Source organism: Flammeovirga pacifica (assembly GCF_000807855.2).
Classification (GTDB): Bacteria; Bacteroidota; Bacteroidia; order Cytophagales; family Flammeovirgaceae; genus Flammeovirga; species Flammeovirga pacifica.
Genome location: NZ_JRYR02000002.1, coordinates 1,429,458 through 1,641,844, shown reverse-complemented (window position 1 = coordinate 1,641,844; position 212,387 = coordinate 1,429,458). Strand labels below are relative to the sequence as shown.

The 212,387-nt window shown below is 34.1% G+C and carries 122 protein-coding genes (1 of these 122 only partly in view); 60 read left to right on the top strand and 62 right to left on the bottom strand.

The window, feature by feature from the left end; genetic code table 11:
• Positions 1-389: T9SS type A sorting domain-containing protein (locus tag NH26_RS24700; RefSeq protein WP_139263301.1), on the top strand; the 389-nt coding region annotated here is incomplete at its 5' end.
• Between the two features lie 89 nt (positions 390-478).
• On the opposite strand, the gene NH26_RS24695 is transcribed toward NH26_RS24700, so the two are convergent.
• The gene (locus tag NH26_RS24695) at positions 479-1,354 is read right to left on the bottom strand and encodes a phosphatase PAP2 family protein (RefSeq protein ID WP_044217425.1); all 876 of its coding nucleotides are present in this window, start codon (positions 1,352-1,354) and stop codon (positions 479-481) included.
• Between the two features lie 218 nt (positions 1,355-1,572).
• Between NH26_RS24695 and NH26_RS24690 the strand changes: the two genes are divergently transcribed.
• The 4 genes from NH26_RS24690 to NH26_RS24675 are packed head-to-tail and all read left to right on the top strand — an operon-like array spanning position 1,573 to position 8,264.
• The gene (locus NH26_RS24690; protein ID WP_044217423.1) at positions 1,573-2,358 is read left to right on the top strand and encodes an SdiA-regulated domain-containing protein; all 786 of its coding nucleotides are present in this window, start codon (positions 1,573-1,575) and stop codon (positions 2,356-2,358) included.
• 1 nt (position 2,359) lies between these two features.
• Positions 2,360-5,971: a BamA/TamA family outer membrane protein gene (locus tag NH26_RS24685; protein WP_158022037.1), complete on the top strand. Its 3,612-nt coding sequence runs from the start codon at positions 2,360-2,362 to the stop codon at positions 5,969-5,971.
• 4 nt (positions 5,972-5,975) lie between these two features.
• Positions 5,976-7,151 (top strand): Pycsar system effector family protein, encoded by a 1,176-nt coding sequence (locus NH26_RS24680; RefSeq protein WP_044217419.1) that lies wholly within the window; start codon positions 5,976-5,978, stop codon positions 7,149-7,151.
• Complete coding sequence (locus tag NH26_RS24675) at positions 7,152-8,264, top strand: adenylate/guanylate cyclase domain-containing protein (RefSeq protein ID WP_052431731.1); 1,113 nt, start codon at positions 7,152-7,154, stop codon at positions 8,262-8,264.
• Between the two features lie 655 nt (positions 8,265-8,919).
• Here the strand turns inward: NH26_RS24675 and NH26_RS24670 are convergent.
• The 11 genes from NH26_RS24670 to NH26_RS24620 all read right to left on the bottom strand — a co-directional run bounded on the left by NH26_RS24670 (position 8,920) and on the right by NH26_RS24620 (position 26,550).
• Positions 8,920-10,152, bottom strand: a complete 1,233-nt coding sequence (locus NH26_RS24670; protein WP_052431730.1) for a glycoside hydrolase family 117 protein — start codon at positions 10,150-10,152, stop codon at positions 8,920-8,922.
• 117 nt (positions 10,153-10,269) lie between these two features.
• A complete protein-coding gene (locus tag NH26_RS24665) occupies positions 10,270-11,280 on the bottom strand; it encodes an L-rhamnose/proton symporter RhaT (protein WP_044217418.1) in 1,011 nt (336 codons plus the stop codon).
• Positions 11,281-11,295: 15 nt separating this feature from the next.
• Positions 11,296-12,336 carry an aldose epimerase family protein gene (locus tag NH26_RS24660; protein ID WP_084812383.1) on the bottom strand — a complete coding sequence of 347 codons (1,041 nt, stop codon included), beginning with the start codon at positions 12,334-12,336 and terminating at the stop codon, positions 11,296-11,298.
• Between the two features lie 171 nt (positions 12,337-12,507).
• On the bottom strand, positions 12,508-13,617 hold the full coding sequence (locus NH26_RS24655) for a mandelate racemase/muconate lactonizing enzyme family protein (RefSeq protein WP_044217414.1): 1,110 nt from the start codon (positions 13,615-13,617) through the stop codon (positions 12,508-12,510).
• An 83-nt stretch (positions 13,618-13,700) separates the two neighbouring features.
• Complete coding sequence (gene aldA, locus NH26_RS24650) at positions 13,701-15,167, bottom strand: aldehyde dehydrogenase (protein WP_044217412.1); 1,467 nt, start codon at positions 15,165-15,167, stop codon at positions 13,701-13,703.
• 162 nt (positions 15,168-15,329) lie between these two features.
• Positions 15,330-16,094: an SDR family NAD(P)-dependent oxidoreductase gene (locus NH26_RS24645; RefSeq protein ID WP_174549724.1), complete on the bottom strand. Its 765-nt coding sequence runs from the start codon at positions 16,092-16,094 to the stop codon at positions 15,330-15,332.
• Positions 16,095-16,265: 171 nt separating this feature from the next.
• Positions 16,266-17,288, bottom strand: coding sequence for a (R,R)-butanediol dehydrogenase (locus NH26_RS24640; RefSeq protein WP_044217408.1), 1,023 nt, complete (start codon positions 17,286-17,288; stop codon positions 16,266-16,268).
• Positions 17,289-17,309: 21 nt separating this feature from the next.
• The gene (locus NH26_RS24635; RefSeq protein WP_044217406.1) at positions 17,310-19,898 is read right to left on the bottom strand and encodes a sugar-binding domain-containing protein; all 2,589 of its coding nucleotides are present in this window, start codon (positions 19,896-19,898) and stop codon (positions 17,310-17,312) included.
• Between the two features lie 172 nt (positions 19,899-20,070).
• Positions 20,071-21,648 (bottom strand): hypothetical protein, encoded by a 1,578-nt coding sequence (locus NH26_RS24630; protein WP_044217404.1) that lies wholly within the window; start codon positions 21,646-21,648, stop codon positions 20,071-20,073.
• A gap of 20 nt (positions 21,649-21,668) precedes the next feature.
• Positions 21,669-23,411 carry a RagB/SusD family nutrient uptake outer membrane protein gene (locus NH26_RS24625; RefSeq protein WP_044217401.1) on the bottom strand — a complete coding sequence of 581 codons (1,743 nt, stop codon included), beginning with the start codon at positions 23,409-23,411 and terminating at the stop codon, positions 21,669-21,671.
• A 25-nt stretch (positions 23,412-23,436) separates the two neighbouring features.
• A complete protein-coding gene (locus tag NH26_RS24620) occupies positions 23,437-26,550 on the bottom strand; it encodes a SusC/RagA family TonB-linked outer membrane protein (RefSeq protein WP_084812382.1) in 3,114 nt (1,037 codons plus the stop codon).
• A 293-nt stretch (positions 26,551-26,843) separates the two neighbouring features.
• On the opposite strand from NH26_RS24620, the gene NH26_RS24615 reads away from it, so the two are divergent.
• Entirely contained in the window at positions 26,844-28,526 is a 1,683-nt protein-coding gene (locus NH26_RS24615) for a tetratricopeptide repeat protein (RefSeq protein ID WP_052431728.1), read from the top strand.
• A gap of 237 nt (positions 28,527-28,763) precedes the next feature.
• Here NH26_RS24615 and NH26_RS24610 read toward each other — a convergent pair whose 3' ends face one another.
• Positions 28,764-30,158, bottom strand: a complete 1,395-nt coding sequence (locus NH26_RS24610) for a sulfatase-like hydrolase/transferase (protein WP_242427371.1) — start codon at positions 30,156-30,158, stop codon at positions 28,764-28,766.
• A gap of 526 nt (positions 30,159-30,684) precedes the next feature.
• On the opposite strand from NH26_RS24610, the gene NH26_RS24605 reads away from it, so the two are divergent.
• Complete coding sequence (locus tag NH26_RS24605; RefSeq protein WP_044217397.1) at positions 30,685-34,644, top strand: hybrid sensor histidine kinase/response regulator transcription factor; 3,960 nt, start codon at positions 30,685-30,687, stop codon at positions 34,642-34,644.
• Positions 34,645-35,069: 425 nt separating this feature from the next.
• Here the strand turns inward: NH26_RS24605 and NH26_RS24600 are convergent, their stop codons facing one another.
• The 6 genes from NH26_RS24600 to NH26_RS24575 all read right to left on the bottom strand — a co-directional run bounded on the left by NH26_RS24600 (position 35,070) and on the right by NH26_RS24575 (position 52,318).
• Positions 35,070-40,937 (bottom strand): Ig-like domain-containing protein, encoded by a 5,868-nt coding sequence (locus tag NH26_RS24600; protein ID WP_084812381.1) that lies wholly within the window; start codon positions 40,935-40,937, stop codon positions 35,070-35,072.
• 1,021 nt (positions 40,938-41,958) lie between these two features.
• On the bottom strand, positions 41,959-47,961 hold the full coding sequence (locus tag NH26_RS24595; RefSeq protein WP_158022036.1) for an Ig-like domain-containing protein: 6,003 nt from the start codon (positions 47,959-47,961) through the stop codon (positions 41,959-41,961).
• 748 nt (positions 47,962-48,709) lie between these two features.
• Positions 48,710-50,269 (bottom strand): tail fiber domain-containing protein, encoded by a 1,560-nt coding sequence (locus NH26_RS24590; RefSeq protein ID WP_084812379.1) that lies wholly within the window; start codon positions 50,267-50,269, stop codon positions 48,710-48,712.
• A gap of 95 nt (positions 50,270-50,364) precedes the next feature.
• Positions 50,365-50,862, bottom strand: a complete 498-nt coding sequence (locus NH26_RS24585; RefSeq protein WP_044217393.1) for a GNAT family N-acetyltransferase — start codon at positions 50,860-50,862, stop codon at positions 50,365-50,367.
• Positions 50,863-50,867: 5 nt separating this feature from the next.
• Positions 50,868-51,314 carry a hypothetical protein gene (locus NH26_RS24580; RefSeq protein ID WP_044217391.1) on the bottom strand — a complete coding sequence of 149 codons (447 nt, stop codon included), beginning with the start codon at positions 51,312-51,314 and terminating at the stop codon, positions 50,868-50,870.
• A gap of 458 nt (positions 51,315-51,772) precedes the next feature.
• On the bottom strand, positions 51,773-52,318 hold the full coding sequence (locus tag NH26_RS24575; protein ID WP_044217389.1) for a hypothetical protein: 546 nt from the start codon (positions 52,316-52,318) through the stop codon (positions 51,773-51,775).
• A gap of 456 nt (positions 52,319-52,774) precedes the next feature.
• Here NH26_RS24575 and NH26_RS24570 point away from each other — a divergent pair, with 456 nt between their 5' ends.
• Together NH26_RS24570 and NH26_RS24565 are read left to right on the top strand one after the other, a co-directional pair.
• Complete coding sequence (locus NH26_RS24570) at positions 52,775-53,377, top strand: hypothetical protein (protein WP_044217386.1); 603 nt, start codon at positions 52,775-52,777, stop codon at positions 53,375-53,377.
• Between the two features lie 142 nt (positions 53,378-53,519).
• On the top strand, positions 53,520-53,945 hold the full coding sequence (locus NH26_RS24565; RefSeq protein WP_044217385.1) for a LexA family protein: 426 nt from the start codon (positions 53,520-53,522) through the stop codon (positions 53,943-53,945).
• Between the two features lie 71 nt (positions 53,946-54,016).
• Here the strand turns inward: NH26_RS24565 and NH26_RS24560 are convergent, their stop codons facing one another.
• Positions 54,017-54,520: a DinB family protein gene (locus NH26_RS24560; protein ID WP_052431725.1), complete on the bottom strand. Its 504-nt coding sequence runs from the start codon at positions 54,518-54,520 to the stop codon at positions 54,017-54,019.
• Between the two features lie 247 nt (positions 54,521-54,767).
• Between NH26_RS24560 and NH26_RS24555 the strand changes: the two genes are divergently transcribed.
• Positions 54,768-55,025: a hypothetical protein gene (locus tag NH26_RS24555; RefSeq protein ID WP_044217380.1), complete on the top strand. Its 258-nt coding sequence runs from the start codon at positions 54,768-54,770 to the stop codon at positions 55,023-55,025.
• Positions 55,026-55,119: 94 nt separating this feature from the next.
• Positions 55,120-55,581 carry a hypothetical protein gene (locus NH26_RS24550; protein WP_044217379.1) on the top strand — a complete coding sequence of 154 codons (462 nt, stop codon included), beginning with the start codon at positions 55,120-55,122 and terminating at the stop codon, positions 55,579-55,581.
• Positions 55,582-55,668: 87 nt separating this feature from the next.
• Here the strand turns inward: NH26_RS24550 and NH26_RS24545 are convergent, their stop codons facing one another.
• The 6 genes from NH26_RS24545 to NH26_RS24520 form a co-directional block, all read right to left on the bottom strand.
• Entirely contained in the window at positions 55,669-57,909 is a 2,241-nt protein-coding gene (locus NH26_RS24545) for a glycoside hydrolase family 3 C-terminal domain-containing protein (RefSeq protein ID WP_084812378.1), read from the bottom strand.
• Between the two features lie 391 nt (positions 57,910-58,300).
• Positions 58,301-58,642, bottom strand: a complete 342-nt coding sequence (locus tag NH26_RS24540) for a hypothetical protein (RefSeq protein ID WP_044217378.1) — start codon at positions 58,640-58,642, stop codon at positions 58,301-58,303.
• Between the two features lie 213 nt (positions 58,643-58,855).
• Positions 58,856-60,532, bottom strand: coding sequence for a glycoside hydrolase family 3 protein (locus NH26_RS24535; protein ID WP_052431724.1), 1,677 nt, complete (start codon positions 60,530-60,532; stop codon positions 58,856-58,858).
• Positions 60,533-60,576: 44 nt separating this feature from the next.
• Positions 60,577-60,852 carry a hypothetical protein gene (locus tag NH26_RS24530; RefSeq protein WP_044217377.1) on the bottom strand — a complete coding sequence of 92 codons (276 nt, stop codon included), beginning with the start codon at positions 60,850-60,852 and terminating at the stop codon, positions 60,577-60,579.
• Positions 60,853-61,559: 707 nt separating this feature from the next.
• Complete coding sequence (locus tag NH26_RS24525; RefSeq protein ID WP_044217376.1) at positions 61,560-62,942, bottom strand: ParB N-terminal domain-containing protein; 1,383 nt, start codon at positions 62,940-62,942, stop codon at positions 61,560-61,562.
• A gap of 12 nt (positions 62,943-62,954) precedes the next feature.
• Positions 62,955-63,785, bottom strand: a complete 831-nt coding sequence (locus NH26_RS24520) for a helix-turn-helix domain-containing protein (protein ID WP_052431723.1) — start codon at positions 63,783-63,785, stop codon at positions 62,955-62,957.
• A gap of 1,397 nt (positions 63,786-65,182) precedes the next feature.
• Between NH26_RS24520 and NH26_RS24515 the strand changes: the two genes are divergently transcribed.
• Complete coding sequence (locus tag NH26_RS24515; protein ID WP_044217375.1) at positions 65,183-66,331, top strand: replication initiation protein; 1,149 nt, start codon at positions 65,183-65,185, stop codon at positions 66,329-66,331.
• Between the two features lie 565 nt (positions 66,332-66,896).
• Positions 66,897-67,892: a DNA-directed RNA polymerase subunit alpha gene (locus NH26_RS24510; RefSeq protein ID WP_044217374.1), complete on the top strand. Its 996-nt coding sequence runs from the start codon at positions 66,897-66,899 to the stop codon at positions 67,890-67,892.
• Positions 67,893-68,090: 198 nt separating this feature from the next.
• Here the strand turns inward: NH26_RS24510 and NH26_RS24505 are convergent, their stop codons facing one another.
• Positions 68,091-68,576 (bottom strand): DUF4493 domain-containing protein, encoded by a 486-nt coding sequence (locus NH26_RS24505; RefSeq protein ID WP_044217373.1) that lies wholly within the window; start codon positions 68,574-68,576, stop codon positions 68,091-68,093.
• 364 nt (positions 68,577-68,940) lie between these two features.
• Here NH26_RS24505 and NH26_RS24500 point away from each other — a divergent pair, with 364 nt between their 5' ends.
• Both NH26_RS24500 and NH26_RS24495 read left to right on the top strand, forming a co-directional pair.
• Positions 68,941-69,531: a YtfJ family protein gene (locus tag NH26_RS24500; RefSeq protein ID WP_084812377.1), complete on the top strand. Its 591-nt coding sequence runs from the start codon at positions 68,941-68,943 to the stop codon at positions 69,529-69,531.
• Between the two features lie 206 nt (positions 69,532-69,737).
• Positions 69,738-71,033 carry an L-cysteine desulfidase family protein gene (locus NH26_RS24495; RefSeq protein ID WP_044217371.1) on the top strand — a complete coding sequence of 432 codons (1,296 nt, stop codon included), beginning with the start codon at positions 69,738-69,740 and terminating at the stop codon, positions 71,031-71,033.
• Positions 71,034-71,538: 505 nt separating this feature from the next.
• On the opposite strand, the gene NH26_RS24490 is transcribed toward NH26_RS24495, so the two are convergent.
• Both NH26_RS24490 and NH26_RS24485 read right to left on the bottom strand, forming a co-directional pair.
• Complete coding sequence (locus NH26_RS24490) at positions 71,539-72,852, bottom strand: hypothetical protein (protein ID WP_044217370.1); 1,314 nt, start codon at positions 72,850-72,852, stop codon at positions 71,539-71,541.
• A 487-nt stretch (positions 72,853-73,339) separates the two neighbouring features.
• Positions 73,340-74,560 carry a pyridoxal phosphate-dependent decarboxylase family protein gene (locus NH26_RS24485; protein ID WP_044217369.1) on the bottom strand — a complete coding sequence of 407 codons (1,221 nt, stop codon included), beginning with the start codon at positions 74,558-74,560 and terminating at the stop codon, positions 73,340-73,342.
• Positions 74,561-74,919: 359 nt separating this feature from the next.
• Here NH26_RS24485 and NH26_RS24480 point away from each other — a divergent pair, with 359 nt between their 5' ends.
• From NH26_RS24480 to NH26_RS24465, 4 genes are all read left to right on the top strand, one after another.
• Positions 74,920-76,080, top strand: a complete 1,161-nt coding sequence (locus tag NH26_RS24480; protein WP_044217368.1) for a glycoside hydrolase family 53 protein — start codon at positions 74,920-74,922, stop codon at positions 76,078-76,080.
• A gap of 163 nt (positions 76,081-76,243) precedes the next feature.
• A complete protein-coding gene (locus NH26_RS24475) occupies positions 76,244-76,726 on the top strand; it encodes a GNAT family N-acetyltransferase (RefSeq protein ID WP_044217367.1) in 483 nt (160 codons plus the stop codon).
• A 419-nt stretch (positions 76,727-77,145) separates the two neighbouring features.
• Complete coding sequence (locus NH26_RS24470; RefSeq protein WP_084812376.1) at positions 77,146-78,342, top strand: multidrug effflux MFS transporter; 1,197 nt, start codon at positions 77,146-77,148, stop codon at positions 78,340-78,342.
• Position 78,343: 1 nt separating this feature from the next.
• A complete protein-coding gene (locus NH26_RS24465) occupies positions 78,344-78,742 on the top strand; it encodes a YchJ family protein (protein WP_044217365.1) in 399 nt (132 codons plus the stop codon).
• 123 nt (positions 78,743-78,865) lie between these two features.
• Here the strand turns inward: NH26_RS24465 and NH26_RS24460 are convergent, their stop codons facing one another.
• Together NH26_RS24460 and NH26_RS24455 are read right to left on the bottom strand one after the other, a co-directional pair.
• Complete coding sequence (locus tag NH26_RS24460) at positions 78,866-80,911, bottom strand: T9SS type A sorting domain-containing protein (protein WP_052431722.1); 2,046 nt, start codon at positions 80,909-80,911, stop codon at positions 78,866-78,868.
• Positions 80,912-81,265: 354 nt separating this feature from the next.
• Positions 81,266-81,712 carry a hypothetical protein gene (locus NH26_RS24455; protein ID WP_044217363.1) on the bottom strand — a complete coding sequence of 149 codons (447 nt, stop codon included), beginning with the start codon at positions 81,710-81,712 and terminating at the stop codon, positions 81,266-81,268.
• Positions 81,713-82,024: 312 nt separating this feature from the next.
• Here NH26_RS24455 and tdh point away from each other — a divergent pair, with 312 nt between their 5' ends.
• A complete protein-coding gene (gene tdh / locus NH26_RS24450) occupies positions 82,025-83,047 on the top strand; it encodes an L-threonine 3-dehydrogenase (RefSeq protein WP_044217361.1) in 1,023 nt (340 codons plus the stop codon).
• Between the two features lie 33 nt (positions 83,048-83,080).
• On the top strand, positions 83,081-84,268 hold the full coding sequence (gene kbl / locus NH26_RS24445) for a glycine C-acetyltransferase (RefSeq protein WP_044217358.1): 1,188 nt from the start codon (positions 83,081-83,083) through the stop codon (positions 84,266-84,268).
• A gap of 68 nt (positions 84,269-84,336) precedes the next feature.
• Here kbl and NH26_RS25825 read toward each other — a convergent pair whose 3' ends face one another.
• A complete protein-coding gene (locus NH26_RS25825; protein ID WP_262494317.1) occupies positions 84,337-84,471 on the bottom strand; it encodes a hypothetical protein in 135 nt (44 codons plus the stop codon).
• A 125-nt stretch (positions 84,472-84,596) separates the two neighbouring features.
• Positions 84,597-85,301, bottom strand: a complete 705-nt coding sequence (locus tag NH26_RS24440; RefSeq protein ID WP_044217356.1) for a CatA-like O-acetyltransferase — start codon at positions 85,299-85,301, stop codon at positions 84,597-84,599.
• A gap of 123 nt (positions 85,302-85,424) precedes the next feature.
• On the opposite strand from NH26_RS24440, the gene NH26_RS24435 reads away from it, so the two are divergent.
• Entirely contained in the window at positions 85,425-86,177 is a 753-nt protein-coding gene (locus NH26_RS24435) for a hypothetical protein (protein ID WP_158022034.1), read from the top strand.
• Positions 86,178-86,231: 54 nt separating this feature from the next.
• Here the strand turns inward: NH26_RS24435 and NH26_RS24430 are convergent, their stop codons facing one another.
• From NH26_RS24430 to NH26_RS24405, 6 genes are all read right to left on the bottom strand, one after another.
• The gene (locus NH26_RS24430; protein ID WP_044217353.1) at positions 86,232-87,566 is read right to left on the bottom strand and encodes a DUF58 domain-containing protein; all 1,335 of its coding nucleotides are present in this window, start codon (positions 87,564-87,566) and stop codon (positions 86,232-86,234) included.
• Between the two features lie 6 nt (positions 87,567-87,572).
• Entirely contained in the window at positions 87,573-88,559 is a 987-nt protein-coding gene (locus NH26_RS24425) for an AAA family ATPase (RefSeq protein ID WP_044217351.1), read from the bottom strand.
• A gap of 8 nt (positions 88,560-88,567) precedes the next feature.
• Positions 88,568-89,767, bottom strand: a complete 1,200-nt coding sequence (locus NH26_RS24420; RefSeq protein WP_044217349.1) for a DUF4350 domain-containing protein — start codon at positions 89,765-89,767, stop codon at positions 88,568-88,570.
• Complete coding sequence (locus NH26_RS24415) at positions 89,754-90,443, bottom strand: hypothetical protein (RefSeq protein WP_071397293.1); 690 nt, start codon at positions 90,441-90,443, stop codon at positions 89,754-89,756. Before NH26_RS24415 ends, NH26_RS24420 begins: the two co-directional genes overlap by 14 nt.
• 63 nt (positions 90,444-90,506) lie before the next feature.
• Positions 90,507-91,328 (bottom strand): hypothetical protein, encoded by an 822-nt coding sequence (locus tag NH26_RS24410; protein ID WP_044217345.1) that lies wholly within the window; start codon positions 91,326-91,328, stop codon positions 90,507-90,509.
• An 86-nt stretch (positions 91,329-91,414) separates the two neighbouring features.
• A complete protein-coding gene (locus tag NH26_RS24405; protein ID WP_044217343.1) occupies positions 91,415-92,377 on the bottom strand; it encodes a stage II sporulation protein M in 963 nt (320 codons plus the stop codon).
• Positions 92,378-92,428: 51 nt separating this feature from the next.
• On the opposite strand from NH26_RS24405, the gene NH26_RS24400 reads away from it, so the two are divergent.
• Both NH26_RS24400 and NH26_RS24395 read left to right on the top strand, forming a co-directional pair.
• Positions 92,429-93,193: an RDD family protein gene (locus NH26_RS24400; RefSeq protein WP_044217341.1), complete on the top strand. Its 765-nt coding sequence runs from the start codon at positions 92,429-92,431 to the stop codon at positions 93,191-93,193.
• A gap of 160 nt (positions 93,194-93,353) precedes the next feature.
• Positions 93,354-94,382 (top strand): UvrB/UvrC motif-containing protein, encoded by a 1,029-nt coding sequence (locus NH26_RS24395; RefSeq protein WP_044217339.1) that lies wholly within the window; start codon positions 93,354-93,356, stop codon positions 94,380-94,382.
• Positions 94,383-94,514: 132 nt separating this feature from the next.
• Here NH26_RS24395 and NH26_RS24390 read toward each other — a convergent pair whose 3' ends face one another.
• Positions 94,515-95,921, bottom strand: a complete 1,407-nt coding sequence (locus NH26_RS24390; protein ID WP_044217337.1) for a T9SS type A sorting domain-containing protein — start codon at positions 95,919-95,921, stop codon at positions 94,515-94,517.
• A gap of 137 nt (positions 95,922-96,058) precedes the next feature.
• Positions 96,059-96,991: a putative phage abortive infection protein gene (locus tag NH26_RS24385; RefSeq protein WP_044217335.1), complete on the bottom strand. Its 933-nt coding sequence runs from the start codon at positions 96,989-96,991 to the stop codon at positions 96,059-96,061.
• Positions 96,992-97,255: 264 nt separating this feature from the next.
• Between NH26_RS24385 and NH26_RS24380 the strand changes: the two genes are divergently transcribed.
• Together NH26_RS24380 and NH26_RS24375 are read left to right on the top strand one after the other, a co-directional pair.
• Complete coding sequence (locus tag NH26_RS24380) at positions 97,256-98,776, top strand: alpha-L-fucosidase (protein ID WP_071397291.1); 1,521 nt, start codon at positions 97,256-97,258, stop codon at positions 98,774-98,776.
• A gap of 247 nt (positions 98,777-99,023) precedes the next feature.
• On the top strand, positions 99,024-101,540 hold the full coding sequence (locus NH26_RS24375; protein ID WP_044217332.1) for a glycoside hydrolase family 2 TIM barrel-domain containing protein: 2,517 nt from the start codon (positions 99,024-99,026) through the stop codon (positions 101,538-101,540).
• 77 nt (positions 101,541-101,617) lie between these two features.
• Here the strand turns inward: NH26_RS24375 and NH26_RS24370 are convergent, their stop codons facing one another.
• Positions 101,618-103,537 (bottom strand): sulfatase family protein, encoded by a 1,920-nt coding sequence (locus NH26_RS24370; RefSeq protein ID WP_052431719.1) that lies wholly within the window; start codon positions 103,535-103,537, stop codon positions 101,618-101,620.
• A 288-nt stretch (positions 103,538-103,825) separates the two neighbouring features.
• Here NH26_RS24370 and NH26_RS24365 point away from each other — a divergent pair, with 288 nt between their 5' ends.
• The 17 genes from NH26_RS24365 to NH26_RS24285 all read left to right on the top strand — a co-directional run bounded on the left by NH26_RS24365 (position 103,826) and on the right by NH26_RS24285 (position 138,339).
• The gene (locus tag NH26_RS24365; RefSeq protein ID WP_044217330.1) at positions 103,826-107,899 is read left to right on the top strand and encodes a hybrid sensor histidine kinase/response regulator transcription factor; all 4,074 of its coding nucleotides are present in this window, start codon (positions 103,826-103,828) and stop codon (positions 107,897-107,899) included.
• A 113-nt stretch (positions 107,900-108,012) separates the two neighbouring features.
• The gene (locus NH26_RS24360) at positions 108,013-109,500 is read left to right on the top strand and encodes an arylsulfatase (protein WP_044217328.1); all 1,488 of its coding nucleotides are present in this window, start codon (positions 108,013-108,015) and stop codon (positions 109,498-109,500) included.
• A gap of 4 nt (positions 109,501-109,504) precedes the next feature.
• Positions 109,505-110,932, top strand: coding sequence for a sulfatase (locus tag NH26_RS24355; protein ID WP_044217326.1), 1,428 nt, complete (start codon positions 109,505-109,507; stop codon positions 110,930-110,932).
• A 289-nt stretch (positions 110,933-111,221) separates the two neighbouring features.
• Positions 111,222-114,326, top strand: a complete 3,105-nt coding sequence (locus NH26_RS24350) for a SusC/RagA family TonB-linked outer membrane protein (protein ID WP_084812375.1) — start codon at positions 111,222-111,224, stop codon at positions 114,324-114,326.
• A 9-nt stretch (positions 114,327-114,335) separates the two neighbouring features.
• On the top strand, positions 114,336-116,066 hold the full coding sequence (locus NH26_RS24345; RefSeq protein ID WP_158022033.1) for a RagB/SusD family nutrient uptake outer membrane protein: 1,731 nt from the start codon (positions 114,336-114,338) through the stop codon (positions 116,064-116,066).
• A 6-nt stretch (positions 116,067-116,072) separates the two neighbouring features.
• Positions 116,073-118,916 carry a SusC/RagA family TonB-linked outer membrane protein gene (locus tag NH26_RS24340; RefSeq protein WP_044217322.1) on the top strand — a complete coding sequence of 948 codons (2,844 nt, stop codon included), beginning with the start codon at positions 116,073-116,075 and terminating at the stop codon, positions 118,914-118,916.
• Positions 118,917-118,930: 14 nt separating this feature from the next.
• Positions 118,931-120,628 (top strand): RagB/SusD family nutrient uptake outer membrane protein, encoded by a 1,698-nt coding sequence (locus NH26_RS24335; RefSeq protein ID WP_044217321.1) that lies wholly within the window; start codon positions 118,931-118,933, stop codon positions 120,626-120,628.
• 11 nt (positions 120,629-120,639) lie between these two features.
• Entirely contained in the window at positions 120,640-121,542 is a 903-nt protein-coding gene (locus NH26_RS24330) for a DUF1735 domain-containing protein (RefSeq protein ID WP_158022032.1), read from the top strand.
• 294 nt (positions 121,543-121,836) lie between these two features.
• The gene (locus tag NH26_RS24325; protein WP_044217319.1) at positions 121,837-125,031 is read left to right on the top strand and encodes a glycoside hydrolase family 2 TIM barrel-domain containing protein; all 3,195 of its coding nucleotides are present in this window, start codon (positions 121,837-121,839) and stop codon (positions 125,029-125,031) included.
• Between the two features lie 79 nt (positions 125,032-125,110).
• Entirely contained in the window at positions 125,111-128,521 is a 3,411-nt protein-coding gene (locus NH26_RS24320) for an NPCBM/NEW2 domain-containing protein (RefSeq protein ID WP_084812374.1), read from the top strand.
• Between the two features lie 20 nt (positions 128,522-128,541).
• Entirely contained in the window at positions 128,542-131,652 is a 3,111-nt protein-coding gene (locus NH26_RS24315) for an Ig-like domain-containing protein (RefSeq protein WP_044217317.1), read from the top strand.
• A 95-nt stretch (positions 131,653-131,747) separates the two neighbouring features.
• The gene (locus NH26_RS24310) at positions 131,748-133,130 is read left to right on the top strand and encodes a sulfatase (protein ID WP_044217314.1); all 1,383 of its coding nucleotides are present in this window, start codon (positions 131,748-131,750) and stop codon (positions 133,128-133,130) included.
• Between the two features lie 4 nt (positions 133,131-133,134).
• On the top strand, positions 133,135-133,812 hold the full coding sequence (locus tag NH26_RS24305; RefSeq protein ID WP_044217312.1) for a hypothetical protein: 678 nt from the start codon (positions 133,135-133,137) through the stop codon (positions 133,810-133,812).
• Positions 133,813-133,840: 28 nt separating this feature from the next.
• Positions 133,841-134,764: a hypothetical protein gene (locus NH26_RS24300; RefSeq protein ID WP_139263295.1), complete on the top strand. Its 924-nt coding sequence runs from the start codon at positions 133,841-133,843 to the stop codon at positions 134,762-134,764.
• Positions 134,765-134,875: 111 nt separating this feature from the next.
• The gene (locus tag NH26_RS24295; protein ID WP_052431714.1) at positions 134,876-136,330 is read left to right on the top strand and encodes a sulfatase-like hydrolase/transferase; all 1,455 of its coding nucleotides are present in this window, start codon (positions 134,876-134,878) and stop codon (positions 136,328-136,330) included.
• A gap of 3 nt (positions 136,331-136,333) precedes the next feature.
• Positions 136,334-137,161 (top strand): alpha/beta hydrolase, encoded by an 828-nt coding sequence (locus NH26_RS24290; RefSeq protein WP_044217309.1) that lies wholly within the window; start codon positions 136,334-136,336, stop codon positions 137,159-137,161.
• A 35-nt stretch (positions 137,162-137,196) separates the two neighbouring features.
• Positions 137,197-138,339: an alpha-L-fucosidase gene (locus NH26_RS24285; RefSeq protein ID WP_044217307.1), complete on the top strand. Its 1,143-nt coding sequence runs from the start codon at positions 137,197-137,199 to the stop codon at positions 138,337-138,339.
• A gap of 215 nt (positions 138,340-138,554) precedes the next feature.
• Here the strand turns inward: NH26_RS24285 and NH26_RS24280 are convergent, their stop codons facing one another.
• Positions 138,555-141,797 (bottom strand): S41 family peptidase, encoded by a 3,243-nt coding sequence (locus NH26_RS24280; RefSeq protein ID WP_044217304.1) that lies wholly within the window; start codon positions 141,795-141,797, stop codon positions 138,555-138,557.
• 405 nt (positions 141,798-142,202) lie between these two features.
• On the opposite strand from NH26_RS24280, the gene NH26_RS24275 reads away from it, so the two are divergent.
• The 3 genes from NH26_RS24275 (at position 142,203) to NH26_RS24265 (ending at position 149,860) form a co-directional block, all read left to right on the top strand.
• Positions 142,203-143,129, top strand: coding sequence for a glutaminase (locus tag NH26_RS24275; RefSeq protein WP_044217302.1), 927 nt, complete (start codon positions 142,203-142,205; stop codon positions 143,127-143,129).
• A 179-nt stretch (positions 143,130-143,308) separates the two neighbouring features.
• On the top strand, positions 143,309-144,943 hold the full coding sequence (locus NH26_RS24270) for a right-handed parallel beta-helix repeat-containing protein (RefSeq protein WP_052431713.1): 1,635 nt from the start codon (positions 143,309-143,311) through the stop codon (positions 144,941-144,943).
• A gap of 759 nt (positions 144,944-145,702) precedes the next feature.
• Entirely contained in the window at positions 145,703-149,860 is a 4,158-nt protein-coding gene (locus NH26_RS24265; RefSeq protein WP_052431712.1) for a two-component regulator propeller domain-containing protein, read from the top strand.
• A 56-nt stretch (positions 149,861-149,916) separates the two neighbouring features.
• Here the strand turns inward: NH26_RS24265 and NH26_RS24260 are convergent, their stop codons facing one another.
• Complete coding sequence (locus NH26_RS24260; RefSeq protein ID WP_242427370.1) at positions 149,917-151,722, bottom strand: arylsulfatase; 1,806 nt, start codon at positions 151,720-151,722, stop codon at positions 149,917-149,919.
• A 219-nt stretch (positions 151,723-151,941) separates the two neighbouring features.
• On the opposite strand from NH26_RS24260, the gene NH26_RS24255 reads away from it, so the two are divergent.
• The 3 genes from NH26_RS24255 (at position 151,942) to NH26_RS24245 (ending at position 158,237) form a co-directional block, all read left to right on the top strand.
• Positions 151,942-154,443, top strand: a complete 2,502-nt coding sequence (locus NH26_RS24255) for a glycoside hydrolase family 2 TIM barrel-domain containing protein (protein WP_052431711.1) — start codon at positions 151,942-151,944, stop codon at positions 154,441-154,443.
• A gap of 70 nt (positions 154,444-154,513) precedes the next feature.
• Positions 154,514-156,373 (top strand): hypothetical protein, encoded by a 1,860-nt coding sequence (locus tag NH26_RS24250; RefSeq protein ID WP_139263293.1) that lies wholly within the window; start codon positions 154,514-154,516, stop codon positions 156,371-156,373.
• Between the two features lie 175 nt (positions 156,374-156,548).
• Positions 156,549-158,237, top strand: coding sequence for a DUF5060 domain-containing protein (locus tag NH26_RS24245; protein WP_084812373.1), 1,689 nt, complete (start codon positions 156,549-156,551; stop codon positions 158,235-158,237).
• A 58-nt stretch (positions 158,238-158,295) separates the two neighbouring features.
• Here the strand turns inward: NH26_RS24245 and NH26_RS24240 are convergent, their stop codons facing one another.
• Positions 158,296-159,576 carry a glycoside hydrolase family 117 protein gene (locus NH26_RS24240; protein ID WP_084812372.1) on the bottom strand — a complete coding sequence of 427 codons (1,281 nt, stop codon included), beginning with the start codon at positions 159,574-159,576 and terminating at the stop codon, positions 158,296-158,298.
• Positions 159,577-160,077: 501 nt separating this feature from the next.
• Between NH26_RS24240 and NH26_RS24235 the strand changes: the two genes are divergently transcribed.
• From NH26_RS24235 to NH26_RS24220, 4 genes are all read left to right on the top strand, one after another.
• Entirely contained in the window at positions 160,078-163,224 is a 3,147-nt protein-coding gene (locus tag NH26_RS24235) for a SusC/RagA family TonB-linked outer membrane protein (RefSeq protein ID WP_052431710.1), read from the top strand.
• Positions 163,225-163,235: 11 nt separating this feature from the next.
• The gene (locus NH26_RS24230) at positions 163,236-165,014 is read left to right on the top strand and encodes a RagB/SusD family nutrient uptake outer membrane protein (protein WP_044217527.1); all 1,779 of its coding nucleotides are present in this window, start codon (positions 163,236-163,238) and stop codon (positions 165,012-165,014) included.
• Positions 165,015-165,045: 31 nt separating this feature from the next.
• Positions 165,046-166,641: a hypothetical protein gene (locus NH26_RS24225; RefSeq protein ID WP_044217295.1), complete on the top strand. Its 1,596-nt coding sequence runs from the start codon at positions 165,046-165,048 to the stop codon at positions 166,639-166,641.
• A 323-nt stretch (positions 166,642-166,964) separates the two neighbouring features.
• Positions 166,965-168,785: an arylsulfatase gene (locus NH26_RS24220; protein WP_158022031.1), complete on the top strand. Its 1,821-nt coding sequence runs from the start codon at positions 166,965-166,967 to the stop codon at positions 168,783-168,785.
• Between the two features lie 214 nt (positions 168,786-168,999).
• On the opposite strand, the gene NH26_RS24215 is transcribed toward NH26_RS24220, so the two are convergent.
• The 4 genes from NH26_RS24215 to NH26_RS24200 form a co-directional block, all read right to left on the bottom strand.
• Positions 169,000-169,254, bottom strand: coding sequence for a DUF2492 family protein (locus NH26_RS24215; RefSeq protein WP_139263291.1), 255 nt, complete (start codon positions 169,252-169,254; stop codon positions 169,000-169,002).
• A gap of 145 nt (positions 169,255-169,399) precedes the next feature.
• Positions 169,400-170,575 carry an aldose epimerase family protein gene (locus NH26_RS24210; RefSeq protein ID WP_044217291.1) on the bottom strand — a complete coding sequence of 392 codons (1,176 nt, stop codon included), beginning with the start codon at positions 170,573-170,575 and terminating at the stop codon, positions 169,400-169,402.
• Positions 170,576-170,622: 47 nt separating this feature from the next.
• A complete protein-coding gene (locus NH26_RS24205) occupies positions 170,623-171,483 on the bottom strand; it encodes an alpha/beta hydrolase (RefSeq protein ID WP_044217289.1) in 861 nt (286 codons plus the stop codon).
• A 43-nt stretch (positions 171,484-171,526) separates the two neighbouring features.
• Positions 171,527-172,438, bottom strand: coding sequence for an alpha/beta hydrolase (locus NH26_RS24200; RefSeq protein WP_044217287.1), 912 nt, complete (start codon positions 172,436-172,438; stop codon positions 171,527-171,529).
• Positions 172,439-172,725: 287 nt separating this feature from the next.
• Between NH26_RS24200 and NH26_RS24195 the strand changes: the two genes are divergently transcribed.
• From NH26_RS24195 to NH26_RS24175, 5 genes are all read left to right on the top strand, one after another.
• Complete coding sequence (locus NH26_RS24195) at positions 172,726-173,931, top strand: lipase/acyltransferase domain-containing protein (RefSeq protein ID WP_044217285.1); 1,206 nt, start codon at positions 172,726-172,728, stop codon at positions 173,929-173,931.
• 366 nt (positions 173,932-174,297) lie between these two features.
• A complete protein-coding gene (locus NH26_RS24190) occupies positions 174,298-176,727 on the top strand; it encodes a sugar-binding domain-containing protein (RefSeq protein WP_044217283.1) in 2,430 nt (809 codons plus the stop codon).
• A 179-nt stretch (positions 176,728-176,906) separates the two neighbouring features.
• Positions 176,907-177,677: a hypothetical protein gene (locus NH26_RS24185; RefSeq protein WP_139263289.1), complete on the top strand. Its 771-nt coding sequence runs from the start codon at positions 176,907-176,909 to the stop codon at positions 177,675-177,677.
• A 200-nt stretch (positions 177,678-177,877) separates the two neighbouring features.
• Entirely contained in the window at positions 177,878-178,756 is an 879-nt protein-coding gene (locus NH26_RS24180; protein ID WP_044217279.1) for a hypothetical protein, read from the top strand.
• A gap of 31 nt (positions 178,757-178,787) precedes the next feature.
• Positions 178,788-179,990: a methyltransferase family protein gene (locus tag NH26_RS24175; protein ID WP_071397289.1), complete on the top strand. Its 1,203-nt coding sequence runs from the start codon at positions 178,788-178,790 to the stop codon at positions 179,988-179,990.
• A gap of 190 nt (positions 179,991-180,180) precedes the next feature.
• Here the strand turns inward: NH26_RS24175 and NH26_RS24170 are convergent, their stop codons facing one another.
• The 3 genes from NH26_RS24170 to NH26_RS24160 form a co-directional block, all read right to left on the bottom strand.
• Complete coding sequence (locus tag NH26_RS24170) at positions 180,181-181,596, bottom strand: sulfatase family protein (RefSeq protein WP_071397288.1); 1,416 nt, start codon at positions 181,594-181,596, stop codon at positions 180,181-180,183.
• 149 nt (positions 181,597-181,745) lie between these two features.
• Positions 181,746-184,319 (bottom strand): T9SS type A sorting domain-containing protein, encoded by a 2,574-nt coding sequence (locus NH26_RS24165; protein ID WP_044217275.1) that lies wholly within the window; start codon positions 184,317-184,319, stop codon positions 181,746-181,748.
• 379 nt (positions 184,320-184,698) lie between these two features.
• Positions 184,699-185,481: a methyltransferase domain-containing protein gene (locus NH26_RS24160; RefSeq protein ID WP_044217273.1), complete on the bottom strand. Its 783-nt coding sequence runs from the start codon at positions 185,479-185,481 to the stop codon at positions 184,699-184,701.
• A 605-nt stretch (positions 185,482-186,086) separates the two neighbouring features.
• Here NH26_RS24160 and NH26_RS24155 point away from each other — a divergent pair.
• Complete coding sequence (locus NH26_RS24155) at positions 186,087-187,154, top strand: methyltransferase (RefSeq protein ID WP_044217271.1); 1,068 nt, start codon at positions 186,087-186,089, stop codon at positions 187,152-187,154.
• 181 nt (positions 187,155-187,335) lie between these two features.
• Here NH26_RS24155 and NH26_RS24150 read toward each other — a convergent pair whose 3' ends face one another.
• From NH26_RS24150 to NH26_RS24125, 6 genes are all read right to left on the bottom strand, one after another.
• The gene (locus NH26_RS24150) at positions 187,336-188,835 is read right to left on the bottom strand and encodes an alpha-L-fucosidase (protein WP_044217269.1); all 1,500 of its coding nucleotides are present in this window, start codon (positions 188,833-188,835) and stop codon (positions 187,336-187,338) included.
• Position 188,836: 1 nt separating this feature from the next.
• Positions 188,837-191,995, bottom strand: a complete 3,159-nt coding sequence (locus tag NH26_RS24145; RefSeq protein WP_084812371.1) for a glycosyl hydrolase family 95 catalytic domain-containing protein — start codon at positions 191,993-191,995, stop codon at positions 188,837-188,839.
• 5 nt (positions 191,996-192,000) lie between these two features.
• On the bottom strand, positions 192,001-194,553 hold the full coding sequence (locus NH26_RS24140; protein WP_044217267.1) for a glycoside hydrolase family 2 protein: 2,553 nt from the start codon (positions 194,551-194,553) through the stop codon (positions 192,001-192,003).
• A gap of 10 nt (positions 194,554-194,563) precedes the next feature.
• On the bottom strand, positions 194,564-195,673 hold the full coding sequence (locus tag NH26_RS24135) for a glycoside hydrolase family 43 protein (RefSeq protein WP_044217265.1): 1,110 nt from the start codon (positions 195,671-195,673) through the stop codon (positions 194,564-194,566).
• 3 nt (positions 195,674-195,676) lie between these two features.
• Positions 195,677-197,086: a sulfatase-like hydrolase/transferase gene (locus NH26_RS24130; RefSeq protein WP_044217262.1), complete on the bottom strand. Its 1,410-nt coding sequence runs from the start codon at positions 197,084-197,086 to the stop codon at positions 195,677-195,679.
• Between the two features lie 225 nt (positions 197,087-197,311).
• Positions 197,312-198,718, bottom strand: coding sequence for a sulfatase-like hydrolase/transferase (locus NH26_RS24125; RefSeq protein ID WP_044217260.1), 1,407 nt, complete (start codon positions 198,716-198,718; stop codon positions 197,312-197,314).
• A gap of 379 nt (positions 198,719-199,097) precedes the next feature.
• On the opposite strand from NH26_RS24125, the gene NH26_RS24120 reads away from it, so the two are divergent.
• Positions 199,098-201,524: a glycoside hydrolase family 2 TIM barrel-domain containing protein gene (locus tag NH26_RS24120; protein ID WP_044217257.1), complete on the top strand. Its 2,427-nt coding sequence runs from the start codon at positions 199,098-199,100 to the stop codon at positions 201,522-201,524.
• A 140-nt stretch (positions 201,525-201,664) separates the two neighbouring features.
• Here the strand turns inward: NH26_RS24120 and NH26_RS24115 are convergent, their stop codons facing one another.
• The 4 genes from NH26_RS24115 to NH26_RS24100 form a co-directional block, all read right to left on the bottom strand.
• Positions 201,665-203,215 (bottom strand): sensor histidine kinase, encoded by a 1,551-nt coding sequence (locus NH26_RS24115; RefSeq protein WP_052431707.1) that lies wholly within the window; start codon positions 203,213-203,215, stop codon positions 201,665-201,667.
• A gap of 280 nt (positions 203,216-203,495) precedes the next feature.
• Positions 203,496-207,530 (bottom strand): T9SS type A sorting domain-containing protein, encoded by a 4,035-nt coding sequence (locus NH26_RS24110; RefSeq protein WP_044217255.1) that lies wholly within the window; start codon positions 207,528-207,530, stop codon positions 203,496-203,498.
• Between the two features lie 426 nt (positions 207,531-207,956).
• Positions 207,957-210,992 carry an Ig-like domain-containing protein gene (locus NH26_RS24105; RefSeq protein ID WP_044217253.1) on the bottom strand — a complete coding sequence of 1,012 codons (3,036 nt, stop codon included), beginning with the start codon at positions 210,990-210,992 and terminating at the stop codon, positions 207,957-207,959.
• 67 nt (positions 210,993-211,059) lie between these two features.
• Positions 211,060-212,387, bottom strand: partial view of an Ig-like domain-containing protein gene (locus tag NH26_RS24100; RefSeq protein WP_052431706.1) — the end only. 2,407 nt of this gene lie beyond the right edge of the window; the window shows 1,328 of its 3,735 coding nt (coding positions 2,408-3,735); its start codon lies off the right edge, out of view; its stop codon occupies positions 211,060-211,062.

The following is a 212,387-nucleotide window of genomic DNA, read 5'->3' as shown; positions in this document are numbered from 1 at the left end:
CTTTTGCTGCTGCTGTACAATTCGCCGGCGAGGATATTCTTGCTAGTGTGATGTATAATAATCAGTATCCTTTCTTCTCTTTCGATAGAACTGAAACTACTGCAATAGAAGATGAAAACCCTACAAATTTAGAGAATGAACTAATTGGTTTAAAACCAGTTTTATTAAAGTCTCACCCTAAATTTGGTCAAATAAAGGAAATTGCATTCAATAATCTGAATGCAGTAAAAACTTACTCTTACAGTTTAATAAATATCAATGGTAAAGTTATTAACTCTGGAACACTTCAAAAAGATGAAGTTATTCAACTTAATAATGTATTAAGTGGTATCCATATCATCAAATTAAATGATGGGGCAAATACATTTACTTATAAACTATTGAGATAATTTATATCTGACAAAAAATAAGGAGACTAAAAAAACGGCTTCCTCACTTTTATTAGTGAGGAAGCCGTTTTTTCATAAAAGATGTTTTTTTAAATAGAGGTCTTCACATACAAACCCAACATAGAAGGTTGCATGATGGGCATAAAGGAAGTACTTCCTCCATATTTATTTTTCTTCAAACGTAATTTCTTATGTATTTGAGGCACCATAATACCCGTTAATGCGCCAACAGTACAACCCATCATTACATCTGTATAAAAATGCTTATAGGCTCTTGTTCTATAATATCCAACTAACGCAGGTGGAATAAACGCAGCTGTATACACCCCTACTTTAGCTAAAGTAGACCATTCTGGGTGGTAATCTAATAATACTTTTGCTGTAAAAAATGTACCTACAGCAGTGTTAGAAGTGTGCCCACTAAAGAAAGATCTTTCGTTATTATTATCCGTCAATTCTCTCATTTCTACGGGAGGGTTCCCTTCACCGTACATGTAGGTAATTGGGCGGTATCTTGTAAACACACCTGGCCCAAGATAATTGTATAAATTAACAGCGATCATTTGTGTTTCTAGATACATTAAAGAAACTTCAAACCAATCTTTTCTTATATCCTTATCAATAAATAAGGCAAAAGGCATAACTGCCGAAATGTATAAACCCCAATCTGTAAAGTTGTGTGAATTTTCTCTATCGTTTACATCATGATCAAAAACATGTCGATCAAAAGCATTCACATTGTTTCTATCTAACCCTAAAACAGTACTTTCACTTATGGATGGTCTAGCATTTAACATCCTAATCCCTAACACATTGGCTACTAACCCTGCCGCTGCTATACTCCCTGTAGTCACAGGCGGAGCATAATAAATTTTTGATTTTGAATGATACCATTTTAAGCTATCCTGAGCAAATGAAAGTGTGGTAACAATAGTTAGTAATAGAAATAAAATTACTCTACGCATAGTTTATTTGATGAGATTTGAACAGATTAATCAATTATTACGAAAAGACTGAAATGGTTATGACACGGCATTTTTATCAGATCACAGATTAAAAATAGAATTATTTTTTTAATTTTATACTCACTCTTGACAGAATATCGTTATATCAAGCATTTTTTCAGATCTTTTTTTCTGAACTAATACTAGTTACTTATTGTTTTTTCAGATTAACTATTTATATGAAATTAACTTATCAATTTATATTTTTTATCCTGACTATCTGTTCCGGATTAATATCTTGTGCACAGAATCAGGATACTACATTTTTTAGCAAACCTAAACAAAAATGGGTGCTACCATCAAAATTAGATGAGATATCGGGATTAACTTGGTACGGAAAGAATACGGTGGCTTGTATTAATGACGAAAAAGGGAATATTTATTTATATGATTTAAATAAAAAAAGCGTCAGTAAAAAAATTGATTTTGGTAAGGATGGAGATTATGAAGGGATTGCCTATAATCGTCCTTATTTCTATGTCGTAAATAGTAAAGGAAAACTATTTATTATACACGAAGAAACCAATGAGGTCAAGAAAGAACAACTCCCTTTTACTGCTGATAATGATATCGAAGGTTTGTGTATGTTTGATGATCAACACCTACTTGTTGCTTTAAAAGGTAAAGGTGGCTTACATGGAAAAAAAGCAGATCATAAATCTATCTATAAAGTAAATATCCATAACACTGAAAAAGTATCCTTAGCTTACACCCTTAAAAAAGGGTTTAAAGTGAGTCCTTCAGGGGTTTATTACGATAAAAACAAAAATGAAGTATATGTTTTATCACACCGTTCTTCTCAATTGTTTGTGTTAGATGGCAGTTCCGGAGAACAAATCATGAGTTACTCCCTTCCTAAAAAAGTCCATGCACAACCGGAAGGTATTTGTATTTCGGATGATGGACGAATTTTTATTTCTAATGAAAGAGGTGGACAATACAATGCTAAAATTCTACAGTTCTAATATGAAGAAAATATTTACTGCATTACTATTTTCTCTTCTATCACTTAGTGTTTGGGGACAAAATCAAAAAATATATTTAATTGGAGATGCTGGAGCTACCTATACAGGTGCTCCTGTTTTTCAACATTTATTTCAACAAATTAATCTCGAAGACGAGAACAGTACGGTTATTTTTTTAGGGGACAACATCTATCCTCATGGATTAATGCCTCTTGGAGATAAGCATAGAAAAGAAGGTGAAGCTGTTATTGATGCTCAATTATCTCAATTAAAAGAGTTCAAAGGCAAAACTTTTATCATTCCCGGAAATCATGATTACAATAGAGGTCGCAAGAACGGTCTACAACGTTTAAAAAATCAAGAAAATTACGTCAATAATCTTCTAGGTGATTCCACTTTTGCACCGTATCATGGCTGCCCTGATCCTGTAGAAGTATCTTTAAATGATGAAATAACATTATTAATACTCGACACACAATGGCTACTATTCGAATATCAAGATAACAATGATGTTGTAGGTTGTGATTACAAAAATAATGATGAGTTTTTGATTGGATTGCAAGATATCGTCTCAAGAAATAAGCATAAAAAACTATTAGTTGTCGGGCATCACCCCCTTTACACCTATGGAGAACATGGCGGACATTTTACCGCAAAGGATCACCTTTTTCCATTGACATCTTTTTCTTCTTGGGCTTATCTTCCTCTACCAATTGTAGGTTCTATTTATCCTTTAGCGAGAAAAGCAGGGGTAAGTCGTCAGGATATACCTAATAAAAACTACAAGAAAATTAAGGAAAGTATGGAAAGCATTTTCAATACCCATCAAAATGTGATCTATGCAAGTGGTCATGAACATGCATTGGAAATGATCGAGAAAGATAATGTGAAGTATATTGTTTCTGGTTCAGGTTCTAAAACATCTTCTATTTACCAAGGGAAATATGCTAAATTTACTTCTGCTACAAAAGGATTTGCTACTGTAGAATTTATCAATGATTCTACTGCTGTTTCCTTTTATGATCATCAAAAAGAAATCTATCATTATAGCTTTAGACAGGACATAGAAAAGGAGGAAAAGGCCCTTTCTAATCATGCATTAGCAGATAGTGTTGAGGTTCCTGCCAGTGTTCGTTATAAAGCAAGTGCATCGTTAAAGAAATGGATGGGTGAAAACTATCGACAAGAATGGGAAACGCCTATCAAAATGCCTGTTTTCGATTTATCTAAAGTGAAAGGTGGGTTAAAAATAGTACAAAAAGGAGGCGGTATGGCTACGCTGTCTTTCCGTTTAGAAGACAAAAATGGTAACCAATTTACTTTAAGGTCCATTGATAAAAACCCTGAAAAAGCCATTCCAGAAGAATTAAAACAAACTGTCGCCAAATCGGTTGTACAAGATCAAATTTCGGCCGCACACCCTTACTCTCCTTTAACTGTTCCCACAATGGCTGATGCAATTGGTATTTACCACTGTAATCCTAAATTGTATTACGTTGAAGATGACCCCCAGTTTGGTATCTACCAAGAACTCGCGGCTAATAAAGTTTTTATGTTTGAAGAACGTCCCTCAAAAAACGAAGGACACATTAAAAGTTTTGGCAATTCAAAAAAGATATACAGTACGATTAAAACAGTTCAAAAGCTGAGAGAAGACAATGATAATTATGTTGATTATACTTTCACTTTAAGAAACCGCTTGTTCGATATGCTTATTGGTGATTGGGACAGGCATGATGATCAATGGAGATGGGCTTCTTTTAAAAATGAATATGGAGAGAAAATGTTCCGTCCTATCCCAAGAGATAGAGATCAGGTTTATTTTTTAAATGAAGGACGTATTCCTAATATCGCTTCTCACCGTTGGGTGCTACCTAAGTTTGAAGGTTTTGACGAAGAGATGAATTGGGCGCCAGGCTTTAATTTCAATGCAAGATATTTTGATCGATATTTCTTATCACAGGCAAATTGGAACGATTGGGAAAAGGAAGTAGCTTTTATTCAAGAGCACCTCACTGATGAAGTATTTGAAACTGCACTATCTCACATTCCACAAAAAGTAAGTGATAAAAACCCTGATATTTTACGTATTCTTAAAGCAAGGAGAGCACAGCTTCCTTCAATTGCAAAAGAATATTATGCTCACATATCAAAAAGAGTTTCGGTATTAGGATCTGATAAATCAGAACAATTTGAGGTAACTTATCTGGAGAATGGAAAAACGGAAGTGGTGGTCAAGAAAATCTCCAAAAAAGGAAATACCAAACAAACACTTTATCAAAGAGTTTTTGATGCAAAAATCACCAAAGAAATTAGATTATATGGTTTAAGTGGTAAAGATCAATTTATATTTAAAGGAGAAGATAAAGGAAAAATAAATATTAGAGTAATAGGTGGAGAAGGTAAAGATTCTTTCGAAGACCTTGCCCGAAGAGGAGGTTCAAAAAAAGTGATCATTTATGATACCAAAGACAGTACTACTGTTACCCAAAAGGGTAGTTTAAAGAAACGTTTATCTCATAAAAGCGACGTTAACGAGTACAATAGAGCAGATTTTAAATTCAATTCTCTACTACCTATTCTCTATGGTGGTTACATTCCTGATGATGGACTTCAAATAGGAGGTGGTTTTATTTTTACTAAATATGGGTTTAGAAAATCTCCTTTTTCGCAAAAACACACTTTGTATGGAGCAATTTCTACCAATGTGGCCGCATTTAAGTTAAAATATAAAGGTCAATTTGTGGATGTTGTTGGCAATCAGGATGTGGTGATTAAAGCCGAATTACGATCTCCAAGAAACTCTAATTATTTTGGTTTAGGTAATGAATCTGTTTACGATAAAAACTTAGGTCATAATTATTATAGATTCTTTTACACCAGACACATTGTAGAACCAGGCCTTTTGATTGATTTTTCTAAAGCAGTGAAGCTAAATTATGGTGCTTCATATCGTTATTATAGAACGAGTCGAACAGATTATTTAGATTCTAGAAATTTCTTACAATCAGGAGATGATCTCACTTTAAAAGACCCTTACGGTGATCAAAATTATGTCGGTGGTCAATTTAAGTTTTCGGTGGATAAAAGGAACAATGCTACCATACCCAAAAAAGGAATTTATGTTGAAGCTAATGGTAATGCTTCTAAAAATTTGAACAATGATGACCTCAATTATGTTAATTTGGGGGGGAAATTAGAGTTATACCAAACTTTTCGTTTACCAACAGACCTCACTTTGGCCTATAAGTTAACGGGAAGTCATAATTTTGGAGATTATCATTTTCTTACCTCAAATACCCTCGGAGGTAATAAAAGTTTAAGAGGATTTAGAAGGGATCGTTTTTACGGCAGAACCTCATTATTAAATAGTTTTGATGCTAGATTGGATATATTTCAGTTTAAAAATAGTATTTTACCAATGACTGTAGGCCTTTTAGGTTTTTATGATATTGGTAGAGTTTGGATAGATGGAGAAAACTCTAATAAATGGCACCAAGGTTATGGAGGTGGCGTTTATGTTGTACCAATTGATAAAGTAGCTTTAAGTGGTATTGCAGGAGGTTCTGAAGACGGGTTACAAATTTATTTAAACATAGGTTTTAGTTTTTAAGACTATGAATGATTTCAAAACACTACTCCAAGATGTAGAGGAGTATGCAAAAGAAAATATAAAAGACCTTCAATTTCATAATTTAGAACACACTAAAAATGTGGTCAATGCTGTTAGTGAAATTGGAGAAGCCGAAGGAATAAATGATCATGAAATTCAGCTTTTAACAATAGCTGCATGGTTTCATGATACTGGGTATACTTGTGGTGATTGTTCTAATCATGAAACAAAGGGTGTTTCTATTGCACAAGAATATTTGAAGGATAAAGTATCGGAAGAGGATTTAGAAATAATTTCTAATTGCATCATGGCTACACGTGTACCTCAAACTCCAAGAACAAAAATGGAGCAAATCATGTGTGATGCTGACTTGTCTCATTTGGGCACAAGTAATTTTGAGCAATATTCTGAAGCACTTCGAAAAGAACGCTCTGATATAGCTGAACAAGGACAAATCACAAAATCACAGTGGTTGGTAATGAACCTTCATTTCCTGGCAGAACATAGGTATTTCACGAATTATGCTCGCAATAACTTTCAACCTAAGAAGGCTGAAAACATGAATACTATTAAAGTCAATATGTCTTCATTAATGGAAGAAAATGAAGTGAAAGAAGTCAAAGAAAAGAAAAAGAAGAAAAAATCGGAAGGAAAAAAACCGGCAGAATTTAAACCTAGAAGAGATATTGAAACACTTCATAGAGTATTGGCTAGAAACCAATTAGGTTTAAGTTCTATTGCAGATAGAAAAGCTAGTATCTTACTTTCGATCAACTCAATTATCACTTCATTTACCATTGGTTATTTATTTAGAAAGATAGAAGAGTTACCTCAATTACTAATTCCTTCAACAATTTTAGCTATTACGGGTTTAGTCTCTGTAATATTGGCTGTTTTAGCAACAAGACCCAATGTTAGTAATAACACTAAAAAGAAAAGAGACTTGAACTTATTGTTTTTTGGCGATTTTGTAGATCTAAATCTCAACGATTATCAAAGTATGTTGAAAGATAAAACAAAAGATCCTCAACAGATATATGATTTAATGGCCAAGGATTCTTATTACCTCGGTAACGTCCTTGATAAAAAATATAGAAAAGTAAGACTCGCTTTTAATTTCTTTATGGTAGGGATCACAGTTTCTGTACTATCCTTTATCATCACTTTTGCGACACTATAAATGAAACTAATACGTAACCAGTATCTCTTAAATAAATATATCACCGGAGTAACTATTACTTACCTTGCTTGGTACTTACTGAATGCATTATACTTGTTTATTAGACATGATGCCTTGGAGCATTATGGTGATATAATTGGTATTGATGTCTATGATAATATTAGGTCTGAGTTAAATTTTGCTCTTTTTGCTAACGGATTTATCTCCATATTTTTGAGTATTTTTTCTTGGAACTTCTATTACTTCTTAGACAGAAGAGGTAGAATGGGAAGCACGAAGAGAATTTTGATTGCCCTTATGATGGTCATAATTGTCACCCCTACTTTTACTTTGCTGACAGGCTATGTTGGTAGGATTTTCTTTCCGGGTGGTATACCATATTTTAATAACCTTAATGAAGGGAGTTTCTTTATCTACATGTTTTATGTCTTTATCAGTACAGTAATGATCAATTCATTATTTCAGTTGAAAGATATATTAGGCCCGGAATTATTTAGTACAGTAATTCAAGGGAATTATTATGTTCCTAAAGAGGAAGAAAGAATCTTTATGTTTCTTGATTTAAACAACTCCACTACAATAGCGGAATGTTTGGGTCATTTAAAATACAGTCATTTTATTTCAGATTGTTATACTTTTATGACGGATGCCATTGATCAGAATAAAGCATCCGTTTACCAATATGTTGGTGATGAAATTGTATTGACGTGGCCCTTAAAAAAAGGACTTAAAAACAATAGATGCATTCAAATTCTATTTGATATTCAAAATGAACTAGAAAGTAAAAGAGACTATTTTATTAACAATTATGGCTCAGTGCCAGTCTTTAAAGCAGGGGTTCATGCAGGTAATGTAGCTGCTACACAAATTGGCGTTATCAAAAGAGAAATGGCCTATCATGGAGATGTGGTTAATTCTACTTCACGACTCCAAGAAATGTGTAAAGAGCTTAATGTAAATTATTTAATATCAGAATTCTTGGTTAAGAAACTCAACTACAACTTTGTTGAATTAGGTGTTGTTCAACCAAGAGGAAAGTACCAAAAAATTAAAGTATTTGGGCTAGAAAACCAAATCAGTTATCAGCCTATTTCGAGTCAATCAGTTGGTTAATTAAAAGTATAATAAGCTTTATCATTCTATTACTGCATCATTAGTCCACTACTAAAATAGTCGTTTAATTACAGGATTGACCAATAAGTTGAAAATACAAAATGTGATAAACTTAAATTTATTACTAGAAACCCCTTATAAAATACTCGTGATTTTATAAGGGGTTTATTTTTTTGATTATAAACGAATTACATTTTATTCATTTGTTAATCTTAAATAATAAGGTAGGGTAAACTAGCATTGAGATGTATAAGTATTATATGACAACTATAAGGTCATACATAATTGATCTTTAAAAATATTTTTTACACTCATTCGTTTAACCCTTTGACTCGCAATAAACCTAATTTTATTGCCTTAGATCAATAAGCCAGCATTATAATTATTAGCTTTATTTCAACTATCATCAGATTCTATATTTCAAGCCAACCTTTAAAGGTTGGCTTTTTTGTATTGGACTAATTAATGGTCTTTACATCCTCCAATGTATCATATAAAATAGAGTGGTATTGAATCTTTCTACATACTCTTTTGTAAAAGAAATGACACCGAGCGAAATTAAAAAGTGGATTGAAAAAGAATAGATCAGTTATAAAAAAATGCACAGCTCAAAATTTCAAGCTGTGCATCATATACATCAATTTAGAACAATTTTCTATCTTGTTGCTTTCGGCTGTTTAGCAGCTTGTTCATTTTTTGCTTGGTGGGAAGTTTTACGCTTTCCTGCAAAACGACGAATATACTGGTAGTCATAATTCATATATTTATGAGTTAGACCCCATCCAAATACTGCAAATCCTTTATTTGTATTTAATTCTCTGTTCAGACCCATTGCATGAGGTGCACCTGGGATAGAAGCCATGATATTAAAATTAATACCATCAGCAGCAAACTGAACAGTACCTTTTTCTGCTCCATCTGTTGTAATTAAAGACATGATACCGTCTTTATGTTTCCAAACACAAATTTCATGACCAGAGTTTGAAATTGGGTTGTATGGAGACTTCACATATGGTCCTAATGGATTGTCTGCAATAGCTACACCATGACGGATCTGACGACCACCAAATGTAATAGCTTCACCCATTTGTTCCCCTTTGTAGTATAAGTAGAATTTTCCTTTAAAAGGAATGATACACGGATCATGTACTTTATGAGAATCAAAATCTCCTTTCTTTTCTACTAAGAAACGGTTTTGCTCTGTACCTTTCCATACACCATTATTTGCAGGGCTTAAGATTGGCTCCTCTAATTTCTTAAATGGTCCATTTGGAGAATCTGACCATGCTATACCTACCTGATTTTTTGTTCTTACATCATAAGGAGATTTAATCGTTTGGTAGCATAAATAATACTTTCCATCGTTCTCCATAATTTCAGGAGTAAATACCGAACGGTCATCAAATGTACCTTTTTCTCCTCTTAGAACTGCTGGGCCTTCTTCTTTCCAAGTCCATCCGTCTTCAGAAGTAGCATACCAAATATCACAACGGTCCCAAGGGAAAACCTTGTCATTTTCGATATCTCCACCAAATCCATCAGTAGATCCAACAGATTTAGAATAGTATACATAGTACTTACCATCTTTATGTAATAAAGCAGAAGGGTCACGTCTTACAACACCTTCTTCGTAAGCTAAATCTCCTTTTAGATCTTGTACTGAAAATTCTCCAAACCAATCGTTATTTAAAGAATCAGGCCAATCTAAAGCTCTTTTAGATGCAGCACTTAAGTGGTTAATGTCTGTGATCCCTAAGAAATCTAATTTCTCTTGAGATACATGTGAATAATCATTTACCTCTGCTTGAGGCCCTGTCGGTTTTGTACAAGAAGAAAAAATAGTTGCACCGATAAGTACGGTTCCTGCTAATATTTTAATTGCTCTCATGATAAAAAAATGCGGTGAAGATCACCTGTTATTTGAATGATTGTTAGATGATGTATATTTTGTATTACACATCATCTAACTTAAAATGATTTATTATAATATCTATCGAGTTTTACATTATGCTGTTAGGCTATTCCCTAACGCAATTACTGTAATACCGATAATCATACATGCTAATCCTAAATACAATGATTTTTTTGCCTGTTTAGGGGCAGAAATCCATTCTTTGGTGATGATACCACCTACGATAGCTACACCAACAGATACGGTATTAAAAATAGCGTAACCTACTGTTCCTCCGGTAGACCCAAGAGTAAATGCTGCATAACCAAATAAAGCCGAAGCAGAGAAGTTAAAAACACCCATCAACGTAGCTAATACAGTGTTTCTTGGGAAACGTGGAGTGATAAAATTGCCCCATAACTTCTTTTTAGTTAATTGATAAGAGAAGTAAGAAGCGATAGAAATACCTCCAAAAACATAAATAATATACATGACAATAATAGCACTTACCCATTCTGGGTTACCAGCTGCTACACTTGCTTCATGAATTACTCCTGCACCTACTGAGTTAGCATAATTAAAACCAGTAGCTAAAAGACCACCTACCACTGCAATGGCAATACCTGTGATCATATTATCACTCTTTACCTCTTCGCCTTTATCATCTTCTTTTTGTTTTAGAAGACCTGCACGGCCATTACTCATTACTCCAAATAATACAATTAGAATACCTAAGATGATCGTAGCAAAAACTTGAAATTCAGGAATTCCATCAATCATAAATGGAATAAGTGAACCAATTAGAATAATTGTACCAATGAAAAGAGAGAATCCTAATGATAAACCAATATAGTTAATGGCTTTACCCCACATCATCACTCCTATACCCCAAAGGAAAGAAGCTATTGCCATACCTACCATAATTTTTGTAGGAATAGATGATATAATCTCACCGAAATTATCTACTAAGAAATAAACGGCAATGTTAGGTATGATAAATGTATTAATGGCGAAAAATAATCCCCATGTATTTTCGAATTCAAATTCTTTTGTAAACTTTTCTGGCAAAGCATAAAGACCTAGCATTAGCCCTGCAAAAATTGACCATAAAACTCCTTCAATCATGACTTTAATGTTTTGTTATTTAAATGAATAGACTGTAGTAGATGTGTATGGCTCCTGTGGTGTTGTCAATGATTTAGGAGCCCCTTCGATATTAGGACCATTTGGATATCTATGTGTCTCACAACAGAATGCCTTGTATCTTCCAAATTGGTCGCCATTTTCTCTTTTTAGTTCATCCGAAGTAAAATACCCTGTATAGAATAACATACCCGGTTCTGTAGTTGCAATCTCTAAAGAGATGCCTGTAGCTTCATTTGCAAAAGAAGCTACATTTCTTAATGTATCTTTTTCATCAAATAAAAAGTAGTGTTCACAGCCTGTTTCTAATACATCGAATACATCTGCTAACTTTTTCCCTCCTTTTAAATCTAATATTGTACCTCCCACTTCTTCAATTTCTCCTACCGGTACATTTGTTGGATCTGCTTTTAAAAACTTATCTGCTAGTATTTTAGCAGTATGTCCTCCTACTGTTTCTTTAAAACCTGATAAATTGAAATAGGTATGATTTGTTAAAGATATTGGTGTTGTCTTATCTGTTGTTGCATGATAAGAAATCTCTAAATTATTCTCTTGAGATAAAGTAAACGTTACTTCAATAGTTACATTTCCTGGAAACCCTTCTTCCATGTCAGCACTTTTTCTTTGGAAAGTAACACTATCTGCAACTTCACTACTTAACTCGTTAACACATGACCAAAGTTGCTTATCTAAACCCTTTATTCCTCCATGTAAATGATTAGAACCATCATTTGTAGCTAATGTATATTCTACTCCATCAACCGCAAATTTTCCATCTTTTATTCTTGAAGCAAATCGACCAACTGTACAACCAAAATAGGGTGCATTGGCTTTGTAAGCATCAGAAAAATACCCTTCTAATTGATCAAAACCACAAGCGACTTGCGTAAGCCCACCTTTATTATTTGGTACTTTTAAAGATGTAATAGTAGCACCTAATGTCATTATTTTGACATTCATGCCATTTTTGTTTTCTAATTGATACTGGTGTACTTCATTTCCTTCATGTACTCCAAATAATTGTTGTTTGATCATAATCTATGTATTGTTCTAGCCAGTAATAATTCATCTCAAAAAATATAAAGCTGAGTTTGATGAAAGAAAAACCCATCAAACTCAGAGGAAACATGTAAGTATTTTATTTTGAAATACATAAAATTATTAAAAAATAAAATATGTTTTCAACTATAAATAACTTCCCTACGCTTAAGCATACTCCTGAGGTTTTACCTCAAAAGGAGCTAATTTCTCCCAATCGAAAACAACTCCTGTACCCGGTTCATCAGAAGCAACTGCTCTATAGTTTTCTACAACTAGTGGACGAGTAGTATACTCATCAATAGGGAAACTATGTACTTCTAACCAACCTGCATTCTCTTGTGATGATACCAAGCTTACATGAAGTTCTTGCATACCATGAGAACATACTGGAATATTATTTTCTTTTGCTAATTTTGCAGCTCTTAACCACCCTGTCACACCCCCGCAATTTGATGCGTCTGGCTGAACAAAAGATAATTTTGATTGCTCCATAGCATATTCAAATTCATGAATTGTATGTAGGTTTTCACCCATTGCTAAAGGCACTCCTGTTTTTTCAGTGATTTCGGCATAACCTTTATAATTATCTGGAATAATAGGTTCTTCAAACCAAGTAATATTATAAGGTTTGAATCTTTCTGCACATTCAATCGCTTTCTCAATTGACATCGAATAATTAGCATCCACCATAAAAGTGACATCATCTCCGATATACTCTCTTACAGCTTTGATTCTTTCAATATCTTCATCAAGATTTTCTCTACCAATTTTGATTTTCACTGCATTAAAACCTTTATCCATATACGATTGCATATTGTTTAAAAGCTTCTCAATTGGGAACATCAAATCGATACCTCCACAATAGGCTTTACATGTTTTATCATGTCCGCCAGCCAACTTCCATAAAGGTTGCCCTGCCATTTTACATTTGATATCCCAAAGTGCAATATCAACTGCAGACATAGCAAAAGATGATATACCACCACGACCTACGTAGTGAATATGCCATTCCATAAAATCATAAATGCTATCGATATCTGCTCCATCCTTTCCTAAGATTGCAGGAGCCATATCGTAATCTAACATTGCTTTGATAGATTTACCACCTTTACCACCTGTGTAAGTATAGCCAGTACCTTCAAAACCATTTTCCAAAGTTATGGTCGTTGTCACTAGTTCAAAGTGGTAATGATCTCCATGCTTTGCATCAGACAATACCTCTGGTAGAGGTACTTCGAATAACTTTGTTTTTATATCTTTAATTGCTGTACTCATCCTTTTTTAAGTAATAAGTAATAGGTAATAGATAATAAGTAATACGCTATTATATTCCTTATTATCTATTACTTATTATTTGATTAGTATTTCACGTAGAATGTCTTCTTATCCATGTATTGTTCGAAGCCGTATTTACCGTCTTCTCCACCAGTACCACTTAGTTTATAACCGTTGTGGAAACCTTGGTGTTGCTCACCATGACCTCTGTTTACGTAGATCTCTCCAAATTCAAGATCATCGTTTAAGCTCATAATAGTATTGATGTCTCTTGTAAATACCATAGCTGCAAGGCCAAACTCACAGTCATTCGCATTTTCAACTACTTCATCATACTCTTTAAACTTCAATACAGGAAGGATTGGACCAAACGACTCTTCATGAACAATTGTCATATCTTGAGTAACATCAGTAATTACTGTTGGCTCAAACCAGAAACCTTTTTGGAACTCAGCTCCAGCAGGCTTTTTACCACCTGTAGCAATTGTAGCACCTTCTTCAATAGATTTAGCTACTAAATGCTCCATGTTTTTGATTTCAGAAGCATTTACTTTAGGTCCCATTGTTACAGAAGTATCTAATGGATTACCTACTTTAATTGCTTTTACTTTTTCCATGAAACGCTCCATGAATACATCATAGATAGCTTCGTGAACATACATTCTTTCGTTACAAGTACAAACTTGACCACAATTGTCGAAACGAGAGTGGAAACAAGCTTCTACTGCTAGATCTATATCTGCATCTGGGAACACGATAGAAGGTGCTTTACCACCTAATTCTAATTGTACGTGAGCCAAATGTTCTGAGGCTGTTTTAAAAATTTGTTGGCCTGCAGGAGTTGATCCCGTCATTGTTACCATTTTAGTGATAGGGTTAGCCACTAAAGCGTTACCTAAAACTCTACCTTTACCAGTAACAATGTTGATAAGACCTGCTGGAATACCTACTTTTTCTGCAATAAAACCTAGCTCTAATGTAGCTAAAGGTGTTTCTTGAGTTGGTTTTACAACAATTGCGTTTCCGGCTACTAATGCTGGACCAATTTTCCTACCAGCTAATGCCAATGGGAAGTTCCATGCTGTAATAGCTACGATTACTCCTCTTGGTATTTTTTGAATCCAAATTTGCTCTTTAGGATTGCTTGAAGGCATAATATCACCTTCAATGCTTCTAGCACCATCACAAGCATATTCGATAAATGTAGCTGTTACCTCCACTTCCATTTCAGCAACAGAGATTAATTTACCTTGCTCACGAGATAATAAATTAGATAAATATGGTTTGTTAGCTCTTATTTCTGCTGCAAATTTACGCATTAAGTTAGCACGTTCTATAGAAGGCAATTTCTTCCATTCTTTTTGTGCTTTTTCTGCTGCTTGTAATGCTAATTCTGCTTCGTGTTCAGTACCCATTTGTACCACACCTACAACGTCCTCATTAATTGGACTAATTACATTTTCTGTTTCACCTGATGTTGCTTTTACCCATTGACCACCGATAAACAGATCATAATTTTTAACTTCTGCTGCTGCTAATGTTTCTGACATAGTTATTTTCGTTTTTAAGGTTAGAGAATACTCGAAATACATCTACTATTCTCTGAGATATTATCTTTTAAAAATTTAATTAAAAAAAGGAGGACTGTAATTGATGAAATTGATATCGGACAGCCCCCTTTTCCATCATTCAAATTATATATATTCAGATTTTTATCTACCCATCCATCCGCCGTCTACAAGCATGATACTACCATGCATATAAGCAGCTGCAGGAGATGCTAAGAACACAACCGGTCCGGCAAAGTCTTCTGGGTTACCCCATCTACCAGCAGGAATTCTTGATAAGATTGATTGTGATCTTTCAGGGTCATTTCTTAATGCCTCTGTATTATCTGTTGAAATATAACCTGGTGCAATAGCGTTAACGTTCACTCCTTTCGAAGCCCACTCGTTAGCAAATGCCATTGTTAACTGACCAACTGCTCCTTTTGAAGCTGCATAACCTGGTACAGTAATACCGCCTTGGAATGTCAATAATGAAGCTGTAAAGATAACTTTACCGTATCCTCTAGCTACCATTTCTTTACCAATTTCACGCGTTAAAATAAATTGAGCATTTTGGTTTACTTCCACCACTTTGTCCCACATTTCGTCTGGGTGTTCCGCTGCTGGGCTACGTAAAATAGTACCTGCATTGTTTACCAAGATATCAATTTGAGGGTGATTTGCTTTTACAGTCATGATGAAGTCATATAAAGACTTACGATCAGAAAAGTCACATTGGTAAGCAGAGAAGTTTTTTCCTCTAGCTTTTACTTCTTTTTCTACCTCACTTCCTTCTAATTCTAGAGAAGCAGAAACACCAATAACATCAGCTCCAGCTTCTGCTAGACCAATTGCCATTGCTTTACCAATACCTCTTTTACATCCTGTAACTAAAGCTACTTTACCTTCTAATTGGAAATTGTTTAGGATACTCATATCGTTTGTTGTTTGTTGGACTGAAAAGGATTGATGATTTAGGAAGGTTTCGCGATTTCTATATCCCTTACCATCAACCCTATCAATCAATTATCTTTAATGTTTATATTACTTATTTGATAGTCTATTTTTGATTATCGCTTATCAAACTATCAAATGTTATTTCTAGTTGTCGTTACATTTGATCAAATACTTCATCCCTTCAGGATTCTTATCGATTTCATCAAATACGTTTTGGATGTTATCTAAATCATCCACTTTAGTGATTAATTGTTCAAAAGGAATGAAACCAGAATCTGCAATTCTAATGGCCTCATCGTAATCACCTTCTTCATACAATCTTGCACCTAATAATTCGATTTCTGACCAGAAGAATTTGAATAAATCCACTTTCTTTTGCTCTCCACCGTGGATAGCTACCATTACAATTCTACCTCTTACATTCACTACCTCAGTCATTGTTTGTACACCTGGAGCCGAACCTGACACCTCAAAAGCACAATCAATCATTTTTTCGTTAGTCAACTCAGAAATACGATCGTTCAATTTTTCTTTTGCTGGGTTAATTGTAGTGAAACCCAACTCGTTTAACATCTTAAGACGTGTTTCATTTACTTCAGAAATAAATACATTTGCGCCTTTCTCTTTTAAAACATAACCGATAAGCGTTCCGATTGGACCACCACCGATAACTAAACAATTTTCACCTTTTTGTACACGACCGATTTTAACATCATGACAAGCAACCGCTAGAGGCTCAATAAAAGCACCGTGCATTAAGCTTAATTGCTCAGGTAATTTATGAAGAGTGTATGAAGGTACAGTCCAAGAATTTTGGAATGCTCCACTTGAATCAATGCCAATAAACTTTAAGTTTTTACCAACATGCTTAAATCCTTTATCAAATGGGTGTTCGTCACCGAAATGTAATGGTCTAACGGCTACTTTGTCTCCAACTTTTACATTAGTAACACCTTCGCCAACTTCGGCAACAACAGCAGAAGCCTCATGTCCAACCGTTTGTGGAGGACTTACTCTTTGATCCATTACACCATGGAAAATATGTACATCTGTACCACATACTCCACAATAAGCTACATCTAAACGTACTTCACCTTTACCGGGAGCGATAGATTTACCTTCACCTACACTAATTTTCCCTTTTGATTCATAAAATGCTGCTTTCATCTCTTTATGTATTTATATTGTTTAGTTCAATTCTGCTACTATGTCGTCCTTCTTGTCATTATCTTCTCCGATAGAAAGTAAAATTCTATCAGAAGATAATCCATCAACGGTTGCTTTTACTTCTACCTCTCCAGCTTGTTGAGTTGATTGCAAGACCAATAATGCTCTACCATTATCCGTTTCTATCTTACGTAAAGTATGATTTTGAATATTAGTATTAGCCCCATTATCCACTCCTAAGTCTCTTAAATATTCAGGAATTTCAAAATTGATCACTCTTTCAACATTTGTTACTGGATTGCCTTGAGCGTCTACAAGTTGAGCAACAACATGAGCAACGTCGTATTGATTGTTTGAAAGTACTTTTCTATCTATTTCTAATTTTACTGCTACGGGCTTACCTGCAGTAATTAATTTAGTCTCAGTAGTCTTCCCATCTTTTTTACCAATGGCAGATAAAACACCTTTTTCAAAAGGTACTGCCCACTTGTAAATGTGATCATCAAATTCTGCTAAAGTTCTTTTTCCTAAGCTTTTTTCGTTAAGGAAAAGTTCGATTTCGTCACAGTTAGAGTATAATTCAACACTAACTACTTCACCTTCATTGTAGTTCCAGTGATTATTTACATCGTGCCATTCCCAAAGTGCTGTTTCCCACGCTTTAGGATTTTTAGCTACCATTTTACCCGACTTCTTATCAATTTTATTAATCGATTTTGAAAGTGTCTGAGTGGCGATGAAAGTGTGAGGTTTATCTGTCCACAACGTTTTCATCATTTGATAAGATGGTTTAGGGAAACCTGCAAAATCTATCATACCAGCGTCATTACCTTTGTTAGGCCATGGTGCTCTAATTTCTCCTAAATAGTTAATACCTGTCCAGAAGAAAGTACCTGCGATAAAAGGTCTGTCCATGATAGCCTTCCACTCATGGTATTGAGCAAGGTTTTCTGTTCCCATAATTACCTTATCAGGATAATTTTTATGACCATAATCGTAGAGCACTCTTCTGTAACTGTAGCCCACAATATCAAGAGACTTACCATAGTCTGTTTCATGTGAAGCAGAGGGTAAAATACAGTTTGCAGTAACAGGGCGGGTAGTATCTAGTTCTTTAGTCCATTTCGCCAATTTAGATGCAGTCGATCCAATATCATTCTTTCTCTTTGGTAATCTTTTTAATTCTGATCTAATTTTTTCTATTGAATAAGGAGATTTTGACCAGAAGTAATTACCATTCCAATTCATATTATTGAAAAAGCCTGTTGCTTGAGAAATTCTAGGGTACGTCCACTCAATCTCATTACCAATACTCCATTGGAAGATTGATGGGTGATTTCTGTGTGCAAGCATTACTGCTTTCAAATCACTTTCAGCATAATCCAAAAAGTACTTTGAAGCGTATCCTTCTGTTTCTACATTTTTTGATTGTTCATTTTGATTCCATCTTTTGTCTTTTGGATTATCCCACTCATCAAAGAATTCATCTTGAACCAAGAATCCCATTTCATCACATAAATCCAAAAATTCATCAGAACCTGGGTTGTGTGCAATTCTTATTGCATTACAACCACCATCTTTTAGTACTTGTAGTCTTCTTCTCCAAACGTCTTTAGGAACAGCCGTACCTACTAAACCACCGTCATGGTGCAAGCAGACTCCTTTAATTTTCATGTTTTGTCCATTCAAGAAAAATCCGGAGTCTGCATCAAATTTAATGCTTCTTACACCAAAGTTGTTTGTTAGTTCATCGATCTGTCCATTATCAACTAGAATCTTAGTCTTTGCTAAGTAGAGATTGGGGTTGTCCACTCCCCATAACTCAGGTTTTTCGATTGTTGCCTCTTGAGCTACCGTAATAGACTCACCAGCTTTAATCAATTTCTCTTCTGAAACTTCAGCCACTAATTTTCCTGATTGTGTATAAAGTTCAGTTTTTATAATTGCTTTTTTATTTATCGTATAACTATTATTAATATCCGTAATTATACTTACAACAGCTTTTTCTTCAGAAACTTCTGGAGTTGTAATAAAAGATCCCCAAACAGGAATATGTAATTTATCTGTTACAACTAATTCTACATTTCTGTAAATACCTGCACCTGTATACCATCTACTATCTGCAAAGTTAGAATGGTCTACTTTTACTGCTAGTGTATTTTCTTTTCCGTTTTTTAAATAGGGAGTTAAGTCGTAATAAAATGGCGAATAGCCATAAGGGTGAAACCCTAATTCTTGTCCGTTAAGATATACTGTAGATTGATTGTATACCCCATCAAACAAAATAAATGCTTTTTGATTTTTGGTAATATCTAGGTTAAATGTCTTTTTGTACCAGCCTATTCCTCCACCATAAATATATCCGGTTGCAGGAGCAAACTCAGCATTTGCAGAATCATAATCATTTCCGATTACCCAATCGTGAGGTAATCTTACATTTTTCCACTCGTCTTTAGTCACATCATCTAGAGATGATTCTTTTTGATTGATATCCAAAAGAGCGAACTGCCAATCAAAATTGAAGTCAGACGTACGTTCTACTTTAGAAGAAGTCGATTGACATCCCCAAAAGAGTATTACTGACAATAATATTATATAAGTATTTTTCATCGCTTGTCTCGATTCTCTATTTCTTGATTTTAAAAAAGCTCTCCTTTATTTAAAGGTTTAGTATGTAGTGGTGATATTAAAGTTTGTACCGATTAGTTTTAAATCAGAGAGTTATTGTTTAATGACTACCGTAACCCCTAAGGATTACGATAGTCTATTATATAGATTTAGCTTATGGTCTAAAGTTTACTTCTCTTGCAATTAGATTATCCATATATAAAACTAAATCAGCTGAATTATTTTTATTAAATGGTCTAAATACAAATGTATAATCAATAGATTTTGGAGCAGTGTAATAATCCATTTTTGCATAGATCCACTCACCTTCTGGAGTTTGAGTATTAATATCAAATCTTCCTGCACCCCAATCTATTTCAGGAGCTGCAAAAACCATCATTGATGGAATCTCTGCAGCACTATCATCAATAGTAGATACACCACTTTCAATTTTGATCCAAACACCAAATTCATAGGTTTTTCCTGCTTCAAGAGGGAATGATTTACTATGAGTGAAAGCAGAACCTTTTTCTGAAGGTAGTACTAGTTTACCCGATTTGTTTCCATGATAAGACTCAGCGTTTGTAACAGTAAAATCATAGTGATCAAAAGGTGCTCCCCAACCGCCAGTGTTCCAATCACCATCAGTAGATTCTTCTAAGCTATAATGATAATCGCTATCCTCAATGACATTTCTGTTAGGTCTATGTACTAATAATTCATCTGTGAATTCATCAGCGTCAACAAAGTCCGTTGATTTTAAATTACCTCCTTGGTAAGTTACTTTTATAATATCATCATCATACATAGTTTCATCTCTCAATGCAATTAATACTATATTACCTGCTGTAGGATCTACAGTTGCAGTTAATACTTCAGGATTAATATCTAATCCTTTGTTTACATTAGTCAAATTCACAGAGAAAGTTGACGGATCTACTGAATTTGGATCAATTTCTCTAGAATAATCAAGAGCGATAAAACCTTCTTTTACATAAATTTCTGTTAAGATTAGCGGATCAGTCGATGGAATAACATTAATAGCATTCTCAAACTCTAAAAGATCTGAACCCGATGGTCTAGGTCTATCTCCTAAAACAGTAGTAGAAAATGTACCTAATTTTTTGTATTGCACTATAGTTTCCATAGCAGTGCCATCTAAAATTTCAGACTCAATATACGTTACTTGTTCGGGGTCTCCACCTTCAAAATTATAAACGATTCTTGCTGGGTCTCCTATCGTTGTTAAAGTATATTTCACCATTCTACCTGCCTGAATATCAGAAGTTTTAGACAAGTCTATTTCATCACCGGTACTACCATCAGGGAAATAATAATTTGCTTTTACAGATAATGATAGAGAGTCTAACACTGTAACTACAATTGTAGTATCCAAAGATGATTCTCTTTTCTCACTTCCTACATAAGCTGCTCCAGCAAATTGTTGAGATAAATTTACTTCTTTAATCCCTGCCTCAGTAAATTGGATATGAACCAAATCATCAGATGATGACGTTGAAGTAGTTCCTTCTACAACTGCACCTTCAGGTAAGGTCCAAGTTCTACTTTGAATACCTTTAGAAGCATCTGTTACAGTCATAGAACCTCCTACTTGCACTCTGTTACCAAATTGATATTCAGAAGTGTAAATTACTTGATGGTTTGGCTCCACACCTGGGGCTTCCCACTCTTTCTTACATCCGTAGATAGCAAGAAGAGTCAATAAACCAATTATATAATTAAATCTTTTCATTTCTTGTATTTTAGGATAGATTATAATAAATCAGGATTAGTTTGTACCTCATTTGCAGGTAGAGGATAATATTTATGAACATTCTCATTATATTTTCCTGCTTGCTCAACAAAGTTTTGGATGATGTAAGAAGAAATATATAATGGAGGCTGACCTAAAATAGTTGAAGCATTATCCAATCTCCACTGCTCATCAACAGCTCTTCTATCTAAAGCTTCTTTAATGATACCCCATCTTCTCAAGTCTTTCCATCTGTGACCTTCAAAAGAAAGTTCTATTGGTCTTTCAACATATCTAATATGCTCTCTTACAGACTCTACAGAAGGAGTAACTAATGGGTAAGTTGCTCCTGTTACCTCTTGACTGATATTTAATTTTGGAAACTGTCCGCCATTAGTATTGATATAATATGATAATGGATAAACACCTGCTCTATCACGTACCATGTCGATGTAAGTAATAGCATCAGAGAAGTTACCTTGCTCATTAAGTGCTTCTGCATACATTAATAAAACATCTGAATATCTAATTAACCTAAAGTTAATTGGAGACGTTTGACCATTATTTTCAATATTACTAATTCCAGTATTCCAACGTGTATATTTCTTTACGTAACCTGAATGACCACCACCCATTGGGTAAGTCTCTCCACTATCATCCGTCCATGGTCTTGTAAAATAAGTACCATAGAAATTTGGAACTAAGATAGAACTTGAAAGTCTTTGTGAATGTGTTTCTCCCAGTGCGTTGATAGGATGAGTAGGATCAACCTCATCACCTAATAACATTTCGTGTAAATACTGTGAAGGAGTCACTACATTGAAACCACCTGCAGTTAAGATATGCGTAAGTACATGTTCAATACTTGATGCTTCTGAAGGAGTTACATTTCCACCTGCGATATTATCTACCCAATCTCTGTTATTTGATGGAGGCAATACAGAAGTTGAATAATTTACTTCAAAAATTGATTCAAGATTATGTTCTCCTTCCTCATTAAAGTTATTACCATAAACCGGAGACAAAGAGTAGTTATTACTATCAATTACTTTTTTGAACTCAGCAGCAGCTTCCGCCCATTTACCATCGTATAAGTAAGCCTTACCTAATAGAGAAACGGCAGTACCCCACGTTACACGACCAGCATCAGTAGCATCCCAAGATGTTGGTAAATTTTCGGCTGCAAATTGTAAATCTGGAACAACTACCTGCGAAATCACTTCTTCTCTTGTGTTTAATTTTTTATTTAAACTATCAGAATTTGAGTAGTATGCAGTATTAATAACAGCTCCATTATAATTGTTCACCAATTCAAAATAATAAAAGGCTCTCAATGTTCTAGCTTGAGCTACTACTTCTAACTTTTCTTCAGGAGACATTTCAACATCTTCTCCTTCAATAAATGTTACGATTTGATTTGCTCTGTTAATACCAATGTATAGTTCCGCCCATCTGTTTTGTACTAGAGGATCACTGTTGGTATAGTTAAATAGTTTATATGTACTATATGTTCCGTACCAAGTGTCACTTTTAGAAAGGTCAGATAATGCCATTTCACTTGTGGTTCTAAAACCTGAAATAGAATTAAACTGCAATGCTGCGTATACTGTATTCAAAGCATAATCAAAATGGTCTGAGTTCTTCCAGAAAGTTTCTGGAGTAAGAGCATTTGGATTTGACTGCGATAAGAACTTATCCTCATTACACCCTAGTAGGAAGAGGGAAGTCAATAACGTAATCAGACTATATTTTACTAATTTCATTTTTGATCTAAATTTAATTTTCTAACTAAAAGTTAAACTTCACACCACCCAAGAATCTTCTTGTAATTGGGTAACTACCTTGATCTACACCTCTCATGTATAAACCATCACCACCAACTTCAGGATCATATCCTTTATAACCAGTGATTGTAAATGGATTCTGAGCAGTTACATAGAATCTTAATTGATTAACTTTATTGTTAAATAATCTTTTCGGTAATGTGTATCCTAAAGTGATGTTTCTGATACGTAAGTAAGAACCATCTTCTAGGAAGAAATCAGAACTTGATCTTGTATTTGGATGTTCAGAGTTAGAACGAACCGCAGCAATATTAGAATCTGGATTGGCTGGAGACCACGCATATTGCATATCTTTATGTCTACCCATTCCATAAGAATAAAGGTTAGCTCCATTATAAATCATTGCTCCATGTGAGTAATACATTTGAACGAATAAATCAAATCCTTTGTAACTTGCGTTTAAGCCCATACCCATATTGAATTTAGCTTGACCTGAACCAGCATATACTCTATCGTTATCATCAATTACACCATCACCATTTACGTCACGGTACATCATGTCACCCATCTCTGCTTGAACACCAGGTAAACTTTCATTATAAGCTTTTAATTGCTCCTCTGTTTTGATGACTCCTTGATTCTCTAACAAGAAGAAAGCTCCTGCTGGATAACCTTTTTTCAAGAAAGTAGTATGATCTTGGAAACCTGCTCTTGTTTGAACTGGAATACCACCTCTAAAAGCAAAACCTTCAACACCATTTAAATCTGTTACTTCGTTCACGTTACTTGAGAAAGTATAATTTACACCCCATTGGAAGCCATTTTCGTGTATATGCTTGTATCCTATTGCAATCTCATGACCTTTATTTACCATGTTACCTGCATTTACAAGAATAGAGGTATAAGGAGTTGCGTTACCACCTGCAGGTTCTGTAACAGAAGTACCGAATGATGGTGGAATTGTTTGATCCAATAACATATCTTCTTTATTATTATTATAATAATCATAAGATACCGTTAAGCGATCATTGAAAAACGCTAAATCAACACCAATGTTTCTTGAAATTGTAGTTTCCCATTTCAAATCTGGGTTTACATATCTTCTAAATACTGCACCTGTAGCTAATCTCTCATTTTGTCCCACACCAAATGTGTAATCTACACCACTTTCAATTCTAGGCATGAATGAATATGGAGAAATATTTTGATTACCTACTTCACCAAAACTAGCACGAACTTTTAATCCAGTCATGAAGCTGTTTAAAACTGAGTTCTGGAAGAAAGATTCTTCGCTTACATTCCATCCAGCTGAAGCTCCGTAGAAAGTACCATATCTATTTTCTTTTGAGAAATTAGAAGATCCATCGTTTCTTACAGATAACGATACTAAATATCTATTATCGTAATTATATTGAGCTCTAAACATCTTACCTACAAGTGTATTAGTTGAAATGTATTGTTGAGGTAAAAATGCCACAGAACCAGCACTTAGTACTTTGGTTTGATTATCTAGTAAACCTTCGGTCATAACAGTTCTAGTTTCATTATTATACTCTTCAAAAGAATATACTGCAGTAAGACCTAAACTATGTTTACCAAATTTCTTGTTATAAGATAAGATATTTTCAAAAGTGGTCGAATTAGAAAGAAAATTATTAATTGTCATTCTAGATTCCATCTGAGATGCACCTGCTGCTAATGAACCGTCTTCTCTATAGATTAATAACTGTGGTTGGAAAAATACATTTTCAGAAGAATAAGTATTTCTACCAAAACTAGCTTTGTATTTTAAACCTTTTACAATTTCATATTCTAAAGATAAAGCTAGGTTAGTTGCCATTACATCCGTATTGTTTTCATTAGATAACTGAGTAGCTAAATAACCAAAGTTTTCTACTTGTTCTGTTTCAACAACAAGACCATTACCTCCAACAGGTGTATTTTGATCTAATGCTGGAACCCATGGCTTCTGTGCAATGGCTAATTCATAAAGTCCCCAAGGTTCTCTTTCTCTTTTCTCATCTGTAATACCAACAGAAGCAAAAGCTTTAAATTTACCTTGTGTATATTCACCATTCATACGAGTAGTGAAACGTTCGAAACCAGAGTTAATTAAAACACCATCTTGATTAAAGTAGTTGGTAGAAACATTGAATTTCAAGTTTTTAGAACCACCAGAAACACCCAAATTGTAAGACTGCATTACTGCATTATTATTTTGTACATCACCCACATAATCCGAGTTATTATAACCGGCTTTTGGATTAAATAAGTACAAGTTCTGCATACCTCCTTCAGATTCAATTCTGTTATGATCTACATACAACTGCTCTTGGTGGTTATTTAATGGTGTATTCGAAGTGATGTTTTGAACACCTGCATAAGCTGAGAAATCAACAGATAACTTACCTTCTTCACCTCTTTTTGTTGTAATCAAAATTACACCACCTGCAGCTCTTGTACCGTAAACTGATGCTGCTGCACCATCTTTCAATACGTCAATACTTTTAATTTGCTCTGGAGCGATATTTGGATTTCCTTGGAAAGGAATTCCATCTACAATGTATAATGGACCACCTGCAGACTTTGCAGAAACAACACCACGAATTTGGATGTTTGCTTCAGCACCAGGACGACCAGAAGACGCTTGTACGTCTACACCTGCAATTTGACCTTGTAATGATTCTCCTAGATCAGAAGTTGGCACTTTCAAAATGTCTTCAGATTTTACAGATCCTACAGCACCTGTAATTTCTTTCTTCTTTTGTGTACCGTAACCAATAACAACCACTTCATCTAACGCCTCAACATCAACGCTTAATTTGATATCCAGCTTTGTTTGTGTAGTAATTGCAACAACTTGGTCTTGGTAGCCAATGTATGAAATCACTAATGATTCTCCACTTGCTACAGCTAATGTAAATTCTCCTTCAAAGTTAGTTGTTGTACCTTGAGATGTATTTTGTATAATCACATTTACACCTGGTAATGGCTCATCCGAGTCGGCGTCTGTTACACGCCCTTTTAATAAAACATCCTGTGCATATGAATCAATCGGGATGATTGAGAGCATTGCAAGAGTCAGAATAATTTTAAAAAAATCATAAGCTTTACTCATACTCATAATAAGTTTAGATTAAAAAAAGAGCAGCCTGCTAGTCATTTCATTTCAAAATATTCATTTCAAATTTAAATATTTATTCAGCAGACAACTTTACTTGAACAATAAGTGTTCGCGAAACCCTTAACAAATGTGAGAAAATTAAATTTAAATCACATATATTTGACTAGATTATATCTGAACAGACCGATCAAGTGTAAAAAACACAACTATAAAACACTGTACAGTAAAAATATAAGTTACTCTTTTTCAATTACTTAATATTTACAATTATTGAATTTCACTAAATTATGACTAGACAAATATTAATACTCAGTTTAGGATTTTTCTTCACTTTAAATTTTGTTTTTTCTGCAAACACACCTCAGATTAACAAAAATTTATCTGAAAAAAGTGAAAAAACGAAAAAAATAAAGGATAAAAAAACTACAATTAGCACTCAAGATCTTTATAAAGATGCTGAAGCATTGAAATTTATTTTTCCTGATAGTGCTATCTCCTTGTATCAGTATTCTATTTCAGAGTCTATAAAAAGTAAAGACAGTTTACAATGGATTACTTCTCTTACTGGCTTGTCTTATTTATATGCACATAATGGAGAGTTTGGTAATGCTTATGATGGATATTGGGATGCACTCGGTATAGCAGAAGAATTCAACGATGACTTATCAAGAGTACATATTTATAATGGATTAGGTTGGCTTTATAGTTTTTATGAGCGTACCGAACTTTCTTATGATTACTTTAATAAAGCCATCAATATATTAGATATCAATAAAGAATTACCAAGATACATTTTGATAGATAATTATTTTGCCATTGCTACAACTGCTCGAAAAGAGGGTGAATATGATATGGCAAGAACTTATTTGGATAGTTGCAGGCTCTTAAAAAAACAAATACCTGAGCTTCGTGACGATGACAATCATGCTTTTATTAATGCTGAATACGGATACATTCTCTATGAAGAAGAAGAATATGATGAGGCCTTAAAAGCATTGCTCCCTTTAAACGATTTTTTTATAAATAAGCAACATAGTTATTTAGTGATTTATCATTATTTCTTGGGGAACATCTACAAAAAGCTTAATAATTATAAGAAAAGTGAGAAGTATTACGAAAGTGCCATTTTTGCGGGTGTCAAACATAAATCTCATTCTGATAGACTCCCCAACATATATGAGGCATATGCATTTGTACTTAAGAAAAATAATAAACTAAATGAAGCTTACCGTAATTTGAAAATTTCTAAAGATTTAAATGAAAAACAGTACGGTAGTCGACAAATAAGTAATAAAAAGTTTCTTGAAATTAAGGATCAGTTCAGAAAAAAGCAGCAACAACAAAAGGAGCAGCTTCAGAGACAAGAATTAGAAAGACTTAAACAAGAAAGTAAAATCAACTACTTAAGAAATATCATTTTCTATGTCACTATAGGAGGTTTAGTACTAGTTGTTTTCTTTGTCTATAGAAACTTAAGAAATAAATTTAAGGCGAAACAAATGATATTTTTAGAAACTCAACGCCTTGAAGAAGAAAAAATTCAGGAAGTATTAGAGATTAAGAATAAAGAACTTACTTCATCGGTACTTCAAATTATTCAACACGAAGAGACTTTAGCTGAAATCAAAAAAGAGTTGATGGAACAGAAGAAAAAACCTGATGCAAATCAATTGGGTAAATTGGCAAAGAAAATCAACTTAAATACAAATAATAACTGGAAAGAATTTGAAGCACGCTTTGTAGAAGTGAATAAAAACTTCTATCAAGAATTAAATGAAAGATTCCCTAATCTAACACAAGGTGATCAAAAGATTTGTGCACTGATCAAATTAAACTTTGATAGTAAAGGAATGTCCAAATTATTAGGTATTTCGACCGAGTCTGTCCATACAACAAGATACAGGTTAAGAAAAAAGTTAGGACTTTCAAGACAAGACAACTTAGAAGAGTTTATCTGTTTAATTGGTTAAGCTGTAGCATTCAATAATTGTAAAATAAGGCTATTTCAACTTAAATTGAGATAGCCTTATTTTTGATATTGTTTAATCACAGTTCCATTTTATAAGTAAAGATATGTTTACCTATTTTTTATAAATTGTTTTATAAATTAAATACATAAATATTTAAATAACAGTTAATTAGAATTGTTTTATCAATATATTATTTACAATTGTTTACCTCGTTGTTTACCTTGTTAGCTTAATTTATTAATGAATTTCTGTCTTTTTATAGGTATCTATTCTTTCCATTGCTGCACCTTCATATTTTCTCTGTAATTGCCATCTTGGTCTAGACAACGTTAACTCCCAATCAAATAGCATTTTATAAAATTCTTTTATTTTTTCAGGATATTGATAAGCTAAGTTATGTACTTCAGAAATATCTTCAGATAAATCATACAGTTCTGCTGGACGGTTTGGGAACCGTAAAAATTTCCATTGACCGTGTCGAATTGCACCTCTATTTTCTTTTTTCCAATAAAGTGTTTGGTGAGGATTACCATTTTGACTTGCTGAAAAATATGGCAATAGATTAACGCCATCAGTATCAAGTAATTTATTAATATCACCCCCTCCAATTGCATAACACGTAGGTAAAATATCTAAAGTACTTATAACGTGATGATAATTTGATATTTCAATTTGCTTGATTTGGTCAGGTATACTAAAAATAAACGGTACTCGAATTCCACCTTCATAATGATTGGCTTTTGTCCCACTTAAAGGAGAATTATCAGAAGCATTTGCATCCGTTGGTCCTCCGTTGTCATTTGTATATATGATTATAGTATTCTTATCCAGACCTTTTTCTTTCAGAGATTGAATGATTTTATCACAAGCTTTATCCATAGTTAAAGTCATTGCTGCAAGTTGTTGACGCTTTCCAGATAAATGTGGAAATTCTTTCAAATCTTCCTCTTTTGCATGCATTGGTGTATGCACAGCATTGAATGATAAAAATAAAAAGAAAGGTGATGTTTTATTATCTTCTAAAAATTGGATTGTTTCCTCTGCAAATACATCCGTTAGATAGCCTTCTGGCTCCTCAAAATTTTTATAACCTCTTTCCATAAAATCTTCTTGACGATGATTCAGAGTATCCTCTGAAAAAGGCCAATAACTTCTAGCCCCTCCCCTAAAACCATAAAAGAAATCAAAACCTCTTTTTGTTGGATGAAACTTATCATTATTTCCCATGTGCCATTTACCAATAAGACCTGTTGAGTAACCTAACTCCTTCATATAATCTCCTATAGTTTTTTGATCTAATGGCAACCCCATATCATCATCTTTCAATTCATAATTTTGCATATATCCAGGTACATTATTTTCCTCAAAACCAAATCGTTGCTGATATTTACCTGTCAATAATGCAGCTCGGGATGGACCACATACCGCACCTGCCACATAAGCTTGAGTACATTGAATACTTTCCTTAGCTAATCGATCTAAAGCTGGAGTTTTCATTTCTTTTGAACCCTGAAATCCAAAATCCGCATAACCCGCATCATCTGATAAAATAACAATAATGTTAGGTTGGTTTTGTGCGAAAACACACGGATAATTAATAACTAAGAGTGAAACAAGTAATAAATATCTCATTTTATACATTTTAAATTAAAGTATCTATTTATACATCTATCTTTTAGATCTATTGAAAAGAAAAAGGAAGTTCACATGATAAACTTCCTTTCTATGAATTTTACTTAAAAATTATTTATTATAACCTTGTGAAAAAGAAGGGCAGTTATCTATTGCCCTACGTGGAATTATAATTTTTTTCAAAAAGTGAAATGTAAATGTTATAACATCTCTTTTTGTATTTATCCAATTCAACAGAATGAAAGGAAATCCATTGTAGTCAGTCCACTTATTCCTATTTCAATATTCTGTATTTCAAAAAGACAAAAATGATTATTGATACCATAAAAATTTTGTCTTTAAATAGTGAAAATCTATCTATTTCGTACAATGCACAATGTTAGAAAGTCTTTTTTTTACTTTTCAATGTTTTATAAGTTAAATTGGTAACAACAATTATTTTTTTTCTTCTATTATTTTTTTCTACTTATTTATTTTGATTAACAACAACTTACTCCAGTATTTAAAATCAGCATTATTATTAGTCATGTGTTTTTTTGTACCTCAGTTATCTTGGGCACAAACTGCTATTTTTGATAATATCAATATTGCTGATGGGTTATCCGACAATTTTGTGATTAGTATGGATATCGACTCTACCGGAAATATTTGGCTAGGTACTAGAAACGGTGTCAATAAATTTGATGGGTATCAGTTCGAACATTTCAAACCTCACTTGAACAAGGAAAATACACTTTTAGGTAATACGGTTACTGCCATTAATACCGATCAAAAGGGTGATGTCTGGTTATTAACTAATAATGGAGGAATCAATCATTACAGCCCTAAAGAAAATAAGTTCAATATCCATACTACTCCAGAGTTAATTCAAAACCTAGACATTCGTTCCGGAGAAATTTTCACTACAAGTGACAGTATTGTATGGATTAGAAATACTTGGTCTGTTCGTACTTTTGACCTTAAAACAAATAAAGTCTGCATATTTCCTATCAAAGAAAACTACAAACTACTTCAAACACAAAAAAATAAAATAATCCTTTGTGGTGCTTTTGGTATCATGGAATTAAAGTATTCCAACGATCAAATTGAAAGTAAATCTCTTTATTCTAAAAAAAGCATCTACAGTATTGTCGAATTTGATGATCATTTTATTGGACTAGACGAAACAAATATTCTTGAATTTGACCATCATTTTAAACGTATTAAAACTTTAGGTGCAATAAATAAATATGTTATAGAACCCGTTGAAATTACAGCTTTTGTAATAAGTGATACTGATGCTTGGATTGGTACATTATACAACCTTAATCATTATAAAAAAGAAAACGGTAAATATGTATATAAAGGGAGTTATTTAGATAAAAATTCTATTTCAAAAGTACAGTTTGATAAAGAAGGTAACCTATGGGCATCTACTGTACAAAGCGGGTTATTCCTCTACAATAAAAATAAAAATAATTTTAAGCATCACCTATTAGGCCACCCCTCTTTTGGTAAGAGTAATATACTTCAAGCCAATAATGTAAGTGCTATTTGTAAAACAAAAGATCAGCTTTGGATTGGTACTTTTGGCAATGGTATCTTTATAAAAGATAAAAATAATAAGTACCAACAAATCCGTCACTACGTTGATAAATGGGGTCTTCAGCAAGACTTAATGGAGGTCAGAGATATTTACCAAGATTCTAAAAATAATATATGGGTAGGTACAGCTAACTTTTTGGCTAAATTCGATCCTAAAACTAAGAAGGTAAAAACCTTACAACATTTTTATGAATGGGATTGGCCTTATGCTACCTATACAATTAAAGAAGTAAATCAAGGAACTCTAATTCTTACAGGATCTGATAAAATTGCTCTTTTAGACTTAGAGAGTTATCGTTTAAAATTTCTTCCTCAACATATTAATGGTATCTACCTATGGAGTGTATTTAGGGACATTTCTATAGATGATGAAGGCAATTTATGGTTCATACAAAACAACAGAGGATTATTAAAAGTAGATAAAAACCTAAATAAATATTCATTATTTGATCGGGAAAATTCTGGGTTTTCTGATGATAGAATTGCTTCTTTTTTCATCGATGGAGATTCTATCTTTTTAGCTACAAATAGCGGTTTAGATATCTTTAGTATCAAAAAAAGTAAAATAGTGGGTCATTTTGATGAAGAAGATGGCTTATCCAATAATGTAGTTAACGCTATACAGAAAGATAAAGATAACAACCTTTGGTTATGCACAGGAAAGGGTATCAATTGTTTGTCTTTAGCTACCGGAAAAATAACAAAACATCTTACCAACACTTTATTTCTCACCGATGCTTACCACTTTGATGATGATGGGAGCATGTACTTTGGTAGTTATGATAAGGTAATTGAATTTAATCCTGATCAGATTCAAATAGAAGAAAATATTGCTCAGCCAACCATTGCTTCTTTGTACTTATTTAACGAGCAAATCTTTGCCAATAAACTAGTACATGATCGTATATTATTGGATAGTAATTACCTGAATCAGGAAGAGATAAAGTTTAATTATGATGAGAACTCATTATCATTTAGTTTTAATGCCTATCCTTTCAATTATCCGAGAAATGATATCTATCGATATAAACTCGAAGGATTGCATGATGATTGGTTTTATACAGACGTAAATCACCCAATTGCTCATTATGCGTCAATTCTACCTGGTGAATATACCTTCTTAGTTCAAATTCAATATCAAGATGGAAATTGGAGTCCATCTGCAGAATTGCCCATTACTATTGCTCCTCCTTATTGGCAAACCACTTGGTTTACTTTATTAATTATTTGTGGTATCGTTATCATTAGTGCATTTATTGTACAATTAAGATTGGCCTCTCTTAGGGAACAAAAAGCAAAATTGAGTGCACTTGTAGATGAACAAACCAAAGAATTACTTCAACAAAACCAACAAATAAAAGATATTTCAGAAAAATTACATCAATCTGACCAAGCTAAATTACAGTTCTTTACCAATATATCGCATGAGTTTAGAACTCCTTTAACTCTTATACAAGGGTATTTAGATACTATCAATAAAAGAGGGCTTGAAGAATCAAAAGCGGTAATACAACGAAATGTTCACCGGTTATTAGATATGGTCGATCAACTTATTAATATAAGAAAACTAGACAACGGACAGATGAAATTACATGTGAAGAGTGTCAGTTTAAATAGTTTTATTGAACAAAGTATTTTACCATTTCAAGTACTAGCCAAACAAAAAAATATCAATATTAATTTTCAGGCGGCAAAAGAGGTCCAATATGTTTGGATTGATAAAGATAAGCTGGAAAAAATACTTTTCAACCTTATTTCTAACGCAATAAAATACACGCCAAAAGATGGAAGTATTTATATCAGAACCAAAACCTCCTCAGAACGAGTATACATCGCTATTGAAGATAATGGCATTGGTATGACGGAAGAAGATAAAAAATTGATTTTTGACCGTTTCTACAGAAATAATGTCAATACCGCTGAAGGTCATGGCATTGGTTTATCTTTTGTAAAAGGTTTAGTCAATTTACTTAAAGGTGAAATTGATGTTCAAAGTGATGAAGGACAAGGGAGCACATTTACCGTCTCTTTCTTATTAGGTAAAGAACACTTTAATGTAGATGATTTTTCTGATACTACACATTCCTCAAATTTACAACCTCTTATTGCTGATAAAGTGATCAAAAAGGTGGATAAAAACTTTGGCTACAAAATTCTATTAGTAGAAGATAATATAGAATTAATGAATTACTTGATCGATCTTCTACAATCAAATTATGAATTAAAAACAGCTACCAATGGTAGGGAAGCTTTAGATATTTTAGAAGATGATTTTACGCCTGATGTCATCATTTCTGATATCATGATGCCGATTATGGATGGAGTTACTTTTACTACAACTATTAAAGATAATATCAAAACTTCTCATATTCCTGTCATTTTATTATCTGCAAAAAATGACATTGAAACAAAGATCAAAGGTTTTGAATTAGGGATTGACGACTACATTGTCAAGCCTTTTGATAGTACTTTATTCCTTTCTCGAGTAATTGCTTTAATACAAAATAGAGAACGTTTTAAAGAAGCTATTTTATCCTTTAATCCTCAAGAAGAAATTGTTCAGCAAAGTTTGAATAAAAAGGATAAAGAATTCTGGGATCAGATCAACAATGTTATCGAAGAACACTACTCTGAATACGAATTTAATGCTGAGAAATTAGCTAATTATATGTTGATGAGTCGCTCTGCTTTTTATAAAAAGTTTAAGGAACTAACTGGACTGAATGCTGCAGAACATATTAAAAAAGTTCGTTTACATAAGGCTGAAGAAATGGTACGTGCAGGTGAAACAAATCTTGAAAAATTAAGTATGAGTGTGGGATATAAAAGTCCATCGAGACTGAAGACCAATTACATATCACATTTTGGAGTTTCGCCTATAAGCACCAAAAAGAAAGATTAATTATTCTATTCTGAAATAAAATAAACCCCTTCATTATTCTGATCATCGATGGTTTACATCAAAGTATCAGGTGGTGAAGGGGTTGTCATTTTCTACTATAAGTAGTTCGTCGTATTTGTTAGTCAACATTAAAGTAAGAATTGCCTACATACCTTCGGCGTTTCTTTTATCAAATAAGTAGTTATACTGCCCAACCAAAAGCTATTGGGATATATATCTTTGAATGATATACAATGATACAGACTAATCGTTCTCCAAGGATTAAAAAGTGTCTTTTGTTTTTACAAAACTGTCCAAACTACAGTATCCACCTCTATATTAATACTTTAAAGGTGAAATAATTTGATTTAGATAGGCCTAAAAACCAAAAAAGCCCCCGATTTCTCGAGAGCTTTTATTCTTACTTATCGAACTGTTATCATCAATTATTTAATAACAATCTTGATTTTATGATCTGCTGTATTCCCTTTAATATTCAAGAAATAAACTCCTGAAGGAATGCCAGAAACACTTAGTTCATAAATACCATTCACTCTATCATTTTCAGAAAGTAATTGCTTTCCTTCCAAAGTATATAATGAGATTGAATAGTTATCATTTATCAAACCTTTGATATAAAGAACATCTGAAGCTGGCATAGGATATACCGTTGGTGCTACATTTGCCAAGTCTTCTACATTTGTAGGATCTTCTTCATTTACAGCTTCTACTGTAACATCAATAGTTGCAGTAAAATTACCCACTTCTGAAGTGACTGTAATTGTTGCTACTCCTTCGCTAACAGCGGTAATTAGACCTTCAGCACTAATAGAAACCACATTTTCATTTGATGATGACCATGTGAAATCTACATTCGAAGCATCAATTGGAGTAATTGAAGCAGACAATTGTAACGTCTCTCCTTCTTTTAGAGTTACATTACCATTTTCGATAGAAATACCCGTTGTAGGTATATTAACCATCACCTCAAAACTATCTGACAATAGTCCATCTGAAGTTTCTGCTTTCACTGTTACCGTACCTGATGCCACTGCACATAAGTTACCATTCGCATCAATTGTTGCTACTGTTTCGTCTGATGTAGACCAAACTGTTGTTACCGCACAATGATTTTCAGGACCAACTGTTGCCGTTAACTGTACACAATTTTCTATATCTAATACTGTCAACTCATTATCAATCGTGATTGATGTTGCTGCAACACAAGTTACATCTTCTGTTACTGTGATTTGAGCCACTGCTGTAAATGATCCATCGTTAGTAGTTACTGTTATTGTAGCATCACCTGCTCCAATCGCTTTTACTAAACCATTTGCATCTACTGTAGCAACACTTGCATTATCTGTCATCCAAGAAACTGTTTTATCAGTTGCATCTATTGGTGCAATAGTACTTGATAGCTGAACCGTTTGACCTGTTGTCAAGTTTTCTGCATTTGAATTAAGTGTTACTCCCGTCACTTTTACCTCTTGAGGAGTTGTATTTTCGATTGGAGTCAATACAAACTTATCAAGATTCCATTGCCATGCTTCTGCACTAGACGCAAGTAATCTAACGGTATGAGTACCACTTAATGTAACAGTATGAGCAGATTTTAACTCCTCATAGTTATCCCATCCTCCAGTTGGAGTAACAGCATCTTTACCTACAGAAGCACCATCTAATATAAACTCTATCTCAGCACCTGTTTCGGTAGGAGTAGAAATCCAATAAGTGATTTCATAGTCGCCGTTACCGGTAACCGTGTACTCTGCCCAATCACCATTATTTACCCAGTTAATACCTGTTCCAGGATTTGCAGCAACCCCTTTACCAGGACCGCCCCAAGCCGCGTCATCAACTTCACCACCTGTAGCTTCAAGATCTTCTGCTTCAACAACAATTTCTGTTGCTGGCTCATAAGTATTACCTGATACTGTTACAGATGATATTGCCGTTTTCTCTTGATCTACTGTTGTAGCTGTAATTGTAGCACTACCTTCAGCAACTGCCGTTACTAAACCATTTGCATCTACAGTGGCTACACTTTCATTGTCAGAAGACCATGTTACATTTAAGTTATCTGCATTTGCAGGTAAAACCATTGCTGATAAAATACTCTTTTGATTTATATCTAAAGCAATCGAAGAAGGATCTATTGAAACGCTACTAACATATATAGGTACTCTTTCAATAGCTGTAATCTCAATTGTTTCACTTTGATCACCCGTTTGTACAGTCATGGTTACAGTACCAATACCAACACCTGTTACTTTACCGTTAGAGTCTACTGTGGCAATATTTGTATTACTTGATGACCAACTTGCTACTTCCTTACATGCTTGAGCAGGTAATTGAGAAGCTGATAATTGTATCGTTCTTCCTACCATTACAGTTGTCTCCCCTGCCACAATTTCTACACTTGTAATAGTACCGTCACATTCAGGAATTTCACCAGTGTAAGCCATATCAAAATAATCTAAATTAAATTGCCAAGGCGATGTACCTGAACCCATTACACCAATTTTAACGACCCCTTGAGGTAATGTTACTAGTTGATCTAATTTTACTGGTGCAAAAGTATCCCAATTTCCAGAAGGTACTTTTTTGCTTCCAACACTTACTGTATTCACAAACATCTCAACAACTCCATCTTCTACTTCTGTACCTGCTGCAAATGTCACTTCATAATCACCTGCTTGAGGAACGTAAACTTCATACTCTACAAAGTCACCTTGTTGGATGTTGTTTATTGCTTTTCCTTTTGAAGCATCAGCGTTATAAATACCAATATCTGCTACAGGTCCTCCTTGTAGTGTGAAGGTTTCTGCTTCCACTCTTAAAGTAGTACCTACGGTCACAGCACTTGTTGCTGTAATCAATGGACTTGTAGATGAAGTAGCAGTTAATGTAATCATTCCTTGATTGGTTGTTGCAGTAATTTTTCCATTGGCATCAATAGAAGCATTATCACCATCAAATGACCAATCAATACTTCTCTCTGTTGTCCATTCTGGAACAAAAATCGGCATTATTTGGTACGTTCCATTAGGGAATATAGTAATATCTGTAGGGATAATAATTTCTGTTGGCTCTACCACCACTTGTCCTTTTACCTCTATAGATACTTCTTGATACAACCCTCCATCAGCTAATGTTCCTCTAATTACGGTTGTACCCACTGCAACACCGGTGACTACACCTTCTGCATTTACAGTAGCGATAGCTTCGTTTGAAGATGTCCAGTGAATGGTCTTATCAAAAGCATTATCAGGTAACACCTCTGCAATTACAGGAAGTGTTTCTCCAACCTCTACTTCTCTTAACCAATCTTCGAAAGTAATACTTTCTGGACGAATTCTATCTAAGATGTTAATTGGTGAACTACATTCAGTAATAACATCACCGCCATCTAAAGCAGTTACTTTTAAAGTATAATCGCCTATTGCTGGTACTTCTAATAAATTAACCTCAACAGATAGTTGTTCTTTCCCTTTTACATCTGCTTGAGTAGTACCAGAACCTAATACTGTTGCACCTGATAACAACTCTACTTTTACTTCTCTATTTCCTAGTAAGTTAACAGATACATCAAAAGTATATTGAGTATTACCTGTTACTTCTTGAGGTAATGCTTCACAGTAAATTACTTCATCACCAACAATACCTACTTTTACCTCAATAGAAGATGTTTGACCATCTACTGTTGCTGTAATTGTAGCTGTTCCGCCTATAACTAAACCTTGAACTTTACCTGTAACAGGATCAACAGATACTACCTCTGCGTCTGAACTAGACCACACAACTTCTTGATCTGTTGCATCTTCTGGTAAGATAGACACTGATAGAGGAGTTGTTACATAAAAATCAACATCTATAGCACTACCTTGATCTAAAGTAACACTTGCTACTGCTGTGTTTGCAAACGCAATAGCATTAACTACATGAGTAGCAGTAATACCACCATCTGCTGAAGTAGCAGTGATTGTTGCACTTCCTGAAGAAGCTACAGCTGTAACTACCCCAAACTCATCTACCGTTGCCACACCATCATTACTCGATGACCATGTTAAAGCTTTATTTGTTGCATTTTCTGGTGTAAATGAAGCGGTTAAAGCCGCCAGTTTACCTTGCATTAACTCTAAAGTACCATCAATTGATAAAGCAGTTAAAGCTACAGAAGATACACCACTACGACCTGGTGCTTTAGAGAAATCAAATACTTGAATTTGAGTAGTTGCCCAATCAGAAGGAGCATTTGATTTACATTCGATCGTGTTGTTGGCTTGTAATAAACCTGCTGGAATATCTAATTCTAATACCCCTAACCATTGGTTTCTTAAGTCGTTATCCGTTCCTCTCCAATTGCCATCATGAGCAATCACAGTACCATTCAATTTCACTTCGATAGAAGACATATGTGCTTTAAAGAAAGCGCCAGAAACTCTAAGAGTAGCTTCATAATCACCTGTTGGTACAACTACATTATTTACTTGCGTAGACATTTGTGTACCTGTTGTATGAATTAACTCACTACCAAATGGATGGTTACCTGAACCAATTTTCTCTCCCATAAACTTCTTCTCTTCAAGAGTTTCACTTAAGTTCACTGGGTTCGCAAAGGTATACTCTAAAATCATCGTAGCATCGTTCGAAAGAGTTACAGCACCTGGTGCTGTTTTAACTTCCATCACATCCAATGCCGGCTGACCTGAAGTACCTTTGTTCATATCAAGATATAAATTCTTGATCATCACATTTTGAATAGGATTAGAAAACTCCTCGTACATCGCAAGGTTGATTGTTTTCTCGTTATCTTCTAAGTTGTTTAAGATTAAGAATAACTTGTTTCCATCCACATATGCATTCACTTGTACATCTGGATTAGACGCTTTAGTTTCGATTCTTGTTCCTTTTACATTACTCCATAATTCGAAGAACTTAATGTATTCAGACCATACCCAGTTACCACTTTCATCTGGATGCATCATTGCATATGGGTAACGTAAGTTTTTATCTGCAATATCACCCCAAACCGCTTTTACAGGAGTAAAAGGCATTGACTTTGTGATATAATCCGGACGTTCTAAGAACTGCATAAACATTGAGTTGAATGGCTTGATGTTTTCCCAATCCATTCTTTTTTGATCGTATGCCCCTGGAGTATTACTTTCATTGTATCTACCATTAACAGCTCCAAATTCAGAAATGATCATTTCTTTTCTGTCCCCTGTTTTATAAAGGTCATACCATTCAATAATATCTAACATTGCTTCTGTATGACCACCTGCTCTTGTTGCTGAAGGAGCATCATTAGCGTTAAGTGACCAACCTGGCCAATCATAAATATGTACAGAATAGAAATCCATGTTTTCACCACAAGCGTCAATAAAGCCTTGCCACATAATATCCCATTGATACCAAGGATCATCTCTATAATCGTTTGCTTTCGAATCCATCATGTTATGGTAAATGGCCACACCATCACCTTCTAACCACTGATCTAAATAATTCTCATTATAACGAGAAATACCATCTCTTAAGTGAAAATCATGAAGACCCCAAGTCATACCACCTACTTTTGGTCTGTTAGGATTATTTACTCCAAACCTTTCTCTAATGCCTTGAGCTACCAAATTATGGTATTCCCAAATTTTTTCTTGTGATGTACACATCATGTGTCCTGTCATCATTGGCATATCAGGCTCGTTAATTACTTCCCAATAATAAGGTAATGGCTCCCCTGCCTCACCATTGCTTTTACGGAAGAAGTAATCTAAATAATTCACTACCCATTCTGCAGAAACATCTACATCATAAGGTTGCCATCCTGTCCATGTGTTACCATCACCATTCCAACTTAATGTTGGGTAAGTAGGGTGAGGGTTGGTACCCATGATCATTTCTTTAGACCTTTTTTCGTATTGATGCGTATTAAAGTCTTTATCATACTCCCCTTTTAACCAATTCCCTAATGATTTCATATGATCAAGAGAAGGTCTATTAGGTCTGTTGGGATCTTCTTCAGTTGCCGAGAACTTCCAAGTAGCCGAACCATTGTCACGCCCAAAATAAGTATCAAGATCATTCAATAGGTAATCTAACTTGTCTTCCTCTCCTTCCCAGTCTGTTTCATAAGAAGTACCATGAATAGTCATGTAGTCTTCTCTATTAAATTCTGAAGCTCCATTTACGGAGTGTTTAAAATTGACGTTGACATCAACATCAACATCCTGAGCTTGAGATATAAGCGTACAGGATACTAACAAAAAAATTGCAAGAATTCTTTTGTGAAGCATAGTAAAATAGTTCATCTTTTAAATAGTAATAATTAACATTTCATTAATCTCACTCTGATATATGCGATCCAGTAGAAAAAATAATCATTGAGAGTGAGTTGTGTACAGTTGTGTAATGAGGCTAGCTCATTTTCTTGTTGGTTTACCTAAAAAATTCTTTTTTAGAATCTGCCATAAGTTCATCTATTTCATAGTATAATCAGTAGATATTGTTTGAAAGGACGGTCCTCCTTATTCATCGTTGTGTTAAATAACACTTGTAGCTTTTGGGTTCCGTCAAACATAAGTTACAGAGCTACAAGTGTATTTAATACATTATCAATTTTCTAAATAATACTTAGGGGTTCAAAGATTCCAACTAGACAAAAACTGAATACTGAAAAAAGACACTTGTTCAAAGAGTAAATAAATCTGAACATCAAAAAATTTTATCAACATTAGACTAGACAGAAAAATAAAAAATAGCCTTAACAGTTCATATTTAAGGTTTTTTATATAATGTTCATTGTACAAGTGTTTTATCACAAAATGACTAAACTACTTCACTTTATCTATTTAAATATCATGAAATAATTTACTTAATCGTACTTATCATAACTCATAGCATAAGTATCTAAGTACAAATTTCAAGGATTTTGATACAGATTTAAGATAAGTGCATTCATAAAAAATATCCCATACAGATTAATGGTATCCATATGGGGTTAGAGTTTATATTATAACAGTGTATTTTGACGAACTCAGGTTAATATATCAATGGAATATTCATTTCTACTTGAACATCTTGTCTCATATAACTGATAGAGGGTTGTGGCTATTTCATGTACTTGTTACATCACCACTTGATCCAAATTACCCTTTATTTTACCTGCTTTTAATTTGCCATTTTCATCAATAACTAATGATAAAATATAATCTCACTTACTATTCGTTATTCACGCTTTGCTGATATAAATCCATTCTAACTCTAAATATCAAGTATAAAAAAAGCGGACTTCCGTTTCCGAAAGCCCGCTTAAATTATAGAGAGAGCAGCTTATTTTTTTACTGAAATTCTTTCTTTCAAATCAACTCCTTCACCTACCACTCTCAATAAGTAAATCCCTGTATTTAGAGAACTTACATTAAATTGATGTGTATATCTAAAGTCAATTTTTGTATTGAAAATCTCCTGACCGTTTATGTTGTAAAGAGCTACAACATACGTACCGTTTGATAGTCCTGTTAAGTTGACTACCTCCGATGATGGGTTAGGATAGATATTCATTTTTGGCTGAGCTACTTCTGCAGCTAATGTTCTCATAGATGAAGAACCTGTTGTTAAAGTTACTTTATCTAAGTTCCATTGCCAATTATTACTACCTGTTGCTACAAACTTCACAGTGTGTGTACCTACTGATAATGTGGCTGTTCCTGATCCAGTCAATGCTGTATATGCATCCCACTGTCCATTATTCGGAACATCATCTGTTGATACCGTTACACCGTCTATTTGAACTTGAATTTGAGCATTATTCTCTGGAGTAGAAACCATATATTCAATATCATATGTACCTGCTGTAGTTACATTAATTGTATATTCTGATTCATCACCTGAGTTCACCCAGTTAATACCGATACCATCTACCTTATTCACTCCTAACGGAACAAAACCATCGTTAAATGTACCTGTAGTCGATTCAAAATCTTCTGCTTCGATCACTAATTGAGCATACCCACCTTCATCGATGGTATTTACTGTAACTGATGCTGATGCTTGGAATCCACCATCATTAGTTGTTACTGTAATCGTTGCTGTACCTGAAGCAACTGCATACACTAAACCGTCAGTTACTGTTGCTACAGAAGCATCAGAAGTTGACCAAGTTACAGCTTGATCTGTTGCATCTAGAGGTAAAACTGTCGCTGTTAACTGAGTAGTATAATCAGGATCTAAATTGATTGTTGAAGCGTCTAGGTTGACTCCTGTTACATCAACAATTACTGGGCCTCCGTTATCTACAGGAGTTAATACTACTTTATCTAAGTTCCATTGCCAGTTATTTGATCCAACTGCCTGAATTCTAACAGTATGAGATCCACTTAATGTAACTTGATGCAGAGACCTTAATGCAGCGTAGTTATCCCAACTTCCATTATTGTTCACGTTATCTGTTCCTACTGAAACTCCGTCAACTAACATTTCAATTGCCGTATTATTTTCTGGAGTAGAGATAAAGTAATCAATGTTAAAAGTACCTGTTAGGTTCACATTATATTCAACATAATCACCTGAGTTCACCCAGTTAATACCGATACCGTCTACCTTATTTACTCCTAACGGAACAAAACCATCGTTAAATGTACCTCCAGTTGTCACAAAAGTTTCTGCTTCAATTGTGTGAGGATCACCTGATCCGCCGCCATTGTTACCACTTGTTACCGTTACTGAAGTTGTTGCAGTGAAAGATCCGTCTACAGTAGTTACAATAACATCTGTCGAACCTACACCAACTGCTACTACAACACCATTGTTATCTACAGTTGCCACAGCAGCATTATTTGATGACCAAACTACTGCTTTATTCGATGCGTTATTTGGTAATACCGTAGCTACTAATGCACTAGTTCCTCCTGTAATTAGGTTAACTGATGTTGTATTTACCGTCACACCTGTTACAGAAATTACTTGAGTACTTACATTTACATTGGTAGATGCTGTATAAGTTCCTACTACTGAAGTTACCGTAATTACAGCATCTCCTTCTCTTACTGCAGTCACTAAACCATTATTATCTACCGTTGCAATTGATGCATCTGATGTAGACCAAACTACAGATTTGTTTGTCGCGTTTGCTGGCTGAACACTTGCGATCAATTGTGCAGTACCATTTTCACTTAATTGCACCTCTGTAAGGTTTAAACTAACGCCTGTTACAGGAACATCAGGAATACCTTCTACAATTACATCTTGCGTTGCAGTAAAGCTCAATGCTTGTGCTGTAATTGTTGCGGTACCAACACCTACACCTGTTACCTTACCGTTATTATCTACCGTTGCAATATTTGTATTACTTGATGACCAAGTTACATTTTCAGGACAAGCAGATGTTGGTAATAATTGAGCAACAAACGTTACATCATCACCTTGTGTGACCGTAGTGTTTGACGCATTAATTTGAACTCCTGTTAGAGCATCACAAACAATTTCTCCTTGGAAAGCCAATTGGAAATAATCTAAGTTCCAGTTCCATTGAGATGAACCTGCAGCTACTACACCAATGGTAACATTACCTTCTGGCAAGATCACATTACTTTCTAAAGTAACTGGAGCAAATGCGTCCCATTCATTTTTTGGTACTTGTTTCGTTCCTTTGCTTTCACCATTGACATACATTTCAATGACACCATCTGTCTCGCCAGTACCTGCATAGAACGATACTCTATATTCACCTGCTTTAGGTACATATACTTGATATTCTACATAATCGCCTGACTGAACGTTATTGATTGCTTTACCTTTTGACGCTGAAGCCAATTCATAAATAGCAATTTCACCTGTTGGCCCTCCCATTCCTGTGAATGCTTCTGCTTCTATTGATAAAGTTGTACCTACATTACCTGCACTTGTTGCCACAACGCTTGCACTTGAAGCTGATGTTGCTGTTAAAGTAAATGTTCCTGTTGCTCCTCCTGCAGTAATTAAACCGTTATTATCTACCGTTACTAAAGAGTTACTTGATGACCAATTGATGTCTGTTTCTGTTGTCCATACCGGATCAAATACTGGATTGATTTGTAATTGTCCGTTAGGGAAAACTGTAATATCTGATGGAATAGTAATCGTTGTTGGTTGAACTACCACTTGAGATTTTACTTGCACTGTTACTTCAGCAACTAAACCACCGTCTTGAGTTGTACCTCTAATTACTGTAGAACCTAAAGCTAAACCTGTTACTGTTCCTTCCGCATTTACTGAGGCTACTCCTTGATTAGAAGAAGTCCAAAGTACCGTTTTATTGTATGCATTTTCAGGAAGTACCTCTGCTGTTACTGGTAATGTTTGACCAATTTCCACTTCACGTAACCAATCTGTTATTGCGATGCTTGAAGGACGGATTTGATCTAACATGTTCAATGATGAAGTACATTGTGTGACCACCTGACCACCATTTAAAGCAGTAGCTCTAAGTGTATATTGACCCACTGATGGTACAGAATTCAAGTTTACTTCTACTGAAACAGTTTCTTTACCTTTTACATCTGCCGACGTTGTACCTGTACCTAAAACTGTGCTACCGCTTAGTAATTCAACAACTACATCTCTAGCACCAATTAAATTTACATTTACATCAAAGTTATAAGTTGTATTACCTGTTACTTCTTGAGGTAGTGATTCACAATAAATTGTTTCTTCACCTACAATACCCACATTTACTGTAGTAGACGCAGTATATACCGTACCATTATCATTTATTGTTGCTGTAATCACAGCAGACTCACCAATAGCAATACCGTTTACTTTTCCTGTTGATGCATCGACGGTCACTGCTTCTTCATTAGAACTAGACCAAACCACATCTTGGTTCGTTGCGTCTTCTGGAAGAATAGTTAATGTTACTGGCGTCGTCACATAGAAATCAACATTCATAGAAGCCCCTTCAACAATAGAAATACTTGATACAGGAGTTGCTGAAAAAGGAATAGCAGCAATTGAATGTGTTGCTACATGTGAACCATCTTCTGAAGTAGCCGTAATTGTAGCAGAACCATTTGTAGCTACTGCTTCAATAACACCTAAATCACTTACTTTAATCACATCAGTATCACTTGATGTCCAAGTTAAGTTTTTGTTCGTTGCATTTGCTGGAGAGAAATCAGCTGTTAAACCGACTGTCTTACCATACATTAATTCTTGCGTTCCATCGATAGAAATACCTTGTACAGCTACTGCATCTGTTGCCCCTCTACCAGGCGCTTTAGAGTAATCCCAAACTTGAATTTGAACAGTTGCATACTCTACTTGATTGTTTGCTTTACAAGTAATCACGTTAGATGCTTGAAGGTATTCTGCAGGGAAAGGAATTTCTAAAACACCTAACCATTTGTTGTGTCCTTCATTCTCCGTATCACCTCTTACGTTACCATCATAATTTACCACATTTCCATTGATTGTAATTTCTGGAACACCTACATGAGAGGAGAAGAAATCACCAGAAATTCTGATTTGTGCTTCAAAAGCTCCTGATGGAACTGTTACATTATTTACGTTGGCTGTTAACACACCATCGCCTATACCTTTATGGATTTTATCACCACCGGTTGGAGTTGACCCCGTACCAAGCTTTTCACCCATAAATTTGTATTCTTTATTTGTTTGGTCTAATACAAGTGCGTTATCAAATACATACTCCAATACCATCGTTGCATCGCCATCCAAAACCACTTTACCAGGTGCTGTACCTAAAGTTTCTCTTGTAATAGTCGGTACACCAAATGCACCCTGTCCTAAATCAAGGAATAAGTGTTTTGTATTTACTTCCGTTACTTTTGCGGCATAATCATCAAAGAAATTAAGATTTACAGCCGTTTGAGTTCCTAGTAAGTTGTTTAGAATCAAGTACATTTTGTTGCCATCAACATAGGCATCAACTTGTACATCTTTGTTGTCTGATTTAGTATCTACACGAGTACCTTTTACGTCGCTCCAAAGCTCGAAGAAACGAATAAAACCAGTCCATTCGTAGTCACCATCACCGTCTAAATCGTCTAACATCTTATACGGATAACGGCTAGTAATATCACCATTTGCATTCACATGGTCACCCCAGTGTGCTTTTGTTGGTGTAAATGGCATCGATAAGATAATGTGTGAAGGACGCTCTAAAAATTGCATCAACATTGAGTTGAAAGGCTTTAAGTTCTCCCAGTCTCTTCTGTGTGGATCTGCATCCGGCATGTTATGGATATAATGACCTGATACGGCACCATATTCTGACAAAACAATATCTTTTCTTTTTCCGAACTTATGATTGTCATACCACTCTAAGATATCAAACATAGCTTCTGTATGACCACCTCTTCTTAAGTGTGAAGAAGGTGTTTCCCATGATGGCCAATCGTAAATATGCACAGCATAATAATCCATGTTATCACCACAGTGATCGATGAATCCTTGCCACATTACATCCCATTGGTACCAATCATTTTGTCTGTATTGTGCGTATTGATCAGTGACTGCTTCTGCAGGTACACCCCATGATATCGCTAATTCTGCAGAGTAACGGCTTGTCCAATCTAACATATGGAAATCGTGCATACCCCATGTTAAACCACCAACTTTAGGAGCACGAGCACCTAATTTTTCTTTCACCTTTTCTGCCACAAGGTTATGGTATTTCCATACATCATCAAGGTTAGTCCAACACATATGACCTGTCATCATTAACATGTCAATCTCGTTCACTACCTCCCAATACGTAGGCATAGGCTCTCCAGATTGTCCTGGATTATCTTTAAAGTAGTTATCAAGATATTGCACTACCCATTCTGCAGAAGTCTCCACATCTTTTGGTTGCCATCCTGTCCATGTAATACCGTCGTCATGCCAGCTTAATGTAGGATAAGTGGAGTGAGGGTTAGTACCCATAATCATTGGGCCTTTGTATTCCCACTGATGCGCTAAATACTCTTTATCATAAAGTCTTTTTAGACGATCTGCTTCACCAACCATCCAATCTAAATCTGGCTTATTTGCTCTGTTAGGATCCTCTGGAGTATTGTTAAACTTCCATGTAGCAGAACCGTTATCACGGCCAAAGTACACATCTAAGTCGTTAATCAAATACTCTCTTTTGTCTTCCTCTCCTATCCAATCGGCATCCGTTGGAGTGGAGTGAATAATCATGTGACGCTCACGCCCGAAGTCTGAAACACCGTCCACAGAGTGCACGATATTTAAGTTAACATCTACGTCTACATCCTGCGCTTCTACCGTATAGGTACATGCAAGCAAGGCAAGTAAAGCGAGATGCTTCTTACACTTGGTAAAATAGTTCATAGTAAAATTCATTTCATTTTTAGTATTGACCACCATCAAAAAATAAGATAGATAGCACAATACAAATTGTTTCAAAATAGATAACTCTGATAGCATAGCTGTCACTATCAGTTTAAATTCTTTTCATTTAAAAATTTGACCTCCGTTGTGTCAAAATAAAAGTGTTACGCCTTGAGTCAAAGCAATTTTTCTTACATAAGAAGTGCTTTAGCCGGCTGCACTTCTAATGATAGAGTTTGTAAATAAACGCTTGTAATATGTTGGTTTCACGATAACTTAATTAAAAGTAGCTCACATCACAAGCGTCTTATCTACATGAGCTAATTTGAGTACTATGGTGATTGTTGTCAATTCGGTTAACTAGACAAAAACTGTATTGTACGTATTTTGAACACTTAAAAGCACCTGATGTATCTAACAATTTTGAATATTTACATAGATTAGAACTAGACGTTACTGAAAAAAAAGGGGCTTCATACCACTTATCGTAAACATTTGTTAATAACAGACTAATTAAATACTAAACAGAAATGATTTTCAACTTTTAAAAAAAATTCTTGAATGTCGAGAATATTTTTTTGAGAAATCCATAATTTAGAATTTGATGTCTAGTTGCTAAAAGTTGATTTTTGGACTTTGTTTAGACATTGTTAGTTTAAAAATAACTAAAAGCCCCTTTAAAATAGAGACTTTCATCCCTGTTTCACTAATTTTTTGATGTACCATCCTTTCATCAAAAGGATACTAATTACTTAGAATCTGTCATCAATTTTTGAATTACCTGAAGTTGTAGTTTTAATTCTTCAAGTTTTTCTTCATTCTCATTCGCTTTTTGAATCGTAGCCTTCAGCTGTTTATTTTCTTCTGATAACTGCTCTACCTTTTGATTTAGCTCTTTAATTGCTTCTATTAAAACGGCTACTGTTTGTGCATAATGTACTGACTTAAAGCCTTTTTTATCTTCAACTACTAATTCTGGATAGACCTGTTCTACTTCTTGTGCTATTAAACCAATCTGTTTATCCTCTTTAAATGCTTTTTTAGGGAACTCCTTCGTTTTATAATTATAAGTAACGCCATTCAATAACATCACTTTATCTAAGGCTCCTTCTAATTCTTTAATGTTTTCTTTATATCTCAGATCAGAATCAATAAGAGAGAAATCAGAATAGTGATTTAAAACTAACTCTCCTCCATCTTCAGACTTAAGTACCAATTGTGCGTACTCCCCCCCTTCATGACCTTTAATCACTTTCAATTCGCCTAGATTACCGTAATCGTTTTTACCTACTTTAAAAGAGGAACTATTGATAAATGTATTATATCCTCTCTCGGTATCATTGATATAGAAATTCTGAGGGTTGATCACTACTGTTCGATCTTCATTCCCATCCTTTAGGTACAAATTACCCATTTCTATATCTTTATACGTAATAATTTCTGCTGTAAATAACTGATTATTATCAAAGTAATCTGTGGCGTTTAAATGAAATTGAGGAAAGTTGTTGTCTGCATCCTTTGTATTGATACCTGCTACAGCTCCATTTTTTGATGTATGCCAAAAACCATAAGCTTCAATTCTAGAGTTTTGTATGTTATCACTATTGATAAAATGTCCAACACCAAACTCAATATTATTGCCTTCTTCTTGATATTCGTAGGTTTCTATAGCAACTAAAGGAGTATTACTCATTTCATAACCTTCCAGATGTAAAAAGGGCAGACTTTTCTTTTCCCACACTTTAAAACCTGTACCAACCCAGCCTCCTTGATCACCATAAAGAGACAATAAGCCACCTGTTTTTCCTTCCACACCAAAAGGAGCTAACCATGCTTTTCGATCTCCTAAGCTATCGTATAAATACAACTGTCCATGTTTATTGGCATTTACCTGAAGATCCACTTTCTGTAAGCCATCTTCCGAAAACATTTGTAATCTATTTTTTTGATTATTTCGCGTGTAACTCCCCGAATAAGATTTACTTTCCCCTTCTTGCTGAGGCAATTGAATCGTTATCGTCTCTAATGCAATACCGTCTACGGTTACATATAGTTTTGCTTCTCTATTGGCATCAAAGAAATGTCTATTTAATGGGTTTTCCTCACCTAACACCACTAAAAACTCACCATTTTTTACCTGTACATCTTTATGATACTCAGACCAGATACTTCCAATTTCGAAGTAAAAATTCTTTTTTGCGGTTACTTTTTTTCCTTTTACCATCATATGGCCCTTGTACTCAATTACCTGAGCATTCATTTGATATGATAATAGGAATAGGAATAGAAATATTAGTTTTTTGTTCATTATTAAATTGTTGTAGAGAATGTCATCTCTCGCTGTTAGTGCAAATATCTTATTAAAATACAAAGAAAAGTCTGTAGTTGGTGTTAATATGTGATTTAAATATCTTTCTGATAAATTACAACATCCAATACTTTACCGAATTTCTCTCCTACTTGTCTCAAATGTGCCGACTTTTCATATCCGTTTTTCTCAAATAATCGGATACTTCCCTTGTTATCACCGGAGATTACCGCCAACAATACTTTGATCATTCCTCCTTGTTTTGCTTCATTTTCTAAATAAGCAATCGCTTGTTCGCCAATACCTCTCCCCCACGCTTCTTTTTTGAGATAAACCGTTAACTCTGCAGTTCTATTATAGGCTTCCCTTGGTTTAAAAGCACCTAAGTACATATATCCAACCGTCACTTCATTTTCTATGATTAAATAAGAAGGGTAGTTCTGATTATTTATAGGTAAAAAGGTAGATAAATCTTTTTCTGTCACTTCATCTAAATGAAACGTAGCTGTCGAATGTTTCACGAAATAGTTATAAATCTCTTTTACCTCTGTTAGGTCTTCTTCTCTTAATGTCTTAAAGACGATACCGTTCATAGTTACTATTTTGTTGAAGTCTTAAATACTTCTTGCAGGTTTACTTTAATTTTTTCCATCTGTAATTTAGCTTTTTCCTCTTGTTGAGTCAAAACTGCGGGAGCTATTCTTCCATATTTTTCTTTGGTTTTCATCATCTCATTGAGATTATCCCAGTAAATCGCATATTGATTTATATATTTTTTCACTTGATCAAGGTGCTCTTCTTTTATTTCTTGTACATCATTTTGTATGATATAATTTATTTTTTCAACATCTGATAATTGATTAAAATTGAAAAACATTTCTTCTGACATATGTGTCACAGGTTGCGAAAGCTCTACTTTTCTTCGTCTATTAATTATTACTTTTAATAGGACAATACTAAGCACAATACACACAATAATTACCCAATGAAGAATTGAATTTTGAGCCTCTTGTTGGTCACTTAACAACACCAATAGTCTTTGCATTATTTTAAAAATTATTCTTTTTTATTTGAGACAATCCGACAAACACCAATCTTTATTTTTTTTTCTAAATATTGAAGGTAACTACTCTCTTCTTTATAAACTATAAAAGTCTTCTCAATTTCTTAAGATGACTTTACAAATACTGATATATGATTTTTTTGGATGAGTGATAGTTTGGTTAGTTGATTAGGTTGACTACTGAAAATAAAGGGTTGATTATTTCGAATAACAACATGATAAAAAATAATAAAACACTATAAATCAGATAATTACATGTGTATCATTTTCTTAAATTGATTGATATTGAAAGAAAAGCACTCATTTTATTCAAAAGTTCTTTATTCTTACATCCCAACCATTTATTTGAAATAAAAGTTTTCAAATAAAAAAGGTAATCTAAAAATTGATTACCCTAACATCTGTATCACTGTACCTTCTTTATGCAAAGTATTGTGACTTTACTTAGTTGTCCCCCTAGCGTCCGTTAAAGGTAGTTTAAATTCTAACTCTTTCTCACTTACCTTTTTCATTCTAAACCCAGCTTGCTCTAACAATCTTCTCCATATCTTTTGATCAGTAAAAGATAAGTCGGCAAAAACAGCTGGAACATCTGCTTTTAAGGGTTCAAAATCAGCTTCTAAGATTGGATAAATAACGTATCTCCTATATTCTAATTTAAGACGCCCCTTATATTCTTCTATTTGAAAACTATTCTGTTGGAAATAATTCACCATACCCGAACCTTTAATTTGTATAATAATTGGCTGCATAGGTATGTTATTTTCCACCATTTTGGCAAATACTTCTTCTTTTTCTTTTTGTTTTCTACGCTCAGTCACCTCTGCTCTTCCTTTTTCTGACTGTTTTACTTTTGCATACTTAATACTGCCAGATTTTAACCACTTCACCGTTTTGGGCTTATGGTAATCTGCAAACTTCGATTTTTGATGAGCACAAGAAACCGACAGTAGCAATAAAATCATAGAATAAAGCAGTTTTTTCATTATTTACAGTAATTATATGCAGTATATTTTACGGATCTTATTTATTCAAGACTGAAAAATTTTCGTTAATAACTGCAAAATTATAAGGCTATACAAGTATTGTGCACATTGTTATTAATTAAAAAGAGATTTATTAGGTTTCATTGACAATAATTCAATTTCCAATCCTCTATATTCGTTGTGGGTAAAGAATCATAGATATTAAGTATCTATAAAAACATTGACTCCCCTTCTTTGATATTCAATGAAGGGGTTTTTTTTATGAAAAAAAAATTCACCCCATTTCTCATAAGTTAGAATTTGATGTATTTCCAAAAATTCTACATTTTCTCTTCGTTATTCATTTCTATTACATCATGTAATGAATCGCTCTTCAAAAATCTTTTATTTCAAATAATAGTGGTGACATTCTCATTCTTTTGAGATAAACTAATGAATCATCACTCTAAAATCTGTATGAAAAAATTATTTACCTTATTGCTGTTACTATGTATTTCATTTATTTCTCAAGCTCAATTGGTTATTGTTGTTCAAGCAGTGGCTTCATCAGTAAAAGCCCCCAATGCTCTTGATAATGTCATTTTTTATCATGAAGGCGATTCCTCTATACTTCCTATTCGCAAAGTGAAAAAAAAGGATCAAATTCAAAATGTCGATAGTATTAAAGTACAGACCGTATACGCTTTAGAAAAAGTACAAAAAGTATATGGCAGTTCCATCTCTATTTCTGATCTTTCAGAAGATGCTTTATTCTATGCACATACTAAAAAATATAGAAATGCACGTATGTCAAGTTTATTTGCTGCTTCTGCCTGGACGCTATGCTTGGTTAATCCTTATTTTCTTATTGTGGCTCCTTTACCTACAATTCAAGCCTTTAAAAGAGACAAAAGTGTTGATAAAGCTTATGTTATGAATGGTAAAGAATGGCATCAGTTCAAAAAAGAATACAAACAATATAGAAAACAATATAAAGGAAAAGACACCCCACCTGCAGTAAATGAATCTACCCAAAACACATCCGACACCTTATATACAAAAAATAATAATATTCTATAAACATTAACAATATTATGTTTATATATTGATCATTTGTTTATATATTTGTCAAAAGAATGATATTTAAAAGATACATTCAATTCTTTTCCCCAAGGATCCATATTACTTGAAGACATATTGTTAGTATTTAGATCTTGAAAAAATGAATGATTTTGACATTACCTCAGAAGAGGAGTTTGAGCAGTTTGACGTAGACAGAGGTATTAATAAAGGGTTTACAGAAGAATATTTTAATGCGAGTGGCTTTCCAAGCCCTGCACAAGAATATGCTAAAAGTGATATATCTGCAGATGATATTATTAATAGAGGGTATAACACGTTCTTTTGTAAAATGGAAAGGACGATTATAGAATGGCGATTCTATGAAGGAGATTTCATTGTGGTTTCCAAAGGTACAGATCTTGTACCACACGATTTCTTTATTGGTTGGTACCGTAATGAATTTAGAGTACTACGGATGGGACATGGAGGCTTTTGGGTATCTCCTCAAAAATTCTCCAAAGAAACGGTGAAGGTATGGGGTAAAGTAACCCATGCAATTGTTTCTTATGGTAAAAAAATGTTGTAAAAATTAAGTTACTTATTCTATAGCTGTTGCTCTATGACAACAAAGTATAGAATAAGTAACCCATTATAGTCTTAGCTTTTTCTTCCAAGAAAAACATTCACACCTTTGGCTTGAGGATTCCCAGAAATTCTTCTCCAGCTTACAATTTGCCCTACGTGTGTTAAAGCATCAGCAATTTGTCCGTTTAATAAATACCAAAAAGGAAAGCTTTGTGCCGACCCCATGTAGTTATAACTCTCAAGGTCTTCATCAGGCATTGCTCTTAAACGATCGCTTAAATCTTTGTAGAGTAATAATATTTCTTCTCTTAAAGTTGTATATGTTGTCAGCTCCTTTTTCTTGATAGACCCTCCTAATACAGAATTTGCCGCATGAGCTAAGTTATAGATATGCCCCAATAACTCTAATGTATTTCTGCTATCTTTTTCAGGTCGAAATTCCAAGTCTTCTTTTCTAAGTCCATCAGTGGCCCAATAAAATCTAAAGCCAAGACCATCCACCATTCTACTTATAATATTAGTACTATTGATTTCCTCTGGTAATGGAGGAATAGACTGATAAGGTAAATTTGCCATTTGAATTTTTTAATTGATATGCTACGAAAATAGTTCTTTAATATAGTATTGTATAATTAAAACACCCCCAATAATGTAACTATCACATAATCAATATTATAATAATTATATAATTGAATTATTAACACCATTTTCTATGAAACCATAAAAAATACAAGTAATTTGTGAAACTGAAGTAAAAGATGTCTTCAGACGTAATAGTTTTCATCATCTTATCACACCCCAATAAAATTAATCTCCAACTCATATGGAAATTACAGTTAATGAAAAAACCTATGTATTGATGTTTGATCATCAATCTGAGTTAATTGCTAACAGACAATATCTAGCATCAACAAATGGTAAAATCTACTCACGATTAAGCACATTTACATACGATATTGGCGAGGCATTACCTGAAGGAGGTAAGATTGATCAAATAATTGCTTTCGATCAAATGAATAAAGAAGTTGAAGCACAAATTGAAAGCAAACCGAAGAGAAGAAGAAAAAAGACTGAGGCTTAAATATGAAACATTCCATTTAAATGGAATGTTTTTTTTTACTTGAAATACGAAATAAGTTCAGTAACTTAGGTAATGAAAATAACTTCTTATAACTATGAAATACATCATTACCTTAATTTTCACGACTTTCTCTTTCAGTCTATTTGCTCAAATTGGTCCATTTAACCACGAACAAAAGGCTATTCCTAAAAAATATCTATCACAAAAAAAATTATACTCTCTAGAACAAAAGGTATACGACCACGATCAGGCTATAAAAGTATTAGAAATGTATTTGGGGTATAATAAAGAAGGAAAAACAGAATACCTTTATAATTACCAAAGTGGTGAGATTGAATTATATATAAATAATCAAATTACCAAAATGGAAGTGGTAGATTATGAAATTACCCGAGAATTAACCAATGTGTATTTCATCCTGAATGATGAGATTAAGTTACATGCAACTTATTACAATAGTAATGGAGAAACAGTTGACATTAGGTCTTATCAAAAAGATGATGAAACAGGAGAATGGAATAGGGTAATTACGGATGAAGAAACAAAAAGATTATAATCTAAAAAGGTTGTCTCATGATATAATGAGACAACCTTTTTGTTTATGGATATTTATAAAATAAGCCACTTATACCAATCTTCTTTCTTACTTTAACTCGATCTCCTCAGTAACAGGAAGCACAGCGCCAAGTGCTAAACTTCGTGCAGAAGGTAAGGCATTAGCTACAATAATTTTATACTTTCCTTTAGACCATATTTTTTTCCCTTCTTTATCAAAAAGTTTTAAATCATCAGAAGTTAATTTAAAAGATAATGAAGTTGTCTCATCGGGTGACAATGAAAATCTCTTGAACCTTTTTAATAGGTATTTAGGTACTTCTTCTAAAGATACATCTACTGGTACTAAATACAGTTGTGCGACATCATCCGAAAGTTGATCTCCTGTATTTTTAACCTTAACGGTAATCTCTAATTCTTCTTTTTGTTTCATCTTAGATTTAGAGAGCGTCAAATCCTCGTAAGTAAACTGACTATAAGATAAACCAAACCCAAAAGGGTATTGTGGCTCTTCCTCCATATATTTATAAGTACGACCTTTCATCGAATAATCTTCGAATGCAGGTAATTGGTCTACATTTTTAGGGAAAGTGATGGGTAATTTACCTGAAGGTGATACTTTACCAAATAATACATCCGCCACTGCGTTTCCGCCTTGTTCACCTGGATACCAAATATGTAAAATAGCATCGCAATGTTCTTCTATTTCTTCTAAAGTAACAGGGCTTCCTGAAGCTACTACTAACACTAAAGGCCCTTTTTTATGTTTCGCCAATTCTTTCACGTAGTGAATCTGATTTTTAGGAAGAGATAATTCGACCCTATCCCCTGTATCTTGGGAAGCAATGGCATCGACTTCCTCCCCTTCCATATCAGCAGTAATACCAACAACACAAATAGTAACATCTGATTCTCCAGAGACAAATGGTGCCCAGTTTTTAGAATTAATATTATCATGAAATGGTAACGCTCCACTTCTATAGTTTAAAGATGTACCCAAAGGAACGGCATCTGCTATTCCTTCAAGAATAGTGACCATATTTGGGCTGATACCATAGTAACTCCCCATCAGCATATCTACAGAATTGGCAAATGGTCCTGTAACATACGGTACTTTAATATCTTTTGATAAAGGAAGAATGTTGTTCTCATTTTTTAGTAACACAATAGACTTTTGAGCTACCTCTCTTGCTAAAGCAATGTGATCATCGCAATGAATTTTTTCAGGAGACATAGAAGAATAAACATGAGGTTTATCGCCATCAAACATCCCTAATCGAAAACGAGTTTTAAATAACTGAACAGTATGTTGATGAATCACTTCTTCTGTGACTAAATTTTGCGCTAAAGCAGCACTTAACTGTAAATACGTTTTTCCGCAATTTAAATCCGTTCCTGCCTTTAATGCTGCAGCAGCTCCTTCAGCTGGAGAGTCTGCATAATGAAACTTCTCTGAGATACTATAAATAGCGCCACAGTCTGAGGTAACGTAACCATCAAACCCCCATTCTTCTTTTAAAATGGTCTGAAGTAAAAAAGAACTTGCCGTAGAGGGTTTTCCATAAACCGCATTGTAAGCTCCCATAACACCTTCTACTTTAGCTTCTCTAACTAATGCTTCGAATGCAGGTAGATAGGTTTCGTATAAATCTTTTTGGGAAGGAGTAGCATCAAACTCATGACGCAATGATTCAGGCCCTGAATGTACCGCAAAATGCTTTGCACATGCCGCTGTTTTTAAATAATTGGGATCATCACCTTGTAATCCTTTGACAAAAGCTACACCCATTCTAGAAGTTAAATAGGGATCTTCTCCGTAAGTCTCTTGCCCTCGTCCCCATCTAGGGTCTCTAAAGATATTAACATTAGGTGTCCAGAAAGTTAGACCTGCATATTTTGAGGTATTACCAACAGACTGCGAAATATGATATTTAGCTAAAGCTTCAGTAGATATAGCATCCGCAACACGTTGTGCTAAATCATCATCAAAAGTAGCCGCCAAGGCAATACTCTGAGGAAAAATAGTAGCTTTCCCATTTCTTGCAACTCCATGTAATGCTTCGTTCCACCAATCGTAAGCAGGAACGCCTAACCTAGGAATAGCCGGAGCAGCATTTACTAATTGTTTAATTTTTTCATCGGTTGTCATCTGACTCACCAATAGTTCTGCTCTTTCATCAATGGATAAAGAGGTATTGTAAAAAGAAAAATCTACATCTTGACCGAGGGTGATTAGTGGAAGAAATAAAAATAAGGATAGAATAGAAAGTCCTTTTAATTTAGATCTAAGAGAACTTTTAACCGATAAATAGTTATTAAAAAATTTCATGATTCATACTTTACTCTAGAGAAGTTCAAAATCAAATATAAATAGACTCTACTTCCTAAATAGGGGAGTAATCATTCATTTTGAGGGATGTCAAGTTTAAATCTAGCCTATTTACCCTATTAAGGACGTATTTGAAAAGTATAAACACAAAAAAGGGAACAAAATGTTCCCTTCTTTTCTATCATATCTTTACTACCTAATCAATTTGCAATCTCAATCTATACACTACGTTATATCGGTGCTTAAAAAATGTCACCATGATTTATAAAAAAACCTCAAAAATTTTGAGGTCTTTAAGTTTCACAAATAATTTTAATTAATTAAGTACGGTATTTTGATGGTTTCTTATTGAAAATTAGAATGATTTTTCAATAAGGAAGTTTCCAATGAATTACAGATTGATAGCAAACTTCTGGTTCGGTTTTAATATCTCTCCTTCATACTTTATTTGATGACTTTCCTGTACACGATCTACCAAATCCCAAGACCAATCTATTCCAGATACTTTCGATAACTTTTTAGAAATACCAAAATAGGTAGCTCCTCTGCCCACATTTACCATATAACTATTTACAGCTACATTATGAGAATTATTAAAATGATGTTGTTGTTCTGATGTATCTAATGACGCCTCTTTTTCAGTAGGTTGTTTTTTGTCTGTAATGGCTAAACCTGCTGATGTTGTAAAGCATGTTAGCGTAAGTAAAAGGAGTGAAAGAATTAAATTTTTCATAGTATAAATTTCTTATGATCAAACAATCATTGATCTATATATCCTCGATCAACTTGATGACTCAAATTTATACATTGTTTATTATTTAAACAAATAAAATGGTAAAATATTTATCATTTTATCTACATTAAATCACTTATATTCAATGATAATACTACAAATAGAATGTATAATGTTTATTTAATGATCAATTCATAAACAAAAAAGACATGTTTAAAACTCACTTTTTAAAACTACGGGTAATGTACCACTAGGCTTAAGGTCTGCATTCAATATTTTTATTACAGATTGCTTCAATTCTTTTAAATCTTGATAAGTCAAAAGTACTTCATCAGATTTTTGCCAAAACTGTAATTCATCTAAAGCAAACGCATTTCCTAGGTGTAAGTAGGTTAACTTTTTTGCTTCAATATTTTTAAATAAAGAATGACGAATCACTTCAGGTAAATCAAAATGATTGAGTGGCTTTTTATTGATACCAAAAACTCCTAAGAAAACTCTATCATAGTTAGAAAGAGAATTCAATAAAGTAATAAGTTCTTCTTCTGTATCACTATCCTTCCAATGAAAAAAGGTACAATCGTTTTCTACAAAATAGGAAGTCAGTACATCGTCGTTATTTTTACTTACATCTTTTAAATGATGTGCAACTTCATCTCGAATACTTACAGTCTCATTTTGTATATCAATTTTTAGAAAAGCATTTTTTTGCTGAGCATCTAAAGGAGCAATTTCATTCCCTAATAATGAAGTGACAGAGTGATCACATAATTCCTGTAATAACTCAAGGCCTTCTGTATCTTGATGATGTTCTTGGGCAGAATAACTGATAGTAGTTTCGGTGTCAAGACCGACCCACTTTTTCATTGATAAAATTTTAAGGACAGCTTCATCCACTACCTTTTGATCTAACCTTCCTGAACTCAAATAACTTTTGATTGTCTCAATACCCTTCCTCACATCTTTACTATTTGTAATGATATGATTACCACCACAAATAGCTAAGGCATCCGCTTCTCCATTTTCATAATGATTTGTAATTCCTTTCATGTCCATAGCGTCAGTAATTATCAAACCCTCAAATCCTAATTCATCTTTTAAAAGACCGTTTAAAATTTTTGATGATAAAGTAGACGGTTGATTCTTCTGATTATCCCAAACTGGAATTTGAAGATGGGCAGACATAATACTACTTGCACCTGCATTAATTAATTGTTGAAATGGATACAATTCAATCTCTCTAAGTCTTTGATCAGAATGATGTAAAACGGGTAATTCTAAATGAGAATCGGAAGAGGTATCACCATGACCAGGAAAATGCTTGGCGTTATCCAATACTTTTTGAGATTGAAGACCTTGCATTAGTGCCACTCCCTTTTCTGCTACATTGTATTTATCCGCTCCAAAAGAGCGATAATTAATCACAGGGTTTTGAGCATTATTATTGACATCTACCACTGGAGCCAATGGAGAGGAAACTCCCATAGCTTTACAGACGCTACCTAAATATTTTCCATATTTATAAATAAGCGCATTGTTCTGTATAGCACCCAAAGTCATTTGATAAGGAAACGAAATGCCATCTTCCAAACGCATACCTATCCCCCACTCTGCATCCATATTAATAAATAATGGAATTTTACTTTCTTTTTGATAAAGGTTGGTGAGAGAGATTTGTGCATCAATAGTACCCTGAAAAAAAGTGATACCTCCTAAATGACATTCTTTTATTAAAGACAATATCTCGTTGGTATGTTCTTTTGATTTATTAGAAAAGGCGGCGACTTGAAAAAGCTGTCCTATTTTCTCGTCCAAAGACATTGCATTGAATGTCTGTTTCACCCATTCTGAGGATGCTTCTTTTAGAAATTGGGGAGTTGTTTTATTCATGATGATTAAAAGTGTGGCAGGTTAAAAAGTAAATTGATAATGTGCTATTCGACTATTCCTTTCACTAACTTTTCTTTGATAGTGTACATATAGTTTTTCAACATTTTCTCGTCAACTCCAAAACCATTCTTTCTCTTTTTATCCATGTAGTTTCTAACTCCATCAATAAATTGTTTTTCCAATTGAAGTTCTGGTTTAGTTTTCTTCAAACGTTCAAACTTTTGTTCTACTAATTTTCTTTGCTTTGCAGCAATACTGAATCTGTTTTTTATCCCTAATTTATTTAAAGCACTCTCATCAATTTTCTTTCTCTTCAACATATTTCTACTCACATTAGTAATCAATCTCTGTAATAGGTATACATCTTAATTAAGTGTTTTGATTATTGAACTAATTAAAACATGCTACTTTTAACAACTCTCATAAAGTTACTCTATTCCATAATAAATCAGAAAGTTGTTTTGAAATATTTCAAAGTCGGTTTTGGCAAATTTGCCAAAACCGACTTTTTAAATAAATCAATCAAAAAGCAAATCTCATAACATTGTTCACTACATAAATTGTAATATTTAAATTTAATTATAGCAACTATTTAACAACTTGAACTTTAGACTGAAATAAAGTTGTGTTCCCTAAAAAGAAATGGTTACTTAGAATCATCAACAAAGACAAAACAATCACAAAGGTGATTTAAAGATAAATTAGTTGGAAGTTTGTTTGTTAGTTTAGTTTATTAAGAGGAAAACCACGCACTTTTTAAGTGCGTGGTTTTTTGTTTTACATTGAAAGTTAAGTAAAAAAGTGTGCATCGCTTGGATGTAATATCCCCACCCCCACTCTAACAATAAATAGATACGTGTTTGGTATTGGCTTTTCAAATAAGCACATGAAATAGTGTACATGTTGAGATAAGAAATCAATTTTGGATTACCCACAACTTGTAACGATAACCAATAAAAAAAGGTAAGCAGCTCCAAAAGCTACTTACCTTTTCCATTTTGGCAAGTTTGCCAAAACCGATGATATACTAAAGTTGAGTGGTACTATGTAATAGTCCTTCTCTAAACATATGGTATTCGTTTTCAAGAGCTAGTTCAACATAATGACTTTCATGAACTACTTTTACCTCTTGTGTTTCTGAAACAGAAACAACACCCATTTTCAATTGGTCCTTTTCTACTTTTTGTATTGCCTCGTCGACTAATTTGTCTTTGACAATAATGTAGAATTTATGACAGAATGATGTATAGGTTTCTAAGGTATCTGCGTAAGCCAAATCATCGATAGTAGAGACAATTTGATAGCCAACAATTAAAGGAAAAATATCTTCTTTTGCAGACTTAATAAATTGAACTACATCAATATTTTTTGCTTGTTTTACTTCAGATTTATCTTCGATAAAACGTATCGCAAAATCATTGATATGATTAGCTTCTACCTGATTTAATTCAATTGAATTGAACTCTAAATTGGGATTCCTAAAGGCAAATCCTACTCTTGCAATACCATCAATCAGTTCTTTATTATGCACTAAAGATTGAATGATTTTTGGGGTCAAATTAACCTTCTTAGGTTTGCTTTTACCTTTAGATTTATCTTTTTCAGTCTTTTCTAAAGTACGAATATCAGACCATGCTTTATGGATAGATGTATCTCCGCTAATGACCGATTTCACAATTTCCTCTCCACCCTTTTCGATGATTTTCTTCATCTTAGTGACATTCTTAGTCGACACACCAGCAATCTTAGCCGCTTCTTCAGCTCTATTGATTCTACCGTTAGTGTCTAGTTGAAGAGTTTGTTTAAATTCTTCAAGTTCTAATTCATCCTCACTTTTAGGTTCTTGGAGTACTTCATTTTGTACTTTTTCTGCCTGAGTATTCGTTTTATTATTAAACGATTCTACTTGTTTTTTCTTTCTTTCCTTAGCTTCAACGCCTAAAAATTCAGTCAACTGAAGAGCAATGGTAATCTTTTCAGCATCACCAATATTTCTTCTACCTAACTGATTTTTCAACATCCAAATTCTCACATCGTTATGAGAATTGAATTTTAGTTCTTTACATGGAATGTATTGTAAACCTAATTTGATAGCAGCCTCACATCTATGATGACCGTCTACTACCGTATGAACCAATCTAGCATTTCCTGTTTCATCTCTTAAGGTGTGTGTCCAATATAAAATAGGTTCACGTACCCCTTCTTCTATAATAGAAGCCTCAAAGTTTCTTGCTTCATCTTCAGTTTGCTTTCGTATTAGTTCCCTGTATTCTGGTTCTATATGAAAAGCGCCTGGAGATTTAAAATCAACTTGAGTTAGCTTCTCAGAAGACTCCTTTTCTCTTAGCGAAGTTTTTCCCTCTCTATGTTTTTCTTCTTCTTTTTTCTTAAACTTATCTAGATTCAGCATGGGTATTTAGGTTTAATCAATTACGGGTAAAAGTTCTTTCACCAAAGATTTAACTTCTCTAGTTGGGTTGACTACTTTAAAATTAGTGTCTCTTTGATATTGAATGGAGTCTGGAATAAAAGCATCTAAAAGATTTAGACCTAAATAACCATCTAATTCAAATGGCATTCTAGATTCTTTTACAGTTCTATTTACTCTATTTCTTACCCCGATTATTTTAGTTGGTAGATCCAAAGAATCTCTCACATCAGCAATATTACTGATACTCGAAATCGTTGGTCCTAAAGCAGTTTCATTTAAAGTGATGGGAACAATAACATCTGAATTGGCAATTATACTTGTCAATAAATCTGTTACAGCCACATAACCTGCAGTATCTACTAAAATATAATCGTATTCATAATTATGATCTTCAATTAGCTTACGATATTTCTCAGATACAGCAATAGAATTAGAATCAAAACCTATGACATTAATATTATCATGTGTTCCATTTTCTGCATACATCATTAAAGTTTGTTGTGGATCGGTATCCACACACAATACCTTACAATCAGGTTTATTATGTACAATACCAACTGCAATTTGTCTCAATAAAGACGACTTCGTATTTCCTCCTTTAGAGTTAATAAAAGACAGCACATGCGCTGGTTCTCCTTTAACAATATAATCTAAAGGCACTTTAAAGATATCTGCAATTTTGGATAATCCTGAATAAGGAATTTCAACTTTTCCCTTCTCCCATTTGATCAGACCTTGCACAGAAATTTCAATTAGTTGCGCTAATTCTTTCTGTTGCATATTGTTCTTTTTGCGAAGTTTTACGATGTTGTCTCCGATCATTATCCTTTTAGTTATATTATTGTATAGTTACAAAGCTATAAACTTTCCTTTTTATGGGCAAGTATTCTTAAACAATTATACTTTAAGATAATTAAAATTCCTTATTATGTATCATAATTCCTCTAAATGTACGGTACAACTATACATGATTATTCTTTAGAATACATACCTGATATGTAAAATGTATATCACGTCTATATAAATGTATAGATATACCATAAAAAACTGTATTAAATAACTTATTTATGTATAGATATACCGTAAGCGCAATAGAATATTATGAATAAAGTGTATAGGTTTACCATATATTTCTTTATATGATCTATATTTGAGAGAAAAAGAATAAAAATAGAAAAGAAAAAATTATTAGAGGTATTATTTAATATTGTATTTAATTGTTTATTATAGCACTCCGTAACTAACTGATTACCAATTAATAAAACCCATTTTGTGTGATAGATGTACCGTATTACGATGTATAGGTATACCATATGTAGATGTATAGATCACCCGATAATACATGTATCAAAATTCCAACACAGTATAATTATTCCTGAAAATGTATTAGAATACTTTAATTATGTATAGGTATACCACACTAATATGTATAGATGTACCATATAAAAGGTATAAATATAGCTTTAATCGTGTATTTCTGTGTATCACCTGGCAACAGCTGAAACGAAATTATGTATTAAATAAGTAGAATATGTATAGTATTACCGTACTTTAATGTGTGAGTAAGTCATTTTATGTATAGATATACCGTATAATTTGAATATATGTACCCATTTTCTCTAACATTATTGGTAAAACATCTATTAGTACATTCATTTCATTATAAAAGATGCATTAAACGCTGGATATAATAGTATCAATATGTATAGATATACCATATAAGAAGTATCAATTTCTCTTTTTATGTATAGATATACCGTATATTTTTCTATTTATATATGATTTTACCCTTCTAAAATGTATGTTTTTACAATAATATGTATAGATGTACCGTAGAATATGGCTTCTAAAAGTAATAATTGGAAATACTGTACATAATTTGAATACCTTTTAAAGTATGATAGATCTTAAACTGTATTATATTCCCTTAAAATGTATAGTTATACCGTATATATATTGATAAATCAGTGAACATATAGAAATTTGATACATTTACTGCGGTAAACCTATACTTCTTTAGTTGAATAGGATGTATAAAGTAGTATTATTGATGTATTACAAAGATTTTAAATGTATAGATGTACCGTACATTTTGTTAAATATGTATGAATTACCCGTCAAATTATTTGCTTTTATGTATTGATATACCGAAGTTGTACTTTGTATTTACGGTAATGCTATACATAGTTACCTTTTTAGATGTATTTCTTTAAGAGACAATGGATATTTTAAATAAGATTCGTACCAGTAGTAATAAAGTAAAACGTCATAATCGTTTTATTAAGGCAAAACAGAAAAAACCTTTACCCTTAGTTTCACAGAAGCTATTGTTATTTGCGTTTACATTAAACGACCTTACAGCTGAAGATGAAATTGAATTTAAAGTATCTGAATTTTTAGGAAGACATCCAGGAGGTAAAGACTTAAAGCAACTTGACTTTGGTTGTGATGCATTAGCAAGTGCAAAAATCACTTTAGGCGAAGCAGACCATGATACAAGTAAATTTGAAAGAGAATACATTCCTTTGTTCTCTAAGATTAAATTAGATAAAACGTCTATTAAGTTCCAGTTTAATGGCAACTTCAAGAACCTTTTATCTCCTACTCAAAATTATACACAGTATCTGTATTCAAGTGTACGTCATATGCGTTCACCACATGCTGTTAGAATGTATGATTTACTATCTCAAGGAGTAGGTAAGTATAACTCAAGAAAGATTTCTGTAGAAGAATTGAAATCAATATTGGGTCTATCTGATTCTAAATCGTATAAAAACTTTGCAGCATTTAATCGGTCTATCTTACAAAAATGTATGAAAGACATCAATGAGAATACAGATTTAGCAGTTACTCTAGAACTTATTAAAACAGGTAGAAGATGTACACATTTAGAATTCTTTTTTAACAAGAAAGAATCTGAAAAGAAAACGATTGCTGCTCCTGTGCAGATGCAAAACAATCATACGACGACCAATCCTGAAGAAGATGTACCGCAAAATGCATTACAGAAGAAGATGAAAATGTTACAATCTTTAGGGTTCAGTAGAGAAGAAATATTAAGAGAATTATTAAAAACGGATGTCGTTAATGAAGTAGAAGAAACTATTGAGGTAACACCTGAAGTTGTCAATGATCCTCCTCCAGTTCAAGCATCTTTGGATTTTGAGTTCCAGAGTAAGCTAAATAAACTTCCCGTTCGATTGGCGGAGTTAGGACTACAACAAGACGTAATACAAGTAGCAGTAAGTAAATACCAGCAAAACCCTGCTTGGAAAATCTGGAAAGAAATAAATGATTTGAAAATGGCCATAAGGGATAAACAGAATTTCCCGAATGTACATACACTTAAGAAATGGATCTTATCATAAAATAAAAAAAGCTCGGCATATAATGCTGAGCTTTTTATTTAACTGATATTGATATTATCCTAAAAGTTATCTTTAATTATATTATCTAATGCTACTAACCTAACCACATGTATTTCAAAATGTTTTAAAAAACTTCATTTTTTTTTCATCAATTTTTTTATTCTTTAGAAACATTAATAGAATCTTAATTATTACCTTTTTGAAGGCGTATTAAACAATCCAAAATGTGTAAAAGAATTCTGCTGTTTTTTTACTAAAACCTATAAATGAGAGAGTTAACTCATAATAACCTTATTCAAGGTAAAATGAAGCTCAATTTTGATTCTCCAATATTTCTCTGCTGTCTAATCAAATAGTCTCTTTTTTTTTGATAAAAAACCTTAGTATTCTAATTATTATTGATTTTAAACTGTTTCGGTAATGATTTTTTGTTAAATTTGCGGGTTGATTATATTTAAAGATAGACAACGTTTTCATTTTAGAGTAGACTCTAATAGGGTAAAACGGTTTATTGATAAATAAGATCAGTTGAGTTCGAAAGAAAAATAATCATATAAGAATAAATATGTCAATATTATCATTCCAAAAGCCGGAGAGAGTAGTAATGGACAAGGCCGGTGATTACAAAGGTCTATTTGAGTTCAAACCTTTAGAAAGAGGTTACGGTGCTACTATTGGTAATGCCTTTAAAAGAACGTTATTATCTGCGCTAGAAGGATATGCTATTGTCGGTATTAAGTTTTTAAATACTGTTCAGGATTCTTCTAAAGTTGCAGGTATCACAGAAGAGTTACCTGAAGTGCTTTTGAATCTGAAGCAGGTACGTTTAAAGCCAATGATCGAAGAGCCAGTTGAAAAGATTGTTGTAGATTTGAACGGTAAAACTGAATTCAGAGCGGGTGATATTAAAGAATATTGCAGTCAGCAGTTTGAAGTAATGAATCCTGATTTAGTGATTTGTACTTTAGATGGTACTTCTATCCCTCAGTTTGAATTAACTATTAGCCTTGGTAGAGGTTATGTTCTTGCAGAACAACAAGCTATCAATGCAGAAGGGGATAACGGTTATATTTCTATGGATACTACATTTACACCAATTAAAAATGTAGATTATTCAGTAGAAAATACTCGTGTAGAGCAACGTACTGACTACGAAAAATTATTAATTGAGATCGAAACAGATGGAACTATCCTTCCTGAAGTAGCTTTACAAGGAGCTGCCAACATTTTGATCCAACACTTCGCTCAAATTACTGATAAGGAAATCACAATCGACATGACACCTCGTTCTGCTGAGCCTAAATGGACTCCAGAAGAAATTAAGAAGCGTGCTATGTTAGAAACACCTATCTCTGAATTAGAGCTATCTGTACGTGCTTATAACTCTTTAAAAGCAGGTGAGGTAAAAACACTTGGTGAGCTTGTTTCTCTTGAAGTTCGTGACTTAATGAAGTTCCGTAACTTTGGTAAGAAAACACTTACTGAATTAGAAGAGATGTTATCAGACCGCGATTTAACTTTCGGTATGGATGTATCAAAATACCGTTTAGGTGAAGATTAATCCTTTCTGAGAAAAGATATAAGAAACCGTAGTAGAAATACTACGGTTTTTTTTTATGAAAAAAAAATACCCTCCTGTTAATAACGGAAGGGTATCACAATAATAATACTATGGTATTCGGCTTTCTTGCATTTTAGTCTTTAGATAAATTTACTTGGCTTTACAAAACAGTAGAGGAGTGTAGATCCTCTAATTTTTTTATAAGTTGTTGAGCCATATTGTAGAGGTAGTCCCCCAAGTGTTTAGACTTGGAAGTACCTTATGACTATACCTTTTATCAATAATTTTGCGTGCGATTTTATGTTTACAATGAACATTTACAATACTATGGTTTCCATTAAGCACTGTAAAGAGCGTAGACCCCGCAAATTCTTTCGATATCGCACTTTTACTAGTAGCTGTAATCATATATTGCCCTTGAGGTAGAAGAAGTATACTAGGTACATCATTAAATCTTTTGTACGAACGTACTACCTCTTTATTATCATTGATGATATCGATAGTAAACATTCCTACATCTAAAAAGTGTTGATCAATACGATCTAATTGATTTTGGCCATCCAAAGTTAAATTGAAACAAACCTTTCCTAATTGGTGATCATTTGATTGATTAAATTGAATACATAAGCTAATTGATAATATTACAATAGTAAGCGTAGAAATAGGGAAAATGATACTTTTCATAATACAGCAGTTAAAACTTTGTTTCCTTCCTATACGGTGAATGGAAGTGAAAATGTTTAAGTAGGTATTGTACAGCATCCTCTCTTTTTTGTATGATTTAGTAAGAAAGTTATCGTATTAGAATAGACCTAACTTGAATTATTTCAAGATAATTTTATTGATATATTGATAAAAGAGGTGTGAATCATCTAAATATTGACCTATTGATAAAATTCTTACACAACAGTAAAGGCTGAGAGTTCTATCATTTTATGACTCATTGCTTATCAAAATTGAAGAAATAGTAAACATACTTTAAACAATTGTTTCCTCTTTGAATTACTTAATTATATTTACAATTCGAAAATCAACAACACATCATTGGATGAAAAGACTTCTTATTATAGTAATTATGGGACTTTCTTTGTGTGTAAAGGCACAAGAAGACAGTAGTCAAGATAAATTCTTAAAAGCAGGAGATAAAATTCATCCTATAGAAGTAAGAGATCTAAAAAATAACCCTTATACAACACCAAGTATAGGAGAGAAGGTATTGTTGATTTTCTATCCAGACCCCGATAATCCAAAAGAGAATGACGAATTTGTTGAGAAAACAAAAGAGTGGAAATTCCCATTGGATAAATTTCATGCCTACGGAATTGTGAATTTAAAAGACACACCTTATCCGAATGGTATTATACGATTCATGATACGTATGTTAAGAAAGAGGTCTAAAAGAGAAGCCAACGCACTAATTTTAACCGATCCAAAAGGAGTAGTACAGTCTGAATGGAATACTGGCGATTGTAATAACCATATAAGTGTTCTTGTGGTGGATAATACAGGAGAGGTGATATTTTGGAAAGCAGGCAAGATAACAGAAGAAGAAACGAAATATGTGATAGATGAATTAAGAAAACGATTGCCTGAAGCTAGAAAACTTACAGAAGAAGAACTCAAGGCAATGGAACTCTAAGTAGTTGTACAAAAAAACGAAATGTGGGAATTACGAATTTAAACTAATCTGTGTTAGTCTATCATCACGTAGCTATGCTATTCTGCTTTGATAGACTTAAAATTATCATTCAGCATACCTCAAGTTTAAATATACAACTGTTTAGATAGGGAAACGTTAAATAAATATCACTTATCATATAAACACTAAATTTAATTTCACTAACCATGACTATCAAATCAAATGAGGAAGCATTATTCCTTAAAATAATGGAAGAAGAGATTGTTCCTGCAGAAGGATGTACAGAACCTATTGCAATAGCCTATGCTGCTGCTTTGGCTACCAAGTATTTAAATAATACAGTAGAGAAGATTACTGTAAACGTATCTGGTAATATCCTTAAAAATGCCATGAGCGTGGTAGTACCTAATTCTGGAGGTAAGGTAGGTATTAAAGTCGCTGCAGCTATGGGAGCGTTATATGGTAATGCTGAGGCCGATTTAATGGTTATTAGTGATATCACTTCTCAAAACATGGAAAATGTTAATCTATTCCTCGATAAGAATAATGTTGAAATTAAAGTCGTAGAGAATGCGATGGCATTATATATTTTGATGGAAGTAGAGGGAAATGATCAAAAAGCAAGTGTTGAAATTAAACACACTCATACCAACGTTACCAAAGTAATTAAGAATGAAGAAGTGATTATTGATCAGCCTTGTAATGATAGTGATTTCAATTCTACACTTACAGATAGAAGTATCTTGTCTGTAGAAAAGATTTTTCATTACGCTAATACCATTTCTATTGAAAAAATCACTCCTATTTTCAAAAAAGTAGTGACTTACAATCAACGTATCGCTCAAGAAGGTTTAAATCAAAAATATGGTGTCAATATAGGTGCAGCTATTCAAAAGAATATTGATAGAGGTATGTATGGAGATGATCAACGTAATCGATCTGCCTCTTTTACTGCCGCAGGTAGTGATGCAAGAATGGGTGGGAGTGCAATGCCAGTAATGACAACCAGTGGTAGTGGTAATCAAGGAATGACGGCCTCTTTACCTATTATTAAGTATTGCTTAGATCAAAATCTTCCTGAAGAGAAAATGTATAGAGCATTGTTCATGTCTCATCTTACAACAGTACACGTTAAAACTAACGTAGGACGACTTTCTGCTTATTGTGGAGCAATGACAGCCTCTGCAGCTGTAAGTGGTACATTGGTCTTTTTAGAAGGTGGTACAGTAGAGGCTATTCAAAATGCAATAACCAATACATTAGGTAATGTTTCTGGAGTGATATGTGATGGAGCAAAAGCTTCGTGTGCTACTAAAATTGCCTCTGGTATTTATTCTGCCTTTGATGGAGCTATGTTAGCACAAATGGGTAGTGTTTTATCTTCTGATGATGGAATTATTGGTGATGGAGTAGAAGATACAATCCAAAATGTAGGAACATTAGCACAAGAAGGAATGAAGTCTACAGATAAAACCATTTTAGAGATTATGACAAAAGAATAGGTTGAAGAAATTCACTTTACGATAAGTTCTCCAAGCTATCGCATATATAGAGGCTTTTTGATAAAGCTAAAATAAATAAGAGGTTATCTCATGTTATCATGAAATAACCTCTTATTTATTTAAAAGGGTGTCTTAATTATTCCTCCTATAATCACTTCAAGGTCTTGTATTCACTTAATAGGAAATAGTCTCTTGTTATATCAATTGTTGAAGGCGATATCTAAAATATGAAGTGAAATATTAGAAAAGTACAACAATGTTCCACGTGGAGCATTTATATGAGGTGTTGTTCTTTATTAAGTTACATATCAATTAAATGAAACCGAAGTTTAATATTTTCACAGTATTCTTATCAGATTCATTTTAAACCACCCTAAAAATTAAACTAATGATTAACTTATTCATTTACAGTGCTTTATGTTATTTTGATGTTTCACGGATGAAAAATAACTTCTTTATCAATTTCTTATACTAACAAATCATCGAAAGGAAAGTTGACCTCTATTTATTCTAACACAGTTTTTCTAGAAGTAACCACATGATCATTCAAAACAAAATGAAGTCGATCAGAGATAATTTTACTATTCCGTTTGTCGAAGACTTCTGTATGATCACAATTCAGTTTGATTTTAAATTCTAATAGAGAATTAATAGATTCCCATTCAAAAGAAGAATAGATTTCCTGTTGCAATGAACTGGTGTGAGATAAGAAAATCCCCATAGGAACATCTTTCTTTTTTACTGAAGGTAAGTTTAGAGGGTTAATGGATTTGTATGACTTACTTGTATTCTTATTGTTTTTTGAGAGATTATGATAATAGGTATTAGCATACTCCCATAAGGAAGTAGTGATAGACTGATTTTTTGCCACCTCTCCCCAATCTTTTAATAGTTCATTATTATCAGAAGGATTAAAAATTAAAGGAGTATCTATTGCGAGTAAAAAGGAAGTAGATAATGTCTCATCAATAATATTAAAGGCAAGTATACCGCTAAAGTCATGTGCTATGTACGCATTAAATTTAAAGGGATAGGTTTTGATGTAAGAGCGTACTTCTTCATTAAAATTTACATCGGTAATTTTATCCGTAGCATAATTGATATAATAAATATTAAAGTCGTTTTCTAAGGTTTTCCATAAATGCTTGTAGGCTTTTTTATGGTTATTTATAGGTTGAAAGAAAAGGATATTGGGTTTGTTTTTTTGATACTCTATCTCTTCTATTGAGATATTAAATTCATTTTTTAGGTAAACGATTTCAAAACTAGATCTATTAAATAAAGCATGTATTAAATGCTGTACATATAAATACTTAGATACAATATTGAAAGGATTATAAGAATAAACCTTTGGTGGCTTTTCTTGATGGTTAATCTTTTCAAAAATATGATTTAAAAATTCCTTGTAGGAAACAGACTTGTCATTGCTGATCATAAAAATTGATTCAGGGTTGACTTTTTTTATGAGCTTTAATCCTTCCTTAGATACCGTTTGATTATGTAGAGTATCTTTTAAATAAGCCTCATTTATAAGTAGTGTTTTGTACTTTGTATTTACCTCTTCAAAGGTAAATGGAATACAAACACTAGAACAGGCAAACACCGCTATCGCCACATCAAAAGGATGATCAAGGTGTATCTGTATTACATCAATTGTCTTTCTATATTGAAGTAAATGAGCCGTAATGATATTCACTTTTTGAAGTTCATCTTTATAAGCAAACGATTCTTTATTAAAAGATAAATATGATTTATGGTCAAAGATATTTTTCTGTTGTACTATTATTTGATGCAAATTGGGGTAAAAATTCTTGAGCATAATAAATAGTTAATGGTATTATAAGTAATAATGAGAAAAAGGAGATAACATAGTTAATGATATTGGTTCTGAATTTACTATCAAATATTTGGGTTGACTAGAATGTTTAAATCTAACCTGTGGTAATCTTTAGACTTTACAACTAATCTATCAAATAGTAATATAGTTTTTATCAAATAAAGAGGGGGGAAATGCAGTTATTCATCTTAAGGTAATATGAGCACGACTAAAGTAATATAAATGTAACCTTGGCTAGATATTGAGTTTATTCTAATAATCTAATTTTGTTTCACATTAACGAATATAGTAGTTAATAAAAATACAGTTAATTATAGTACATCTGTTTTACTAAAACAGAAACTATAACAAGTTTAATATGCGATTAGAATGGTTAAAGTAGTATGCGATCATTCTAAAAATTATTTAAAGCTCAAGTAATATTTACTTGAGCTTTTTCTTTGATAAACCAATCACAAAAATTTACCTTTTAGTTTTTTAAATCTTCGATGAGTGGCTCTAATTTTTCTATCGTTACATGTTCCATGATTACAACTTTATACCATTTAGGTTGGTGATGTACATCTGGAACTAACCCATATTTCTTAGCAGTTTGAGCAGTAATGCCCTCCGCTTTCATTGTGATAATATTAGAGGATTCACTTCTGTAGTATTCTATTTTAAGCTCGTCTAATTTGTGTGTAAACCAATCGGCTCTTTTACTTAAAATGAAAATTTTCTCTCTCATACCATAAGGTCCGTAGGTCATAAGTATCATCCAGATAGCAATAGCATTAGCGCCAGACCTACTACCAATCATAGTAAAATCATCTCCTTCTACATAATCTGCTTTGGTGTTGGCGTATTGCATCCATTCTTTTCTGACTAGAAATAAACCAGTGCCATAAGGTGCTTGAAGCATTTTATGTGCATCTAAAGTAACTGATGTCACTTTAGGGTTTCTAAAATCAAGAGCGTGATTTTTATGCGCAAAAGGGAAAAAGAAACCGCCATATGCACCGTCTACATGTAGCTTATAGGGTAGCTTATTTTCTTCCATTACATCAGCATATAAATCAATAGGATCTACTGAGCCAAACATGGTAGTCATCATATTTGCAATGATGATAAAATATTTCTTCCCATCCTTTTTAGCTTGGTCAATTACTTCTTGGATGTTATCAGCATTGATCAGCCTACTGTTAAAATCAACTTTTACTCTATAGTAAGCAAGGGATAAAATATTACTTGCCTTTGCCATTGAGTAATGCGAATCCTCTGATGAAATAATGGCGATCTCATCATTTTGGGCTTTATATTTATCTTGATAATAATTACGATAAATCCATATGGCCTGCATATTTGCTTCTGTTCCTCCCGAGGCTACATAACCGTCTATGGCTTTCTCATCAGCATTTAAAATATCAACTGCACAAACTTCTAGCAATTCTCTTTCGATGTCTTGAGTACCCTTAAAAAAGCTTTCTGAGACTCCTTGAGTATGGCAACCAATATGGTTTGGATTATGTAGTAAGGTGGCCATAAAAGGTGCATCTGTTAAGAAAGGGGCATCTTCAGGAAATACCTTGCTATCTAAGTGTGACCCTGGGACACCTAAACTTCTGTCGCCAAAATAGTCAGTGTTTTCGTTTAAAGCATTAAAGATTCTGCTTTTAATTTCTTCTCTGGTTTTCTTTTTCCAAATATGCATTAGAGTGAAATGTGTTTATATGTGTGGTGCAAATATAATTAAGTACATTTGTTTATTGATGAATGAGATGTGATTTATTTCTTGATTGTAGGTGATCTTTCATAAAAGTACAATCACCAACATATTGACATGTTTTCCCATTTTGGCAAATTTGCCAAAATCGATTTGCCATTTACCTTTCTGAAAAAAAAGATGCTGATAGGTATATAATTTTTTCTATCAATATCAATGATTACCTTGTTGCCAACAGATAAAATAATAGACTATTTTACTTAAGGTTTTCTATTTTTGATATCATAGAAATAGTCCATTATTCAATACCATCCAACAACTAAAAGTGAAATATTAAATAAAGAAGAATGAAATATAGATTAATGTTAGTGGTACTATTCACAGTAATAGTATCGTGTTCCAATAAGAATAATTCTTCCGAATCAGTACCAGTAAACAATTTTATACATGGTGTTGATTTATCTTATGTCAATCAAATTCAAATTAGAGGAGGAGAATATAAAGACAATAATCAAGTGAAAGATGCCTTTGAGATTTTCGGATCTAAAGGAACAGGTTTAGCTAGGTTTAGACTTTGGCATAATCCACAATGGACAAAAGAATTATACGGAGATGATAACGGACAATTGTACAATGATTTTGAGGATACACAAAGTGCAATTTTAGCATCGAAAAGAAATGGGATGAAAACCTTATTGGACTTTCATTATTCGGATACTTGGGCTGACCCCGATAAACAATATGCTCCTGAGGCTTGGGAAAATATCACTTCCATAGAAACTCTAGAAGATAGTGTCTACAATTATACACTAACTACTTTGAGAAAATTAAATCAAAATAATGCTTTACCAGAGTATGTTCAATTAGGGAATGAAACCAATTGCGGAATGTTTTATTCTGAGAAGAACGATGCTTTCCCTGATTGTAATGTGTGTGAATCTAAGGAGTGGGATAATTTAAGAGCGGTATTAAATGCTGGTGCTCGTGCAGTAAGAATGGTTGAAAGTGAATTGAATACTGAGATAAAAATTATTTTACATGTTGCTGATCCTCAATTTTTGGATTGGTGGTTTGGTGAGTTAACAAAATCGGTGGTAGACTTCGATGCAATAGGTGTTTCTTATTATCCTTTATGGCATAGAGAGGTTTCATTTGATCAACTAGAGAATCATATTAAAAATGTAAAAAACAAATTCGGAAAAGATATTATTATTTTAGAAACGGCTTACCCATGGACTACAGAAGGGAATGACAATATGCCCAATTTATTTGGAGATCAAGTGCCTTTGGAAGGATATGCTTATACTCCAAGCGGACAACTAAATTTCATGAAAGACTTATCTACTAAAATGAAAAGTGCAGGCGCATTAGGAGTAGTGTATTGGGAGAGTGCTTGGATTGCTTATCCAATAAAAACTTTATGGGGTACAGGTTCCTCTTGGGAAAATTGCACTTATTTTGATTATGAAAATAATGCCAGTGGAGTGTTTGACTATATGAAAGAATAATAAAATAGATGGCAGTTTAAATAAAAATGCTATCCAAACTCAGATGAAAATTTATTTGAAATGTTTGTATAAAGTGAAAAATATCATTTAATATGAACAGGACATTATTGTATATTTGGTTGCTGAAATTTGAAATCTAAGAACAACTAATACACCAACAGAAATGAATGTAATCCAGAAGAAAGATAAAATAAAATTGTTTAAAGAAGGACAAGAACTTCCATATCACTTATTATTATTAGCCGATGAAACTATTGAAGCCATAGATAAATATATACATCAATCAGAAATATATATTTATGAAAGAGACGGGGAGACCGTAGGGATTTATGCTTGTCAGTTAATGGATGGAGAATCATTAGAAATTAAGAACATTGCTGTATCAGAAGATTGTCAAGGTGAAGGGATCGGCCAGAAATTATTGACACACGCTATATCCAATGCAACAAAAAGAGGGTTTAAGTTTTTACTGATTGGAACAAGTAATGCAGCCTTTAGACAATTGTATTTATATCAAAAAATGGGCTTTAGATTCTATAAAGTTTTAACCGATTTCTTTACGAAAAATTACCAACAAGAAATTATAGAAAACGGCCTTGTGTTGAATGATATGTTACTTTTAAGGAAAAATTTGCTTAGTAAGTAACATTAATATTACGCTTAAATAAAGTTTCTAATTTTTGATTTAATAATTCTTAATAAGTTAAAGTTATTTTAGATAACTAACGTAAATAGTAGTGTGTTTATCGGTTACAGTAAAACGGTCAAGTAAAATGGAAAAGACACTAATGTCAGCTATTCGCACTTTAGAAAATGAAGTGTCGACAATGCAAGAAAGAATTAATGAAATGAAAAGTCATGGATCCTCATCACTAGACACGCAACATTTGCAGGTGAAGATTAGACGATGCAAATGCCAACTAAACGAACTGAAGTTTCAAAACGCTAACAGCTAATTTGTGACTCGTAAAAAATTTAGGACAGAAAGAAATTTCTGTCCTTTTTTTATGTTTATAAAAATTCACATTAAAAAGATGAAACCTTACCATAAGCTTAGTACCTTCAATGTATATGGATAAACAAAAACAAAACTTTTTCGTATTTATGCTGGGATCTCTCGCAATGATAGGTCCTTTTAATATCGATACCTGTCTCCCGGCATTAGGTCGTATTGCAGATGATTTTAACGTTGCATTTGGCGATGTGGAAATTAGTATGAGTTTATTCTTCTTGTTTTTTGGTGTTGGTCAATTACTAGGAGGATATTATTCTGATATAAAGGGAAGGAAATTTATTGTCGTCTTAGGGTTAATGATAAGTATGATCGCCTCTTTGATGCTTGTCTTCTCTAATAGTTTATATCAATTTTATGCTATGCGTTCGTTACAGGCCATTGGAGGTGGTTTTGTAGGTGTAACAATAGCGGCCATCGTAAGAGATAATTTTACAGGAAAAGAGGCTGCAAGTGTCATGTCACTAATTACAATGATAGCGATGGGAGCACCATTAATTGCTCCTTCAATTGGAGCTACTTTATTAAAATATTTTAGTTGGCATTCCATCTTTGTATTTATTGCTTTATATGCTCTAATAGTTCTTATTCCCTTCTTTAAAAAAGTGAAGAATGTCGTACCAGAGCATAAAGAGAAATTGACTTACTTTCAAGGATTAAAAAAGGTGTACTTTAACCGACCTGCTTTGGCGTATATGTGTGTTATGGCTATACCTTCTGGAGCTTTATATACTTATCTTACCACAGCACCTTTTATATATCAAGAATTTTTCAAATTAACGGAATCTAATTTTGCTATTATATTTGGTTTAAATGGGGGAGGTTTGATTGTAATGAATAAGATAAATTCTATACTAGTAAAAAGACATTCTTCAAGAAAATTACTGCATGTGGGTTTAAGTCTACACTTATCTACTTTAATCCTCATCTTGATAAGTATTACTATAGCGAGTCCTAATATTTTTATCGTCTTGCCGTTATTGACATTGCATCTAAGCTCACTAGGATTATTGTCTGGAAACGCTACTTCTATCGCTTTAGAAAAATACGAGAAACAGTTTGCAGGTATTGCAAATTCACAAATGCGTGTAGTTGGGATAGCCTTTGGAGCATTAGCAGGAGGGATGGCAAGTAAATTAAATAATGGCACTTTGTTTCCTCCTTTTATTGTGATGTTCTGTTGTTCTTTAATTGGCATTCTTTTATATGTACTATTGAAGAAATTTGATTTAGAAAGAAAATCCATTTAGAATGAAAATTGAAAATTGTCCTTGTGGATCAGGAAGAGCGTATGATGGTTGCTGTGGAATTGCACATCATAATATTGAAAATGTAATTACGGCAGAGCAGTTAATGCGCTCTAGGTATACCGCTTTTACAATGGCGAATGGAGAATATTTAAATTTAAGCCATCATAGTAAAACAAGACCACAGAGTAGGAGAGAAAGAAGAGATTTGGTTAAATGGGCTAAATCTGTAAAATGGGATCATCTAGAGGTGGTTCAGTGCATTAAAGGAGGTGAAAGTGATGATACAGGTGTTGTAGAATTTAAAGCCTATTTTAAGGATTCTGGAGGCTTACAAGTAATTCATGAAAAGTCTACTTTTATAAAAGAAAACGGACATTGGGTGTATGATACAGCACTGTAGAGATTATTCCAATTTGACTTAATAAAATGTTATATTGAATTTTAGAATATATAAAAAGGCTCGCTTAGAATTTTCATCTAAACGAGCCTTTTTTAGTCAGTCCCTATTTCAATAAATGTCGGTCTATCTTAATAGAATAAATCTCTTCGATACTTCAGATGTTGAAGTAGATATTTTTATGAAATAAACTCCATTTTGAAGTTTATTATCTAAAGTGATTTTTGTTACATCAGAAGAGAATGAAGTTTTATTTACTGTTTGAACAACTTGTCCTTGAGTATTTAAAATTGAAATAACAAAAGGTTGGCTGTCAGCATCAGAATATTTGATGTTCAACGCAGAGTTTGTAGGAGAAGGGTATACTTGAAGTTGAACTCCATCAACATCTTCGATACTAGTAATATCTCCTTCACCCGGAGTTTCTTCTTCTTCGCCTTCTCCTTCACCTGGAGTTTCTTCTTCTTCACCTTCTCCTTCGCCCGGAGTTTCTTCTTCTTCACCTTCTCCTTCACCCGGAGTTTCTTCCTCTTCGCCTTCTCCTTCACCCGGAGTTTCTTCTTCTTCACCTTCTCCTTCACCTGGAGTTTCTTCTTCTTGATCCACTGTTGATCTTAACTGTAAGTCATCAATGTCAAGATCACCGTTCCAAGTTCTAAGAACAGAAATATAAACAGTAGCATCTGCTTCTGGAGTAAAAACTACTTCATGTTGATACCATTCAGCACCTAAAGCATCATCATTCCTAGCATTGTAATCTTCAGAAGAAAATAATGGCTCTTCATCTTCAACATTTACAATACGGACAGAGCGAGAGAATTTACCTCTTGTTTTTCCTCTTAATATATATTCAACACCTGCCTTTAAAGAGAATTCTTGATTTACACTTACAAGAGTATTTGCAGAGGTGCTTGTCGCTTCAATAGTTAATTTCAAGAATTGGTTTTCACCTTCTTTTTGAACTGTTAGAGTTCTTGCAAGATCTTCTTGTTGGAAGACTTTCTTCATAAAATCAACATTGTCTACATCTTGATTCTCAGTATATTCTGTGAAATCGTTAAAGTAAACATCATAGCCAGATTCTTCTGTAGGAGGAGTCTCTTCTTCTTCTTCTTCAGTTGGAAGTTCCTCAGAAGATCTTACTTCTATGTTATCAAAATCTAGATTACTATTCCATTCTCTAAGCACAGCAATTGTAGCAGTAAAGTCTTCTGTTGGTGTAAACTCAATTTGTAAGTTATACCATTCAGAAGATAAGGTAGCATCGTTGGTCGCATTGTATACTTCTGATACAAAATCTGCCGTACCAGATTCATTATTGATTACACGAATAGAACGTTTAAATGATCCTCTAGTATCCATGCTTACAGAGTAATCTACACCAGCTTTGAATTGAAACTCTTTTAAGATTCTTACAATTGTGTTTGCGCCAGCATTGGTACTCTCAATAGATAATTGTAAGTATTCTTCATCATTATCATGCTGAACAGTAAGTGATCTTGCTAATTCAGGTTGTTGAAAACCTTCAAAGTTAAAATCACCTTCATTTACATCTTCTTGATGAGCATAAGTAGAGAAATCATTTGCATAGTGAACATAAGGTAACATTGGATCTGGAGTTTCTTCCTCTGCTTGATCATCAACAATAAGTAAATCATCAATGTCAAGTTTACCATTCCAGTTTCTAAGAATACCAACATAACCCATCATATCCTCATTAGGAGTGATGGTTAAAGAATGCTCATACCATTCAGCAGCTTTCTCAGCGTCGTTAGTTGCATTATATAAAGCTTCTGCAGCAACAGCAGCATTAGTTGCCGGGTTTATTACGCGTAAACCTCTTACGAATGCTCCTCTAGTTTTAGCTGTAAAAGTGTAAGTAACACCAGCTTTTAAAGCAAACTCATTTGACCCTTTAATCATGGTATTATAACCTTTATTAGGATCCGCTGCAGGAATGTCATAAGACATAAATTTGTTCCCATCTTCCTCAGCAATTACCAAAGTTCTTGGCTCGTCTGTTAATTGATAAGCATCTAAATAATAGTCACCTTGAGTTACAATATCTGTAGCTACATCATAAGAATCGAACGTGTTTTCATAGACAGTATTCTGAGCTGTTACAGCTAAACCGAATACACAGAATAGTAAAGTTGTTAGAATTTTTTTCATACTAGTGTTATTAAAAATGATAACACCTGTTCAGTAATAATTCATGTATTATTAAAAATAACAAGTACATGCTCTCATCTAAATATAAGCTTAGAGAAGTTTTGTAAAAAATGTAGTCTTTTAGAACAGATGTTAATTAAATAATCTATTCAAATGTATCATTTACAATTATTTTAAATGTCGTTTTAAGTGCCTAAGATGTATCAATTAAACCCAAAAAGAGGCTATTTGTGTTAGCGGAATGAAACAAAAAAATACATCTGAAAGTCAATAAATGAAACTATTCTTACTATGGTAAAAAATTATCCAAAACTAAAAATGTAGCCTAATAATGGAATTAGTGAAAACAAACTTTTATAATGTGGCCACCCACTCTCTTGCAGCCCTAGCATTATCAAAATATTGTATATCAAGAGGTCCTGATTGAGCTTTTTGTTCGTCAAATGTTTGTTCAATAGATAGGTCTCTGATTAAATCACCACTCAAGATAAAAGCAATTTTTACGATTCCACTTTTGATATAAATTGGTATGATAACTTCATCATGCCATACTTGAATGTCTAAGTTCATAGTGAAATGATATAGACGTGTGTCTACCATAAATCCATTCACATTATTTGCAACCCCATCCGATTCAATAAGCTTAGACAATGAGACAATATGTTCTTTAAATTGCTCTGTGGTCATTTCATGCTCTGAGAGGTTTTCCCATTTGATATAATACATTTGATCCAATCTTTTTACAGACCAAAAGTTGGTTTTTAATAAGTCTTGGTTAGCCGTATTTTCATTATTATTCATAGCAATGTATAGGTTATTTATGATGAGATATATGTGTCTTGATAACAGTATTTTATCAAATTTAATGCACAAGTCTTTAGACGGTAATATTTTTAATAATTACCATAAGAATAGTACAATTGATTCCAAATAAAAGATAAGTTGAATCCTTTAAATCCAAATATACTTTGATATCAACCTTAATATTTGTCATAAACAGAATAAAATTCTAATTTATTAATACTAAAAATTACACTTTTTAAGGATTCTAACTTATGTTTGTTACTATAAAGTAAATCATATTAAATACATATAACACATACTATCAAGACCATGAAAGCACTAGTAAAATCTAAAGCCGAAAAAGGCTTATGGATGGAGGATGTACCCATTCCTGAGGTTGGACCTAACGATGTTTTAATAAAAGTAGCTAAATCATCTATTTGTGGCACCGATTTGCATATTTATCTTTGGGATGAATGGGCTAGTAAAACTGTAAGAGTCGGACAAACTATTGGTCATGAATATGTTGGTCATGTAGCTGCTTTTGGTAGCGAGGTGAAATCTTTTAAAGAAGGTGACCGAGTGACAGGTGAAGGACATATTGCATGTAATAGATGTCGTAACTGTAGAAGAGGACGTCAGCATATTTGTGAAAAAACAATTGGTATTGGTGTAAATACTGATGGTTCTTTTGCTGAGTATGTTAAAGTACCGGCTACTAATGTGATGAAAATTAATGAAGCTATTCCTGATGAAGTGGTATCTATTATGGATCCTCTAGGAAATGCAACACACACAGCTTTATCGTTTCCTTTGATTGCAGAAGATGTATTGATTACAGGATCTGGCTTGATAGGAAGTATGGCGATTCAAGTCGCTAAATTTGCTGGAGCACGAAATATCGTTGCGACAGAAATGAATGAATATAGAGCTGAACTAGCTAAAAAAATGGGAGCGACAAGAGTGGTGAACCCTAGACATGAAAAATTAGAAGATGTAATGGCCGAGTTAAAAATGACGGGCTTTGATATCGGTTTAGAATGTTCTGGCTCTCCTATCGCTTTTAATCAAATGATTAGCCATATGTACAATTCTGGTAAAGTATCTTTATTAGGTATTCTTCCAAATTCTGCTCAGGTAGATTGGAATAAAATCATCTTTAGAGGACTTACCTTAAAAGGCATTTACGGTCGTGAGATGTACGAAACTTGGTATCAAATGGAGCAAATGCTCTTATCTGGCTTAGACATCGCACCTATCATTACTCACCGTTTTGGAATTGATGATTTCCAAAAAGGATTTGATGTGATGGAGCAAGGCGACTGTGGTAAAGTAATTCTTAACTGGGACTAACCAATTATTCAATACTAAAAAATCCTGATCAAAATGAGCAAAAAAATATATGAAAGTCTTAAAGAAGACTTAAAACAAATTGAAGCAGATGGCTTATATAAAAATGAGAGAATCATTGTAAGTCCACAAGACGCTGAGATTACATTAAATACAGGGCAGTCGGTATTAAACTTCTGTGCTAATAACTATTTAGGATTATCTAACCATCCTAGATTGATTAAAGCAGCAAAAGACGCCATGGATTCTCATGGTTTCGGTATGTCTTCTGTAAGATTTATTTGTGGTGCTACGGATCTTCATAAGAAGTTAGAGCAAAAGATTGCAGACTTCTTTGGTGCAGAAGATACTATTCTTTATGCCGCTTGTTTTGATGCTAATGGTGGTGTATTCGAACCGTTATTAACAGCAGAAGATGCGATTATTTCTGATACATTAAACCACGCTTCAATTATTGATGGTGTGCGTTTATGTAAAGCAAAGAGATATCGTTTTGCGACTGCAGACATGGCTGATCTTGAAAAGCAATTACAAGCAGCACAAGAGCAACGTTATAGAATTATTGTGACAGACGGTGTATTCTCTATGGACGGTCATGTAGCTCCTATGGACGAAGTTGTAGCTTTAGCTGATAAATACGATGCTTTAGTGATGGTTGATGAGTGTCATTCTGCAGGCGTTGTTGGTAAAACAGGTAGAGGTGTGACAGAACATTTCGATATTCGTGGAAAAGTAGATATCATTACTGGTACTTTAGGTAAAGCATTTGGTGGTGCTATCGGTGGATTTACTACGGGTAAGAAAGAAGTAATTGAGATGTTACGTCAGCGTTCTCGTCCTTATTTATTCTCTAACTCAATTCCTCCATCTATTGCAGCAGCAGGTATCGAAATGTTCGATATGATGGATTCAACAGATGAGTTGTCGACTAAACTACATACCAATACAACTTACTTTAAAGAGCAAATGTTGGCAGCAGGTTTTGATATTAAACCAACAGAATCGGCTATTTGTGCAGTGATGTTATATAATGCTGAGTTGTCTCAACGTTTTGCGGAGAAACTGTTAGAAAAAGGCATTTATGTAATTGGTTTCTATTTCCCTGTAGTTCCAAAAGAACAAGCGAGAATTAGAGTACAATTATCGGCTGCACATACTAGAGAACATTTAGAAAAAGCAGTAAAAGCATTTACAGAAGTAGGTAAAGAATTAGGTGTGATTTAATTATCACTATCTAGATTATATTATAATAAAAATAGGCTATCTCATAAATCATGAGATAGCCTATTTTTTTATTTATTTTGATGCTCTAAATCGTTCAACATCGACTGAGCAAAATAATCCATTGGTGTTTCTTTTTCCTCTTTATTTCTAATTAATCCGAAAATTAATAGGAGAGGGGAGAATAATATAATAATACTTTTCATTGGTAGTAATCTAATTGGTAAGTAAAATGTTTTTTGTTGTTTCTATTAAAAACGAAACTCACAAAAATGCTTTTACCGAATTAAGATCAAATACTACCTAAAAAGGACCAATATAAGGGAAGACATTATTTTTTATTCATCATCATTTTATCAAAATCTTCCATAAAAGAAGAAAGGACAAAAGGATCTAAATTAGAGTGATCAAATGTAATGGATAAAGGAACAAACATTTGTGTGTGCCTTTGGTATCGTTTACCAAAATAGAAATAAGGTCTTGCAGAATCTAAGGCCGATTGATGTAATTGGAAACCCGTAAACTGTAAGTTAGGAAGGTTGCCAATAAAGTGTGCAGTAGCCCATACTGTAGGAGGTAAAGGTTCAAAATTACCATCTTTACTAAATGCTTTATCAATCTCTTTCTTATAATTGATGAAATACTCCTCAACTGTAGAGCGAGCAGGATCACTGACTAAAATTTCAGAAAAGCGTTTGTCTCCACCAACAGCAATAGGACTAAATGTGGGTAGATTATCAAAAATATACCACTCATTTTCTACTTTTCTGTATCTAAAATGAGGGTGATCTTTCATCGTTTGAACTAAGCACCACATTAGATAAGCCGTAAACGAAGCTCCTTCTTTTCCTTTTAAATTGTCTTGGTAATAACTATACCCTTCTGTAATATCTAATTGTAAGGTCATCTGTAAATTAGGCTCCCTTACAATTTCCTTTTGATGAAAAAAATCGACAGACCATTGTTCGTATGAACTTAATGATTGTATATCTAATTTTTTACCGTCGTATTTATTTAAAAGTTCTTGAAGTGTCATAATAATGGATTGTTATAAGTCGCAAGTTATATTTTTAGACCTAGAATAAAAATCCTATTTTTATCAAATGATACTAAACCTAATTAAAGCAAATTGAAAAAGAAATATAAAATTTTAGTGTTTTTGATTCTATCCCCTATTGTTGTTGTTGGAGTGATGAGTGTGAATCAAGTGTTTACCAAAAATAAAGGTGAAAGTGTTTCCCGTGGAACACGTAGTAATGGTTCTTTAGAGAACGGTTGGTTGATTCCCTACAGAGGCGCTAATTACTCTTATTTTAGCTTTATCAGTTACTTTTTGATGGAGAATGCCTACGTTCATCATAAAGTCTATAATGCCGTTACACAAAGCTACAGTGCATTGGAGAAAAAGTATCCGAAGAAGCATTATACAATCATGGAGTGTAGTGATACAAATGGAGGGGCAATATGGTTTCATAAAACGCACAGAAACGGGACAAGTATTGATTTTATGTCTCCTAAGATGAAAAATGAGGTGCCATATAGAGATTTAGATGATTGGGGGCTTTTTCATTACTTTTTGGAATTTGATCAAGAAGGTAAGCTATTAAAAAAGTTTCCATACACGGATTTTATTCATCCAAAAATTAGTCATTGGATTAGTAGAAATCTAGATACCAAAGTCGAAATTGATTTTGAAAGTATGGCTCAGCATATTTTAGCTTTAGATGATGCTTGCAAGAAAAATGGGATCCGAATTTCAAAAGTTATATTGATGATAGAATTAAAAGAGAATCTCTTTGCCACGGTAACAGGAAAGAAGTTAGTGGCAAGAGGAATACCTTTTGCGACAAAGTTACCTAAAGCGGTCAATCAGATGCACGAAGATCATTATCACATTGATTTTAGGATATAAAAAAAAGCATGCTCTCGATTGAATTCAAAAGCATGCTTTTTTTTGTAGATGAAGTTACAGCAATCCTCTTGCTTTTACTTCTAAATATTTATTGATGGTATCAACCGTTAAATTTTCTGGCTTAGTCAGAATAGTATGAATACCATTTTGATGCAATTGTCTGGCAATGGTTCTTCTTTCAAGAATATTCTCTTCTTGTAAAGCCTTATTATAAATGCCTTCCAGGTTTTCCACTTTAGCTTGAATGGCTTCAGAAATTTCAGAGTCCTCGAATAGTACAACTACTAAAAGGTGCTTTTTAGCCAATCTTCTTAGGTAAGGAAGTTTGTGCTCTAAGCTTTCTTTATGAGTGATATTCGTAAAGAAAATCAACATACTTCTATGTTTTATTTGTTTTCTTAATAGTGTACTGATATTTCCAAAATCGGTTTCTTTATACGATGGATCTAAGTTGTACAACTGTTCCATTACGTATTTCATTTGACCGGATTGTCTTTTAGCTTTTAAGAAATTTTGATGTTGATAATCAAATGCAGCCACTCCAATTTGATCTTGCTTAATTTGTGCAATATGTAAAAGTACCAAGGCTGCATTGATAGAATAATCTAATAGAGTCATCCCATTAAAAGGCATCTTCATGCTTCTACCCATATCTAAAACGGCATACACCTCTTGGGCTTTTTCGTCTTGATAATGATTAACCATCAACTGTTGTGAGCGAGCAGTAGCCATCCAGTTAATTGTACGGAAATCATCTCCTGCTACATATTCTTTGATCTGATCAAATTCTTTTTGCTGACCAATTTTTCGAACTTTCTTTATCCCTCCATCAATGTGCCCTGTATGAAGTGCCATCAACTCAAATTTCTTTAGTTTTTGAAAGGATGGATAAACTTTTACCGATTTTATTTCACAATGCTGACTTACCTTTCTTCTTACCAAACCTAATTGTGATTTTATAAAGAGAATCAGGTCACCAAAAAAGTATTCTCCTCTTTTGGTAGGGCGAACAAGGTATTGAATGTTGTTTTCTTCTTTCGGCGAAAGAGTGATAGGAAAACGTAGGTCTCTTAATTGAAATTCAATAGGAGCCTCATCAATTAGTTCTATATTTACTTTTAATCTACTTCTATTCTCTATCCTAATTTTGATAGGATTATCCTCTCCATTAGAAATCCTTTCGGGAGTGTATCTTTCTGCTTTTACTTGATGTTTAATCGAAAATATCAATACAATATCAAAAAGGCTCAGTAATGTGAAGATCAATAGAAATACGTATCCAAGACTTAAAAGGACAGGAAGGAAGTAGGAAAGAAGGAATAGAAAAACCAATCCTCCACCGCACAGAAAAAACCTTTCAGAAAAGAATAATTGTTTATAAAATTTCATGTTGATTTATCTAGGTACCTCTACCATGTGTAAGATCTTATCGATAACACGGTCCATATTTTCACCTTCCATTTCTTTTTCGGCTGTCATAATAAGACGATGGCGTAATACAGGTTGGATGACATAGGCAATATCATCTGGAGTCACAAAATCTCTACCTTGTAAACAAGCCCAAGCTTTAGAAGCATTCATTAAAGCAACACCGGCTCTAGGAGAAGCACCAAGGTATAATTCATTACTCATACGAGTAAGGCGAACCAGCTTTAGAATATAACTCATTAGCTCTTCTTTTACCATCACTTGTTTAGCTAACGCCCTAAATTCTTGTAATTTTTGAGGACTTAATTTGTATTGACTATCCATTAAATTAGTTGGATTTTGGTGCTGATGGTGCATCTTCAATACTTCTAATTCATCTTGCTCCTCTGGGTAGCTCAGATCAATTTTAAATAAGAAACGGTCTAATTGTGCTTCTGGCAATGGGTAAGTTCCTTCTTGTTCTACCGGGTTTTGAGTACCGATAACAAGAAAAGGTTCCTCCATAGTGTAACGATGCCCATCATAAGTAATTTGCCTTTCTTCCATCACCTCGAATAAAGAAGATTGTGTTTTGGCAGGAGCACGATTAATTTCATCTGCAAGAACTATATTACCGAAAATAGGTCCTTTTTTGAAGTCAAATGCATGGGTAGCAGCATTAAAAACATTTGTACCAATTACATCCGAAGGCATTAAATCTGGCGTAAATTGAATACGAGAGTAGTCTCCTTCAATCATGTGAGCTAATGTTTTTGCCGTTAATGTTTTGGCTACACCAGGAACACCCTCTAATAGTACGTGTCCATCGGCTAAAATTGCGGTTAAAAGGAGGTCGATAGTTTTCTCTTGTCCTTTTACAATAGTATTTATTCCTTTTCTTAATTGGTTTAATTCATCTACTAATGAGGAGGTATCTATTCTATTCTCAAAGTTGTTGGTGATATTTTCTTCCATGTCTTTATCTATATTTCTTTTGTATAAAAATCATCAATTAGTTCATTCGTTTTCATAAAGGTGTTGGCAGAGCTAGAATGCTTTATTTCTTTATCTAATTGAATGAAAAGTGCTTTAAGTTCGTCTTCACTTATTCCTGATCTGTGAGACAGTAACTCAATTTTAGAGTTGATTTCATCATCATTTAAGTTCACTTGATACTTATTTCTAATGTGATTCATCAAATATTTTTTTCTTTTTATCAAAATGGATTTGTGATCCCTCTTTTTGATATAAAGTTGACTTATCGTTTTTATAAACCCTATACTTTCGTTGATAGGCGGAGTAATTATAGGGATAGCTCTTTGTTCTCTTTTTGATTGGAATAAGAAATAAATGAAGATCAACATCAATAATAAGTAGACGCTTTCTTTTACTCCATCTCTTGTTAGAACAACTCTAAGAGGAGAACTATGTCCTTCTCTCCCTCTATTGTAAAACTCTGACCTTATATACTCTCCTTCAGGTAGCATTTTTAAAATATCATTTAGGAATGCTGCGTTATTGTTATGCAAAAGCACAATATTGGAGAATAGTTTAGGAACAGTGCATATGTAGACACTGCCCTCTCCGATAGTGTGTTTTAATAAAAAGGCTTTACCCGAGGATTTGTCTACAAATAGTTCACTATTTAATGTATCATATTCAATAATGTTAGAGGTAAATTCAAAACTAGATAATTCTGCTTTAGCATCGTTATAATTGATTTCAACGGAATCTATTATAATTTTATCTTCAGATTTAAGATCAAAGTTTTTAATTTGTATCTCATCAAAATTAGTAGCTGTTTTAAATTTTAATGTATCTTTTAATGCATACGAAAATGATTCAGCTGCTAAAAAAATCGTCCTACCATTTTTAGCCTCCTCTAAAACAGAATTAAGACTCTCAGAATCCAACGAGATTAGATCACTAATTATCATCAGGTTTTTATCCTTTTGATAATTGTCTTCGTTGTAAATCTCATAAGAAGTGAGACGCACATTTTCAATAGTAATACCTAAATCAGAGTCATTAAGTAATTCATGAAAAGCTTTTGTACCATACGGACTTGTCGCATTAGATCGGTAATGCGTATTCCAATCGGTGGTTTTCTTTGCAGTAAACGTAAGTAGAAAATAAATCAGCAAAGCGATACCAAGAAAAGTGTATTGTTTATTTATTTTCATGATTTGCAATTGCTATTTCAAATTCTTGATATTTTTTTTTGATGTCATCACAAATAGTTTCATTGGCTTCAAATTCACCATAAAAACAATATTGAAAGACTACTCCTATACTATTAAAAGGCTGTTTTAATAGTTCATGTTTTAATTGATAAAGGATGTCATTATGATGTTCTACCTTATTTAAATTGATAATATCTTTTTGTTCCAGTTTTTCAATGGCCAAAGAATAATACAGCCTCACCACTTCTTGATACTCTTTTCTAGATAAAGCATCTTCCAGTTGAGTCGATAAAGGAATAAGCTCTTTGTGTGTAGAATAGATCGATTTATTCTCCTGATGAGGTGATATTTTAGTCTCTGTGGTAAAAATAAAGAGCTTATTTGTTTTAAGAATGAGGTAAAGTGCCCATACTAATAAAGCAATTACAGCTCCCCAAAAAAAGTAGCGAACTACAGGACCACTAAGATCTGTACTACCCCCAAAAAGGGTGTGAAGTAAGCTAGAAAGCCAACGACCTATCTTATCAAAAATATCTATTTGATATTGAGGTAAAACATATTGGTAGTCTGTATCATTCTTTATTGCATTGAGTTTTTCTTGAGAGAAGCCTCTTTCTTGTGCGAAACAGCTTCCTTTTAAAACTAATGATAAAAGAAGGGAAAAGTATAACCGCATGTGGGAACGAGTTAAAGCAAGATCAATAGAATTATTTTGTTTAGTAAAGCAGATCACCATTATTTATAAGGAATCTATTTCGTCTAGAATACTAATGGCCTCTTTCTTCTCTCTTAAAGAAAAATAGAGTGCACACATACCATATTGATAGACTGCAAATACTAAAGGATTAAAACAACTAGTAATCATAGATAGTATAGTAATAGTATTACCTAATCCTGTACCTATAGCTGCATCTCCTTCTTGAAGTATATTTAAACCTATAAAAACACCAACTAATAGACTAGGGAATTGTAACACAAAAATAGTGACGAACAATGTAATGAAGCTCAGAATGATTAGAAACAAAAAAGAAGACCACCAATTGTCTTTAATCAATAGATTACATCTACTAATAGCATCTCCTATATTTTTTTGTTCAAAAGCTATAATAGGGAAGATGAGGGCAAAAGTAACGGATATATAAATTCCAGGTACAATAAAGAATAACAACCCTAAAAGAAGAATTATCAGATATAAAAAATAGGCAACTATAAAGGAAAGTGTATTTGTTTTAGCGCCTTTAATTAAAGTGTCTACAGTAAGACTATTTGTGTTTACCATAGACTCTTTGACTAAACTAAAAGCTAAAGTCATTGAATAAATTTGTCCTATTATGACAATTAGATTTCCAAAAATTGATATTGTAGATACAGCATTTGCATTCTCTGGAAATAATAATTCACCCGCTCCTGCGATAGCAGTACCAATAACAATAAAAGGAACACATAATCGTAATGATGATTTAAAAAATATCTTAAAGTGGGTTTTCCAAAAATTGAACGCCAAATCAATATTCTGACCTGCATTTCGAAATTCTTTAAAATTAAAAGTTTGCTGTTGCATTAAACGGTAAAAATTTATGTATGAAATAGAATATAACTAGAAAGAATTTCTTCCTAAAAAATGTATGTATGATACTAAATAATATGCTAATCAGTTTTAGTTTGCTTCTGATATACCTGATTAGCGTAGATAATGTAATAGTAAACAATAAAAGCTAAAGAGGCGATAATAAAGAACAAACGAATTGGTAGAGGCCATTGTACTTGTCTAGTTACAAACCCCTCTAAGAAACCTGCAATAATAAAAATAGGTACTAAACCAATTACTATCTTTAGTCCTCTTTTAGTGCCTTCTTTTAAATTCACTAATCTTGAGTTATGATTAGGAAACAGAAAGGCATTACCTAGAACAAAACCAGCACCTCCTGCAATAATAATTGCTGTGATTTCTAGTGTTCCATGTGTCCAAATACTTAAAAGTGATGCACCCAATACCCCTTTCTGATAAAAGAAATATTGAAAAGAACCTAGCATGATACCATTTCTAAATAATAAAAATCCCGTACCGATACTAGAGAGAATTCCAAATGCAAAAGCCAAAAAAGCCACTCTAATGTTATTGATAGTAATACCAATAAACATGGGTAATTCATCACTATTTGCATATACATCCATAGGTTTACCATTAGCGATATTCTCTAACGTCATGTTTACATAATTATCTCCTAAAATAAGACGTACAAATTCACCATCATGGTGAGCAGAAAATGCTCCGATCAGACAACTAATACCAAAAACAATAAATGCATACAACATTTGTTTTCGATTATTCATCATTTCAAAAGGAACTTCATTTAACCAAAAATGTATAAACCTTGATGATTTTTCTTTTCGTGTTGTATATATTTTTTCGTGATATTGAACGGATAAACCATTTAAATAAATAGCCACTTCACTGTTTGTGTAGTATGTTTGTGCATACGATAAGTCTTCACTTAATGATTTATAATTAGAAGCTAATTTATCCGGAGAGACTGAAGTGTTTTTTATATCTTTATCAATAGTTTCCCATTTATCCTGATTTTTTAGAATAAATATTGGTTCTTTCATAAAAAATTAGTTTGTTAACACAATATATCACAAATTTTTTAAGAGTTAAACATGTCATCGATTTCTTTTCAAAACAGTCAAAATGTAAATATACAATTTCAAAAGGCCAATGTCATTACCAGAATTGGTGCTTACCTAATTGACGGCTTAATTATAGGGGCCATAGGCTTTATCTACTCCCTGTTAGTCATCTATGGTTTTGACCAAATAGATGTTGAAATTGGAAACTTGACAAGAAACATTCTATTAATATCAGGTGGTCTAATTATACTATTATTTTTACTGTATGATTTATTGTGTGAAGTCTTTATGGAAGGGCAGTCTTTAGGGAAAAAAGCAATGAACATTCGCGTAGCTTCTATCGACGGAAGTTCGGTAAGATTTTCTCAATATTTAATTCGTTGGGTCTTTAGATTGTTAGACATTACTTTAGTGAATGGAGTAGTAGCTATTATAGCTATAATAGCAGGAGGTAAAGGACAAAGAGTAGGAGATATATTAGCAGGCACTCTTGTAGTAACAGATTCAAATAAAATTAATGTTTCTGATTTTAATATCCCCACATTCGAGGAAGATTATGAGCCTATTTTTCCACAAGCAAGCTCATTAAACGAGAAGCAGCTTCATGTGATTAAAAAAGCATTAAAACTTGATTTTACTCAAGAACATCAGGCGGTAATATTAAAATTAGAGAACAAACTGAAAGAACAATTAAACATTGAAACAACAATGCGCCATAAGAAGTTCTTAATGCAATTAATGAATGACTATTATTATTACACAATTGAGTCTACAAAAGCTTCTCAATCATTTTAATTTAATAGCTTCTTTGCAGAAATGTAAAATTTAGAGTTACTGATGTACTTCAACTAAAATAGTTATCCTACATAAGTAAATACTTCATTTAAACATCATTATATTAAGAAATTATTATAAATTGTGAGGTGAAATCTACCGAAACATTATTTTTACTCTTATGATAAACTATACATATAAGGCTTTATTACTGCTTCTATCTTTTTGTATCACTCCTTTTTTATATGCACAACAATCAAATGTGAAAGATGAAGTGGAATTTGAATTCACTTGGGAACGTTATGCCAATGAAATAAATAGAAGCTATCATTTTTTTAATATCAATAATAACAATACTGATACAGACGTATATATCACTGGTATTTTGACCATTCATGCCAATTTTGGAGGAGAGCAAAGAGTAGGTGAAGAGGTGTATGACTTAGTGATTGAGAAAGGTCAAAAAATGAAACAGTTGGTGATCAACACTAATGGTTTAACCACATTTACCGATTTTGAATTATCACAAATAGAGGTTCAGAAATTCTCTAGGGAAGTAGAAATTGCCAAAGCATTACAGCAAGGATTTATTTTAATTGATTCTGTCTCTCAAAAAGAGCCTATCATTATCACAACATCAAAATTAGGTGAAGTGAAGTTTTATAAAGGGGTGGACTTCGAAGTGACAGCAAGTACTTTAACGACTACATCAAATGTATCTTTTGAGTATGAGATGTTTTATCCAAATCAAATTGTAACTCAAGAATCACAAGCGCATGAGAATTCTCCAATGAAATCACAAAAATATCATTGTTATGGTATTAATGATTTGATGTTGATCAAGCCAAACAATGTGATCATCGATGGAGAAAAGTATGCAATTGAAGTAGCTCAAATTATTTTACCGGAATCTTATCAGAATAAAATAAAGAAGTTTTTACCTGCTGAGCAAACTGCAAGTCAGGCGGTGGCATCAGGTGCTTCTACTTCAGGTCAAGTAGCTGAAGATGAAAGAATCCAGTTGCTAAAAGCTGAAATGGAAAAAGCTGTAACGGTTCAAGATTACAGCAAAGCAGCATCTTTAAAAGAAGAAATAGGTTTACTAGAACAAATTTCTGAAGCTGTAAATGTGAAAGATTATATTAAGGCAGGGGAACTACAGAAAACTTGGAAAGAAAAGTTTGGAGAAGAAGTAGCGCTCGAAAAATAAAACTATCGGAGATAAATCATCTGATTCTAAAAACGGTCTTTATTTAAAGTTGTAGAGACGTTTATGAAGAAGTCAATTAAAAGTCTATATAAAGAGAGGCTGTCTTATATTTCTAATAAGACAGCCTCTCTTTTATTTTTTCTTTTCTTTCTTCTTGTTCTTTTTGTCTTCCTCTTTTAATTCTTCCTTAGATCTATTTCCAGTACCCATCACTACTACCTGACTTCTATGACTCACACGACCGTTTAACTTGACAACCATTACGTAAGTGCCAGGGCTAAATTCTGATATATCGAAGGATGCTTTGGATCCTGACATAGACACTTCTGGTAATGGAATTTGATGTCCTGTGGAGGGATTGATAAACTCAAAAGTGGGTTTCTCTCCTTCTAATAAATGCATAGCAACATTTAATTGAAACTGTGCAGGGTTAGGATAAATATTAAGCACTTCTCCTTGTACTTTTTCACCATGATAGATAACTTCTACCCATGATTCTTGTTTTCCATCAAAATCAACTTGAGTGAGTCGGTAAAATATTTTCCCCTCAATAGGATTTTTATCTTCCGCTTCATAATTGATAGAGTAATTGGAATTTCCTGCTCCGTTTATTTTATCATATAATACATCGTAACGTCTACCATCTATTGATCTCTCTAAGATAAAATGACTATTATTTAATTCTGTGGCAGTTTCCCAATAAGTCATTACCTCACCATTTTTAGAGACGACATTAAAATAAGTAAGTTCTACCGGTAGGTCTTCATCATCTTCTTGTAAATCAACTTCTACTAGAAACCGGACTAGTTTTCCTGCTGCTTTACTGGTGGGAACACCTCCAACTAATGGTAAATACCTTTTACGTTTCTTATTGTTTTTTATTTCATCAATGTATTCAGATGAATGATTATTGATATTCTGATTTTCATCGATTTGTGTGTAGGAATCTAAAGGAAAGTAATTCTCAATTGACATTTCACTCACATTTATGGAATCATCAGAGAATCGATTGGTATTTTGTGAGCTATAGTAAAGCTTGGAGTTTGTTGGGAATTCATTTCCATCAAAATTTACTCTTACTTCTTCGTTTACAGCTATAGTGCCTCCAAATGTAGAATTCCTTGGCATTGGCCCCCACATATTTTGGCCAATTGTTATACTGGCTCCATCATTATTAATAAATGCAATTTCCTCATGGTTTTCTTTAAAGCCTAATCTTAGATTTTTTTTAACCACAATATTTCCATTATTAATTAAAGTGGATTTATTTTTTAGTCTTAACCCTCCAGAGATCACTAAGGTGTCTCCTGCATTAACTGTTAGCGATTGGTTTTTCTGAATCTGTAATCGACCTGTTACAAAAGTAACCCTTTGGGAAGTAACATAATGGTCTTTTAAAATAAGTTTTGGGGAGATAGTCAGTGTATCGTTATTTACTGTAGCTCCAGGAGCATCAGATAAGTTTTTTGGGGTCTGTGCATAAATAAATGATACTGAACAGAAAAACATGATAATGAAAGGTAAAGATAGTGTTTTCATAGATGGTATGTATATGGTCTCATATAACATACATTTAATCGTAATAGTTAGTTTGAATGGGAAGAATTTTATCAAATAGATCTAAAGGGTTGTTGGTTTAATACCAAAGTGAACGAGTATTTTGATGAATAGTTCTCTTACAGTCCCTCATACTCAAATCTCATTTCAAAAAATGTCTTTGGATCAATAACACCTAGAAATTTAGGAGGGATATTTTTGATCAATTCATATTTTTCAATCCATTGGTTTTCTCTCCATTTTTTACCTAAAGCAGACATAGCATTATAGAAAATAATGGCTTGTTCGTAAGTAGTAAACTGTGCTCTTAACATTTTTATAAATGATTGCTTTTCCTCTACTGTTAAGAATTTTGTCTGATCTACATATTTTATGGTGTGGTATAAATGACGGAAGTAATTACCCAACTTAGATTGGTGTCCAACATAGAACGGTAGCTCTTTATTGTACTTACATTTCTTGTTTTTTAGTGTTGAAATCAAATTATCTGAATGTAGGGGGATATATTTACTTAAGATAGAAATCAATGCATCTTTACTATGTTCTTGTAAACCGAAATGGAATATTAGATAAGTAATATTCAACGTAAGTTCATGAAATTCTTTTTCATTTTGTTCTTCACCTTTAGGAAGGCATTCTTCCACTTCTTTTTGTAATTGATGGCACTGTTGATATAAAGTAATGAATACTTCTCTGCCTTTTCTAGTGATAGGTTCTTCAGATGATGGATCTTTATGTCTTAAAAGTTCCACATTTTCTCTGTGATATTTCATCATTTCGAAGAATTTCACCTCAAATTGTTGTCTCTCAAAAAGCTTTTTTTGCCATTTGATGGTTTCATAGATTAAAATAAAACCTACTAAAGAAAAGATAGGACCAATTGTTCCAGCCATGAAAGAACCATACTTACTTAATACTTCCATGTCTACTCCTATATAGGACTCATACAAATGGTAATCCATAAAAAAGACTAACATTAAAGCAATACCTGTCAATGCTAGAAAGACTGAAAGAGTAAGTGAAATATTGATTTTCTTTAATAGCTTAATCATAATTAGGTTGATGGTGATTATTCAAAAATAAGAGTTAAAAAGTGCTATTCATTATAATTGAAAGGATTATTAAGTATTTACAGTCTACGAAGAGGAGAAGTTAAATAGAATAATTAGACAGGGTAGAGTGGGAATTTTGATGATTTTAAGGGGAGTAAATTTTTTACGTTCCTACTTAATAGATAAAATTGATTTAGTTTATAAAATAAAGTAATGAGTATTCAAGATTTTTAAGAACCTCAATTAACAATTATAACTACTGAAATGAGACGGATTTTATTATTTGCACTATTACCTTTTTTCATTGGTGCGTGTTCGAAGAAAGCCAATGATACGACAATTGAAAAGAAACACTTCGAACCTAATTGGGAATCATTAAGTCAGTACGAATGTCCTGAATGGTTTCGTAATGCCAAATTCGGTATCTATACGCACTGGGGAGTATATTCAGCATCTAAAGCTGAAGGTAATTCTGATTGGTACGGAAGAAATATGTATAATGATTGGCACCCCAATTATCAATTTCATTTAAACACATACGGTAATCATAAAGATTTCGGCTACAAAGATCTTATTCCTCAATTAACAGGAGATAAATTCAATGCAGATGAGTGGGCTGAATTGTTTCAACAAGCAGGTGCACAATTTGCAGGTCCTGCTGGAGAACATGCTGATGGATTTTCTATGTGGGATTCTAAAGTGAACCCTTGGAATTCTAAGAAAATGGGGCCAAAAATCGATGTGGTTGCTGAAATGAAAAAAGCTGTAAAGAAAAGAGGAATGAAATACGTAGTAAGTATGCATCATTCTTGGTTATGGGGATGGTATCCTACTTGGGACGAAAACACAGATTGCGCTAACCCTAAATATGCTGGGCTGTATGGTCCGAAAATTCCAGAATCATCACGATTAATGAAAGTAGGTGATGAAAAAGGTTCTTACCCAATGCCTAGCCCAGAGTTTGAGAGAATATGGTTAGAAAAGGTAAAAGAAGTAGTTGATGGTTATTCTCCGGATTTACTTTGGTTCGATAATCGAGTGAAAATATTATCAGAAGGTGTTAGAAAAGAAATGGTGGCTTATGTACATAACCATAGCGCAGAAAATAACATCGAAAGAGTATTTACTTTTAAACGTCCTGACTTTCCATTAGGTGTGGGAACAGTAGATTTAGAACGTGAACGTATGCCTGATATTTACCCTGATCCTTGGTTAACAGATACGTCAATTTCTAAAGCATCTTGGTCGTGGACTTCTGACTTAAAATGTTATCCTACCAACCGTCTAATTGATGATCTTGTTGATATTGTAAGTAAAAATGGTTGTCTATTATTAAATGTGGCTCCACACCCTGATGGCAGTATCCCTCAAGAACAAAAAGACCGTTTATTAGAAATGGGAGCTTGGTTAAAATTGAATGGTGAAGCTATTTATGATAGTCGTCCTTGGCTTATTTTTGGCGAAGGTCCTACAAAAACAAAAAGTGGTCACTTAGCGGATACTAAATTTGTTGGTTTTGGAGAAGAAGATATTCGCTTTACTACTAAAGGGGATCAATTATATGCAATTGCATTGGGTTGGCCTGAATCGGGCGAACTTCCGATTAAATCTTTAGGTTTGATGTCTTACAACTCAAAAGTAAAAGAGGTAGAATTGATAGGACATCAAGGTAAATTAAAATGGGAAAGAACAGAAGGAGCTTTAAAGCTTCAACTTCCTAAAGAAAAGCCAGGTGATTTTGCTTATGTGTTTAAAATCAGTTTTACTGATAATAAAGAAATATAATCAATATAAGACCATTCATTAGAATGTATAATTACACTGTAATTGTTTTTAGAAAGAAGAAACAATTTGATAATAAACGGCTGGCGTTTTGAGATAGAAAAATGCTTACAGAATCAGAGTACATATTGATTATATTGATAAATACCCCTCCCTTTTGATAAAATATTTTTACTCAAAGGGAGGGGATTCCTTTTACCTTAGACGCAAGATTACAAAAAACAAAACTCAACTAACAAATTAAAAAGGTATGAGACTATTAGTATTATTACTTACACTATTCTTATCGTTTTCCTCTTGTACGCAAGTCAGACAAAGAACAGTGGATGACTTTAACTTTGGATGGAAATTTATTAAAAGTGACCTCCAAGGTGCAGAAAAAACATCTTATGATGATGTTAAATGGCAAGACATTCGATTGCCTCACGATTGGAGTATCTTAGGTGGCTATCAAAAAGATAAGGCTTCTAGTACTGGGTTTACCGAAGGAGGCATTGGATGGTACAGAAAAACGTTTAGTGTTCCATCATCAGATAAAAACAAAGAAATTTGGATAGAATTTGATGGAGTGTATTGTAATTCTACAGTTTATATTAATGGAAAAGAACTTGGTTTCCGACCTAGCGGATATTCTAGTTTTTCTTATTCTTTAACGGATGATTTAAATTTTGGAGAAGATAATGTGATTGCCGTAAAAGTAGATCACTCTAACTTTGTAGATTCGAGATGGTATACAGGGTCAGGCATCTACCGTGATGTTCGACTTGTGACAGCATCAAAGACACATATTCCTCAATGGGGAGTGCGTATTGAAACACCTAAAGTGTCTGATAAAGAAGCCACTGTCCGTGTGAAAACAACGATTAAGTCTAAATCAAACGCCACTTCTGTAAAAGTAAGTTTGATAGATGAGAATAATACAATTGTTGCTGAAAGTGAAACAAAAGCTTTTACAGGTGATGTAGTAGATCAGAAATTATTAGTACCACAGCCCAAAAGATGGGGGATTGATACACCTCATATGTACCAAGCCAAACTTCAAGTGTATAATGATGGAAAATTAGTGGATGAAACAATAGAGAAATTTGGTATTAGAGATTTTGAATTCGATGCTAATAAAGGATTCTTTTTAAATGGTCAAAATGTAAAAATTAAGGGTGTTAATTTACATCATGATGTTGGAGCAGTAGGGGCTGCAGCTATGAAAGACCATTGGGCATTTCGTATGAAAAAATTGAAATCATTAGGCGTGAATGCTATAAGAATGGCACACAATCCTCATTCCCCATTATTAATGGAGCTATGTGATGAAATGGGCTTTTTGGTAATGAATGAAGCATTTGACGAATGGTATGTTCCTAAAGCCAAATTGATGACTTGTTTGGGAGGACAGAAAGCACCTAAAGACATTTCTGAAGGATATCCAGAAGTATTTAGAGAATGGGCAGAACGCGATCTTAAAGATTTGATCAGCAGAGACTACAATCATCCTTCGATTATTATGTGGAGTATTGGTAATGAAATTGAGTGGACTTTCCCTGTATACTCTCAAACATATGCTCAACTTCAAAAAGGGATCAGAGAGTACAAAGACACTCCTACTTTTGATACTACCGTAATTAAACCTGTATTTGAGAAAGTTACTGGAGGAGTAGATTCACTTTCTATCATTGCTCATCAATTATCGAAATGGGTAAAAGAAGAAGATACTACTCGACCGACGATATGTGGAAGCGTTCGTCCATCAATTGCTTTTGCAAGTGGCTATGCTGATGCTGTAGATATATTAGGACTCAATTACAGAGAGATTGATTACGATGCAGCGCATAAAGCCTTTCCTAATAAGTTAATGTTAGGCTCAGAAAATTGGGTGGCTTATTCTGAATGGAAAGGGGTAATGGAAAGAGATTTTATTCCAGGTATTTTTGTTTGGACGGGTTTTGCTTATTTAGGTGAGGCAGGGTTATGGCCTAGAAAAGGTTTGAATATTTCTCTTTTTGATTTTGCGGGATTTAAAAATCCTAGAGGACACTTTTTTGAGTGTTTATGGAAAGAAGATCCAAAGGTGTATACGGTAACTACTCCTGCTTCAGAATCAGAATATTCTTATACAAAGAAAGGGGGATGGAAATTTGATATTCAACTAAAAGAAAAGCCAGTCTGGGCAGAGTTAAGACTGTGGGAATGGTACAATGTAAATGAACATTGGAATTACAAAAAAGGGGAGGAAATTGTGGTCCAAACCTATACTAATTGTGAGGAAGCCGAATTATTCCTTAATGGGAAAAGCTTAGGAAAACAAGCTCTTTCCGATTTTTCAGAAACTGATAATATCATTAAATGGTTGGTGCCTTATCAAAAAGGTGAACTGAAAGTTGTGGGTTATAATAATGGGAAGAAAGCGGAAGAATATATATTGAATACTGTAGGGAGGGTAGCCAAACTTCAAGTGATATCAGATCAAACTCAGATGAAAGCGAATCATTACGATGTGGCACACATTACAGTAAAAATGTTTGACGAAAATGGTTATGAAATCAAAAATTTAGAAGAAGATGTAAAATTTCATGTTTCAGAAGAATTAGAATTACTTGGTGTTGATAATGGTTCTGAGATGAATGTATCTCCTCATCAAACCAATCATGTACAATCTCATAAAGGCAGAGCTTTAGCAATGGTTAGAGCAAAGGGTGAAATAGGAAGTGCGAAAGTGTATGTGAGTGTTGGAAAATTAAAGAGTAATGAGGTTGTCTTAGAAATACAATAATTTCTTTAAAGAGAATTAAGGAAAGGTGGTTTGCTTTGCTTGATGAAGCAAACCACCTTTTTATTATCTCAGTTTTTTTATCGTGAACTTGATTTTTTATTCATTCTATAGACATAAATTCCACCTTTTGCTGTTTCTAAAACATCAAAGTAGATATTCTTATGAAGTTGTTTTACTTTCTTTTTAGGAGGAAGCTGATCTAATACGCTTTGATATAATTCTTGATATTCACCTTGATTCGGTAAATAATCAAACACATTTCTAAGGGCATGCCATTGATCAAAATAGTTAGTGCCTGTTGAGAAAGTTTTTAATATTTTGAAAGAAGCATGATTTGTATTTTTGATGCATAATATTGTTGCTAATTCAATCTGTACATAAGATACTTGCTCTGTTTTCAATGCATTTTCAATAATTTGGTACTCACTATCCTTAAGGTAATTTTGATTTCTCAAACCATAAGCTGCCCAATAACGCACTAAATCATTTTTTGATTTTAATCCTTTCAGTTGCTTGCTAATTGCTTTACTTCCTTCTCCAGAAATATTGATCATAGACATCATGGCTTTTAAAGGGTAGATCGATTCATCGAACTTAAAATCATAGGGAGCTAACCCTGTTTCCTTAGATAATCGTATCATTTCACCATAAGGGATAAATTGTAAGTCCCTCGTCTTTAAGATTTCTTTTTGACAGATTTTTCTAAACTTCTTAAGTTGCTTAGTATACTTTGGATCGTTTGCCAAGTTATTTAATTCCCATGGATCGTTTTCCAAATCAAATAACATTTCCTTATCGCGAGATTTAATAAAGATATTCTTCTGATCCTCGTTCAAAAGATCATTCTTCAGGTCTGATTTCATGGTCGTATAAATATCAGCAATCCCTGTATAGTGCTTAAACTGCATTTCAGGAAGTGATGTATTGTATACTCTTGAGTACATAAAACGGCCATCAGAAACTTCTCTGGTGATGTCTCTTGCATCGTCTGCTCCATCTTTATGACCATAGAAATGAGTCTTACTATAGTTCTCAGCTAAAAGGTCGGTTCCCTCAAAATAAGCAGGCTTTTTGATGTCCGCTAAAGTTAAGATTGTTGCAGCTAGGTCTTCAAAACTACCTACTCTATCAGTTTTGTTACCCATCGTTAGGCCAGATAGATGTTTGTACTTTTCTGGAACATACACATACATCGGCACTCTATGCCCAAGATTAATTCCATTTCCTTTTCCCCTAGGCATTGCCTCTCCATGATCAGCAAAAACAAAAATGATGGTTTTTTCTTCCAATCCATCTTCTTTTAACTGAGATAGAATCTGACCAATTCTATAATCTGTATAATTAATACAATTGTATATTCTAGCCATGTGATGTCTCATTTCTGGACTATCTCTATAAAATGGAGGTAAGATTAAAGATTCTTCTTCTGTTCTCAATTCTTTCGGAAGGTGATCGAATATTTCTTTTTTATACTTCTCTTCTTTCCACACAAAAGTTCTAGAGGCATGAGATTCGTTTAAATTAAAGACTGAAAAGAATGCCTGACCGTCTTTACGGTTTCTCCAATGGGCTGTTTTGTTTGACTCCGTCCAACACTCTTTTATAAACTTCTTTTGATCAAAGACATTATAATCGGTTTTTACGTTATTAGAGGTGTGGTAGCCCTGTTGCTTTAAATAATAAGGAAAGCCCTTAATTTGCTTAGGAAATGGAATACTACTTCTGTGGTTTCCGGATCCAATAGATGTGGCATGCAATCCTGTAATAATGGCTGATCTAGACGGAGAACAAATTGTAGCCGTCGAAAACATAGCATTAAAACGAACGCCCTCTTTTTCCAAACGGTCCATATTCGGAGTATTCGAAGATGGATTATCATAAATTAAATGAGGGGAAGTATCTTCAAAGGTTATCCATAAAATATTGGGTTGATCCTTTAGTTGTGCGAAGGTTTGAACACTAATAAAAAATGCGAAAAGTAAGTTTATTTGTTTCATTTCATATATTTTTAAATACACCCTAATTTTGCTATTAGTTTACTGAATATGGCCTAAAGACTCTCATTTGAAGCGTAAATATGAATTTTTAGGCTATTGAAAATGATTTTTTCACCTTTATTAATATCCTCAAACACTATGTTTGTAAAGGATATTAATAATTAGTTGTAGTTTTACGAACAGAGCAACTAAACTCTATTTTTTATGATAATATTCAACTGTTAAATGTCCACTTATTAGTTGTAATTAACTTTTTGATACTAACCAATACTAACTTCCTAAATTGAAATGAATAGAATATTACTAATTTCTTTAATTTGTTTTTTGTCTCTAAATACGCAAGCATCTATACCACTTGATTTAAAGAAGATCACAGTGGAAAAAGGGCTATCGCACTCTGATGTCCGATCAATTTGTCAGGATGATTATGGCTATATTTGGATTGCCACTCTTAAAGGGTTAAACTATTTTGATGGTGAGAAAATAGAAGTCTTCGATAAGTCAAAAGGTTTAAAATCCAATCGTTTGGTAGAAATGAAGAAGGATAAATTTGGTTTCCTTTGGTTATTATCAGAAGAATCTGGAATCTCTTCTTTCCACCCTTTAAATCATAATGTACAACATCACCAACTTATTAATAGCAAAGAAAACAATGAGCTTTTTGATATTCAAAACTTGTCAATAAAATTTATGACAATGAATAAGGAAGGCAATTGTTTGTATGCAGTTACAGGGAATAGTAAAGTGTATAAACTTGTTTTAAAAAAAGGAGGGAAGATAAAAAATATACAGGAAATCCCTTTTAATATATATTCTCAAAAAGACAATTTTGTACGATCAATTCATTGTGATGATCAAGGAACAATATGGATAGGGAAACGAAATGGTGTATTTTTTAAAAGAAGAAATAATGCCAAGTTTAAAAGATTTAAAAATTCTGAAAGCAAAATTAAAGGAGCAAGGTCTTTCTTAAAATTAGGAGGAGGGAATTACCTTATTGGTGCGTCCAATGGTTTATTTAAGATCTCTCTTTACAAGCAAACGATAAGAAAAATTAATACAGATCATCCTATTCATAGGGTTTATGCACTTATAAAATTATCTGATGATACTATTTGGGTAGGTACTAATAAGGGGATTTGGTCTTTAAATAAAGAGTTTAACGCTCAGTTTTATAAGATAGAAGACAATGGTCATGATCCTAACATAGTTACATTTTTTGAAGATCAAACAAAAACAGTTTGGATAGGATGTAATTCAATTGGTGTGAGATATACTGATCTAAAACCTTCTAATTTTAAACATATAGATATTATAAACAATAATAACTTCAATTTTAAATTTCCCAAAAGTATTTCAAAAGTGGATGATTATTACATTTTAGGATCTAATAATGGTGTTCATTTTGTGACTAAAGATTTTAAAAGGGAAGTAAAACATGAGGGGTTAAAAAAGGATCAGGTAATTTCTGTAAGTTATTTAGATATAACGGATTCAAAATATATTGTTGTAGGTACAGCTGGTTATGGTTTGTATATATCTCAGAAGCCTTTTTCTACTATTAATAATGTCAGCTTTGAACAAATTCTCATTCCTAAAGAACTACATCTTCCAAAACGACTTTATATCCGAATTTTAACCACTGATAAACATGATAATGTATGGTTTGGTACAAATGACGGTGGAATGTATTGTTATAATATTCATACTAAGAAGATGAAATATGTGAAAAGGGTAAAAAACATTACTCTTTCTACTATTAATTCTATGTTTTACGAAGCAGATAAAGATTTATTATGGCTAGGTACAAGAGATAAAGGATTAATAAAACTTCACCTTAAAGGAGATGAACTAATTGATGCAAAACAATATATGAACTCTGTAGCTAGTGAGAATACACTTAGTAGTAATTTTGTTTTCTCTATAGTTCGAGATGCTGAGAATCTCATTTGGGCAGGGACAATTGGTGGAGGCCTTAATTGTTTAATTGATGAAAAAAGGGGCATTTTTAAAAGATACAATCATTCCAATGGCTTATTAGAAGATGATATTGAAGGACTGTTGGTAGATGATATAAATGATAATATTTGGGTTGCTGGTACTTCAATTACAAGTTTTGATAAAAAAAGAAAAACCTTCACTAGGTATGGAAAATCTGATGGTATTCATGCGGAAAATGGTTTTAAGGTAAAAACAGATTTCAAAGATAATCAAGGAGTCATGTTCTTCGGAGGTATTGATGGTTTAACGCTTATCGATATTAATAATTGGAAAAAAGAAAATCAGAAAATTCGTTTAGATATTAGTGATCTTGAAATCAATCATCAAAAGTTAGTTTTTGATGAAGAGTTTAACGGAAGATTACTTTTGGATAGTCAGGTAAGAGAAAAGAAAAGTTACCTCCTTTATCCGGATGAAAAAGACATCTCCATCTCATTTATTGGAAACAATCCAAGTGAGGTGAATAAAATAGAATATAAATACTTATTGGAGGGATACGACAATGATTGGATTGAGACGATAAAATCTAATGTAAATAATTCGGCGTATTATTCTAATCTTTCGAGTGGTCACTATACATTTAAAGTAAAAGGGAAATTACATAATGGACCATGGTCTGAGGTTAAAAGTATTTCTTTTGAAATCAAAAAACCTTGGTGGCAAAGGTGGTACTCTATTACTGGTTTTATTTGTTTGGTTCTATTCGTTATGTTGTTGATAAATTACAATTACATCCATCAACATAAATTAAAAACGCAATTGGTTTTTGCTCAGAATCAAAGAGAGAAAGACGAGGAGTTGATAGAGCAAAAATTAGAGTTCTTCACTAACGTAGGACACGATTTGAGAACGCCTTTAACATTAATGCAAGGTCCTTTAGATGAAGTGGTACAAAACAAATCGATCTCCCCAGAGGTAAGGGAAAAAATATCATTGAGTTACCAGCAAACCAATAAACTTTTACGTTTGGTTAATGAGTTAATGGATTTTAGAAAATTTGATAAGACACTTGAGTTGAATAACACTAATTTTGAGTTTATCAATTTCATAGAAAATATCTTTAATTCGTTTAAACTGAAAGCTAAAGGTCTAGGGATAGATTTTAAATTAGAAGTTCCGGAAAATCAGATTATGGTTAATTATGATGCAGAAAAGATTGAATCTGTAATCTACAATTTACTTTCTAATGCTTTCAAGTTTATAGAATCAAATGGGAAAATCACTTTGAATGTACTAATAGATGAAACTAATAAAAAGATGAGTCTTAGAGTCATTGATAATGGATTAGGTATAGATGAAAACGCTTTGGATAAAATTTTCGATCGTTTCTATCAAACTAAAAATGCAAACTCCATCAACATCAAAGGAACTGGTTTGGGGTTGTCAATTGCCAAGAGTGTAATTGAGGCGCACAAAGGTAATATTCATGTAGAAAGTGAAAAAGGAAAAGGAACCACTTTCATCATCGAACTTCCATTAAACGACTTAGAAAGTAAAGAAGTGATGCCGCAAAGTTATTATGTACAAAACGATGTGGATATTGAAGAAGTAGAAGGGGTGACTTTCGAAAATCAGACAGTCCTTTTAGTAGAGGACAATGAAGAGATTCTTCAGTATTTGACTAATCTACTGAAAGATACTTGTAAGATCAAGAAAGCAGGAAATGGTAAAGAAGCGTTGGATATTTTACATATAGATAAGAACATATCTTTAGTTGTTAGTGATGTGATGATGCCTGAGATGAACGGCACAGAATTGTGTCACCATATCAAAACCAATGAACAATTGTGGCATATTCCTATCTATTTATTGACAGCTAAAACATCGTTGATGCATCAATTAGAAGGTTTGGAAACAGGAGCAGACGATTACATTACCAAGCCATTTAAACCTAGTATTCTTAAGCAGAAAGTGATTAATGTCTTAAAGAATAAGGAACATGTGATGCAGATGTATAAAGGAGTGATGCAATTGCAAAAACCACTAAGTAAATATTCCAAAGAGATGGAAGATGATTTCCTAGAGAAAACCATCGAAATCGTCGAAAACAATCTATCTGATCCTAATTTGAATGTACAGCTTTTGGTGGATGAAATGGCCATGTCTCAATCGGCTTTATACAAGAAAATGAAAGACGTAACAGGGAAATCTTTGGTAGAGTTTATTAAAGATGTGCGTATGCGTAAGGCGGGCGAATTACTGTTATCGTCTAACTTAAAGATCTTTGAGATTGCTTATGAGATTGGTTTCAACGATGTGAAGTATTTTAGAAAATGCTTTAAAGATCACTATGGAATGTCGGCCTCGGAGTACATCAAACAAATGAGTAAGATTACTGAACAAGAAGAGGTTAATAATTAGTATATCTTCTAATAATTAAAATTTAGGTCGTTTTTGATGAAAAACACCCCGCACCAAACGAAAGGACTCCTTTAAATTTGGTTATCGATTAAAGAATAAATGATTAGTATCAAATGAATGTATTACAACATCGTCTTATAAAAGTAGCCTTATATTTATTAGCTCTTTATGGGATTAGTTCATGTGCGACTCCACACAAAAAAACAGCAAGCAAAGACATAAAACAACCTAATATTATTTACATACTAGCAGACGATGCAGGATGGGGTGATTTTAGTTGCTATGGTCAGGAGAAATTCACAACACCTAACATTGATGCCCTTGCAGAAAGTGGTATTCGTTTTACAGATCACTATGCAGGTAGTAGTGTTTGTGCGCCTTCTAGATCAACACTTTTAACGGGTATGCATACAGGTCATACACCTATTCGTGGTAATAAAGAGGTTATGCCGGAAGGTCAGGTACCCATTCCAGCAGCTACTTATAGCTTACCTAAAATGTTGAAGAAAGAAGGGTATGTAACAGGTATGTTTGGTAAATGGGGGTTAGGTTACCCACAATCAGAAGGTGCTCCAAATGCACAAGGTTTCGATGAGTTTTACGGGTATAACTGTCAGAGATTGGCACATACGTATTACCCATTGTACTTAAGACATAATGGTACAAAAGTACCTCTTCCAAAAAATACAGATGGACATATGACTTATACTCATGATATGATTCACGAGCAAGCGTTGTCGTTCATAGATCAAAATAAAGATAAGCCGTTCTTCTTGTACTTACCTTATACAATTCCTCATGCGGAAATGGTGGTACCTCAAGATTCTCTTTTCCAAATGTACAAAGAGAAGTATCCTCAAGGAAAACCTTATGTAAACAAGGTAAACCACGATTCTAAATTATCTCACGAAGATCGCTTCTTTAAAGGAGCTTATGGAGATCAAGAATATCCACGAGCAGCATTTGCTACTATGATGCACTACCTAGATAATTCTGTGGGTGATGTAATGGAGAAGCTAAAAGAATTGGGTCTGGATGATAATACTATCGTTATATTCAGTTCTGATAATGGTCCTCACAAAGAAGGTGGAGCAGATCCATATTACTTTAACTCGTTTGGTCCATTTAAAGGGGTAAAACGTGATTTATACGAAGGTGGTATCCGTGTACCAATGATTGTTTCATGGCCAAATACCATCTCTAAAAATCAAGTATCTGATCATCCATCAGCATTCTGGGATGTTTTACCCACAGTGGCAGATATCTTAGATGTTGAAATTCCAAACGAACAAAATATTGATGGTATCTCTTTCTTACCTACTTTAAAAGGGGAAAAAGGCAAGCAAGAGAAACATGATTACTTGTATTGGGAGTTCCACGAGAAAGGTGGAAGAAGAGCTGTAAGAATGGGGAACTGGAAAGCAGTTCAATACAACTTGAAGAAAGGTAAGAAAATCGAAATCTACGATCTTTCTAACGATCCTTCAGAAAGCAAGAACTTAGCGAAGCAGCAACCTGAATTAGTACAAAAGGCTCAAGAAATCTTTAATACTGCTCGTACTACTTCTACTACTTTCCCTTTCCAAGGAGAAAACATGTAATTTCATGAAAGTAAAAAGTTTAGTGACTATTTGTTTCTCTTTATTGATAATATCAAATAGTTATTCTCAAGCTAAAAAGCCCAATATCGTTCTATTTTTTGTAGACGATATGGGCTGGAAAGATCCTGCTTTTATGGGATCGGATTACCACGAAACGCCAAACTTGGATCAAATGGCAGCAGAAGGATTCGTCTTTCATAATGCCTATTCTGCTGGACCAAATTGTGCTCCCTCAAGAGCTAGTTTAATGTCCGGTCAATATTCTCCAAGACATGGTAAAGTGGCGGTTTGGAACTCTAAAAGAGGACCTGAAGAGCAAATGCGTTTAGAGCCTGTACCTGATCAGGGATTGCCTTTAGAGAATTATACTTTGGCTGAAGCTTTGAGAGACGGAGGTTATAAAACTGGTATTTTCGGGAAGTGGCATATCGAAGGCTCAGCTTCAGATCAAGGATTTGATGTGAATGGAGAAACGGATGCAAGCGAGATCAATTTTAAAGAAACAGACGATCCTAAAGATATCTACAGTTTAACGGAGAAAGCTTGTCAGTTTTTGGAAGATCAAAAAGATCAACCTTTCTTCTTGTACTTATCGCATCATACTGTACATACAAAATGGGAAGCACGTCAATCAATGATTGATTATTTTGAAGATAAACCAAAGGGTGAGGTTCATAAAAATGCCCAATACGCTGCGATGGTAAAACATACTGACGAAAGTATGGGGATTCTTATGAAGAAGTTAAAGGATTTGGGAATTGATGATAACACCATAGTCATTTTTACATCTGATAACGGAGCAATTGGTCGTGTAAAACAGACTCCATTAAGAGGAGCCAAAGGAATGTTGTACGAAGGAGGTGTACGTGTTCCTTTAGTCGTTAGGTGGCCTTTAGGCATTTCTCCTGCCATCTCTGGTGAACCAATTATTAATATTGATTTTTACCCTACTTTTTTAGAATTGGCAGGGATCAATAAATCAAAAGACAAAGTATTGGATGGTGAAAGCTTTGTTCCTCTACTTACACAAAAAGAAGCAAGTTTATCAAGGTCAACGATTTATTATCATTACCCAATTTACCTTGATGGTAAAAATGCAAGAGGGGCAAGGGATGAATATTTTAGAAACCGGCCTACAACAGTGGCTATTAATGGTAACTGGAAATTACTGTTCTTCCATGAAGAATATGTATTAGACGGCGGAGATAAAAATATAGACTCCAACCACATGGTAGAACTTTATAATTTAAAGGAAGACCCATCAGAATCTAATGATTTATCGTTGATAGAAACGAAGAAAAGAGATGAAATACTAAAGGATCTAAAGAAATGGATGAAAAAGACCAATGCTCCTTTAGCCATGAAAAAAACGCCGGAAAATTATCGACCGGTGTATAAAAGGGGGAATCATAAAAAGAAACATTCGAATTAGTTTCCCCTACCTGAGATAAATGAATTAAGAGAGACGATTTTAAAGGATATTTTTGTAAATTTGTTTTACAAGAATATCCTTTTTTGATATTTATAAATAAATAAACACATACTCTTAATAATTAACAAAATCTGTCCATTTATACGTTTAAACGTACTTTTTATTAGTTTTTCCCCCTTTTTTAATGAAAAATTAGGGGCTCAAACTCCCATTAAAGATGTTGTTTTGTAGTGAAATGAAATAGAATAGGTTCTATTCTCAATAAGAACACTTTAATATTTTTTAAATTATGCAAAAGAAGTTTACTCATTTTAGGGTAACTCATAGCATTGGTAAAATTAGTATTTTCTATCTGACTTTTTCGCTATTGTTAAGTATAACAACTTTAGTGAACGCTAATGCAAATGAAAAACCTTCAACAAACTTTCAAGACGACTTGATAGTAACTGGGGTAGTTACTGATGAATTAGGAGGTCCTCTACCTGGAGTATCTATTCTAATTAAAGGAACTACCAAAGGAACAATCTCTAGTTTTGATGGCTCTTACAAACTAGCTGTAAAACCAAAAGATGTTTTAGTTTACTCGTTCATAGGTTATTTAAACCATGAAGAAATCGTTGGTATACAATCGATTTTGGATGTGAAAATGACTTTAGATGAAGAGTTATTAGACGAAGTAGTAGTTGTAGGTTATGGTGTACAAAAGAAACAAAGTATTGTTGGTGCCATAGAAACAACCCCAACAAAAGAATTATTAGAATCGGGTGGTGCTACAAACATGACAAGTGCATTAACTGGTAGAGTAGCAGGTATGACTGTTATTGAATCTAGTGGTGAACCAGGTCAAAACGAAGCACAAATTCTAATTAGAGGTCGTTCATCGTGGAATGATAACTCTCCATTGGTATTAGTTGATGGAGTAGAAAGAAGTTTTAATGATATTGACCCGAACGAAGTGGAGTCTATTTCTGTACTAAAAGATGCTTCAGCAACTGCAGTATTTGGTGTAAAAGGGGCAAACGGTGTAATCTTGGTAACATCAAAACAAGGTTCTGAGGAAAAAACAAGAATCAATATCTCCCAAGAAGTAGGTATCAAAACACCAATGAATACTTCTTCTCGTTTAGATATGCCTTCTACATTTAGACTTGCCAATCAAGCTTTAGCCAACGACGGGTTGTGGGATCAAATGATTCCAGAAAGCTATATCAGAAACTGGGAGAACGCCAATAGAGATATGGAGAAATATCCGGAAGTGGATTGGTGGGATGAAGTTGTAGGTACAGGGTACCAATCAAAAACTAACTTTAATATTTCAGGAGGAACAAATAAAATAAAATATTTTACATCTGTAGGTTATTTAAAAGAGACGGATATTTTAAAATCGAATGCTCAGCAAGATTACGATCCAAGTTTCTCCAATGATCGATTAAACTTTAGAACCAATTTAAAATTCAAAGTCACAAATACAACAAGCGTTGACTTTGGTATCTCTGGTAATCAGAAAAGATATTCTAGTCCGTCAGAAGTACGAACTAGTAATTATCAAAAAGAAGAATTCTTTAAAAAGATCTACAGAACACCTTCTTACTTATATCCTGTAAGATTCGAAGATGGATCATATGGTGGTATTGATCCTAATGGAGGTGATAACCCATTGTCTATTTTAAATGAATCGGGTAGTGGACAAACAAGAAGATCAGAATTGTTTACCAACTTGCAATTGGATCAGAAACTGGACTTCGTTACTAAAGGTTTAACTTTCAGAGCTAAAGTAGCATTTGATACTTACACTCAGTTTAACAAAACAATTAGTAAAGACCGTGTAATGTTTCATTATCCGACTCCTGAGTCAGAAAATAGAGTACGTTACCCGGATGCAAACTTTGTAGAACAGCCGGTAACGATAAATAACTGGGATTATGGATGGTTCAGAAAAACAATGTTATACGAATTCTCTACAAGATATAACAGAACATTTGGCGATCACTCAGTAACAGGTTTATTACTCTTCTCAAGAAGAATTAATTCTCCAGAAGTTTCTTTCCCATTCTATGAGGAAAACTGGGCAGGTAGAGTAACCTATGATTACAAAATGAAATATCTAGCCGAAGTAAATGTGGGTGTAAACGGTTCAGATAACTTCGCTCCTGGGCAACGATTTGGTGTTTTCCCATCGTTTGCTTTGGGTTGGGTGCTTTCAGAAGAAAACATCTTTAAAAATGCCGATTGGTTGAACAGTGCTAAAGTGAGATATTCTTATGGTACGGTAGGTAGATCGCATATAAATAATAATACACGTCATTTATATTTTGGACAGTATTATCAAGATGGTAATATTAACTGGCGTTTAGGTCAGGATCCTACCAACTGGGCGCCACATTATTTCGAAGGTAGAATTCCAAATGAGAGTGCAACTTGGGAAAAGGCAGTGAAACAAAACTTAGGTTTCGAAGCAACGGTATTTAGAAACTGGAAATTCACTTTAGATCTTTTCAACGAGTATCGCTACGATATCTTGATGGAAAGAAGAAACATTCCAGCTTGGTCAGGTTTCCCAGAAAACCCTTATGCTAATATTGGTGAAGTAAAATCTAGAGGTTTTGAGGTAACATTAAGTTATGACTTTAATATTGGAGAACACCTTCAAGTAGGGATTGCACCTAACTTCTCGATGAATGAAAGTAGAATCATTAATAGAGATGATCCATATTTGTTACCTGACTCTCAGAAGGATGCAGGAAAGCCAATTGGTTGGAAGAAAGGATATGTAACCGATGGTTTGTATCAAGATTGGGAAGATATTTATAACTCGCCAAATACTAATTTAGGTGGAACCCCAATTCCAGGAGATATTAAATACGTTGATTTTAACGGAGATGGTAGTGTAGATGTTAACGATCAAACTGCATTGGAAGGATTGGATGTTCCTACTAAAACATACGGTCTTAACCTTACTCTTAGTTATAAAGGATTTACAATGTCTGCATTGTTCTATGGAGTAAACGGCAACTACGCCAATATTTCGGACGATATGATGTGGGGATTTGCGAAAGGGTTCTATGTATTGGATGAAGCACATACGAATACTTGGAATCCATATACAAGAGATGCCAATGCCGATCCTACATTGCACTTCCAAAATAAGCAACACAATAACAATTCTACAGAATATAGATGGCAAAATGCTTCTTATTGGAGATTGAAAAACTTAGAGATGGGTTACAATATCAAAGGAAAGAAGTCTGATTTCTATAGAAATATCTATGTATATGCTTCGGGTAATAACCTGTTCACATTTACAAACTTCGATGATAGACTAGATCCAGCCAATTCAAATGCTGCTTATCCTCTAGTAAGAAGATTTAACCTTGGTTTACGATTTGGATTATAAGAAATGAAAATGAAAAAATTAATCATATTACTTTTAGGACTTGGTCTTTTTTCATGTGAAAGGTTTTTAGATCGTTCACCAGATCAAGGAGTAACAGAATCTGAAGTATTTACAAACTACGAATCTTACAGAGCATTTAACGATCAGTTATATGCTTACTTGGACGATTACTTCGATTGGAGACGTCGTTTTGATTCGGGTAGTTTTAGTGATGAAACAGAAAACAATTCGAACTGGACCGTTCAGAATGATATGAATGCAGGTGGTTTTTATTCGAAACCAGGGAATGCACAACAACATGAGATTGGTTGGGAAATGAGTAGTCATGGTATTGGTTCTCGTTCTCCTGTAATAGCCAATGGTTTTCAAGCTATTCGTGCTGCAAATATTAGTATCGAAAGAATTGAACTGTTGGAAGATGCGACTCAGCAACAAATTGACGAGTTGTTAGGTCAGGCGTATTTTATGAGAGCATGGCACTATTTCCAAATCCTAACTCGTTGGGGTGGCATGCCAGAAATGAGTGCATCGTTTACTCCAGATACCGATTTTAATCTTCCTAGAAGAAACTTTGTAGAAAGTGCAGAAGATTGCTTAAATGACTTGGATATGGCATTTGAACTATTACCAATTAAATGGGAATTAAATCAATTAGGCCGTGTTACAAAAGGAAGTGCCTTGGGGTTAAAGGAAATGATTCAGTTGTATATGGCTTCTCCTTTAATGCAACAACATTCTGGCAACAGTGCAACTTACAATCATGAGTTGTTGAAAGCTGCTATGAAAACACAAGGTGATTTGTTTAGAAATGCTGGAGAATATGGAATTGCACTATTGAATGGTAACAATTACAGAGACATTTTTTATAGTGAATTTGAACCAGCCAATTCAGAATATATTTTCTGGAGACACACAGGTGTTCGTAGTGCACAAGATGTGAAAAACCACTTTATTCCACAATCCTATGGTGGAGCTAATGCCACAACAGGTCCTACTCAAAATACAGTAGATCGTTATGAAATGATTACCGGTTTACCGATTTCAGACCCAGATTCTGGTTATGATCCAAGCAACCCTTACGAAAATAGAGACCCACGTTTCTACAATAATGTACTTTATGATGGAGCACCTTGGGGTATGAACGGGGAAACCCAACTTTATATTGAAACATATACTGATGGGAGAGAAGATAAATTACCTATCAACCAAAGATCGCTGACAGGTTATTTTGTGAAGAAATATTGGCCTGAAGGAAGTAATCGTTGGGAAAATAGATACGGTATGCATTATATGCCATGGGTATTTATCAGATATGCACAAGTGTACTTAGATTTTGCAGAAGCAGCCAATGAGGTTTATGGCCCAACTGCAGCTGCTCCTGAGACAGGTATTTCAGCTGTGCAAGCCATCAACATTATCAGAAATAGAGTAGGAATGCCAGATGTAAATGCAAAATATACATCAAGTAAAGAAGCTTTTAGAGATAGAATTAGAAACGAAAGAGCGGTAGAACTATGTTTCGAAGGACACCGTTGGTTTGATTCTAGAAGATGGAAAACGGCTGATCAAGATTACAAAACATTGCGAAAAGTAGTCATTACCAAAAACGGAGATGATGCTACTTACGAGTATCCTGAGATTCCTAATGCAAGGAACTTCACAGAGAGAAACTATTGGTATCCTATCCCATTGGAGGAAGTAAGTAAAAATGAAAATTTCACTCAAAATCCAGGATGGTAATAAATTATGAAGTACAATAAAAAAATATATACTTTAGCATTGGCTTCCTTATTTACCTTCATGGTAGGGAACGTGAATGCTCAGGACGAGATAGAAATTCCTGTTAGGGAAACGTCGAATGCTACTGAACGTTTTAAGAAAACTATCAATTCAGGTGTAACCGGCGAAATTGATAATACTTTTAGAAAGGTATCGAAAGATAGATTTGTTGGAGTTGCGAATGGAATTCATGGAGATGATTTATCGACTTCTAACGAAATGAACTTATCGAATACTTTGCAAGGTAGAATCTTAGGTCTTCAAGTAACTACCAACGCGAACACTCCTGGCGGAGGTGGAGCATCGATTACTGTTAGAGGTAAAGATAGAAACGACTCCAATTCTCCTCTAGTTTTGGTGGATGGTATCGATAGACCTTGGCAAGATTTGAACCCTGAGGAAATTGATCAGGTAGTGGTATTAAGAGATGCAACTGCGAAGATTTTGTACGGTTCAAGAGCTGCAAATGGTGTGGTTTTAATTACTACAAAAAGAGGTAATGCATCGACAGGTTTACATATTTCTGGCGGTTTTGAGTTTGGTATGAAAACACCAACAAGTACTCCAGAATTTTTAGGGGCCGACGAATATGCTCAATATTATAATCAAGCTCGATTAAACGATGGTTTACCGACTTACTATAGCGATCAACAAATCAATGCTTATAGAAATGGTTCAGATCCGTTGGTTAATCCAAATAACGATTACAGATCCTTTGCTATGAAGGAATCGGCAACCTATCAAAAAGGTTACTTGAACTTCCAAGGAGGGACACAAAAAACAAAGTTCTTTGCACACTTAGGGTATACTGGTGATGGCGGTTTGGAAGCGTTAGGTTACCAAACAACCTACGAACGTTTTAATATGAGAGCCAACGTAGACATCGAATTATCGAAGTGGGCTACATTAAAAACAGATGTTGCAGGTAGAGCAGAGTTTAGAAATAAGCCAGCCATATCAACGGCTGATTTTTATACTGATTTATCCGCTACAAGAGCGAACGAATATCCTATCTTCATTCAAGAAGGTACGAACCGTGAAAACACAATTTTAGGCGGTAGTTTAAATCACCCGAAAAACATTTATGGTGAATTAAATTATGGAGGTTACGATATTCAGAATGATAAAAACATTCAAACTCGTATGGGATTTGACTTCGATTTCAACGATTATGTAAAGGGTTTATCTGCAGATATATATGCTTCTATGGACTACAACTCTATGTTTAGATACGGTAAGGACGAAGGTTATAATAGCTATGCAGTAGTGATGCCTCAAGGAGATGATTACAAGTACCAATTGGTAAACTCTGGTCTAAAATCAGACGACCAAGTGAGAAAAGCATCTAGTGATTATTACAGCAACGCTTTTTATGGTTCGATTAACTACGATAGAACATTTAACGAAATTCATCAGCTATTGGTAACGGGTGTAGGTTATGTACAATCTACTTCGGATAGTCAGAGTTTTCAAGTACACAAACACTTGCACTCGGGTTTGACGGCCAATTATATGCTGAATAATAAATATGTTGTAGAAGGATCATCAGTGATCGTTGCCTCGAATACACTGCAGAACCACAATCAATCGATGTGGACGTACGCAGGTGGTCTAGGATGGATCGTTTCCAACGAGAACTTTTTAAAAAATAATGATGTGTTGACTTACTTAAAATTAAAAGGTTCTGCAGGTGTATTGGCACACAATAACTCTTTGAATTACTATAGCGAGACGTTACGTTACACAGAGAGTGGTGATGCTCGTTTCGGTCCAACAAACAATAACAGATATCCAGTTTGGGTACCTCAAGCCTACGGAAACGAAGATTTGGAGTATGAAAAGTCGGTAGAGTTAAACTTAGGTACCGAGTTGGCATTGTTCAGAAATATCTATATGGAAGCCAATGTATTTAGAAATGCTCGTAAAGACATGCCGGTATACATGAACGATTTCTACCCAGATTATATGGGTGGTAACCAAATGATGATGAACTACAATTCTACTTTAAGTAATGGATTGGAAGTGATGGTTTCTTACATGAAGCAATTAGGACATTGGCACCTTGGTGTATCGGGTAACTTTATGTACCAGCAAACGAAATGGGACGAGGTATTGGAATTTAAATACGATGAAAACTACTTGAGCCAAAAAGGGATGCCTATTGGTAATATTTACGGATATAGAAACTTAGGTTTCTTCCAAAATGCTCAGGATGTGGAATCATCTACCAACCAAACATTTGGTCCTTTACGTCCGGGAGATATAAAATATAGAGATCTAAATAACGATGGTGTAATTGATGAAGATGATAAGGAATTCTTAGGAACGACAGATCCTACAATGACCTTTGGTATTCAATTAAACATCGGTTATAAAAACTTCAACTTATTTGTCCACGGAACAGGTTTGGCAGGTCATTACATAAACAACACTAGTATGTATTATCAATTTGATGGTTTGATGAACTACTCAGAAATTGTTAGAGGGACATGGACAGAAGCCATAGCAAATGAGGCGACTTATCCAGCGTTAACGACAGGTCAATCAACAAACAACTTCCAAAACTCTGATTTCTGGTTGGAGAAAGGCAATTTCTTCAGAATCAAAAGTGTTGAGTTAAGCTACACGATGCCGAAGAAAATCGTGAAGAAAATGGCAGGGATTGAGTCAACGTTTACGCTTAGAGGGAACAACTTGTTTGAGTTTACATCTATCAAAAACAAAAACCTTGATCCTGAGCGACCAAACACTGGTGTTACCAATTTTCCAATTATGAGAAGTGTCACTTTAGGTGCTCATTTTAAATTCTAAATGATGTAATTGATATGAAAAATCTTAAATACATAGTATTAAGCTTGGTGATTGGATTATCGACATCAGCTTGTAGCAACTTTCTAGAATTAGAGAGAGACAATAATAGAACAGAAGACGAAATTTGGTCGCATCCAGTAACGGCAGAAGGCGTTTTACTTTCGGGGTATCAAGGACTTCCTAACTTCTACACCACTTATGGAAACGATATCTTGGATTGTGCTACCGATAATGGTACCACAAGACAAATTAATTCGTCAGTAAGAAGAATGGCTGCAGGAGGTTGGAACCCATCGTCTAATCCTATTGGCGATTGGTCAGGTTCTTATGAAATCATTAGAAACTTGAACGACTTTCTAACGAAAGGTTTTGATGTAGATTATTTCATTGCCGACTCTCTTAGAAACGAGAATTATAAAATAAGACTAAAAGGAGAAGCACATTTCTTAAGAGCGTATTATCACTTTAACATCTTGAGAAGACACGGTGGTTTGGCAGAGAATGGTCAAGTGTTGGGTATTCCAATCATTACAAATGAAGTATCCATCAACGAAACGTTGCCAAGAAATACTTACGAAGAAGTTGTCGCTCAAATTTTAGCTGATACGGATGTTGCCATCGAATTATTACCACTTGAATATACAGGAGATAATGTTGATTTTGGAGAATCGAATGTAGGTAGAGCATCAAAAATGGCGGCTCAAGCACTTCGTTCAGTAGTGACATTGTATGCGGCAAGTCCAGCATTTGATGATAAAAATGATGATATCACTACAGATGAAGCTTGGGGTAGAGCAGCCTATGAAAGCCAAAAGTTGATTGATATTATGGGTGGTTTACCCTCTTGGAGTAACGATATTTATTTTGACGATAGAGTAGGTGAACCGATTATGCGTAGATATGCAAATAACAACGATATCGAAAAGAAAAACTTCCCTCCTTCGTTAAACGGTCAAGGATTCACTAACCCTTCACAGGACTTAGTTGATGCTTTCCCAATGGCAAATGGTTTTCCAATAGACCATCCAGATTCTGGTTATGATCCGGAAAATCCATATGAGGGAAGAGAAACAAGATTCTATGCTACAGTAATTCATAATGGAATGAATTATAAAGAAGGAACGATCAATACATATGTAGGAGGTGAAGACCATACTGATGTAAATGAGTACGCTACTAGAACAGGATATTACCTAAAGAAGTTTGTAAACCCTAATGTAAGTATTACTCCAGGTACTATAACTACAGGTAGACACTACACGGCATTATTTAGAAAAGTGGAAGCATATCTAAACTATGCTGAAGCGGCTAACGAATTGGTAGGTCCTAACACAGTGCCCCCTTTTGGAAGATTGACAGCAAAAGAGGCGATCCAAGTGATTCGTTCTAGAGCACAAATTGATTCTGATGCTTATTTAAATACAATTACTGGCCGTGATGGTTTCAGAGAATTTATTCATAATGAGAGACGTATAGAATTGGCTTTCGAAAATCACCGTTTTTATGATGTTCGTCGCTGGAATTACGATTTGAATGAATTAAATTCACCAGTAAATGGAATAGAGATAAATGTAAATCAAGACTCACAAACAACTTCCTATCAAAAGGTCCATGTTGAAGATAGAAATTACCAAGACTACATGATCTATGGTCCAATTCCATACCGTGAAGTCCTAAAAGGTGACGCTATTATTCAGAACAAAGGATGGTAAATGAAATTATTATGAAGAAATTACTAAACTTATTTTTTATCGCAACGCTGTTCCTAACAGGTTGCGATAACTACAACGATTATTTAACAGATTACGATTACTCAACAACTTATTTTCCTTATCAAAAACCAGTAAGAACAGTAATTGCTGGTGAAGGATTACAGTTTAAAATGGGTGTTGTACTAGGTGGAAAGAGAGAGAATACAAAAACAGAAGTAATAAAATTTGAAATCGATACGACCTTGTTAAGAGATACGCCATTCGAATTACTTCCTTCTGAATATTATACATTGAGTAACGATAACGAAATGTGGATTCAGGAAGGCCAATTTCAAGGTTTGATTGATGTGGTAATGGATTCGGTGAAATTTCTATCAGATCCCAATTCTTTGACAAGACACTATGCCTTGCCCGTAAGAATTATCTCTGCAACGACCGATTCGGTGCTTACAGGTGATGAATTGAAAGGTATCGCTCCAATGGATTACATGATTCCGGTAATCAAATACATTCATACATTGGATGCGATTTGGTATCATCATGGTGTAGATTCAGCGTTTAATGCTAGTGGAGATTTGGAGGAAGTGATTGTAAATAGTACAGAAGATCTGATCAACAACTCTACTTGGAATTTATCTACAGTAGGAGCAAGTAAAGTAATCAGTAATGGTTTGTCGGGAATCAAAAATACTTCGAGATTAGAAATGGACATGAATTTTGATGATGGTTCAATTGACTTAAAGAGCACATCAGATTCTGAAATTCAGAACGTAGAGAACATCTCTTCTCGTTATGTGAGTGATGATCTAATGGTGTATTTAAAGTATAAGTATACGGTAGATAACTTGACACATATCGTCACAGATACGCTTACTTTTAGAAACAAAGAGTTATCGTTAGAGCTCTGGGATTAATTCCTTCTTACTAAAATACAATGGAGACTGTCTTATCAATAGGATAATAATAAGACAGTCTCTTTTGCTATATTATTATTTTAATTTATTCTGAAGACCCATCTCAAGTATTTATCTATCATTTTTGATCTCAATAAATCAATTATTCATAGGGTAAAAATCCCTTTTTAAGCATAAAAACAGCTATTTACGAAATAATCCCCCCCTTAATCATATTTTGTCAACTCTTATTTTTTCCAATTACTCTTAAAATTGTAATGTCAAAAGTATGATGGAAGAATTTAATTCTAAGCGATGAAAAATAAGACAATTATAAACTTACTGATATTGTTTTGTGTGATACTGACTTCTAACTTATCTGCACAACATCTTAAATGGGAAGACCCTACCATTTATCAGTTAAATAAAATGCAGGGTAGAGCCACCTCTATTCCTTACAATAGCATTCAAGAAGTAAACCAAGACCTTCAAAAGAACATTATCTCTTTAAATGGAGAGTGGTCTTTTAAATACGTGGGCAACTACAAAGGAGAAATCAACTTAGCCAAAGAAAATGTAAAAAGTTGGGATAAGATTCAGGTGCCATCTAACTGGGAAATGTTGGATTATGGTAGAAGAATTTATACCAATACAAAATACCCTTGGGGTGTAGATAATCCTCCTTTTATTCCTCATAAAAAGCAGGAAGTAGGATTGTACCAAAAAGAATTCAACTTAGCTAAAGACTGGACTGAACACGATATTGTACTTTACTTTGGAGGTGTAACTTCTGCTTTTGAAGTGTACATCAACGGAAAAATGCTAGGCTATAGTCAAGACGATCGTTTGCCCTCAGAATTTGATATTACTCCATATGTAAAGAAAGGAAAGAATACTGTAGCCTTAAAAGTATACAGATATTCTGATGGTGCTTACCTGGAAGATCAAGACCACTGGCGTTTGTCGGGTATTCATAGAGAAGTGAAATTGATCAAAGAAAATAAATTACGCATCAACGATTTTCATATTCGTGCGGGTTTAACGGATCAATATACCAACGGTGATTTACAAGTACACTTCGAAGTGAACAACCACTATGCACGCGAAGTTTGGAAGAATTATACCATCAGAACGACTTTAAAGGATGGTGATAATCAAGTAGCTCAATCAGAAGTGTCTGTAAAAAAGGTTATCAAAAAGCGTCCACAACGTGATGATCTACCTTTTGCACACATTCAAAGCAAAATTGAGAATGTAAAGAAATGGTCAGCCGAGCAACCAAATTTATATCAATTGTACATCGAATTATTGGATCCACTTGGAAAAGTAGTGGAGGTACGTACATCAAAAGTGGGTTTTAGAACGATTGAGTCGAACGACAAAGGACAGTTCTTAGTGAATGGTCAGCCGATTTTGATTTATGGTGTCAACCGTCACGATCATCATCACCTTACAGGTAAAGTGGTTGCTGAAGCAGACATGAGACATGAAATTGAATTACTTAAGAAGTTCAATTTCAACTCAGTAAGAACATCTCACTATCCTAACGATCCTAGATTCTACGAACTTTGTGATGAGTACGGTATGTATGTAATGGATGAGGCTAATTTAGAAACTCACGGTATTACCGGTGACTTGACGAACAACAGCTTATGGTCTGGTCAGTTTTTAGACCGTATGGTGCGTATGGTGGAAAGAGATAAAAACCATCCATCGATTCTTTTCTGGTCGTTGGGTAATGAATCGGGTACTGGTTTTAACCATGCAGCTATGGCAAGCTGGACAAAAGATTTCGATCCAACTCGTTTAATTCACTACGAAGGTGGTCAAGGCGATCCAACACATCCAGAATATTTAAACTATACTTCTAAGGAATTCAAAGAGAAATTAGCGGCGAACAAGATTACATCTAACGGTACAGACCCTAGATACTTAGACATGCTAGGTAGATTCTATCCGTTGTTAGAAAGCTTGGAAGAAGTAGCCGAAAAAGATCCTTCGGGAAGACCAATTATTCTTACAGAGTACGCACATGCTATGGGGAACAGTACAGGTAATTTTGAAGATTACTGGACGTTAATTCGCAGAGTAGACCGTCTTGTAGGTGGTTACATTTGGGATTGGAGAGATCAAGGTATTGAAGTAACCGATAAAAACGGAGAGAAGTTCTTTGCTTATGGTGGTGATTTTGGTGAAGAAATTCACACTAACAATTTCTGTCTAAACGGTGTAATTACATCAGATGGACAACCTAAAGCAGCCATGTACGAGATCAAGCATGCCTTCCAACCTTTACATTTTGAAGTAACCGATTTCAAAAACTTCAAAGTGAAAGTAGAGAACCGTCATTTCTTTGAAACTACTTCAATTTATGATTTCAGTTTTGAACTTATTGAAAATGGAAAAGTGATTGAACAAGGTGCATTTACTTGCCCTGACATCAAAGCAGGCTTAAATCAAAAGGTGCAACTACCAATTAAAAAGCAACAATTTGATATTGCCAATGAGTATTTCATTACTATCAAGGCATCATTGAAAGAAGATAGAGTGTATGCATCAAAAGGTCATTTGGTAGCACAAGACCAATATTTACTTCCTCAGGGTGGATTGTTTATTCCTGTGTTTGTATCAAATAGTGGGGAGTGGAAAAAAGAAAACAGTAAAGTTGTTTACAACGACTTCGAAGTTGTAATGAGTGAGGATGGTCAATCGATCGAAAAGATCAACTATCAGAATCAAGCATTGATAACAAAAATGCCAACACCAAACTTCTGGAGACCAGCCACTGATAATGATTTGAAAGCTTCTGGTGTGAACAAGAAAAAGAAATATTGGAAAAAGGCGATTGCCGGTTTAAAATTGGTATCAAAATCAGTAAATGAAATTGATGGAGAATTAGACATTCGTTTAGAATATGAATTGCCAGAGAAAAAAGCTTCTTGGACAACAGCTTATACTTTAAAGAAAGATGGGACTGTAAAAGTGGCTGCTTCTTATGTACCTCATGCTCCACTTGTAGACATGATGAAAGTAGGCTTACAAATGGAAGTACCTAACACTTTATCGAATATTGAGTGGTACGGTAAAGGCCCTGAAGAAAACTATAACGATAGAAATGTTGGAGCAATGATGGGAATTTATACTCTTCCTTTAAACGAGTTTGCTTTGAGTTATGCCATGCCTCAAGCGTATGCTAACCGTACTGAAGTGAGAAACTTTAGTTTAACTAACTCGAAGAAAGAGGGGGTGCAATTCTCAAGTAATCAGCCGTTTGAGTTTAGTGTGTATCCTTACACAGACAAAAACATCGAAGAAGCACAACATACCAACGAATTAAAAGGCACTGATAATTTAACAGTGAACATAGATCATAAACAAATGGGAGTAGGTGGTAACAACTCTTGGAACGAAGTGGGAATGCCTTCGGAACAATACAGAGTAGCATCTCAACCTTACCAATTCCAATTTTTTATCTCTCCTAAATTGAAAGAGGAGAAATCTCAACTGTAATAGATGAAATATATGTAGCGGTGTGTATCAAAAACATGCCGCTACAAAATGAAATGAATTATAAAATAAACAGCGACAAATGAAAAACTTTACTATTTATCTTCTGTTATTTCTGTTCAGCATAGTCGGTCTTCAAGCGCAAGAATGTAATACCCTTATTGACGACAATTTCGAAGAAGATACAGATATGGAAAATCTCCCTTCTTACATTAGTCTGAATACTTCGGGAAATATTAATGCGGGCGATATCTACATGAAAGACGGTATGCTTCATATGGAGACTCCTCCAGCTGTAGGGCATGCTAAAGCAAATATTAACTTTGGAAATTTTACGCAAAGCGAGTTTGAAATATCATTTAAAGTAAAATCAAACAATAGTGGTGGTTATACTTTTAAAATGGATTTCTTAGATGCCAATAATAAATGTTGGATTGGTATTAAATATCCTGATTACGGAAAAAAAGATTTAAGATACGATATCTTAGAAAACGGTAACGTTCCAGGTGGTAGCAATTTCCCAGAAGAAAATTCATTATTAGACGGGGAATATGTAGTAAATACATGGTATGATGTGCGTATGGTATTTAATGCCGATCATCAAGTATCTCTTTATTTGGATGGTGTATTAAAGTTTGCTAACCTTCCATTGCCAGAAGTGGTGAAAGGTTCTCCAATCACAACCGTAAAAATGTATTCTCAAGGATCGTTAAACAGTGGTGTAATCACTTTCTTCGATTATTTTAAAACAGTAGAAGGTCCACAACTTAATAAAGATCTTATTGCTAAAAGCATTATTGATGCTGAAAACTTTTTAGAACTAAAAGAATCATCAGGGCAATATCCTCAAGAAGCGATTGATCAGTTAAAAGCAGATATTGCTAAAGCCAAGGCGACAATGAACGATTGTAGTCTTACTCAAGAAGAATTGGATCAAGCTGCCACTGATATGGATGAGGCTTTAGAAGAATTTAGAGGTCAAATCATTATCATCCCTACTGATGTAACTGTTTCTGTGAATTGGAACGAGTCGTTGATGGAAAGAAAAGCAGAATGGTTTGGAGCTAATTCTACTTATAATGCTGATGGACAAGGTTTATGGAATCCAGATATGGACGACTTCGAACCAAGGGTGATTGATTTAGCGAACTATACAGGTTCAGCTTATTTTAGATTCCCTGGTGGGACAATGGCCAACTTATACAATTGGAAAAGAGCAATTGGTCCAACAAGCGATAGAATAGATAATCTAGATGCCCATAACGATGGTAAAGCCTTCCATAACAACTTTGGACCAGACGAGTTCGGTAAATTGTTGAATACAACTTATTTGGAAGACGGCTCTATAGTGGTTCCTTTCGCTTACGGAACGCCTCAAGATGCAGCCGATTTTGTAGAATACATGAACGCAGAAGTGGGTGCTAACCCTAACGGCGGAAAAGATTGGGCATTAGAAAGAGCAAAAAATGGTCAATACGAACCTTACAATATTAAAGTTTGGGAAATCGGTAATGAGTTATTTGGTAACTGGGAATTATCGGTAATGAACTACCCTTTAAGTGGCGACGATATTCGTGGTGGAGAATCAATTCGTAAAGGCGATGCCAGTTTCTATGTATATGGTGGAACGGAAAGATTTACTAACCAAAGAGCCGTAAAACAAACAACTTGGGTGGTAGATGAATGTAAATTAGACGGATCTCCTGAACAAGAGTTTTATGTGAAATTCCCTCCTATAGATATGTCTCAGGATTTTAAAGTGACAATTGAAGGAGAAGAATGGACAGAAGTATTAAACTTTGAAAACTCATCTGCAACAGATAAACACTACGTAGTGACAAGTGCTGAAAACGGTACTTTCATTTTCGGAGACGGGGTAAATGGTGCAATTCCAGAAAGCTTAGGTGATGTTGTTTTAGATTATACGACAGGCCCTCATGCTGGTTTTAGTGCTTACTACCAAGCAATGAAAGCAGTAGACCCAAACATTACAGTCGTAAGTTGCTATGAAGGAGAAGACTTCTTTAAGCATATGGCTGATATCAATGCACCTTATGATGCTGTAGCCCGTCACTATTATCCAGGAGGAGAAGCCAACGTTGGACAAGAATTTATTTTTGAGTTATCTCAAATAGCGAAATACAATACTAGAGTAGACGATTTCAAAAACTATTTAGAGAAGTACGACAATACGGGGTTAAATGGTATCGAAGTACAACAATTCTTATCAGAATATGGTACGCCAAGAAACTTCTCTGCGATTCCTCATGCGATGATCTTATGGCATCAAATGATGAATAATTATCAAAAAGAATTGCTTGGTATTCAGACTCACTCTTTCTTTAAGAACGATGGTACTACCATGGTAGAAACGCGTTTTGGAGGCTTCTTGATGGCCAAAGGTTTTGCACATCACATCTTCACTCACTTGCACCAAAACAATTTTGTGAAAACAGATTTTGAAGGAGAGAAGTATACACATAATAATGCGGAACTTTGGAATACGTATCCAACGGCATCAGTAAATGAAGACAAAACAGTAGCCACAATTGTTATTCCTAATACTTCGGATGGAAAGCAATTACAAACCACTTTCGATTTTGCTTCACTTCCTTTTGATAAATACGATCATGTTGTTCTAAAGAAATGGGTGGCATTATCAGATAACCTGAACACAGACAATACTTCTGATTTTCCAAACAATGTGCGTTTAGAAGGTCCATTTGTTATTGATGATGCTAAGAACTTTAAGTTCGATAAGGTAGAACCATATACAGTAACCGTTTACCAGTGGTCGGTTTCCGATGAAGAAGAAATTACTTATTTACATGATATTCAACCGAAAATTAGTTACGGACAGGTAAGTAATGAATACGGTTTCTCTGAGGATTCAGTATTGGTAATTAATGGATCTCAGTACGATCATTCTGTGACTTTAAGTTATAATACTGAAGTAGAATACGATATCAAAAACTACTTCGATTTCTTTGAGGCCGAGATCGGTTTGGAAGATAACTTTATCGGTGGTAGCATCATTCTAAAAATCTTTGGTGATGATGAATTGATCTACGAATCGTTACCAATTGGAGAAAACACCCCATTAGAGTACATCAGTGTGGATGTTAGAAGCGTGGAGAAATTACGTATAGAGACAAAACCAAATCAAGGATTAGGCATTAATTTAGGCATGGGTCATGCTCGGTTATTTAAAAACGAGAACTACAACGATGATGTCACTGGAATTGACCTAGAGCGAAAAGCTTTAAACATTTCGCCAAACCCTTTCCAGAATAGAATACATGTTGCTTTGCCAAAAGCAGTGAATGGTACACTAATGATTCACGATGTTATGGGCAGAGTTGTCTTGCAACAAAAGCTTCATCAGAAGATGGCCATTGACCTTGACTTATCTTTCTTGAACAACGGTATGTATATCGTAAATGTATACAACAACGAGGAGGTATATGTAGGCAAAATATTGAAATCTAACTAACAGTCATAATCTATATAATCATGAAAAGTAAATTAACTTTCGTCTTTTTATTACTTATATCCCTGTGCTCTTATGCACAGGAACCTGTAACGATTACCTATAATTTTCAAAATGGATTTAAAGCATCAACTAATGGAGTAGAAGATAATGTTTTATATCCTCAACGAGCAATTATTGGCGGATCTAGACTAGAAAATCAAGGTATTGTTGATAATATGGCGGTCACAAAGATCGTCAACAACAATGCGACAAACTATAATAATACCTTTTTCCGATTTGATATTTATACTGGTAAAGGAACACAGTTTAAAATCAATAAGATAAAAGTAATTCAGAAATCGGAACACTCCGGAGACCCTGATGCAATTGCTGAAGGCGGAAGTGGTAATACCTATCTTTTTAGAGTGGGTACACAACTAAATGGTGCTTCAATTTCGAATAGTGATCCTGAACAATCATCGGAGAATCTATTGTTTTCAGATGTGTTGGAAGAAACAGAATATTCTCCAGGAGCGGCATATAGCTCAGTAAAAAACGGAGAATATGTATCTGTGTATTTAACAGGTAGAGGGGAACGTGTAGGTGGAACCTCAATTCCTGATGAAGATGGTGGAGGAATTCACGAAGACGATATCTTCGATTGGACAGTAGATGAATTGATTATCGAAGGAGAATATGTAGCGGGTCTTTCGATTCCAACTTTTGAAGTTGATTATGCTCTAGATAATAAAGACATGACTGCCGTTTCTTCTCATACAGCTATCAGTGCAACAGAAATGCTAAGACAAAATGGAGAGTCTCAATGGAAACAGGATAGAACTTTTAGTATTCGTTTAGCAAGTACTAACAACAATTTGGGTTATAAAAATGTGGGCTTTATCTACGACATGAATGTAGCCGACGGTTATAAGGCAATGATCAATAATTACGAATTGAAATTTGCCGGTTCGGGTGAATACGGTAAATCAAGAGTGAATAGAACATCGATTTATCATGATAAAAGTAGAGATGGCTCAGGTACAAGAGTAGATTTTTATAATTCTGATGTGTTCGCAGGTGTCGAAAAATATGGTGATAATATCAAAGACATCGATTACATGTCGGCATTTTTTACCGATAATCTTACTTTCGAAGACGATTATTCATTCTTGATTAGTCTAAATAGAACAGGTAAAACAGACAATGTTCAACTAAGAGAATATTTTACTTTCGATCATGTGACCATTCGTGGTACAGCTATTCCTGAAAATGCTCACGCCTTATATCAAGAAATCTTGGTAGGTCAGGATTTATTTGTGAATGCAGTAATTGGAAGTGGTGCGGACGAGTACTTACAAGAAATTGTCAATCGTTACAAAGACGAGCTTCAAATTGCTGTCGATGTAGCTTTCGATGAGTCGAAAACAACTGATGAGTTAAATGCTAAGTTCACTTATGTAGAATGGCTGAACGAGCATTTCAGAAACAACACCAATAGCAGAAGCAATGTTGCTCCAATGGTAACAGATAAGAGTATTGAAACCTCTAAAAACGGTGCTGCTCAGTTTACTTTAGAGGGAACAGATACAGACGATGATTTATTGAAATTCGAAATCAAAATGCAGCCACAATATGGTAGTGTTTCTATGATTGATGGTGCCTATTATTACACTCCAAATGCGGATTATGTGGGAGATGATTCTTTTACTTATGTAGCCAACGATGCCCGTGAGGATTCCAATGAAGGTACTGTTTCAGTGACTGTAATTAATGATGGAAATACAGCTCCTGTAGCTAAAGAACAAGACCTAGAAATTATGTCTGGAGAATCTTTAGTCATTACTTTAGAAGCAACTGATGAAGATGGAGATGCCCTTACTTATCTTGTGGAAGATCAACCGTCAAACGGTCAGTTAACAGGTACTCCTCCAAATATAACCTATGTATCAAATGCTGATTTCGATGGAGAAGATAGTTTTACTTTTAAAGCATTCGATGGTAGTACTTTCAGTAATATTGCAACAGTAAAAATTACGGTAACGCCTATTCCAAATAATCCACCAGTGGCTCAAGATCAAACAGTAGAAGTGATGTCGACCCAACAAGTTGATATCGTTCTTTCTGCCACAGATCCAGATAATGACGAGTTAACTTTTGAATTGGTGAATGGACCAACTAACGGTGTTTTATCAGGTGATATTCCTAACCTTACATATACTCCAAATGCAGAATTTTTAGGAGAAGATACCTTCACTTTCAAAGCATATGATGGTAAAGATTATAGTAACACAGCCACGGTATCTGTAAATGTTATTGAGTTTGTCAATACCAAGCCAGTGGCACAAAATCAAGATTTCTTGATCAATCAAAGTCAGAAAGTAGATTTTACATTAACAGCTACAGACGAAGAAAATGATCCGATTACTTTCAGAATTGTAGCTCAACCTGAAAACGGTGTGATCGAAGGAGAAATTCCAAACTTGAGTTATACGCCAAACTTTGGTTTCCATGGGGTAGACAAACTTTCTTTTGTGGCCAATGATGGCACCGAAGATAGTGAGGTGGCTTACATTACATTTAATGTTAGAGATACTGGTGAAGGAGGGTCTGATAACACTGCTCCAACTGTTGAAGATATAGCGGTATCAGTTGAAAACACAGCTTCGATTTTAATTGAATTATTAGGTACAGATGAAGATGATGATCTATTGACCTACCATGTGATAAAAACGGTAGTAAACGGTCGTTTGGATCAATTTGATAACCACATGGAATACTATCCAAATGCTGGTTTTGAAGGAGAAGATTCATTTACCTATGTTGCTAATGATGGAGAACTAGAAAGTAATATTGCAACAGTAACAATTACAGTTACCAACGGTCAGATTACCGGAATTCATGATCAGCTAGCGTCTGTAATAGAGATGAAGGTGATGTCGTCTAAAGTGGTCTTACAAGATAAATCTCAAGCCAATCAGAATGTAAGTTTGGGGATCTATCAATTAGAAGGTAAACAATTGATGAATAAAGAAATACAACTGCCCGCAAATGCAGTTGAAACAGTAAAATACCAATTTGAGAAGAGTAAAGTGTATATTTTAAAACTAAATACGACTAAAGGTCAAGTGACTAGAAAAGTGATTTTTAACTAACTACTGTTTTTGATGCAGATGTTGGGGGACTTATTTTAAGTCACCCCAACAACTTTTACATCTATATAAATCTTTAAATAATAAACTACTTACATATGAAGCTACTCAATGTACTTCTATTCTTTCTATTCACCACTTCTTTGTTTGCTCAGAAAAATGTCGTACAAATTATAGTCGACGATTTGGGTTGGACAGATTTAGGGTGTTATGGAAGCGATTATTACGAAACTCCATCGATAGATGCTTTGGCAGATAAGTCGATTAAATTTACGAATTCTTATGCTTCTTGTAATGTATGTTCACCGACGAGAGCAAGCATAGTGACAGGAAAATATCCGGCCTCTTTAAACCTAACCGATTGGATTGAAGGTTGGAAATATCCAAAAGCAAAATTTTTACCACCGGAATGGACCATGTATTTGGATCCTAGCATTCCAACGATTGGACAAATTTTTAAGGAAAATGGATACAAAACGGCTCATTTTGGAAAATGGCACTTAGGGGAAGCTGAAAAATACTGGCCGGAAAATCATGGATTTGACGAGAACCATGGTGGATGGAGAAAAGGGGCTCCCAACAAAAATAAAAAAGCAGGAAGTAACGGCTACTTTGCACCATATGGTAATCCTAGATTGGAAGACGGACCTGAAGGAGAATACCTTACAGAACGTTTAGCATCGGATGTTTGTCAGTTTCTCGAAGTGAATAAAGACACGACTTTCTTTGTGAACTTGTGGTTTTACAATGTGCATACTCCACTTCAGGCAAAACAAGAAAAAGTCGATCGTTATCAACAAAAGGAAAAAGGGGAACATCATAATAATGCTACTTATGCGGCAATGGTGGAACATGTAGATGATGCGGCAGGAGTTGTCTTGGCAAAATTGGATGAACTTGGATTGATGGAAAATACCATCATCATTTTTAGTTCTGATAATGGTGGTTTGCATGGAAAGAAAAAGCGACCAGTGACATCAAATTATCCTTTGAGAGGCGGAAAAGGAATGATCTATGAAGGAGGGATACGTATTCCTACAATGATTTACCACCCACAACATAGTGCACGAATCGAATCAACATCGATTTCAAGTATTGATTATTTGCCTACTTTGGTGGATTTAGCGGATTTGAATGTCAATAAAAAAATTAAGAAAGGTTGGGATGGAGTTTCTCTTGCAAATTTGATCACAAAAAAAGAAGAAGTCGATCGATCTTTGTTCTGGCATTACCCTCACTATCATCAGCAAGGTGCCGTACCTCATACAGCTATCCTCGATGGAGATTGGAAGCTGATTCATAATATCGAATTGGATAAGTATGCGCTTTACAATGTGAAGGAAGATATCTCAGAGAAAAATAATTGTATCGATTCTCATCAAGGAGTTTATAAAAAGCTATTGAAAAAAATGGAGGCATGGAAAAAGAAAGTTAACGCACAAATGCCTGTTCATAATTCTAACTATCAACCAACTAAATAAAATAATGAAACAACTAATTCTATATGTATTGCTAAGTGTAACATTCACTATGACATCGCTTTTAGCACAATCAGAATCTTACGAAAAGATCACTAAGAAAGAGAAAGAGGGGATTGAAAAGAGTCTGGATAAGATGAGTGAGGTGTTGGGATTAAGTCCAAAACAAGTGAGGCAAATGAGGGAAATTCGTTTATCGCTTTTAAAGGATCAGAAGGTGAATATTTATTTTTATGGAAAAGGGTGCGAACAATGTAAAAAGCGATATGATCAGTTTTTTAAGGAGAGAAGTGAGATTCTAACTTCTACGCAGATCATTGATTGGAAGGCACTCCAAAATGCGAATAAGGAGATTCGAAAATATAAGCAGCACATTAAAATTACAAAACAACAACATTTTGAGTTACAGAAAACATTATCTGAACTATTCAAGACGTTGGGATATGCTGCTCAAGATACTACACTCACCTTAGAACAAGATGCTGCAATTAAAAAGAATGCTTATCAGAGATTCTGGGCAGATAAGAAAGAGATTTTGAGTAAACACCAAAGTAAAGCACTTAGGGAACAATGGGAGGAAAGTAAAATAAACAAAACGGATCAACAATCAAGAGATCGCAGGTATTTGTATATCAACTCTTTTGAAAGTGAGCCAATATTGTTAGAGGCTTATACCGAAGAATAAAGATTATCCTAGTAAAACAAGTATAATGATGATAAGAAAAACATTATTGATGTGTGTACTACTTTCTATTTTTTGTGGTTGTGTTACAACTACAAAAAGTAATGATGAAACACCATCAGAGAAGAAGAAATACAAAGGCAATTTAGAATTAGTGATTGCTGACGTAAAGCAAATGCAGATCCATAATAAATTGAAGGATTCTACTCAGGTAGATCATCTTTTGGATGGATTTGAGAAAATGAAAGTAGATGGCGTTCGTATTACCATTTTCGGCGACGGCGTTAATCCCAATCCAGAACTTTTTGATTACCTCTACAAAGAATCGAGAAAAAGAGGCTTTAAGATTTTTGCCAACCCTGCTTTGTGGGAAGGCGCAAGACGTATCGTGAATAAAATCAATAAAGGAAAGGATACAGGTAAAGAGGTATTGGGCGATATGGAAGCGACTCAGGTATTAGTCGATAGAATAATTGCTTTTTCTAAGGAATATCCTGCAGAATGGATTTGTCCGTTTAACGAAGACGGCCACCCTGGTAAATATTGGACTGGAGAACAAATGAGTGAGACGTACAAACGTATTTACGGTAAATTAGGGAATGCTAATTTGGTGGGGCCTTGTACTTGGGGTGTTGGTTCTGGTACTAAGATTTTAAATAAGACAGATATCAAACAGTATATTTCTATAGCTACTACGCATAACTTAGGTTTTGAACATAAGAAATGGGAGAAGTTCATCGCTTCAGCAGATGGAATGAAAGTGTGGGATTCGGAAACCAATATGAATAAAAAGTACGATGATCGAGCAATACGTATTGAAGCGGCTATAGACGCAGGAGTAAACGGCTTGGTACTTTATGATTGTTGGAAAGGAGTGGATCTTACCAATGGGAATTTAAATGCTGAAGGGGAAAGATGGGTGAGTAAATACTTGGTAGAAGAACAGTCGTTTTAATTTGGCTGTTTGATGATAATGAGAGGAGAAAGGAGGGAATAATATCTACTTTCTCCTTTTTTATAAATACCAAGTGAGGAACATCAAATAATGACTAAATAAAGCGAACAAATGAAACGAACATTCTACATATTACTTATTGCATTAGGACTCCTTGGGGGTTCATGCATCAATCATAAAACATCATTACAAAAACCTAACATCGTATTTGTATTTGCTGATGATCAGCGGGAAGGAACGATCAATCATTTAGGGAATAATGAAGTCATTACCCCTAATTTGGATCGTTTAGCAGAGGAGGGAATGAGCTTTTCTAATACCTATATTATGGGATCGTTTTCGGGGGCTGTTTGTCAGCCAAGTCGAGCGATGTTGCTTACGGGAAAAAAGCTAAACAACCTTACAAAATCTGGTGCAATTTTGCCGGAGCAGGACACCCTTTTAGGAGAAACGTTACAATCGGCGGGTTACAATTGTTTTGGTATAGGAAAATACCATAATGATCCAGCTTCTTATGTTCGTGGTTTTAACGAGGGACAAGACGTGTATTTTGGTGGTATGTTCGACCAATGGAATGTTCCTTTACATAGTCGAGAAGGAGCGAAAAATTTCAAGAAGTTTGCCCGACCCGTATTAAAGAATTATCGTAAATCGAATAAACTATCTCATGAGCAAGGGGAATACGTTTATGGAGGTAAACACAGTGCTGATATTTTTACGGAAGGCACTATTGAGTACATCAAAAACTACGATTCGGAGAAACCGTTTTTTGTCTATACTTCGTTTATGACACCTCACGATCCGCGATCGACCCACCAACGTTATTTCGATATGTATGATACGGTCAATATCAGTTTACCTGATAACTTTTTACCGGAACATCCTTTCAATAATGGTGAATTAAGAATTAGAGACGAAAAGACAGCAGGTTTTCCTAGAAGGGCTTCAGAGATTAAAGAGCATATCCGTGATTATTATGCCTTAATTACACATAATGATGAAAAACTGGGACAGATTGTACAAGCCTTAAAAGAGAAAGGAGTATATGATAATACCATCATTATTTATTCTGGAGATAACGGCTTAGCCATAGGGCAACATGGTCTTATGGGTAAACAAAACTTGTACGAACACAGTACCAACGTACCTTTGATTATTTCAGGAGGCAACATCAAAAAGAATGTGCGAACGAAAGCAATGGTTTATTTAACAGATTTGTATCCAACGATATGTGAGATAGTCGGCATCAATATTCCTCATTCGGTAGAAGGAATCAGTTTTCAATCTGTTTTAGAGAATAAGGAAAAAGAACATCGACCTTATATTTTCACCTCTTATCGTAGCTCTCAAAGGGCCATACGAAATCAAGAATATAAACTGATTAAATACCATGTTAAAGGAGAACCCAAAAGAGAACAACTTTTTGATATGCAGAATGATCCTTACGAGACAAATAACCTATATGGAAATCAGGAATATGCAAAGGTATATAATGAATTAAATACTGCATTCTACAAAGCGTTAATAGAATTTGAAGACAATATTTGGGACAAAGAAAACAATTAAATCATGAAACATTTTATACTGTTACTAATGGGATTACTTGTGGTAGAGATCACTTTAGCACAAGAGAAAATCGTATATAAAAGTATCGATTCTTTGGATCTTCATATGGAGGTTTATCGACCAGAAAATATGAAAAAGGGAAAAAGTTATCCTGCCATGGTCTTTTATTTTGGAGGTGGATGGAATACAGGGTCAACAAATCAGTTTATCCCACAGGCAACACATTATGCCGAAAAAGGAATCATCTGTTTTTTGGTAGATTATAGGGTGGCCAAAAGAAATAATACAACACCTTTTCAAGCTTTAAGTGATGCGAAATCAGCCATACGATTCATCAGAAAAAATGCGGATAATTTACAAGTCGATCCCACAAAAATTATTGCTTCTGGGGGATCAGCTGGTGGACATTTAGCTGCAGCAACAGCTACAATTGAAGGGTATAATAATGTTACTGACGATCTATCCTTCAGTTGTCGACCAAACGCTTTAGTTCTATTTAATCCTGTAATTGATAACGGACCTGGAGGTTATGGTTTTGGAAGAATAGGAATGGCTTATAAAAGTTTTTCGCCTCTTCATAACATTGTTGCAGGAGCTCCTCCAACTATTATTCTGATTGGAGATAAAGACCACTTGATACCTGTAAATACAGTGAAATACTACCAGCATACCATGAAAAAAGTAAAAAGTAGATGTGATCTTAAAATATATGAAGGAGGAAAGCATGGATTCTTTAACCCCAATAAAAAGAATATGACTTTCTATAATAGTACCATAAAAGACAGTGATGAATTTTTACAATCATTGGGGTATTTTGATCATGTGAAATAAGATATTAAACTAACAAACATTAAAACCGATAGAGTATGAATAGAAGACAATTTTTAGAACTCGCTTCTATGGCGGGTGCAGCAACATTTTTAATGCCTTCTTGTATGAGCAATAATGGGGGTAAGCAACAGTCCCCAATGCCTAATTTTTTGAAAGGATATGAAGATCTTTATAAAAAAGATCCTCGTCAGGCAGCCATTAAATGTTTTGAAGAATCGAAATATGGTATGTTTATTCATTATGGATTGTACTCTCTTTTAGGGAGACATGAATGGGTGCAAATCAAAGAGAAAATACATGTAGCGGAGTATGCTAAATTAATGGACCGTTTTACTGCCGATAAATTTGATGCTGATTTCATTACCGACTTGGCATTAGAGGCAGAGATGAAATATATCAATATAACCACAAGACATCACGACAGTTTTTGTCTTTGGGATACGAAATATACCGATTTTAAAAGTACTAACTCGCCTGCAAAAAGAGACTTAATTGCTGAATTGTATGAGCAATGTAATCAAAAAGGTTTAGCCTTACATTTGTATTATTCTCATGGAAGAGATTGGCGACATCCTCATGCTCCGAACAACGATAAATGGGGCGGTCATGCACGACCTGAATTTGAGGTGAAAGAGCCATTTTACAAATACGAAGAGGAACACGATCTCAATATATATGTGGAATTTTTATATAATCAAGTCGCTGAATTGATTGATATGTTTCCTAATATTGCATCCATTTGGTTGGATGGTCATGGAGTACCAAAATCGGGCGATCATACACAGTTCAAATGTCAGGAACTCTATGATATGATTCATCAGAAACAGCCACATCTATTAGTGTCTTATAAGCAAGGATTGTTAGGTACTGAAGACTTTTTAGCGCCAGAAAGAAAGTACAAAAGTAACGGGAAACCAGAAAAACCATTGGAAATTTGTGATCATCTTCAACGAAAAGGCTGGGGATATTTGGCTTCTGAAGATGGAAAACACAAATCGAAAAAAGAGGTGATTAAGATGCTGAAAAAAGCCAATTCTTATCCTGCCAATTTATTACTAAACACGGGTCCTTATGGCTCTGGAGAAATGCATTCTGAAGATGTGAAGGTGTTAAGAGAAGTTGGGGAAAAGATTAGGAGTAAAGGGTGGAATGCTGTTTTGGGAGTGGAGACAGTTTGATGTTTATAAAAAACGAATTGAAATTAAAATTGAGGGGGAGTTTTATAACCCCTCATATTATAGTCAATTACTCTTCTACATGTCTTCGTGATCGGTGTATCAATTATTGTTGATCCTAAAAAATCGATATATAATTTTCAAGCTCGATATCAAAATACTATTGAGATATCGAGCTTGAAATTCTAAATAAAATCCTGTAAATCCCTTAATCCTGATTAATCCTGGCTCAAGACTTCCACAGCCTTTCTCAACTGCTGATCTACCCCTTCAACCACGACATCCTTATCCTGTGCGATTTTATATTCAGGTTCAACTTGTTGATTTTCTAAGTAGTTGCCATTCATATCTTGTACACCCACTTGAGGAATACCAAAAACAAGAGATCCATCTTGTAGTTGTTCCCACCAAACAGCAGTCATAGTACCAGGTACAGGCATACCGATAAGCGGACCAATTTTTAAAGTTTGATATGTGTAAGGGAAAGCGTGAGCATCAGAATAGTTCCCCTCAGAACATAAAACAGCAGAAGGTTTTGACCATTTATTGATTGGCTCACTACCAAATTTTTGACCTCTAGGAGCAAAAGTACAGTAGACCTTACCGCTTAAGAAAGTGGCCAAGTCATCGTGTAACCAACCGCCCCCGTTAAAACGAGTATCTACAATTAAAGCTTCTTTTTTATAGTTTTTACCCAAAGCTTCAGAATAGACTGTACGGAAACTAGAACTGTTCATTCCTCTTACGTGAACGTAACCAATTTTACCACCAGAAGCTTCCTCTGTTTCTTTCTCTCTTTGTTTGATCCAACGATCATACAATAAATTACTTTCAGTCCCTTTACTGATAGGCTTTACAACCACCAATTTTTTACTGCCATTATCATCTAATTCAAGGCGAGTAGGTTTTCCTGTTTTATGATTCAAGAAACGGAAATAATCCTGACCAGCAACAATTTTTTGACCATCAATAGAAGTAATAGTCATACCTGCTTTGATCTCTTCCTCGATCTGATTTAAAGGAGATCCTTCCATAATTTCTACAATCTTAAGGCCATCACCAGAATATTGAGTATCATAGAAAGCACCTAAAGTAGCCGTAGCATCAGCGTTTTTGTTGCTTGCATAGAAACGACATCCAGTATGAGATCCGTTTAGTTCACCTAGCATCTCGCTCAACATTTCTGAGTAATCGTAATTATTAGAAATGTAAGGAAGGAATTTAGCATATTCATTTTTATAGAATACCCAATCTACTCCATGAAGTTTAGGGTCATAGAATTTTTTATCTACCTGACGCCAAACATGCTCGAACATATACGCTCGTTCTGCCTGATGATCTAGATAGTATTCAGCACTGTAAGAGATATTCTTTCTAGCATCAGAGGCCACATCTATTTTAGCAAACTGACCACCAGTCTCAAAGAAAATATGCTCGCTATCTTTATCAAATTGAAGGTTGCCACCTCCGCCTTTTAATTTCAAGACAAGCTTTGTTTCGTTCTTACGGATGTCTTTTTTCCAAAGGTCATAACCACCTTCAAAACTACTCATATAGTAGAGTTGATCACCCTTTTTTGTTAGAATGAAATCAGATAGGAAAGACGAGTTGATGGTTAACCTCAATAAACGATCTTGAATACCATCGAAATCTATTTTAATGCTTTCATCTTCCTCCTCTTCTTCAGAAGATTTCTTTCCTTTTTTCTTCTTTTTTGATTTATCAGCTTCTTCTTTTGCTTCCTTTTCTTTCTTCTCTTTTTCTTCTTTCGCCTCTTGCATCAATTCATATTCTTCTTTTGATAATTGAAATTCATCAAAAGCATCTTTTGTTAAGAAGATACCGAATACATCTGCTTCAGCGCCCCAGCTACCATGTGATCTATATCCATAACGATCGTTGGCAAAAACAATGGCTTTACCTTCCATTACAAAACGAGGATTATAGCTATTGTAACCACTTTGAGAGAGATTGATTATTTCACCTTCCCCATCTGCTTGTGCTAAACCAATATCAGTAGAAGTCCACAGATTGGGAGAATATTGAACAGCTAAGTATTTACCATCAGGCGACCAATCAAAGGCTTGATCTCCATCTGAGTATGAATAATTAAAAGTACCAGCTAGAATCACTTTAGAAGCTTTTGTTTCCAAATCGATCACTTTCAAAGTAGTTCTTTCTTCTAAGTAAGCAATCGCATCGCCTTTAGGCGACCATTTAGGCTGAAACTCCTCTACTGCTTCAGCAGTGACAATCTCTTCTTGGATATCAGTTGCATTGATAAAATACATTTCCTCCTCATTGCCTAATTTTGCTTGATAAATGTTCCAACTTCCATCTCGTTCACCCGCATATACTAAAGAACGGCCATCAGGAGAGAAGGAAACCGAACGTTCTTGCTCCGCTGTATTCGTAATTTGTACTGTAGTATTATAGTCTGTTGAGGTCACAAAAACATCACCTCTTAAAATAAATGCTACTTCTTTACCATTCGGAGATACTGAAATGCCATGACCACCACTAGACTTTTTCTCGAAAGTGATGTTATTGATTTTATGATCAGTATTGATTTGAATTTCCACTTTTTGAGATTGTTCTCCTTCTTTTAAAGTGTAAATTTCTCCGTCATATCCAAAACAAAATAAATCATTTGATGCAGCCGATAAGAATCTAACCGGGTGATTTTTAAGTTGAGTAATTTGCTTTTTGTTAGTACCATCGGCATTCATTGTCCAAATATTTAGGGTACCATCTACCTCACTTGTATAAGCTACTTTGCTATAATTATTGTAGTATACAGGAGTTCTATCTTCTCCTTTAAAATCGGAGATTTGTGTATGCTTTTTAGTATTGACATCGTACACCCATAAATCGCGTGTAACTGCACTTGTATGATGCTTTCTCCAAGGATCTTCGTATCCTTTTTTATCTTGATACAAAATCTTAGACATATCACCATTGTACTGTGCATGTTCTGCAGTGATAGTCAAAACTTGTACAGGGCGATCACCACCCACCGTCACGCTATACAATTCTCCTAAACGACCGTAAGGAAATTGAGCACTTTTTACATCATCCAAGATCTGAGCAGTGTACAATACATGCTGTCCATCAGGTGTAAAAGACGAAGGGATTTCTGAAGTAGAATTATAGGTTAATCGCTGAGGATGTCCACCATCAATAGTAGTTAAGAAGACATCAAAATTACCGTTTCTATCAGATGCAAAAGCGATGTGCTTACTGTCAGGAGCCCAAACCGGAGAAAATTCATAAGCCACATGTGATGTAATTGCTTTAGCTTCTCCGCCAGCAGTAGGTACAACATAGACATCACCTTGATAAGCAAAGGCAATATGTTGACCATCAGGAGATATAGATGGATAACGTAACCATAATGGATTTTGAGCTAATGTCGTAAGAGAGAGTATTAGTCCTCCTAAAAGACAAAGGAAGTTTTTCATAAATTTATGTAATATGTTCTTAGTATTTGACGTTTAAAAAGTCAATTTTAGTATAGTATGATTGAATAAGTTTCAAATTGATTGATTATTTACTTAAATCAAAATAGGAGAAGGATTCATCATTTCGATAACTTCTTAATAAGTGATAATGCGCTGCGATTTTTATAAATATCACCTGCTTTTGATAGTTAATTCTCAACAAAACATTTAAATAATAAGCAACTTCAAAATATGCTAAAATAATTGCAGGTAGCCTCTTCTATGTTCTACAATTTAGATGACATCAAGTATTACTATCTTCTTTATAGAAAGTGGGGTGTTATATAGGTGTATTTTTAAGGATTTCCTTTATTTTAGGAGTTCAATCACTATCCTATTTTAAACCATATATATACCAATTAAACAATGCATAGAATTGCCAACCATAAAGAGATTATCCAAAAGATCTATCAAGAAATTATTGAAGGCGATAATTTGGGTGCACCGGCAGGGTACATTCCTAATTTAGCCAAAGTAGATCCTAATCATTTTGGAGTGTATTTTATGTCCACTCAAGAGGATAATTTTGGAATTGGTGATTGGGAAAAGAAGTTCTCTATTCAAAGTATTTCAAAAGTACTGTCATTAAGTTTAGCCTATCAGATTTTAGGAGATAGTATTTGGTCGAGAGTAGGAGTGGAACCGTCAGGTAGTGCTTTTAATTCTTTAGTAAGATTAGAAACAGATAACGGAATACCAAGGAATCCTTTTTTAAACGGTGGAGCGATTGTTATTTGCGATTTGTTATTTTCTCAATTAGATAACCCATTAGAAGATTTTATTCAATTTGTTCGTGAGGTGAGTGGATGTGAGGAGATCAATTATTCTGAGGAAGTCGCAAAATCTGAAGCATCTGTAGGATATAGAAATATAGCACTTTGTAATTTTATTAAATCATTTGGGAATATTGATAACGATCCCAACGATGTGCTACATTTTTACTTTCATATCTGTTCTATTGAAATGAATTGTTATCAATTAACGAAAGCATTTGAGTTTTTGATGGACGGTAGGTTTAAAACCAAAAAAGGAAGCAGTGTACTGAACCTTAGCCAAGCTAAGAGGATCAATGCTATTATGCAAACATGTGGTTTTTATGATGAATCAGGTGAATTTTCTTTTAAGGTGGGTTTACCTGGGAAATCAGGAGTGGGTGGCGGTATTGTAGCGGTACACCCAGAAAAATATTGTATTTGTGTTTGGAGCCCCAATCTAAATAAAAATGGTAACTCATACAGAGGAATGAAATTCTTAGAGCGATTTACTACGGAAACAGAGTTGTCTATTTTTTAATAAGTATTGGGTGATAAGCTTCATAGGAAAGTAAGGGAGTTGGAGCAATTGAACTTAATACTTATCCAATTGATTACTTGAAATGGATTGTAACGAATTTGTCTACTCAATTGATGAATTTACACCACCTTTTCTCCTGTAAGTAACATAGAATTGTAGTATACAAACTATACAATACAATGAAATATTACTTATACCTATTATTATCGATATCATTTGCTTGCAAAAGCACATTCAATTCTAATGAAAAAGAAGAGAAGTCGGTGACATATTATATCAATTCCATCAATGGTAATGATAACGCTGACGGAACAACCCAAAAGAGTGCTTTTAAATCTTTTGCAAAATTACAGCAAATGAATCTTCATTCAGGAGATACGATCAAATTATTTAGTAACCAAGAGTATTCAGAATCTTTGATCTTAAAAAACATAGGAGAGAAGTTCTCAAAACCTTTAGTCGTCACAACCACCTCCAAAGACAAAGCGATGATCAACGCTAAAGGGTTTGCCAATGGAATTCTTCTTGAAAATGTATCAAATGTTAAAGTAGAAAATATACATATTACAGCTAATGGAGGTGCAATAACAGCAGCCGAAAAGATGAGGTGTGGGGTGTTATATACTACTTCTGAACCGGGAAATTATCAAAACGTTCAGTTAGAGAATCTTTTGATAGAAGATATTTTTTATCATGAAGGTGGGTTTACAAGAGGTAAAAAAGAAGTAAAAACAGCTAATGGAACTCAAGCCTATGGATGGGGTATTCGTGTGTTATTAGAAGAGAAAACGTCTACGCTTCATCAATTGGAAATTAAAGATATAGAGGTAAAAAATGTGGCACATACTGGTATTAAGTTAACAGGCGGAGGGAAACACAGTATTCTAGATTTTAAAATTGAAGGATGCAAAGTGACTTACACAGGAGGACCAGGTATTCAAATGTCAAAGGTAAAGGATGGCCATGTATTTAATAATAAGGTAGATCATTCTGGTAGTGATAATGACAGTAGAAAATGGGGTAGAGGCAGTGGTCTTTGGACTTGGGGATCTGATAAGGTTCTGATAGAGAAAAATAGGTTTACCAATGCAAATGGACCTGGAGATTCAGCTGGAGCACATATAGATTATAATTGTAACAATATTGTATTGCAATATAATTTCAGTAAAAACAACGCCGGAGGGTTTCTAGAAATTTTAGGAAATAACTACAATTGTAGCTATCGCTATAATATAAGTGTGAATGATGGTTTTAGAAATAAAGGACAGAATGGTGCTTTTCAAGAAGGTAAAGTTTTTTGGTTGTCTGGTTATCAAGGAAAAAAGGAAAGAAAAGGACCTTTTAATAGCTACATATACAACAATACGATCTATGTGAAAAAAGGGATAACATCTAAAATTGCTGTAGATAACGTAGCCAACGGTATTTTGGTAATGAACAACATTTTTCATTTTGAAGAGGAGGCTATATTAGTATTGGGCGATCAATATACACCCGATAAAGGGGGAGATGGAAGAATAGATGATGTGCTATTTAAGAACAATATTTTCTATCAGAAGAGTAATTGGCCTTCTGAAGTATTGATTCAACCCAAAGCCTCTTTTATTGTAGATGTTGATTTTAAAGATAAGAATAGTGATCATATTGCTGATTTCACTCCTAAAAATATTCAAGCGATAAAGAATAAAGGAATTCCTATTCCAAGGATAGAGAGTGATAGTATTGGAATTGTTTATGGTTTAAAAATAGAAAAAGACATTCAAGGAAATAAAGTATCCAATAGACCTAGTATTGGAGCTATTGAGGTGTACTAATAATTGAGATGGAATCTGATTAAGGTGGTAAATCAGCCTTGAAAGGATACGTGGTTTTATCTAAGAAGAGTGTAGCTATTTACATGAATAAAGTTGGATTGTAGAACTGTTGCAGATCGTATTTTCTAATCACCTGAAAAGAAGGTAGAATACCCAATAACCTAAAGCTGTTTTAGAACATAGAGAACGATTCATTTAGAAGTAAATATAATAGGGGAGAAAAAGCTTTCTATCCTTATAAACCTATGAGAAAGTACTAAAAATGCAGAAACCCTACTTTTTAAAAGTGGGGGTTTTGCGTTAATTAAAGAGAGGTAAATACAATAATCACTTAGTTTAAGAGAAAAATTTCTATTCGTCCCCCTTTTCTAAATACCTTTGAAGTATACGAAGAGCAATACAATAAAAAGGAAACTTATTGATAGGATGATAGGTGATAAATATGTAGAAGTAAAATGGGGTGAAAATGCCAATGGAACACAAATTTTCAGAAGTAATTTTACCGAAGTTGCATACGACAACAAATTGAAATTTAAATCAATTTGCAAGTACCCATTATCTATCAAAAATTGTAATAACTAGATGGATTTAGATTAATGAGTTTTATTTCACAGCATCATTTCATACATTGTTATTAGATGTCGTGAATTTAAATCTCACCAATTTTTTAAACTATTCTTCTTTCCATCGAGTAGAAACTTTTTAATGATTTGAACGAAGATATAGTTCAATTATCAGAAGATTTAAACTGTCCAAAATATGAAAGTATTACTTAACTACATAAAAGCATTCTTGCTGCTACTATCATTTTTATTTCATTCACAACAAGGATTTGCGAATGATGGTGATGCCATCTTTGAACATTATACCACTCGTAAGGGGTTATCTCAGAACGATATCAATTGCTTATTTCAAGATAGTCAAGGGTTATTATGGGTAGGGACAAACGATGGTTTTAGTAGCTTTGATGGCTATACATTTAAAGATTATCGGATGGATACACATGATGTTCCCTCTAATTTGATTAATAAAATAATTGAAGACGATTATGGTAATTTATGGTTGGGAACTGCAGATGCCGGTTTATGTAGGTTCAATTTAAAAACAGAAAAGTTTACTTCTTTTGGAAACACAACAGAAACGCCAAAATTATTTACAAAGAATAATGTGGCAAGAATGACTTTAGATAAGAATGGTAATCTTTGGTTTGGGAATACAAAAGGATTAAACCTCGTAAAAAAGGAATATTTAAATCAGCCTAAAATTAAAGTAAATAAGTACCGACATAATCAACATAATGAGGAGAGTTTACACGCTAATTTAATTCGAGATATTTTAGTAGATAGCCAAGGAAGAGTATTGATAGCTACTAGAATGGGTCTTCAAGAATATAAATTTCCAAAGGGACAAGACGATTATGGTTCTTTTAAAGATTGGAATACTTACCTCAATAAAAAGAGAGAAATTGTATCTATTGCCAGAGGTGATAACTCTCTAATTATCGCTTTTTTTGATGGAATTTTCGAACTCGAAAAAGAATCAGATAGTGAAAAATATTCACTTAGAAAGTTATCAAATTTAAGATGTGATGTGATTCTTAGGGATAGGCACGGCATAATTTGGGCAGGGTCAAAACATGGTCTTTATCGATTAAAATATGATCCACTTAAAAAAGAATTAGTAGAGATAGAACACTTTAATAGAGATGAATACTTGAACTCTAACATTGTGCAAACCATTTATGAAGATCAAACTGGAATTATTTGGGTAGGAACAATCGGCGGAGGAATAAAAAAATACAACCCTAGACGAAAAAAGTTTAAACACATTAAAAGAGAAGATAATCAAGGAAGTTTATCATACAATAAAGTAAGATCAATTTATGAGGACACATTGTCTAGATTATGGATTGGTACAGAAGGTGGAGGATTAAATTACTTGCCCTCTAATTCTATAGATTACACAAAAGGCTTTAAAAATATCAATCTAGAAGTAGATAAGCGAAGTCAAAATGCAGTGTATGATATTAATGAATTCATGAACAGTTTAATATTAGGTGTTGGTTACCCTCTTAAAGTTTTAGGAACACCTATTCAGGAGGCAACGACTTTGGGACAGAGACTTAAACAAAGTGCTATATCTCCCCCTTTCCTTACTAATTCTGTTTTTACAATAGAAGTTGAAGGAGATTCTATTATTTGGTTAGGTTCATATGCAGGTGGATTAATTCGTGGGTTGGTAAACAAAAAGGGTGGTATTGATTGGAGCAGAATTAATATCTCACGTCAAGAAGTATATAAAGATCCCATTGAAGTTGTAAGAAGTATTCTAGTGGATAGGAAAGGCAATGTATGGGCAGGAACTAACCAAGGTTTGATTTTCATATCAAAGTCTCAAAAACAAAAAAATAATCCACAGTGTAAACTGTTTTCATCCATTAAAAGTGATGAAAACTCATTAAGTTATAATTATATACTACCTATTTTCGAAGCATCAAATGGAGAAATTTGGATTGGAACAATGGGAGGTGGTTTAAACATAATTATGCCTCAAGAAGATTTAAATACGCTGAAATTTGAACACCTGTCTAGCGTAAATGGTCTTCCAAGTAATGTGATTAAAGCTATTTTAGAAGATGATTTTGGTAATTTATGGGTATCAAGTAATAAAGGGTTAAGTAAAATCTCCTTAGAAAATAGACGAGTGAAAAACTTTGATATGAGTGATGGTCTTCAAGACAATGAATTTGGAGAATTGACAGCTTGTAAGCGAAAAAATGGAGAGTTACTTTTTGGTGGTGTGAACGGCTTAAATGTCTTTTACCCTCATGAAATTGTAGATGATAAAACGATTGCTGATTTAGTTTTTACAGAACTAAAAGTCTTGAATAAAGTAGTGAATACTCAGGAAGAATTTGAATCGAATCAGATACTTGATAATTCGATACGCTATACCAACCACATAAAGTTAAATTCAAGTCAAAATAGTTTCGCTGTAAAGTTTGCCTATTTACATTATGCATCACCTAACAAGAACAAATACTTGTATAAGTTGGAAGGTTATGATAAAGATTGGGTTACATCGGATGCGATGCAAAGAGAAGCAAAGTATACCAACTTATCAGCCGGCACTTATAAACTAATGGTGAAGGCATCTAACGGAGATCATATTTGGAATCCAAAACCTATTGAATTATCCATCGAAATATTACCACCAATGTGGTTAACTTGGTGGGCAAAATTGATTTATGTAGTTGTGTTTATTGGCATTGTATATTTCTTTTCAATTTACACAGTGATTAATGCTAGAAAGAAGTCTCAATTAGAGATGGTGAAATTTGAACATGAGAAATTAGAAGATTTGAGTCAGTTGAAACTACAATTCTTTACGAATATTTCTCATGAATTGAGAACGCCTCTAACATTGATCAATACCCCTGTAGAACAATTGATTAAAAAAGGAAAAAGTCTTTCGGAATACGATAGAGAAAAGTCATATCAACTGATTCATAAAAACATCCAACATTTGATGCGTCTTGTGAATCAATTATTAGATTTTAGAAAGGTAGAACAAGGTAAAATGTCACTGCATCTTACCAGAGGAAATTGGAGTACCTTTGCCGAACAGGTGTATTTTTCTTTCAAAGAGTTTGCTGAACAAACCAACATCACTCTAAATTATAATGTGAGTAATGATAAAATTTTTGGTTTGTTGGATACTGATAAGGTAGAAAAAATACTCTATAATTTATTATCCAATGCATTTAAATTTACCAATGAAGGTGAGGTAAATATGTCTGTAACCAGAGAAAATGATTTTGTGAAAATCACTTTAGAAGATACAGGAATTGGGATTCCAAAAGAGCAATTGAAATACTTATTTGATCGATTCTATCAAGTTGAGAAATTGAAAAATGCTCAGAAAAGAGGTACAGGAATTGGTTTAGCTTTTACAAAGAGTTTGGTTGATTTACACCATGGTGAAATTAAGGTCGATAGTAAATTGAATAAAGGTACAATTTTCACATTACTTTTCCCTTTAAACGATATGATGTATAGTCATGATCATATTGAAGAATCTGCCAAGGAAGCTGATATTACAATTTTGGAAGATGATGAACTCATGGAGACATCTACTAAACCAAAAATATTAGTTATAGATGATAACTTCTCTATCAGAGAGATGATGAAGGATTTATTAAAAGATACCTATGATGTGTTTTTAGCAGATAATGGTAAAAAAGGATTAGACCTAGCAAAAAAGATAATGCCAAATCTCATCATTTCCGACATCATGATGCCTGAAATGGATGGTTACGAATTGACCCAAAGAGTGAGAGAGGATAATCATATTTGTCATCTACCAATTATCTTACTAACCGCAAAAAAATCGGAAGAAAGTAAACTGAAAGGCTATGAATACGGAGTGGATGCCTATGTTACAAAACCATTTAATTCGGAGGTGCTGTTAGCCAGAATTCTTACTCTGATAGAAAATAGAAAGAATCAGCAAAATCGCTTTAGAGTAGATATAGATATTCAGCCAAGTGAAATTACATTTACATCTTTAGATGAGAAATTCTTGAACCGTTTAGTAAAAATAGTAGAGGACAATATCTCTGATTCAGAATTTACAGTGGAGAAATTGGCGATGGAGTATGGTGTAACAACCTTAAGGTTAAATCAAAAACTAAAAGCGTTAACCGGCCAAACTGCTAAAGGATTTATCCGAAACATACGATTAAAACGAGCCGCTCAATTACTTAAAATCGGAAGATTTAATGTGAGTGATATTACGTATGAGGTGGGTTTTAATGATCTTAAATACTTCAGAAATTGTTTCAAGAAAGAATTTGGATTGTTGCCATCCCAATATGCCAAAGAGAAGCGAAAAGAGGAAGCAGAAGAAGTAAAGTAATTGTAGAAAAGAAGAGGTTGTTTCATGATATTGATGAAACAACCTCTTCTTTTCTATTAATCAATAAATTCGATATAAGTATAAAACACCCCATAAGACTCATCACCTTCAATAAAGTCATTGACTAACAAAGTCTTCCCTTTTTCTAATTTCACTTTAAATTCTACAGCTTCCTTATCCGGAACTACCACTTTTTCTAGCATTTGATTACCTATGCTCACTCTTACTTTTTCAGGTTGAATTTGTTTATAATGGAAAAGGCCTTTCGGGTTTTCTGAAGGTATACCATGCATTGGCCCTGCACATTCTTTAGGCCATCTTCTACACGATATTAAATATTCGCCATCGGTTTGAATATCTAAGGCATGGGTATTGTTTTTATTCTTCATTCCTTCAGCGACTTGTTCACATTTCCAGATGCCTTTATCTTCTCCAATTGCGTGTTGTATTGTGAATTTTACTTCTTTTTGAGGAGTGTTCCCTATTACAGTAGAGGGAAGCTCACGAAAAGTGGAATAGTTGGTTGATTGATGATAGAAGGCTTCATTTTCTAGTAAAAGTGTATTGACTAACGCTTGATTGTTGGACGCCACATTGTTTGTTTGTTGCGGATCCTTTGCCATATTATACAATTGATTTCCATCGATAAGACGCCATTCGTTTTTAAGTATACATGTTCCTTTATCTTGGAATGGAGGGCGCCAGTCTTGACGGTGATGAATAAAGATGCTTCGATCATTTATTTCTTCATTTTTTGTAAGCACAGCTGATAAATCAATACCATCAAATGATTGATTTTTAGGTAGATCAATACCACATAAATATGCTAAAGTAGGAATTAAATCTACATGAGCAGAAAGTGTACTCAAGTCTTTGCCTCCTTTTATACCTCCATCAAGCCATTGTATAAAAAAAGGCACTCTATGTCCCCCTTCTAATTGATCACCTTTTATACCCTTTAGGTCATAATTATATCCCAACTTTCCATCTCTTGAATAACCAAAACGAGTACCATTATCACTCATGTAAATCAGTATGGTATTTTTATCTAATCCTTTCTTTTTGAGGAATTTTCTAAACTTACCAAAGTTCTCATCAATGTTTGCAATCATGCCATAAAGGTTGGCATCGATAATTTCCGTGTTTTCGTACTTTTTATAGGGAGCAGCATATTTTTCGTCTACAATTAAAGGGTCGTGAGGAGCATTAAGAGGAAGGTAAATAAAGAAAGGTTGATCATTTTCTTTTTGACTGATGAACTTCATGGCTTCAGAAAACCACACATCGGTACAATAACCTTTAAATTGTTGAGGTTGATTGTTGACATAATAGACATCATCGAAATAACTATTGCCCCAATAATCAGATAACTCCCCAATACCGCCAGCCAAGTGTTGAACTACATGATCAAAACCACTATCTGATGGGCGAACTGGGAAATTATCACCTAAATGCCATTTACCAAAAAGGGCAGTGGAATAACCTGCCGATTTAAAGATGTCAGCCATAGTTATTTGTCCTTTTGATAAGGCATCTCTTCCTTTGTAGGTGGCCCAAGCACCGTTTCTTATAGGATATTGCCCCGTCATTATTGCCGCTCTTGTAGGTGTACAAAGTGGACTCACATGGAAGTCTGTTAACCGAACAGATTGCTCATAAAATGTATCGATGTTTGGGGTTTTTAACCATGGATTACCATGACAACCTAAATCTCCAATTCCCTGATCGTCTGTTAAGATTAAAATAACATTGGGCGGTTGTTTCTCTTGTCCAAATGTAAAAGTGGAGAAGAAAATAATCAAGCATGTTAGTAGGATTGAAGTTCTATAATTCATCATTTCTTTTATGTAGTTTTTTATCATCGTTTCAACACGTCAATATGATATAAAAATTGAAGTTAATTAGCTGAAATCCGAATTTTCAAACTGATAAAAACTCAACAACTATAATTCATAGGCGGCAAAAATTAGGTTTGACGGGGGGTAGATTTTAATCTAACAGTTTTGAAGAAGTTTTAACAGATAAATAGCGGTAATTTCGAGTAATCAAAAAGGATTTATTCTATCTCAATAAAGTAAAAAATGAAAAGGCAATTACTAACATTATGTATGTTGCTGTTAGCTGTTCCAATGCTTTGGGCACAGTCTAATGGACAAACGGATTTCAATAAAAATTGGAAATTTTTTAAAGGCAGTGTCAATGAAGGTGAAAAGGCAACTTTAAATGATGATAACTGGAGAACTGTTCGAGTACCTCATGATTGGGCAATCGAAGGACCTTTCTCAAAAGAATACAGTACAAGATGTGGTGGACTTCCTTTCCATGGTGAAGGTTGGTACCGAAAACATTTCACTTTAACTGAAGAGCAAAAAGGAAAGCAAGTAGCGATAGAATTCGAAGGAGTAATGAATAATTCAGAGGTATGGATTAATGGACATTACTTAGGAAAAAGACCTTTCGGATACATTGGTTTTGAATACGATTTAACCCCTTATTTGAACGAAAAAACGGAGAACGTAATTGCAGTAAAAGTAAGTCCAGAAGATTTATCATCGAGATGGTATCCTGGAGCTGGAATTTACCGTAAGGTGTGGCTAAATGTCAATAATTCTATCCATGTAGGACATTGGGGTTCTTTTGTAAAAGCCAATAATGTTACCTCTAGAGTAGCTACAATAGAGATTGCTATTGATGTACAAAACCACTTAAAATCAGACGAGATTGTCACTATTACGAATAAGGTAATTTCACCAGAAGGTAAAGTAGTAAAAGTATTGAACACAAAAACAGTGGCAGAAAAGGAAGCGACTGTAAAATCGATGCAATCATTCAATTTATTATCACCAGAGTTATGGTCACAAGAGCAACCCAATTTGTACCATGTAGTCACTGAAATCAAAGATAATAAAGGGAAGTTGATGGACACCTATACTTCAAGATTTGGAGTGAGAGACATCAAGTTTACTGCAAAAGAAGGATTTTTCTTGAATGGTAAGCTGACGAAATTTAAAGGGGTGTGTTTACATCATGATCTTGGTCCTTTGGGTACAGCTGTAAACCGTAGAGCAACGGAACGTCAGTTGCAGATAATGAAAGATATGGGAGTGAATGCAATTCGTACATCCCACAACCCACCAAGTAGAGAGTTGTTAGAAGTGTGTGATGAGATGGGTCTTATTGTAATCGATGAAGCTTTTGATGAGTGGAAAATCGGGAAAATTGAAAACGGATATAATAATTATTTTGATGAGTGGCACGATCGTGATTTAAGAGACATGATCCGTAGAGATCGTAATCACCCATCAATTATACTTTGGAGTATTGGTAATGAAATCTTAGAGCAAGGCTCAAAAGAGGGGTGGAAAGTAGCCAACAAATTAGCTACAATTTGTCATGAAGAAGATCCTTCTCGACCAAATACGGCAGGGTTTAATAATTATGGAGGTTCAATTAAACACAAGTTGGCGGATCAGGTGGATGTAGTTGGCTTTAATTATAAACCTGCTAAATATGCTGAATTGGTAGAGGAACACCCTGATTGGATTATCTATGGTTCAGAGACAGAATCAGTAACAAGTTCAAGAGGTGTGTATCAAGATACCTTCTTAGAGAAATACGAAAAACACGAAGATAAGCAAGTAACAAGTTACGATATTGTTGGTCCTGTTTGGGCATATCCTCCAGACATGGAATTCAAATTTGAAAAAGAGAATCCTTCTATCATGGGAGAGTTCATGTGGACTGGTTTTGACTATTATGGAGAACCTACACCTTATGGTGGTCGTGATAATGTAACGAATGGTCAATGGCGTGCTGATTGGCCTTCTAAATCTTCTTACTTTGGAGCAGTTGATTTATGTGGTTTTCCTAAAGACCGTTTTTACTTATACCAGAGTGAATGGACAGATAAACCGATGCTTCATGTTTTACCTCATTGGAATTGGAAAGGGTATGAAGGAAAAGAGATCCCTGTTTTTGTTTATACTAATGCCGAAGAAGTTGAATTATTTCTAAATGGCCAGTCTTTAGGTAAAAAGGTAAAAGGAGTAGACAAAGCGACTATTCCTGTAAGTTTCCGTTTTTACGAAGGACCAAATAACTTCGAATCTCCTTATCGTTTACGTTGGGATGTTCCTTACCAAAAAGGAGAATTGAAAGCCATCTCTTATATAGATGGTAAAGTGATTAATGAAGAAGTAATCCACACCACGATAAAAGCAAAATCGATTACATTAGAAGCGGATAGACAAGTTATCTCTGCTGATAATGGAGAAGATTTGGTGTATGTTACTGCAAGAGCTATTGACGAGAATGGTCATTTTTGTGCAACATTTAATGGAGAATTATCATTTGATGTTCAAGGTGCAGGTACTTTTGAAGCAACAGGCAATGGAGACCCAACGATGACCATTGTGCCACAGAGTAAAAAATTGAAATTCTTTAACGGAATGGCTTTGGTGATTGCTAGAGCTAAAGAAGGCGTTGAAGGAACAATGACAATTACAGCTAAAGGAAAGCGTTTAAAATCAGCTACAATAAAAGTAGAGACTAAACTTTCTGCAACTGCTAAAAGAGAATTATAATTCCTAGCTATTCCCAACTTATGTATTAAACATGGGTTGGGAATATTTTTTTATATCAAGAACTAATGAAATGAATTTAAATTTACTAAAATGTGTAAGTACAGCTCTGCTAGTTCTTACACTTTTCTCGTCTAATTTTGCTCAAAATAAGGTAACTGTAGACCCTACAACTCAACGTTTTTTAGGGAATAAAACCACTCGTTTTGATCGAGATAAATACCTTCAAGCACATGTTTGGTTTGGAGACAAGAACGACCCAGAATTCGAATCTTTTAAAAAGCAATACAATATTAATTCTGAGTATCAGGGCTCAAGACGCTTTTGGGGTCCTATGAACATGACTAAGAAGGGGAACATTCCTAAAGTAAAGAACAAATACAACGGAGAAAGAGAAGTAAAGCCTTATACAGTTGTCACCGGACGAGCTACAGATTTATTCTACGATAGAAAAGTAGATTATACTGAAGTAGATATCACATCTTACACTAAAAAAGTAGCAGCATATGTAGCATCGTCTTTTCAAAAAGAATGGGAAGAAATGCCTGGGATTTATGAGCCTTACAATGAGCCATTCGTTCATGCTTCTGATTTATATCCCGGAAAAAGAAACAGAGAGAAGACAGATATTGCCATACAAAAGATATCATCTTCATTAAGTGAACTAGGGAAAGCCATTCATGCTGTTCCAGAGTTGAAAGAGATGAAGGTCGCAGGCTATGCCTCTGCATGGCCAGAGTTTGAACATAATAATTTTGAAGTGTGGGATCAAAGGTTCAAACAATTTATTGATATAGCAGGATCAGACATGGATATTTTTTCTGTGCATTTGTATGATGGAAAAGGATTGAATAATTCAGGTGGTCGCCGTTCAGGATCTAATGCAGAAGCCATTTTAGACATGATTGAAGCTTACAGTTTTATCAAATTAGGTGAAATAAAACCGATAGCAATTACAGAATATGGTCGTTTGGTAGATGATCAACCGAATTGGAAACCAAAGAGTGGACTGTCCAACTATCATCCTATAGAAAATGCACAGGCTGTAAGATCACAGATTCATTTATCGATGCAGTTTATGGAAAGAGGAGATAATATTGTGACTACAACCCCTTTCTCTACAGGTAAAGAAGATCCGACAAAAAAATATTCTAAGGCAGGTCTTTGGACAAAAAATGATAAAGATGAGTGGGAATTAACCTCTCGGAAATACTTCTTTGAAACTTGGAAAACAGTTAAGGGAAAAAGAGTAAATATAGCTTCTGAAAATGTTGATATTCAAGTACAGGCATTTGTCAATGGAAAACAATTGTATGTTATCTTAAATAACCTGAGTGAAGAAACACAATCCATTCCTTTAGCTATTGAGGGGGATCAGGATTTCAAAAATATTATGGTAAAACGCATTAAGACGTATGTAAACAAGATGCCAAAGATGGTGAAAAAGACCTTGAAATCTGCCCCATCTTCTATGGATATTGAATATGGAGAAACGATTGTTTTAACGTATAATTACAACCATAAAATTGAGACGCCTCAGAAAGAATATAGAACCAAATACTATGCGTCAGAGTATTTAAAGCCGATTAAATCTAATAAGAAGAATTCATTCGAGTTTGCATCAGTTACTGCAGGAACTAAAGGTAATGTAACTTTAAGGTTGGGTATAGGAAGAGACAAAGGAAAGAGTTTACAACCGATAGTTTTATTGAATGGTCAACAAGTTAAATTACCAAATGATAGTGTTAGAGGGTATGATCAGCACAATAGGAAGAAATTCTTTGGGGTGCTAGAAATTCCTGTTCCACACTCTCTCATAAAAAATGGAAAGAACGAAGTGAGTGTTACTTTCCAAGATGAAGGAGGTCATATCAGTTCGATGATTTTACAAGTGATATCGGATAAAAAGCCGTCTAATAAAAAGGTGAATTAGAAAAAATAAAAGGTAGATTTCGGTCTACCTTTTTCTCTTAATATAAGATACCTAATTAACCTTATTGATTTATCGTTATACAAATAAATCAAATTCTTTGAATCCTGATTAGGTAGTATTACTTGTTCAGGAACATAATAATAGCGTATATTATGATTATACAAATTGAGGTGAAATGAACATTATTACTATTAAACAACTACTTCTGATTTTTAGCACTATATGCTATTTTGGAATAACTAAAGCCAATGCTCAATCTAATGATAGTCAAATTAAAGAGTATAGTACTAAAAAGACATTAGAACAGGTAATTACTCAACAATGGGAAGTGAACGACCTGATTTTTAAAACCAATAAAAAGATAAAAGATCCTTTTGATAAGGAGGTGATTGCAGAAGTGATTAACCCTCAACTTATCGTTCAAAAGATACCCTTATTCTACAATGGAAACGGAGAGTGGATATTTCGTTTTTCTAGTAGTGATGTAGGAAAAAGTACGTATAAAATAGTTGCACCTCATCTTTCATTTGATGGTAGAAAGGGAGAAGTTATCGTCCAAAAAAATACCAAAGTAGATCGCCATGGAAGCGTGGTGTTGAAAGAAGAATATCCTCAACATTTCTTTTATGAAGATGGTAAACATTATTTCAATTTAGCGTTTGAATGTGATTGGTTATTTGCTCTTGATTATGGAAAAGAGGAACTAAGTAAAACGAAACACTTATTGAAAGTACTAAATGATTATAAGTACAATCAAGTAGTCATGAATGTATATTCTTATGATGTAAAATGGAAAAAGGATCCTAAACTAGGGAATCATCAAGAATTTGAATATGGAGGGAGAGAAGATATCTATCCATTTTTAGGTTCTAACTCCTCTCCTAATTATAGCTCTTTAAACGTAGATTTCTTTCAACATTTAGATCAGGTGATATTAGAAATGCATGATCATGAAATTGTGAGTCATCTAATGATTTACGTTTGGAACAAGGGGGTAAATTGGCCAGATATGAATACTGAGGCTGATAATTTGTATTATGATTATGTCATCAAAAGGTATCAAGCATTTCCAAACGTTGTATGGGATGTCTCTAAGGAAGCTCTACTTTATGGCAGGGCTACCAATGAGTATATTTCAGAAAGAATTGAAAGGACTAAAGCATTGGATGCCTATAATCGTTTGATATCTGTACACGATTATGGTTTCTGTAAACGTCATCCAGATGAAGTAGACTTTATATCCATGCAGAATTGGGAAAGAGCATTGTATCAAAAAATGATAGACGCGAAAAATGAATTTAAGAATAAACCCATTTTTAATATCGAACATGGAGGGTATGAAGAAGCACCCTTTCAAGTATTTCCGGGAGCATATACCAATTCCGAAGCCTGCTTAAGAAGGAATTATGAATGTATTTTTGCAGGAGGTTATACCACTTATTATTGGCAAGGCGCCTCTTGGAATGTGGTCATTCATAATCCGTTCGAACAAGGAGAAGAATTTGAAAAACCTCATTTCGATTATTTTAAGCATATGGCTAATTTATTCGAAAAGTTCAACTTTGAAAATTTCGAACCATTGTCATGGTTTAACTCTAGTGGGTACAACCTTACTAATAAGAAAGATGGGGTAGTCATGATGTACACACCCAAAGAATGTCAATGGATTGGTGTATCTAAAGTGATAAAACAATTTGATGCTTCAGAAGCTAAACAGTTGTGGTTTAATACACTGACGGGAGAATATTCTGAAGAGGAACCCTACAACACAGCTCCTTTTGATTTTTGGTATGAACGCCCATGGAAAGGAGAAGCAGATGTGATTTTAATTGTAAAAGGTTTGAAAGAGCAAAAGGTAAACTAATTTTAAAACTTAAAAGGGTCCACAATCTAATAAATTGTGGACCCTTTTATTTGTTGCTTTATTTACTTTCTACAACAGATTGATTTTCTTTTTTTATTCTCTCTTTCTGTTTTTTCGAAAGCCCTTGTTTATAATATATTTCAGGCTTCCAATAGACAATTGTTTTCTTCATTTCTGGATCATTCACATCCAAACTTAAATCACAATCAAAACGAGTAAGAATAGAATGGTTGTGAGACCATGTTGTTGCATTAACAAAATGAGAAATACCCCATGTTATTCCTCTACCATTACCATTGCTATTAAAGGCATCTGGAATATATGGCCCTGCTGCCGTAGGCATTAATGAAGTGATGGAAGCGATATCAAAATTCACCCCATCTTCAGCATATTGAATGGTGAAATGTTCATTACCATCTTTAATCACTAATGCAGCTATACCGTCTTGAAATGGAAACATTGTCGTTTCATGTCCAGAGGTAATAACAGGGTTTAAAGGATGTTTTTCAAAAGGTCCTAGTGGATCATCAGCAATGGCTAAACCTTGCATCCTTACCAAATTGGGGTCTCCATCAAAATCTGACTTATAGTATAAATAAATTTTGCCTTTATATACTAAAGGATAAGGGTCGTGAATAGAATATTGATCCCATTCTCCTTCTTTCCCATTAGGGATGATGATTTTATTTGCTGGTGTCCAAGGTCCATCAGGTGAGTCAGCATAAGACACAGCAACGGGACAATCGTCACCACGTTTTCCACTCGCTTCCATAAACCCTTGATAATATAAATAGAACTTTCCTTTCCACTTTAATATGTCTGTAGTGGTTACTGATCTCCAACCAACGTTTGGTTTTGGAGGACGAGGTACTGCTACGCCCTGTTCTTCCCATTGGAAACCATCTGCACTAGTTGCATACCAAATGTCTGAAAGATCCCAGTCACTAGATGGGATAGTATCATTACTATTTTTGGCACCTTTTGGAGAAGTTGGCGTATGACGTTTCGTGTACCAGACATAATACTTTCCGTTTTCAAAAATTACTTTTGAAGGATCTCTTCTTGAAATAGTACCGTCATGATTATTATAATCAAAGCCCTTTAGTTCAGTATATTTAAACTGAGAATAAAGCTCGTTGTGTTCAGGTCTAGGAGCTGTATACGAATAGTTTCTTTCCATTGACCTACTTAGCATTCTATCAGTAGGTTTTTCTTTTGGAAGTACAAAAGGGAAACCAGTGGAGTTTTCAGGCTGTTCTTTTAGCATCTGACATGAGAATGTCGTCCATAAAAATAAGCATAGAATACCACTAAGAGTTGTTTGTTTTTTTAGATTCATATTATTTCATTTCAAAGGTTCTTGCTACAAAAATACTATTCAAATTTCGAAGTAGTAAGGGGGGATAATGGGAAATATAAGGGGTATTTTTTAGATGGAAATTATCCCTTACGCTACTAATGCATTTTAAGAATAACAATGCTTAAAATCCAAAAAATGAACATAGACATGAACTAAACAACTAGATTAAATTATACCATTTTGTCTGTTTTTTCTATAAAAATGTAATCATATGATAAAAAAAAGAAACATCTACGGGAGATTTTCATTTTCTTGAAAAATACTAAAGTGGGGTATTTCTATTCCATTATTTTTTGGTGAGGAGGAAGAATGTCCGGCAGAAACAAATCCCCCCCTTTTTTAATTTTTTTTTTTACCCCACTATTTATAATGTGTTTATCCGTTCAGATAATATCCGTAAAACTACATTTGATTTGAAATGTATTTACAATGAATTATTAACGGAATATGTTGAAACTTTTTACAAACAAGTTATGTCCAATGAATTTATCTCTATGGATGTTACTACTAGCAATTACCTTATCATTAAAGGTATCCGCACAACAAAATCAAAATCTAATATCAGGTACAATTGTTGATGAAAATGATCAGCCTTTGCCGGGTGTTAATGTTGTTATTGGAGGTACAAGTAAAGGTACCATCACAGACTTTAGCGGTAATTTCAAACTACAAGTATTTAACAGCAAAGCTACTTTGGAGTTCTCTTCTATTGGTTATGAAACCCAAACTATCCCTCTAAACGGAAAAAAAGTAATCAATTTAAAAATGGAGTTAGATGTGAAAGCATTAGACGAAGTGGTAGTAATTGGTTACGGAGAACAGAAAAAGAAAGAAGTTACCGGTGCTGTAGGCCGTGTTTCGGGTGAAGAAATTCTAAATGTATCTACCTCTGATGTTGGTGGAGCTTTGCAAGGACAAATTGCAGGTGTCAATGTTCAAGCTTCTTCGGGACAACCTGGAGCAACTGCAAACATTATGATTCGTGGCTTAAGTTCGGTCACAGGATCGAGTACTCCTTTATATGTGGTAGATGGTGTGCCTTTTGATGGTGACCCAGGTTTGTCGCCTTATGAAATTGAGTCTATTGATGTATTAAAAGATGCAGCATCTGCTGCGATTTACGGTACAAGAGGTGCGTCAGGGGTCATTTTGATCACTACTAAAAAAGGTTCTGAAGGAGAGATGAAAATCAATTTTGATGGATACTATGGGGTTCAAAAAATCACGAATGGTGTACATTTGATGAACTTTGAGGAGTATTTATATGCAGAGATGCTTCGAATTGAGAATACAGATCCTAATGCTCATTCAGAGAATTTATGGTTGCCAATATCAGAAAATCCATCTGCTTTTACCAATAATACTAACATGGCTGACGTGATCTTTCAAGATAATGCTGCCATACAAAATTATAACCTGACAGCGTCAGGAGGTAGAGATGGTTTACGTTATAATGTAAATGCCAATTATTTTTCTCAAGATGGATCTGTCATTAACTCTGGTTTTGAGAGAATGAGTTTGAGAGCCAATAATACTTACAAGAAGAAAAAGTTTACGCTATCTACAAACTTGTCTCTAAAAAGAGAAAAGAGAAGTTATACTCCACAAACACTCTTAACGGATGCCTATAAATACAAGCCTTATCAACAATTGATTGATCCCAATCAGGAAACAATTATTTCCCAAAGTGATTTGATAAGTACTGAGGATAATGATATTCAAAATATGAGCTTTTTGATGTCAAAATTAAAAAGGCAAGATCAAAGCGTGATCAACCAAATGAATTATAATCTAAAACTAGATTATGATATTGTAAAGGGCTTAAAATTATCTTCAAGATTTGGCGGTAGTATTACCGAAGGAACTAGAGAAGTAATTGAACCAATTATCAAATCATATACGGCTCAAGGAAAAGAAGTAACCATCCGTAATTATAGATCTGGTGTAAGGAATGTAAGTAGTACTAGAGATAACTGGTCATGGGAAAACTCTATAAATTATACTAAGAAAATTGGTGGCCATCAATTTAAGGTATTAGGCGTTCTCTCTTTAGAAAGTTATAACTATGGAACTTTCTATGGGCAAAAGAAAGATCTAGTTAGTAATGAAATTACCGTTTTAAATGGTGCCACTAGTGATCCATTAGCAGGTAATGACGTAGGTTTCAATCAGCCAAAAACCAATAATTTAATTGGTATGTTAGGTAGGTTTCAATACAATTATAAAGGTCGTTACTTGTTAAGTGCAAGTGTAAGAAGAGATGGATCATCTAAATTTTCTGAAGCTCATAGATGGGGGGTGTTCCCATCGTTATCTGTTGGTTGGAATGTCTCAGAAGAAGCTTTTTGGGGTGATGGCTTAAAAAACAAATTTAATGTGTTTAAGATAAGAGGTAGCCACGGAACAACTGGGAATCAAAATTTCTTAGATTACAGTAATGCTACCGCAATATTCTTAAATAAAGATTATGCTTATGGTACCGGAACAAACGAAAACCTGCAAGTGGGTGCCACACAAGTTAATTTTGCTAACGTGAATGTACAATGGGAGACTACCGTACAATCTAATATAGGAATTGACTTAGGCTTCTTTAATAATAAGCTAACTTTTACTGCAGATGTGTATAACACTGATAAGCAAGATATGTTATTCCCTGTTCTTATTCCTGCTTCTACCGGAGGTGGTATAAACCCTACTGTTGTATTGAATGTAGGTAATATGAACAACAAAGGGGTAGAACTTACAGCAAATTATAAGCATGTAGGTAAAAAAGGATTTAGTTGGAACGTTGGGGGTACATTTTCTAAAAATGAAAATGTAATTACAAAGATGGCAGGAGCAAATAAAGTAGCTTATCTAAACGGAAGTGTGGCTGTTGCTGTTGGATCTAATGCGCAAGATAAACTTTCTGTTTTAAAGGAAGGATATGAAGCGGGAGCATTTTTCTTGATCGAATCGGATGGTATTTTATCAACTCAAGAAGAAGTGGATGCTTATAACGAATATTTCGGGGCAGCAATTGCAAAATTAGGTGATTTGAAATTAGTAGATCAACCTACAATAGATACCAACGGTGATGGTATTCCAGACTCTGGTGATAAACAAATAGATGATGATGATAGAGTGTATGCCGGTTCAGGTATGCCCGATTTTGAAGCAGGACTTAACCTAGGCGCCTCTTACAAAGGGTTCGATCTTGCTGTACAATTCTACGGTGCTTTTGGTGGTGAAGTGATCAATGGTAATAAAGCATTTGCTTATCAAGAAGGTGTTCATAAAGATTTAGGGTACCAATGGACGGAGCAAAATACTTCTACAAATGTCCCAGCTTACAGAGGTGGCGGACATGAAAACTATAGAGGCCGTAATGATATCTATTTAGAGGATGGTTCTTTTGTTCGCCTAAGAAACGTGACTCTAGGATACATGTTACCAGAAAGTTTGAACAAAAAAATGGGCATCAGCAAATTTAGAATTTATGCTACTGCCATCAACCCATTAACAATAACCAATTATACTGGGTACGACCCAGAAGTAGGTAATAATGGATTGAGTTCAAGAGGTATAGATAGAGGTACATACCCTGTTACAGCATCGTATAGACTAGGTTTACAGTTTGGTTTCTAAAATGAATGAGAATGAAAAAATTAATTAATATAATCATAGCAGGAGTTTGCTTACTCCCAACAATGTGGTCTTGTGCAGGATTTTTAGAAGAGACCAACCCCAATGCCATGACCACAAGTATTTTTGGATCAACTCCGGAAGAACTTAACATGGGCCTGACAGCTGTTTATAGTACTTTTAAAGAAAAGAATCTATTGGCAATTGTACAAGAATCTAATCGTGATGACATGACAATTATTGGAGTAGCTAAAGCATTGCCTACCAATAATGAGTATTACTATAAAACCTTTAATTCGGCAACGTCTATCGTGAGTGATAAATGGTCAAGATTATACAAAGGTATCTTTAGGGCCAATCAAGTGATAGAAAATTACTATAAACTTTATCCTGAAGAGTTGGAATTAGACCTTGCAGGAGAGGAAGTGATTATTGAGGATGAAAATGATACCCATCGTTTTATTATCGCTCAAGCACGTTTTTTTAGAGGATTATTTCATTTCTACCTTCACTCTTCTTTCAACAATGGTAGCGTGATTATTTTCGATTTTATTCCAGAAAACGAAACGGACTTCTATCAGTATTTACAAGATGAAAGCGTGGTAAGAGAATTCTTCTTAAAAGAGTTTGAATTTGCCAAAGCAAATTTACCAGTAGAATGGATAGGTGCAGATCAAGGGCGTGTAACTTCGGGTGCAGCAGCGGCATTAATAGGTAAAAGTTATTTATATAGTGGTGAGTATGATAAAGCAGCTGAGTACCTAAAAGATGTCATAGATAATTATGGTTACACCTTAACTGAAAATATCAATGATAATTTTAGTGAGTACGGAGAATTTAATTCAGAATCTATTCTAGAGATCTCTTATTCCAACACTTTTAATCAGGAATTTAATGGGGGAGATGATGCACAAACCGCCAATGATTTACCACAAGCTTATAGTTTTATTGGTGGATTTGGTGGTCATCAGCCAAGTTTATGGTTAACAATGGCCTATAAGGATGATCCTATGGACCCAACGGACAATAGAAATTATTATGAAGATGAATCAGGAATTATGGTATTGAGACCTTATTCTCTTAGAGCTTCTTATTCTATTGCCTTGGTGGATGATATTGTTCCATATTATCAAACTTACCCGTTTGAGCAAAATCAACCTTTTAGAAACCAAAGAACATCCTATTTCAGAAAACATACACGCTGGGAAACACATACTTCTGAAATTGAAAATGGATTGATTCGTTCAGGATTGAATGTTAGAGTTATTCGTTTAGCAGATGTTTATTTAATGTATGCTGAGGCGATGATCAAAGGAGGAAAAGATGATGCAGGTATTGCAGAAGCTTTGAAGTTTATCAATAAAGTACGTTACCGTTCTGCGTTAGAATTAATTGGCCCTTCTGCTTCTAGTGAATATGCTTCTTCTCAACATAACGAAGTAACTTATAATGCACAATCTTTAATGGAGCATTTAATGTATATCGAAAGACCGTTGGAACTATCAATTGAAGGTCATGCAATTCGTACTATCGATTTAAGAAGATGGGGAATTACTAAACAACGTTTCGAAGAATTGTCTACTAGAGAATATCATGTGGGTACTTTTACTGGGGTAGATGCCAGTGGTAAAACGATCAATAAATGGGGTAGTGTTCTCTTTAATGGAGCATCTGATAATAATGCAGTCAATAAAAATGAATTTGGTATATCCGCAGTAAACTATGTCAACTCATTGCATGATTACTGGCCTTTACCAAATGCTGAAACGATTTCTAACCCTAACTTCAATTAGGATCAATTGGAAGTAAATTAAAGAGATAACAATGAAAAAATTAAAATATATCATCGGTATTCTTTTGTTAATCAACTTGATAGGTTGTAGTCAAAAAGAATACATTGCGCCCACAGAATTCTCTGATGTAAAATGGTACACAAGTAAATCCAATAACAATTTTACGTTTAGTGATACTATGTTTATTGGCGTCAATAATTTTATTGCCTTTACAGATTTATCTAGAGGTACCATAGAACACAATTGGTATGTTCCTGAATCAGCCAAGTTTTTAGAAGGCCCGATCTCCAATAAAGTGGTTGATTATACTCCTTATATCATCAATGATGCTGGGTTAGTATCTTCTAAACCTACTGTAAATGTATTGTTTACATCGGCATCTCCTAAAAAGGAGAATGGAGAGGATTCTATTTTTACCGTAAAATTGTATAACTCTTTTAGAGATTCAGTGTCATTTACGGGCTTTGACACATTAGAAGCAGATTACATTAACGGACTTTGGGTGATTGAGAATGATTTTAAAGTGAAAGTATTTGACTCTGTTGAAGTTGATATGACCATTGCTAATGAAGCCGGAGAAACCTTTGATAATTTTCGTGATTCTACGGCCGTTTTTGAAGTAGAATTTGGAGAGAAAATTACCTTCACTGATATTTCAACTGTTGGTGATCCGGATGCAAGAACATGGAAAATAGCAGGGAAAGAATATACAGATGAAACGGTAACTGTGACAACAAGTAGTTTGGGTAGAATGAATGTTATTTTAACAGCAAGAAGAGAGAACCCAATATTACCTCGTGGCTCAAAACAATACACAGTTGAAGGTAAAATTATGGTAGTACCTTCAAGTAAACCGTTTTCTCTTACAAGTACTGTAGACGAGTTAGAAGATCAAACTATTCAGTTTATTTACAATGGTTTATTTAAAGATTTTACTTCAGAAGAGGCGAAGAATTTCTTTTCAGCAACAGTAAATGGAAATGATGTAGAGATCGATTTTATTGGAAGAGACGAGTCGAATAAAGCCATGATTAACATTAAATTATCAGAAACTATTTATAGTAATGATGTGGTTGTTATCAAGCATAATGGAGGTATGAAAGCTACTGATGATAGAGAAAGTGGAGCTTTTGAAGAAACGGTGAATATGCATGAGGTTGTTTTATTAGATAAAGAAACAACAAAATTCACTAACGATGAAAGTGATATTTGGATAACTGCCGCGAATACAATTGCGAATCCTAATGCATCTATTACGGTTGGGACTGATGAAGACGGTTCAACTTACATGCGACTAGAAAAACTTGGAGCAGGTCCACTTCAATTAGAAGGTAGAAATGGACTATTCAACTTGGAACAAGGGAAAAAATACTTGATCAAATTTAAAATTTGGGCTTCGGCAGGGTCAGGTGGATATAAATTATATATGGTAGATGATAGATGGCATGAAAATAAATGGTTAGCACAAGATCATCCTGCGGAACAGTGGGTAGATGCGGAGTACATTTATGAAAAAACCTCGGCTGATAAACAAGGTGCTTTATTGATTATGAACCTTGGTGGTGTAGGGCCATTTAAAGTAAAGGATATCACTGTACGTGAAGCAGATATTAGACCATTAGATTAAGAAGATAGACACAATTTGTTTTAGCTTAAAGCCGGTTTTGGGAAATTTTCCAAAATCGGCTTTTATTATATCTATTAAAAAATTAAATACATTTTAATTGACAGAGTGAATTTGATTTTTAGTAAGAAGGTGATATCATTTAATGAAATTTCATTTTTTTGTATTTTTTGAATAGAATAAGACCTGAAAATTAAGTGGTAAAATTTGAAATTTAGGGGGGTATTTCTGTTTTTTTTAAATCCCTATTTTCTCAAATATCTTTATTTCTATACAATCAGCATCAATATTATACATTTGGTGAATAACAATTATAGTCTTTAATGATGATGAATTTATTCACTAGAACAACTACCTTATTTTTGGTATTATACTCCTTTTTATCAATCAAAAGTTGTAATGAAATAGAAAGGCCTAATGTAATTATTATTGTTACAGATGATCAAGGATATGGAGATATTGCTGCCCACGGTAACAAAGAAATATCAACACCACATATAGATCAGTTACATAACGAAAGTTTACGATTAACTAATTTCCATGTAAATCCAACATGTGCTCCGACACGCAGTGCATTAATGACTGGAAAAGATGCCAATAGAGTAGGGGTTTGGCATACTGTGATGGGCAGGTCGATGCTTTACGAAGAAGAACACACTATGGCCGATATTTTCTCTGATAATAATTACGCAACAGGGTTATTTGGTAAATGGCATTTGGGCGATAATTATCCCTTTTCGCCTCAATATAGAGGTTTTCAGGAGGTCCTAACACACAAAGGCGGTGGAGTAGGACAAACACCTGATTATTGGAATAATGATTATTTTGATGATGTGTATTTCAGAAATGGTAAGGAAGAGAAAGTAGAAGGTTATTGTACAGATGTTTGGTTTAGAGAAGCTTTATCCTTTATCAAAAAGAATAAAGAGAAGAGACAACCCTTCTTTTGCTATATCTCTACTAATGCTCCACATGCACCTTTAAATGTACCCCAAAGTTATGCTAAGCCCTATTTAGACAAAGGATTAGACGATAATAGAGCAAAGTTTTATGGTATGATTTCTAATATTGACGATAATATAGGTGCACTTAGAGAACGGTTAAAAGAATGGGAAATTGATGACAACACTCTAATCATTTTTATGTCTGATAATGGATCAGCTTATGGAGCATCTTTTAAAGGAAAAGAGCTAATAAGTGGTTACAATGCCGGAATGATAGGGACCAAAGGTAGTCCGTTTGAAGGAGGTCATAGAGTGCCTTTTTATGTTCATTGGAAAAAAGGACATTTAGATTCTGGCAAAGATGTCAATCACCTAACGGCCCATATTGATATTTTACCTACATTAATTCAAATGTGTGGCTTAACAAAAGTACCTGATATACAATTTGATGGTATGGATATTTCGGAAGTGATCAGAGGTGAGTCGGAGAATAATAATAGAATTCTGATTGGTGATTCTCAAAGATTAGAATACCCAAAAAAATGGCGTAATTCTTATGTGATGATGGATCAATGGAGGCTAATTAATGGAACAGAATTGTATGATTTGAAATTGGATCCAGGTCAAACCGATAATATATTTGATGCACACCCTGACATCGTTAAGGAACTTCATGAGGCATATGAAAATTATTGGTCGAGTATATCAAAAACATTTGATCGTTATGCGTATATTAAGTTAGGTGATGATATCGAAAGTAATTCTACTTTAACTGCACATGATTGGCATGTAAGTGAACAACAAAAAGTACCTTGGAATCAAGATTTTATCAGAAAAGGAGTAGAAGGAGACGGAGTATGGAAAGTCAATTTTACCAAAACAGGAAAATATAAAATAGCCTTACGTCGATGGCCACAAGAATCTAATTTACAATTAAATGAGTCCTCGCCAGCCTATTATTCACCGTCATCAGATTATAGTTTACCCAAAGGTAAAATGCTTAACTTTTCTAGAGCATATTTAACTATTGGAGGGAAAACATGGGAAAAACGAATTGTTCCTAATACTCAATCAGTGGTTTTCGAAGTTGAAATACAAAAAGGAAAAACAGATCTTAAAGCATCCTTTAAGACACATGATAATATACTTCAGGGGGCATATTATGTATATGTGGAAAAGATGAGTCTATTTAAAAGTATTTGATTTGATCAACAATGGTAAAGGAATACCAATTATTAGTACAATACTGTAAAAAAAAAAAGACCTAATTAAAAAACTAGGTCTTTTTTCATAATAAACAACCTTTTGAATGTAACAAAAAGAAAAGCTTATTATGCCTTTAAGGATTTCATCTAAACATTTTTACACACAAAACATCAGTGTATTAACCAAATTATAATATTTGATCTCTGACTTATTATTTTAAATGTGAATCACACATTTTCATGCTAGGGTCAATTTCTACTCTTCCCTCAGCATTTACAACAACTTTATTTCTATCTAGTAAGAACTGTAACGCCTCTTCTTTTGGAGTTGGTACTCCTGAGCACGACATAAAACCAATATCGCTACCCCATTTTTGGGAAATAGCTTCAACTAAAGTTTCTGGAGTGAAAACATTGTCATTCTCTTGTACTAAGAAAATAACTTCATGTATGTGCGTTGTATTCATAACTTTTTTCTTTTTCAATTTTGATACTTCAAATATAATAAAAGATAAAATTGTCTTTTATTATATTAACACTTATTACAATATTAATTTTTATCCAATTAAGACTTTGTAGGAGTACAATTATAAGCTGAAGTTCAAAACTGTTTTACAAAGCTTTATTTTTCAGTTGAATAGGGTCAACCTCAAAATGATACATTGTTTTTGAAGTATAAATGGAATCTGGAAGTACCGTAATAGAAGGGAAGTTTTCTTGATTAGGTGTGTCTGGTAAATGTTGCGTTTCTAAACAAAAAGCAGTTCTGTAATCATCTTTTTGACCATTTTTATAAGTGTTTTTTGATTTCAAAAAGTTGCCTCCATAAAGCTGAATTCCAGGTTCTGTAGTGTAAACATCCATTCGAATACCAGATTGATCACCGATAACATAAGCAGCTTTTTCTAGTTGATTTTCTTTCTTATTGAGGTTGAAATTATGATCGTATCCATTACCATTTATCAACTGTTGGTGGTCGGCAGTTAAATCTTGACCTATTGTTTTTGCTTGTCTAAAATCAAAAGGAGTATTCTCCACTTGAGCAAATGCTCCATCAGGAATTAAAGAAGGATTAACAGAAGTAAATGTGTTGGCATCAATTTTTAAAACATGATTTAATATAGTACCACTTCCTTCACCATTTAAATTAAAGAAAGCATGATTGGTTAAGTTGACAATAGTTTTTTGATCTGAACTCCATCTATAATCAATACTTAAAGTATTCTTAGATGTAACAGAGTAGGTTACTTCTACATTTAAATTACCAGGGAAGTTTTCCTCACCATCGGGAGATAAATAAGTCAATACTAACGTAGAGTCGTTGTGACTTTTTACATCCCAAACTACATTATGGAATCCTTTAATTCCTCCATGTAAAGTGTTTTCACCATTGTTAATTTCAAGTTGATAGGTCTTTTCATCAATAGTAAACTGACCTTTTGAAATTCTATTCCCAACTCTACCAATGAGTGCTCCAAAATATACAGCAGAAGGTTTTTGATAGTCTTCAATAGAATTAAATCCTACTACTACATCAGTTAATTTTTGATTTTTATCAGGAACTAAACATCCCACAATACGGCCTCCAAAATTTGTAATAGCAACACTCATATTTTGATTCTTGATAAGGTAAAGATCAGTCTTTTTTTGATCAATTTCCTTAATAAAATCATTTCGATTTAATGTTGAAAAAGCATTGGATTCTATTTGATGTTTATTTTCTTTTGTGAGTGTTTGTTGACATCCGAATAACAATAATAGAAAAATATAATGAAGTGAAAGTTTCATGAAAAAATCAATTTAATAGTATTAAAAAGGATAATATTATAATCACACTAAAAAGAGGAAGAAGGTAAAGGTTGAAGGTACCCCAAAGAGGTTAAAAATCTATCCGATTCAAGTAATGTTTCTTTAAACATCTCAGGATTTTTCCCTTTATTAAAAAAGCCATGTTCTTGACCTTCATATAGTTTAAGATCACATCTTACCCCATTAGTTTTCATATTTTTTTGAAACTCTTTAGCTAAATGAGGGGGGAAGAATGTATCTTCTGTTCCGACTAATAGTAATGTAGGCGGAGTATTTTTATCAATATTATGGAAAGGAGAGAATGCTTCCCAATAGTCTTTTACCCTACCAAAACCGTAACCCTCTTCACCATTATGAAGTACCGGGTTAAAAAGAACTAAGGCACTCGGTCGGCAACTCACAGAAGGGTCTTCGACTTCCTCGTTAAACCCTTTAACTGTGGCCAATGCAGCTGCAATATGTCCGCCAGCAGAACCTCCGCCAGCAAGAATTTGATCAGGATCAATACCGTATTCTTTTGCATGTATTTTTAACCAACGCATAGCAGATTTTCCATCTTTAACACATTCCTTCGGAGTGGTGCCGTTGGTTTTATTTACTCTATATTGTACACTTACAGCCACTAAACCTCTAGAGGCAAAATACTGACTTTGAGGATAAAACTGTTCTGGAGTGCCAGAATACCACCCTCCACCATGAAATAATAAGATAGCAGTTGCTTGGTCTGATTTTTTATGATTAGGAGGATAGAAAAAATGTAGTTTCAATGCCACTTCATCTATTGTTTTATAAGTGACAATTTTTGAAAGTGGATTACCTCCAAAAACACTTTTACATTGGAGTGTAATAGATAAAATACAACAGAGTAGAACAACTGAGCGTTTCATTGTAGTGAGGTATAAATAATGATGAAGAGAGAGTAGATTTGAATTATTTTCTATTGAGCCAATCTTCTGCAATTTCTCTCCAATCGGGAGCGTCTTTATTCGATTTTCCTAATCCAAACCCATGACCACCGGCAGGGTAAATGTGCATATCAGCAACCCTTTTTGCTTTCAGAAGTGCCTGATAGAAGCGGATGCTATTTTCTACAGGAACAGCTTTATCATCTCCAGAATGAAGTAAAAAAGTTGGAGGAGTTGTATCAGAGATTTGCAACTCATTCGAGAACTTTTTGATCATTTCTTCTGATGGATTTTTGCCAATCAAATTATTTCTAGAACCCATATGAGTCACCCCTTTTTCCATGGTAATCACAGGGTAAATCAACATCATAAAGTTGGGATGGAAATCTTCTTTATCAATAGCATCATTATCATCATAATATATTTCTTGATGCGTTCCCAAAGTAGACGCTAGATGTCCACCAGCAGAAAAACCGATCACCCCTAATTGGTCTTTATCTATATAAAATTCATCTGCTCTACTTCTGATATATCGCATTGCTCTTTGTGCATCTTGAATTGGAGCTTTATGCCCAACTTTTACCGATGCAGCTTGAGGCATTCTATATTTTAAAACAAAGGCAGAAAGTCCCATACTATTGCACCATTTTGCAACATCAGTCCCTTCCCAATCATAGGCAACACCGCCGTAACCACCGCCAGGAATAATTAAAATTCCTTTGCCGTTACTGCTCTGCTTAGAAGGAAGATAAATTTCTAAGGTAGGTGTTTGTACTTTCATAATAAAGGTGATATCCTTTGGTGGTATCACCTCCTTATCGTTCGATTTTTGATAATTTGGTAAATCTTTGATATCCCAAAGGGGAACAATAACTTGAGCGTATCCACCTATAGAGATGAACATTATCCATTGAAGTAAAAAGAAAATTCGTTTCATTAGAAATGGTTTTAAAAAATGGTAACCCAATTAACATCTTTAGAAATATAAACTACTATTGATTTCTAAATTAATATAGAATTAGGTTGAATTTATCGATAAGTAAACCTACTAAATGTATCTATCATCCTCAATATATTTTTAGTGATTATAATAGCCATAAATCTGTTTTTAATTTATTATGTAATTCATTGTTTATTACATCCTTATATTCTAATTTGACAATCGTAAGCTATTTCTATTTTTTGATAAACAAAACGATACTTTTTACACTAAATACAAAGAACATGAACAAAGCAGTAATACTAATACCAGGTGTTTTAGGAACTAAATTAGATGATTCTAATACGATTGATAATGAAATAATTTGGCAAGATATCCGATATAATTTTGAAGATTTTGAAAGAGGAGAATTAACTTTTGAATATGACAATCAATTTTTTGATGAGGATTTTTCGGCCATTGTTAAACCATTAAGATTAGAGCCTTTAGTATACAATGAGTTTTGGAAAAGACTACAACCAAACTACCAACACAAATTTATTTTTCCTTACGATTGGCGTCTTCCCAATGAAGAAAATGGAATTAAATTAAAAAACTTCATCCAATATTTAATCGCTAAAAGTGAAGCTAGTTCGAGAGTAGCAACCATCACCCATTTTGATATTGTCACTCATAGTATGGGGAATATGCCATTAAGGTATTATATCAAAGAGAATGGGATGGAACGTATAAATAAAATAGCTTTTGTGGCACCTCCATTTCAAGGGGCTGCAGATGCCATTCCTATTTTTACTATTGGCCAAGGCTTTTTCTTCACTAAAGATGAAATAAGAAAAATGGCTAGAACACTTCCTGCTTTATTCGAACTATTACCTACTTACCAGAACTATGCTCTTGATTCTGAAACAGGAGAAAATATCAATTTATGGAATAAAGACAATTGGCAGAAAAATTTGATAGAGGAAACAACGGATGCAAATAAAAACCGCACAATACAAAAGTTCATCGCCAATTTAGAAAGAGCAAAGAAAACGTTAACCTCCTTAGAAAATTGGAAAGATAAACTCACAGAGGATGAAAAAGCTAGAATATTAGTGATTGCAAAAACAGAATTAGAAACTTTAAACGATGTTGTGATTGAGAAACAACCTCAAGACGGACATCCTGCTAATTATTTTGACTATAAAATATCTCTTAAAGCAAAAGAAGGGGATGGGGTAGTACCAACGGCAAGCTCATGTTGCTATTATGATGAATTGGCTACCTATGTTCTTCAAAATCGACTCTTAGAAGAAAATTATGCTCACGCATTTCTATTAAAAGATAATCGAGTACAAAAAATGGTCAACTCATTCTTGAACACTGATGAAAGCACGGCAGAATATCAACATAATATTATGGGTAGAACAATCCATAGAGTGAAAGGATTTACAAAAATGTATGTAGAACAGGATGGTATTATTCACAAGGTTTCAAAAGTGGATTATTAATCTATTGCTGAAGAATCTTTTCGAGCATGATTCCAGCATTTGATTGAGGTGTTCACACCAGTGAACCCAACCGTTTATCGATCTATTTATAGAAGATATTTTACTTAAATCATTTTATTAAAAAATAAGAAAAGAATATTACTTGAGAGATAAATGCTTAATATTTAAGCTTCTCCTATTACTTAAACGTGTATTTTTTGACACTTAGTTGACAATGTGTAACACTAATCTGACTTTGTGTGTTCTTAATACTGAAATACTTTATAGTGTACAATAGACTCGTTTTGATCAAATAAATTGAGGTAACAAAATAGAGGAAAAGTTTCCTAATGAACTAGATGATCAAACTACCTATTTATATATAGTATGAAGAATATATATTTAATTATTACACTATTCATCGGTATACAAAGCACACTAGCTTTTGATGGACGAGTTAAGAAATCTATCAATTTAGATTGGAGATTTTCTTTAGACGCTAATGTTAATGCCCAAGATAAAAATTTTGATGACAGTCAGTGGAGGCAGTTAAATGTACCTCACGATTGGAGTATAGAAGGAGAATTTTTAGAAAGTAATGCATCTGGTACTTCGGGTGCTTTTTTACCCGGAGGCATTGGTTGGTATAGAAAAGAAATCAATATTGATAAGTTATCAAAAGAGGAAGAATACGAGATTCATTTTGATGGAGTTTATTTAAATAGTGATGTGTGGATTAATGGGCATCATTTAGGTTTTCATCCTAATGGGTATATCGGTTTTTCATATAATTTGACTGAACATTTAGTAGAAGGAAAAAATGTGATTGCTGTAAAAGTGGATCATTCGAAATTACCAAGTGGAAGATGGTATACAGGATCTGGTATTTATCGAAATGTTTGGTTAGAAAGACACCATAAATTACATGTTCTACCCAATGAGTTATTGATAACAACTCCTGAAGTATCAAATGAGAAGGCAGTAGTGAATGTATCGACTGCTATCAAGAATACTTGGGGAAAGAAGAAAAATATTGAAGTTAACTTTCAAATAGTAGATCCAAAAGGAAAAGTTGTCGGTAATTATGATCAAAAATTAAAAGTGGTAGATCAGAATGAAATACAACATCAATTAGAACTGGAAAACCCTTTCTTATGGTCTACAGATGCACCAAATATTTATTATTTAAACATCGCTATAAAAGAAAATAAACAACTGATAGATACTTATTCTACCCATTTTGGTATTAGAAAACTAGATTGGATTCCTCAAAAAGGGTTGTTCTTAAATGATCAACCAATATTATTGAAAGGCTTAAGTAATCATCAAGATGCAGGACCTGTTGGTGTGGCAGTACCAGAACAAGTATTGTATCGAAGATTAAAAATGTTGAAAGACATGGGATGTAATGCTTTAAGAACGGCACATCACCCTTTTGCTCCTGAGTTTTATACCATGTGTGATACCATGGGTTTTATGGTAATGGATGAAGCTTTTGATGGTTGGTGGAAAAATAAAGCGGATTATGATTACGGAATTTATTTTGAAAAATATTGGAAAAAAGATTTAGAAAATTTTGTAAAACGAGATAGAAACCACCCGTCTGTTGTGATTTGGAGTATAGGTAATGAAGTTCCTAAGTTTACCAATGATGAGCAGGAGAGCATAGTCAATGAATTAAAAAAACATGATACTTCACGCCCTGTTACGCAAGGAAGAGGATATTTAGGAACACATATAGATTTAGCTGGTTTTAATGGTCATGGAGAACTTAAAAATGTCATTGAGAATTACCATAAAAAAGATCCTAATAAGCTAATTATCGGAACAGAAATTACACATACTTTACAAACTAGGGGAGTGTATAGAACCAAAACATGGTATCGAACAAAAGATAATCCTGCACCTTGGGAAAAGCCGGAACATTTTAAAAGAATTGAACCTAGGGTATATAAAATTAAAGACTTATCAGAAGAAGAAGTTTTTACCGGTATTACATCAAAATACCAGTCGTCATATGATAATTCTATAGTAAGAATTGGCGTTCGTCATGAATGGAATAGAGTGGAAGCATTGGATTATTACATAGGTAATTTCAGATGGACAGGTTTCGATTATCTTGGAGAGTCGTTTAACTGGCCTGCAAGAACAGCCAATTTTGGTATTATAGATTTAGCAGGTTTTCCAAAAGATCATTATTACTTATATCAAAGTTTATGGAGTGATGTGCCAATGGTACATATTTTACCCCATTGGTCTCATAAAGGGAAAGAGGGCGTAAAAATTCCTGTAGTGGTATATACAAATGGTGATGCCGCAGAATTGTTCCTTAATGGAAAGTCTTTAGGTAAGAAAGAAATGACATCTGAACGTCAAATTGTATGGCAAGTGCCTTACACTAAAGGAAAAGTGGAAGCCATAGCTTATAAAGAGGGTAAAGAATGGTCTAAGCAAATCATCCAAACAGCAGAAGAGGCTTATACCATGAAATTGACTTCAGATCGAAAGAGAATTAATGCCGATAAGAAAGATGTTTTGCATTGCGAAATTAATGTAGTTGATGCAGAGGGAAATATCGTACCTAATGCAATGGACGAAGTGACAATAGAAGTATCTGGAGCAGGAAAAATCATCGGAATTGAAAACGGTGATATTCTAGATATGAGTTCATCAAAATATGATTTAACAAGAAAGGTATTTAATGGAAAATGTTTACTTATTATACAGTCTAATGGTAAAACAGGAGACATCAATATAAAAGTAACTTCAAAAACCTTAAAAGAAGCAGACTTAAGAATTGGGACTCATGCCTTATAATATGTAATTACCTCAGCCCAAATCTTGCATAACAACTGGTTTGCATTACTATCAACCGTTTCCATTCATTTGGAGGCGGTTTTTTATTTGAGGTATTTTGTATTTAATTTGGTCTAATATGTCTAACTATTGAGAATTTCCTGACAAGAATACAAGTAACAAACAAACTATAGTACATGATGAGAAAGAGAATTATTGGTATCATTACGATTGTACTTTTTTATAGTAGTAGCTTCATTTATTCACAAGATATAAGTCTATTTGTAAAGGAAAATACCTTCTCATATGAAGGTATAGAACTGAAAATAAATAATGTATCTAAAAGAGAAACTTTAAATAAGTTATTGGAGACCTATCCTTCGAGTAATCTAGATGAATTTCATCCCTTTTATCTAAATAATGATTCTCTGATTGATTTTATCTATGATGGACCAATAATTACTAACCCAGGTTTAGATGGAAATCAAGTTCTTTTTTTTGAGAATAAGGAAAATGGGAAATTTGAAGTTATAGCTAGTTCATACGGAAGTATACTGAAAGTAAAGCGAGACAAGGTTTCAGGATCTACCTTGTTTATCACACTAGATGAAGGTTGTTGTCTAAGCATTACTTTCGACCTTAATTTTATGTGGATGATAGAGAATAATGACGAATTGAGTTTTACTCATTCTAGTCCTATCCAATACAATATTGAAACATTGTATTTCCCTAAACATGGTAATATTGAAGCGCTTAACTTTAAAGTATTACATAATAATTATAACCTAAGAAGCTCTCCTTTTATTCAAGATGATAATATAATTGAAGAATATCACAAGGGAGATAGAGGCGTTGTTGTATCCACTTTTAAAAGCGATGAAAGGGTTTGGTGGTTTGTTATTATGGATAATAAAGTTAGTCTAAGTCGAAAGTGTGGGTGGATGAGTAGTAGGTATTTAGAAAGCTATTAGCTTGCTTTACAACTGTAAGGTATTTCATTTCCCCATGAATATTTTAAATCAGATGATACTTAAAACAACAAATCACTAAAAAGATTCATTGTAAGACTAGAATATTATTTGATTAAAGTGAATCATCCTATTATTTTAAAGTTATATTTTTAAAACTAATTTATTTCTTAATTTTATACGGATAAGCAAACTACTAAACTATGAAAACAAGTTCTCAGACAGCAAAGAAGAAATTATATCTATTGGTTGGAATACTTTTCATTACAAGTATTGCATTTCGGGTAATTAATTCATCAAAATTAGAGCAAACATCACTTTTGTTTGTGGGCTTACCTACCCTTATGACCTTGTTGGTTATCAAGTATTCTACTGCTCCTAAAACTATTTACGGTATTACTTTTAAAGTGATCACATTATTTTTATTGATGTCATCCATACTTTTTGGGGAGGGTGTAATTTGTGTATTAATTGCTGCACCAATTTTTTATGCATCAGCTTTTCTGATAGTATTCGTTTGGCAATGGATTAAAAAAAGAAAAGAGGAGAATAAAGCTTATTCTCTTTTGCTTTTACCTGTTTTATTTATTCTATTTCAACCTCAAGGGATTCTCAAAACTCCTGAAGTAGAAACTGTTACTGTAACTAAAGATATAGGCAAAAAAGTCTCTCTAGAAGCATTACATCAGTTACCTGATTTTAAAATTGACTACCCTACGATATTTAAAATGGGCTTTCCTCAGCCTATTAGTATTACTGGGCAAGGAATGAATAAAGGAGATCAAAGACAGATACAGTTTTTATCAAGAACGAAGGGAGTAGGGACTTTAAGTTTAGAAATTGATAGTGTTTCTGAACAGCAAGTTGTCTATAAAATTATTCAAGATGATACCCATATGAATCATTGGTTAACTTGGAAAAAAGTGAAAGTAGAAATCAATACTTCTCAAGTCACATGGACGTCTGAGTATACTTGTGATTTAGGACCGCAATGGTACTTTAAACCTATAGAAAAATGGGTCGTAACAGTAATGAACGAACATTTAATCCATTCTTATTTTGAACGAAATAGAAATAATTAGAACGGTATTCGTTTTTATTGCCCTACTTTTCATGGGGTATATAACTCTCAGAAATCATCAAGAAGAAAAGAGAAATTGGGCCATGTTTAACGCTTCATTATTGGTGGGTACATGGCTTCCAATTATTAATTTTATTTTGGTTGATCAAGGATATTGGAAATTCACGGAAAGTACAGCTTTAGGAATGCCCTTTGATTTATACTTCTTATGGGTGATTTTATGGGGAGTAATTCCTTGCTTTTTTCTCCTAAAGAAACACTTTTTGATAGTGTTTATTGCTGTTTTTTGGATGGATATTATTTTTATGCCATTACTTCAAAAGTATGGGGTTTTGGAACTTCATGAAAATTGGTTGATAGGCGAAGTTCTTATGATCCTCACTGTATTTATACCCTCTTATTTATGGTCTTATAGCAGTTATCATTCAATCTATTTATGGTTTAGAGCTGTTTGTCAAGTTATAGTGATGATAGGGTTAATTATTATTGGGCTTCCATTTCTATTAAACCATTATCAATTAATTTCTGAAGTGAACTATTCATGGTCACCCATACTTTTACAGGTACTACTTATTATTGTATTTCCTGCATTGGTAGCCGTCCAAGATTTAGTGATTAAAGGGAGGGGTACACCTTTTCCCTACGATAAAACCAAAAGATTAGTCACAACAGGAGTATATGCTTATTGTAGAAATCCCATTCAATGGTCTTTAACATGGATCTTTATCCCACTTTGCATCTACCATGAAACCTATTTTTTATTGATAGGATCAGTGGTGTCAATAGCTTATGTTTTTGGTGTCTCTGAATTTCAGGAATACCCAGATATGGCAAAAAGATATGGAGAAGAATGGCAAAATTATATTGATAAAGTGCCTAAATGGTATTTTTTATGGCAACCTAAATTTATACCCAAAGGAACCATATATTTTGATATGAATTGTCAGCAATGTTCTCATATTGCACAATGGTTTACCAACCGGAATACTCAAAATTTAAATATAGCACCTGCTTCGACTTACAATGGAGAGATACTTACAAAGGTAACCTATGTTGATCATCAGCAAAATATATATAGAGGAGTTAACGCTATCGGTCATGCTTTGGAACATATCAATTTAGCTTATGCTACTTTAGGGTGGTTTCTTCGTTTTTATCCTCTCAATTATTTATTCCAATTAATTGTAGACACAATGGGCATTGGTGATGAAGCGGAAACCTGTGACATAAAGTAGTTTCAATAATGTTTTTGTTACCTATCAAATAGGTTTCTAACTTCTTAATCAACAAAAAAGGTAATCTCATTAATCTATTTTAAAGACTAAAGAGATTACCTCTACATTCAGTTTAATGTCTATCCTAGACATAGAAGACAAAATTATTTATTCTATCTTCTTTTTTAATTCTGAAAATTGATCAATTAAATTACTCTAATCCCCACCATTTATCTTCATTTAATGTTGGAAAAACACGATCTTTTAATTCACTATTCCATGCTTCCCATTGGCTTGTGAGTTCTTTCGAAAGTTGATCGTGATCGTCTTTAATATTTTTTGTTTCAGACATATCTTCTGAGATATTGTATAATTCTGTAGGGTTGTTTTTCCAATCACTATTGGCCACTAATTTATAATTTCCGTTTCGGATCGCCATGTAGTTCTTTTCCCATTTTCTCCAGAATAAATAATCGTGAGGAGCACTATTTTTTGTGCCGTTTAAATAAGGAATTAAATTCACGCCATCAAGTGGTCTTTCTTTGCCTATTTTAATCTTATTCTGAGCGACTATTGTAGCCATGATATCCAAAGAGGAAATAGGTTGTTTGTAATCTACTTTCGCTGGGATTGTACCTTTCCATCGCATAGCAAAAGGTACACGAACACCACCCTCATATAAATCTCCTTTTTTCCCTCTTAGAGGAAGGTTAATTGAAGCATTATTTTTTGCACCACCATTATCTGATAAAAAGACTACTAATGTATTTTCATCAATATTCTCTTCCTCTAGGGTTTTTAATATTCTACCCACTCCATCATCCACAGCACTTACCATAGCAGCATATGTTTTTCTTTTTTTATTCTTGATGTTTGGGAAACGATTCAAGTATTTCTCTGTAGCCTGTAAAGGTGTATGAGGAGCATTATAGGCCAAATAGACCATAAAGTGTTGATCTTTTTTAGTTTGTTTTTTGATATATCGAATGGATGCGTCTGTTAGTTCATCCGTTAAATAATCATCAATTTCTACTTTATCATGGTTTTCGATAATCTTTGTTTTATACCATTCCCATTTTTTCGATACCTCAGATAAGTCATTTAAAGTAAGCATCTCAGGCATATAGTTATGACCACCAGAAAGGAATCCATAGAAATAATCAAATCCTCTTTTTAAAGGATGAAAGTTAGGGTGAGTACCCATATGCCACTTCCCAATAATTGCACTATTATAATCTGCTTTTTTTAAAACGTTAGCTATGGTTTGCTCTTCTACAGGAAGCCCAGATACAGCATTATTAGGATCAATAGATGGGTTAGTAGTATAACCAAATCTATCTTGATAACGGCCTGTTAGGAAGCCAGCTCTACTTGGTCCACAAACAGGAAAAGTAACATAACCCTCATTAAATCGAGCACCTTCATTGGCAATTCTATCAATGTTAGGAGTAGGGATATCTTTGCAGCCATTAAACCCAACATCAAACCAACCCATGTCATCTACCATAATAACAATAAGGTTTGGTGGTGTTTTTTTCTTTTTTACCGGCTGATCATTTAAACTCATCATCGCAGCTCCAATAATGGCTATGGCTACTAAGATGACAGTAAAGGTTAATTTTTTCATACTTTAAAAAATTGGTGTTATTGATGTCACAACTAAATATAATCATTAATCATCCTTGAAATAGAAAACATTAATGTTATAATTGATTATGAAGATATGTGTAAAATTGCGATTGATTTATGCTAATTTTTACTATCTAATGATGGATATTATTGAATGATCATCTTGTAAATAATCATTTTATTTTTAGTAATTAATTTTACGATATGTACTCCTTTTAAAGAAGGAGGTAATTGTATTTCAGTTATCTCAGCTGATAGGACTTGAGAGAAAACCTTTTTACCCATAGGATCAAAAACCAGTAACTCACTACCTCTTGCTTCTTTCTGATGTATTTTAAATTTACCATTATTCGGATTCGGGTAGATAGAAAGTCTTTCCTTTTGAGAGGGCAATGAAGTCACTTCATCGGAGATTACTTCTACAGTTGTAGTTGCTTCTACCTGATGGGCCTCCGAGGATACTGTAATTTTTATCACTCCTTCAGAAATCGATTTTAAAAGTCCATTTTGATCAATAGTCCCTACCTCAGGGCGATCTACTTTAAAGACCAAATCATCTATATCAATGGTATTTGGAACAATAACAGCCAACAATTGTAACTCTTTACCCACCTTCATTTTTTCTGGATGCCCATTGAAAACAAGTTGAATATTACTATTCGAAGAATTGTAATTATTGTCTGCCCCCACATTGGGAGGTAGCTCCTCAATGTTTAACCAATGACCAAAAGTATCTTGATTAGGTGAAGCTGGGACATCTTTAAAAATACCTTTACCTAAAAATGAAAATACAGGTTCTTTAAATGATTTTCCATTATTGATGGCCACACTTTCAGGTTTAATTTGATAGCCTTCCTTATTACTAACACCTTTATCTATAAACTGAGGATCAGTATAAATAGCTTTTTTATCTAAATTGGTGAAACTCTCATTAATAGTCCCTTTAAAAAGGTTATTCGAAAGGATAAAATCACCTTGCATGTCCAACTCCAGTTTCTCGCCAATACTACCACTTCCTTCATGAACAAAAATATTGTTATAGATATAGGTGTTTTTACTAAACATTCGGATACTTGGAGTAAACTCATTATTTAAGTAAACGGTATTGTTATAGATGTATACTCCATCAGACGGAATGGGATCTCTAGGTACTTTTACACCATCAATAGTTGTGGTTCCCACAAAGCCTGAAGTCCATAATGTACTACCATGAAAATCCCTAAAACTATCGTTTACACTCACACAAAAACGATAGGTCACATTATGATTATCGCCTAGAATTTCGACGAAACCGCCCTCACTATCTTCCGAATAATTGTATTGATAAATAATGTTTTTATTTCCAAAGTCGATATGCATACCATAAGAATCGCCAGCACCTCGAATACTGTAGGAAGCATTGTATTGTGCCACAATATTCCTTGATGAGAACACCCACATACCACTTCCTCTACCCACTAACCTAGGTTCATCTACGGTACTAAATCCACTATGGTCAAAGGTATTATTTTCAACTAAAGCATTATGTACTTTGGATAAAATGACCCCAGAACCACCAGTTTTATAGAAGTTATTATTCTTAATGATAAAATTGATCGATCTATTCACGCTATCTTTTTCAGTATTTTTTCCTTTATGAATAGACCAAACCCCAGCTTTACCTATATAAGTGAAAAAACAGTCTTCTACCAAGACGTCTCTAATGGTTATTTCTTTATCTATAGTATTACTATCAGATTCAAAACGAATACCGGTTACATTTAAAGAGTTAAACTCTTTTGGAATAGATTGACCAAATACATCTGTTACTTTTAATCTTTTGAAAACAAGGTTTTGAGAAATCGATGCTCCCCATTTGTTGGCTGTTACTAGAATACCAAAACTTTTATCGTGTCCATTATTAAATCGATCAAAGTTCTTTCTATCGTTTTTCACCCAAATATCTGATAGAATAATATGAGAAGCATTAATGTATTTTATGGCTTCCAGGTAATCTCCACCTTCAATATTTCCTGATCCAGAAATAATAGGAAGTTCTCCTTCTCCATAGCTACTTATTTTGATAGGATTCTCTTTTGTTCCTGTACTTCTTACAATAAAATTACCTTCAAAAAGATCTCCTTTTCTAAACAGTAATTGATCACCTGCTTTTAGACGACCACCACTTTGAATAGTGTTGGCAATTTGAGTTGCTTTTTCTAAAGTTTTCCAAGGAGATGCGAGGGTACCTAAATTGTTATCATCCCCCTCTTGACTAAAATAATAGGTTTGAGGACCTTCTGACATATCATTTTTAAAAACATAAAAATGATCTAATAATAAGGCACTAGTTCCTGCAGTAAATTGAAGGGTATTTAAACCTTTTTTTAATTGAATTTTTACGATCGTTGATTGTGCGGGTGCTTCATAAGCCCAATTTGAAGGTAATAATTCTTGATCTTCTGACGCTTGATCATTCACTTTTAAAGAAAATGATTGAGTTATACCTCCATTAAAATGAAAAATTTGAAGTTGATAATCTCCATCCTCTGGTATATCTTGAAGTAAAAGTTTTAATGATAAACCATCTGTTAATTTTATAAATGTTTTATTGGAGGCATTATCATTAGACTGTATAAGGCCATTGGGATCGTAATCACAATCTTCGGCTTCCACATTAATATTAGTACTCCAAACTAAGAGGGGTTGAAGTAGAAGTAATAGTAGTATTAGTTTTTTCATTTCAATAGTTTATTAGTGAATTGCATTAGAGACTAAACAAAAAAAGCTTCTATTAAGAAGCCTTTTTTAGGAAAAATGTTATCTGTAATAAGAAAGTCACACTTCTTTATTCTGCTCAAAATGATACTGTCTATAGTATAAATACATTTGACGATACATTGTTATTACAATACAAACATACCATTCGAGGCTTAGTCATAAGAACAGATAAATACTTTTGATGAACAGATTCTAATACAAAGTATCACAGAATTAACCAAAATGATCACAAAAAAGGCAACACCCTGTCTGTTTCTGTTTTAAATTATTGACAATTAGCCTATTGTGTGTATTTTGTAGAGGCTAAATCAGAAAAAACTTCATCGAATATTGAGGATGATTATAACGTTCCTCTTACATCATATAAAAACATTTTCATTAATTGTGCCTCATTCTCTACCCAATTGTTGTAGTCATCAATGGCTCTTAATCGGTTATATTCAGATATATATCCTTCATCAGCAATCTGTTTTAGACTAGCTACTTCTGACCAAATTTTTACTCTTTCTTCAAAATCTTCTCGTTTAGGCGTATATACTTCATGAGAGGGGACCACTTCAATATTTTTAAAACCTATTTGCGATAATAGATGTGGTAAATCTGTACCGATGGCATTATTCATTCCAGCATCAGCTCTCCATTTTAGAAAACTCTGATAAAAGTTACGCATACTAATGGGTGGTTGAGGTACCCATTCTAGTCTTTCATGATTATAATCTAAAATAGAAATTTGCCCTCCGGGTTTCAACATACTTTTGATCTTCAATAAGGCATTTATTGGGTTTTCCATCCATTGTATTACCCTTGCACTTACAATTAAATCAAAAGGTTCTGATGGTTCGTAAGAATAGAGATCACTGTGCAATAATTCTAGTTTTTTGGTCTCACAATAGGCATCATTACCGTCATCAATCATGTGTTTTGTGTGATCTATACCAATCACTTTTCCAGATGCACCAACTAAATTAGCGATATCTTTAGTAATAGACCCTGTGGCACAACCCACATCAAGTACTCTCAAACCTTTTTTTAAGATGGAGGGTAGGTGTTTGTAATCAATAGCTAATGAACGTCTGTCATAGACGGAATTAGATTGCTTTTTACGTTGGATAACTTTACTCATGATAAATAGTAGCTTTTGTTAATTAAATAAAGTAATTCAAAAAAAAATTACTCGTTTGTTCTTTCACAAACATACAAGCTAGTTTTAAAGTGTCATCATAAAGATTCAAAATAAAGACGATTTCAAAGAGTTGTTTATCAGGGTGTTGTGATTGAAATTATATTAAAATTAATAATTTGCAATATTTTGTACAGAATAATTACGATTCCCAATACACTTATCGTATACTTTTTAATTCTTACTTCTTTTACGTCATTTAAATTAAGAGTGTATTGAGATTGGCGAACATGTCCATTACAAGTTTTTTTGATGATTGATAAATACTGTAGAGTATTAAATTTATACAGAAAGAGAGTGAAAAAAATGAAAGGATTAGGGTTAAAGTTGTTTGGATAAAATTAGTGATGTGCTTAAAACATAGTATTTCATTCGAGGGTTGAGATATTTTTTTCTTTAACATGTTCCTCTTCTTATCACTTAAATTTTACTAGTTTAAGAAAGAACCCCGATTTTATACTTTATTGAGCATTATCACGCGGTAAATTGGAGATTTGAAGTAAGAGAACAGGGATAATTTCAATCAAAATGTTAAAAATACATAATATATGAATTCGGAAATAAAGATCAATAAACCAACTCCTGTTGGTTCAGATATAAAGTTTTCAACTTTTACAGAGAACTCTCCGATCGGTGAGACTATCAAAAGTTTAGAAAATGGAAAGTATGTTTTAGTAGATGAAATGTACAAGAACGGTTTAGATTTATTGCATGAAATTCAGGGCTATTTAAAGAAAAAGTTCTCAGGCAATTCTTTTCAAGAACAACGTGAGTTTAGGAAAGAATACCGTGAATTATCGCATAGAGTCTTAATCCGTATAAAGGAACATAAATTGGATGTAAAAAAAGCACCTTCTATTGGTTGGCTAGAAAAATTATATCCTAGTACACCTAACTTTATTTTAACGCTTCCAGATATACAGGGACTAAATAGTGCATGGCAATGGAACAAAAAAGGGATAGTGTTACCTGTATTAAGAAATAAAGTACATCCTTATTATGGCGTTTATTTCCCTACAAGGTTTGACCATCTTGTTTTGTTTGATAACTGGTTGAAAAGATATGAAGGACCTAAAAAAGCCGCTTACGATATCGGAGTAGGCTGTGGTGTACTTTCAATGCAAATGGTAAAACATGGCTTTCAAAAAGTCTTTGCAACAGATACCAACCCAAATGCGATTGTAGGTCTTGCAGAATTTATGGGAACGACAAAACTGTCTCGTAAAATTGAGCTAGATTATGGGAATCTATTTGCTAAGTGGGAGAAACCTCATGAATTGATAGTGTTTAATCCACCTTGGTTACCTATCAAAAGTGATGCAGATAAGTATGATTCAGCTATTTATTACCCTGAGAATTTGTTCCCAGATTTCTTTAAAGATGCTAAGAATCATTTAGCTGAAGAGGGACAGATTGTGATCATTTTCTCTAACCTTGCAGAAATTTCTGATACCACGACAGAACATCCTATACAAAAAGAAATTGAAGAAGGAGGTCGTTTTAAATTAGAGTTGAAATTAACGAAATCGGTGAAAAAAGCGTCTGATAAAACAAAACGAAATATTCACTTACGTGAATCTGAGAAAGTAGAATTATGGGTGCTTAAGCATCAATAAATAGTTGATTAAACTATTTTAGGTTCATTTTCAAAGCATTGTGTTGCTACAAGGTTTATATTTAAACCGTTTTGTAGAAAACACAATGCTTTGTGTTTTATGGTCCTTAGGAGGAATGATAATTTAAGATCTAAATGCTTGCAATTTGCTTTCCCCTGTAGGTTTTGATAGGCAACCTTCTTTATTGCACAACCTTAATTTTCACCTCAAAAACCTCATGTAAACCATCAGGATTTGCATCAGGGTTTTCAATGACTAATTCATCATTTTGAAATTGGTAACTTACATTTTCACCAGTTCTTAATAATTTCACAGAGACCACATTTTTAATATTTTGAATACGAATAGGTTCTCCTGGCTCACAGTGTTCATAAAATCCACCTTTTTGCCATTTAGATTCTCCTGGGCGAGCATGTATATACCAAATAGAACCATCTTTTGATGTTGTAATAGGAACGTTTGAGTGCTCAGGGAAGTGTGTTCCTTTCACGTTGAAAAATGAAATACCACTATGTGACATCCATCGTTCCATTCGCTCAAACATTTTGTAATTTTCTTCTGGTAAAGTACCATCAGGACGTGGCTTGATATTCAATAAAAGATTACCCCCCCAAGATCGAACTCTAGCCGCTGCAAACATAATATCACCAAGGTCACGAATCCTTTCACTGTCTTTGGAGCTTCCATCATAAAACCATCCATACCCTAAATTTATGCCCATACAGACCTCCCATTTGATCCCTTTTTCTTGGAGCTTTTTCATGTATTTCCATTGCACATTATGAAAATTTTCAGGAGTTACATAGTGTGCACCGGGGTAAGGACCATTTTTAAAATCTTTATGATGAACATTTCCTCTATTGTTAAATACCATATCGGTATTATATGTATGCGCTGTTTCCTCTAAAGACAGAGGAAGTCCAGAATCCCACCACCATAAATCTGGGGTGTATTTCTCCATCAATTCAAGAGCGATTTTTTTCTTTTGCTCTATAATTTTTAGAGGTAAAGAAGGAATAGTATTCGCTTTTACATATTCCCCTTTCCAATTGAGTTCCCCTTTTTTAGTTTTCATCAGAGACATATAATCTCTATCTAGATACCAATCCACTCCAGAATAGTAAAAGCCAAGTTTAAGGTCATTTTCCTTCACTGCATCAACATAAGGTTGAATAAGATCTTTACCATTGAGGTATTTTTGCACACCAAAATCAGTATGATGACTTGGCCATAGTGTATATCCATCATGGTGTTTAGAAGTTAATACAACATATTTAAAACCAGCTTTCTTAGCGGCTTCAATCCATAAAGAAGGAGCATAGTTTTCGGCTTTAAATTTTTTTGTTGAGGTAGTATAGTATTCTTCATATGAAACCATGGGAGTCGTAGCTCCCTTTGATGACGGTCTACGCATTTTCCATGGTGAACCATAATAGGCAGAAGCAGGGCCCCAATGAATAAATAATCCTAACCCGGCATCTTTAAACCAATCTCCACCCTTTGAAAAGGGTAGAGGTTGCTTTAATTTTAAACGCCATGGTAAATCGCCAGAATTATCTCCACCTTCCATTTCAACAGCTAGGTCAGCTACCTCTTTTTGAGATAATTGTTTGCCTTTTTGTTGTCCACAAGAAAGAAGAGTAGAGAATAATAATGCAAGAATGATAATGTGTTGTTTCATCTTAAAATTTCACTTCCACTGTTTCACCTGCCACCATTTCTTTCACTTGTTGCTTACCTTTATAAAGTAAAGTACAAGGTCCGTTTTTCACTGAAGTGATGCTTAATGTTTTCAGTTTTCCATTTTTCCATGAAATGTCTATTACATATCCGCCTCTGGCTTTTAAACCTTTTACACTGCCACTCTTCCATGCTTTAGGAAGGGCAGGGAGAATTTCTAAAGTACCCGTTTGCGACTGAATCAACATTTCTGCCATACCTGCTGCACCGCCCATATTTCCGTCTAATTGGAAAGGAGGATGACCACAAAACAGATTGGCGTAAGTTCCTGAACTATGAATACTCTCGTCTTCAAAACCGATAGGTTGTAACAACCTTCTGTATAATTGATACGCTCTATCCCCGTCTTTTAAACGCGACCAGAAATTGACTTTCCATGCTAATGACCAACCTGTTCCTCCGTCACCTCTAGCATTTAAACTTACTCTCGTAGCTTCTGCCCATTCGGGTGTTTTTTCTAAGGAGATTTGCTTGCCGGGGTGTAAGGCATACAGATGAGAAACGTGTCGGTGCTTGTTATCAGGATCGTCAACATCTTCCATCCATTCTTGTAGTTGTCCCCATGAACCAATGGTTGGAGGAGCAATTTTATCTCTAATCGTTGTGATCTCCTTTTTAAAATCTGCATCAATTTCGAGTACCTCACAAGCAGCTATACAGTTATTAAATAAGTCCCATGCAATTTGATGATCCATTGATGCTCCTTTTGAAATCCCTCCATGTTCAGGAGAATAAGAAGGGTAGGAAACTAAATTTCCTTTTTCATCTTCTTGAAGATAATCTACCCAAAATAAAGCCGCCTCTTTCATAATTGGATAGGCTTGATTTTTCAAGAATTGATCATCTTGTGTAAACTCATAATGTTCCCATAAATGCTGTGAAATCCAACCTGCACCTGCGGGGAAGAATCCCCATGGGAAACCCCATCCAGAAGAAGTATATCCAAATGGGTTGTTCATAGTACTGACCGTCCAACCTCTCGCATTAAAGAACTCTTTGGCGGTTACTTTTCCCGGCTCAACTAAACTTTCAATATAATCGTTCAAAGGCTCTTCACACTCACTTAAATTGGCAACTTCTGCAGGCCAATACAGCATTTGTTGGTTGATGTTCATATGATAATCACATGCCCATGCAGGGTTGGTAGAGTTGTTCCATTTTCCTTGTAAATGCATTGGCATTGTACCCGGTCTTGAAGAAGAAATCATTAAATAACGACTGAATTGGAAATACAATTGTTCCAACCAAAAATCATTTTTTCCTTTAGAATAAGCCATTAAACGACGATCTGTAGGAAGGTCTTCTCCTTCTTTATATCCTAAATGAAAATCTACTCTTTCAAATAAATTTTGATAATCTAAACGGTGTTCTTTTTGAAGATCTTCAAATGATTTTCCTTTTAATTGATGTATTAGTTGCTTGTTCTCTCCAATAAAATCATTCCCTGTATACGTAGGGTATTGATTGATATAGTCTGTTGTGGCTACATGATACGCCACAAAGTATTTTGCATTTTTGACTTTAATTTTTCCTTCATCAAAACTCACTTTACCATCAGATGCTATCTTGAGGCAAGTTTCAAATTGCATACCGTTGTCAATTACTTCTCCTTGATAAGAATAAAGTCCTTTTTTAAACGATTCCTTTGTTTTTTTATGAGGAGATGAAAAAGCAATGGTATAATTTTCAGCCTGATCAGATTCAAACTTATAAGCCATTAATTTTGATGGATAATTACCAAAGTAGGTTCTTTTATAATGGTTATCACCTATGTTATAAGTAACATATCCTTCTGCTTTTTCGATATCTAAACTACGTTTGTAATTGCTTACTTTTTCAGAGTGATTGACAGTGATAAAAATATCACCTGTGGTTTGTTGCGCACCATAATCACCAAATGTACTTAGGTCATTCTCACTTTTATGCAGCACACCTGTCAGTTCCTTTTTCGCCAAGGCATGTGCTTCTTCAAATTTACCTTCATCTAATAATTTACGCACAGGAGCTAAGTGTTTCCAAGCATCCTTTCTCACACCAAAATTATAATCTTCGTTGCTACCGGGACCGCCACTCCATAAAGTACCTTCAGAAAATTGAATTTGCTCTTTGTTGATTCCTCCAAAAAACATCGCTCCCATATAGCCATTTCCAATCGGTAAGGCTTGAGATTGCCAGTCTTTAGCAGGAGCATCATACCATAATCTTAAAGCATTTTCTTCCTTGTGTTCAGCTAAAAAAGTGTTTAAAGCTTTCGGTTGTCCTTTTAAATAACCTAAAGAAATTAAGAACTGATCTGCATCTATCATCGTTTGATAATGCATTTCTAAATTCATGTCTTTGTTGAAAAAAGCGTGAACTTGATCTTGGTATAATTTAAGATCGCAACGCACACCATTTTCATCCATTTTATTTTTGAACTCCTTGGCTAACTTTGGTTTAAAGACTGTGTCTTTCGTTCCCAACATTATCAGTGTTGGAGGGGTATTTTTGTCTATATTATGAAAAGGAGAGAAATCCTCCCAATAGTCTTTTACTCTATTATATCCATAGCCTTCTTTTCCATTATGAAGTGCTGGATTAAAAAGGACTAATGCTTCTGGTCTACAACTTACAGAAGTATCTTCACCTTCCTCATTAAAACCATCAATAATGGCCAAAGCTGCGGCTACATGACCGCCTGCTGAACCACCGCCTGCAAGAATTTCATTGGCATTGATACCGTATTCATTGGCGTGAGTTCTCAACCATCGCATGGCCGATTTCCCATCCTTTACACACTCTATTGGAGAAGTTCCGTTAGCTTTATTGACTCTATATTGAGCACTTACCACTACTAAACCTCTAGAAGCAAGGTATTCACTTTGTGCATAAAGTTGACTAGGTGCACCGCCATTCCAACCGCCGCCATGGAAAAACAATAAGGCCGTTGTTTGGTCTGTTGCTTTATGGTTAGGGGGATAAAAGAAGTGAAGTTTTAAATCTATATTATCAATAGTTTTATACGTCACTACCTTATCAGGAGCATTTATTTCTTTTGCTTTTAAGGGGTTGATAAATAATAACCCAACAAAACAGAGTAATATTAAATAATAACTTTTCATTTCATTTAGTTTGTATTACCAAACACTTCAATTTCACCAATCGAAAGTGTTTTTTCTTTTTGTTTAAATGTGAATCGTAAGAACCTTACTTTAGTCGTTTCTTTTATTTTCCACTCTAGGTAAGGTGTTTCTTTTGTATTGTAAACAGCACTTTCAAGAGGAATCCAGTCTTTTTGATTCACTGAAGACGTTAGTTCTATTATCACTTTAGTTTTAGATGTAAAAAGAATATTGACCTCTTCTATCGTGTAAAAGTTTTCCATATCTAATTCCCACCATAAGGCACCATCTTCCAAAACAGCTTCCCATTTTGTCCATTTATGCCCATCATTGGCTAAAGAAGCAGGTTTTGTACCTTTTGAATTTGTTCGTGTAGGGCGCGCATCCGACACTTTTACAGAAGTACCCGTTTCTATCGCTTTTTGCCATCTATAATCTTGATAAGGTCTGTTTTTGACAAGTGGAGTTACACCTGCTTCAAATTTTGGAAGACCTTCTGTAGTAATTTCAATTTGTGCCGATTTCAAACCTTTAGAAGTCGCTTCAATGATCGTTTTTCCGCCTTCATAACTTCTAAATTCTATGGCAGCATGACCGTCTAATATTTGAATATCATTTCTTGTTGTTTCTTTAAAAGTGATGCTTCTACCCGTTGGAAATTCACCCGGACCAGAGATAATGGTTAAAGTAACTTCAGGACTATTTGAGATATGAACACCATTTTCATCCAATACTTGTACATTAAGATGTATATCATCGGTGGCATCTGTTCCTTTAATTGTTGTTTTATCTGCAAATAATTTCAATCCTTTAGGAGTCCCTTTTTCTGGCCATTCTGGAGGGGCAATACCTCTGAAATAATTACGGTACCAATACCATGAACGTTTAGGGATTCTAGCATAATCTACAATACCCATTTCGCCCATATTGCCCGCAATACTACCATGATCAAAACCACACCAAATGGCATGACCACTTCTCCATTCTGGTTTTTCACCGTCTGTGACGTGACCCCAACAAGCAGTATAATCACCTGGTCTGTCTGTTACACAAGATCCATATTCACTCACCATGTTCGGAAATCCTGGATTTTTGTAAAGCGTAGCACCATCACCATTATAACCAGCGATATCTCCCAATACATCAACTTTTTGACGTTGGGCTCCACCAATCATAGCAGGTCTAGTCGGATCTAATTTGTGTGCTTCATCTACTAAATCCACCAGTAATTTCTTCATGGGTTCTATCACTTTAGAAGAAGTAAAGAAAGGCTCATTACTCATACTCCAAGCAATCACTGAAGGACTATTTCTGTTACTTGCAATCAAGTCTTTTAGAGTCTTTTCAGCACTTAAATTATAGGCTTCCCAATCTTCTTCTTTGGTTGGGTAAGTACTCGATTTCCAATTGCCTTCATCAATAAAACCGCCAATACCCCACACACAATTTTCAGGAATAAAGAAAATTCCCAATTCATCACAAGCTTCTGTAAAATACGGGTGATGAGGATAATGTGACCCTCTAACCATATTAAAACCCGCTTCTTTCATCAATTTCACATCTCTGTAGATACCTGCTTTTGTCACAGCATCTCCCCATCCTGCGTGATCTTGATGTACATTGACGCCTTCTAAAAATAGGTGTTTTCCATTAAAAAAGAACCCTTTATCCGCGGTCCATTCAAACCATCTAAAACCAAATTTCGTAGTCTTTTGATCTACTAATTTTGAAGCCTCATACACCGATTGTTGAATATGGTAACGGTAAGGATCTTCCAAAGTCCATAAATGAGGTTGCTCTATATCTTTGGTTTCTTGATGAATTTCCCCTGTGTTATTTCCTTCGATGGTCTGAGTATTTTTCAATTCTGAAATCACATTACCATCAGCATCAATTAATTGAGACACCAATTCAAAAGTCTTGCTTTGAGAAGATTCATTTTTGATGGTTGTAGCGATTTTTACATCACTTTTCTCTGTACTTATATTAGGCGTTGTGATAGCCACGCCATGCCAATCGATATATAATTTATCTGTGATATTAAGGTAAACGTCTCTATAGATACCTCCACTAAATACATGTTCTCCAGCTCTAGGAGCAAGTTGTGCATCCCAAATATTATTCACACGCACCGCCAAAAGGTTCTCACCTTCTTTCACTGCATTTGATATATCGATTTGGAAACTAGTGTATCCGCCATGATGTTCACCTACTTTTTTGCCATTTAGAAATACTTCTGCTACTTGGAACACTCCATCAAATTCTAATTTGATCACCTTACCAAGCCAATCTTTATTAATTTCTAAATTCTTCTGATACCATCCGTATCCAACATAAAAACTTTCTGATCTGAAATAAGGAATACTAAAACTATGCGGAATACCCACGCCTTCCCATTTTCCTTCTTTTTTAGAAGAAGAGAAGTCATCACTTTCCTCACTAAAAGTAAAAGTCCAGTCTCTATTAATGTTTATTTTTTGTCTTACGCTATTTTCTTTTTCAACAGAACATGAGAAAAATGAAGTTATAAAGAGTAATGCTATTATAGTTTTTTTCATTTGATTTTAGCTAAAAGTACCATTCATTTTGCCATTTAATCACAGGCTTATCTTCTTCAAATTCTATAGGAAGCCATATATACCTACCATCAATTGCATTTTCAGGTGTCCAACGATCTGCCATAAAAATGAATTCATCTTCTTTTCCTTTTAAAGGTAAAACATAAGTACTTTGTGATTTAAAGGTAGTATTATTATCACCCTCACTTCCTCTACAAGGATTTCCTAAAGAAGTCCAAGGACCAAGAGGATGATCAGCCACAGCAGATCTTGCTGCATTTGGTTTCCATCCCGTCAGCCCAGAAGTAATCATATAGTATTTTTCTCCTTTTTTGAAGATTGCAGGAGCTTCGTTACATTGCCCTTCAAGTGCTCTTGTATATTTTCCTGTAAAATCTTGGTAATTATCCGTTAATTCAGCGATATGTAAAGTAGTATTTTCTTCAGAAGAAAAAATATGATACGCCTTACCATCAACATCAACATAGAGCGTCATATCTCTTGCCATTTGTCCTTTTTGAAGATCACGCTGAAGAAAAACACCTTCAGCAGCGGCATTAAAATATTCTTTAGACCATTTTTTTATACTCTCTAAATTGTAATTTTTAGTTTTTAAACTATCAGGGTAATCTATTGGCCAAATTCCACTATTGGGGTTTACACTTTTAAGGTATTGATAAGGCCCTGTGATCTGATCACTTACCGCAACACCCGTCATAGCAGCTTTATAGCCTTGTCCTTTTAGTTCATGATGAAACCACATCACAAATTGCTTGCTTTTAGCATTATAAATCACTTTTGGACGTTCAATAACACAACCTTTGATTAGTAAAGAAGTAGTATCATTACTCACAGAAAGTGCAATTCCTTCGTCTGTCCAATTGTATAAATCTTTAGAAGAATAACAATGAACACCTACCTGCGAAGTGTTGCCTATTTTCCCATCAACTTTATGTTCACCAAACCAATAATAGGTGTTTTCATGATCAAGAATTCCTCCACCATGTGCATTAATATGTACCCCATTATTGTCGAGCCACTTCTCACCAGGCGTGAATTTTGATACTTTTTCTTGACAAGAAAAAAGCAATACCAAACTTATAATTAAACTATATCTCATTTTCTATTTCATTTTTTTGTTTGATGATTCAGGTTGTGTCAGTTTGTATTTTTTATCATACAATCCCACTTGCTTCTTTCTCCATCGAGCACCTTCCAAATACAAAGGTTGAGGACAAGAAACATCCCAATCGCCTAATTCTTTTAACATAGAAACCACTAGATCACGGTTTTCTGCCGCTACATCATTTAGTTCTGAAGGATCTTTATCGATATTATAAAGCATTGGTAAACGGTCTGGAAGGCGAATTAATTTCCAATTTCCTTTTCTGATACCGGCACTGATAGTAAAACGCCACATCATTGTTTCATGAGGGTTTCCATTTATTTCTTTAGTGATATAAGGGTAGATATTCACCCCATCTAACTTGTCTTTTTCGGTTGTTTTTCCTCCAGCTAAAGCCACAAAAGTGGGTGTGAGATCTAAAGAAGAAATAGGTTGATGATATTCACCATGTTGCAATTTATTGGGGTAAGAAATCACAAAAGGAACACGGATGCCGCCCTCTAATAAAACGCCTTTTTGTCCATTTAACGGAGCATTTAAAGACGCATTACTATGACAAGGACCTCCATTATCACTTAAGAAAACAATCACTGTGTTTTCATACACTCCTTGTGTTTTTAGTTCATTGATAATTCTACCTACATTAATATCAAAACGGTGAATCATTGCAGCATACGTTCTTCTTTTTTCGTCTTCAATATCTTCATAGAGTGCTAAATCTTTCTCTAATGCTTGCATTGGTGCATGTGGGGCATTGAAAGACGCATACAAAAAGAAAGACTCTTCTTTATGTCTTTTGATAAAATCTACACATTCATCCCCTTTATCATCCGTTAGGTAAGTGATTTGTTGAGGTTCTTTGTAGTTCGATTCTAAAGCACGATTGTATTTTTTACCGTCTGGGTCTTGATGAAAGTAATTATGACCGCCACCTCTGTAGCCCCAAAATTCATGGAAACCTCTTTTCGTTGGGAAAAAATGATCCGCTTCTCCTAAGTGCCATTTCCCCACAATTCCATTGACGTATCCTAATTTCGCTAATCGGTCTGCTATCGTAATTTCTTCTACAGGAACACCTGCATAATTGTCGTCAAACTGAGGTAAATTAGCAGTGATATTATTGTCTACACCAAAATTAACTTGGTTTCGTCCTGTCATTAATCCAGCTCTAGAAGGTCCACAAACAGGAGCAGAAACATACCCTTGTGTAAATTTAATTCCTTCGTTTGCCAATTGATCTATGTGCGGTGTTTTGATCTGTGTACTTCCATTAAAACCTACATCAGCATAGCCAAGATCGTCGGCAAGGATGATAACAAAGTTCGGTTGATCACTTTTATTTTGTGAAAAAATAGGAGAAGTTACTCCTAAAAAAATCAAGAGCGATATAAAAAGTGGATTGTTCATTTCAAGTTTGTTTGATAATGATTAAATATTACCAAAATAGATGGGATAAAAGGGGAAAAAATCGGCTTAAATTAGCACAGAAATTACAATAGAAATTTTATAATATTAATTGCACTCTTAGAACAAGTTCTATCTATAAATTCTGATGTGTTAGGTTAGTTGAGTATTTTTTAGATAAATATGAATAACAAGTGTTCCATCAGAAGAAAGAACACTTGCATTATTTTATATTTTCTTTTTCGAAGATTCAGGTTGCTCTAATTGATAGTTAACATCATATAAATTTACTTGTTCTCTTCTCCAACGATTACCTTCCATGTATAAAATTTGAGGACATGATACGTCCCAATCTCCCAATTGTTTTAGCATTTCTACCACCATATCACGGTGTTCATCTGCCACATCATTTAATTCTGAAGGATCTTTATCTAAATTGAATAACATTGGTAATCGGTCTGGAAGACGAATCAGTTTCCAATTTCCTTTTCTGATACCAGCACTAATAGTAAAGCGCCACATCATTGTTTCATGAGGAGTACCTTTGACTTCTTTTGTTAAGAAAGGATAGATGTTTACACCATCCAATTTATCTTTTTTAGAAGTAGTACCTCCTGCTAAAGCCACAAAAGTAGGGGTTAAATCAAGTGATGTAATCGGTTGATTATAAACACCTTTTTTCAAATATTGTGGATAAGAAATGATAAAAGGAACACGAATTCCACCTTCTAATAAAATACCTTTTTGACCATTTAATGGGGCATTAATTGAGGCATTATGATCACATGGACCTCCATTGTCGCTTAAGAAAACAACGACTGTATTCTCATAAAGGCCTTGTGTTTTTAATTCTTTAATGATTCTTCCAACATTGATATCAAAACGATGAATCATTGCTGCATAAGTTCTTCTCTTTTTGTCTTCAATATTTTCATAAAGTGCTAAATCTTTCTCTAATGCTTGCATAGGAGCATGAGGAGCATTGAAAGAAGCAAATAAGAAGAAAGGATCATTTTTATGTCTTTTGATAAAATCAACACATTCATCTCCCTTGTCATCTGTAATATATGTAAGGGGTTGAGGTGTTTTATAATTACTCTCAATATTATTTGGATAGGGTTTTCCATTGGGTTTTGTAGGAACATAATTATGTCCCCCACCTCTGTAGCCCCAAAATTCATGAAATCCTCGTTTGGTAGGGTGGAAATGATCGGCTTCTCCTAAGTGCCATTTTCCTACTAAACCATTCACATAACCTAGAGCAGCCAAACGGTCTGCCATAGTAACTTCTTCTACCGGTACACCTATATAGTTTTCATCAAATTGAGGAAGGTCGACAATGGGGTTATTATCAAAACCAAAGTTTACTTGATTTCGCCCAGTCATTAATCCAGCTCTTGAAGGTCCACACACAGGAGCAGACACATACCCTTGAGAAATTTGAATACCATGTTTTGCTAGTTGATCAATATGAGGAGTGTGGATCTGTTTACTCCCATTAAATCCCACATCAGCATAACCCAAATCATCTGCTAGAATTAGAACAAAATTAGGTTTTTGATGCTCTTTTTGACCGAATACATTGAAACATCCCCCTATGAAAAAGGAAAGTGTAATTATTAATTTGAAGTTCATTTCATCTTATTTTGATAATGATTAAAGATGGTTTAAAATTAGTCTTGCAAGGTGTTTAAATTCATCAAATAATAGCATAAATAGATCTATTGAGGATTACAGTTATTGTTTTTAGCCTAAAAACAGATGTTTTCAAATGGGAATTCTCTTTGTTGAGTTTTTCCACTTCTTCATAGTAGTACTATGGTTTACATTCAAACCACGGAATTTATAAAGGCACTTATCATGTAAATAATAACAATAATTGAGCACGATACATCTAATTGAACCAATTGTTGATACATTCTAATCAAGAGTTCAGGAATGAAAAATAAAGTCAGATTATTTGTAACTGAATGATTAAATTTGAATTAGAACAGATATACTAACAGCATTCAAAATGAAAAGAATATTCTATTTATTTATTTTATTTCCATTATATGTTTTTTCTCAAAATCAATCAAGGGAAGAACTTATTTTAAGAGAGGGATGGAAGTTTATTAAAAACGATGATCAGTTATTTAAAAATGAAAATTTTGATGACAGTCAATGGGAGCAAATTAGCTTACCTCATGATTGGGCCATCAAAGGACCTTTTGATAAAAAATATGACCTTCAAAAAGTAGCCATTTTTCAAGATGGTGAAAAAAAAGCTACAGAGAAATCGGGAAGAACAGGTGCCTTACCTTACATTGGCACAGGGTGGTATCGTAATACAATTCATATAGATGAAAATCTTGATAGTAAACAATACTTGCTTCAATTTGATGGGGCAATGAGTGAAGCGCAAGTTTTTATAAATGGTAAGAAAGTAGGAGAGCATCCTTATGGTTATGCTTACTTCTATTTTGATATCACTTCTTACTTACAAGAAGGAGACAATACATTGGCAGTACGTTTACACAATGAGCCAAAATCCTCAAGATGGTACCCTGGTGCAGGTATATATAGAAATGTAACCCTCATCACTAAAAATGAATCCAACTTTGAACAGTGGGGTACAACTATCACTACTCCTTTTGTCGATGATCGTCAAGCAAAAGTAGTCGTTAACTCTCAAGTAAATGGGGATGTAGATCAGGTAACTTTCGAAATAGTAAATCATGAAAATGAGGTAATAGCGAAGGGAACATCCAATACTAAATATGGAAATCAATTTGAAAGTATCTTGGAAGTGAAAGACCCTCAATTATGGAGTCCTGAAAGCCCTTATTTATATCAAACAAAAATTACAGCTTATCAAAAGGGAAAAGTAACGGATGAAATAGAAAAGACATTTGGTATTCGAACAATTAGTTTTACTGCGGATAAAGGGTTTGAATTGAATGGTAAACAAAGGAAATTTAAAGGTGTTTGTTTACATCATGATTTAGGACCTATAGGTATTGCTATTAATAGAGCAGCACTAAAACGTCAGTTGGTAATTATGAAAGAGATGGGAGCTGATGCCATTAGAACTGCACATAATATGCCTTCTATTGAACAAATGGAACTATGTGATGAGATTGGTTTGATGGTTATTGCGGAAAGTTTTGACGAATGGAAGAAACCAAAAGTAGACAATGGGTACCATAGATTTTTTGATGATTGGGCTCAAAAAGATATAGAAAATTTAGTGAGAAGATTAAAAAATCATCCTTCTATCGTTATGTGGAGTGCAGGGAATGAAGTGCCAGATCAGTTTGGTAGTGTGGGAGTAAAAAGAGCCAAATGGTTACAAGATATTTTTCATAAAGAAGACCCAACACGCCCGGTAACGGTGGGCATGGACCAAGTGAAAGCAGTAATGGAAAGTGGTTTTGGGGCGATCTTAGATATACCGGGATTAAATTATAGAACACATCTTTATGATGAAGCTTTTGAAAAATTCCCTCAAGGTTTTGTATTAGGATCTGAAACCGCCTCAACAGTAAGTTCTAGAGGAGTTTATAAATTTCCTGTAGAAGAATTTAAGAAGAAAAAGTACGATGATTTCCAAAGTTCTTCTTATGATTATGAAGCTTGTCCGTGGTCAAATATTCCTGAAGACGATTTTATTTTACAAGACGATAAACCTTGGGTTTTAGGGGAGTTTGTCTGGACGGGTTTTGATTACTTGGGAGAACCTTCTCCATATAATGAAGAATGGCCATCAAGGAGTTCTTATTTTGGTATTTGTGACTTGGCAGGGATGCCTAAAGATCGTTTTTACCTTTACAAAAGTAGATGGAATACAGCAGAAGAAACGTTACATATTTTACCTCACTGGAATTGGGAAGGTAGAGAAGGAGAAACCACCCCAGTATTTGTTTACACCAACTATAATTCTGCAGAACTCTTCATCAACGGGAAGAGTCAAGGAGTACGAACTAAGGATAAAGATACTCGATTAGATCGTTATCGTTTACGATGGATGGATGTAAAATACCAAGCAGGTACAGTGAAAGTCGTGGCCTATGACGATGCAGGAAATAAGGTAGCAGAAAAGGAAGTTCATACAGCCGGAAAACCACATCATTTTAAATTAGAAGCAGATAGAAAAACTATTAATGCAGATGGGGAAGACTTAAGTTTTGTCACAGTTTCTGTGGTAGATAAAGAAGGTAATCTTTGCCCTAATGCTAATATTCCTCTCACATTTAATGTCCAAGGTCAAGGTTCTTTTAAAGCCGTGTGTAACGGAGACGCAACCTCTTTAGAGCTATTTCACCTTCCTAAAATGAAAACTTTTAATGGGAAATTAGTGGTATTAGTACAGTCGAAACAGATAGAAGGGAAAGCGATATTAAAAGTGAAAGGTAAAGGAGTAAAACAAAAGTCGATAGAGATCGCTGTAGCTAAGGATTAGAAAATCAATATCATCACCAATTTTATCATTACCTATTTTATTGATGAAGTTGGTGTTGCTTTTTCTTTGATACTACTTTCTGTGAGTTCTATTTTCCGTCAACTTAAGGTGAGAGTTTTCAACAAATTAACCTCTGATTATCATTTCGAGATTGTAAAATGAAATGTTGAACCGGAGCCTACTTTTGAGGTCAGCCATATTGTACCATTATGTAATTCAAGTACTTTTTTACAGTAGGATAGCCCTATACCTGTACCAGGAAATTGATCATGCGAATGTAATCTTTGAAATATTTTAAAGATCTTACCAAAGTGAGATTCTTCAATTCCAATACCATTATCCGAGACAGAAAATTTATAATTATCAGCCTGTTCTACTGAATTAATTGTAATCTCAGGTAGAATTTTTTCTTCAGTGTATTTAATGCCGTTAATGATAAGGTTTTGGAATAGCTTTATTAAATCATATCTATGTCCTTTTATTTTGAAAGGTTCACCTATGTATTTTATGCTTGCTTGTTTTTTATTGATTAAATCTTTTAAATCAGTTTTTAATACGTCATCAATTAATTTTTCTACATCAATCTCGGTCTCCTTGGTTTTCTTTCCAATTTTTGAATACTCTAAAACATCTTTTATTAAATCTCTCATTCTGTAAGTATTTTCAGCTATTACATCAATACTTTTTTGTCCTGTACAGCTCATTTTATTTTTTTCTTTCATCAATATTTCTGAAAATGATAAAATGATGTTTAAAGGTTCTTGTAAGTCATGAGAACTGATATAAGAAAATTGTTCGAGTTCTTTATTTCTAGTTTCAAGTTTGGTTTTAATTTTATTCAGATCGGTTTCAATTTTTTTTCGACGAATAATTTCATCTTCTAGTTCATTTTTTGAGACAATAGTTTCGTTGAGTTCCTGTAAGACAGACTCAATAAATCGGGCAAGCATTCCAAATTCGTTTTTTGATTGTATGTTGAATTTAAAATTCAAATTCCCGTTCCCCACGTGTTCTAACCCTTCTCTGATGTAATAAATTGGTTTGTTAATAGAGTAGTATAGGTATAATGAAACTATGATAATAATAATTGTTGTAAACCCAAACAGAGCGATAAGAAGTAGAAAATTTGATCTTTTTATTTGTTCAGGTTGTTGGCTCCGAATACCTAATAAATATAATTCTTCTTGCTTAATTTCAGCAATTTGTATTCTTATTTTATCCATAAACAGTTTACCGGAATCATTATCAACGATTTCCTTTGCTGCTTCAAAACCAACGTTTTTTCGTAAATCGATAGTGAGGTTTAATTCTTCAATTTTCTTATCAACAGTCACCTTAAGGGAATCAATTCTGATGGTCTGCTTTACATTATCGGAAGTTAAATCTCTTATTGATTTGAGTTCTTTGTGAATGATTTTTTTACTATTTAGGAAAGGCTCTAAATATTCTTGTTTGCCTGTGATTAGATATCCTCTTTGCCCTGTTTCTAAATTAACTAGTAAAGCTTCTATGTTCCCTAATTGAGTAAGTACTTCATGAGTATGTGAAATCCAATAGCCACTTTTTATGATCTTATTTGAATTACTGTGTGAAATAGAAATAGAAATAATAACTGAGGCAGTAACAATTGCAAAACCAATAATTATTTTAGTTGTGATATTTATATTATTTAAATTTTGCTTTTTAATCATTTTAAGTGGTTAATAATTAGGTTTTTAGTGTGATAGCTATATACTAAATATATCAAACCTCTATCACTTCTAAAAAGTTAGAATGATAATAATTTGATTTTCCTATGAGGGTACAAGGTCATTATTTGTAGAGTACAATAATAATGTATTTAGGCATGAGGAATAAGTATGAAAAAGAGGGAATAAAAAATGATAAGGAAGTAATTGAATCTGAATGGTTAAATCAAAATATAATGTAAAAACTCAGGACTTGTTATTATTAAAGCCCTGAGTTTTTATCTTATTTGATAATCAATTTTTCAATAGATCTCTGTCCATTTTCATCTGATATATCAACAATGTAAGTTCCTCTTTGTAAAGAAGAAACAGGTAATTGTAAGCTGTTTTCAAAAGAAGTAGAAAGAACAGGTTGACCCACAATATTAAGTATTGATACTTTCTTAATTCCTTTCATATGTTCTGCTTTAATAGTGACAACATCGGAAGCAGGGTTAGGATAGATCTTCAATTGTAAATCATCAGATTGTATAGAGGTAACATCATCATTTTCAACAACTATTAAAGAGAGTTGATCTACCCAAAAAGAGATAGCGTTATCTTCATCTTGTAAAAAACCAATTTTGGTATCTTCTTCCTCTTCATTTGTAGTAAAAGTAAAGGTAGAACGTTGTAAATCACCCTCCGTAATCACTTCTTCAATATATGACTGTCCCGAGGCATTATTCACATAAAAATGAGGTTGTGCAGTAAGTTGATTTTTTTGGGTAGTCATCGAAATTTTGTAGGTAGTAGAAGGTAACGTCTTAATCCATTGGTGTACTTCTCCTTTACCTGATATTTTTAGCCAATTATTTTCAATGATCTCATTACGATCAATTTCTACCTGTCCTTCTGTTGACCATCCTAAAAATTCTTTATTAAATTCCGAATTAATGATATAGGCAGTTGGCTTTAAAATCACCTCATCTAAATAAGCCTTTCCTTTTGAGATAATTTGATTGGTGTAGTCTAATTTTAGTCGATGCACATCTTTTGGAACTTTAAATTTGATACGGTAAGCTGTATAGTTTGTTTCTTCTACAAGACAACTTCCTAACGTATTATTTTCTTCTGAAAGTACAGAAAATATTGCTTTTCCATCGGAAAAGTCATTTATTTTTGCAAACGCAGATAAGGTGTAAGTCGTTTCCGGAGTTACCTCTCTCCATTGGTACATGCTAGTATTATCCGTGAGTTCTGCCGCATAATTACCATAATAAACCTCATTAGTTGCCATTACATTTTTTTCGTAATTCCAATTTAAAAGTTGTGCTTCAAAGTCGCCATTTTCTGGAACAGGATCATTCGTCTTTTGAGTTAAAGTAATTTTAAAAAATCTCGGAACTCCTTTTTTTATTTTTACGGGTATATCACTTTCGGTTGTATATAAAGATCCAATGCTTGTACCAGTGAGTTGATCTTTAATTTCGCATACACCGGCAATAGTACTACCAGCCCTAATCGAAACGATGCTTTCTTTTGGAGTTAAAAAGCTATTCCCCATGATCATAAGGTAATAGGTGAGAGGATCTTCTTTTTTTCTAGCTGTTTGCCAAAAACATTCTCCATCTACATAAAAATCTAAAAACTGACGCTGTTTTTCTAAATCTTGTAATATCTTCCCTCTACCTTCAGCTAAACTATAATCCTTCCAATCATTGCCATCGGTTTGATAGGCAATATTACACCATTTGTTATCCTCTACTTCTTCTTTTTTTGTGTGAGGCACTACCGTAACAAAGCCACCTTTAGATTGAGGTAATAAATTATCCCAACGTCTTTTAGCTCCACTGATATAACTAGTCATATCATTTTCAGATATATCTGTATAAGCGTCCCAACAGGCAAGTTTACTTAATACATACTCTTTATTATCGGGAGTATATAAATCGTGATCATGTTTATACGACATATTATTTAATCGATTTGTTCTATCATAAATGGCGACTGAAAGTGGTGAAATACCCCTCATTTCTTCTGGGTTTTGTGGGTGCGGATAGACCCCTTTTTCTACAATTTTCAGAAAATTCAAAACTCCTTTTTGAAAAGGCTGACTCCATTCTTTATCTTTCCCGGTGACATCTCCACGAATAAATAAAGGGTTGTCTTTGTTCGTTACCGAGGTGATTCTGAATACTTTTGCTCCAAGACTATATTGGGCTAAGAGATGTCGTAAAACCACATGAGCATTTCTCATTCCGCCCCATTCCGCCACTCGATTGGCCGATAGATTATCACCAATGATGTTACATCCCCAATTTTTTACATCGCCATGCATCCATAATCCCACACGTTCTTGTATACTCAGATCTTGAACACCTACATTAGAATTTTCAACACCGGGTACCAAAACATCTTTATATTTTGGGTAATATTCATCTCCTTGATTTTGGGTGAATGTACTAAATATTGCTCCTTTAGCACACAGCATTACCATGGGAGGAGGGACATCTAAAAGGTCGGACTTTTCTAAGACAGCATCTAAATGCGGAGTATATAAATCGAAATAATCATTAGATTTTAATTCTTTTGTTCTTGCCATCATATAACATTCACCATCTACAATGGAAGCTTCATAAATATCGGCAAAGGTTTTGGGGTTCATATATAAATGGTTACCATGACCAATGATGACACAAAAGTAGACCCCTTTTTGAGCCAATGCTTTACAGTATTTAATTATACCTTCAGCAGTAATATTGGGATGTCCACCTTGAGTGGTTTCACCATAAATTTCAGTAGGTAAAGTAACCGCCAGGCGAATATTATTTTGTCCACCTATTTTCTGATACCACTCTTGCATTTGTTCATAAGTATTGTCTACTCTTTCAGCAATGTTAGCATCGGTCATTTCCCAACTTAAATAACCTCCAAAAGAAGAAGATACAAACCAAATAGGGTCTCTATTCTCATCAATTTCTGAGGGGGCACTTAACAGGTCGTTTGTCAATTGATCTAAATTATCATTCACCTCTTTAAAAGTACCTCGATTATTTATTTTCCGAGCTTCAGTTTTCCAATCTTCAGTACTCACATCCACAATGTAATAATGATCGTCTCCATTGACGGGGCCGGAAAGCACTACTTTATCATATCCACCATTTCGATCTTCTAACCGAGCAATTCCAGAGAAGTGATATTCAGTATTTGCCCAAGTATAATCAGTGATAGAGAAAGCAGCATTTTCTTTGGAGTAAGTGGATAAAAATAAGTCATCTCCATAGAGCATAAATAACTGTTGATGTCCGTCATTATTGAAATCTCCTGGCAGGCCATGTTGCATTAAATATTTACCCGTATTGGTTAACTTTTCTTTATCACGATCTTTAAAACCATGTTCTTCTTTTAAATATTGTTGCGCAAAGTTTTCATATTTTTTTAGGGTAAGTTTTTCTTTTTCATTGATCATAGTAGAAAACTCTCTGCTTCCTGTACCATTTTCAGGATAATAGACTCCCCAATGTGCCACTAATTCTTCATCACCATCATTATCAATATCATATGCAAATGCTAGTTGTTTATCTGTAAAACCAAGTCCGGGTGTAGTATCATCAATAATATAATCAGAAGATTGATTCCAATATTCAGGTCGTTGGAAAGTGCTAAGATTAATTAAATCGATAAAGCAATTGCCTTGAAAACTTTTTCTGTTGATAAACGCAGCCACATCATCACTTCCGTCCCCATTAAAATCTCCCGCTACTAAATGTCTAATGACTCCCGCTCTATTATTGGTTTTATCGGTCTTTGGACGAACCGTTTTTATTATATCTAATTGAGTATTTAAGAAATAGATAAGACCATCTACACCAGAAGTCATGACAATGGTTTCTCCATTTTTATTTTTTCCAACAGTAGCGGTATATAAAGCACCACTACTAATTTCTTTATCAAATAGTAATTGACCCGTTGAAGATAATAAACGAAGATGTCCATCTGTGCCGGGTAGAAGGATTTCATCTCCTTTACTTTCTGCGATTACATTTTCAGCAAAAATGCGTATACCTAAAGAAGGTAGATTTGTGTATTCCCATAACCGATGATCACTATCAGGTTGAGTGACTTCTTTAGAATGTTGAAATGCAATGATTTTTCCTTCTAAAGACATGGCAACTACAAAGTCTTTTACACCAATACCATTGAGGTCAGCTGTGGTTACGTGTATTAAATTATCACCTTGTGTGTTGTAAGGAACAAAATAATTGAGTGTTGTTTGAGCTGTAATAATTAATGGTAAGAGCAATAAAAAGAAGAAGAATTTAAAAAATTGTTTCATAAAAAAGTGTTTGTTTCCTGTCAGTAATAATTCAACATAAATAAACAAGAAGTCATGAAAATGTAGGGACACAAAAATGACTCAATACTAGCAGAAAACTGATTACATAATAGTTTGAAATTCTTACTTCATCTATCAATAACACTATTTGATACCCTATTTTTTATGTATATATTCTAAATATTCTATTAAAATTCTACGCTAAAACATAACAACCTCCAATAGATCATTAAGCCTAAAACAGAGTCAAAAAACAAGAAGAAACCGTCTAATTCTCGTGAACCAAAATGTGATGGCGTAAAGAATGTTGGAGGCACTCCTAAAACAGACATTACAAAAAGATTGTAATACCTACAGGGCTGTAAATAGTTAAGGCAGTATATCCCAAAAGATATACTGCCTTAATACTTTATATTCGATTCATGACTATTTCACGATAAATTTACTCGGTACTCTGTGACCGTTTTGATCTGTGACCACCACAATGTAAGTACCTTTAGATAATTTTGATACAGGTACTTTAATACTTGAATCAAAAGAAGCCTGCAATACCGACTGTCCCACTAAATCATAAATCTGAAGCAATTTTTCACCTTCTACATTATTCAATCTAAAAGTGATAAAATCAGAAGAAGGATTAGGGTAAATCACTAACTCTTCTAATTCTTTTTCTAATGTTTCCGGAGTGATTTTTCTTGCACTACTTGTGACTTCACTAATTACAACATCATCTAAATAAGCTGCTCCAACTGCATTATTTCCTCTCCAAAATCCAATTTTGGCCTCTTCTCCTTCATTATCAGTTGTAAAGTTGATAGTGAACTGTGTATAAATACTTTCGACTATATTTTGTTCAAAATACTTTGTACCTAAAGCATTTTTAATATTAAACTTAGCCACTACAGAAGGGTCTTCTACTTTAGCATAAAAAGAGACTTGGTAATCTGTATTTTTCTTTAAACTTATGAACTGGCTAGCACCACCTCTAGCATTAATTTTTAAAGAAGTATTGCCATTATGAGGGTTTAATGTTTCTGTAGTTGTTCCTCCATAATTACCCCATGAATTTAACCCTAGTTCAAAGTCTGCATTCAGAACGGTGGCTGTAATAGATACATCAACAGTACCATTTCCTACATCTTTCCAGTTGGCATCTTGGAAAATATAACGGTAAGTAACATCACCGGTAGCAGTTGGTGTATACGAGAATGTCAAATTTGGTGTGGTAAGTGAAGAAATCAAATTCCAATCCATATCATAAACATAAATATACTTTGTTTCTGGAGCAGCACTAAATGAAAAATCAATTCCAGAAGCGATGTCATAACTATTGCCTTGAATAGGAGAAATGATTCCATTTACTTGAGCTGCAATTACCGTAATAGTTGTGTTCGCTGTAAACCCACCATCATTTGTTGTTGCTGTAATAGTAGCCGTTCCGGGCGTTAGAGCAGTTACCAATCCGTTTGCATTTACTGTTGCAGTTGCTGTATTATCACTCTCCCAAACTACACTTTTATCTGATGCATTTGTGGGAAGAATAGTGGCAGATACTTTTAAAGTAGTAGATGAATATACTGTTTCATTCTCATGAGAAAGTGAAAGACTTGTAACAGGTTCGTTACTTACTTCTTCTACTTTTGTTAAAGACATATTATCTGCATACGCACTCGTACCATTACTTTCTGGTAGCCAAACCCAAGCCTGAACAGATGTTGTGTTAGCATCTGTAGTAAATACTACTTCATGTTCTTTATAAGAGGTAGAAAAAATATCCTTAGTGGCAATATTACCCCCATTATTACCAACACCCAATACTACTTTTTTTGCTGAATTATCTGTTTTCACAAAAGCCGTTAGTTTATATGTTGTTGATGGTTCTACCGTTACCCATTGATTAAATGATCCTGAATTCTCAATTTTAATGGCAGAATTTCCATTTTGAGCATCAGAAGTTACCGTAGGTGAATTCCAAGAATCCCAACTGCTTAATCCATTTTCAAAATCGCCATTAAAAAGTAACTCTGTGTTTGCTTCATAATTAAAAGAAACCATTGTTAATGAATTTGCTTGTATACTTGCCACATAATTCCCTGTGGTTGTAGAATTCCATAGTGAGATAGGAGACAATTCACCCGGATCACTAAAACGTAGTGCCTGATCTACAGAAGTGACGTTTAAATTATTAAAATTGAACTCTACAGATTTATTCTCATCATTTTTATTAAGGAGATAGACATACGTTTTATTTCCTTTTACAACAGTTGTTGTCATGATATTACTATCTGATACAGAAGATGATGTAATCTGACCTCCTATAGCATGATGGTACAGTTCAAACATAGCAGCAGAAGCACTTGGTGCATGGTCATTATCAGAATTGATTAAAGTTAGAAATTCTGACTTTGAGCTCTCTTTCCAATGCGAAGTCCACATAGAGGCATATTCAATACCCGCTTGCATAAATTGCATTTGCATTTCAGACTGCATTAATGCGGTCATATATTCCGTATGATCGGGATTAGAATTATGATCTCCAGGAGCAATGTTCCATTCTAAAACTGCCACCTTAATATGAGATTTTCCTAAAGAAGCTGCCAAGTTATTAAAGTAAGCCACTTCTTCTACGTAAGAACCACCATCGTATGATGCTGTCTCGTATTCCATAGGTGTTTTGGCTTTCCAATCTGCCCAGTTCGATACTCCCCATTTCCAATACCAATGTACGTCTACATAATCAATATTGTGACCCGCTACAGTAAGTAAAGTTTCATAATCAGATACATTATTACTGAATTGATCTCTCCAATTGATGAAAAATTTAGCATCAGGGATATATTTTTTGATAGAATCGGCATACAAATTAATTTGTTGTGCATAGTTAGCAGCAGTCCAATGTCCGCCATCACCTCTCATGTCTTTATTATAACCGTTACCGTGGTGGTACGTTTCGTTATCTAAGAAAAAACATTTGGCATCAAAATCATTGTCAATACAATATTTCACTAAAGCTACAGCCTCAGCAACACCGTCATCTACGCGTCCCCATTCCATACCAGAACTCATATTAATACCTACCATTGGTTGAGTTCCAGCAGCACGAGTTAATGTCATGTATTCATCCAAATCCATAAATTCAGAAGGGTGAGGTGTCCATTCTTCCGGATAATTTGGGTTCCAGTTGTCTACCCATCCAGCCCCAAGGTCATTCCAATGGTACATAGAAGTAGGTGTTCCGCCCGGCCAACGTAAAAAACCAGCACCAACATCTTTAAATAGTTGTGCCATTGCCCCATCTTCATAAATAGAATCTGTTTCTACAGAATAAGAGAGTCCTTGTCCTTGAATATTAGGATGTATTGTGTGGCTTCTTTGTGTTCCATTAACAGTTAACTGTACTTTTTGTGCAGATGCAGTTAAAGATGCAAACAGAATGACTAAATAAGTTAGTTTTAAATTCATATACTTTATTATTTTAAAAAGCCACCCTTTCATCTAAAGAGCGAAAGGGTGGCTTAAAAATCAGTGGCTATTTCACAATAAATTTACTTGGTACTCTGTAACCGTTTTGATCTGTGACCACCACAATGTAAGTACCTCTAGATAATTTTGATACGGGTACTTTAATACTTGTATCAAAAGAAGCCTGTAATACCGACTGCCCCACTAAATCATAAATCTGAAGCAATTTTTCACCTTCTACATTATTCAATCTAAAAGTGATAAAATCAGAAGCAGGATTAGGATAAATCACTAACTCTTCTAATTCATTTTCTAATGTTTCCGTAGTAATTTTTCTTGCAGAAGAAGAAGGAACCTCAATCAACATGGCATTATCCATGTAAGCATAACCACTACCTCCAGAAGGTCTCCAGAAGTATACAGTAATACTTGTTTGGTTTGCTTTTGTAGTAAACGCCACTTCATGGTATGTATAATATTGATTTGTAATATCCTTATAAGCCATACCATTAGCATTCGCATCATTTACACCCATTACTACTCTAGCACTTGATGGATTATCCACTTTAGCATACCCAGAATAGATATAAGAAGTATTTGCTTTTACCGTCACCGTTTGATTACAAGATCCTACACCATTTAATCTTAAAGAGCTACCTTCATACGCTCCTGAAGTTGTTGTTACGATATCTTGCCAAGTACTCCAATGGTTTAACCCATCTTCGAAATTGCCATTTTTAAAAGCAGCAATACTAGATGGACTAACTGTTACTACAGTAGTAGCCGTTAAATTACCATCTACAGATTGTACTGTAATATTTGCTGTTCCTGCACTTACAGCAGTGACAACACCATTAGATACTGTAGCCACTGCATTATTATCACTACTCCACGTAACAGATTTATCAGATGCATTAGAAGGTGCAATTGTTTCTGCTAAACTAATTGTTTCACCTGCTTGAAAACCTCCGCTTTGAGCAGATACACTTATACTTGCAACAGGTACATATACTGTAGGTTTTTTCACTACTTTCATGTTGTCAATTGTTGCAGTAGCCCCATTACTAGGTGGTAGCCATGAGAATACTTTTACTGTAGTATTACTTCCTGTTTCAAATTCTACCTCATGCAGTTTATATACACCTGTGTAAATATCTTTACTAGCAATACGTTTGTTGTCTGCATCATTTACACCCAAAACAATACGCTTAGAAGTATTGCTAATTTTAATGTATGCTGATAAAATATATGTACTGTTTTGTTCTACTGTAATCCATTGATTGGCAGACCCTTTTTCTGTAATAGTAATTGCAGTTGTGCCTTCGTAAGCATCTGTAGTTTCTTGTGGTGAGTTCCAAGTATTCCAATCGCTAAGACCATTTTCAAACCCTCCAT

What these genes read in the sequence shown, in the direction of transcription:
- NH26_RS24695 (WP_044217425.1), bottom strand. Translation starts at nt 1,354, where the DNA reads ATGCGTAGAGTAATTTTATTTCTATTACTAACTATTGTTACCACACTT.
- NH26_RS24690 (WP_044217423.1), top strand. Translation starts at nt 1,573, where the DNA reads ATGAAATTAACTTATCAATTTATATTTTTTATCCTGACTATCTGTTCC.
- NH26_RS24685 (WP_158022037.1), top strand. Translation starts at nt 2,360, where the DNA reads ATGAAGAAAATATTTACTGCATTACTATTTTCTCTTCTATCACTTAGT.
- NH26_RS24680 (WP_044217419.1), top strand. Translation starts at nt 5,976, where the DNA reads ATGAATGATTTCAAAACACTACTCCAAGATGTAGAGGAGTATGCAAAA.
- NH26_RS24675 (WP_052431731.1), top strand. Translation starts at nt 7,152, where the DNA reads ATGAAACTAATACGTAACCAGTATCTCTTAAATAAATATATCACCGGA.
- NH26_RS24670 (WP_052431730.1), bottom strand. Translation starts at nt 10,152, where the DNA reads ATGAGAGCAATTAAAATATTAGCAGGAACCGTACTTATCGGTGCAACT.
- NH26_RS24665 (WP_044217418.1), bottom strand. Translation starts at nt 11,280, where the DNA reads ATGATTGAAGGAGTTTTATGGTCAATTTTTGCAGGGCTAATGCTAGGT.
- NH26_RS24660 (WP_084812383.1), bottom strand. Translation starts at nt 12,336, where the DNA reads ATGATCAAACAACAATTATTTGGAGTACATGAAGGAAATGAAGTACAC.
- NH26_RS24655 (WP_044217414.1), bottom strand. Translation starts at nt 13,617, where the DNA reads ATGAGTACAGCAATTAAAGATATAAAAACAAAGTTATTCGAAGTACCT.
- aldA (WP_044217412.1), bottom strand. Translation starts at nt 15,167, where the DNA reads ATGTCAGAAACATTAGCAGCAGCAGAAGTTAAAAATTATGATCTGTTT.
- NH26_RS24640 (WP_044217408.1), bottom strand. Translation starts at nt 17,288, where the DNA reads ATGAAAGCAGCATTTTATGAATCAAAAGGGAAAATTAGTGTAGGTGAA.
- NH26_RS24635 (WP_044217406.1), bottom strand. Translation starts at nt 19,898, where the DNA reads ATGAAAAATACTTATATAATATTATTGTCAGTAATACTCTTTTGGGGA.
- NH26_RS24630 (WP_044217404.1), bottom strand. Translation starts at nt 21,648, where the DNA reads ATGAAAAGATTTAATTATATAATTGGTTTATTGACTCTTCTTGCTATC.
- NH26_RS24625 (WP_044217401.1), bottom strand. Translation starts at nt 23,411, where the DNA reads ATGAAATTAGTAAAATATAGTCTGATTACGTTATTGACTTCCCTCTTC.
- NH26_RS24620 (WP_084812382.1), bottom strand. Translation starts at nt 26,550, where the DNA reads ATGAGTAAAGCTTATGATTTTTTTAAAATTATTCTGACTCTTGCAATG.
- NH26_RS24615 (WP_052431728.1), top strand. Translation starts at nt 26,844, where the DNA reads ATGACTAGACAAATATTAATACTCAGTTTAGGATTTTTCTTCACTTTA.
- NH26_RS24610 (WP_242427371.1), bottom strand. Translation starts at nt 30,158, where the DNA reads ATGAGATATTTATTACTTGTTTCACTCTTAGTTATTAATTATCCGTGT.
- NH26_RS24605 (WP_044217397.1), top strand. Translation starts at nt 30,685, where the DNA reads ATGTGTTTTTTTGTACCTCAGTTATCTTGGGCACAAACTGCTATTTTT.
- NH26_RS24600 (WP_084812381.1), bottom strand. Translation starts at nt 40,937, where the DNA reads ATGAACTATTTTACTATGCTTCACAAAAGAATTCTTGCAATTTTTTTG.
- NH26_RS24595 (WP_158022036.1), bottom strand. Translation starts at nt 47,961, where the DNA reads ATGAACTATTTTACCAAGTGTAAGAAGCATCTCGCTTTACTTGCCTTG.
- NH26_RS24590 (WP_084812379.1), bottom strand. Translation starts at nt 50,269, where the DNA reads ATGAACAAAAAACTAATATTTCTATTCCTATTCCTATTATCATATCAA.
- NH26_RS24585 (WP_044217393.1), bottom strand. Translation starts at nt 50,862, where the DNA reads ATGAACGGTATCGTCTTTAAGACATTAAGAGAAGAAGACCTAACAGAG.
- NH26_RS24580 (WP_044217391.1), bottom strand. Translation starts at nt 51,314, where the DNA reads ATGCAAAGACTATTGGTGTTGTTAAGTGACCAACAAGAGGCTCAAAAT.
- NH26_RS24575 (WP_044217389.1), bottom strand. Translation starts at nt 52,318, where the DNA reads ATGAAAAAACTGCTTTATTCTATGATTTTATTGCTACTGTCGGTTTCT.
- NH26_RS24570 (WP_044217386.1), top strand. Translation starts at nt 52,775, where the DNA reads ATGAAAAAATTATTTACCTTATTGCTGTTACTATGTATTTCATTTATT.
- NH26_RS24565 (WP_044217385.1), top strand. Translation starts at nt 53,520, where the DNA reads ATGAATGATTTTGACATTACCTCAGAAGAGGAGTTTGAGCAGTTTGAC.
- NH26_RS24560 (WP_052431725.1), bottom strand. Translation starts at nt 54,520, where the DNA reads ATGGCAAATTTACCTTATCAGTCTATTCCTCCATTACCAGAGGAAATC.
- NH26_RS24555 (WP_044217380.1), top strand. Translation starts at nt 54,768, where the DNA reads ATGGAAATTACAGTTAATGAAAAAACCTATGTATTGATGTTTGATCAT.
- NH26_RS24550 (WP_044217379.1), top strand. Translation starts at nt 55,120, where the DNA reads ATGAAATACATCATTACCTTAATTTTCACGACTTTCTCTTTCAGTCTA.
- NH26_RS24545 (WP_084812378.1), bottom strand. Translation starts at nt 57,909, where the DNA reads ATGAAATTTTTTAATAACTATTTATCGGTTAAAAGTTCTCTTAGATCT.
- NH26_RS24540 (WP_044217378.1), bottom strand. Translation starts at nt 58,642, where the DNA reads ATGAAAAATTTAATTCTTTCACTCCTTTTACTTACGCTAACATGCTTT.
- NH26_RS24535 (WP_052431724.1), bottom strand. Translation starts at nt 60,532, where the DNA reads ATGAATAAAACAACTCCCCAATTTCTAAAAGAAGCATCCTCAGAATGG.
- NH26_RS24530 (WP_044217377.1), bottom strand. Translation starts at nt 60,852, where the DNA reads ATGTTGAAGAGAAAGAAAATTGATGAGAGTGCTTTAAATAAATTAGGG.
- NH26_RS24525 (WP_044217376.1), bottom strand. Translation starts at nt 62,942, where the DNA reads ATGCTGAATCTAGATAAGTTTAAGAAAAAAGAAGAAGAAAAACATAGA.
- NH26_RS24520 (WP_052431723.1), bottom strand. Translation starts at nt 63,785, where the DNA reads ATGATCGGAGACAACATCGTAAAACTTCGCAAAAAGAACAATATGCAA.
- NH26_RS24515 (WP_044217375.1), top strand. Translation starts at nt 65,183, where the DNA reads ATGGATATTTTAAATAAGATTCGTACCAGTAGTAATAAAGTAAAACGT.
- NH26_RS24510 (WP_044217374.1), top strand. Translation starts at nt 66,897, where the DNA reads ATGTCAATATTATCATTCCAAAAGCCGGAGAGAGTAGTAATGGACAAG.
- NH26_RS24505 (WP_044217373.1), bottom strand. Translation starts at nt 68,576, where the DNA reads ATGAAAAGTATCATTTTCCCTATTTCTACGCTTACTATTGTAATATTA.
- NH26_RS24500 (WP_084812377.1), top strand. Translation starts at nt 68,941, where the DNA reads ATGAAAAGACTTCTTATTATAGTAATTATGGGACTTTCTTTGTGTGTA.
- NH26_RS24495 (WP_044217371.1), top strand. Translation starts at nt 69,738, where the DNA reads ATGACTATCAAATCAAATGAGGAAGCATTATTCCTTAAAATAATGGAA.
- NH26_RS24490 (WP_044217370.1), bottom strand. Translation starts at nt 72,852, where the DNA reads ATGCTCAAGAATTTTTACCCCAATTTGCATCAAATAATAGTACAACAG.
- NH26_RS24485 (WP_044217369.1), bottom strand. Translation starts at nt 74,560, where the DNA reads ATGCATATTTGGAAAAAGAAAACCAGAGAAGAAATTAAAAGCAGAATC.
- NH26_RS24480 (WP_044217368.1), top strand. Translation starts at nt 74,920, where the DNA reads ATGAAATATAGATTAATGTTAGTGGTACTATTCACAGTAATAGTATCG.
- NH26_RS24475 (WP_044217367.1), top strand. Translation starts at nt 76,244, where the DNA reads ATGAATGTAATCCAGAAGAAAGATAAAATAAAATTGTTTAAAGAAGGA.
- NH26_RS24470 (WP_084812376.1), top strand. Translation starts at nt 77,146, where the DNA reads ATGTATATGGATAAACAAAAACAAAACTTTTTCGTATTTATGCTGGGA.
- NH26_RS24465 (WP_044217365.1), top strand. Translation starts at nt 78,344, where the DNA reads ATGAAAATTGAAAATTGTCCTTGTGGATCAGGAAGAGCGTATGATGGT.
- NH26_RS24460 (WP_052431722.1), bottom strand. Translation starts at nt 80,911, where the DNA reads ATGAAAAAAATTCTAACAACTTTACTATTCTGTGTATTCGGTTTAGCT.
- NH26_RS24455 (WP_044217363.1), bottom strand. Translation starts at nt 81,712, where the DNA reads ATGAATAATAATGAAAATACGGCTAACCAAGACTTATTAAAAACCAAC.
- tdh (WP_044217361.1), top strand. Translation starts at nt 82,025, where the DNA reads ATGAAAGCACTAGTAAAATCTAAAGCCGAAAAAGGCTTATGGATGGAG.
- kbl (WP_044217358.1), top strand. Translation starts at nt 83,081, where the DNA reads ATGAGCAAAAAAATATATGAAAGTCTTAAAGAAGACTTAAAACAAATT.
- NH26_RS25825 (WP_262494317.1), bottom strand. Translation starts at nt 84,471, where the DNA reads ATGAAAAGTATTATTATATTATTCTCCCCTCTCCTATTAATTTTCGGA.
- NH26_RS24440 (WP_044217356.1), bottom strand. Translation starts at nt 85,301, where the DNA reads ATGACACTTCAAGAACTTTTAAATAAATACGACGGTAAAAAATTAGAT.
- NH26_RS24430 (WP_044217353.1), bottom strand. Translation starts at nt 87,566, where the DNA reads ATGAAATTTTATAAACAATTATTCTTTTCTGAAAGGTTTTTTCTGTGC.
- NH26_RS24425 (WP_044217351.1), bottom strand. Translation starts at nt 88,559, where the DNA reads ATGGAAGAAAATATCACCAACAACTTTGAGAATAGAATAGATACCTCC.
- NH26_RS24420 (WP_044217349.1), bottom strand. Translation starts at nt 89,767, where the DNA reads ATGAAAATAAATAAACAATACACTTTTCTTGGTATCGCTTTGCTGATT.
- NH26_RS24415 (WP_071397293.1), bottom strand. Translation starts at nt 90,443, where the DNA reads ATGCGGTTATACTTTTCCCTTCTTTTATCATTAGTTTTAAAAGGAAGC.
- NH26_RS24410 (WP_044217345.1), bottom strand. Translation starts at nt 91,328, where the DNA reads ATGCAACAGCAAACTTTTAATTTTAAAGAATTTCGAAATGCAGGTCAG.
- NH26_RS24405 (WP_044217343.1), bottom strand. Translation starts at nt 92,377, where the DNA reads ATGAAAGAACCAATATTTATTCTAAAAAATCAGGATAAATGGGAAACT.
- NH26_RS24400 (WP_044217341.1), top strand. Translation starts at nt 92,429, where the DNA reads ATGTCATCGATTTCTTTTCAAAACAGTCAAAATGTAAATATACAATTT.
- NH26_RS24395 (WP_044217339.1), top strand. Translation starts at nt 93,354, where the DNA reads ATGATAAACTATACATATAAGGCTTTATTACTGCTTCTATCTTTTTGT.
- NH26_RS24390 (WP_044217337.1), bottom strand. Translation starts at nt 95,921, where the DNA reads ATGAAAACACTATCTTTACCTTTCATTATCATGTTTTTCTGTTCAGTA.
- NH26_RS24385 (WP_044217335.1), bottom strand. Translation starts at nt 96,991, where the DNA reads ATGATTAAGCTATTAAAGAAAATCAATATTTCACTTACTCTTTCAGTC.
- NH26_RS24380 (WP_071397291.1), top strand. Translation starts at nt 97,256, where the DNA reads ATGAGACGGATTTTATTATTTGCACTATTACCTTTTTTCATTGGTGCG.
- NH26_RS24375 (WP_044217332.1), top strand. Translation starts at nt 99,024, where the DNA reads ATGAGACTATTAGTATTATTACTTACACTATTCTTATCGTTTTCCTCT.
- NH26_RS24370 (WP_052431719.1), bottom strand. Translation starts at nt 103,537, where the DNA reads ATGAAACAAATAAACTTACTTTTCGCATTTTTTATTAGTGTTCAAACC.
- NH26_RS24365 (WP_044217330.1), top strand. Translation starts at nt 103,826, where the DNA reads ATGAATAGAATATTACTAATTTCTTTAATTTGTTTTTTGTCTCTAAAT.
- NH26_RS24360 (WP_044217328.1), top strand. Translation starts at nt 108,013, where the DNA reads ATGAATGTATTACAACATCGTCTTATAAAAGTAGCCTTATATTTATTA.
- NH26_RS24355 (WP_044217326.1), top strand. Translation starts at nt 109,505, where the DNA reads ATGAAAGTAAAAAGTTTAGTGACTATTTGTTTCTCTTTATTGATAATA.
- NH26_RS24350 (WP_084812375.1), top strand. Translation starts at nt 111,222, where the DNA reads ATGCAAAAGAAGTTTACTCATTTTAGGGTAACTCATAGCATTGGTAAA.
- NH26_RS24345 (WP_158022033.1), top strand. Translation starts at nt 114,336, where the DNA reads ATGAAAAAATTAATCATATTACTTTTAGGACTTGGTCTTTTTTCATGT.
- NH26_RS24340 (WP_044217322.1), top strand. Translation starts at nt 116,073, where the DNA reads ATGAAGTACAATAAAAAAATATATACTTTAGCATTGGCTTCCTTATTT.
- NH26_RS24335 (WP_044217321.1), top strand. Translation starts at nt 118,931, where the DNA reads ATGAAAAATCTTAAATACATAGTATTAAGCTTGGTGATTGGATTATCG.
- NH26_RS24330 (WP_158022032.1), top strand. Translation starts at nt 120,640, where the DNA reads ATGAAGAAATTACTAAACTTATTTTTTATCGCAACGCTGTTCCTAACA.
- NH26_RS24325 (WP_044217319.1), top strand. Translation starts at nt 121,837, where the DNA reads ATGAAAAATAAGACAATTATAAACTTACTGATATTGTTTTGTGTGATA.
- NH26_RS24320 (WP_084812374.1), top strand. Translation starts at nt 125,111, where the DNA reads ATGAAAAACTTTACTATTTATCTTCTGTTATTTCTGTTCAGCATAGTC.
- NH26_RS24315 (WP_044217317.1), top strand. Translation starts at nt 128,542, where the DNA reads ATGAAAAGTAAATTAACTTTCGTCTTTTTATTACTTATATCCCTGTGC.
- NH26_RS24310 (WP_044217314.1), top strand. Translation starts at nt 131,748, where the DNA reads ATGAAGCTACTCAATGTACTTCTATTCTTTCTATTCACCACTTCTTTG.
- NH26_RS24305 (WP_044217312.1), top strand. Translation starts at nt 133,135, where the DNA reads ATGAAACAACTAATTCTATATGTATTGCTAAGTGTAACATTCACTATG.
- NH26_RS24300 (WP_139263295.1), top strand. Translation starts at nt 133,841, where the DNA reads ATGATAAGAAAAACATTATTGATGTGTGTACTACTTTCTATTTTTTGT.
- NH26_RS24295 (WP_052431714.1), top strand. Translation starts at nt 134,876, where the DNA reads ATGAAACGAACATTCTACATATTACTTATTGCATTAGGACTCCTTGGG.
- NH26_RS24290 (WP_044217309.1), top strand. Translation starts at nt 136,334, where the DNA reads ATGAAACATTTTATACTGTTACTAATGGGATTACTTGTGGTAGAGATC.
- NH26_RS24285 (WP_044217307.1), top strand. Translation starts at nt 137,197, where the DNA reads ATGAATAGAAGACAATTTTTAGAACTCGCTTCTATGGCGGGTGCAGCA.
- NH26_RS24280 (WP_044217304.1), bottom strand. Translation starts at nt 141,797, where the DNA reads ATGAAAAACTTCCTTTGTCTTTTAGGAGGACTAATACTCTCTCTTACG.
- NH26_RS24275 (WP_044217302.1), top strand. Translation starts at nt 142,203, where the DNA reads ATGCATAGAATTGCCAACCATAAAGAGATTATCCAAAAGATCTATCAA.
- NH26_RS24270 (WP_052431713.1), top strand. Translation starts at nt 143,309, where the DNA reads ATGAAATATTACTTATACCTATTATTATCGATATCATTTGCTTGCAAA.
- NH26_RS24265 (WP_052431712.1), top strand. Translation starts at nt 145,703, where the DNA reads ATGAAAGTATTACTTAACTACATAAAAGCATTCTTGCTGCTACTATCA.
- NH26_RS24260 (WP_242427370.1), bottom strand. Translation starts at nt 151,722, where the DNA reads ATGATAAAAAACTACATAAAAGAAATGATGAATTATAGAACTTCAATC.
- NH26_RS24255 (WP_052431711.1), top strand. Translation starts at nt 151,942, where the DNA reads ATGAAAAGGCAATTACTAACATTATGTATGTTGCTGTTAGCTGTTCCA.
- NH26_RS24250 (WP_139263293.1), top strand. Translation starts at nt 154,514, where the DNA reads ATGAATTTAAATTTACTAAAATGTGTAAGTACAGCTCTGCTAGTTCTT.
- NH26_RS24245 (WP_084812373.1), top strand. Translation starts at nt 156,549, where the DNA reads ATGAACATTATTACTATTAAACAACTACTTCTGATTTTTAGCACTATA.
- NH26_RS24240 (WP_084812372.1), bottom strand. Translation starts at nt 159,576, where the DNA reads ATGAATCTAAAAAAACAAACAACTCTTAGTGGTATTCTATGCTTATTT.
- NH26_RS24235 (WP_052431710.1), top strand. Translation starts at nt 160,078, where the DNA reads ATGAATTTATCTCTATGGATGTTACTACTAGCAATTACCTTATCATTA.
- NH26_RS24230 (WP_044217527.1), top strand. Translation starts at nt 163,236, where the DNA reads ATGAAAAAATTAATTAATATAATCATAGCAGGAGTTTGCTTACTCCCA.
- NH26_RS24225 (WP_044217295.1), top strand. Translation starts at nt 165,046, where the DNA reads ATGAAAAAATTAAAATATATCATCGGTATTCTTTTGTTAATCAACTTG.
- NH26_RS24220 (WP_158022031.1), top strand. Translation starts at nt 166,965, where the DNA reads ATGATGAATTTATTCACTAGAACAACTACCTTATTTTTGGTATTATAC.
- NH26_RS24215 (WP_139263291.1), bottom strand. Translation starts at nt 169,254, where the DNA reads ATGAATACAACGCACATACATGAAGTTATTTTCTTAGTACAAGAGAAT.
- NH26_RS24210 (WP_044217291.1), bottom strand. Translation starts at nt 170,575, where the DNA reads ATGAAACTTTCACTTCATTATATTTTTCTATTATTGTTATTCGGATGT.
- NH26_RS24205 (WP_044217289.1), bottom strand. Translation starts at nt 171,483, where the DNA reads ATGAAACGCTCAGTTGTTCTACTCTGTTGTATTTTATCTATTACACTC.
- NH26_RS24200 (WP_044217287.1), bottom strand. Translation starts at nt 172,438, where the DNA reads ATGAAACGAATTTTCTTTTTACTTCAATGGATAATGTTCATCTCTATA.
- NH26_RS24195 (WP_044217285.1), top strand. Translation starts at nt 172,726, where the DNA reads ATGAACAAAGCAGTAATACTAATACCAGGTGTTTTAGGAACTAAATTA.
- NH26_RS24190 (WP_044217283.1), top strand. Translation starts at nt 174,298, where the DNA reads ATGAAGAATATATATTTAATTATTACACTATTCATCGGTATACAAAGC.
- NH26_RS24185 (WP_139263289.1), top strand. Translation starts at nt 176,907, where the DNA reads ATGAGAAAGAGAATTATTGGTATCATTACGATTGTACTTTTTTATAGT.
- NH26_RS24180 (WP_044217279.1), top strand. Translation starts at nt 177,878, where the DNA reads ATGAAAACAAGTTCTCAGACAGCAAAGAAGAAATTATATCTATTGGTT.
- NH26_RS24175 (WP_071397289.1), top strand. Translation starts at nt 178,788, where the DNA reads ATGGGGTATATAACTCTCAGAAATCATCAAGAAGAAAAGAGAAATTGG.
- NH26_RS24170 (WP_071397288.1), bottom strand. Translation starts at nt 181,596, where the DNA reads ATGAAAAAATTAACCTTTACTGTCATCTTAGTAGCCATAGCCATTATT.
- NH26_RS24165 (WP_044217275.1), bottom strand. Translation starts at nt 184,319, where the DNA reads ATGAAAAAACTAATACTACTATTACTTCTACTTCAACCCCTCTTAGTT.
- NH26_RS24160 (WP_044217273.1), bottom strand. Translation starts at nt 185,481, where the DNA reads ATGAGTAAAGTTATCCAACGTAAAAAGCAATCTAATTCCGTCTATGAC.
- NH26_RS24155 (WP_044217271.1), top strand. Translation starts at nt 186,087, where the DNA reads ATGAATTCGGAAATAAAGATCAATAAACCAACTCCTGTTGGTTCAGAT.
- NH26_RS24150 (WP_044217269.1), bottom strand. Translation starts at nt 188,835, where the DNA reads ATGAAACAACACATTATCATTCTTGCATTATTATTCTCTACTCTTCTT.
- NH26_RS24145 (WP_084812371.1), bottom strand. Translation starts at nt 191,995, where the DNA reads ATGAAAAGTTATTATTTAATATTACTCTGTTTTGTTGGGTTATTATTT.
- NH26_RS24140 (WP_044217267.1), bottom strand. Translation starts at nt 194,553, where the DNA reads ATGAAAAAAACTATAATAGCATTACTCTTTATAACTTCATTTTTCTCA.
- NH26_RS24135 (WP_044217265.1), bottom strand. Translation starts at nt 195,673, where the DNA reads ATGAGATATAGTTTAATTATAAGTTTGGTATTGCTTTTTTCTTGTCAA.
- NH26_RS24130 (WP_044217262.1), bottom strand. Translation starts at nt 197,086, where the DNA reads ATGAACAATCCACTTTTTATATCGCTCTTGATTTTTTTAGGAGTAACT.
- NH26_RS24125 (WP_044217260.1), bottom strand. Translation starts at nt 198,718, where the DNA reads ATGAACTTCAAATTAATAATTACACTTTCCTTTTTCATAGGGGGATGT.
- NH26_RS24120 (WP_044217257.1), top strand. Translation starts at nt 199,098, where the DNA reads ATGAAAAGAATATTCTATTTATTTATTTTATTTCCATTATATGTTTTT.
- NH26_RS24115 (WP_052431707.1), bottom strand. Translation starts at nt 203,215, where the DNA reads ATGATTAAAAAGCAAAATTTAAATAATATAAATATCACAACTAAAATA.
- NH26_RS24110 (WP_044217255.1), bottom strand. Translation starts at nt 207,530, where the DNA reads ATGAAACAATTTTTTAAATTCTTCTTCTTTTTATTGCTCTTACCATTA.
- NH26_RS24105 (WP_044217253.1), bottom strand. Translation starts at nt 210,992, where the DNA reads ATGAATTTAAAACTAACTTATTTAGTCATTCTGTTTGCATCTTTAACT.